Source organism: Micromonospora narathiwatensis, from assembly GCF_900089605.1.
GTDB lineage: Bacteria > Actinomycetota > Actinomycetes > Mycobacteriales > Micromonosporaceae > Micromonospora > Micromonospora narathiwatensis.
Genome location: NZ_LT594324.1, coordinates 4562210 through 4785592 on the forward strand (window position 1 = coordinate 4562210; position 223383 = coordinate 4785592).

Annotated in this window: 223 protein-coding genes, 4 tRNA genes, 3 pseudogenes and 1 riboswitch (2 of these 231 only partly in view); of the genes and pseudogenes, 62 read left to right on the forward strand and 168 right to left on the reverse strand. The window is 72.2% G+C overall.

The window, feature by feature from the left end; all coding sequences use genetic code 11:
* Positions 1-52, reverse strand: partial view of an ATP-binding protein gene (locus GA0070621_RS19695; protein ID WP_091198069.1) — the beginning only. It extends 1190 nt beyond the left edge of the window; only the first 52 of its 1242 coding nucleotides appear in the window; it begins with the start codon at positions 50-52; its stop codon lies beyond the left edge, outside the window.
* Positions 53-250: 198 nt separating this feature from the next.
* On the opposite strand from GA0070621_RS19695, the gene GA0070621_RS19700 reads away from it, so the two are divergent.
* The 3 genes and pseudogenes from GA0070621_RS19700 to GA0070621_RS19710 all read left to right on the forward strand — a co-directional run bounded on the left by GA0070621_RS19700 (position 251) and on the right by GA0070621_RS19710 (position 3982).
* Positions 251-2026 carry a PspC domain-containing protein gene (locus GA0070621_RS19700; RefSeq protein WP_091198071.1) on the forward strand — a complete coding sequence of 592 codons (1776 nt, stop codon included), beginning with the start codon at positions 251-253 and terminating at the stop codon, positions 2024-2026.
* Positions 2023-2205, forward strand: a pseudogene (locus GA0070621_RS30960) (hypothetical protein); the annotation flags it as partial. The gene GA0070621_RS19700 and the pseudogene GA0070621_RS30960, both read left to right, overlap by 4 nt.
* 529 nt (positions 2206-2734) lie before the next feature.
* On the forward strand, positions 2735-3982 hold the full coding sequence (locus tag GA0070621_RS19710) for a phosphatidylserine decarboxylase (RefSeq protein WP_091198077.1): 1248 nt from the start codon (positions 2735-2737) through the stop codon (positions 3980-3982).
* A gap of 58 nt (positions 3983-4040) precedes the next feature.
* On the opposite strand, the gene GA0070621_RS19715 is transcribed toward GA0070621_RS19710, so the two are convergent.
* The 3 genes from GA0070621_RS19715 to GA0070621_RS19725 form a co-directional block, all read right to left on the reverse strand.
* Complete coding sequence (locus GA0070621_RS19715) at positions 4041-4946, reverse strand: CDP-alcohol phosphatidyltransferase family protein (protein ID WP_091198079.1); 906 nt, start codon at positions 4944-4946, stop codon at positions 4041-4043.
* 347 nt (positions 4947-5293) lie between these two features.
* A complete protein-coding gene (locus tag GA0070621_RS19720; RefSeq protein ID WP_091202637.1) occupies positions 5294-6205 on the reverse strand; it encodes an NUDIX hydrolase in 912 nt (303 codons plus the stop codon).
* Between the two features lie 140 nt (positions 6206-6345).
* Entirely contained in the window at positions 6346-7293 is a 948-nt protein-coding gene (locus GA0070621_RS19725) for an NUDIX hydrolase (protein WP_091198082.1), read from the reverse strand.
* Positions 7294-7437: 144 nt separating this feature from the next.
* Here GA0070621_RS19725 and GA0070621_RS19730 point away from each other — a divergent pair, with 144 nt between their 5' ends.
* Positions 7438-7809, forward strand: coding sequence for a PspC domain-containing protein (locus tag GA0070621_RS19730; RefSeq protein ID WP_091198085.1), 372 nt, complete (start codon positions 7438-7440; stop codon positions 7807-7809).
* A 7-nt stretch (positions 7810-7816) separates the two neighbouring features.
* Here GA0070621_RS19730 and guaA read toward each other — a convergent pair whose 3' ends face one another.
* Together guaA and GA0070621_RS19740 are read right to left on the reverse strand one after the other, a co-directional pair.
* Entirely contained in the window at positions 7817-9370 is a 1554-nt protein-coding gene (gene guaA, locus GA0070621_RS19735) for a glutamine-hydrolyzing GMP synthase (RefSeq protein WP_091198087.1), read from the reverse strand.
* Between the two features lie 83 nt (positions 9371-9453).
* A complete protein-coding gene (locus GA0070621_RS19740) occupies positions 9454-11148 on the reverse strand; it encodes a GMC family oxidoreductase (RefSeq protein WP_091198089.1) in 1695 nt (564 codons plus the stop codon).
* Between the two features lie 146 nt (positions 11149-11294).
* On the opposite strand from GA0070621_RS19740, the gene GA0070621_RS19745 reads away from it, so the two are divergent.
* A complete protein-coding gene (locus GA0070621_RS19745; RefSeq protein ID WP_091202639.1) occupies positions 11295-12422 on the forward strand; it encodes an LCP family protein in 1128 nt (375 codons plus the stop codon).
* Between the two features lies 1 nt (position 12423).
* On the opposite strand, the gene GA0070621_RS19750 is transcribed toward GA0070621_RS19745, so the two are convergent.
* From GA0070621_RS19750 to guaB, 4 genes are all read right to left on the reverse strand, one after another.
* Positions 12424-13887: a M1 family metallopeptidase gene (locus tag GA0070621_RS19750; protein WP_167667078.1), complete on the reverse strand. Its 1464-nt coding sequence runs from the start codon at positions 13885-13887 to the stop codon at positions 12424-12426.
* A gap of 87 nt (positions 13888-13974) precedes the next feature.
* Entirely contained in the window at positions 13975-15366 is a 1392-nt protein-coding gene (locus tag GA0070621_RS19755; RefSeq protein WP_091198094.1) for a M1 family metallopeptidase, read from the reverse strand.
* 75 nt (positions 15367-15441) lie between these two features.
* Complete coding sequence (locus GA0070621_RS19760; RefSeq protein WP_091198096.1) at positions 15442-16560, reverse strand: GuaB3 family IMP dehydrogenase-related protein; 1119 nt, start codon at positions 16558-16560, stop codon at positions 15442-15444.
* A gap of 29 nt (positions 16561-16589) precedes the next feature.
* Positions 16590-18152: an IMP dehydrogenase gene (guaB, locus tag GA0070621_RS19765; RefSeq protein ID WP_091198099.1), complete on the reverse strand. Its 1563-nt coding sequence runs from the start codon at positions 18150-18152 to the stop codon at positions 16590-16592.
* Positions 18153-18350: 198 nt separating this feature from the next.
* Between guaB and GA0070621_RS19770 the strand changes: the two genes are divergently transcribed.
* Positions 18351-18761 (forward strand): DUF5319 domain-containing protein, encoded by a 411-nt coding sequence (locus GA0070621_RS19770; RefSeq protein ID WP_091198102.1) that lies wholly within the window; start codon positions 18351-18353, stop codon positions 18759-18761.
* A 21-nt stretch (positions 18762-18782) separates the two neighbouring features.
* Here GA0070621_RS19770 and GA0070621_RS30525 read toward each other — a convergent pair whose 3' ends face one another.
* Positions 18783-19589, reverse strand: coding sequence for a helix-turn-helix transcriptional regulator (locus tag GA0070621_RS30525; protein ID WP_091198106.1), 807 nt, complete (start codon positions 19587-19589; stop codon positions 18783-18785).
* Positions 19590-19798: 209 nt separating this feature from the next.
* Between GA0070621_RS30525 and GA0070621_RS19780 the strand changes: the two genes are divergently transcribed.
* A complete protein-coding gene (locus GA0070621_RS19780; RefSeq protein WP_091202642.1) occupies positions 19799-20182 on the forward strand; it encodes a WhiB family transcriptional regulator in 384 nt (127 codons plus the stop codon).
* Positions 20183-20311: 129 nt separating this feature from the next.
* Here the strand turns inward: GA0070621_RS19780 and GA0070621_RS19785 are convergent, their stop codons facing one another.
* From GA0070621_RS19785 to groES, 3 genes are all read right to left on the reverse strand, one after another.
* Positions 20312-21877 (reverse strand): sulfite oxidase, encoded by a 1566-nt coding sequence (locus GA0070621_RS19785; protein WP_091198109.1) that lies wholly within the window; start codon positions 21875-21877, stop codon positions 20312-20314.
* 126 nt (positions 21878-22003) lie between these two features.
* Positions 22004-23650: a chaperonin GroEL gene (gene groL, locus GA0070621_RS19790; RefSeq protein ID WP_091198112.1), complete on the reverse strand. Its 1647-nt coding sequence runs from the start codon at positions 23648-23650 to the stop codon at positions 22004-22006.
* A gap of 70 nt (positions 23651-23720) precedes the next feature.
* Positions 23721-24035, reverse strand: a complete 315-nt coding sequence (gene groES / locus GA0070621_RS19795) for a co-chaperone GroES (RefSeq protein ID WP_091198115.1) — start codon at positions 24033-24035, stop codon at positions 23721-23723.
* 344 nt (positions 24036-24379) lie between these two features.
* Between groES and GA0070621_RS19800 the strand changes: the two genes are divergently transcribed.
* From GA0070621_RS19800 to GA0070621_RS19840, 9 genes are all read left to right on the forward strand, one after another.
* Entirely contained in the window at positions 24380-25180 is an 801-nt protein-coding gene (locus GA0070621_RS19800) for a helix-turn-helix domain-containing protein (RefSeq protein ID WP_167667079.1), read from the forward strand.
* On the forward strand, positions 25171-25359 hold the full coding sequence (locus GA0070621_RS19805) for a DUF397 domain-containing protein (RefSeq protein WP_091198122.1): 189 nt from the start codon (positions 25171-25173) through the stop codon (positions 25357-25359). Before GA0070621_RS19800 ends, GA0070621_RS19805 begins: the two co-directional genes overlap by 10 nt.
* Before the next feature lie 283 nt (positions 25360-25642).
* Complete coding sequence (locus tag GA0070621_RS19810) at positions 25643-26860, forward strand: THUMP-like domain-containing protein (protein WP_091198124.1); 1218 nt, start codon at positions 25643-25645, stop codon at positions 26858-26860.
* A gap of 50 nt (positions 26861-26910) precedes the next feature.
* On the forward strand, positions 26911-27390 hold the full coding sequence (gene ybaK / locus GA0070621_RS19815) for a Cys-tRNA(Pro) deacylase (RefSeq protein WP_091198127.1): 480 nt from the start codon (positions 26911-26913) through the stop codon (positions 27388-27390).
* Positions 27391-27609: 219 nt separating this feature from the next.
* Positions 27610-28710, forward strand: a complete 1101-nt coding sequence (locus tag GA0070621_RS19820) for a sugar ABC transporter substrate-binding protein (protein ID WP_091198129.1) — start codon at positions 27610-27612, stop codon at positions 28708-28710.
* A gap of 108 nt (positions 28711-28818) precedes the next feature.
* On the forward strand, positions 28819-29643 hold the full coding sequence (locus GA0070621_RS19825; protein ID WP_091198132.1) for an ATP-binding cassette domain-containing protein: 825 nt from the start codon (positions 28819-28821) through the stop codon (positions 29641-29643).
* Positions 29640-30899, forward strand: coding sequence for a sugar ABC transporter permease (locus tag GA0070621_RS19830; RefSeq protein WP_091198135.1), 1260 nt, complete (start codon positions 29640-29642; stop codon positions 30897-30899). The genes GA0070621_RS19825 and GA0070621_RS19830 overlap by 4 nt, the downstream gene beginning before the upstream one ends.
* Positions 30900-30924: 25 nt before the next feature.
* A complete protein-coding gene (locus GA0070621_RS19835) occupies positions 30925-32106 on the forward strand; it encodes an ROK family protein (RefSeq protein ID WP_091198136.1) in 1182 nt (393 codons plus the stop codon).
* A gap of 130 nt (positions 32107-32236) precedes the next feature.
* The gene (locus GA0070621_RS19840; RefSeq protein WP_091198139.1) at positions 32237-32968 is read left to right on the forward strand and encodes a DUF4142 domain-containing protein; all 732 of its coding nucleotides are present in this window, start codon (positions 32237-32239) and stop codon (positions 32966-32968) included.
* Positions 32969-32980: 12 nt separating this feature from the next.
* Here the strand turns inward: GA0070621_RS19840 and GA0070621_RS19845 are convergent, their stop codons facing one another.
* Both GA0070621_RS19845 and GA0070621_RS19850 read right to left on the reverse strand, forming a co-directional pair.
* On the reverse strand, positions 32981-34741 hold the full coding sequence (locus tag GA0070621_RS19845; protein WP_091198142.1) for an ABC transporter ATP-binding protein: 1761 nt from the start codon (positions 34739-34741) through the stop codon (positions 32981-32983).
* Entirely contained in the window at positions 34738-36444 is a 1707-nt protein-coding gene (locus GA0070621_RS19850; protein WP_091198145.1) for an ABC transporter transmembrane domain-containing protein, read from the reverse strand. The genes GA0070621_RS19845 and GA0070621_RS19850 overlap by 4 nt, the downstream gene beginning before the upstream one ends.
* A 183-nt stretch (positions 36445-36627) precedes the next feature.
* Between GA0070621_RS19850 and GA0070621_RS19855 the strand changes: the two genes are divergently transcribed.
* From GA0070621_RS19855 to GA0070621_RS19870, 4 genes are read left to right on the forward strand one after another with little or no spacing between them, the layout of a single operon-like run.
* Positions 36628-37014, forward strand: a complete 387-nt coding sequence (locus tag GA0070621_RS19855) for a YbaB/EbfC family nucleoid-associated protein (RefSeq protein WP_167667080.1) — start codon at positions 36628-36630, stop codon at positions 37012-37014.
* Positions 37011-37337: a hypothetical protein gene (locus tag GA0070621_RS19860; protein ID WP_091198148.1), complete on the forward strand. Its 327-nt coding sequence runs from the start codon at positions 37011-37013 to the stop codon at positions 37335-37337. The genes GA0070621_RS19855 and GA0070621_RS19860 overlap by 4 nt, the downstream gene beginning before the upstream one ends.
* A gap of 2 nt (positions 37338-37339) precedes the next feature.
* The gene (locus GA0070621_RS19865) at positions 37340-38389 is read left to right on the forward strand and encodes a toxin glutamine deamidase domain-containing protein (RefSeq protein ID WP_091198151.1); all 1050 of its coding nucleotides are present in this window, start codon (positions 37340-37342) and stop codon (positions 38387-38389) included.
* 11 nt (positions 38390-38400) lie between these two features.
* The gene (locus GA0070621_RS19870) at positions 38401-38697 is read left to right on the forward strand and encodes a hypothetical protein (RefSeq protein WP_091198153.1); all 297 of its coding nucleotides are present in this window, start codon (positions 38401-38403) and stop codon (positions 38695-38697) included.
* Positions 38698-38734: 37 nt separating this feature from the next.
* Here the strand turns inward: GA0070621_RS19870 and GA0070621_RS19875 are convergent, their stop codons facing one another.
* From GA0070621_RS19875 to tsaB, 4 genes are read right to left on the reverse strand one after another with little or no spacing between them, the layout of a single operon-like run.
* On the reverse strand, positions 38735-38989 hold the full coding sequence (locus GA0070621_RS19875; RefSeq protein WP_091198156.1) for a hypothetical protein: 255 nt from the start codon (positions 38987-38989) through the stop codon (positions 38735-38737).
* A gap of 16 nt (positions 38990-39005) precedes the next feature.
* Complete coding sequence (gene tsaD / locus GA0070621_RS19880; RefSeq protein ID WP_091198158.1) at positions 39006-40052, reverse strand: tRNA (adenosine(37)-N6)-threonylcarbamoyltransferase complex transferase subunit TsaD; 1047 nt, start codon at positions 40050-40052, stop codon at positions 39006-39008.
* Between the two features lie 5 nt (positions 40053-40057).
* Entirely contained in the window at positions 40058-40510 is a 453-nt protein-coding gene (gene rimI / locus GA0070621_RS19885) for a ribosomal protein S18-alanine N-acetyltransferase (protein ID WP_091198160.1), read from the reverse strand.
* On the reverse strand, positions 40507-41184 hold the full coding sequence (tsaB, locus tag GA0070621_RS19890) for a tRNA (adenosine(37)-N6)-threonylcarbamoyltransferase complex dimerization subunit type 1 TsaB (RefSeq protein ID WP_091198163.1): 678 nt from the start codon (positions 41182-41184) through the stop codon (positions 40507-40509). The genes rimI and tsaB overlap by 4 nt, the downstream gene beginning before the upstream one ends.
* A 140-nt stretch (positions 41185-41324) precedes the next feature.
* Here tsaB and GA0070621_RS19895 point away from each other — a divergent pair, with 140 nt between their 5' ends.
* Entirely contained in the window at positions 41325-42026 is a 702-nt protein-coding gene (locus GA0070621_RS19895; RefSeq protein WP_091198166.1) for a helix-turn-helix domain-containing protein, read from the forward strand.
* Here GA0070621_RS19895 and ung read toward each other — a convergent pair.
* The 6 genes from ung to GA0070621_RS19925 all read right to left on the reverse strand — a co-directional run bounded on the left by ung (position 42015) and on the right by GA0070621_RS19925 (position 47479).
* Positions 42015-42716: a uracil-DNA glycosylase gene (ung, locus tag GA0070621_RS19900; RefSeq protein WP_091198169.1), complete on the reverse strand. Its 702-nt coding sequence runs from the start codon at positions 42714-42716 to the stop codon at positions 42015-42017. The genes GA0070621_RS19895 and ung overlap by 12 nt on opposite strands.
* 61 nt (positions 42717-42777) lie before the next feature.
* Complete coding sequence (tsaE, locus tag GA0070621_RS19905) at positions 42778-43260, reverse strand: tRNA (adenosine(37)-N6)-threonylcarbamoyltransferase complex ATPase subunit type 1 TsaE (protein ID WP_091198171.1); 483 nt, start codon at positions 43258-43260, stop codon at positions 42778-42780.
* Positions 43257-44348: an alpha/beta fold hydrolase gene (locus GA0070621_RS19910; protein WP_091198174.1), complete on the reverse strand. Its 1092-nt coding sequence runs from the start codon at positions 44346-44348 to the stop codon at positions 43257-43259. The genes tsaE and GA0070621_RS19910 overlap by 4 nt, the downstream gene beginning before the upstream one ends.
* Positions 44345-45493 (reverse strand): alanine racemase, encoded by a 1149-nt coding sequence (alr, locus tag GA0070621_RS19915; protein WP_091198177.1) that lies wholly within the window; start codon positions 45491-45493, stop codon positions 44345-44347. Before alr ends, GA0070621_RS19910 begins: the two co-directional genes overlap by 4 nt.
* 92 nt (positions 45494-45585) lie before the next feature.
* Positions 45586-47055: an NAD(P)H-hydrate dehydratase gene (locus GA0070621_RS19920; protein WP_091198179.1), complete on the reverse strand. Its 1470-nt coding sequence runs from the start codon at positions 47053-47055 to the stop codon at positions 45586-45588.
* Between the two features lie 55 nt (positions 47056-47110).
* A complete protein-coding gene (locus tag GA0070621_RS19925) occupies positions 47111-47479 on the reverse strand; it encodes a holo-ACP synthase (RefSeq protein WP_091198182.1) in 369 nt (122 codons plus the stop codon).
* 228 nt (positions 47480-47707) lie between these two features.
* Here GA0070621_RS19925 and GA0070621_RS19930 point away from each other — a divergent pair, with 228 nt between their 5' ends.
* Positions 47708-48004, forward strand: a complete 297-nt coding sequence (locus tag GA0070621_RS19930; RefSeq protein WP_091198185.1) for a type VII secretion target — start codon at positions 47708-47710, stop codon at positions 48002-48004.
* Entirely contained in the window at positions 48001-49629 is a 1629-nt protein-coding gene (locus GA0070621_RS19935; protein WP_091198188.1) for an alpha/beta hydrolase, read from the forward strand. The genes GA0070621_RS19930 and GA0070621_RS19935 overlap by 4 nt, the downstream gene beginning before the upstream one ends.
* Before the next feature lie 65 nt (positions 49630-49694).
* On the opposite strand, the gene glmS is transcribed toward GA0070621_RS19935, so the two are convergent.
* Positions 49695-51608 (reverse strand): glutamine--fructose-6-phosphate transaminase (isomerizing), encoded by a 1914-nt coding sequence (gene glmS, locus GA0070621_RS19940; protein WP_091198189.1) that lies wholly within the window; start codon positions 51606-51608, stop codon positions 49695-49697.
* Between the two features lie 260 nt (positions 51609-51868).
* On the opposite strand from glmS, the gene GA0070621_RS19945 reads away from it, so the two are divergent.
* The 3 genes from GA0070621_RS19945 to GA0070621_RS19955 are packed head-to-tail and all read left to right on the forward strand — an operon-like array spanning position 51869 to position 55133.
* On the forward strand, positions 51869-52780 hold the full coding sequence (locus GA0070621_RS19945) for an MmpS family transport accessory protein (RefSeq protein WP_091198191.1): 912 nt from the start codon (positions 51869-51871) through the stop codon (positions 52778-52780).
* Between the two features lie 59 nt (positions 52781-52839).
* Positions 52840-54027 (forward strand): pyridoxal phosphate-dependent aminotransferase, encoded by a 1188-nt coding sequence (locus GA0070621_RS19950; RefSeq protein WP_091198193.1) that lies wholly within the window; start codon positions 52840-52842, stop codon positions 54025-54027.
* Positions 54024-55133, forward strand: coding sequence for a threonine aldolase family protein (locus GA0070621_RS19955; protein WP_091198196.1), 1110 nt, complete (start codon positions 54024-54026; stop codon positions 55131-55133). Before GA0070621_RS19950 ends, GA0070621_RS19955 begins: the two co-directional genes overlap by 4 nt.
* Before the next feature lie 117 nt (positions 55134-55250).
* Here the strand turns inward: GA0070621_RS19955 and glmM are convergent, their stop codons facing one another.
* From glmM to GA0070621_RS19985, 6 genes are all read right to left on the reverse strand, one after another.
* The gene (gene glmM, locus GA0070621_RS19960; protein ID WP_091198198.1) at positions 55251-56606 is read right to left on the reverse strand and encodes a phosphoglucosamine mutase; all 1356 of its coding nucleotides are present in this window, start codon (positions 56604-56606) and stop codon (positions 55251-55253) included.
* 119 nt (positions 56607-56725) lie between these two features.
* Positions 56726-57190, reverse strand: a complete 465-nt coding sequence (gene rpsI / locus GA0070621_RS19965; RefSeq protein ID WP_088991922.1) for a 30S ribosomal protein S9 — start codon at positions 57188-57190, stop codon at positions 56726-56728.
* A 20-nt stretch (positions 57191-57210) separates the two neighbouring features.
* A complete protein-coding gene (gene rplM / locus GA0070621_RS19970) occupies positions 57211-57654 on the reverse strand; it encodes a 50S ribosomal protein L13 (RefSeq protein WP_091198201.1) in 444 nt (147 codons plus the stop codon).
* A 191-nt stretch (positions 57655-57845) separates the two neighbouring features.
* A complete protein-coding gene (locus GA0070621_RS19975) occupies positions 57846-58139 on the reverse strand; it encodes a type II toxin-antitoxin system PemK/MazF family toxin (RefSeq protein WP_091198204.1) in 294 nt (97 codons plus the stop codon).
* The gene (locus GA0070621_RS19980) at positions 58129-58419 is read right to left on the reverse strand and encodes a DUF6364 family protein (protein WP_091198207.1); all 291 of its coding nucleotides are present in this window, start codon (positions 58417-58419) and stop codon (positions 58129-58131) included. Before GA0070621_RS19980 ends, GA0070621_RS19975 begins: the two co-directional genes overlap by 11 nt.
* Before the next feature lie 89 nt (positions 58420-58508).
* Positions 58509-59204, reverse strand: coding sequence for a class I SAM-dependent methyltransferase (locus GA0070621_RS19985; protein ID WP_091198210.1), 696 nt, complete (start codon positions 59202-59204; stop codon positions 58509-58511).
* Positions 59205-59423: 219 nt separating this feature from the next.
* Between GA0070621_RS19985 and GA0070621_RS19990 the strand changes: the two genes are divergently transcribed.
* Positions 59424-60512, forward strand: coding sequence for a uroporphyrinogen-III synthase (locus GA0070621_RS19990; RefSeq protein WP_091198212.1), 1089 nt, complete (start codon positions 59424-59426; stop codon positions 60510-60512).
* Positions 60513-60525: 13 nt separating this feature from the next.
* Here GA0070621_RS19990 and GA0070621_RS19995 read toward each other — a convergent pair whose 3' ends face one another.
* The 4 genes from GA0070621_RS19995 to GA0070621_RS20010 all read right to left on the reverse strand — a co-directional run bounded on the left by GA0070621_RS19995 (position 60526) and on the right by GA0070621_RS20010 (position 64975).
* Positions 60526-61149, reverse strand: a complete 624-nt coding sequence (locus tag GA0070621_RS19995; RefSeq protein WP_091198215.1) for a GTP-binding protein — start codon at positions 61147-61149, stop codon at positions 60526-60528.
* Complete coding sequence (locus tag GA0070621_RS20000) at positions 61130-61492, reverse strand: DUF742 domain-containing protein (RefSeq protein ID WP_091125064.1); 363 nt, start codon at positions 61490-61492, stop codon at positions 61130-61132. The genes GA0070621_RS19995 and GA0070621_RS20000 overlap by 20 nt, the downstream gene beginning before the upstream one ends.
* A gap of 70 nt (positions 61493-61562) precedes the next feature.
* Complete coding sequence (locus tag GA0070621_RS20005; protein ID WP_013288588.1) at positions 61563-61970, reverse strand: roadblock/LC7 domain-containing protein; 408 nt, start codon at positions 61968-61970, stop codon at positions 61563-61565.
* On the reverse strand, positions 61967-64975 hold the full coding sequence (locus GA0070621_RS20010) for a sensor histidine kinase (protein WP_091198218.1): 3009 nt from the start codon (positions 64973-64975) through the stop codon (positions 61967-61969). The genes GA0070621_RS20005 and GA0070621_RS20010 overlap by 4 nt, the downstream gene beginning before the upstream one ends.
* A gap of 447 nt (positions 64976-65422) precedes the next feature.
* Here GA0070621_RS20010 and GA0070621_RS20015 point away from each other — a divergent pair, with 447 nt between their 5' ends.
* Entirely contained in the window at positions 65423-66604 is a 1182-nt protein-coding gene (locus GA0070621_RS20015; protein ID WP_091198219.1) for an ABC transporter substrate-binding protein, read from the forward strand.
* Between the two features lie 90 nt (positions 66605-66694).
* Here the strand turns inward: GA0070621_RS20015 and GA0070621_RS20020 are convergent, their stop codons facing one another.
* A complete protein-coding gene (locus GA0070621_RS20020; RefSeq protein ID WP_091198222.1) occupies positions 66695-67540 on the reverse strand; it encodes an ABC transporter permease in 846 nt (281 codons plus the stop codon).
* Positions 67541-67637: 97 nt separating this feature from the next.
* Entirely contained in the window at positions 67638-68666 is a 1029-nt protein-coding gene (locus GA0070621_RS20025) for an ABC transporter substrate-binding protein (protein ID WP_091198224.1), read from the reverse strand.
* Between the two features lie 282 nt (positions 68667-68948).
* On the opposite strand from GA0070621_RS20025, the gene GA0070621_RS20030 reads away from it, so the two are divergent.
* The 4 genes from GA0070621_RS20030 (at position 68949) to GA0070621_RS20045 (ending at position 74137) form a co-directional block, all read left to right on the forward strand.
* Positions 68949-69752 carry an ABC transporter ATP-binding protein gene (locus tag GA0070621_RS20030; RefSeq protein WP_091198227.1) on the forward strand — a complete coding sequence of 268 codons (804 nt, stop codon included), beginning with the start codon at positions 68949-68951 and terminating at the stop codon, positions 69750-69752.
* A gap of 2 nt (positions 69753-69754) precedes the next feature.
* Complete coding sequence (locus GA0070621_RS20035) at positions 69755-70705, forward strand: LLM class F420-dependent oxidoreductase (RefSeq protein ID WP_091198230.1); 951 nt, start codon at positions 69755-69757, stop codon at positions 70703-70705.
* Positions 70702-71010: a cupin domain-containing protein gene (locus GA0070621_RS20040; protein ID WP_091198233.1), complete on the forward strand. Its 309-nt coding sequence runs from the start codon at positions 70702-70704 to the stop codon at positions 71008-71010. Before GA0070621_RS20035 ends, GA0070621_RS20040 begins: the two co-directional genes overlap by 4 nt.
* Before the next feature lie 82 nt (positions 71011-71092).
* Entirely contained in the window at positions 71093-74137 is a 3045-nt protein-coding gene (locus GA0070621_RS20045) for a hypothetical protein (RefSeq protein ID WP_091198235.1), read from the forward strand.
* Between the two features lie 45 nt (positions 74138-74182).
* On the opposite strand, the gene thiC is transcribed toward GA0070621_RS20045, so the two are convergent.
* From thiC to GA0070621_RS20095, 10 genes are all read right to left on the reverse strand, one after another.
* Entirely contained in the window at positions 74183-75775 is a 1593-nt protein-coding gene (gene thiC, locus GA0070621_RS20050; RefSeq protein WP_091198238.1) for a phosphomethylpyrimidine synthase ThiC, read from the reverse strand.
* A 17-nt stretch (positions 75776-75792) separates the two neighbouring features.
* Positions 75793-76581, reverse strand: a complete 789-nt coding sequence (gene thiD, locus GA0070621_RS20055; RefSeq protein WP_091198241.1) for a bifunctional hydroxymethylpyrimidine kinase/phosphomethylpyrimidine kinase — start codon at positions 76579-76581, stop codon at positions 75793-75795.
* The gene (locus tag GA0070621_RS20060; RefSeq protein WP_091202645.1) at positions 76578-77231 is read right to left on the reverse strand and encodes a thiamine phosphate synthase; all 654 of its coding nucleotides are present in this window, start codon (positions 77229-77231) and stop codon (positions 76578-76580) included. Before GA0070621_RS20060 ends, thiD begins: the two co-directional genes overlap by 4 nt.
* A gap of 71 nt (positions 77232-77302) precedes the next feature.
* Positions 77303-78082 (reverse strand): thiazole synthase, encoded by a 780-nt coding sequence (locus GA0070621_RS20065; protein ID WP_091198243.1) that lies wholly within the window; start codon positions 78080-78082, stop codon positions 77303-77305.
* A complete protein-coding gene (thiS, locus tag GA0070621_RS20070; protein ID WP_091198245.1) occupies positions 78079-78279 on the reverse strand; it encodes a sulfur carrier protein ThiS in 201 nt (66 codons plus the stop codon). Before thiS ends, GA0070621_RS20065 begins: the two co-directional genes overlap by 4 nt.
* Positions 78270-79364: a glycine oxidase ThiO gene (thiO, locus tag GA0070621_RS20075; RefSeq protein WP_091198248.1), complete on the reverse strand. Its 1095-nt coding sequence runs from the start codon at positions 79362-79364 to the stop codon at positions 78270-78272. Before thiO ends, thiS begins: the two co-directional genes overlap by 10 nt.
* On the reverse strand, positions 79358-79984 hold the full coding sequence (thiE, locus tag GA0070621_RS20080; protein WP_091198251.1) for a thiamine phosphate synthase: 627 nt from the start codon (positions 79982-79984) through the stop codon (positions 79358-79360). The genes thiO and thiE overlap by 7 nt, the downstream gene beginning before the upstream one ends.
* Positions 79979-80087, reverse strand: a riboswitch (TPP riboswitch). (Overlaps the previous gene by 6 nt.)
* A 174-nt stretch (positions 80088-80261) precedes the next feature.
* The gene (locus GA0070621_RS20085; protein WP_091198254.1) at positions 80262-81206 is read right to left on the reverse strand and encodes an aldo/keto reductase; all 945 of its coding nucleotides are present in this window, start codon (positions 81204-81206) and stop codon (positions 80262-80264) included.
* Between the two features lie 67 nt (positions 81207-81273).
* Positions 81274-82953 carry an ATP-binding cassette domain-containing protein gene (locus GA0070621_RS20090; protein ID WP_091198256.1) on the reverse strand — a complete coding sequence of 560 codons (1680 nt, stop codon included), beginning with the start codon at positions 82951-82953 and terminating at the stop codon, positions 81274-81276.
* Positions 82954-82994: 41 nt separating this feature from the next.
* A complete protein-coding gene (locus GA0070621_RS20095) occupies positions 82995-83600 on the reverse strand; it encodes a class I SAM-dependent methyltransferase (RefSeq protein WP_091202647.1) in 606 nt (201 codons plus the stop codon).
* A 517-nt stretch (positions 83601-84117) separates the two neighbouring features.
* Between GA0070621_RS20095 and GA0070621_RS20100 the strand changes: the two genes are divergently transcribed.
* Complete coding sequence (locus GA0070621_RS20100) at positions 84118-84993, forward strand: hypothetical protein (RefSeq protein WP_167667086.1); 876 nt, start codon at positions 84118-84120, stop codon at positions 84991-84993.
* Positions 84994-85086: 93 nt separating this feature from the next.
* On the opposite strand, the gene truA is transcribed toward GA0070621_RS20100, so the two are convergent.
* The 66 genes and pseudogenes from truA to GA0070621_RS20430 form a co-directional block, all read right to left on the reverse strand.
* Complete coding sequence (truA, locus tag GA0070621_RS20105; RefSeq protein ID WP_091202649.1) at positions 85087-85920, reverse strand: tRNA pseudouridine(38-40) synthase TruA; 834 nt, start codon at positions 85918-85920, stop codon at positions 85087-85089.
* Positions 85921-85994: 74 nt separating this feature from the next.
* A complete protein-coding gene (gene rplQ / locus GA0070621_RS20110) occupies positions 85995-86552 on the reverse strand; it encodes a 50S ribosomal protein L17 (protein ID WP_091198261.1) in 558 nt (185 codons plus the stop codon).
* A gap of 34 nt (positions 86553-86586) precedes the next feature.
* Positions 86587-87609: a DNA-directed RNA polymerase subunit alpha gene (locus tag GA0070621_RS20115; RefSeq protein WP_013735931.1), complete on the reverse strand. Its 1023-nt coding sequence runs from the start codon at positions 87607-87609 to the stop codon at positions 86587-86589.
* A gap of 98 nt (positions 87610-87707) precedes the next feature.
* Positions 87708-88334 carry a 30S ribosomal protein S4 gene (rpsD, locus tag GA0070621_RS20120; RefSeq protein WP_091198264.1) on the reverse strand — a complete coding sequence of 209 codons (627 nt, stop codon included), beginning with the start codon at positions 88332-88334 and terminating at the stop codon, positions 87708-87710.
* A gap of 14 nt (positions 88335-88348) precedes the next feature.
* The gene (rpsK, locus tag GA0070621_RS20125; RefSeq protein ID WP_007073011.1) at positions 88349-88756 is read right to left on the reverse strand and encodes a 30S ribosomal protein S11; all 408 of its coding nucleotides are present in this window, start codon (positions 88754-88756) and stop codon (positions 88349-88351) included.
* A gap of 18 nt (positions 88757-88774) precedes the next feature.
* The gene (gene rpsM / locus GA0070621_RS20130) at positions 88775-89155 is read right to left on the reverse strand and encodes a 30S ribosomal protein S13 (RefSeq protein WP_089005226.1); all 381 of its coding nucleotides are present in this window, start codon (positions 89153-89155) and stop codon (positions 88775-88777) included.
* 260 nt (positions 89156-89415) lie between these two features.
* Positions 89416-89529 (reverse strand): 50S ribosomal protein L36, encoded by a 114-nt coding sequence (gene rpmJ, locus GA0070621_RS20135; RefSeq protein WP_043965539.1) that lies wholly within the window; start codon positions 89527-89529, stop codon positions 89416-89418.
* A 94-nt stretch (positions 89530-89623) separates the two neighbouring features.
* Positions 89624-89845, reverse strand: coding sequence for a translation initiation factor IF-1 (gene infA, locus GA0070621_RS20140; RefSeq protein ID WP_007073013.1), 222 nt, complete (start codon positions 89843-89845; stop codon positions 89624-89626).
* Between the two features lie 270 nt (positions 89846-90115).
* Positions 90116-90649 (reverse strand): DUF1707 SHOCT-like domain-containing protein, encoded by a 534-nt coding sequence (locus GA0070621_RS20145; protein WP_167667087.1) that lies wholly within the window; start codon positions 90647-90649, stop codon positions 90116-90118.
* A gap of 56 nt (positions 90650-90705) precedes the next feature.
* The gene (gene map / locus GA0070621_RS20150) at positions 90706-91557 is read right to left on the reverse strand and encodes a type I methionyl aminopeptidase (RefSeq protein WP_091198270.1); all 852 of its coding nucleotides are present in this window, start codon (positions 91555-91557) and stop codon (positions 90706-90708) included.
* 90 nt (positions 91558-91647) lie between these two features.
* Complete coding sequence (locus GA0070621_RS20155) at positions 91648-92301, reverse strand: adenylate kinase (RefSeq protein ID WP_091198272.1); 654 nt, start codon at positions 92299-92301, stop codon at positions 91648-91650.
* Positions 92302-93630, reverse strand: a complete 1329-nt coding sequence (gene secY, locus GA0070621_RS20160; RefSeq protein WP_091198275.1) for a preprotein translocase subunit SecY — start codon at positions 93628-93630, stop codon at positions 92302-92304.
* Positions 93631-93865: 235 nt separating this feature from the next.
* Positions 93866-94309 carry a 50S ribosomal protein L15 gene (gene rplO, locus GA0070621_RS20165; RefSeq protein ID WP_091198278.1) on the reverse strand — a complete coding sequence of 148 codons (444 nt, stop codon included), beginning with the start codon at positions 94307-94309 and terminating at the stop codon, positions 93866-93868.
* On the reverse strand, positions 94309-94491 hold the full coding sequence (gene rpmD, locus GA0070621_RS20170; RefSeq protein ID WP_013473693.1) for a 50S ribosomal protein L30: 183 nt from the start codon (positions 94489-94491) through the stop codon (positions 94309-94311). Before rpmD ends, rplO begins: the two co-directional genes overlap by 1 nt.
* A complete protein-coding gene (gene rpsE / locus GA0070621_RS20175) occupies positions 94491-95105 on the reverse strand; it encodes a 30S ribosomal protein S5 (protein WP_073834922.1) in 615 nt (204 codons plus the stop codon). The genes rpmD and rpsE overlap by 1 nt, the downstream gene beginning before the upstream one ends.
* A gap of 33 nt (positions 95106-95138) precedes the next feature.
* Positions 95139-95528 carry a 50S ribosomal protein L18 gene (gene rplR / locus GA0070621_RS20180; protein ID WP_091198281.1) on the reverse strand — a complete coding sequence of 130 codons (390 nt, stop codon included), beginning with the start codon at positions 95526-95528 and terminating at the stop codon, positions 95139-95141.
* Complete coding sequence (gene rplF, locus GA0070621_RS20185; RefSeq protein WP_091198285.1) at positions 95525-96067, reverse strand: 50S ribosomal protein L6; 543 nt, start codon at positions 96065-96067, stop codon at positions 95525-95527. Before rplF ends, rplR begins: the two co-directional genes overlap by 4 nt.
* Positions 96068-96083: 16 nt before the next feature.
* The gene (gene rpsH, locus GA0070621_RS20190; RefSeq protein ID WP_013288624.1) at positions 96084-96491 is read right to left on the reverse strand and encodes a 30S ribosomal protein S8; all 408 of its coding nucleotides are present in this window, start codon (positions 96489-96491) and stop codon (positions 96084-96086) included.
* Between the two features lie 96 nt (positions 96492-96587).
* The gene (locus GA0070621_RS20195; protein ID WP_007073023.1) at positions 96588-96773 is read right to left on the reverse strand and encodes a type Z 30S ribosomal protein S14; all 186 of its coding nucleotides are present in this window, start codon (positions 96771-96773) and stop codon (positions 96588-96590) included.
* Between the two features lies 1 nt (position 96774).
* On the reverse strand, positions 96775-97344 hold the full coding sequence (rplE, locus tag GA0070621_RS20200; RefSeq protein ID WP_091125137.1) for a 50S ribosomal protein L5: 570 nt from the start codon (positions 97342-97344) through the stop codon (positions 96775-96777).
* Positions 97344-97664 carry a 50S ribosomal protein L24 gene (rplX, locus tag GA0070621_RS20205; RefSeq protein WP_013288626.1) on the reverse strand — a complete coding sequence of 107 codons (321 nt, stop codon included), beginning with the start codon at positions 97662-97664 and terminating at the stop codon, positions 97344-97346. The genes rplE and rplX overlap by 1 nt, the downstream gene beginning before the upstream one ends.
* On the reverse strand, positions 97661-98029 hold the full coding sequence (gene rplN, locus GA0070621_RS20210; RefSeq protein WP_007465279.1) for a 50S ribosomal protein L14: 369 nt from the start codon (positions 98027-98029) through the stop codon (positions 97661-97663). The genes rplX and rplN overlap by 4 nt, the downstream gene beginning before the upstream one ends.
* A 99-nt stretch (positions 98030-98128) precedes the next feature.
* On the reverse strand, positions 98129-98407 hold the full coding sequence (gene rpsQ / locus GA0070621_RS20215) for a 30S ribosomal protein S17 (protein ID WP_091198287.1): 279 nt from the start codon (positions 98405-98407) through the stop codon (positions 98129-98131).
* Positions 98404-98640: a 50S ribosomal protein L29 gene (gene rpmC, locus GA0070621_RS20220; RefSeq protein ID WP_007073028.1), complete on the reverse strand. Its 237-nt coding sequence runs from the start codon at positions 98638-98640 to the stop codon at positions 98404-98406. Before rpmC ends, rpsQ begins: the two co-directional genes overlap by 4 nt.
* Positions 98640-99065, reverse strand: a complete 426-nt coding sequence (gene rplP, locus GA0070621_RS20225) for a 50S ribosomal protein L16 (RefSeq protein WP_073834927.1) — start codon at positions 99063-99065, stop codon at positions 98640-98642. The genes rpmC and rplP overlap by 1 nt, the downstream gene beginning before the upstream one ends.
* 3 nt (positions 99066-99068) lie before the next feature.
* The gene (rpsC, locus tag GA0070621_RS20230; RefSeq protein ID WP_091198290.1) at positions 99069-99953 is read right to left on the reverse strand and encodes a 30S ribosomal protein S3; all 885 of its coding nucleotides are present in this window, start codon (positions 99951-99953) and stop codon (positions 99069-99071) included.
* The gene (rplV, locus tag GA0070621_RS20235) at positions 99953-100426 is read right to left on the reverse strand and encodes a 50S ribosomal protein L22 (RefSeq protein ID WP_091198292.1); all 474 of its coding nucleotides are present in this window, start codon (positions 100424-100426) and stop codon (positions 99953-99955) included. The genes rpsC and rplV overlap by 1 nt, the downstream gene beginning before the upstream one ends.
* Positions 100427-100466: 40 nt before the next feature.
* Positions 100467-100748 carry a 30S ribosomal protein S19 gene (gene rpsS, locus GA0070621_RS20240; RefSeq protein WP_007073032.1) on the reverse strand — a complete coding sequence of 94 codons (282 nt, stop codon included), beginning with the start codon at positions 100746-100748 and terminating at the stop codon, positions 100467-100469.
* 15 nt (positions 100749-100763) lie between these two features.
* Positions 100764-101603, reverse strand: coding sequence for a 50S ribosomal protein L2 (gene rplB / locus GA0070621_RS20245; protein WP_046567215.1), 840 nt, complete (start codon positions 101601-101603; stop codon positions 100764-100766).
* Between the two features lie 12 nt (positions 101604-101615).
* Positions 101616-101918: a 50S ribosomal protein L23 gene (gene rplW / locus GA0070621_RS20250; RefSeq protein ID WP_091198295.1), complete on the reverse strand. Its 303-nt coding sequence runs from the start codon at positions 101916-101918 to the stop codon at positions 101616-101618.
* Positions 101915-102565, reverse strand: coding sequence for a 50S ribosomal protein L4 (rplD, locus tag GA0070621_RS20255; protein WP_091198298.1), 651 nt, complete (start codon positions 102563-102565; stop codon positions 101915-101917). Before rplD ends, rplW begins: the two co-directional genes overlap by 4 nt.
* Positions 102562-103227, reverse strand: a complete 666-nt coding sequence (gene rplC / locus GA0070621_RS20260) for a 50S ribosomal protein L3 (protein ID WP_091198301.1) — start codon at positions 103225-103227, stop codon at positions 102562-102564. The genes rplD and rplC overlap by 4 nt, the downstream gene beginning before the upstream one ends.
* 11 nt (positions 103228-103238) lie before the next feature.
* The gene (gene rpsJ, locus GA0070621_RS20265) at positions 103239-103547 is read right to left on the reverse strand and encodes a 30S ribosomal protein S10 (protein WP_007073037.1); all 309 of its coding nucleotides are present in this window, start codon (positions 103545-103547) and stop codon (positions 103239-103241) included.
* 353 nt (positions 103548-103900) lie between these two features.
* Entirely contained in the window at positions 103901-105094 is a 1194-nt protein-coding gene (gene tuf, locus GA0070621_RS20270) for an elongation factor Tu (protein WP_091198304.1), read from the reverse strand.
* A 223-nt stretch (positions 105095-105317) separates the two neighbouring features.
* Positions 105318-107414, reverse strand: a complete 2097-nt coding sequence (gene fusA / locus GA0070621_RS20275) for an elongation factor G (RefSeq protein ID WP_091198307.1) — start codon at positions 107412-107414, stop codon at positions 105318-105320.
* 75 nt (positions 107415-107489) lie between these two features.
* On the reverse strand, positions 107490-107960 hold the full coding sequence (gene rpsG / locus GA0070621_RS20280) for a 30S ribosomal protein S7 (RefSeq protein ID WP_046567226.1): 471 nt from the start codon (positions 107958-107960) through the stop codon (positions 107490-107492).
* 1 nt (position 107961) lies between these two features.
* Entirely contained in the window at positions 107962-108336 is a 375-nt protein-coding gene (rpsL, locus tag GA0070621_RS20285) for a 30S ribosomal protein S12 (RefSeq protein WP_014440718.1), read from the reverse strand.
* A 533-nt stretch (positions 108337-108869) separates the two neighbouring features.
* Complete coding sequence (locus GA0070621_RS20290) at positions 108870-109241, reverse strand: hypothetical protein (RefSeq protein ID WP_091202650.1); 372 nt, start codon at positions 109239-109241, stop codon at positions 108870-108872.
* A gap of 716 nt (positions 109242-109957) precedes the next feature.
* Complete coding sequence (locus GA0070621_RS20295) at positions 109958-110326, reverse strand: hypothetical protein (protein ID WP_091198310.1); 369 nt, start codon at positions 110324-110326, stop codon at positions 109958-109960.
* Between the two features lie 124 nt (positions 110327-110450).
* Complete coding sequence (locus GA0070621_RS20300) at positions 110451-114338, reverse strand: DNA-directed RNA polymerase subunit beta' (RefSeq protein WP_091198313.1); 3888 nt, start codon at positions 114336-114338, stop codon at positions 110451-110453.
* 81 nt (positions 114339-114419) lie between these two features.
* On the reverse strand, positions 114420-117851 hold the full coding sequence (gene rpoB, locus GA0070621_RS20305; protein ID WP_091198315.1) for a DNA-directed RNA polymerase subunit beta: 3432 nt from the start codon (positions 117849-117851) through the stop codon (positions 114420-114422).
* A gap of 577 nt (positions 117852-118428) precedes the next feature.
* Positions 118429-118812: a 50S ribosomal protein L7/L12 gene (rplL, locus tag GA0070621_RS20310; protein WP_091198318.1), complete on the reverse strand. Its 384-nt coding sequence runs from the start codon at positions 118810-118812 to the stop codon at positions 118429-118431.
* 55 nt (positions 118813-118867) lie between these two features.
* Complete coding sequence (gene rplJ / locus GA0070621_RS20315) at positions 118868-119413, reverse strand: 50S ribosomal protein L10 (protein WP_091198320.1); 546 nt, start codon at positions 119411-119413, stop codon at positions 118868-118870.
* 336 nt (positions 119414-119749) lie between these two features.
* Positions 119750-120439 carry a hypothetical protein gene (locus GA0070621_RS20320; protein ID WP_091198323.1) on the reverse strand — a complete coding sequence of 230 codons (690 nt, stop codon included), beginning with the start codon at positions 120437-120439 and terminating at the stop codon, positions 119750-119752.
* Positions 120436-121515 (reverse strand): ABC transporter ATP-binding protein, encoded by a 1080-nt coding sequence (locus GA0070621_RS20325; protein ID WP_167667089.1) that lies wholly within the window; start codon positions 121513-121515, stop codon positions 120436-120438. Before GA0070621_RS20325 ends, GA0070621_RS20320 begins: the two co-directional genes overlap by 4 nt.
* A gap of 77 nt (positions 121516-121592) precedes the next feature.
* On the reverse strand, positions 121593-122309 hold the full coding sequence (rplA, locus tag GA0070621_RS20330; protein WP_091198326.1) for a 50S ribosomal protein L1: 717 nt from the start codon (positions 122307-122309) through the stop codon (positions 121593-121595).
* Between the two features lie 83 nt (positions 122310-122392).
* Positions 122393-122824 (reverse strand): 50S ribosomal protein L11, encoded by a 432-nt coding sequence (rplK, locus tag GA0070621_RS20335; protein WP_091198330.1) that lies wholly within the window; start codon positions 122822-122824, stop codon positions 122393-122395.
* 185 nt (positions 122825-123009) lie between these two features.
* Entirely contained in the window at positions 123010-123732 is a 723-nt protein-coding gene (gene nusG / locus GA0070621_RS20340) for a transcription termination/antitermination protein NusG (protein WP_091198334.1), read from the reverse strand.
* Between the two features lie 35 nt (positions 123733-123767).
* The gene (gene secE, locus GA0070621_RS20345) at positions 123768-124160 is read right to left on the reverse strand and encodes a preprotein translocase subunit SecE (RefSeq protein ID WP_091198336.1); all 393 of its coding nucleotides are present in this window, start codon (positions 124158-124160) and stop codon (positions 123768-123770) included.
* Positions 124161-124372: 212 nt separating this feature from the next.
* Positions 124373-124445, reverse strand: a tRNA-Trp gene (locus GA0070621_RS20350).
* A gap of 127 nt (positions 124446-124572) precedes the next feature.
* Positions 124573-124965, reverse strand: coding sequence for a MaoC family dehydratase (locus GA0070621_RS20355; protein WP_091198339.1), 393 nt, complete (start codon positions 124963-124965; stop codon positions 124573-124575).
* 1 nt (position 124966) lies between these two features.
* Positions 124967-125413 (reverse strand): MaoC family dehydratase N-terminal domain-containing protein, encoded by a 447-nt coding sequence (locus tag GA0070621_RS20360; RefSeq protein WP_091198341.1) that lies wholly within the window; start codon positions 125411-125413, stop codon positions 124967-124969.
* Between the two features lie 121 nt (positions 125414-125534).
* Positions 125535-125702, reverse strand: a complete 168-nt coding sequence (rpmG, locus tag GA0070621_RS20365; RefSeq protein WP_007073056.1) for a 50S ribosomal protein L33 — start codon at positions 125700-125702, stop codon at positions 125535-125537.
* 130 nt (positions 125703-125832) lie between these two features.
* Positions 125833-125905, reverse strand: a tRNA-Met gene (locus tag GA0070621_RS20370).
* 25 nt (positions 125906-125930) lie between these two features.
* Positions 125931-126003 (reverse strand) — tRNA-Thr (locus GA0070621_RS20375).
* Positions 126004-126099: 96 nt separating this feature from the next.
* On the reverse strand, positions 126100-128628 hold the full coding sequence (locus tag GA0070621_RS20380) for a putative bifunctional diguanylate cyclase/phosphodiesterase (protein WP_091198344.1): 2529 nt from the start codon (positions 128626-128628) through the stop codon (positions 126100-126102).
* A gap of 67 nt (positions 128629-128695) precedes the next feature.
* Positions 128696-128818 (reverse strand): hypothetical protein, encoded by a 123-nt coding sequence (locus GA0070621_RS31125; protein WP_269455357.1) that lies wholly within the window; start codon positions 128816-128818, stop codon positions 128696-128698.
* 1560 nt (positions 128819-130378) lie between these two features.
* Positions 130379-131815, reverse strand: a complete 1437-nt coding sequence (locus GA0070621_RS20390) for a tyrosine-type recombinase/integrase (RefSeq protein WP_091198350.1) — start codon at positions 131813-131815, stop codon at positions 130379-130381.
* A gap of 8 nt (positions 131816-131823) precedes the next feature.
* Positions 131824-131997 carry a helix-turn-helix transcriptional regulator gene (locus GA0070621_RS20395; protein ID WP_091198353.1) on the reverse strand — a complete coding sequence of 58 codons (174 nt, stop codon included), beginning with the start codon at positions 131995-131997 and terminating at the stop codon, positions 131824-131826.
* Positions 131994-133770: pseudogene (locus GA0070621_RS30530) on the reverse strand (replication initiator). The gene GA0070621_RS20395 and the pseudogene GA0070621_RS30530 overlap by 4 nt, the downstream one beginning before the upstream one ends.
* Complete coding sequence (locus tag GA0070621_RS20405) at positions 133767-134309, reverse strand: DUF2637 domain-containing protein (protein WP_091198355.1); 543 nt, start codon at positions 134307-134309, stop codon at positions 133767-133769. The pseudogene GA0070621_RS30530 and the gene GA0070621_RS20405 overlap by 4 nt, the downstream one beginning before the upstream one ends.
* Positions 134306-134488, reverse strand: a complete 183-nt coding sequence (locus GA0070621_RS20410; protein WP_091198358.1) for a hypothetical protein — start codon at positions 134486-134488, stop codon at positions 134306-134308. The genes GA0070621_RS20405 and GA0070621_RS20410 overlap by 4 nt, the downstream gene beginning before the upstream one ends.
* The gene (locus tag GA0070621_RS20415; RefSeq protein ID WP_091198361.1) at positions 134485-134673 is read right to left on the reverse strand and encodes a hypothetical protein; all 189 of its coding nucleotides are present in this window, start codon (positions 134671-134673) and stop codon (positions 134485-134487) included. Before GA0070621_RS20415 ends, GA0070621_RS20410 begins: the two co-directional genes overlap by 4 nt.
* Before the next feature lie 5 nt (positions 134674-134678).
* The gene (locus GA0070621_RS20420) at positions 134679-134933 is read right to left on the reverse strand and encodes a hypothetical protein (protein WP_091198363.1); all 255 of its coding nucleotides are present in this window, start codon (positions 134931-134933) and stop codon (positions 134679-134681) included.
* On the reverse strand, positions 134930-136525 hold the full coding sequence (locus tag GA0070621_RS20425; protein ID WP_091202652.1) for an FtsK/SpoIIIE domain-containing protein: 1596 nt from the start codon (positions 136523-136525) through the stop codon (positions 134930-134932). The genes GA0070621_RS20420 and GA0070621_RS20425 overlap by 4 nt, the downstream gene beginning before the upstream one ends.
* Positions 136526-136706: 181 nt before the next feature.
* The gene (locus GA0070621_RS20430; RefSeq protein ID WP_091198366.1) at positions 136707-137102 is read right to left on the reverse strand and encodes a transcriptional regulator; all 396 of its coding nucleotides are present in this window, start codon (positions 137100-137102) and stop codon (positions 136707-136709) included.
* Positions 137103-137564: 462 nt separating this feature from the next.
* On the opposite strand from GA0070621_RS20430, the gene GA0070621_RS20435 reads away from it, so the two are divergent.
* Positions 137565-138014 carry a hypothetical protein gene (locus tag GA0070621_RS20435; protein ID WP_091198369.1) on the forward strand — a complete coding sequence of 150 codons (450 nt, stop codon included), beginning with the start codon at positions 137565-137567 and terminating at the stop codon, positions 138012-138014.
* Here GA0070621_RS20435 and GA0070621_RS20440 read toward each other — a convergent pair.
* From GA0070621_RS20440 to GA0070621_RS30965, 4 genes are all read right to left on the reverse strand, one after another.
* Entirely contained in the window at positions 137998-138774 is a 777-nt protein-coding gene (locus GA0070621_RS20440) for a glycosyltransferase family 2 protein (protein ID WP_167667092.1), read from the reverse strand. The two genes, GA0070621_RS20435 and GA0070621_RS20440, sit on opposite strands and share 17 nt — an antisense overlap.
* Entirely contained in the window at positions 138762-139583 is an 822-nt protein-coding gene (locus GA0070621_RS20445; protein ID WP_091202653.1) for a GntR family transcriptional regulator, read from the reverse strand. Before GA0070621_RS20445 ends, GA0070621_RS20440 begins: the two co-directional genes overlap by 13 nt.
* 133 nt (positions 139584-139716) lie before the next feature.
* Positions 139717-139950 (reverse strand): precorrin-4 C11-methyltransferase, encoded by a 234-nt coding sequence (locus GA0070621_RS20450; RefSeq protein ID WP_167667093.1) that lies wholly within the window; start codon positions 139948-139950, stop codon positions 139717-139719.
* A 97-nt stretch (positions 139951-140047) separates the two neighbouring features.
* Positions 140048-140380, reverse strand: a complete 333-nt coding sequence (locus tag GA0070621_RS30965) for a hypothetical protein (protein ID WP_167667094.1) — start codon at positions 140378-140380, stop codon at positions 140048-140050.
* A 552-nt stretch (positions 140381-140932) separates the two neighbouring features.
* On the opposite strand from GA0070621_RS30965, the gene GA0070621_RS20460 reads away from it, so the two are divergent.
* Positions 140933-141355, forward strand: a complete 423-nt coding sequence (locus GA0070621_RS20460; RefSeq protein ID WP_157740023.1) for a GntR family transcriptional regulator — start codon at positions 140933-140935, stop codon at positions 141353-141355.
* 589 nt (positions 141356-141944) lie between these two features.
* Here the strand turns inward: GA0070621_RS20460 and GA0070621_RS20465 are convergent.
* Positions 141945-142775: an IS5 family transposase gene (locus GA0070621_RS20465; protein ID WP_091198381.1), complete on the reverse strand. Its 831-nt coding sequence runs from the start codon at positions 142773-142775 to the stop codon at positions 141945-141947.
* A gap of 63 nt (positions 142776-142838) precedes the next feature.
* The gene (locus GA0070621_RS20470) at positions 142839-145883 is read right to left on the reverse strand and encodes an Eco57I restriction-modification methylase domain-containing protein (protein WP_091198384.1); all 3045 of its coding nucleotides are present in this window, start codon (positions 145881-145883) and stop codon (positions 142839-142841) included.
* Positions 145884-146141: 258 nt separating this feature from the next.
* On the opposite strand from GA0070621_RS20470, the gene GA0070621_RS20475 reads away from it, so the two are divergent.
* Both GA0070621_RS20475 and GA0070621_RS20480 read left to right on the forward strand, forming a co-directional pair.
* Positions 146142-146543, forward strand: coding sequence for a restriction system modified-DNA reader domain-containing protein (locus GA0070621_RS20475; protein WP_231921082.1), 402 nt, complete (start codon positions 146142-146144; stop codon positions 146541-146543).
* Between the two features lie 225 nt (positions 146544-146768).
* A complete protein-coding gene (locus GA0070621_RS20480) occupies positions 146769-147719 on the forward strand; it encodes a hypothetical protein (protein WP_091198390.1) in 951 nt (316 codons plus the stop codon).
* 1684 nt (positions 147720-149403) lie between these two features.
* Here the strand turns inward: GA0070621_RS20480 and GA0070621_RS20490 are convergent.
* Positions 149404-149487: transfer RNA gene (locus GA0070621_RS20490), tRNA-Tyr, on the reverse strand.
* A 147-nt stretch (positions 149488-149634) separates the two neighbouring features.
* On the opposite strand from GA0070621_RS20490, the gene GA0070621_RS20495 reads away from it, so the two are divergent.
* The gene (locus GA0070621_RS20495) at positions 149635-150129 is read left to right on the forward strand and encodes a YajQ family cyclic di-GMP-binding protein (protein ID WP_091202657.1); all 495 of its coding nucleotides are present in this window, start codon (positions 149635-149637) and stop codon (positions 150127-150129) included.
* 108 nt (positions 150130-150237) lie between these two features.
* Here GA0070621_RS20495 and GA0070621_RS29620 read toward each other — a convergent pair whose 3' ends face one another.
* Genes GA0070621_RS29620 through GA0070621_RS29625 form a run of 3 tightly spaced genes read right to left on the reverse strand, consistent with a single transcriptional unit; the run spans position 150238 to position 151161 of the window.
* Entirely contained in the window at positions 150238-150573 is a 336-nt protein-coding gene (locus tag GA0070621_RS29620; protein ID WP_157740103.1) for a phosphotransferase, read from the reverse strand.
* 10 nt (positions 150574-150583) lie between these two features.
* On the reverse strand, positions 150584-150925 hold the full coding sequence (locus tag GA0070621_RS20505; protein ID WP_091198395.1) for a PadR family transcriptional regulator: 342 nt from the start codon (positions 150923-150925) through the stop codon (positions 150584-150586).
* 53 nt (positions 150926-150978) lie between these two features.
* On the reverse strand, positions 150979-151161 hold the full coding sequence (locus tag GA0070621_RS29625) for a hypothetical protein (RefSeq protein ID WP_157740025.1): 183 nt from the start codon (positions 151159-151161) through the stop codon (positions 150979-150981).
* Between the two features lie 12 nt (positions 151162-151173).
* Here GA0070621_RS29625 and GA0070621_RS20510 point away from each other — a divergent pair, with 12 nt between their 5' ends.
* Positions 151174-151680 (forward strand): SigE family RNA polymerase sigma factor, encoded by a 507-nt coding sequence (locus GA0070621_RS20510; RefSeq protein WP_091198397.1) that lies wholly within the window; start codon positions 151174-151176, stop codon positions 151678-151680.
* Positions 151664-152215, forward strand: coding sequence for a hypothetical protein (locus tag GA0070621_RS20515; RefSeq protein ID WP_157740026.1), 552 nt, complete (start codon positions 151664-151666; stop codon positions 152213-152215). Before GA0070621_RS20510 ends, GA0070621_RS20515 begins: the two co-directional genes overlap by 17 nt.
* 4 nt (positions 152216-152219) lie before the next feature.
* Here GA0070621_RS20515 and GA0070621_RS20520 read toward each other — a convergent pair whose 3' ends face one another.
* The 9 genes from GA0070621_RS20520 to GA0070621_RS20560 form a co-directional block, all read right to left on the reverse strand.
* Positions 152220-153479 carry an MFS transporter gene (locus tag GA0070621_RS20520; protein ID WP_091198401.1) on the reverse strand — a complete coding sequence of 420 codons (1260 nt, stop codon included), beginning with the start codon at positions 153477-153479 and terminating at the stop codon, positions 152220-152222.
* 149 nt (positions 153480-153628) lie between these two features.
* Positions 153629-154507: a zinc metalloprotease HtpX gene (htpX, locus tag GA0070621_RS20525; RefSeq protein ID WP_091198404.1), complete on the reverse strand. Its 879-nt coding sequence runs from the start codon at positions 154505-154507 to the stop codon at positions 153629-153631.
* A 151-nt stretch (positions 154508-154658) separates the two neighbouring features.
* Complete coding sequence (locus GA0070621_RS20530) at positions 154659-156122, reverse strand: NADH-quinone oxidoreductase subunit N (RefSeq protein ID WP_091198409.1); 1464 nt, start codon at positions 156120-156122, stop codon at positions 154659-154661.
* A complete protein-coding gene (locus GA0070621_RS20535) occupies positions 156119-157624 on the reverse strand; it encodes a complex I subunit 4 family protein (RefSeq protein ID WP_091198411.1) in 1506 nt (501 codons plus the stop codon). The genes GA0070621_RS20530 and GA0070621_RS20535 overlap by 4 nt, the downstream gene beginning before the upstream one ends.
* The gene (locus GA0070621_RS20540) at positions 157621-159567 is read right to left on the reverse strand and encodes an NADH-quinone oxidoreductase subunit 5 family protein (protein WP_197674089.1); all 1947 of its coding nucleotides are present in this window, start codon (positions 159565-159567) and stop codon (positions 157621-157623) included. Before GA0070621_RS20540 ends, GA0070621_RS20535 begins: the two co-directional genes overlap by 4 nt.
* Positions 159568-159578: 11 nt before the next feature.
* Positions 159579-159923, reverse strand: a complete 345-nt coding sequence (gene nuoK, locus GA0070621_RS20545) for an NADH-quinone oxidoreductase subunit NuoK (RefSeq protein ID WP_091198414.1) — start codon at positions 159921-159923, stop codon at positions 159579-159581.
* Positions 159920-160498: an NADH-quinone oxidoreductase subunit J family protein gene (locus GA0070621_RS20550; RefSeq protein WP_091198417.1), complete on the reverse strand. Its 579-nt coding sequence runs from the start codon at positions 160496-160498 to the stop codon at positions 159920-159922. The genes nuoK and GA0070621_RS20550 overlap by 4 nt, the downstream gene beginning before the upstream one ends.
* On the reverse strand, positions 160495-161085 hold the full coding sequence (locus tag GA0070621_RS20555) for a NuoI/complex I 23 kDa subunit family protein (protein WP_091198419.1): 591 nt from the start codon (positions 161083-161085) through the stop codon (positions 160495-160497). The genes GA0070621_RS20550 and GA0070621_RS20555 overlap by 4 nt, the downstream gene beginning before the upstream one ends.
* Before the next feature lie 180 nt (positions 161086-161265).
* Positions 161266-161697: an ester cyclase gene (locus GA0070621_RS20560; protein WP_091198422.1), complete on the reverse strand. Its 432-nt coding sequence runs from the start codon at positions 161695-161697 to the stop codon at positions 161266-161268.
* 95 nt (positions 161698-161792) lie between these two features.
* Here GA0070621_RS20560 and GA0070621_RS20565 point away from each other — a divergent pair, with 95 nt between their 5' ends.
* The gene (locus tag GA0070621_RS20565; protein WP_091198424.1) at positions 161793-162863 is read left to right on the forward strand and encodes a glutathione S-transferase family protein; all 1071 of its coding nucleotides are present in this window, start codon (positions 161793-161795) and stop codon (positions 162861-162863) included.
* 13 nt (positions 162864-162876) lie between these two features.
* Here GA0070621_RS20565 and nuoH read toward each other — a convergent pair whose 3' ends face one another.
* Both nuoH and GA0070621_RS20575 read right to left on the reverse strand, forming a co-directional pair.
* Positions 162877-163839 (reverse strand): NADH-quinone oxidoreductase subunit NuoH, encoded by a 963-nt coding sequence (gene nuoH / locus GA0070621_RS20570; RefSeq protein WP_091198426.1) that lies wholly within the window; start codon positions 163837-163839, stop codon positions 162877-162879.
* On the reverse strand, positions 163839-164564 hold the full coding sequence (locus GA0070621_RS20575) for an NADH-quinone oxidoreductase subunit C (RefSeq protein WP_091198428.1): 726 nt from the start codon (positions 164562-164564) through the stop codon (positions 163839-163841). The genes nuoH and GA0070621_RS20575 overlap by 1 nt, the downstream gene beginning before the upstream one ends.
* A gap of 113 nt (positions 164565-164677) precedes the next feature.
* Here GA0070621_RS20575 and GA0070621_RS20580 point away from each other — a divergent pair, with 113 nt between their 5' ends.
* The gene (locus GA0070621_RS20580) at positions 164678-165724 is read left to right on the forward strand and encodes a glucose 1-dehydrogenase (RefSeq protein WP_197673917.1); all 1047 of its coding nucleotides are present in this window, start codon (positions 164678-164680) and stop codon (positions 165722-165724) included.
* Between the two features lie 25 nt (positions 165725-165749).
* Here GA0070621_RS20580 and GA0070621_RS20585 read toward each other — a convergent pair whose 3' ends face one another.
* The gene (locus GA0070621_RS20585; protein WP_091198432.1) at positions 165750-166325 is read right to left on the reverse strand and encodes an NADH-quinone oxidoreductase subunit B; all 576 of its coding nucleotides are present in this window, start codon (positions 166323-166325) and stop codon (positions 165750-165752) included.
* A gap of 138 nt (positions 166326-166463) precedes the next feature.
* On the opposite strand from GA0070621_RS20585, the gene GA0070621_RS20590 reads away from it, so the two are divergent.
* The 3 genes from GA0070621_RS20590 to GA0070621_RS20600 all read left to right on the forward strand — a co-directional run bounded on the left by GA0070621_RS20590 (position 166464) and on the right by GA0070621_RS20600 (position 168654).
* Complete coding sequence (locus tag GA0070621_RS20590) at positions 166464-167033, forward strand: SigE family RNA polymerase sigma factor (RefSeq protein WP_091202661.1); 570 nt, start codon at positions 166464-166466, stop codon at positions 167031-167033.
* On the forward strand, positions 167026-168243 hold the full coding sequence (locus tag GA0070621_RS20595; RefSeq protein ID WP_091198435.1) for a hypothetical protein: 1218 nt from the start codon (positions 167026-167028) through the stop codon (positions 168241-168243). The genes GA0070621_RS20590 and GA0070621_RS20595 overlap by 8 nt, the downstream gene beginning before the upstream one ends.
* Positions 168244-168327: 84 nt before the next feature.
* Positions 168328-168654 carry a hypothetical protein gene (locus tag GA0070621_RS20600; RefSeq protein ID WP_167667098.1) on the forward strand — a complete coding sequence of 109 codons (327 nt, stop codon included), beginning with the start codon at positions 168328-168330 and terminating at the stop codon, positions 168652-168654.
* A 61-nt stretch (positions 168655-168715) separates the two neighbouring features.
* Here GA0070621_RS20600 and GA0070621_RS20605 read toward each other — a convergent pair whose 3' ends face one another.
* From GA0070621_RS20605 to GA0070621_RS20620, 4 genes are all read right to left on the reverse strand, one after another.
* On the reverse strand, positions 168716-170305 hold the full coding sequence (locus GA0070621_RS20605; protein WP_091198437.1) for a D-glucuronyl C5-epimerase family protein: 1590 nt from the start codon (positions 170303-170305) through the stop codon (positions 168716-168718).
* A gap of 103 nt (positions 170306-170408) precedes the next feature.
* Positions 170409-171953 carry a pyridoxal phosphate-dependent decarboxylase family protein gene (locus tag GA0070621_RS20610; protein ID WP_091198439.1) on the reverse strand — a complete coding sequence of 515 codons (1545 nt, stop codon included), beginning with the start codon at positions 171951-171953 and terminating at the stop codon, positions 170409-170411.
* Positions 171953-173359, reverse strand: a complete 1407-nt coding sequence (locus tag GA0070621_RS20615; protein ID WP_091198441.1) for an MFS transporter — start codon at positions 173357-173359, stop codon at positions 171953-171955. Before GA0070621_RS20615 ends, GA0070621_RS20610 begins: the two co-directional genes overlap by 1 nt.
* Positions 173360-173391: 32 nt before the next feature.
* A complete protein-coding gene (locus GA0070621_RS20620) occupies positions 173392-173706 on the reverse strand; it encodes an MGMT family protein (RefSeq protein WP_091198443.1) in 315 nt (104 codons plus the stop codon).
* A gap of 13 nt (positions 173707-173719) precedes the next feature.
* Here GA0070621_RS20620 and proB point away from each other — a divergent pair, with 13 nt between their 5' ends.
* Together proB and GA0070621_RS20630 are read left to right on the forward strand one after the other, a co-directional pair.
* Positions 173720-174877 carry a glutamate 5-kinase gene (proB, locus tag GA0070621_RS20625; RefSeq protein WP_091198446.1) on the forward strand — a complete coding sequence of 386 codons (1158 nt, stop codon included), beginning with the start codon at positions 173720-173722 and terminating at the stop codon, positions 174875-174877.
* A 44-nt stretch (positions 174878-174921) separates the two neighbouring features.
* A complete protein-coding gene (locus GA0070621_RS20630; RefSeq protein ID WP_091198448.1) occupies positions 174922-176163 on the forward strand; it encodes a glutamate-5-semialdehyde dehydrogenase in 1242 nt (413 codons plus the stop codon).
* A gap of 212 nt (positions 176164-176375) precedes the next feature.
* Here the strand turns inward: GA0070621_RS20630 and GA0070621_RS20635 are convergent.
* The 6 genes and pseudogenes from GA0070621_RS20635 to GA0070621_RS20660 all read right to left on the reverse strand — a co-directional run.
* Positions 176376-177245: pseudogene (locus GA0070621_RS20635) on the reverse strand (hypothetical protein); the annotation flags it as partial.
* A 70-nt stretch (positions 177246-177315) separates the two neighbouring features.
* Positions 177316-178563, reverse strand: coding sequence for an adenylyltransferase/sulfurtransferase MoeZ (moeZ, locus tag GA0070621_RS20640; protein ID WP_197673918.1), 1248 nt, complete (start codon positions 178561-178563; stop codon positions 177316-177318).
* A 41-nt stretch (positions 178564-178604) separates the two neighbouring features.
* Positions 178605-179324: a DUF3152 domain-containing protein gene (locus GA0070621_RS20645; protein WP_167667102.1), complete on the reverse strand. Its 720-nt coding sequence runs from the start codon at positions 179322-179324 to the stop codon at positions 178605-178607.
* 299 nt (positions 179325-179623) lie between these two features.
* On the reverse strand, positions 179624-180448 hold the full coding sequence (locus GA0070621_RS20650; RefSeq protein ID WP_091198451.1) for a DUF3152 domain-containing protein: 825 nt from the start codon (positions 180446-180448) through the stop codon (positions 179624-179626).
* A 110-nt stretch (positions 180449-180558) separates the two neighbouring features.
* Positions 180559-181581, reverse strand: a complete 1023-nt coding sequence (locus GA0070621_RS20655; RefSeq protein ID WP_091198453.1) for an alpha/beta fold hydrolase — start codon at positions 181579-181581, stop codon at positions 180559-180561.
* Positions 181582-181625: 44 nt separating this feature from the next.
* A complete protein-coding gene (locus tag GA0070621_RS20660) occupies positions 181626-184055 on the reverse strand; it encodes a hypothetical protein (RefSeq protein ID WP_407940355.1) in 2430 nt (809 codons plus the stop codon).
* Between the two features lie 713 nt (positions 184056-184768).
* On the opposite strand from GA0070621_RS20660, the gene GA0070621_RS20665 reads away from it, so the two are divergent.
* The 5 genes from GA0070621_RS20665 (at position 184769) to GA0070621_RS20685 (ending at position 189820) form a co-directional block, all read left to right on the forward strand.
* The gene (locus GA0070621_RS20665; RefSeq protein ID WP_091198456.1) at positions 184769-185407 is read left to right on the forward strand and encodes a TetR/AcrR family transcriptional regulator; all 639 of its coding nucleotides are present in this window, start codon (positions 184769-184771) and stop codon (positions 185405-185407) included.
* Positions 185408-185472: 65 nt separating this feature from the next.
* Positions 185473-185700 carry a DUF3107 domain-containing protein gene (locus tag GA0070621_RS20670; RefSeq protein WP_091198458.1) on the forward strand — a complete coding sequence of 76 codons (228 nt, stop codon included), beginning with the start codon at positions 185473-185475 and terminating at the stop codon, positions 185698-185700.
* 553 nt (positions 185701-186253) lie between these two features.
* Complete coding sequence (locus GA0070621_RS20675) at positions 186254-187915, forward strand: DEAD/DEAH box helicase (RefSeq protein WP_091198460.1); 1662 nt, start codon at positions 186254-186256, stop codon at positions 187913-187915.
* A 151-nt stretch (positions 187916-188066) separates the two neighbouring features.
* Positions 188067-189218 (forward strand): class I SAM-dependent methyltransferase, encoded by a 1152-nt coding sequence (locus GA0070621_RS20680; protein ID WP_091198462.1) that lies wholly within the window; start codon positions 188067-188069, stop codon positions 189216-189218.
* Between the two features lie 185 nt (positions 189219-189403).
* Positions 189404-189820, forward strand: coding sequence for a helix-turn-helix domain-containing protein (locus GA0070621_RS20685; RefSeq protein ID WP_091198464.1), 417 nt, complete (start codon positions 189404-189406; stop codon positions 189818-189820).
* 4 nt (positions 189821-189824) lie between these two features.
* Here the strand turns inward: GA0070621_RS20685 and GA0070621_RS20690 are convergent, their stop codons facing one another.
* From GA0070621_RS20690 to GA0070621_RS20705, 4 genes are all read right to left on the reverse strand, one after another.
* Positions 189825-190904 (reverse strand): hypothetical protein, encoded by a 1080-nt coding sequence (locus GA0070621_RS20690; protein ID WP_167667104.1) that lies wholly within the window; start codon positions 190902-190904, stop codon positions 189825-189827.
* Positions 190897-191127, reverse strand: a complete 231-nt coding sequence (locus tag GA0070621_RS20695; RefSeq protein WP_091202665.1) for a heavy-metal-associated domain-containing protein — start codon at positions 191125-191127, stop codon at positions 190897-190899. The genes GA0070621_RS20690 and GA0070621_RS20695 overlap by 8 nt, the downstream gene beginning before the upstream one ends.
* Positions 191128-191236: 109 nt before the next feature.
* Positions 191237-193390, reverse strand: a complete 2154-nt coding sequence (locus tag GA0070621_RS20700) for a RecQ family ATP-dependent DNA helicase (RefSeq protein ID WP_091198466.1) — start codon at positions 193388-193390, stop codon at positions 191237-191239.
* 60 nt (positions 193391-193450) lie between these two features.
* Positions 193451-195151: a BTAD domain-containing putative transcriptional regulator gene (locus GA0070621_RS20705; RefSeq protein WP_091198468.1), complete on the reverse strand. Its 1701-nt coding sequence runs from the start codon at positions 195149-195151 to the stop codon at positions 193451-193453.
* Positions 195152-195352: 201 nt separating this feature from the next.
* Here GA0070621_RS20705 and GA0070621_RS20710 point away from each other — a divergent pair, with 201 nt between their 5' ends.
* The gene (locus tag GA0070621_RS20710) at positions 195353-196114 is read left to right on the forward strand and encodes a hypothetical protein (RefSeq protein ID WP_091198470.1); all 762 of its coding nucleotides are present in this window, start codon (positions 195353-195355) and stop codon (positions 196112-196114) included.
* An 83-nt stretch (positions 196115-196197) separates the two neighbouring features.
* On the opposite strand, the gene GA0070621_RS20715 is transcribed toward GA0070621_RS20710, so the two are convergent.
* The 6 genes from GA0070621_RS20715 to GA0070621_RS20740 form a co-directional block, all read right to left on the reverse strand.
* Positions 196198-196944 (reverse strand): SDR family NAD(P)-dependent oxidoreductase, encoded by a 747-nt coding sequence (locus GA0070621_RS20715; RefSeq protein WP_091198472.1) that lies wholly within the window; start codon positions 196942-196944, stop codon positions 196198-196200.
* A 75-nt stretch (positions 196945-197019) separates the two neighbouring features.
* Positions 197020-198141 (reverse strand): branched-chain amino acid ABC transporter permease, encoded by a 1122-nt coding sequence (locus GA0070621_RS20720; RefSeq protein WP_091198474.1) that lies wholly within the window; start codon positions 198139-198141, stop codon positions 197020-197022.
* Positions 198138-199028, reverse strand: coding sequence for a branched-chain amino acid ABC transporter permease (locus GA0070621_RS20725; protein WP_091198476.1), 891 nt, complete (start codon positions 199026-199028; stop codon positions 198138-198140). Before GA0070621_RS20725 ends, GA0070621_RS20720 begins: the two co-directional genes overlap by 4 nt.
* The gene (locus GA0070621_RS20730; RefSeq protein WP_091198478.1) at positions 199025-199750 is read right to left on the reverse strand and encodes an ABC transporter ATP-binding protein; all 726 of its coding nucleotides are present in this window, start codon (positions 199748-199750) and stop codon (positions 199025-199027) included. The genes GA0070621_RS20725 and GA0070621_RS20730 overlap by 4 nt, the downstream gene beginning before the upstream one ends.
* Before the next feature lie 56 nt (positions 199751-199806).
* Positions 199807-200550 carry an ABC transporter ATP-binding protein gene (locus GA0070621_RS20735; protein ID WP_091198480.1) on the reverse strand — a complete coding sequence of 248 codons (744 nt, stop codon included), beginning with the start codon at positions 200548-200550 and terminating at the stop codon, positions 199807-199809.
* A 3-nt stretch (positions 200551-200553) separates the two neighbouring features.
* Positions 200554-201750 (reverse strand): substrate-binding domain-containing protein, encoded by a 1197-nt coding sequence (locus tag GA0070621_RS20740; RefSeq protein WP_091198482.1) that lies wholly within the window; start codon positions 201748-201750, stop codon positions 200554-200556.
* A 376-nt stretch (positions 201751-202126) separates the two neighbouring features.
* Between GA0070621_RS20740 and GA0070621_RS20745 the strand changes: the two genes are divergently transcribed.
* Complete coding sequence (locus GA0070621_RS20745; RefSeq protein WP_091198484.1) at positions 202127-202357, forward strand: GntR family transcriptional regulator; 231 nt, start codon at positions 202127-202129, stop codon at positions 202355-202357.
* A gap of 247 nt (positions 202358-202604) precedes the next feature.
* Here the strand turns inward: GA0070621_RS20745 and GA0070621_RS20750 are convergent, their stop codons facing one another.
* Positions 202605-203720, reverse strand: coding sequence for a glycerophosphodiester phosphodiesterase (locus GA0070621_RS20750; RefSeq protein ID WP_091198486.1), 1116 nt, complete (start codon positions 203718-203720; stop codon positions 202605-202607).
* A gap of 106 nt (positions 203721-203826) precedes the next feature.
* Here GA0070621_RS20750 and GA0070621_RS20755 point away from each other — a divergent pair, with 106 nt between their 5' ends.
* The gene (locus GA0070621_RS20755; protein WP_091202667.1) at positions 203827-205161 is read left to right on the forward strand and encodes a TrkH family potassium uptake protein; all 1335 of its coding nucleotides are present in this window, start codon (positions 203827-203829) and stop codon (positions 205159-205161) included.
* Positions 205151-205819: a potassium channel family protein gene (locus tag GA0070621_RS20760; protein ID WP_091198489.1), complete on the forward strand. Its 669-nt coding sequence runs from the start codon at positions 205151-205153 to the stop codon at positions 205817-205819. The genes GA0070621_RS20755 and GA0070621_RS20760 overlap by 11 nt, the downstream gene beginning before the upstream one ends.
* A 47-nt stretch (positions 205820-205866) precedes the next feature.
* Here the strand turns inward: GA0070621_RS20760 and GA0070621_RS20765 are convergent, their stop codons facing one another.
* From GA0070621_RS20765 to GA0070621_RS20795, 7 genes are all read right to left on the reverse strand, one after another.
* Positions 205867-207477, reverse strand: a complete 1611-nt coding sequence (locus GA0070621_RS20765; protein ID WP_091198491.1) for a serine/threonine-protein kinase — start codon at positions 207475-207477, stop codon at positions 205867-205869.
* A 70-nt stretch (positions 207478-207547) separates the two neighbouring features.
* Entirely contained in the window at positions 207548-209098 is a 1551-nt protein-coding gene (locus tag GA0070621_RS20770) for a fused MFS/spermidine synthase (protein ID WP_091202669.1), read from the reverse strand.
* Positions 209099-209133: 35 nt separating this feature from the next.
* Positions 209134-210174 carry a coiled-coil domain-containing protein gene (locus GA0070621_RS20775; protein ID WP_091198494.1) on the reverse strand — a complete coding sequence of 347 codons (1041 nt, stop codon included), beginning with the start codon at positions 210172-210174 and terminating at the stop codon, positions 209134-209136.
* Positions 210175-210377: 203 nt separating this feature from the next.
* Positions 210378-211187, reverse strand: coding sequence for an inositol monophosphatase family protein (locus GA0070621_RS20780; RefSeq protein WP_091198496.1), 810 nt, complete (start codon positions 211185-211187; stop codon positions 210378-210380).
* A complete protein-coding gene (locus GA0070621_RS20785) occupies positions 211180-211632 on the reverse strand; it encodes a response regulator (RefSeq protein WP_091198498.1) in 453 nt (150 codons plus the stop codon). The genes GA0070621_RS20780 and GA0070621_RS20785 overlap by 8 nt, the downstream gene beginning before the upstream one ends.
* On the reverse strand, positions 211629-213350 hold the full coding sequence (locus tag GA0070621_RS20790) for a sensor histidine kinase (RefSeq protein ID WP_091198500.1): 1722 nt from the start codon (positions 213348-213350) through the stop codon (positions 211629-211631). The genes GA0070621_RS20785 and GA0070621_RS20790 overlap by 4 nt, the downstream gene beginning before the upstream one ends.
* Positions 213347-214552: a PP2C family protein-serine/threonine phosphatase gene (locus tag GA0070621_RS20795; RefSeq protein ID WP_091202671.1), complete on the reverse strand. Its 1206-nt coding sequence runs from the start codon at positions 214550-214552 to the stop codon at positions 213347-213349. Before GA0070621_RS20795 ends, GA0070621_RS20790 begins: the two co-directional genes overlap by 4 nt.
* A 231-nt stretch (positions 214553-214783) precedes the next feature.
* Here GA0070621_RS20795 and GA0070621_RS20800 point away from each other — a divergent pair, with 231 nt between their 5' ends.
* On the forward strand, positions 214784-217180 hold the full coding sequence (locus GA0070621_RS20800; protein ID WP_091198502.1) for a M28 family peptidase: 2397 nt from the start codon (positions 214784-214786) through the stop codon (positions 217178-217180).
* 202 nt (positions 217181-217382) lie between these two features.
* On the forward strand, positions 217383-217985 hold the full coding sequence (locus GA0070621_RS20805) for a dihydrofolate reductase family protein (RefSeq protein WP_091198504.1): 603 nt from the start codon (positions 217383-217385) through the stop codon (positions 217983-217985).
* Positions 217986-218034: 49 nt separating this feature from the next.
* Here the strand turns inward: GA0070621_RS20805 and GA0070621_RS20810 are convergent, their stop codons facing one another.
* From GA0070621_RS20810 to GA0070621_RS20820, 3 genes are all read right to left on the reverse strand, one after another.
* Positions 218035-218289: a Smr/MutS family protein gene (locus tag GA0070621_RS20810; protein ID WP_013736060.1), complete on the reverse strand. Its 255-nt coding sequence runs from the start codon at positions 218287-218289 to the stop codon at positions 218035-218037.
* Positions 218290-218381: 92 nt separating this feature from the next.
* Entirely contained in the window at positions 218382-218750 is a 369-nt protein-coding gene (locus GA0070621_RS20815) for a tetratricopeptide repeat protein (protein WP_091198507.1), read from the reverse strand.
* Positions 218751-218840: 90 nt separating this feature from the next.
* A complete protein-coding gene (locus GA0070621_RS20820) occupies positions 218841-219611 on the reverse strand; it encodes an ROK family protein (protein ID WP_091198509.1) in 771 nt (256 codons plus the stop codon).
* Between the two features lie 89 nt (positions 219612-219700).
* Here GA0070621_RS20820 and GA0070621_RS20825 point away from each other — a divergent pair, with 89 nt between their 5' ends.
* The 4 genes from GA0070621_RS20825 to GA0070621_RS20840 form a co-directional block, all read left to right on the forward strand.
* On the forward strand, positions 219701-221338 hold the full coding sequence (locus GA0070621_RS20825; RefSeq protein WP_091198511.1) for an ABC-F family ATP-binding cassette domain-containing protein: 1638 nt from the start codon (positions 219701-219703) through the stop codon (positions 221336-221338).
* Between the two features lie 38 nt (positions 221339-221376).
* A complete protein-coding gene (locus GA0070621_RS20830) occupies positions 221377-221694 on the forward strand; it encodes a hypothetical protein (RefSeq protein WP_091198513.1) in 318 nt (105 codons plus the stop codon).
* Between the two features lie 106 nt (positions 221695-221800).
* The gene (locus GA0070621_RS20835) at positions 221801-222526 is read left to right on the forward strand and encodes a methyltransferase domain-containing protein (RefSeq protein WP_091198515.1); all 726 of its coding nucleotides are present in this window, start codon (positions 221801-221803) and stop codon (positions 222524-222526) included.
* A 243-nt stretch (positions 222527-222769) separates the two neighbouring features.
* On the forward strand, positions 222770-223383 hold the start of the coding sequence (locus tag GA0070621_RS20840) for a glycoside hydrolase family 10 protein (protein WP_091198516.1). It continues 1042 nt past the right edge of the window; the window shows 614 of its 1656 coding nt (coding positions 1-614); the start codon lies at positions 222770-222772; its stop codon lies off the right edge, out of view.

The following is a 223383-nucleotide window of genomic DNA, read 5'->3' on the forward strand; positions in this document are numbered from 1 at the left end:
CGGCCAGCCGGTGCTCGGTGGCCCGGTAGAGCCGTGGGGGGTGCGGGGTCACGGTGCTGCTGATCGGAGGCTCCCGGGGTCGGGCGGTCGTGGCGGTGGCCGGCCGGCGCCGGCGCCGCTTCGATCGTCACACGGCCGGACCGCCGGCGACCATGGGGACGCCCCCGACATTCGGGCCCCGAGATCTCAGGGTGGCGTCAGGGTCGGGTCCGGAGGACGCTCGGGCGGAGGGGGCAGCAGGATCAAAGGTATGACCGAGGAAGCTGCCCGTCCGCCCCAGCCCGGGGCGCCGTCGGACTGGCCACCGCCACCCCCACCGACCGGGCCGCCGCCGGGCGCGTCGACCGCCGGGTCCGCGCCGTTCGGCCCGCCGCAACCCGGGTACGCCCCGCCGCCCGGCGGCTTCACCTCCCGGTACGGGCTGGTCCGCCCGCGCGACGGCCGCTACCTGGCCGGCGTCTGCGCCGCCATCGGCCGGGCCACCAACACCGACCCGGTGCTGTGGCGGGTGGTCCTCGCCGTGCTGGGCTTCTTCGGGGGCATCGGCATCCTGGTCTACCTCACCGCCTGGCTGATCATCCCCGGCGAGGGGGACACCGCCTCGCCGGTGGAGTCGATGCTCGGCCGGGGCCGGTCGAGCATGTCCCCGGTCACCGTGATCGTGCTCAGCATCGTGGTCGCGGTCGGCTTCGGCTACATCGTCACCAACGCCCTCCGGGCGGTGCTGCTCGGCGCGGTGATCCTCATCGGTGGCGCGCTGCTGCTCAACCGCCAACCGCGCAACGCGGCGCAGCGGCAGCCCGCGCCCGGCCCGCCCCCGGGTCCGGTGCCGCCGACGGGCTGGCCGGCGGCCGGTCCCACCGCGCCCGGAGCCGGGCCGACGTGGGGCACGGCCGGAGCGGCGACCTGGGCCGGGCCCCACCCCGGCAGCCCCGCCCAACCGGCCTGGCCGACGACGCCGGGCAGCGCCGCCCAGCCGGGCTGGACCGGGCCACCGGCCTGGCCGACGCCGGGCGGCAGCGCCCAACCGGCGTGGTCGACGCCGGGCACCACCGAGGCGGCCTGGGCCGCCGGTCCGCCGGCCCAGCGCGAGGCCGGCGCCGCCCCGGCGGGTGAGCCGACGGCCGCGGAGACCGCCGCCGGGCAGCCCTGGCCGGCCGCGGAATCGACCACCGTCCCGGGTGGGACCAGCGGGACGTGGGGACACGACACGCCGACCTGGCCGGGCACGCCGACGACCGGGGGTACCCCGCTCGGGCCGCCCGGATCCGTGCCGCCCCCGTCGCCGGTGGGCGCGCCGCTGCCGCCCGGCGGGTACCGGCCGCCCTTCGCCCCGCGCGGGCCGTACGCCGGGGCGTACCACCCGCCGACGCCACCGGCCCCCGCACGGCCGCCACGGGCACCGAAGCGGCCGAAGGAGCGCTCGGCACTCGGCGCGATCACCTTCTCGCTGATCTTCCTGGCGCTGGGTGCGGTGGCCGTGCTCGACCTGCTCGGCGTCTTCCCGGTCGGTGCGGCCGGGTACTTCGCCGCGGCGCTGGCCACCATCGGGCTCGGCCTGCTGGTGGGTACCTGGTTCGGTCGGGCCCGCTGGCTGATCGCGCTCGGCCTGGTCGCCGCGACCGCGCTCGGCATCGCCACCGTGGCCGAGTCCTACGACCGGGTACGCGGGATCGACGGCCGCGTCACCTGGGCACCCCCCGACTACCAGGCCCTGGCCGTCCGCTACAAGAACAACTTCGGGGACGCGGTGCTCGACCTGCGGGCGGTGGACTTCGCCGAGAAGGACACGGAGATCACCGTGGAGATCAACTTCGGCAAACTGTCCGTGGTCGTACCGCCGAAGGTCGACGTCACCACGGTGGCCGATGTGAACGCCGGGGACGCCACCGTCTTCGGCAAGCGTTCCAGCGGCCTCAACGGCCCGAAGTGGGAGAGCACCGACCTCGGTCCGGACGGCCGGGGCGGGGGCACCCTGCGACTGCTCATCCACATGAACGCCGGAGACCTGGAGGTGACCCGGTGAAGGCCCACCGCACCGACATCGTGTCCTTCGCGTTCGGGCTGGTCTTCCTGGCCCTCTCCGTCTGGTGGCTGCTCGCCCGGATCCTCGGGCTCACCCTGCCCCCGGTGGGCTGGTTCCTGGCCGGCGCGCTCATCCTGGTCGGGCTGCTGAGCCTGGTCGGCGCGCTCCGGTCCGGGCGGCACAGCGACGCGGTGACCGACGTGCCCCTCGAGGCGCGCCAGGACCGCCCCGCCGAGCCGGCGTACGGGTCGCCGGTCGAGGCGCTGTCGACCGACGACTTGACCCCGGCCGGCAGCCCGGAGGGCCCGACGCGCGAGTTGGCCCCGCTCGGGGACGGTCGGGACGTCGGGGCCGAACCGTCGACCCGCGAGCTGCCCGCCGTCGACTCTCCGCAGTGGCCGGCCGGCGGCCCGCGTACCGACGGGGACGAGCCCGGCCGCGACGAGCGCTCAACGGGCTGACCGCGACGATGCGGGGCGCCGGCGGCGGCGCATATGCTGGCTGGCGGAGATCCCGCCTCCGCCGGCCGGCCCACCCCGTGGCGCCCGGCCGTCCGGGTCGCGGCGCGACGCCAGACGCGCCGAGCCGGATGGCCGTAGCCGCAGCCGGCGCTCCCGGTCGCAGGGGCCCGTCCGCGGCCCCGGCCGGCCAGGTCGCCGTGGCGGTCCCGCCGCGTCCCGTCGCTACCTCGTCAGGAGCCCGCCCGACATGACCCAGTCCCCCGCCGCACGCACCCCCGGCCTGCCCGGCCCGGTCCGCGTCGGCGAGCGCGCCGCCCGTACCCTCGTCGCCGAGTTCGCCCGCCGTAACGACCCGAAGGCCGGCCTGCTGGTCGGCGCGACCCCGGAGTCCGCGGTGCTGGCCGCGGCGATCGACGCGCTGCTCCCCGGTGACCGGCTCACCGTCGTGCCGGCGGAGGGCTGCGCCGCGGCCGCGCTGCGCGAGCACGTGGCGGCCCAGGGCCCCTGGGTGGCCGACCGGGTACGGGTCGCCGACACCCTCGCCGAGGCGGACAGCGCCGAGGTGGTCATCGCCGCCGAGCCGTTCACCGGCACCACCGACGAGACCCGGACGGCCGTCGACGGGCTGTCGAAGTACCTCACCGAGGGCGCCGTGCTGAGCGTGGCCGTGCCGCTCTTCCGCACCGAGGGTGCCGGGGCCGAGCTGGACCGGCAGGGCCTGCTGCACGGCGTCCGCAATGACCTGGTGCTGCGCAACTCTCCGCCGGTCCGGGTGCATCACCTCCGCTTCACCCCGGCGGCCGTCGCGCTCGCCGCCCGGCTCTCGCCGGCCTACCGGCCGTCGAGCGTGCCGCTCACCCGGGGCATGCACATCGACTCCAACGGCGTGGCGGCGGCCGGGATCAGCCTCGGCCTGGCCGCGCTCACCCGGGTTACCCGGCCGAAGTCGAAGCTCTGGCTGCTGCCGGCGCTGGCCGCCGCGCCGGTGGCCGCGTTCTTCCGGGACCCGGAGCGGGACGTCCCGGAGGACCCGGCGGCCGTGGTCGCCGCGGCGGACGGCCAGGTCCTCTCGGTGCAGCGGCTGCACGACGACCGCTTCGGCGACGGCGAGTGGCTGCGGATCGCGGTCTTCCTCTCCGTGCTGGACGTGCACGTCAACCGCTCCCCGGTGGCCGGCAAGGTGGTCGACTACTTCGTCGCGGACGGCGGGTTCGTCAACGCGATGAAACCGGACGCCGAGCACAACGTCGCGGCGTACACGGTGCTCGACACCGAACACGGCACGGTGGTGGTCGCGCAGCGTACCGGCTTGATCGCCCGGCGGATCGTGCAGCGGGCGCCGGTCGGCGCGCTGCTGGCCAGGGGCGAGCGCTTCGGCCTGATCCGGTTCGGCTCGCGCACCGACGTCTACCTGCCGGCGGACGCCGCCGAGCCGCTGGTCGGGCCCGGCGACAAGGTGGTCGGCGGCTCGACCGTGATCGCCCGCTGGAGCTGATCCCGGACACGAAGAAGGGGCGCCGCTCGTCGCGGCGCCCCTTCTTTCGTTGCGGAAGTCAGGCGGTGCGGCGCTGGTGCAGCCACAGCACCGGGCCGCTGACCAGGTAGCCCACCACCACGAGGGCGAAGGTGAGCCGGATGTCGACCAGCGCGCCGAGCACCGGGGCCAGCCAGAGCCACGGCGGCAGCTTCACCAGCCGGGCGAGCTTCGCGTACGGGAAGCTGGAGACCATGGCGAAGGCGAGCAGCGCCACCCCGCCGACCATCACCCGGCCGGAGACCGGCACACCGATCGCCACGGTCAGGGCCAGCACGGCCGCCGCCATGGTGGTCGGTACGCCGCAGAAGAACCGGCCGTCCTTCGGCGAGACGTTGAACCGGGCGAGCCGGATCGCGGCGCAGGCCGCGACCAGGGCGCAGGCGACCGCGGCGGCCGCCGGCCGGACCGAGCCGGCCAGTGAGGCGTAGACCACCACCGGGGCGGCGAGGCCGAACGAGCACATGTCGGCCAGCGAGTCCATCTGGGCGCCGAACGGGCTGGCCACCCCGAGCTTGCGGGCCAACGCGCCGTCCAGCCCGTCGAACGCGACGCAGGCGATCAGACAGAGCGCCGCGGTGCGTACCTCGCTCCCCATGGCCAGGAAGATCGCCAGCATGCCGAGCATCACGCTGCTCAGGGTGCAGGCGTTGACCAGGGCGAACTTGGCTCGACGAGCGGCGGTGCGCTCACCCGGCAGCAGGGGGATCGACGTTGCCGGCGCCTCGTCGGCCGTCGCCGCGGGGGCGAGGGCCGGGCTGACCGGCATCACCGCCTCGACCTCCGGGTCGAGTCGACCGTAGCGAAGGCGCTGGCGATCGGTCCGGCGGTGGTCGGGGGCGACCAGGTCGGTCGCGGCTGCCTCGTTTCGGCGGCCCACCCGGACCAGCAGCACCTGGCGGGCGAACGTGCTGCTGCGGCGCAACCCGCCCGCCCAGCCACGCCCTGCGGGGCGCGGACTGTCAGTCGTACGACGCCGGCGCCATGGGGCTCTCGGCACGTTTCCTCCATCACCGGATCGGCTGGCCGCCAGTTTGGCGGGTGTCCGGCTGTCTCGTGCCGGACCCTTTCTGGCCCGGCAGCCCGTTTGCGGAGTACACCATTGCACAGGGGGCAGGGGCTTGGCGATAGCCGCCTGCGGTACTTATAACTCCCTTAACCGCGCGAACCGCTCAGGTCTTCCCATCACGGGCGTCATCGCCCGTTTCCATCGGCGAATCCTGAACTTCCGACTGTACCGGAGGCACCCCACCTCGTTCGGTCGAGCGCCCGTCACCTGCCCCGCCAGCCGGTGGCCAGGGCCGCCACGTCGGTCATCGGCAGGCCGCCGACCTGCTCCGGAGCGAACCAGGCAGCCCGGGCGGTCGAGCCGCCCGCGAGTTCGGTCACCACCGCCTCGGTCGGGACGTCGACGCGCACCCGGTAGATCACCCGTACGCCGTGCCAGTCCAACGGTCGTCCCTCCGGGCCGAGCGCGGCGGGATTGTGCAGGTTGTCCACGGCCAGCAGATCGACCACCCGGCCGAGCTGCCCGGCCTCCTCCACCAGCTCGCGCAGCAGCCCGGCCGCCGGCTGCTCGCCGTGATCGGTGCCACCGCCGGGCAGGTGCCACTTCCCGGCCCCCGGATACCCGTCGGCGATCATGGTGAGCAGCACCCGCCCCGCCGGATCGGTGACCAGCCCGTACGCGGCGAAGCGCTGCCGGCGATCGGCGGGCAGCGGCCCGAACGGCGCCCGGTCCGGGCGGGCGGTGTGCTCGGGCAGCGGGTCGACGGGCAGGCCGAGCACGTCGGCGGTGAACGGCAGCAGCGGCAGGTGCCGGGCCTCGTCGGGAGTGCACCAGCGGGCCAGATCGGTGGTGCCGTCCGGCTCGTCCCGGAGCGTCCCCTCGGCGGCCGTGACGTCGAAGATGATCCGGTCGGTGTGCAGGGCGACGCCGAGCTCGGGGTAGCGGGTCACGTCGGCGACCGCGCCGCGCAGCCCGGTCACCTGGGCGGTCAGCCCGGTCTCCTCGGCGAACTCGCGTACCACCGCGGTCTCGGGGTGCTCGGCGTGGTCGACGCCGCCGCCGGGGAGCTGCCAGACGCCCGGAAAGTCGGCGTCGGCGGAGCCCCGGACGAGCAGCACCCGTCGGTGGTCGTCCCGCAACACCCCGTACGCGCCGATCCGCCGCCGCTCCTCCACCCCGCACCCCTCGTCATCCCGCGCCGCCCCGCCCATCACGTCGATCATGAACCTATTGCCCGCCGGGGCGGCGTGTCGTGGCAATAACTTCATGATCGCCGAAAACCGGCGAGGGTGCGGTGCGGGGCGGGGCGGGGGGGTCAGATGAGCTGGGCGGCGTGGACGGCTTCGGCCGTCACCTCGGTGAGGCGGTCGGTGGGGAGGGCACCCAGCTCCTCCCGACGGAACCAGCGGGCCTCACAGGTGGAGCCCCCGACGTCCGCCACCGTGGGCGGGGCCGGCTGGTCGACGACCACCCGGTAGAAGGCGCGTACGCCGTGCCAGTCGATCGGGTAGCCCTCGGGGCCGAGCGAGGCGGCGTCCCGGTGGCTGGCGACGCCGAGCAGCTCGACCAGGCGGCCGGTCTGCCCGGTCTCCTCGACCAGCTCGCGGATCAACGCGGCGCCCGGCTGCTCGCCGTAGTCGGTGCCGCCGCCCGGCAGGTGCCAGCAGCCGGCGCCCGGGTACCCGTCGGAGACCCGGGTGAGCAGCACCCGCTCCTCCGGGTCGGTCACCACCGCGTACGCGGCGAAACGCTGCGCCCGGTGCAGCCCGTCGGGGCCGGGGACCGCGTAGAACGAGGGGAACTCGGGGACCTCCTCCGGGACGATGTCGTCGCTGGAGGAGGGCAGGCCCAGGGCGCGCGCGGTGAACGACCGCAGCGGCAGCTCCCGCGCCTCGTCGAGGGTGACCCAGCGGGCCAGGTCGGTCGGGCGGCCCACCCGCTCGGTGAGCGTCCCGCCGCGCACCGAGACCGTGTAGAGCAGGCGGTCGGTGTGGATGGTGATGCCGCGCTCGGGCAGCGCCCGCATGTCGGCGATCACGTCCTGGAGGCCGGAGACGGCGACCGAGAGGCCGGTCTCCGCCGCGGTCTCCCGGACGACGGTGTGGTTCGGGTCCTCACCGTGGTCGACCGCCCCGCCGGGGAGGGACCAGGTGCCGGGGGTGCCGGAGCGCTCCGATGCGCGAACCAGCAACACTCGGTCGTCTGAATCGGCACAAACTGCGTATGCCGCGATCCTGCGCAGCGGCTCCAGCGAGGTGGTCACGGGAGAAAATTCTCCCCCGATGCGGTTACCGGCATCGAAAAGAGTCGGATTCCTGACTCTCGGCTGGCGTCTCAGGGATCGGTCAGGGTAGGAGTCCGGGCGGTCACCGAGGCTCCCGGCCGCCCGACGCGGGACCGTTGGGTCATGACCTACCAGAGCACCCCTCAGGCCCCGTACAAGCAACTCCGCCGGCCCGTCACGGACCGCATGGTCGCCGGTGTGTCCAGCGGACTCGGCCGCTACTTCGCGGTCGATCCCACCCTGGTCCGGGTCGGCTTCGCCGTCGCCACCCTGTTCACCGGCGGGCTCGCCGCGCTGGCGTACCTGGTCATGTGGTTCCTGATGCCGGAGGAACCGAACGGCGCTCCCGCCTGGCCGCACCCGCCTGGCACCGCCCCGGGCTGGCCCCCGGTCCCGCCGACCGCCGCCCCCACCCACGCGGGCCCCGCGCCCCAGGCCACGCCGATGCCGCAGCCCGGACCGGTGACTCAGCCGCCGACGCCGCCGACGGCCTGAGCCGGGGTCACTCCCACTCGATGGTGCCCGGCGGCTTGCTCGTCACGTCCAGGACCACCCGGTTGACCTCGGCCACCTCGTTGGTGATCCGGGTGGAGATCCGGGCGAGCACGTCGTAGGGCAGCCGGGACCAGTCGGCGGTCATCGCATCCTCGCTGGAGACCGGGCGCAGCACCACGGGATGCCCGTAGCTGCGCCCGTCGCCCTGCACGCCGACGCTGCGCACGTCGGCCAGGAGCACCACCGGGAACTGCCAGACATCCCGGTCCAGGCCGGCGGCGGACAGCTCCTGGCGGGCGATCAGGTCGGCCTTGCGGAGCACCGCGAGCCGCTCCTCGTCGACCGCGCCGATGATCCGGATGGCCAGCCCCGGGCCGGGGAACGGGTGCCGCCAGACCATCGCCTCGGGCAGCCCCAACTGGAGGCCGAGCGTGCGGACCTCGTCCTTGAAGAGCGTACGCAGCGGCTCGACCAGGTCGAACTTGAGATCCTCCGGCAGGCCGCCGACGTTGTGGTGGCTCTTGATGTTGGCGGTGCCGGTGCCGCCGCCGGACTCGACCACGTCCGGGTAGAGGGTGCCCTGCACCAGGAACTCGACGTCGCCGTGCGAGGCGATCTCCCGCGCGGCGGCCTCGAAGACCCGGATGAACTCCCGTCCGATGATCTTGCGCTTCTGCTCGGGGTCGGTCACCCCGGCCAGGGCACCGAGGAACCGCTCCCGGGCGTCGACCACCTTGAGCCTGATGCCGGTGGCCGCGACGTAGTCCTTCTCCACCTGCTCGGCCTCCCCGGCACGGAGCAGACCGTGGTCGACGAAGACGCAGGTGAGCTGGTCGCCGACCGCCCGGTGCACCAGCGCGGCGGCGACCGCGGAGTCCACGCCGCCGCTCAGGCCGCAGATGACCTCCTTGTCGCCGACCTGCTCGCGGATCCGGGCGACCTGCTCGTCGATGATGTTCTCGGGCGTCCAGGTCGGCTCGATGCCGGCGATGTCATGGAGGAAACGGGTGAGCATCTCCTGGCCGTGCGCGGTGTGCCCGACCTCGGGGTGGAACTGCACGCCGGCCCGCCGACCGGTCAGGTCCTCGAACGCGGCGACCGGCGCACCGGCCGACTCGGCGGTGACCGTGAAGCCGGCCGGCGCCTCGGTGACGCAGTCGCCGTGGCTCATCCAGACCGGCAGGTCGTCCGGGAGGTCGCGGAGCAGCACGCCGGCCTCCGGGCGGGCGTGCAGCGGGGTGCCGCCGTATTCCCGGTTGCCGGTCCTGGCCACCGTGCCACCCAGCGCCTGGGCCATCGCCTGGAAGCCGTAGCAGATGCCGAAGACCGGCACCCCGGCGTCGAACATCCCCGCGTCGACCTGCGGGGCGTCCGGGGCGTAGACGCTGGCCGGGCCGCCGGAGAGGATGATCGCGGCCGGGTTCTTCGCCAGCATCTCGGACACCGGCATGGAATGCGGGACGATTTCCGAGTAGACCCTCGCCTCACGTACGCGGCGGGCGATGAGCTGGGCGTACTGGGCTCCGAAGTCCACCACGAGGACGGGGCGAGGGGTGCTCATGCGCAGCAAGCCTACCGACAGTCACCGCCGGTCCGGGCACGCCCCGGCCGGGTCCCGCCGTGAGGTCGTTAACAGGGACTTCCTCACCGCAGGGCGGCGGGGGCGTGCGCCGGCACCGCCGGGTTGTGCGGGGGGACTGGGGACAGGCGCTGGTACGCCGAGCCGAGCGGCGGGCGCGGATCCGCCTCGCCCTTGTTGGGCCAGAACGACATGGCCCGCTCGGCCTGTGCGGTGATGGTCAGCGACGGGTTGACCCCGAGGTTGGCCGACACCGCCGCGCCGTCCACCACGTGCAGCCCCGGGTGCCCGTGGACCCGGTGGTACGGGTCGATCACCCCGTGCTCCGGGGTGGCCCCGATCACCGCCCCACCGAGGATGTGCGCGGTCATCGGGATGTTGAACGGCTCGGTGAGCGCGCCGCCGGGCGTACCGCCGATCTCCTCGGCGAGCAGCCGGGCGGCCTGGTTGCCGGCCGGGATCCAGGTCGGGTTGGGCACGCCGGGCCCGGGGCCGGAGACCAGCCGCCGGCCGAACCAGCCCCGCCGGAACCGGGTGGTGAGCGAGTTGTCCGCCGACTGCATGACCAGGGCGATCACGGTCCGCTCGGACCAGCCGCGGACGGAGAGCATCCGGGCGGCCAGACCGGGCTGCCGGAGGACGCCGCCCAGCCAGCGCCGGGCCCGGCGCGGACCGCCGTCGACCAGCAGCGACTGGAGCAGGCCCATCGCGTTGGAGCCCTTGCCGTACCGGACCGGCTCGATGTGGGTCTGCGGGTCGGGGTGGAACGAGCTGGTGATCGCCACTCCCTCGGTGAAGTCGAGCCCGCGTTGCCGGGCCTGCCGCGCCCCGACCGAGGCACCCAGGATCGCCTCCGAATTGGTCCGGGTCAGCTCGCCGAGGCGGGGCGACAACCCGGGCAGCGCCCCGGTGGCCCGCATCTCGTGCAGCAGCCGCTGGGTGCCGAGCGCACCGGCCGCGAAGACCACCTGGTCGGCGTGGATCACCTGCCGGTGCTTGCGCAGCCAGGCGCCGGTGCGCTCGGTGTGCACCGCGTACCCGCCGCCGAGGGCCGGCCGGACCGCGGTCACCGTGGTCAGCGGATGCACCTGGACACCGAGCCGCTCGGCGAGCCACAGGTAGTTCTTGACCAGGGTGTTCTTCGCGCCGTACCGGCAGCCGGTCATGCAGGCGCCGCAGTGGGTGCAGCCGACGCGGTCCGGCCCGGCCCCGCCGAAGTACGGGTCGGTCACCCGCCCGCCGGGCCGGCCGATGTGGACGCCGACCGGCGTGGCGTGGAAGGTCCGCCCGACCCCCATCCGCTCGGCCACCGCCCGCATCGCCCGGTCCGCCCCGGTGACCATCGGGTACGTGGTGACGCCGAGCATCCGCTTCGCCTGGTCGTAGTGGCGGGCCAGTTCGTCACGCCAGTCGGTGATGTCCCGCCACTGCGGGTCTGCGTAGAACGCGTCGAGGGGCTCGTAGAGGGTGTTCGCGTAGACCAGGGAGCCGCCGCCCACCCCCGCCCCGGAGAGCACCAGGACCCCGCCGCCCGCCTTCCGGCCGGCCGAGCGCAGCAGGTCGATCCGCTGGAGGCCGTAGCAGCCGAGCTTCGGGGCCCACAGGAAACGCCGGACCCGCCAGGACGTCTCCGGGAACTCGTCGTCGGCGAAGCGCCGGCCGGCCTCCAGGACGCCGACGGTGTAGCCCTTCTCGGCCAGGCGGAGCGCGGTGACGCTGCCACCGAAACCGGACCCGACGACGACCACGTCGTACCGCATGAACGCATCATTACCGACGAGTAGCCATAGCGCCAGCGAGAGATTTTCACGGATCATGCAGAGCGCTCGACCAAGCGGGGAACCAGGTGGGCGACCACCGGCACCCCCGTGACGCGGCCGAGCGACACCGGGGGAAGGGGCCCACGATGACCGGCGCGAGGCCGAGACGACGGTGGCTGCTGGGGCTGGCCGCCCTGGTGGCCGTACTGCTGGTCGGCGGTGGCGTGGTGGTGGCCACCCGGCTGGCCGCCCGCCCGTCCCCCGCCGCCTCCCCGGGCCCGGTCGCCGACCCGGCCACCCCCACCTCGCCCGCCGATACGCCGACCCCGACCCCGGCCAGCCCCACCCCGCCGCCGGGCGCCGACCTCACCGGCCCGCTGAACCTGCTGCTGGTCGGGGTGGACACCCGGGTCAGCGTGCCGGGTTGGGAGCCGCACGCCGACGCGGTGCTGGTGCTGCACGTGCCGGCCGGGCTGGACCGGGCGTACCTCTTCTCCCTGCCCCGCGACCTGGTGGTGGACATCCCGGCCTACCCGAAGGCCGGCTACCCGGGCGGCCGGACCAAGCTGACCCACGCGATGAGCTACGGCAGCCGGGTGCCCGGCGACCGGGCCCACCCGAGCGCCGCGCAGGGATACGAGCTGCTGCGCACCACGGTCAGCCGGTACACCGGGCTGCGCATCGACGCCGGCGCGGTGATCACCTTCGGCGGGTTCGACAAGCTGGTCGACACCCTCGGCGGCGTGGACCTCTACGTCGACCAGCGGGTCGTGTCCATCCACCGCCGTCCCGACGGGCGGCTCCGGACCCTGACCGGCGGCACCTACACCGGGCCGCAGATGGTCTACGAGAAGGGCAACCGGCGGCTGACCGGCTGGCAGGCGCTGGACTACGCGCGGCAGCGCTACACGGCCGGCGGCGACTACACCCGGCAACGCCACCAGCAGCAACTGATCCGGGCGCTGGCCCGGAAGATCCTCGACCAGGGGCTGGCCCGGGACCCGGCCCGGGTCGAACAGGTGACGGATGCCCTCGGCGACACCCTGGTGTACGTCGGTGGCGGGCGCCGGCTGGTGGAATTCGCGTACGCCCTGGGCGGGCTCTCCGCGGACGCCTTCGTCCTGGTCGGTCTCCCCGGCGACGCGGTCGGCAGCGGCGGCTCCTACCGGGGCGAGCAGCTCCTGCCGGTCGGCCGGCAGTTCCTCGCCGCCGTGCGCGGCGGCACCGCCGACAGTTTCCTGGCCGCCAACCCGAAGCTGCGCGTGAAAACCTGAGTCACAGCGGCTTCGGGGCGGGCGGCCGGTCGGTGTCGTAGAGCCAGGCGTCGAAGAGCTTGCGGAGCTTCTTGTGCGAGACCCGCTCCGCGAGGTCCACGAACTCGGCCGTGGTGGCGTTGCCGTTCTTCTTCTCCGCCGCCCAGGTCCGCAGGATGTCGAAGAAGGCGCTGTCCCCGACGGCCACCCGCAACGCGTGCACGGTCATCCCGCCCCGGTCGTACACCGACCGGCTGAACAGGTTCGCCACCCCCGGTTTGCCCGGCGGCGTACGCCATACCTGCCCCGGCGCGCTGGCGTACTGCTGGTCGAAGGTGTGCTGCACGGTGGACTGCCCGCTGTGCTCGGCCCAGAGCCACTCGGCGTACGTGGCCAGGCCCTCGTTGAGCCAGATGTCCTGCCACTTCTGCAGCGTCACGCTGTTGCCGAACCACTGGTGGGCCAGCTCGTGCGCGACCACCCCGGTGTTCTCGCCCTGCCGGAAGAAGCTGGCCGCGTAGACCGGGCGGCTCTGCGTCTCCAGCGCGTACCGGATCCGGTCGTCGGCGACCACCACACCGCCGTACGCGTCGAACGGGTACGGCCCGAAGACGCTCTCCAGGTAGTCGGCGACCTCGGTGGTCCGGGCGATCGACCGGTCCGGGGCGCCCCCGGCCACCTTCGTGGTGACCGCGCTGTACACCGGCCGTCCCTTGTGCTCCCCGGTGGTCACCCGGAACTTCCCGATCACCACGGTGCTCAGGTAGCTGGCCATCGGCGCGCCCTCGGACCAGCTCCAGGTGGTCCAGTCCCCCTTGGTGGTCCGGCCCTTCGGGACGCCGTTGCTGACCGCGGTGAGCCCCTTCGGCACGGTGATCTCGAAGTCGTAGGTGGCCTTGTCGGAGGGGTGGTCGTTGACCGGGAACCAGGTGCTCGCCGACTCGGGCTGGCCGAGCGCGATCGCGCCGTCCGAGGTGTGCAGCCAGCCGCCCTTGCCGAGCACGTCGTTGTCCAGCGCGGCCGGCTCGCCGTCGTACCGGATCTCGGCGACGAAGCCGTTGCCGGCGGTGAGGCCGGTGGCCGGGGTGATGGCCAGTTCGTTGTCGGTGCGCGCGTGGCTGGCCCGGGTTCCGTTCACGGTGACCGACCGCACGGTCAGCCCGGCCAGGTCCAGGTTGAACGAGGAGAGGTCCTCGGTGGCGGTGGCCCGCAGGGTGGTGGTGCCGGTGAGCCGGTTCTTCGCGGGGTCGTAGCGGACCTGGACGGTGTAGTGGGCGACGTCGTAGCCGCCGTTGCCGTAGCTCGGGAAGTAGGGGTCGCCCGCGCCGGCCGCGCCGGGCCCGAAGCTCCGCGAGCTGGTCCGCGTGGGCTGCGCCGTTGTCGCGTCGGTCCGCTCCGCGCCGGCTGAGCCGCAGCCGGCGATCAGCAGCGTGCCGGAGAGCAGCAGCCCCAGCCGTCGTCGTCCGCCCCGCAGCGCCAGCGCCATCGCCTCGACCCCTCCTCGGGCACGACCGTCGCGGCCCGGCCGGCCGCTCCGCCCGCGGCAGCCTACCGAGCGACAATTACGCCCGCGTCACGGCAGTGCGGGCGCGGTGGCGCCGACCAACCAGGCGTCGAAGAGCGGGCGCAGCGGACGGCCGGCGACCCGCTCGGCGTACCCGACGAAGTCCTCGGTGGTGGCGGTGCCGTCCCGCCGCTCGGCCAACCAGCCGCGCAGGATGCGGAAGAAGGTCTCGTCGCCGACCGCGCGGCGCAGCGCGTGCACGGTCAGCGCGCCGCGCTGGTAGACGGCGTCGCCGAACATCGCCGCCCGGCCCGGGTCCACCGACGGCTTCGTCCAGTCGGTCACCGCGTAGCGGTCGGCGAAGGCCCGCGCCACGCTGCGGACGCCGTCGTGCTCGTTCCAGAGCCATTCCGCGTACGTGGCGAAGCCCTCGTTGAGCCAGATGTCGCACCACCGGGCCAGCGATACGCTGTCGCCGAACCACTGGTGGGCCAGCTCGTGCGCGACCACCTCGGTGTTCGGCCGGTCGCCCCGGAAGAAGCCCGGCCCGTAGACCGGGCGGGTCTGCGTCTCCAGCGCGTACCGGATGCGCTCGTCGGCGACCGCGATCCCGCCGTACGCGTCGAACGGGTACGGCCCGAAGCGCTCGGCCAGGAAGTCGGCGATCTCGCCGGTACGCGCCAGCGCGGCGGCGGCCGGCCCGTCCGCCGGCAGCCCGGCGGCAACCGCGGTGACCAGCGGCTTCCCGGCGTGCGTACCGGTCGACACCCGGTAGTCGCCGATCACCAGGGTGGCCAGGTAGCTGGCCATCGGCGCGCCCTCGGACCAGCGCCAGGTGGTCCAGCCGTCCTGACTGGTCTGTCCCTTGGGCACCCCGTTGCTCAGCGCGGCGAGCCCGTCCGGGACGGTCACCTCGATGTCGTAGGTGGCCTTGTCGGAGGGGTGGTCGTTGACCGGGAACCAGGTGCTCGCCGACTCGGGCTGGCCGAGCGCGATCGCCCCGTCTCCGGTGGCCTGGAAGCCACCGTCACCGAGTTCGCCGGTGAGCGGTCGCGGCACCCCGCCGTACGCCACCTCGGCGGTGAACCGCTTCCCCGCCGGCAGGCCGCGCGCCGGGGTGACCACCAGTTCGCTGCCGTCGCGCCGGTGTTTCGCCGGGGCGTCGTCGACGCGTACCCGGTCGACGGTGAGGCCGGCGAGGTCGAGGTGGAACCGGGACAGGCCGGCGGTGGCGGTGGCGGTGACCGTGGCCTGGCCGGTGAGCCGCCCGCTGGGCGGGTCGTAGCGGACCCGCAGCGCGTAGTGGTCGACGTCGTAGCCGCCGTTGCCGGCCCCCGGCACGTACGGGTCGCCGACGTCGGCCGCCCCGGGCCGGAACCGCCCGTCGTCGTCCCGGGTGCACCCGGCGACCAGCAGCGCGACGGCGAGCGCCGCCGCGTACCACCGCCGGCCGCTCGTCACCCGCCGAGCCTAGAGGCGCGACGGCGCGGGTGGGACCGGAATCGCCCACCCGCGCCGTCGGTCGATCGTGCCGGGTCAGCGGTCGAGGACCAGGCCGACCTTCTGGAACTCCTTGAGATCGCGGTAGCCGCACTTGGCCATCGCCCGGCGCAGGCCGCCGAAGAGGTTGAGCTGGCCGTCCGGCTCGTCGGCCGGGCCGAAGAGCAGCTTCTCCATCGAGCCGAGCGGCTCCCCGGCCACCTCGAACGCGCCCCGGGGCAGGGACGGGTGGCTGGCCGCCGAGTGCCACCAGGCGCCGCCGGCCGGTGCCTCCTCGCAGAGCGAGAGCGGCTCGCCGAGCATCACCGCGTCGGCGCCGCAGCCGAGCGCCTTGGCGATGTCGCCGGAGGTCTGGATGTCGCCGTCGGCGATCAGGTGCACGTACCGGCCGCCGGTCTCGTCCAGGTAGTCGCGGCGGGCCGCGGCGGCGTCGGCGATGGCGGTGGCCATCGGCACCCGGATGCCGAGCACCGACTCGGTGGTCGACCAGCCGTCGCCGCCGACGCCGACGATCACGCCGGCCGCGCCGGTCCGCATCAGGTGCAGCGCGGTCTTGTAGTCGGTGCAGCCGCCGGCGATGACCGGCAGGTCGAGGTCGGCGATGAACTCCTTGAGGTTCAGCGGCTCGTCGGTGGTGGAGACGTGCTCGGCGGAGACGATGGTGCCCTGGATGACCAGGATGTCCACGCCCGCGTCGAGGATCACCGGGGCGAGCGCGAGGGTGTGCTGCGGGGAGACCCGGACGGCCACCGTGCCGCCCCCGGCCCGCAGCTCGCGGACCCGCTCGGCGATCAGGTCGGGACGGATCGGCTCGGCGTAGACCTCCTGGAGCCGCCGGGTCGCCCGGGCGTCCTCGTCCAGGCCGGCCAGTTCCTCCAGCACCTTGGTCGGGTTCTCGTACCGGGTCCAGAGGCCCTCGACGTTGAGCACGCCGAGGCCGCCGAGCTGGCCGAGCCGCACGGCCGAGGAGGGGCTCATCGTCGCGTCGGACGGGTGCCCGACGCAGGGGATGCCGAACTGGTACGCGTCGAGCTGCCACGCGGTGGAGACGTCGTCGACGTCCCGGGTACGGCGGCTCGGCACGATGGCGATGTCGTCCAGGTGGTAGCCGCGCTGCGCGGTCTTGCCCAGCCCGATCTCGACCACGTCACGCATGGGGGACTCCAGGTGTTTGGGGGTGAAGGTCAGCGGGTGTGGTAGTTGGGCGCCTCGACGGTCATCTGGATGTCGTGCGGGTGGCTCTCCTTGAGCCCGGCCGCGGTGATCCGGATGAGCTGGCCGCGCTCGTGCAACTCCGGGATGCTCTCGGCGCCGGCGTACCCCATCGCCAGCCGCAGCCCGCCGACGAGCTGGTGGGCGACCTGGGCCAGCGGGCCCCGGTAGGGCACCTGGCCCTCGACGCCCTCCGGGACCAGCTTCTCGTCGCTGGTCACGTCCTGCTGGAAGTACCGGTCCTTCGAGTACGACTTGGCCTGGCCGCGGGACTGCATGGCACCGAGCGAGCCCATCCCCCGGTACGCCTTGTACTGCTTGCCGTTGATGAAGATCAGCTCGCCGGGGCTCTCCTCGCAGCCGGCCAGCAGGCTGCCGAGCATCACCGTGTCGGCACCGGCCACCAGGGCCTTGGCGATGTCGCCGGAATACTGGATGCCACCGTCACCGATCACCGGCACGCCGGCCGGGCGGGCCGCCCGGGCGGCCTCCATGATCGCCGTGATCTGCGGCACGCCCACCCCGGCGACGATCCGGGTGGTGCAGATGGCCCCCGGGCCGACCCCCACCTTGACGCCGTCCGCGCCCGCGTCGACCAACGCCTTCGCGCCCGCGTACGTGGCGATGTTGCCGCCGACGATGTCGATCGCGACGTCCTTCTTGAGCCGGGCGACCATCTCCAGCACGGCCCGCTGGTGGCCGTGCGCGGTGTCCACGATCAGCACGTCGACGCCCGCGTCGACCAGGGTGCGGGCCCGCTTGTACGCGTCCTCGCCCACGCCGATCGCGGCGGCGACCCGGAGCCGGCCGGCGGAGTCCTTGGTGGCGTTCGGGTACTGCTCGCTCTTGGTGAAGTCCTTGACGGTGATCAGCCCGCGCAGCTTGCCCGCGTCGTCGACGATCGGCAGCTTCTCCACCTTGTGCCGGCGCAGCAGGTCGAGCGCGTCGTCCTTGCTCACCCCGACCGGGGCGGTGACCAGCGGGGTCCGGGTCATGATCTCGCGGACCGGGGTGGCCGGGTCGGAGACGAAGCGCATGTCGCGGTTGGTCACGATGCCGACGAGCTGGCCCTGACCGTCGACCACCGGCACACCGGAGATGCGGTAGCGCCCGCAGAGCGCGTCGACGTCGCGGAGGGTGTCGTCCGGGCTGGCGGTCACCGGGTTGGTGATCATGCCCGACTCGGAGCGCTTCACCAGGTCGACCTGGAGCGCCTGGTCCTCCACCGAGAGGTTACGGTGCAGCACGCCGATGCCGCCCTGGCGGGCCATGGCGATCGCCATCCGCCCCTCGGTGACGGTGTCCATCGCGCTGGACAGCAGCGGGACGTTCAGCTCGATGTTGCGGCTGAGCCGGGTGCGGGTGTTGACCCGGCTGGGCACGACGTCCGACTCGCCGGGCTGGAGCAGCACGTCGTCGAAGGTCAGCCCGAGCGGCACCACCCGCGCCGAGCCGGCCGGCAGCTCGGGCAGGTGACCGGCCAGCTCGCCGCCGTCGACGCCGGCGGGAAGGTCGGTGCTGGGCGAATTCTCCACGATTGCTCCCCTGAGCTGGTCGGGCGGATTTCGGCGAGGCGGCGCGCGCGGGCACCGGCGGGCGCCCGCGTAACGGCGCGTGGCTTCATCGTACCCACTGTGCTGTGCCGGCCCGGGCAGCGGCGGGCCGGGGCGTAGGCCCCGCCACAGGTGCCCCAGGGGCGGACTTTCCGGTGTGCCGGGGTCTACGGTGAGGGGGTGCACGACGAGCCCATCGACCCGTTCAACGGCGACCCGGCCGATCCGGCTGCCGGCCTGCACGACCCGCGCGCGGACGACCCACTCGACCCGCTGACCGAGGTCGAGCGGCAGGACGTCCTGGAGGATCTCGCCGACCTGGAGATCTATCAGGCCCTGCTCCAGCCGATCGGGGTCCGCGGGCTGGTCATCGAGTGTGAGGACTGCCGCGAGCCGCACTACTTCGACTGGGACCTGCTCCGGGGCAACCTGCGCCACCTGCTCGACTCCGGTCGCCCCCGGGTCCATGAGCCGGCGTACGACCCGGACCCGGACCACTACGTGAGCTGGGACTACGCCCGGGGTTACGCGGACGGTGTGCACGACACCCTGACCGAGGGCACCGAGGACGACGCCCCCGCCGAGGACTGACGCGCCGTGGGTCCGGCCGGCTCAGGCGACCAGGCCGGCACGGAAGCCCGCCGCCACGGCGTGCGCCCGGTCGCGGGCGCCCAGCTTGCGGAAGAGCCGGCGGGCGTGCGTCTTGACGGTGTCCTCGGAGACGAACAGTTCCCGCCCGATCTCCGCGTTGCTCTTGCCCTCGGCCATGCCGAGCAGCACCTGAAGTTCCCGCTCGGTCAGCCCGACCGCGCTGCGGGCGCTCGCGCGCTGCGGGCCGCCGGCCGGGGCCGGCTCCGGCTCGCCGCCGGCCGGTTCGGCCGGGTCGTCGCCGCGCTGTGCCGGGACCATCGTGGGCGCGCCCTCCGCCGGGCCCGCCGGCCAGGCCGGTGCCGGCCCGCCCTGGGTACGCCCCGGCGTGGTCGGTCGGGCGGACCCGCCGACGGCGGCGGCGTCCCGCGCGGGGTCGGTCACCCGGTGTCGGGCCGATCGCCCTGGGGCGGCGAGCAGCAGCAACGCCTTCGCGACCGCGCTGGTCAGATCGTGGTCGGCACCCTGGATGAGCCCTCGCGCGCCGGCGCTGATGGTGGCCGCCGCCGCCTCCGACTCCTCGGTGCCGAGCAGCAGCACCGCGGCCTGGGGCGCGCGGGCGAGCACCCGGCGGACGAAGCCCGCGCTGTCCGGCCGGGTGAGGGCGGTGTCGGCGAGCACCACGTCGACCGGGCGCTCGGCGAGCCGCAGCATCACCTCGGGATCGGAGACCGCCGTCCGGACGGCACCGGCCAGCCCGAGCCGCGCCGCCGCGGAGGTCAGGTGCTGGGCCGCGAGTGGTGTCCGAACGCACACGAGAACGCTACGCACAGTGGTCTCCTCTCCGCCTCAGAGCAGACCACGACGGGGTCGGCCAGGGAGGAGGTTCCGGGCAATCATCCGAACTTTTCCGACAGAGGGGGCATATGCCGCGAGTTGTCCGGGGTTTTCGATCACACATGTGTGAGCGCGGGACGGCCCGGGTACCGAGGGGCCAGCCCGGAAGCGGTGTCCCGCGCCGCGCGGGAGGAGGGGTGCTGATGTCGAACGTACGCAGGCTGCCTGGACCCATTGTCGACCTGTGGGACTGGCAGCGGCTCGGTGCCTGCCGTGGGCGGGACAGCGCGCAGTTTTTCCACCCGGACGGTGAGCGCGGCTCGTCGCGCCAACGCCGCGAGTCCGGCGCCAAGGCCGTCTGCCGGACCTGCCCGGTACGGGCCGAGTGCGCCGCCCATGCCCTGTCGGTCCGCGAGCCGTACGGCGTGTGGGGCGGGTTCAGCGAGTCGGAACGGCTCCGGCTGCTCGCCCTCGGCTGGGAGGACCTGGCCGACCGCCGGCAGTCCCGGGTCGACGTGGCCCGACTGGAGTCCCGCCTCGGTCCGCCGCACAAGTCCACCGTGCCGGAGCAGCGCAAGATCGCCTGACCGGCCGCCGCCGGCCGTCGCCCACCACCGGGGCCGGTCCCCCGCACGGCGACGCCCGCTCGTCACGGGCGCGGCCGGGCCGCCCGGCGGTGCCCGCTCGTCCTGGCGGCTCAACCCGCCATGACCGGCTCAGCCCACCGTCACCCGGACCGTGTGCCAGCCGGTGGCCCCGTCCGGCGCGACCGGACGCTGCTCCTCCGGCTGTGTCGCCCCGTCCGCGTCGGTGGCCCGCACCTGGAGGGTGTGCTCGCCCGGGCCTGCGTCCCAACGCCACGACCACTGCACCCAGGTGTCCACCGAGACCGTCGGGGCGAGCGTCGCCTCCTGCCAGGGACCGCCGTCGACGCGTACCTCGACCCTGCGGATGCCCCGGTGCTGCGCCCAGGCGACCCCGGCGACCATGACCGGGCCGGCCGTGAGCCGGTTGCGCGGGCGGGGCGTGTCGATCCGGGACTGGGTCTTGATCGGCCCCTGCGCCGCCCACCCGCGCGGCACCCAGTACGCGTCGAAGTCGGCGAAGCTGGTCAGCTCCAGCTCGGTCACCCACTTGCACGCCGAGACGTAGCCGTAGAGCCCGGGGACGACCATGCGTACCGGGAAGCCGTGCTCGACCGGCAGCGGCTCGCCGTTCATCCCGACCGCGAGCAGCGCGTCCCGCCCGTCCCGCAGCACCGCCGTCGGGGTACCGCAGGTCCAGCCGTCGACTGAGCGCCCGACCACCTGGTCCGCGCCCTCCTCCGGGTCCGCCTCGTCCAGCAGATCCTTGATCGGTACGCCCAGCCAGCGCGCGTTGCCGATCAGGTCCCCGCCCACCTCGTTGGAGACGCAGGCCAGGGTCACGTACCGCTCGACCATCGGCCGGGCGAGCAGGTCGGCGAAGCTCAGCTCGATCGGGTTCCGGACCCGGCCGTGGATACGCAACCGCCAGGTCGCCGGGTCCACCTGCGGCACCACCAGGGCGGTGTCGATCCGGTAGAAACCACTGTTCGGGGTGACATAGCGGGCGAGCTGGGCCAGCGGCAGGTCCGCGCCGGCCGGCACCGCCGGGGCGGCGGTGGACGGCGTGGGCAGGACGACCGCCCGGCGGGCCGCCGACACGCCCCGCCGACCGGCCAGCCAGTGCCCACCCAGCCCGGCCACCGCCGCCGCGCCGGCCAGCGCGCCCACGCCGCGCAGGAACCGCCGCCGACCGTCGGCGTCGACCTCGGATCGCTCCTCTTCCGGATCGTGCCCCGAGGGCGGCGACCAGGCCCAGAGGTCGGGCGACAGCGGCCCGGCCAGCAGCAGCCAGAGCGTCAGCGCGCCCAGCCCGGCACCGACCAGCGAGGGCAGCGCGTCGAAGGCGTCCGCGCCGGCCCGGGTCAGCGCGGCGGCCACCCCGAGGACGGCGAACGCGGCGATGCCGGCCAGGCCGATCGCCAGCCGCCGGACCGCCAGCACGCCGAGCGACGCGGCGCACGCGGCCAGCAGCACCGCCGTCCCGACCAGCAGGGCGATCTTGTCGTACGTGCCGAAGAGCGCGATGGCGAACTGCTTGAGCGGCTCGGGCACCAGGTCGACGACGAGCCCGCCGACCGCGATCAGGGGTGCCGAGCGGGGGCCGGTGAGGACGGCCACCGGTTCGGCTGCGCCGATGGCCACGGCCGCGGCGGTGATCCCGGCCAGCGCGGCGTGGCCGCGGGAGGGGCTGCTCACGCCGATCAGTGTTGTCGATCGGCGGGGCCGCCCGCCATCCACGTCAGCGTTCCGTAATCAATACCGACCAGGGCACACCGCCCCACGAGGCGGTGTGCCCTGGTCGACTGCCGTTACGGCCTGGGATCAGAAGCCCGGGCCGTGCTGGTGGCCGTGACCGTGCCCGTGGCCGTGGCCACCCGCGGCGGCCGGCTCGGCCTTCTCCGGCTTCTCCACCACCAGGCTCTCGGTGGTGAGCAGCAGGCCGGCGATCGAGGCGGCGTTGGTGACCGCGTTGCGGGTCACCTTCACCGGGTCGAGGATGCCGGACTTGACCAGGTCGACGTACTCGCCGACGGCGGCGTCGAGGCCGTTGCCCCACTCCTGGCCGACGACCTTCTGCACCACCACGTAACCGTCGTGGCCGGCGTTCTGGGCGATCCAGCGCAGCGGCTCGACCAGCGCCTTGCGCACGATCGAGACGCCGACCTTCTCGTCACCGGTCAGGCCCAGGTCGTCGTCGAGCACCGGCAGGATCTGGGCCAGGGCAGCGCCGCCACCCGGGACCGTACCCTCCTCGACCGCGGCCTTGGTCGCGGCGATGGCGTCCTCGATGCGGTGCTTGCGCTCCTTCATCTCGACCTCGGTGGCCGCGCCGACCTTGATCACGGCGATGCCGCCGGAGAGCTTCGCCAGCCGCTCGGCCAGCTTCTCCCGGTCCCATTCGGAGTCCGAGGCCTCGATCTCCTTGCGGATCTGGGCGACCCGGTCGGCGACCTCGCTCGCCTGGCCGGCGCCGTCGACGATGGTGGTGTTCTCCTTGTCCACCACCACGCGGCGGGCGGTGCCGAGCACCTCCAGGCCGACCTGGTCGAGCTTGTAGCCCAGTTCCGGGGCGACCAGCTCGGCGCCGGTCAGGATCGCCATGTCCTGGAGCATCGCCTTGCGGCGGTCACCGAAGCCGGGGGCCTTGACCGCGCAGACCTTGAGGGTCTTGCGGATCGCGTTGACCACCAGCGTCGACAGCGCCTGGCCCTCGACGTCCTCGGCGACGATCAGCAGCGGCTTGTTGTTCTGGAGAACCTTCTCCAGCAGCGGCAGCAGCTCCTCGATCGCCGAGATCTTCTGCGTGGTGATCAGGATGTACGGGTCCTCCAGGACCGCCTCCTGCCCCTCCACGTCGGTGACGAAGTTCGGCGAGATGAAGCCCTTGTCGAACTGGAGACCCTCGGTCACGTCCAGCTCGGTGACGAGCGCGGAGCCCTCCTCGACGGTGATGACGCCGTCGCGGCCGACCTTCTCCATCGCCTCGGCGATCAGCTCGCCGATGGTGGCGTCCTGCGCGGAGATCGTCGCGACGTGCGCGATCGACTCCTTGTCGGCGACCTCGACGGCCTTGCCGAGCAGGGACTCGGAGACCTTGCGGGCGGCCGCGTCGATGCCCCGCTTGAGGCCGGTCGGGTTGGCCCCGGCGGCCACGTTGCGCAGACCCTCGCGGACCATCGCCTGGGCCAGCACGGTCGCGGTGGTGGTCCCGTCGCCGGCGACGTCGTTGGTCTTGGTCGCCACCTCCTTGACCAGCTGCGCGCCGAGGTTCTCGTACGGGTTGGTGAGCTCGATCTCCTTGGCGATGGTCACGCCATCGTTGGTGATCGTGGGCACACCGAATTTCTTGTCCAGGACGACGTTGCGCCCGCGCGGGCCGAGGGTGACCTTGACCGCGTCGGCGAGGGCGTTGACGCCGTGCTCCAGCAGGTGCCGGGCGTCGTCCGAGAAGCTCAGGATCTTCGCCATCAGTATCCCTTCGAAGCGACGTTGCCCCGGCCCGGCGAGCCGGACCGGGGCAACGACACTGATCGGTTGCTTACTTCTCGATGATCGCGAGGACGTCGCGGGCGGAGAGCACCAGGTACTCCTCGCCGGCGTACTTGACCTCGGTGCCGCCGTACTTCGAGTACAGAACGGTGTCGCCGACCTTCACGTCGAGCGGCACGCGGTTACCCTTGTCGTCGATCCGGCCCGGGCCGACAGCGAGGACGGTGCCCTCCTGCGGCTTCTCCTTGGCGGTGTCGGGGATCACGATGCCCGACGCCGTGGTGGTCTCAGCCTCGTTCGCCTGGACCACGATCCGGTCCTCGAGCGGCTTGATCGCAACCTTGGTCGCGGTAGTCACGGGCATACCCTCCTGGGGTACTGGTTTCGTTGCCGGTCGACATGCCGACCGGCGTCAATCTGCCACATGCCACCGGGCGGGGCCGTCGTCGCGGGTGCCGGTCCGCCTGGCGTTCAACCCCCGGACACCTGGGCCCGGGCGTTGGCACCCTCAGGGTGAGAGTGCTAATCGCAGGTTATTCCTCGGCTAGCACTCCGTCAAGGAGAGTGCCAACGGATCGCCGCCGTGTCGCGGTCGCTCCGCCACTGTTCCGCCACTCGTCACCGCAACACGCCGCAACCGTCTCGTCACAACCTGGCCGAATCTCTAACCTCCGGCTCCGTACCGCCGACGGGAGGAAGGACGACCGGGTGACCCAGATACCGACGCTGACGTTCCTGCGTGGCCAGCTACGCCGGGCCCGCCAGGCACGCGGGCTCAACCAGGAGGACTTCGGCAAGCTGATCAACTACTCGTCGTCGCACGTGAGCGCCATCGAGATCGGCGACAAGCCGGTCAAGCCGGACTATCTGGCCCGGGTCGACGCGGTGCTGGAGACCGGTGGGCTCTTCGTCACCATGCTGGAGTTGATCCGGTTCCACGCCGCGCCGGACTGGTTCCGCCCGTGGGAGGAGATCGAGCGGGAGGCGATCACGCTGCGCTGGTACGACCCCACCGTGATCCCCGGCCTGCTCCAGACCGAGGGGTACGCGCGGGCCATGCTCGCCCTGGGCGGGGAGCTGACCGCCGACGAGGTCGAGGCGCGGGTGGCGGCCCGGCTCGCCCGGCAGGCCGTGCTGACCGGCGACCGGCGACCGCAGTTCGTCGCGGTGCTGGAGGAACAGACGCTGCGCCGGCAGGTCGGCGACCGGGCCGTCATGCGCGAGCAGTTGACGCACCTGCTCGCCGTCGGCACCGAGCCGCACGTGCAGGTCCGGATCGTGCCGGCCGACGCCCCCTGGCACATCGGGCTCCACGGCCCGTTCATCCTGGCCCGACTCGGCAGCGGCGCGGAACTGGCCCACCTGGACAACCAGCTCCGGGGGCAGACCGTGGACGGCCCGAACGACGTTGCCGCCCTCGGCCGAAGCTGGGAGACTGTGACCGGCGAGGCGCTGCCCCGCCGACAGTCCACTCAACTCATCGAGGAAGTGGCGAAATCATGGACCTGACCCGCGCCACCTGGCGCAAGGCGTCCCGCAGCAACGCCAACGGCGGCGCCTGCGTGGAGGTCGCCGACAACCTGCCCGGTGTGGTCGCCGTCCGCGACAGCAAGGACCCGACCGGGCCGGTGCTCGCCTTCACCCCGTCGAGTTGGCGAGCCTTCGTCGCCGCCACCGCCACCCGCTGACACCACCGTCCGGGTGACCCGGCTCGCCGCCCTCGCCAGGTCGGCGATATCGCGCCATCCCGGGCCACTCTGCCCGCGCCACACCGCCGACATCGCGATGCCCGCCCCGCCAGACCGCCAAGTCGGCGACATCGCGCCATCCCGCCCGCCAGAACCCGCCACATCGGCGAAGTCGCGCCATCCGGCCCCGCCGGGTACCCGGGTCGGCGGTGTCGCGGTGTCCCGCCCGCAGAAGCCGCCAGGTCGGCGGTGGGTCGCCGGGTAGGGCCGGGACAATGGCCGGGTGGATCTGGATCAGCTCGCGGCGCTGCGTACCCCCGAAGGGTCGGCCGCGCTCGCGGCGGCGGCCGAGGTCGCCGGCGGCGATCCGCTGACCGCGGCGGCCCGGCTCCGCTCGGCCGGGTTCCCGGCCGGGCTGGCCGCCGCCGCGCTCACCCAGGCTGAGCTGCGCCGCCGCGCCGCCGGCAAGTTCGGGCCGGAGGCGGCCGGCATGTTTCTCACCCGGCCCGGGCTGGAGCAGGCCACCCGCCGGGTGGTCGCCGACCGGCGGGCCGCGCGGCTGCGCGCCGCCGGCGTGGGCACCCTGGCCGACCTGGGGTGCGGCCTCGGCGCGGACGCGCTCGCCGCCGCCCGCGCCGGCATCCGGGTGTACGGGGTGGAGGCCGACCCGGTGACCGCCGCGATGGCCGCCGGGAACGCCGAGGCGGCCGGGCTGGCCGAGTTGTTCACCGTGGAGTGCGGGGACGCGACGGCGTTCGACGTCACCCGGGTCGAGGCGGTCTTCTGCGATCCGGCGCGCCGGGCGGCCGGCACCGGCCGGCGGATATTCGACCCGAACGCCTACTCGCCACCCTGGGACTTCGTCACCGGGCTGGCCGATCGGGTTCAGCGCACCGTGGTCAAGGTGGCCCCGGGGCTGGACCACGCGTTGATCCCGGCCGGCGCCGAGGCGGAGTGGGTCAGCGTGGCCGGCGACCTGGTCGAGGCCGCCCTCTGGTGCGGCGCACTGGCCGAGGTCCCCCGCCGCGCCACCCTGTTGAGGGGCGACAGCGCGGAGATGCTGACCGGCAGCGGCGACACCACGCACGTGCTGACCGGCAGCGGCGACGCCGAGGCGCCCGTCGGAGCCGTCCGGCGCTTCCTGTACGACCCGGATCCGGCCGTGGTCCGCGCGCACCTGGTCGCCGAGCTGGCCACGGAACTGGGCGCGACGCTGGCCGATCCGAGCATCGCCTACCTCTACGCCGACACGCCCGTGGCCACGCCGTTCGCCCGCTGCCTGGAGGTCACCGACGTGCTGCCGTTCTCGTTGAAGCGGCTGCGCGCCCTGCTTCGGGAGCGCCGGGTGGGACGGGTGGAGATCCTCAAGCGCGGCTCGGCGTTGGAGCCGGAACGGCTGCGCCGGGACCTGAGACTGGGCGGCGACGCGGCGGCCAGCCTGGTGCTGACCCGGGTGGCCGGCGCGCCGACCGTGCTGGTCTGCCGGCCGCTGCCGGGCTGAGCGGGGTTTTCGGCTCGCCCGCCGGCCGGCGCCGGGCTAACTTGTCGGGCATGGCGGGACAGGGCACTCCGGCGACGGCGCTGCTGGCGAGGCGCAGGATCACGCACAGCACCCACCCGTACGACGTCTCCCCGGACGCGCCGAACTACGGCGCGCTGGTCGCGGCGGCCCTCGGGGTGCCGCCGGAGCGGGTGTTCAAGTCGCTGGTCACCGAGGTCGACGGCGGGCTCACCGTGGCGGTCGTACCGGTCACCGGGGAGCTGGATCTCAAGGCGCTCGCCGCCGCGATCGGCGGCAAGCGGGCCACCATGGCGGACCGGACCGTGGCCGAGCGGGTCACCGGCTACGTCCGGGGCGGGATCAGCCCGCTCGGCCAGCGCAAGCGGCTGCCCACGGTGGTCGACGCGTCGGCGCTGGACCACCCGACCGTCTACGTCTCGGCGGGCCGCCGGGGATTGCAACTGCAACTCGCCCCGGCGGATCTGGTCGCCCTGACCGATGCCGTCACCGCGCCCATCGCGGCCGACTGATCCATTCCGGACTACCGGGGGGCGTTCCCGCACCTCACGGCGGGGAGCGCTCTCACGCGAATGACGGCCGGGCGGCAGTGGCGTTGCTGAATTGTTACCGCCGCCAACAAACTTCCGACCTCGGCAGTCTTGCGTGCGCAACAACGGGGGGAATACGTTGCCGGACACAACAAAAGCACCGACCACAAACTCCCCCACCCTCGGAAAGGACCCGTGCACATGCGCAAGGGCTTCCTCACCTTCGCCGCCGTCGGCCTCCTGGCCACTGGCAGCATGGCCGCCTGTGGTGACAACGGCGGCTCCGACCAGGCCGGTGGTTCGACCGACAAGAAGCCGAAGATCGGCGTGATCCTCCCGGACAGCAAGTCGTCGGCCCGCTGGGAGACCGCGGACCGCAAGTACCTGGAGGCGGCGTTCAAGGCCGCCGGCGTCGATTCCGACATCCAGAACGCCCAGGACGACAAGAACGCGTTCGGGACCATCGCCGACCAGATGATCACCAACGGCGTCACCGTTCTGATGATCGTCAACCTGGACTCCGGCACCGGCAAGGCCGTGCTGGACAAGGCGAAGTCCCAGGGTGTGGCCACCATCGACTACGACCGCCTCACCCTCGGCGGCTCCGCCCAGTACTACGTCAGCTTCGACAACGAGGCGGTCGGCAAGCTCCAGGGCGAGGGCCTGGTCAAGTGCCTGACCGACAAGGGCGTCAAGAACCCGGCGATCGCCTACCTCAACGGCTCGCCGACCGACAACAACGCCACCCTGTTCAAGAACGGGTACGACTCGGTGCTCAAGCCGAAGTTCGACTCGAAGGAGTACACCAAGGCCGCCGACGACTCCGTGCCGGGCTGGGACAACGCCCAGGCCGCCACGATCTTCGAGCAGCAGCTCACCAAGGCCGGCGGCAAGATCGACGGGGTGCTCTCCGCCAACGACGGCCTCGGCAACGCGGCCATCTCGGTGCTGAAGAAGAACAAGCTCAACGGCAAGGTCCCGGTGACCGGCCAGGACGCCACCGTCGAGGGCCTGCAGAACATCCTCGTCGGTGACCAGTGCATGACCGTCTACAAGGCGGTCAAGAAGGAGGCGGACGCCGCCGCCGAGCTGGCCATCGGGCTCGCCAAGGGCGAGAAGAAGAACACCGGCCAGACGGTCAAGGACCCGGAGGGTGGCCGGGACGTGCCGGCCGTGCTGCTGGAGCCGAAGGCGATCTACAAGGAGAACGTCAAGGACGTCGTCGACGACGGCTACGTGACCAAGGACGAGCTCTGCAAGGACGCGTACGCCAAGCTCTGCGCCGACGCCGGTATCAGCTGACCCTTCCGTACCCGCATCAGGCGGCGCCGCCCGGCACGGGACATCCGTGCCGGGCGGCGCGTCGCCGGACGGGATCCGAGATCTCCCCTCCGTCCGAAGGAGACCCCCGTGTCCGCAACCCCCCTGCTGGAGCTACGCGGGATCGACAAGAGCTTCGGTCCCGTCCAGGTGCTGCGCGACGTCGCCTTCACCGCCCACGCGGGCGAGGTGACCGCGCTGGTCGGCGACAACGGTGCCGGCAAGTCGACCCTGGTCAAGTGCGTCAGCGGCATCTACCCCACGGATGCCGGTGAGTTCCTCTACGACGGCCAGCCGGTGAGCATCCACGGCCCCCGGGACGCCGCCGCGCTCGGCATCGAGGTCGTCTACCAGGATCTCGCGCTCTGCGACAACCTCGACATCGTGCAGAACATGTTCCTCGGCCGGGAGAAGCGCACCGGGATCGTGCTCGACGAGCCGACCATGGAGCAGCTGGCCGCGGAGACGCTGGCCGGGCTCAGCGTGCGTACGGTGAAGTCGCTGCGCCAGCACGTCTCCAGCCTCTCCGGCGGCCAGCGCCAGACCGTGGCCATCGCCAAGGCGGTGCTCTGGAACAGCAAGCTGGTCATCCTGGACGAGCCGACCGCCGCGCTCGGCGTCGCGCAGACCGCCCAGGTGCTGGAGTTGGTCCGCCGGCTGGCCGACAACGGCCTGGCGGTGGTGCTGATCTCGCACAACATGAACGACGTCTTCGCCGTCTCCGACCGCATCGCCGCGCTCTACCTCGGCCAGATGGTCGCCCAGGTGAAGACCACCGACATCACCCACTCGCAGGTGGTCGAGCTGATCACCGCCGGCCGCTCCGGCAGCCTCGGCCTCCCCGCCGACCCGGCCCCGGGCAGCAACGGCAACGGCGCCGAGCCCGCCGACCCCACCCCAGGAGCCGTCCGATGACCACCACCGCCGTCAAGAAGGAAGGGCCCGCCGCGGTCACACCGGCGCCCACCGTCGGCAGCCACCTCCACAACTACTGGGCCCGGGTACGCGGCGGCGACATCGGTGCGCTCCCCGCCGTCGGCATGCTCGTCGCGCTCTGCATCGGCTTCTCGATCGCGCGCCCGGTCTTCCTCACCGCCGGCAACTTCGCCAACCTCTTCACCCAGGGCGCGGCGATCACCCTGATCGCGATGGGGCTGGTCTTCGTCCTGCTGCTCGGCGAGATCGACCTCTCCGCCGGCTTCGCGAGCGGGGTCTGCGCCGCGATCCTGGCCAACGTGGTGACCGTGCTCGGCTATCCCTGGTACGTCGCGGTCCTCGCCGCCATCGCCACCGGGCTGGTCATCGGCCTGCTCCTCGGTCTCCTGGTGGCGAAGGTCGGCATCCCCTCCTTCGTGGTGACCCTCGCCGCGTTCCTCGCCTTCCAGGGCATCGCGCTGATGCTCATGAAGGAGGGCGCGAACATCTCGATCCGCGACGACGTGCTGCTGGCCATCGCCAACCGCAACCTGCCGCCCGTCGTCGGCTGGCTGCTCGCCGCGCTGGCCGTCGCCGGCTACGCGGCGGTGCAGTTGCGCCGGCACTGGCAGCGCACCGCCCGCGGCCTGCTGACCGACCCGATCGCGGTGGTCCTCACCCGGATCGGCGCGCTGGCGCTGATCCTCGGTGTCGCGGTCTACATCCTCAACCTGGAGCGCAGCCGCAACGTCCTGTTCGCCTCGCTCAAGGGCGTGCCGATCGTGGTGCCGATCATCGCGGTGCTGCTGATCGTCTGGGCCTTCGTGCTCCAGCGCACCAGCTACGGCCGGCACGTCTACGCCGTCGGCGGCAACCGGGAGGCGGCCCGCCGCGCCGGCATCAACGTCGACCGGATCCGGATCTCGGTCTTCGTGATCTGCTCCGGCATGGCGGCCGTCGGCGGCATCGTGGCGGCCAGTCGGCTCAACTCGGTCGATCCCAACACCGGCGGCAGCAGCGTCCTGCTCTACGCCGTCGGCGCGGCGGTCATCGGCGGCACCAGTCTCTTCGGCGGCAAGGGCCGGGTGCTCGACGCGGTGCTCGGCGGCGCGGTGATCGCCGTCATTGACAACGGGATGGGCCTGATGGGATACAGCTCGGGCGTCAAATACGTGGTCACCGGCGTCGTCCTGCTCGGGGCCGCCGCCATCGACGCGCTGTCCCGGCGGCGGGCCGCCGCCACGGGCACCCGCTGACCCGCTTACGGAAATGGCTGTGGCAATGCGTGCAGGACCGAGCCAGGACGAGATCCGCCGGCAGAACCTGGGCGCACTGCTGCGGTACGTGCACGTGCACGGCGCCACCACCCGCGCCGAGCTGACCACCGCCCTCGGGCTGAACCGCAGCACCATCGGCGCGCTGACCGCCGACCTGGCCGGCGCCGGTCTGGTCAGCGAGGGGACGCCGAAGGAGACCGGCCGGGCCGGGCGACCGTCGCTGGTCGTCCGGCCCGAGTCGGAGCGGATCTACGCGTACGCGTACAGCGTGGAGGTGGACCGGCTGCGGGCCGCGCGGGTCGGTCTCGGCGGTGAGGTGCTCGACCGCCGGGAGCTGGACCGGCCCCGGAACCTGGTCGCCGAGGAGGCCGCGCCGGTGCTGGCCGGCGCGGTCAAGGAGATGCACCAGTCGGTGCCGCCGGACGCGATCTGCGTCGGTGCCGGGCTAGCGGTCTGCGGCATGGTCCGCCGCGAGGACGGCCTGGTCCGGCTGAGCCCGACCACCGGCTGGGTGGACGAGCCGATCGGCGCGGCGCTCGCCGCCGAACTGGGCGCCGACGTACCGATCACCGTGGGCAACGTGGCGGACGTGGCGGCCTTCGCCGAGCACGCCCGGGGCGTCGCGGCCGGCTGCGACAACGTCATCTACCTGTACGGGGACGTCGGCGTCGGGGCCGGCATCATCGCCGGCGGGCGGCGGCTCACCGGGCACGGCGGGTACAGCGGCGAGGTCGGCCACATGGTGGTGGTCCGCGACGGGCTGCCCTGCGACTGCGGACGCCGAGGCTGCTGGGAGACCGAGATCGGCGAGCACGCGCTGCTGCGGGCCGCCGGCCGCTCCGACGCCCGGGGCCGGGACGCGCTGCTGGCCGTCTTCGACGCCGCCGACCGGGGCGACGCCCGCGCCCAGACGGCCGTACGGCAGGCCGGCGACTGGCTCGGCTTCGGGGTGGCCAACCTGGTCAACATCTTCAACCCCGAGATGATCATCTTCGGCGGCACCATGCGCGACCTCTACCTGGCCGCCGCCGCCCAGGTCCGCAGCCGGCTCAACTCCAACGGGCTGCCCGCCTGCCTGGAGCACGTCCGGCTGCGTACCCCGAAGCTGGGCGAGGACGCGGCGCTGATCGGGGCCGCCGAACTGGCCTTCGAACGCCTCCTCGCCGACCCCCTCGACGTCGGTTGACGGGTTCGCCCCGGTGACCCGGCCGATGAACTGATCGGTGCCGTGATCCGTACCCCTGGCCGGACGGGCGGCCGGTGGGCGGCCGTCCGCGACATCCGCGTACCGGTCGGACCGAGGAGGCACCGCAACGATGGCACCGCTGGAACCCGCCCGCCGCCGGCTGGCGCACCGGATGATGCTGCTGCTCGTCACGCTGGTCGCGGGGCTCGGGGTGCTACCCGGTACGGCGTACGCGGCGCCCGCCTCGCAGCTCAACGCCGCCGACATGACCCTGCTCAACGGCGTACGGCTGGCCGGGCTCTGGGAGATGCCGGCCGGTCAGCTGGCCGCCGAGAAGGGCCGGTCCACCCGGGTACGCGAGATCGGCGCGGAGATCTCCCGGCAGCACGGCGTACTGGACCAACTCGTCGTGGACGCCGCGAACAAGCTGGGCACCAGCCTGCCGACGGAGCCGACCGCCGAGCAGAAGGGGTGGCTGACCGAGATGCAGAACGCCACCGGCGCGCGGTTCGACCAGATCTTCGTGACCCGGCTCCGGGTCGCCCACGGCAAGATCTTCCCGGTGATCGGGGCGGTCCGGGCCAGCACCCGGGACCCGATCGTCCGCAAGCTGGCCGACGAGGCGAACAGGTTCGTCGGCGACCACATGGCGATGCTGGAGAGCACCGGGCTGGTCCGCTGGCAGCAGCTCCCGCCCGCCGCGCTGCCCCCGGCGCAGAGCGACTCGCTGGTCGCCGCCGCCGCGGCGAACGTCGGCACCGGCGGAGGTGCCGAGGTCAGCACCACCGTGGTGTGGGCGGTCTTCCTCCTCGCGCTGGCCACCGGCGGCTTCGCCACCTGGCGCCTCCTGCGCCGCACCTGACGCCGACCGGGTTCAGCCGTGCCAGGAGCGCCAGAGTGCGGCGTACGAGCCGTCGGCGGCGACCAGCTCGTCGTGCGAGCCCAGCTCGGTGATCCGGCCGCCCTCCACCACCGCCACCCGGTCGGCGTCGTGCGCGGAGAAGAGCCGGTGCGCGATGGCGATGACCGTCCGCCCGGCCAGCACGGCGGCCAGGGAGCGTTCCAGCGCCCGGGCGGCGCGCGGATCGATCAGCGAGGTGGCCTCGTCCAGCACCAGCGTGTGCGGGTCGGCGAGCACCAGTCGGGCCAGGGCGAGCTGCTGCGCCTGGGCCGGGGAGAGCGGATGCCCGCCCGCCCCGACCAGCGTGTCCAGCCCGTCCGGCAACGCCTCCGCCCAGCCCAGCGCGTCGACGGCGGACAGCGCGGCGCGTACCTGGGCCGGTTCCGCGTCGGGGCGGACCATCGCCACGTTCTCGGCCAGGGTGCCGATGAAGACGTGGTGCTCCTGGCTGACCAGCGCGACGTGGCCGCGCAGCTCGGCCAGCGGCAGCCCGGTGAGCGGACGGCCGTCCACGGTGACCGAGCCGGAGCGGGGCGGATGCACCCCGGCCAGCAGCCGCCCCAGCGTGGACTTCCCCGCGCCGGACGGGCCCACCATGGCCAGTTTCTCCCCCGGGCGGGGCACCAGGGTCACCCCGTGCAGCACGTCGTGCCCGTCCCGGTAGGCGTACCGGACGTCGTGGGCGGCCAGCCGGCCGTCGCCCCGCCCCGGCCCCCGACCGGCGGGCGGTGCCGGGGCGTCGGCCGGATCGGCGGCGGGGTCGGCCGCCACCCCGAGCAGCCGGGCCAGCGAGGCACCGCCCACCTGTAGCTCGTCCAGCCAGGCGAGGAGCCGGTCGACCGGGTCCACCAGTTGCTGGGCGTACAGGGTGGCGGCGGTGACCTGCCCCAGGGTCGCCCAGCCCTTGAGGTGGAACCAGCCGCCGATGAGCAGGGTGGCCACCACCGGTACGACGTACCCGAACTCGGCCACCGGCCAGAAGACCGTACGCAGGTAGAGGGTGTACCGCTCGGCCGCGTACGACCGGCGGATGTCGCCGTCGGTGCGGGCCCGGCGGCGGGCCTCCTGCCGCAGCGCCTCCGTGGTGCGGGACCCCTCCACCACCTCGCTGATCCCGTCGGTGATGTCCGAGTACGCGGCGTTCTCCCGCAGGTAGCCCTCGGGCGCGCGGCGCAGGTACCAGCGGGTGCCGGCGACCAGCACCGGCACCGCGAGCAGCGCGGGCAGCACCAGCAGCGGGCCGGTCAGCAGCAACGCGCCGAGGATCAGCAGCACGGTGACCGCCGAGATCAGCGTCTCCGGCGCGGCGAACCGCACCGTCCGGGAGAGCGCGGAGACGTCCCGGGAGGTACGGGTGAGCAGGTCGCCGGTGCCGGCGCGCTCCACCGTGGCCAGCGGCAGGGCGAGCACCCGCTCGACGAACTCCTCGCGCAGCTCGGCGAGGACCCGCTCGCCGAGCCGGGCCGACGCCAGGTGGGCGAAGCGGACCAGCACCGACTGGGCGACCACGAAACCGGCGATGGCCAGCGCGATCCGGTCGACGGTGACGGTGCCGACACCGCGCGAGATCCCCTCCACCAGGTCGCCGAGGAGCCGGGGCGCGACCAGGCCGGCCGCCGCGGCGAGCGCGTGCAGGCCGAGCGCGGCGGCCAGACCGCGTGGGTGCCGGCGGATCAGGGTGCGCGCGTACCGGCGGACCTGGCCGGCGTCGGCCACGGGCAGGGCGGCGCTCACCGGTCCTCCTCCCGGCTCACCGTCGCCGCGTAGCGGGGCTCGGCGGCGAGCAGTTCCTCGTGGCGGCCCTCCGCGACCACCTTGCCGTCCTCCACGAACACCACGTGCTCGGCCCGGCCGAGCACCAGCGGACTGGTGGTGCAGACGAGCGTGGTCCGGCCGCCGCGCGCGGCGCCCAACCGCTCCGCGATCCGCGCCTCGGTGTGCGCGTCCACCGCGCTGGTCGGCTCGACCAGGATCAGCGTCTCCGGGTCCGCGACGAGGGCCCGGGCCAGCCGGAGCCGCTGCCGCTGCCCGCCGGAGAACTCCCGGCCGCGTTCGGCCACCCGGCTGTCCAGCCCGTCGGGCAGCCCGTCGACGATGTCGGTCGCGCCGGCCGCGACCAGCGCCGCCGCGACCGTGGCCCGGTCGCCCCGGTCGTGCGGGTCCAGCTCCGTCCGGAGCGGGCCGGCGAAGAGCTGCGCGTCGTTGTCGACCACCAGGATCCGCTCACGCACCGTCGCCAGTGCCACGTCGCGCAGCGGTACGCCGTGCAGCGTCACGTCCCCGTCAACGTACCGGCCGAGCCGGTCGGCGATCTCGGCCGCGTCCTCGGGGGCGCTGGCCGCGAGCGCGGTGAGCCGACCCGGCCGCAGCACCAGCCCCGAGCGGACGTCCACCAGCTCGCCCGGCCCGTCGGGCACCGGCACCGGGCGGGCCGGGTCGGTGAACTCCGGGGCGAGGCGGAGCAGCCGGACCACCCGACGGGCGGCGACGTGCCCCCGGGTCAGCTTGTCGGCCGCCTCGGTGAGGTTGCGCAGCGGGCCGACCAGGAAGGCGGTGTACCCGTAGAACGCGACGAGCTGACCGGCGCTGATCTCGCCGGCCAGCGCGAACCGGGCCCCCAGCCAGGTCACCAGCACCACGAAGACCCCGGGCAACAGGATCTGCGCCGCCTGGAGCAGCGACTCCACCCGGGCCACCCGTAGGCCGTCGGCGCGCAGCGCCTGGGACTGCTCCCGGTAGCGGGCGCCCAGCATCGGCTCCCCGCCCACGCCGCGCAGCACCCGCAGCCCGGAGACGATGTCGGCGGCACGGGCGGTGAGCCGGCCGGTCGAGTCCCGGTACGCCGCCTGCTGCCGGTGCAGCGGCCGGATCAGCAGCGCCACCAGCCCCATCAGCAGCGGCACGCCGAGCACGACGACCAGTCCGAGCGGCTGGGATGCGGTGAGCAGGACCACCGCCACGATGACGATCGCCACCACCGATCCGGTGCCCCGGGCGGTGATGTCGATGGCACTGCCGATGTGCTCGATGTCGGCCGTACCGATGCTGACCACCTCACCCGCGGTGACCCGGCGGGGCAGTGCGGCGCCGAGCCGGTTGGTGGCGTCCACCGCGACCTGCACGGTCCGGTACGCGGCCCCGAGCCAGTTGTGCACCGCGCAGCGGTGCCGGAGGATGCCGGCGACGGCCTGGAGGACGCCCAGCCCCAGCAGCACGAGCCCCCAGCGCAGCAGGGCGTCCGGATCACGGTGGGCGAGGCCGGCGTCGACGGCCCGCCCGACGGCGGCCGGCATCAACGCCTGCGCCACCATCCAGACGACGCCGAGCGCGAGGCCGGCGCCGAAGATCAGCGGGTGCCGACCGGCCAGCCAGACCAGGTAACGGGTGGCGGACCGGGCGTCGGGGGTGCCGGGATCGCCGGCCGGTGAGAAGCGCATGACACCCCGACGCTAGGTGTTCGGCACCGGGCCCCGCCAGCCAATTCCCGCCGTTCGCGAGCGGTGCCGGGCACCTCCACAGTGGTCGGTGATGCCCGAACCATGAACCGTTCCGCCAGCCGCTAGGCTTCGCCGGGGGCGCGCCCTGGGCGCCTGCCTTAGTCGACCGGAACGGAGCGGCGCGTGACCGACCAGCACGACCGACCGGACGGCCTGATGGGCCGATTCACCAGCGTTCGGGGTGCCGCGTATGCGGCGGACGGCCTGGTACACGTCGAGGTCGACGGGACGGGCGACCTGCTCGCCCTCGACCTCGATCCGCGCGCCATGCGGCTACCATCGGCCGACCTGTCGGCGGCGATCCGGGCGGCGTTCGGCGACGCCCGGGCGCAGGTGCAGGCGCAGCTTCAGGAGCAACTGGCCGCGCAGCCGCCCACCCTGCCCCAGGGCCTGGGGCCGCTCCTGAACGACCTCGGCTTCAACGCGCAACGCCGGCTGGACGACATGGCCGCCGCCGCCCAACAGGTCGCCGACCGGCTCGGCAGGATGGACGGGACGGCGGCGCGATGACCCAGCCGATGCACACCGAGCCGGAGGTGCTGGCCGGTGCGGCACAGACCATTGCCGGGGTCGGCGTGGAGTTGGAGAGCGGCCTCGGCGCGCTGGAGGCCACGGTCACCAGCGAGAACCCGTGGGGTGCGGACGAGCCCGGCTCGGTCTTCGGCGCCGCGTACACCGAGGTGCTGTCGCACGCCCTGGAGGCGTACGGCTCGCACGTGCAGTTGCTGCTCACCGCCGCGGAGGGGCTGGCCGACTGGGCGCAGCAGGTGGTCGACACGGACCAGCAGGCGGACCAGCTCTTCGCGGCCCTGCACGGGCGGCTGGGGGCCTGAGCGTGGGTCTCGAACTGCCCGCCGAGCTGACCGAGCCGCTGAGTTGGATCGGTCTGGAGTGGCCGGAGGCGGATGAGGAACTGCTCTTCGCCGCCGGCCAGCACTGGTTGTCCTTCGGGATGACGTTGCAGTCCGCGGCGATGCAGGCGGACGGCGCGGCGGCGGCGGTCTGGCAGCACAACTCGGGCGACACCGTCAACGCGTTCAAGCAGTGGTGGACGCGTGACGACGGGCCGCAGCTACGGCTGCTGGAGGACGCCATCGCGGCGCAGCTCATCGGCGCCGTTCTGATGATCTTCGCGGCGATGACGTTGGCCATGAAGATCGCCTTCATCGTCCAGCTGATCATCCTGCTGGTCCAGGTGACCATGGCGATCGCCGCCGCGGTCGCCACCCTCGGTGCCTCCACCGCTACCGTGCCCGGCTTCGTGGCGGCCACCCGGATGATCTGCCAACGGCTGATCCGGATGATCGTGCAGCAGGTCCGCACCGTGCTCAAGCACATCCTGGAGCAGGCCAAGCGGCTGCTCAAACTGGTCCGGAAGGTGGGCGAGAAGCGGGCCGCACGCAAGATCGAGAAGCAGATCGCCCACGACCTCAAGCGGGTCAACCCGAAATTCAACCCGCCGAACCCGGACTACTCGGCGAACTGCACGCACTGTGTGCAGACGTACGAGCTGCGGCGGCGGGGCATCGACGTCGAGGCGACCGCCCTGCCGCAACAGTTTCACCAGTGGGGCGGCCGGTCCATTGCCGACATCGAGCAGACCTGGGGACGGAGGTTCGCCCCGGGCGGCAGGGCCGACATCGAGCAGGCGTTCCAGAACTTCGGCCCCGGTTCACGGGGCGTGGTCGCCATCCGCTGGAACAACGGCGGTGGCCACGTGTTCAATGTGGAGAACGTCGGCGGCAAGGTGCGCTTCATCGACGGACAGAACGCCGGGCGTGACGTGGCCAACTACTTCGCCAACGGACACAGCACCCAGTTCGTCCGGCTGGACAACATCCCCATGCCTGGCGGGCTCACCCAGTTCGTCCGGCCGCCCGGTTAGGATCCCCCGTCATGGCTGTCACCTACGAGCAGGCCCGCGAGATCGTCCGTCGGGCCACCGAGCCCGACTGGCCGTTCGGCACCTACTGCCTGGACGACCGCAGGATCGTGGAGAACGACAACTTCTTCGTCTTCGAGATCGGCGCACGGGAGTTCCTGGTGGACGGCGACATGTCGTACGCCACGGCCGGCTCGGTGCCGGTGGTGCACAAGGCGGACGGGCGACTGGAGTATGTGCCGTCCTTCCAGATCGGCACCGACCCGTCGATCCGCAACCGGCCCAACCCCGCACCCACCCTGCGCGCCTGACCCACCCGGCCGGCCGCCGGCCCGCCCCGACAGCGCGTCAGCGGTCGACCTGGGTGAAGTCCCAGGCGTGCGGCGGGCGGGCGACCAGGGTCGGCGGCGGGTCCGGCAGGTCCCGCGGGCTGCTCCGCCACTTCGAGATGACCACGAGTCGGAAATCGGTGGAGGAGAACACCTCGCTGGACAGGTGCAGCGGATCGTGCTCGAACTCGGGCAGCACGGTCTCGCAGACCCAGGTGATCAGGTCGGCGAAGCCGTACGGCTCGGCCTTCGCCTCCCACATCCGGACGATCACAGCGGTCCCCTCCCGCTCAGACGCTGACCACGGTCAGCGGCATCGCCGAGTCGGCCGGCAGGTCGAGGCGGCTCGGGGCGACGCCCGAGGCGACCAGGTGCGAACCCAGCGCGGCCACCATCGCGCCGTTGTCGGTGCACAGCCCCGGGCGGGGCGTACGCACCCGGATGCCGTGCCTCGCCGCCCGGTGCTCGGCCATCGCCCGCAGCCGCGAGTTGGCCGCCACCCCACCGCCGATCACCAGCGTGTCGATCCCGCTGCTGCGGCAGGAGTCCAGGGCCTTGCCGACCAGCACGTCGCAGACCGCCTCCTGGAAGGACGCGGCCACGTCGGCGACCGGAACCGGCTCGCCGGCCCGCTGCCGGGCCTCCACCCAGCGCGCCACCGCGGTCTTCAGCCCGGAGAACGAGAAGTCGTAGCGGTGGGCGGCCAGGTCCTTCGGCGCGGTCAGCCCGCGCGGGAAGGCGATGGCCGCCGGATCGCCGGCCCGCGCCTCCCGGTCGATCCACGGGCCGCCCGGGAACGGCAACCCGAGCAGCCGGGCCACCTTGTCGAACGCCTCACCGGCGGCGTCGTCGATGGTCGAGCCGAGCGGGGTGACGCCCCGGGCCAGGTCGTCGACGCGCAGCAGCGACGAGTGCCCGCCGGAGACCAGCAGGGCGATCGCCGGCTCGGGCAGCGGGCCGTGTTCCAGGGTGTCCACGGCGACGTGCGCGGCGAGGTGGTTGACGCCGTACACCGGCTTCTCGGCGGCGACCGCGTACCCCTTCGCGGCGGCGACCCCGACGAGCAGCGCGCCGGCCAGGCCGGGACCGGAGGTGACGGCGATCGCGTCGATGTCCGCGAGCGTCACCCCGGCCTGCTTCAGCGCCCGGTCCATGGTCGGCACGATCGCCTCCAGGTGGGCTCGGCTGGCCACCTCGGGCACCACGCCGCCGAACCGGGCGTGCTCCTCGACGCTGGAGGCCAGCGCGTCGGCGAGCAGGGTGTGCCCACGGACGATGCCGACCCCGGTCTCGTCGCAGGAGGTCTCGATGCCGAGGATCAGTGGTTCGTCAGCCATGCTCGTCAGTCCTCGTTGCGCTGCATGACCAGCGCGTCGGTGTTGCTCGGTTGGTAGTAGCCGCGGCGCACGCCGATCGGCTCGAAGCCGTACGTGGCGTAGAGACGCTGCGCCGGGGCGTTGTCCGCGGCGACCTCCAACAGCGTGCTGCGGATTTCGCGCCGGGCCGCCTCGGCGAGCAGCGCCTCCAGCAGCGCCCGGCCGATCCCCCGGCGCTGCGCGTCGCGGCGGACCGCGATGTTCTGCACCCACGCCTCGTCGGGCGGTGCCACCAGCAGCCCGGCGTAGCCGAGCACGGTCCCGTCGTCGTCGATGGCGACCAGGTAGAAGTGCCCGCTCGCCAACTCGTTCCAGAACATCGCCGGGGACCACCGCTCGACGCCGAAGAGGTCCGCCTCGATGGGCAGCACCTGGTCGATGTGCCACCAGCGGAAGCGCTCCAGTCGCGCGCCCGTCATGGCAGGACCGGCTTGTGGCCGGTGGCCGCGACGGCGTCCGGGCGACGCAGGTAGAGCGGGGTGAGCGGCTCGCCGGGTGCGCCCGCGCGGATCCGCTCGGCGGCGAGCCGGGCCAGCGCCGTCGCGTCCGGGTAGCGCGGTTCGACCCGCAGCGGCAGGCCGAGGACGTCCGCGTACCGGTGTGCGCCGTCACCGACCGCCACGGTGACGGCCAGGTCGCGGGCGCGCTCCGCGGCGACCGCGGGGGCGTCCACGTTCGGGCCGGCGATCCGCTGGCCGGCGCCGTCGTAGACCGCCCAGTAGACCTCCCGCCGCCGCGCGTCGCTGGCGGCCAGGACCGGTTCGCCGGCGACCGCCGGGTGGCCGATCCCGTCCAGCGAGCAGACACCGTACGTGGGGATGCCCAGCACCTGCCCCATGGTGGCGGCGGTGACCAGGCCGACCCGCAGCCCGGTGAACGGCCCCGGGCCAAGCCCGGCGACGATCGCGCCGAGGTCGCCGGGGCGGGCGTCGGTGTCGGCCAGCACCGCGTCGACCTGCGGGGCGAGCAGCTCCCCGTGGGCCCGGGCGTCGACCGTGCACCGCTGCGCCCGGGCCACGACACCGTCCGCCGAGACCTCGACCAGGGCCGCGGTCACCGCGGGCGTCGAGGAGTCCACCACGAGTACGAGCACGGTATGCCAGCCTAGCCGGGACTTCGGTCACGCCTCGTGACGGGATGACCTCCTACGACTCGGTAGGAGGTTGATACCGCTGAGTCATCAATATGACCAGGAGGTATCAGCCTTCTCATTCTCTGCATCACCATGCTGAGGTGCCTGAATCACGCCTCGTCAGCCAGATCGGCGCGGCGGTCCGCCACCAGCGCGAGCTGAACGAACTCAACCAACGACAACTGGCGGAGCGGGCCGGCGTCAGCCAGGCAGCGGTCGCGCGGATCGAACGGGGCGACCGGTCCCCGAGCCTGCCGGTGCTGGAACGGCTGCTCGCCGCAATGGACGTACAGCTCACGATCGGGGTGGAGCCGCTCGACGGTCATCTGGACGCGGCGCTCGACGCGCTGGTTGCGCGGCCGGTCAACGAGCGGATCGACGAGTTGGGGCTGGCTCGGATGCTCGACGCGCTGGGCGGACTGCCGTACGTGCTGACCGGGAGCACGGCGTCGCTGCTCCAGGGCGCGCCGCTCCCGGTCGACGCGGTGGAGGTCGCGGTGCGGTGGCGCGACTCGGGCCTCCTGACCGCCTGGCTGGAGCGGGCGTACGGGCAGCGGTGGAACGCCCGCTGGGCGGAGTGGGGCAACCTGCGGCTCGAACCCGAGGAGCCCGGCGAGCACCGCTGGCGGACCCGGTACGGCGAGCTGTGGGCGCGGATGTGCGACGAGCTGCCCGAGCCGGTCGAGGTGCGGCACGGTGGGCGCAGCTATTGGGTCGAGCCGCTGGCGCGGGTCGAGGTGACTGACCCGCGCGCCGCCGACCTGCTGCGCCGGCACCGGCAGCGGCTGGCGTCAGCCGGCTGAGCGCTCCCAGTCGATGGTGGGCAGCCCGGCGTCGGCGAGGGCCTTGTTCGCCGCGCTGAACGGGCGGCTGCCCAGGAAGCCACGCGGGTTCATCGGGCTGGGGTGACCGGCCTCCAGCACCACGTGCCGCGGGTTGCTGACCAGGGCGGCCTTCTTGCGGGCGTAACCACCCCAGAGCAGGAAGACCACCCGCTGGTCGAGGGCGTCCAACGCCCGGATGGTGGCGTCGGTGAACTCCTCCCAGCCCTGGTTGGCGTGCGAGCCCGGGCTGGCCTGCCGGACGGTGAGCACCGAGTTGAGCAGCAGCACGCCCTGCGCCGCCCAGCCGGTCAGGTTGCCGCTGCGCGGCTTCGGCACGCCCAGGTCCTCACCCAACTCCTTGAAGACGTTGCGCAACGACGGCGGCACCGACACCCCCTCGCGCACGCTGAAGCTCAGCCCGTGCGCCTGCCCCGCCTTGTGGTACGGATCCTGCCCGAGGATCAGCACCCGGCACTCCGCCGGCCCGCACAGCCGGTAGGCGGAGAACAGGTCCTCGACCGGAGGGAAGACCGTGGCGGTCGCGTATTCCCCGGCGACGAACTCGGCCAACGCCGCGGTGCGGGCCGGGTCGAGGTGCGGGGTGAGCACCGCCTGCCACGCGTCGGGCAGGAGCGTCAGCAGGTCGAGGGTGGGGGCGTCGTCGGGCATCGGCAACCTTCCGCCGGTCGAGATCGGTCCCGGGCACTGTAGGCGCCGGGTACGACAGTCGTCAGTCGAGGGTGGCGAGGCGCCGCGCCCAGTCGCCGCCGACCGGCTCGCAGGTGACCACCCGGGTGTTGTCGTCCCGGCGGTCGATGCGGACCCGCAGGTGCGCGTCGACCAGCTGCTCGACCATCCCCTCGCCCCACTCGACCACGGTGACCGCCTCGTCCACCGAGGCGTCCAGGTCCAGGTCGTCGATCTCGGCACGCGGGTCGGCGGACTCCCCCAGCCGGTACGCGTCGGCGTGCACCAGGGCCACCCGCCCGCCCCGGGCCGGATCCGGGCGGTGCACCCGGGCGATCACGAAGGTCGGCGAGGTGATGTCGCCGCGTACGCCGAGGCCGGCGCCGATGCCCTGGGTCAGCGCGGTCTTCCCCGCGCCCAGCGGGCCGCTGAGCAGCAGCAGGTCGCCGGCGTGCAGCACCCGGGCGAGCCGGCGGCCGAACTCGTGGGTGTCGTCGACCGTCTTCAGCTCCACGACGACGGTCACAGCTCCTCCAGGAACCCTTCCAACGCCGCGTTGACCTCGTCGGCGTGCTCCAGCATCAGGACGTGCCCGCTGTCGTGGATCTTCACGAACTCGGCGTGCGGCAGCCGTCGGACGATCTCCTCGGAGTGGTTCACCGGGGTGATCATGTCCTTGTCCCCCACGATCACCAGCACCGGCGTGCCGGCCAGCGCGGCCAGCGCCGGGAACCGGGAGTGGGTGGCCAGCGTGCGCAGGTAGCGGGTGACCGTGTCGGCGGAGGTCCGCGAGTTCATCGTCTCGACGTACGACACCAGGGCCGGGCTGGGCTTCCGGGTGCCGAAGCCGTACCTGCGGGTCAGCAGCCAGGCGACGTTGGACGTCGACTTCCGGGCCTTGTCGATCACCGTGCCGCCGTACCGGGTGGCGTTGCTCATCATGTAGAGCACCGGCGCGCCGACCCGGCCGAGCAGCGCGGGCGCCACCAGCTTGGTCTCGGCGATCACGCCGCCCGAGGTGGCCATCAGCACGGTGCCGACCACCCGGTCGCCGAACAGCTCCGGATACAGCTCGGCCAACGCCATGATCGTCATGCCGCCCATGGAGTGACCGACCAGCACCAGCGGCCCCTCCGGAGCCACCTCGTCGATCACCCGGCGCAGGGTCCGGCCCAGCGCGGCCAGGTCGTAGTCGCCGGTCTCCAGTTTGCCGGAGCGGCCGTGCCCCGGCTGGTCGTACGCGACGATCCGGTAGTCGCCGCGCCCGGCGAGCATCTCGCGCTGGAAGTGGAACGTCCCCATGTCCAGGCAGAAGCCGTGCACCAGCACCACGGTCGGGTGCCCCTCGACCGGCCGGGTCGGCTCGACCACCTCCACGTGGATGTCGGTGCCGTCCGGCATCTCCAGCCGGAACGCCTCGTCGTACCGCTGCTCGTCGAAGACCTCGTGGGCGTACGGGTCCGCGGGGTCGTGCTTGAGGCGGCGGATCAGGATCCGCTCGCTCACCACGCCCGCGGCGAGCCCGGCGGCGGCGACGCCGACGGCGGCGCCGACCACCCCGGCGACCCGGCCGGCGGCGGTGCGCGGCCGGGGGACGCCGAAGCGGTGATTCACGGCCGCGCGCCCCGCACCGGCGACGGCTGCTGTCGCTCGCCGTCGTAGACGCGGGGCACCCGGACCCCACCGAAGCGGGTCACGATCTCGTAGTTGATCGTGCCGACCGCCTCGGCCCAGTCGTCGGCGGTGGGCTCACCGTCCGCGCCGCTGCCGAAGAGCGTCGCGACGTCCCCGGCCGCCACCTCGTCGTCGCCGCAGTCCAGCACGAACTGGTCCATGCAGACCCGACCGGAGATGATCCGCCGTTTCCCGCCGAGCTGCACCGGACCGGTGCTGGAGGCGTGCCGGGGCACCCCGTCGGCGTACCCGAGCGGGACCACGGCCAGGTTGGCCTCCCGTTCGGTGACGTACGTGTGGCCGTACGACACGCCGGTGCCGGCCGGAACCCGCTTGGTCAACATCACCCGGGCCCGGGCGGTCATCGCCGGACGCAGACCGAACCGCTCGCCGGCCACCGGGGAGAGGCCGTAGATGGCCAGACCGGGGCGGACCAGGTCGAAGTGGGCGTCCGGACGGGTCAGCGTGGCGGCCGAGTTGGCCAGGTGCCGGTAGCGGGGGTGCAGCCCCGCCTTCTCGGCCATGGCCACCCCCTCCTCGAAGACGGCGACCTGCCGGTCGATGGTGGGGTGGCCGGGCGAGTCCGCGTACGCGAAGTGGCTCCACACCCCGACCACCTCGACCAGGCCGTCGGCCTGGGCCTTCGCGGCGGCCTCCAGCAGGGTGGGCCAGTCGGCGACGGTCGCCCCGCCGCGTGACAGGCCGGTGTCGATCTTCAGGTGCACCTGGGCCGGGCGGTCCGCCCGGCGGCCCGCCTCGATCAGCTCGTCGAGCTGGGTGAGGCTGGCGCAGCCCAGGTCGACGCCGACCGCGACCCCCTCGTGCAGCGGCAGCCCGGGGGCGAGCAGCCAGGCCAGCACGGGCACGGTGATCCCCTCCCGGCGCAGGGTGAGCGCCTCGTCGAGGGTGCAGACCCCGAGCCAGTCCGCGCCGGCGTCGAGCGCGGCGCGGGCGGCCGGAACCATGCCATGGCCGTACCCGTCGGCCTTCACCACCGCCATCAGCTCGGCGCTGGTGCCCGTCTTGAGCTGGGCCACGTTCTCCCGGATCGCGTCCAGGTCGACGCGCACCTCCGACTGCCACATGACCCCAGCCTACTTCCGCCGCTGATCACCACGGCCGGGAGCCGTGCGTTCCGCCCACCGTTGGCGCGGGGCGACGGGCCTGGCCACCCCCGTCAGCCCAGGCGGGCCAGCACCGGACGGAGGGCGGCCGCCACGTCGGGGGCGGTCACCGGGCCGCCCCGGGCCGCCTCCCGACCGGCCAGCCCGTGCAGGTACGCCGCCGCGGCGGCTGCCCGCTCGGCCGGCAGCCCGGCGGCGAGCAGCGAGCCGAGCAGCCCGGCCAGCACGTCGCCGGTGCCCCCGGTGGCCAGCACGGCGGTGCCGGTCGGGTTGACGTACGCCCGGCCGTCCGGGGTGCCGATGATCGTTCGGTCGCCCTTGAGCAGCACCACCGCGTTCATCCAGGCGGCCAGCCGCAGCGCGGCCCCCACCCGGTCCGTGCCCGGGGTCTCCCCGCAGAGCCGGGCGTACTCCCGGTCGTGCGGGGTCACCACGATCGGCGCGTCCCGGCCGCGCAGCCGGTCGGCCATCTTGCCGTCGACCAGCAGGGTGAGCGCGTCGGCGTCGAGCACCACCGGCACCGGGGCGCTGAGCACCGCGCGCAGCTCGATGGCGGACTCCTCGCCGGTGCCCAGCCCCGAGCCGCAGACCCAGGCCTGCACCCGGCCGGTGTCGGCGACCCGGCCGGTGGCGATCACCGACGGGTGCTGGTGCAGCACCTCGGCACGGGCGCTGCCCGCGTACCGGACCATGCCGGTCGGGCCGGCCAGCGCGCCTTCGACCGAGAGCACGGCGGCACCCGGGTACGTGGCCGAGCCGGTCGCCACCCCCACCACGCCCCGGCTGTACTTCTCCGCGGTCGGGCCCGGCCGGGGCAACCAGTCGACCACGTCCGACCACTCGGTGACGCGCAGCGCCGGGGTGCCGCGCAGCCACGGTTCCAGCCCGATGTCGACCAGCTCGACGTGTCCGGCGAGCGCGGCGGCCGGGCCGACCATCAGGGCCGGCTTCAGCGCCCCGAAGGCGACCGTCACGTCGGCGCGTACCGCGCAGGGCCGGCCGGCGGCGGTCAGCGGCACGTGTCCGGTGTCCACCGCCACGCCGCTCGGCACGTCCACCGCCACCACGGTGGCCCGGGTACCGTCCCGCCCGCAGCGCTCGGCCAGGCTCGCGGCGAGCTGATCGGCGGTCTCCCGCAGCCCGCCGGTGCCGCCGATCCCGACGATGCCGTCGAGCACCAGGTCCACCGGGGCCGGGGGCCGGTCGACGAGGCGCCCGCCGGCGGCCCGCAGCGCGGCCAGCCCCTCGGCGTGCGCCCGGCCGGGGGTGAGCAGCAGGGCGGACACCGTCGCGCCCCGCCGGGCCAGCCGCGCGCCCGCGTACAGGGTGTCGCCGCCGTTGTCGCCGGAGCCGACCAGCAGCAGCACCCGGGCGCCGTAGACACCGCCCCGGTCGGCGAGCAGCAGCGCACAGCGGCGGGCCAGGCCGGCGGCGGCCCGCTGCATCAGCGTCCCGGGCGGAAGGGTGGCCATCAGGCCGGCCTCCGCCGCGCGTACGTCCGCGACCCGCCACACCGGTCTCATGCCACCCCGTCCCGTCCGTTCGTCGTGGGCGGGCCGGCCGGCCCGCCCGGTCAGCTCAGCGTTCCGCGACCACCATCGCCGACGCGATGCCGCCGTCGTGCGACAACGACAGGTGCCAGCGGTTGATCCCACGTTCGGCCGCGGCGGCGGCCACCGTGCCGGAGACGGTCAGCCAGGGTCGGCCGTCCGGATCCGGCACGATCTCGCAGTCGTGCCAGCTCAGCCCGGCCGGCGCGCCGAGCGCCTTGGCCACCGCCTCCTTCGCCGCGAAACGGGCGGCCAGGGACTCGGGCGAGCGCGGGTTGCCCGAGCGGGTGAACCGCTCGGCCTCGGTGAAGAGGCGGTCGGCGAGCAGCGGCGTGCGCGCCAGGGCCCGGGCGAACCGGTCCACCAGCACGACGTCGGTGCCGACAGCCACGATCACGAACTCACCCTACCGACGGTTCCGGGCGGAGATTAGCCGCCGGCTGCGCGGTGGACAACGCCTGTGGACAACCACGGGTACGACGACCGCCGGTTGTCCACAGGGCCGGTGCCGGCTGCCAGCAGTCACCTAGCGTCCCGGTTGCCCGATCCGCCCGGCGCTCCGGCGCGGGCCTCCGTTCGCTGCCGGCATCAGCCGTCGGCGGCCTGCGCCAGGGGGGAGACACCGATGACCGAGGAGCCGTTCGCCGTCGAGCCGGAGCTGCTGCGCGGGGTCGCACGGGGGCTGGGCGACGACGCGTACCGGCTGGCGCGGTCGCTGGCCGGCGTTCCCGGGCTGGCGGTGCCGGCCGACGGCTGGTGTGCCGGGGTGGCGCTGGCCGAGCTGGAGGCGGCGACGCACCGCTGGTGCGGAGCGCTCGCCGCCCGGGTGGCGACCACCGCCGAGGCGGTCCGGGCCGCCGCCGACGGCTACGAGGCGGCCGACGGGCGGGCCGCCCGACGGCTGACCGGGATACCGCGATGAGCGGCGCCCGAGCGGGCACCCCCGGCACGACGGCCGGCTACGCCCAGCTCTGGGCGGCGGATCCGGGTGCCTGGGTCGCGGCCGGGGTGGCCTGGCGCGGGCTCGCCGGTCCGATCCGGCGACGGGCCGACGGGCTCGACGCCCGGGTCGCCGCCCTTCGTCCCGGCTGGTCCGGTTCCGCCGCCACCGCCGCCCGGGCGCAGGTAGGTGGGCTGCGCGACGCGCTGACCGACGTGCTGCCCGCGCTGATCGAGGTCGACCAGGTGCTCGCCGAGTTCGCCACCCGGCTGGGCGCGGCGAAGGCCCGGCTCGGCGCCGCGGTGGCGCACGCCGCCGCGGGGGGTCTCCTGGTGGACCGGGCGGGGGCGGTTCGGCCCGATCCGGCCCACCCCCGTCCCGCCGACCGGCTCGGGCCGGCGCTGACCCAGGTGGCGGCCGAGATACGCGGCGCGCTGGCGCTGGCCGGCGCGGCCGACCGGGAGGCCGCCGCCAGGCTCGGCGAGTTGACCACGGCGGCGGTCACCGGCTGGGTGAGCGTCCCGCCCGCCGGGCGGCCGTCGCCCGGTACCGGCCCGGCCGAGGTCGGCCGCTGGTGGGCCGGGCTCACCCCGGCCCAGCGCCGCTGGCTGATCGGGCACGAGCCGGCCCTGGTCGGCCGACTCGACGGGGTGCCGGTGGCGGCCCGGGACCAGGCCAACCGGCTGCTGCTGGCCACGCGACGTGAGGAGCTGGCGACCCGACTCCGACGGTTGCTGAAGCCGCTGCCGCCGGGGCCGCCCGAGCTGGCCCGGGTGCTCCGGCTCGCCCGGGTGGAGGCGGCCCTGCGCGGCCTCGACACGCTGGGCCGGCGGCTGGCCGCGCCGGGGGTGCCCCGGGCCTATCTGGTCGGGCTGGATCCCGGCGGGGACGGGCGCACGGTGGTGGCGCTGGGCAACCCTGACCGGGCCGGCGCGGTGCTGACGTACGTCCCGGGGATGACCGCGGACCTCGCCGACGCGCCGGGCGAGCTGGGCCGGGCCGCCCGGGTGCTGGAGCGCTGCGCGGCGCTCGGGCCGGGCGAGGAGACGGCGGCGGTGCTCTGGCTGGACTACGACGCGCCGGACTTCCTGCCCGAGGCGGCCCGCTCCCGCCAGGCCGAGGACGCCGGGCCGGCGCTGCACCGGTTCCAGGAGGGTCTGCGGGCCTCGCACGAGGGTCCGCCCGCCCGGCAGACCGTGCTCGGCCACAGCTACGGCTCGCTGGTGGTCGGCACCACGGCCCGCGACCACGGACTGAGCGCCGACGCGCTGGTCTTCGTCGGCTCCCCCGGTGTGGGCGTCGAGCACGCGGGCGAGCTGCGGGTGCCGCCCGGGCAGGTCTGGGCCAGCACCGCGCCGGACGACGTGATCCGGCTGGCCCGGCCACCGGAGGAGCTGGCCCGCCGGGCGGTCCTGGCCGGTACGCCACTCGGTCCGGCGGCGGCGATGCTGGACGGGCGCGACCACGAGCTGTGGTTCGGGCGCGACCCGAGCGACCCGGGCTTCGGCGGGCGACGCTTCCCCAGCGGCCGGTACGGCCACACCGGCTACTGGGAACCGGGCAACCCGGCGCTGGACGGCATGGCCCGGATCGTGCTGGGCCGATGAGCGCGGCGGGTGGGGAGACGACCCGGCCCCTCCACCGTCGGGCGGAGGGGCCGGGTCGGGTCGGGCTACTCGACGGTGACCGACTTGGCCAGGTTGCGCGGCTGGTCGACGTCGTGCCCACGGCCGGCGGCGATCTCGGCGGCCAGCACCTGGAGCGGCACCGTGGTCACCAGCGGCGCCAGCAGCGTGGGCGTACGCGGCACGTAGATCAGGTGGTCGGCGTAGCGGACGACGGCCTCGTCCCCCTCCTCCGCGATCACGATGGTGCGGGCGCCCCGGGCCCGCACCTCCTGGATGTTGGAGACGACCTTGTCGTGCAGCATGCCCCGGCCGATCGGCGACGGCACGATGCAGATCACCGGGGTGCCCTTGTCGATCAGCGCGATCGGGCCGTGCTTCAGCTCGCCGGCGGCGAAGCCCTCGGCGTGCATGTACGCCAGCTCCTTGAGCTTCAGCGCGCCCTCCAGCGCCACCGGGTAGCCGACGTGCCGGCCGATGAAGAGCACGGTCGGTTCCGACTTCAGCTCGCGGGCGAGTTCGCGGACCGGCTCGATCCGGTCGAGCAGCTCGCGCAGCTTGCCCGGCATTTCCTGGAGCTGGGCGACGACCGCGCCCACCTCGTCGGCGAACTTGATCCCGCGCACCTGGGCCAGGTGCAGGCCGATCAGATAGCAGGCGACGAGCTGGGTGAGGAACGCCTTGGTGGAGGCGACCGCGATCTCCGGGCCACCGTGGGTGTAGAGCACGGCGTCGGACTCGCGCGGGATGGTGGATCCGTTGGTGTTGCAGATGGCCAGCACCCGAGCCTTCTGCTCCTTGGCGTGGCGCAGGGCCATCAGGGTGTCCATGGTCTCGCCGGACTGCGAGATCACCACGATCAGCGTGGAGCGGTCCAGCACCGGGTCGCGGTAGCGGAACTCGCTGGCCAGCTCCACCTCGCAGGGGATCCGGGTCCAGTGCTCGATGGCGTACTTGGCGACCAGGCCGGAGTGGTACGCCGTGCCGCAGGCGACGATGAAGATCTTGTCGACGTCGCGCAGGTCCTGCTCGCTGAGGCGGACCTCGTCGAGGGCGATCTCACCGGTCTCGGTGAGCCGGCCGAGCAGCGTGTCGGCGATCGCCTGCGGCTGCTCCTCGATCTCCTTGAGCATGAACCAGTCGTAGCCGCCCTTCTCCGCGGCCGAGGAGTCCCAGTCGATGTGGAAGTCCTTGCCGGTGGCGGTCTGGCCGGCGAAGTCGGTGATCTCGATGTTGTCCGGGGTGATCAGGACGATCTGGTCCTGGCCCAGCTCGACCGCGTCGCGGGTGTGCTCGATGAACGCGGCCACGTCGCTGGCCAGGTAGTTCTCGCCGTCCCCGCGACCGACCACCAGGGGCGAGTTGCGCCGGGCGCCGACCACCGCGCCGGGGATCCCGGCGTCGACGGCGAGCAGCGTGAAGGCGCCCTCCAGCCGCTGGCAGACCAGCCGCATGGCGGAGGCGAGCAGCTGCGGGCTGTCGACCTCACCGGCCGCGCGCAGGCCGGCCAGCGCGCGGGCGAGCAGGTGCGCGGCGCACTCGGTGTCGGTGTCGCTGGCGAACTCGACGCCGTCGTCCTCCAGCTCGGCGCGGAGCTTGGCGAAGTTCTCGATGATGCCGTTGTGGATCACCGCGACCCGGCCGTCGGGGGACAGGTGCGGGTGGGCGTTGCGGTCGGTCGGCCCGCCGTGGGTGGCCCACCGGGTGTGGCCGATGCCGGTGGTGCCGTCGCCGATGCCGATCGGGCTGGCGGCGCAGGAGTCCGGGTCGCTGGCGGCCCGCTCGGCGAGGACCTTCTCCAGGTTGGCCAGCTTGCCGGCCTTCTTCTCGATCAGCAGCTCGTCGTCGCAGACGACGGCCACGCCGGCCGAGTCGTAGCCCCGGTACTCCAGCCGCCGCAGTCCGTCGAGCACGATGCCGAGTGCCGGGCGCGCGCCGGCGTAACCCACGATTCCACACATGGTCCGCAGCCTAACCCAGTTTCGCTCACCACGGGTGCTCGGAAGCCGGGTAAACGATCACTGAATTTGAGCGAACAGGTGGACGGAGTGCGCGGATCGGATAAACCTCCCAAGGCGGGCGGCAGTGCGTACGGCACGGAGCGCGCCGGACGAGCCACCGTCCCTTACATTGAGGTCCCTGGTCCGACCGGCCGCCCGACGCCGGACGCGCCCATCCCTCTCGCGGTCGTCTCCGCGCCCGTCCCCTGCGAGCTGAGCTGATGTCCGAGGCAACGCCGTCCCCCGATCCGCAGCCCGGCGGGAGCCCGACCGATCCCACCGCGTCGCCGGCCGTCCCGACGCCCGCGCCCTGGACGCCGCCGGACCCACTGGCCGCCCCGACGCCCTGGGCCCCCTCGCCGATGCCCTGGTCGCCCGTCGACGAGTCGGGCACCACCGGCCCGCCCGGCGCCACCGGCCTGCCGGGCACGACGGGTGTGCCGGGTGTCGCCGGCCTGCCGGGCGCGCCCGCCCCGACCGGCTACCCAGCCCCCACCGGGCACCCCGCCCCGACCGGCCCGGCGGGTCCGCTCGGAGGGCCGGTGCCGGCACCGGGCGCCACGCCGCCACCCGGGCACCCCTGGCCCGGTCACCCCACGCCGGCCTGGCCGCCCGCCAGCTACCCACCGCCGTACGCGTATCCCGGGCCGCCGCCCCCGGCGAACGGCGGCCGGACCGCGGCGATCGTGGTGGGCATCGTGATCGCCGTCCTGGCACTCGTCTTCTGCGGTTGCGTCGGGCTGGGCGTGCTCGGCAGCTTCTACGACGAGCAGGTGAGTTCCAGCGAGCCGTACGAACCCGGCTACGGCGTACCCGACGAGGAGGTCGCCTCGGTGCCGCCGAACAACCCGGCCACCACGCCGTCGGGTGGGCCCGGCAGCCTGACGGTCACCTACGAGGTGACCGGCGGCGACTCGGCGTACATCCAGTTCTACGACGCCAACGGCGACTTCTTCCAGGTCGAGGATGTGCAGACGCCGTGGCGGATGGCGTTCACCGCCAACGACCGCGAGCGGGTGCAGATCATCGCGTCGCCGACCCAGTCGGGCGAGGTGAGCTGCAAAATCACCATCAACGGAAAGGTCGTCTCGCAGAACTCGGGCGAGAACGCGGCGACCTGCTTCGGCTGGTGACGCCGGCGGCGGGGACACGACGGTCTTGCGGCGTCAACGGCGGGCCGTAGGCTGGCCGCGTGACGACGACCGATGCGCTGGTGGCCCGGATGCGGCCGTTCGGCACCACCGTCTTCGCCGAGATGTCCGCGCTCGCCGTACGCACCGGCGCGGTCAACCTCGGGCAGGGCTTCCCGGACACCGACGGCCCGCCGGAGATGCTCGCGGCGGCCGCCGACGCGCTGCGCTCCGGGCACAACCAGTACCCGCCGGGGCCGGGTCTTCCCGCGTTGCGCGCGGCCGTCGCGACCCACCAGCGCCGGTTCTGGGGCCTGGAATACGACCCGGACGGCGAGATCGTGGTGACCGCGGGCGCCACCGAGGCGATCGCCGCCAGCATCCTCGCCCTGTGCGAGCCGGGTGACGAGGTGGTCTGCTTCGAGCCGTACTACGACTCGTACGCCGCCTCGATCGCCCTCGCGGGCGCGGTCCGCCGGCCGGTCACCCTGCGGCCCGCCGCCGACGGCCGGTACGCCGTCGACCCGGCCGAGCTGCGCGCCGCGTTCGGGCCGCGTACCCGGCTGGTGCTGCTGAACTCCCCGCACAACCCGACCGGCAAGGTCTTCACCCCCGACGAGCTGGCCCTGGTCGCCGAGCTCTGTCAGGAGCACGACGCGTACGCGGTCACCGACGAGGTGTACGAACACCTGGTCTTCACCGACGCCGCCGCCGCGCACGTGCCGCTGGCGACGCTCCCCGGCATGCGGGAGCGGACGCTGCGGATCTCCTCGGCCGGCAAGACCTTCTCCTGCACGGGCTGGAAGGTCGGCTGGGTGAGCGGACCCGCGCCGCTGGTCTCCGCGGTGCTGCGGGTGAAGCAGTTCCTCACCTTCGTCAACGCCGGGCCGCTGCAACCGGCCGTCGCGGTGGCGCTCGGGCTGCCGGACGCGTACTTCGCCGACTTCGCCGACGGCATGCGGCGCCGGCGCGACCAGCTCGTCGCCGGGCTCACCGACGCCGGGTTCGACGTGCTCACCCCGGAGGGCACGTACTTCGTGACCGCCGACGTCACCCCGCTCGGCGGCCGGGACGGGGTGGAGTTCTGCCGGTCGCTGCCGGAGCGCTGCGGCGTGGTGGCGGTGCCGACGCAGGTGTTCTACGACCACGCGGAGGCGGGGCGGCGGCTGGTCCGGTTCGCCTTCTGCAAGCGGCCCGAGGTGCTGACCGAGGCGGTTACCCGGCTGCGCCGGCTGAGGATGGAACCATGACCGAGCCGTACGCCGACCGGCTCCGCCGGGACACCGCGCAGCGCGGCTGCGACACCGTGCTCTCCGGCGTCCGGCCGGCCTCGGTGGTGGAGCAGCTCGCGGCGATCCGGGCGGTGGCGGCCGACGACCTGCTACCGGACTTCTACGGCGAGGGCGGCCCGGTCGAGGAACTGGAACGTCGGATCGGCGAGCTGCTCGGCACCGAGGCCGTCGCCTTCTTCCCCACCGGCACCATGGCCCAGCAGGTCGCCATGCGGTACGGCGCCGAGCTGACCGGCCTGGACGCGGTCGGCCTGCACCCGCTCAGCCACCCACTGCTGCACGAGCGGGACGCGTACGCCGTTCTCGGCGGCCTGCGCGCGGTGCTGACCACGAGCGCTCCGCGCAACCCGACGGCCGAGGAGATCGCCGCGCTCGACGAGCCGATCGGCACGCTGCTGCTGGAACTGCCGCTGCGGGACGCCGGCTTCGTCCTGCCGGGTTGGGACGAGCTGGTCGCGGCGGTCGGCGCGGCCCGGCGGCGGGGTGCCCGGATACACCTGGACGGCGCCCGGCTCTGGGAGTCGGCCGTCCACCTGGGACAGTCGCCGGCCGAGATCGCCGCCCTGGCCGACAGCACGTACGTCTCGTTCTACAAGTCCCTCGGCGGCCACTCGGGGGCGGCGCTCGCCGGGTCCACCGAGCTGGTGCGGTACGCCCGCGCCTGGCGGCACCGCTACGGCGGCAACCTGTTCCAGCAGTGGCCGGCCGCCCTCGCCGCGCTCGCCGGTCTGACGCACGAACTGCCCCGGCTACCCGGCTACGTGGCGCACGCGAAGGTGGTGGCCGCGGCCCTGGCCACCCTTCCCGGCGCGCGGGTGCATCCGATGCCGCCGCACACCCACCAGTTCCGGCTCTGGTTGCCGCATCCGGCGGAGGCGCTCAACGCCGCCAACCTGGCCCTCGCCGAGGACGAGAAGGCGTGGTTCGTCGGCGGCTGGCGCGACACCGAGGTGCCCGGGGTGGCGCTGGCCGAGGTGACGGTGGCCGGCCCGGCGCTGGAGCTGGACGCCGACCAGGTCGTCGACCTGGCCGATCGTTTCCTGCGCCGGGTGGCACAACGCTGAGGCCGGGGCTGCCGGGCGCATCGCCCAGCTCTCGCTTGAAGCCGGGAACGCCAAAACCGGGCTCGCCGGCAGACCGGCCCGACCCGCAGACCGGGCCGGGCCGGGCCGGAACAGTCGTCAGCCGGCCGGGCTGGCGGTGCGTACCTGCTCGGCGATCCGCTCGGCGACGGAACGGGCGGTGGCCTCGGTGGCCGCCTCGACCATGACCCGGACCAGCGGCTCGGTGCCGGAGGGGCGCAGCAGCACCCGACCGGTCTCGCCCAGCTCGGCCTCGGCCCGCTCCACCTCGGACCGGACGGCCGGCGCGGCCGAGCCCACGGTCCGGTCGCCCACCGGCACGTTGATCAGCACCTGGGGCAGCTTGGTCACCACGGAGGCCAACTCGGCGAGCGACTTGCCGGTGGCCGCCATCCGGGACATCAGGTGCAGCCCGGTGAGCACGCCGTCGCCGGTGGTGGCGTACGCCGGCATGACGATGTGGCCGCTCTGCTCGCCGCCGAGGGCGAGGCCGGACGCGCGCAGCTCCTCCAGCACGTACCGGTCGCCGACCTTGGTCTCGACCAGCCGGATGCCCTGCGCGGACATGGCCAGGCGCAGGCCGAGGTTGCTCATCACGGTGGCGACCAGGGTGTCCTCGGTCAGCTCGCCGGCCTCGCGCATGGCCAGGGCGAGAATCGCCATCACCTGGTCGCCGTCGACCTCGACGCCGTCGGCGGTCACCGCGACGCAGCGGTCGGCGTCCCCGTCGTGGGCGATGCCCAGGTGCGCGCCGTGCTCCACGACGGCGGCCCGCAGCGCGTCGAGGTGGTTGGAGCCGCAGTCGTCGTTGATGTTGAGCCCGTCCGGCTCGGCGCAGATCGCGATCACCTCGGCGCCGGCCTCCTGGTAGGCCGCCGGGGCCACCTCGGCCGCCGCGCCGTTGGCGCAGTCGACCACCACCTTGATCCCGTCGAGCCGGTGCGGCACGGTGCCGACCAGGTGCTGGACGTAGTGGTCGGCGCCGTCGAGCAGGTCGTGCACCCGGCCCACGCCGGCGCCGACCGGGCGATCCCAGGCGGTGGTGGCGTTCGCCTCGACGGCCGCCTCGATCCGCATCTCGATCTCGTCGGGCAGCTTGTGTCCGCCGGCGGCGAAGAGCTTGATCCCGTTGTCCGGCATCGGGTTGTGCGAGGCGGAGAGCATGACCCCCAGGTCGGCCTTGGCCTCGGCGGTGAGGAACGCCACCGCGGGCGTGGGCAGCACGCCGACCCGTACCACGTTGGCGCCGGCGCTGGTGAGCCCGGCCACCACGGCGGCCTCCAGCATCTCGCCGCTGGCCCGGGTGTCCCGACCGACCACGGCGAGCGGCGGATGGCTCTTGTCCGTCTCGGCCAGCGTGTGCGCGGCGGCGACCGCCACCGCGAGCGCCAACTCCGGGGTGAGATCCGCGTTCGCCCGCCCGCGTACGCCGTCCGTGCCGAACAACCGGCCCATACCCGCCAACCTCCGATGGAACTGCCGTTGCGAGGAGAGGAAAGGCGGACGGCCGGGCCCACCTCCCGCAGAGGAGGCGGACCCGGCCGTCCGTCAGAAGTACAAGGCGCTGCTGATGATCAGCGCTTCGAGTACTGAGGAGCCTTACGGGCCTTCTTGAGGCCGTACTTCTTGCTCTCCTTGACCCGGGCGTCACGGGTCAGGAAGCCGGCCTTCTTCAGGGCCGGGCGGTCGTCCGGCTCGCTCACGATCAGCGCCCGGGCGATGGCGAGGCGCAGCGCACCGGCCTGGCCGGTGGTGCCGCCGCCACGGAGGTTGGCGATCACGTCGAACGCCTCGGGCTTCTCGGCGGTCACCAGCGGGTCCTTGATGAGCTGCTGGTGCACCTTGCTCGGGAAGTAGGCCTCGAGGTCGCGGCCGTTGCAGGTGATCTTGCCGCTGCCGGGGACGATGCGGACCCGGACGATGGCCTCCTTGCGCCGACCCACGGTCTGGATCGGGCGGTCGCCGCGAGGCGCGCGGGCGACGGGCGCCGGCGCCTCGGTGGCCTCGGGGGCAACCTCGGTGGCGGTGATGTCGGTCATGCTGCTTCCTTCGCCCGCGCTCACTGCGCGATCTGCTTGATCTCGAACGGCACCGGCTGCTGCGCGCCGTGCGGGTGCTCGGCACCGGCGTAGACCTTCAGCTTCTTGAGAATCTGACGGCCGAGCTTGTTGTGCGGGAGCATCCCCTTCACGGCCAGCTCGATGGCCCGCTCGGGACGCTTGGTCAGCAGCTCGTCGTAGCCGACCTGCTTCAGACCACCCGGGTAACCGGAGTGGCGGTAAGCGATCTTCTGCTGGCGCTTGTTGCCGGTCAGCGCGACCTTGCCCGCGTTCACGATGACGACGAAGTCGCCCGTGTCGACGTGCGGCGCGAAAGTCGGCTTGTGCTTGCCACGCAGCAGCGTGGCGGCGTGGGTCGCCAGGCGGCCCAGCACGACATCAGAGGCGTCGATGACGTGCCACTGACGCTCGATCTCACCCGGCTTCGGGCTGTACGTACGCACAGGTCTACCTTGTCTCGTCGTCGGTCTGGGGTCGCGCGCCGAGGTGACCGGGGCGTCCCAGCCGAACCAGCGCGCACGAACGACCAAGCGTACCTGATGCGGCACGCCTCTGAATGTCGTACAACAGCAGGCAACGATACCCGGCCGCCCAGCGGCAGGTCAAAACGGGGTCTGTCACCCACCCGGACCGGTCAGAGCTCCTGGAGGATGCGCAGCGCCCGACCCACCCGCTGCATGGTCTCGGTGTCGGCCACGTCCACGCACTCGGTGAACCACTTCTTCATCGGCGAGGAGAGCCGGTCGGGCATGACCACGTATGCGCCCATCGGCACGGCCAGGGGCGAGTCGCGCAGCAGCGATTCCTCGACCACCTCGGCCACGATCACGATCGGCACGTCGGTGGAGTTGTAGACATCGGAGCTGATCACCAGTCCGAGCCGATCCCGGGCGCCCGAGACGCGCCAGACCTCGCCCCTACGCAGCACGCGGCCGCCCGCCGCCGAAGAGGGCGTCGTCGACCATCGCGGCCTCCTGGGCGTCGGCCAGGGCGGCGGCCTCCAGATCCAGCCCGGCGCGACCGACGGCGGCGGCGTGCGCGGTGAAGACCTCGCGCAGTGCCTTCTCCCGCGCGGCCTGGTCCATCCAGGCGGAGAGGGAGAGCCCCTCCCGCTTGGCGAACCGGCGCGCCTCCTCGATCGTCTCGTCGGAGAACGAAAGCGTCACCTTGGCGGTCATGCCGGTGAGACTACCCACTGGTATGACCATCAGTCATCCCCGTTCGCGGGGGTCGGCTAACCGGACAATCCACGACACCGGGGACGGGTCGCCCCTCGGCCGGCGATCGCGGGCGCCGGTCAGCGGCGGCGGCCACCGAAGACGGCGAAGCGCCACTCCTTGAAGAAGCAGTCCACGTCGACCAGGCCGGCGTCGGCGAGCCAGCGGCACTGGTCGGTCACCGTCGCCGGCCGGTCGTGCCGCATCCGCTCCCGGGCGGCGGCGATCTCCTCGGCGTCCGAGCCCAACTCGGCGATCCGGGCCGTCCAGGCCTCGTCGTAGCGCCGGTCGAGCGCCGGGGTGGGGCCCGCCACCTGCTCGGCGTTGACGAACACCCCGTCGGGCACCAGCGCCTCGGCCGCCCGCCGGTAGAGCGCCCGCTTGCCGTCGTCGGCCAGGTGATGGATGGCCAGGGCGGAGACCACCGCGTCGTACCGCCCGGCGGGCAGGGGGTCGGCCAGGTCGGCGAGCACCGTCCGGTGCGGCACCCCCCGGGCGGCCAGGTGGCCGGTGGCCACGGCGAGCATGCCCGGCGCGGCGTCGACCAGGGTCAGCCGGATGCCCGGGACGGCGGCCGCGAGCAGCAGGGAGAGCAGGCCGGTGCCCGCGCCCAGGTCCAGCACCTCCGGGGTACGCCCCGCGGCGAGCGCCGCGCGCAGTGGCGGCGCGGCCACCTCGACCGCCGTCCCGTAGAAGGCGTCGAAGCAGGGCACCAGCCGGCGTCGGGCCTCGTCGTAGCTGCCCGCCACCGCGTCGAACGCATCCGCCACACTCATCGCGTCTCCCAATATTCAGGATTCTCGTCCCACATTCTAAACCGCCCGGCCCGACCCGTCACCACCCTCGGTTGTGCGCTCTTGACCGGACCGAAACAGGTGGGACCCGGGCCGGAAATCACCCGCCGGCACGCTTTCCCGACATGACAGACCGTGCACGCGCGGCCACGCGACCGGGCATGGCGCGCCGGTGGACCGCCACCCACTGCTGGAGGAGTGATGCGGGAGGAACTGGCCGGCTTCACCATCGGGATCACCGCCGAGCGGCGACACGACGAGCTGGCCGCGCTGCTCCAGCGGCGCGGTGCGCGGGTGGTGCTGGCCCCGGCCCTGCGGATCGTGCCGCTGGCCGACGACACCGAGCTGCGTGAGGCCACCCGGGCCTGCCTGGACAGCCCGCCGGACGTCCTGGTGGCCAACACCGGCATCGGGATGCGCGGCTGGTTGGAGGCGGCCGAGGGCTGGGGACTCGGCGGGCCGCTGCGCGGTGCGCTGGGCCGGTCGTACGTGGTGGCCCGCGGCCCGAGGGCGACCGGCGTGATCCGGGCCGCCGGCCTGCGGGCGCACTGGTCCCCCGACTCGGAGAGCTGCCGCGAGGTGGTCGACCACCTGGTACGCCGCGGGGTGGCCGGCCGGGTCGTCGCGGTGCAACTGCACGGCGAGCGCCGACCCGGGTGCACCGGGACGCTGGCGGCGGCCGGCGCGACGGTGATCGAGGTACCGGTCTACCGGTGGGCGCCGCCCACCGACCCGGCGCCCCTGCACCGGCTGATCGACCTGGTCGCGGGGCGACTGGTCGACGCGGTCACGTTCACCTCCGCCCCGGCGGCGGAGGCGCTGCTCCGGGCGGCCGGGGACCGCACCGAGACGGTGCTGGAGGCGCTGCGGGGCGACGTGCTGGCCAGCTGCGTCGGCGCGGTCACCGCCGAGCCCCTGGTCAGCCGGGGCGTGCCGGTGAGCGCCCCGCGCCGGGCGCGGCTCGACGCGCTGGTCCGGACGATCGTCGACGAGCTGCCCCGCCGGACGGTGACCGTGACGGCCGGCGGGCACCTGCTGACCCTGCGCGGGCACGCGGCGGTGGTGGACGGGGAGCTGCGATCGCTCGCACCCTCCCCGATGGCGGTGCTGCGGGCGCTCGCCGCGTCGCCCGGCACCGTGCTGTCCCGCACCGCCCTGCTGCGTACGCTGCCGCGGGGCGCGGACGAGCACGCCGTGGAGATGGCGGTGGCCCGGCTACGGGTCGGACTGCGCGCCCCCCGCGTGGTGCAGACCGTGGTCCGGCGCGGCTACCGGCTCCGGGTGGACTGAACAGTCCCCGGCGTCAGCCAACCGAGGCCGGGTAGCCGCGCTCGTGCTCGGCCTGGAGGCGGAGCATGGCGTGCTCGACGACGGTCACCAGCACCTGCTTGACCGACTCGCGGTTCCGGGCGTCGCACCACACCAGCGGCACGTCCGGCGAGATCGCCAGCGACTCGCGGACCTCCTCCACCTCGTACAGCGGAGCGCCGTCGAACCGGTTCAGCGCCACCACGTACGGCAGCTTGCGGTTCTCGAAGTAGTCCAGCGGGGCGAACGCGTCGGTGATCCGCCGGGTGTCCACCAGCACGGCCGCGCCCACCGCCCCCCGGATGATCTCGTCCCACATGAACCAGAAGCGGGTCTGTCCCGGCGTACCGAACAGATAGAGGATCAGGTCCTGGGCCATGGTGATCCGGCCGAAGTCCATGGCGACCGTGGTGGTCTCCTTGCCGGGCACCTTCGACGGATCGTCGATGCCCACACCGGCCGCCGTCATGAGCGCCTCGGTGGTCAGCGGAGTGATCTCGGAGATCGCACCGACCAGTGTGGTCTTGCCCACCCCGAAGCCACCCGCGACCACGATCTTCGCGGAGATGATCTCCCGGCTGCGGTCCGCCCCCGCGGGGTCATAGTTCGCGAAGTCCACTTAGCACCCTTCCAAGCAGGTTCATCCGCTCCTGGAAACCCGTTGCGGGAGCGGCAGTGTGTAGCGTCAGCAGGCCCTCGGCCACCATGTCGGCGACCAATACCCGGGTGACCCCCAGCGGCATCCGGGTGTACGCGGCGATCTCCGCCAGCGACTGTGCCCGGCCTTCGCAGACCGTGGCGATGCGGTATTTGTCGTGCCCGGCGAACCGCGCCTCGGCCGACTGGGTGAAAGTGCACGACAGCACCGCCTCGAGCGCGATGTTCTGCAACGGCTCGGTGCGGCCACGGGTGACCGCGTACGGTCGCACCAGCGCCCCACGCGGATCCCGCCGTGGTTCCATCTCGCGATCACCTCCCCTTCCGTACGGAGCCGGGCCGGCTCCGCGTCACAACGTCATGTCCCACCGCCGGTCAGGACCGGACGGCGTCCCTCGGCAGCGGAACCAGGGCCTGGCCGACCCGTTCCACCAGCAGCGCCATCTCGTAACCCACCTGGCCGACGTCACAGCTACGGGCGGCCAGCACCGCCATCGACGAGCCGTCACTGATGGACATGAGGAAGAGGTATCCGCTGTCCATCTCGATGACCGTCTGGAGCACGCCGCCGGCGCTGAACATCCGCGCGGCGCCCTCGGTCAGGCTCACCACGCCCGAGGTGATCGCGGCGAGCTGGTCGGCCCGGTCCCCCGGGAGGTCGCGGGAGGAGGCGAGCAGCAGCCCGTCCGCGGACACCGCCACCACGTGGGCGATGCCCGCCACGCTGTCGGCGAAGTTGGTGAGCAGCCAACCCATGTCCTGCATGGCCGCTGGCCTGTTCATCGGTTCGTCTCCTTGGTCGAGGTGCTGTTCAGGTCTGCGCCCGCCGTCCGGCCCCGCTGCACACCGCGGTGGTAGGCCGACAGCAGGCCGCGTACTTCGTCGGGGGTGCGCCGGGCCCGGGACCGGCCGCCCTTGGGCTCGACGCCGCCGGGCACGAGCTGGGCCTGCGGCACGCGCTTCGGCAGCCCCGAGCGGGTGGTGCCGCCGTTGGAGGGCTCCGCTGCCTGGCTGGCCCGAGACCAGCCCTCGTCGGCCGCCGTCCGCCAGGCGCTCGTGTCGCTCGCCGCCGCCGACGGAGGCGGCGACGGGGGTACGGCGGCGGCGGGCGGCACCGCCGGCGGCGTGTACGGCGGCGGCGTGGTCAGCCCCGACGCCTGGGCACCCGGGGTACGGGTCGGCAGCGGGGGCGGCGGCGAAGCCGCGGCGACCGGCCGCGCCGCGGCGGGCGCCGGCTCGTCGTCGAACTGTGGCCGGGTGAAGATCGTGGTCTCGTCGTTGCCGTGCGAACGGAACCAGACCGCCTCCATCTCCCGGAAGATGGGTGCCTCGGCCGGCTGCTCCGGCCGGGCCACCACCGGCGCGGCCGGCGGCGCCGCCGAGACCGGCTGGTACGTCGGCGCGACCGGGTACGCCTGCGGGGTCACCGCGGCGGGGGCCGGTGCGGTGGCCTCGGTGCCCGGACTCCGCCTCGGCAGCGGGTCGAGCGCGGGGTACGAGACGGTGGGTCCACCCGCCGACCAGCCGGTGCCGGAGACGGGGGCGGACGGCGCGGGCGCGGCCGGGGCGGGCGTCGGTACGCTCGGCAGCGCGCCGGTCGCACCACCCATCTGCACGGCCGGGCCGGTGTCCCGCGCCTCGGCCTGCCAGCGGGCGGGCGGCGGCGTGGCGGCGCGCCACTGGTCGGTGAGGGTCGCGGTGCCGCCCCGCGACGCGCCGGCCAGCGGGTCGGCGGCGGAGCCGAGCTGGCTCGCCGGGGCCTGCTCGACGGCGAGCGGCTGGCGCGGTCGGGGCAGCGACGCCTGGCCCCGGTTCGCCGGCAGCACCACGGCGGAGTTCGGCAGGGTCACCTGGGCGACGGTGCCGCCCTCGACGTTGCGCCGCAGCTCCACCCGGATGCCGTAGCGGGAGGCGAGCCGGCTCACCACGGCGAGACCCATCAGCCGGAACGCGGCCACGTCGACCGTGGGCGGGGCGGCCAGCCGCCGGTTCAGCGAGTCGAGCTGCTCGTCGCTCAGACCGAGGCCACGGTCCTCGACCTGGATCAGCACGTAGTCCCGGATCCGCCGGCCGTCGGCGACCACCGTCGTGTTCGGCGGCGAGAACCGGGTGGCGTTGTCGAGCAGTTCGGCGACCAGGCGGACCACGTCGTTGACCGCGTGCGCGGCCACCGAGATGTCGGTGTCGACGGTGCCGAACTCGATCCGGTTGTAGAGCTCCACCTCGGACTGGGCGGCCCGCAGCACGTCGACCAGGAGCGCGTCGTCGCGGCGCGGCACGGCCGAGTCGGCACCGGCCAGGACCAGCAGGTTCTCGTCGTTGCGGCGCATTCGGGTGGCCAGGTGGTCGAGCTCGAAGAGCTGGGCGAGCCGCTTCGGGTCCTCCTCGCCACGCTCGATCGCGTCCAGCTCACCGATCATGCGGTCGACCAGGTTCTGCGAGCGCCGGGCCAGGTTGAGGAACATGGCCGAGACGCTGGTCCGCAGCGCGGCCTGCTCGGCCGCCACCCGGACCGCCTCCCGGTGGACCACGTTGAAGGCCGCCGCCACCTGGCCGACCTCGTCGCGGTTGGACAGCTTGATCGGGTCCCGGACCTGCTGGACGATCTCGTCCACCCCGCCGTCGCCGATCGCGTTGACGTTCTGCAGCCGGCTCACCGCGTCCGGCAGGTCGTGGTTCGCTACCGCCAGGGCGCCCTCACGCAGCCGGCGCAGCGACTCGTTCAGCGAGCGCGCGAGCACCACGGCCAGCGTCACGGCGATGGCCAGCGTGAGCAGGACGAGCAGGCTCTCCACGACCGCCTGCCGGATGACGTCCGCGCGCACCGTGTCGGCCGCCGTCAGCAGCCGCTCCTGGAGCTGGACCTCGGCCCACCGCATCAGGTCGTTGACCGCGCCGATGGCCGCGGCGGCGGCGTCCCGGTCGACCAGCGAGTTCTGCCCGATCGAGCGGGACAGGTCGTTCGCCACCCGGTCGGCGAGTTGCACCGCGTCGCCGGAGACCGTCCTGTCCACCAGGGACCGCTGGGCCGGATCGGCGGACCGCGAGAAGGAGAGCAACGCCTCCTGCTGGGCGGTCAGGGTGGCCAGGAAGGAGGAGAACTGCTCCTCGTCGATCTGCCCGTTGGAGAGGGCGGTGAAGGCGACCGCCTGCTCCTCGGCGACCTCCGCCTTGGCGTGGGCGAACGCGGCCACCGCGCGGCGGGCGTCGGCGATGCTCTCCGCGCCGGGCTGCTGGGCCAGCGTGTCGCCGTACGCGACGAGGTCGTTGAGGACGATGCCGTAGCGCAGGCTCGCCTCGGCCACCGGCATCTGCTGCCGGTCCAGCACCTCCTGCCGGGTGCCGTTCAGCGTGGCCAGGTGGTCGTCGATCACCTTGAGCCGGTCCCGGACCGAGGCCGGCACGTCGCCGAGCTGCTCCCGCTCGGTCTTGTACGCCGCGATCCGCTCGTCGGTGCGCCGTACCCGGAGGTTGTAGTCGTCCGGCTTGCTGTTCGGCACGGCCAGGAACGCGGACGCCGACATCCGCTCCTTGTGCAGGTCCTGGGTCAGCGCCGAGACGTCGATCGACAACGCGGTCAGCGACCGGATCTGGGTCGCCTCGTATGCGCCCTGGCCGACCGACACGAGTCGGATGGTCGCCAGTGCGATGACAGCCGCGACCGGAACGACCAGGATCAGGGCGAGCTTGGACCGGATGCGCGCATCACGAAGCCGAGGCAGTCCCCGTCGCCGCTTCCGCTGACCGGCGTCGGGGCTCTCGGGCAGGGTCGTAGGTCCGGTGCTCACGACATCGCCTCCGTCGTATCTTCCGCGCCCGCCCCGCCGACCCGTGCCTGGTACGGCGGCCGGCGCCACGCGCGGCACGGCCGGAATTTCATCAGAGAAGATCCCGTTTGGGAAGCCGCGGTGGGGCAGGAAACGGTCGGTGGTGGCTCAACCCGCGCTCCGGTCAACTAATACCTTCATTTCCCCAGGCTCCTGAACTGGGCATGTCACCACAGCGTGGCCGGCCGTATCTGCGCAGTGATCGTGCATCGATAATCCGCGTCCCCAATATGTGGGATGCGTGTCCCGAAGCTACTCCCGACATCCGCGCTTGACCGCAGGGCCCGGCATTGGCAAGGTTTTGCAGGCTTCGCGCACACCGTACGGCATACCAATCCCGTCACTCCAATGAGGACGGTCAAGCGGCGGTGACCGGGCGTACGCCCGCGCCGCACCTGGAGGACTGAGTTGAGCCCCATCCGCTCCGCGAGCATCGCGGCGCTCGCATCGGCCGTGCTGGCCACCACGCTCACCGGATGCCAGTTCGGCGGCGCGCAGGAGGACACGAGCCCGATCGTGATCGCCGCGGACCTCGAACTCTCCGGCGCCTCCGCGCCCGTCGGCAAGGTGTACCAACGGGCGCTGGAACTGAAGGTCGAGCAGTTGAACGCCTCCGGCGCCCTGGGTGCCCGGAAGGTCGAACTCAGGGTGAAGGACAACCGCTCCGACGCCGCCGAGTCCCTGCGTAACATCAGCGATTTCAGCGGTGACTCAAGTGTCAGCGCCGTCATCATGGGCGGCTGCAACGAATGCGCGGTCAATGCCACCAAGACGATCGGCGAGAAGCGCGTTCCGACCATCGCGCTCGCTGCCTCCGCCGCCGTCACCGAGCCGATCGCCGAACGCCGCTACATGTTCAAGCTGGCTCCGAACGCGACCGACAGCGCCGCCGCCCTCACCGCCGAACTGCGCCGGGGCAAGGTGCGCAGGGTCGCCGTGCTGCACAGCGACGACCCCTACGGCAAGGAGGGACTCGCCGCGCTGGAGGGCGAGCTCGGCAAGGCCAAGATCAAGCTGCTCAGCGCCGAGACCATCCGCCCGACCGACACCGACGTCAGCGGTCAGGTCGCCGACCTGGTCGCGAAGAAGCCCGAGGCGCTGATCGTCTGGACCCCGTCCGAGCAGGCCTCGCTGGCGGCCGCCAGCGCCCGGCAGGGCGGCTTCGCCGGCTCGCTCTTCTTCGACGCCGCGGCGGCCGGTGACCTGTTCCTCGGTGCCTCGGCCAAGTCGACCGAACGGGCCACCCTGATCTTCACGCAGACCATGGTGATCGACGACGTCATCGCCACCACCCCGGCCAAGGCCGCACGCCGGCAGTGGTTCCAGGACTACACCGCTCGCTTCGGCGGCTACCACGGCTCCTCGTCGTTCGCCGCCGACGCGGTCCAGCTCATCGCGGACGCCGAACTGCGCGCCGGCGGCGCGCCGGGCAAGGCGGGCCGGGACGCCCTGCGCGACGTCCTGGAGACCTCGCAGCTCGACGGGCTCTCCGGCCCGATCCGGATGACCCCGGACAACCACTCCGGCCTGATGCCGCAGGCGCTGACCCCGCTGGTGGCACGGGGTGGTCGCTGGCGGCTCGCCGGCTAGGGGTTGCTCCTGCTGGTGTGGCCCGACCACAACCTGCTCCGGGCGATCAGGCTTGATCCCTCCGGCGGTTGCGGTCGGGCCACACCTTGGTCACCTGGCCGAGGTGGTGGCCTTGACCCAGGGGAGGGCGAGGCGCTCGACGAGGGTGAGGGCCGCGTAGAGCAGGATGCTCATCAGCGCGACCAGCATGATCGCCGCCCACGCCGTCGGGAAGTCGCCCATGCCGTTGTACTGGAGGATCTGGTAGCCCAGCCCCGGCCGGTCCGAGTAGAACTCCCCGATCACCGCGCCGATCGCGGCGAGCGGCATCGCCACCTTCAGCCCGACGAAGATCTGCGGCAGGGCGGCCGGGAGACGCACCTTGCGGAACGACTGCCACCACGACGCGTTCAGCGACCGGGCCAACTCGGCCAGCTCGGCCGGGGTGGTGGTCAGCCCGGTCGCGGTGGAGAGCACGATCGGGAAGAAGCACAGCAGGAACACCATGGTCAGGATCGGCTTCTGGCCCCAGCCCACCGCGACCACCAGCAGCGGCCCGAACGCGATCTTCGGCACCGCGTTGACCGCCACCAGCAGCGGCGCGAACATCCGCTCCACCCGCCGGGAGCCGGCCAGGGCCATCCCGATCAGCACGCCGGCGACCGCCGACAGCAGGAAGCCGGCCAGCGTCATCCAGGTGGTGCTCAGCAGCGCCGGCAACAGCACGTGGGACGTCCCGGTCAGCGCGGCCCACACCGCCTGCGGCGGCGGCAGCGCCGCCGAGGGAACCAGCTCCAGGCCCGAGGTGACCAGCCACCAGGCCGTGACCGCGATAACCAACCCGAGCGCCGGCAGCCCGACGACCCCCGGGCGTACCCTGGGCCGGCCCGGCGCGGGCGCGGCCTGCGACGGAGCCGCGGCCGGCGCACCGGCGGGGGCCCCGGTCAACTGCGTCAACGTGTCCTCCTCTCTCGGCCGGCCGGACGACCGGCACGCGAAGGGGGTGCGCCCCACCGGAACGGCGGGCCGCACCCCCGATGTCCGAGCCGACCGGTCAGGCCTTCGGCGCGAGGTTGAAGTCGATGATCTGGTCGGGGGTGAGGTCGTTCTTGAGCGCGCCCGCGCCCTGGAGCAGGGCGATGCTCTTGGCGACCCGGCCGCTGTCCAGGGTGCCGATCGCGGTGCCGGAGTTGCTGGACCGGACGTACGCGGCCATCAGCTCAAGCTCGGCGGCGGCGGCGGCCGGCACGGTCGCGTCCACGTTCTTCTTCAGGATCTCGGCCGCCTCCTGCGGGTTGGCCAGGGCGTACTCGAGGCCCTTGAGCAGCGCCGCGGTGAACTTCTTCACCATCTCCGGCTTCTCCTTCGCGATCTTCGCGGAGGTGATCAGCGCGTTGCCGTAGAGGTCCTGCATGACATTGCTGTAGGGCAGCACCACCGGCGTCTTCTTGGTCACCGCCGCGACCGTGGGCTGACCGACCACGAACTGGCCGATGCCGTCGACCGAGCCGGAGCCGAGCATGCCCATCAGGGCCTGCGCCTCACCGTTGACCCAGGTCACCTTGCTGCCGTCGATGCCGGCCAGCTGGGCGTACGTCGGGAAGAGGTTGCGCACGACGGAGCCCGGGGTGTCGGCGAGCTTCTTGCCCTCCAGGTCCTTCGGCGTGGCGATGTTCTTGCCCTCGACCGAGACGATGGCGGCCATGGTCCGCTGCTGGATCGCGGCCACCGCGACGAAGTCCTTGGCCTGGCCGTTACCCATCTGGAGGAGGCCACCGGTCAGGTCGATCGGGCCGAAGTCGGCCTGGCCGCCGGTGATGGTCTGGATGACCGCGCCGGTGCCCTGCCCGGGCTTGATGTCGACGTCGAAGCCGGCCTCCTTGAAGAAGCCCTTCTCCTTCGCCACCCAGGCGTACGAGTCGCGGCCGAAGTTGCCGAACGAGGTGAGGTAGGTCACCTTCTCCAGCGCGCCACTCGCGCCCTTGGTGTCCGCGGACTTGTCCGAGCCGCTGCTGCAGCCGGAGACCAGGGCGAGGGTGGCGGCCAGCGCGGCGGCGGCGACCGTACGGGTCAGCCTTCTCATCTGTGCACCATGTCCTTTCCGACCAGGCCGTGTTCGGCTGGACGGGTCGTGGGTCCGACGGGGTCGGCAGGAGGGAACGCCGACAGGACCGTCGTGAGGGGACTCTTCGCGCGCAACAGCGTACGAGAAGGCCGATGGACACCGTCGGGCGTACGGGTTGCGGAAAGGAAACGAAGTTGTTCGACGGAAAGCGGACGCCGCTCCACCCCCGACGGTGCTATAGGGAGCGACCCGTTACGCTAGCCCGGCTCTCGTTCACGACGTGGAAGGAGCTGGCGGGCGATGATCCGACTTTCCGGGGTGTCCCGCACCTTCGACGGCCGCTCCGGGCGGGTCGAGGCGGTCCGCAACCTCGACCTCGATGTGGCGGAGGGCGAATTCGTCGCCGTCCTCGGCCGTTCCGGCTGCGGCAAGTCGACCCTGCTCCGGATGATCGCCGGCCTACTCCCGGTCACCGGGGGTGAGATCACCGTCGACGGCACGCCGATCACGAAACCGCGCCGCGACATCGCCATGCTGTTCCAGCGGCCGGCGCTGCTGCCCTGGCGCTCGGTGCTGGACAACGTCCTGCTTCCGGTCGAGATCTTCGGCTGGAGCCGGGCGAAGCACCGCGACCGGGCCCGTGAGCTGCTGGCGATGGCCGGGCTGGGCGGCTTCGAGAAGCGCCTGCCGCACGAGCTCTCCGGCGGCATGCAGCAGCGCGTCTCGCTCTGCCGGTCGCTGATCGGCGCACCGCGCGTGATGCTGATGGACGAGCCCTTCTCGGCGCTCGACGCGCTCACCCGGGAGGAACTCTCCGGCGAACTCCAGCGGGTGCACATGGAGACGAGGGCGACCATCGTCTTCGTCACCCACTCGATCGACGAGGCGGTGCTGCTCGCCGACCGGGTGGTCGTGCTCAGCCCGCGTCCCGGCCGGATCCGCAAGGTGGTCGAGGTCGACGTGCCCCGCCCGCGCACCCTGGGTCGCAACGCGCACCTGGCCGACGTCGCCCGGATCAGCGCCGACCTGCACGAGCTGCTCATGGAACGGGACGCCCCGGACGACGTACCGGCGGGGACGCCGGCTCGGGCCGGGGGGCGCTGACCATGCGCGTGACGGTGTTCACCGAGCCGCACCGCGGGGCCAGCTACGACGACCAGCTCCGGTTCGCCCGGCGGGTCGAGGAGACCGGCTTCGAAGGCTTCTTCCGGGCCGACCACTACCGGTCCATGGGCGACGACCCGGGGCTCCCCGGCCCCACCGACGCCTGGCTGACGCTCGCCGCGCTGGCCCGGGAGACCTCCCGGATCCGGCTCGGCACCCTGGTCACCTCGGCCACCTTCCGGCTGCCCGGTCCGCTGGCCGTGCAGGTGGCCCAGGTGGACCAGATGAGCGGCGGCCGGGTCGAGCTGGGCATCGGCGCCGGCTGGTACGAGCGGGAGCACACCGCGTACGGCATCCCCTTCCCGCCGGTCGGCGAGCGGTTCGACCGGCTCACCGAGCAGTTGCAGATCATCACCGGGCTGTGGGGCACCCCGTCGGGCGAGACGTACAGCTTCAAGGGCGAGCACCACCAGCTCGTCGACGCGCCCGCGCTGCCCAAGCCGGTGCAGCGGCCCGGCCCGCCGTTGATCATCGGCGGGCGGGGCCCGAAGCGCACCCCCGAGCTGGCCGCCCGGTACGCCGACGAGTTCAACGTGCCGTTCAAGGGTGTCGCCGAGACGGCCGACGCGTACCAGCGGGTGCGGGAGGCGTGCGACCGGGTCGGGCGTACCGGATCGGGGCGTGCTCCGCTGGTGTTCTCCACCGGCGTCGTGGTGGCGATCGGGCGTACCGACGCGGAGGCGCGGCGGCGGGCCGCGCCGCTGCACGTCAAGAGCGCTCTGCCGCCGGAGGACCCGGTGGTCGGCTCCCCCGCGCAGCTCGTCGACCGGCTCGGCGAGTTCGCCGCGGTCGGCGCCACCCGGGCCCACCTGCGCCTGATCGACTTCGCCGACCTCGACCACCTGGAGCTCATCGCCGCCGAGGTGCTCCCCCAACTGGACGGGACCCGATGACCGACCTCTCCGCCGACCTCGAACTCGGCCCCGTGGGCCAGGAGATCGTCTACGAGAACGACAAGGTACGCGTCTGGCACATCCGCCTGGAGCCGGGCGAGCGGCAGCCGCTGCACCGGCACGACCACCCCTACCTGGTGATCGCGATCCAGGGGGCCAAGAACGTCGTGCAGACCATCGACGGCACCACGATCGACGCCGACGAGCCGACCGGCGGCGTGGTCTACCGCGACCCGGGCGCGGTGCACATGCTGACCAACGTCGGTGACACGACCTACCTGGCCCGCCTGGTCGAGCTGAAGTAGCCACGCGCGGTAGTCAGGCCGACGCGCCGCGCCGCGCTGCCATTGGTGGCGATCGGGGTCACCGGGCCGTAACGTGCCCGACATGGCCTTTCGGACGTGGAGCAGACTGCTGCTCACGGCGCTCGGGGTGAGCGTGCTGGCCGGGGCCGGTCAGCTCGGCATCGCGTACGGGTTCGGCGTCGTACGCCTCGACGGCGTGTTCACCGACAGCGCGGTCAACCAGTGGCCCGCCCAGCTCGCCTGGGTCGGCTGGTTCGCGGCGGTCGCCACGGTGGCCGGTGCCGTCGGCACCGAACGCCTCGCCCGCCGGGACGGGGTCCAGGGTGGGACCGCCGTACAACTCAGCGTCGCCGGCGCCGCCGCGCTGGGCGCGATCGTGGTCGCACCGCTCTGCATGCAGCCGGCCCGGGCCGCTGAACTCGGCGGCACCGTCGACCCGGTGTGGGCGGTCGGCATCTGCGCGATCCTCGGCGCGCTCATCGGGGCCGGCACCGCGATCGTCGTCCTGCTCAAGCCGCCCTTCGGGTGGAACATCGCGCTCACCGCGGTGACCGTCTGGCTGCTCGCGCTGATCTCCGCCGCACCGTCGGTGTCCTCGACCGGCCCGCTGGTCACCGTACGCCTCGGCGTCCTCGAACCGTCCTGGCTGGATACCGAGACCGCCCAGCGCCTGGCCTTGCTGCTGCTGCCCCTGGTCGCCCTGCTGGCGGGCGCGGCGGTCGGCGCGCTGGCCCGCCGACGTGGTCACCCTCCGCTGGTCGGCGGGGCGGCCGGGGCGGCCGGTCCGGTGCTGCTGGCCTTCGCGTACCTGACGGCGGGCCCGGGCAGCGCGGCCGACCGCTACCAGCTCGCGCCCTACTACGCGGCACTGATCGCGGTCGCCGCCGGCGCGCTCGGCTCGGCGGCCACCACGGTGCTGCGTCGGCCGATCGCGGAGGCGGAGACCGCCGCGCTCGAACCCACCGACATCCTCCAGCCCCTGCCGCCACCGCCCGCCGCCCCCGGCGAGCCGGGCTCGGCCGCCCACCCTCCGCACTTCGCTGCCGACCGTACGGGCGGCGAACCGAGCCGCCCCGGGGCCGCCCGGGAGGCGAGCCCGACAGGGGCCGCGGCCCCCGCCCACTGGGACTGGCCGGTCCCCTCGGGTCTCACGCCGGCGCCCGTGCCGACCCGCATGCCCCGTGCCGCCCGGACAGCCCTCGACCACGCCACCGCCGACGCCGGCCTGACCGCCACCGATCACATCTCCTTCGCCGGCCACCCGACGCCCGACGGGTCCGCCGCCGCGGAGCACGCCTTCACCGAGGCCGCAGATGTGGAACGCACCTCCGGTGAGCCCGTCCCTGTGGAGCACACCTCCAGTGAGCCCGCCGCCGTGGGGCATGCCTCCAGCGGGCCCGCCTCTGGTGAGCGCGCCGCTGCCGAGCACGCCCAGGCCGACCAGCCGGAGCCGGTGGCCGGGCCCGCCACCCCAGCCGTGCCGGAACCGGATGCTCCGCCGAGCACGGCCGACACGGCCGGCATCGACGAGCCGGTCGCCGGGCGGGACGCCGGGCGGGACGCCGACGACCTCGCCCGGAACCTGACGGTGCCGGGGCTGCTGCCCTCGGGACGACGTACCTCCGCCATCGACGTGCTCGCCGCCAGCCGCCCGGCCCCGCAACCGCCCGTCGAGCCGCACGAAGGGGCCTCTGCCTTGGGCCCCGCCCCGGCTCCGGCCGCCGCCTCTGGTCCGGGCTCGGCCTCCGGTTCGAGGTCGGGTTCCGGTCCGGGTCCGGGCTCGGCTTCGGGCTCGGGCTCGGCTGCCAGTTCCGATTCCGATTCCCCATCGGGTTCGGGTTCGGAAAACCTGCCGGTTCCGGTGCCGTCAGCGCAACCGGTCGGCGTCGCGTCTCCGCCCGCACCGGTTATCGCGCCGGCGAACCCGCCGGCAGCGGAAGCACCGGTGGCGGGTGACGCCGAGACCGCCTCGACCGACCCGCGCCCGGGCGGGCGGTCCAAGCGCGGTCGCAGGGCTCGCACCGGCCCGGCCACGGCGACACCGGCCGAAGCAACGCCGGTCGGGCCGGCTCCCGTCGAGCCGATCCCCACCCAGGCAACCCCGGCCCAGGAAACCCCGACCCAGGCGACCGCAGACCAGGCGCTCCCGGACCAGGCAGGCCCGGACCGGGAGGCCACAACCCAGGCTCCCCCGGACCAGACGAGCGCAAACCAGCCCACCCCGAAACAGGCAAGCGCAGACCAGACCGCTCCGAACCAGGCGAGCGCAGACGCGCCTCCGGTCGCCGGCCCGGCGCGCTCGGCACTGCCGGCGCCCCGGCCGGCCGACGGCCTCGACCAGGTGACCGGCTCGGGCACCCCGGACCTGGGCGGTAAGCCGGCCGGCGCCACGCCGGATCCCGCAGCCGACGGTGGCCGGGGGACGCGGAACTACTTCTTCTCCGACGACGCGCCGATCGCGGACGGCCACCCCACCTCGTTCGAGGCTCCGGTGTCACCGCGCCCGCGTTTCCCGATCTTCGAGGATGTCACGGACGGAACGAGCAACGCCCCGCCGGCCTGGCCGCCCGCGCCCGCGCCGAGCCGACCGGCGACGCCCGCGCCGAGCGGGCCGGCCGTCCCCGCGCCGAGCCAGCCGGGCTCCCCGTACGACAACACCGGATCGACCGGCGACGTCGCGAGCGACCCGACGGGCAGTTCGGACCGGAACGGCACACCGACCGAAAAGTCCCCGGTCGAGCCGGCGCCGCATCCCCGGCACCGCGCCCTGCCGGACCTGGGCCGGGACGCCCGCTGGGACGCCTTCGCGAACGCCCGGCGTGCCACACCCGTCGTCCCGAACCCACCTCAGGCGGGCGGCCAGCACGCCGACCCCGACGAGCCTGTCGCGGCCGGCCCCGTCGAGGAGGCGGAGCCGGGCGGCGGGAAGTCGAAGCTCCGGCGTGGCCTGTTCCGGCGTAACCGGGCCAAGGACGGCGGGCTGGACGAGGCCGGCCGGCCCGCCCCCGAGTCGGAGGCGCTGGCGGCGCAGGACGAGGAGTACGTCGACTGGGTCGCCGGGCTCGCCTCGGACGCCGACGGGGACCGGACCCGTACGCTGCGCACCGGCCGCCACCACCGCGAGTGATCCGCCGGCCGGGCCGACCAGGTGGGCGGCCCGGCCCGGTGCGGCTCAGGACAGTGGCAGGTAGACCCGGGCGCCGGCGGAACGGAACTCGGTGGACTTGTCCGCCATGCCGCGCGCCGCGTACTCCTTCAGGTCCTGGGTGATCTTCATGGAGCAGAACTTCGGCCCGCACATCGAGCAGAAGTGCGCGGTCTTCGCCGGCTCGGCCGGGAGCGTCGCGTCGTGGTACGACCGCGCGGTCTCCGGGTCGAGCGCGAGGTTGAACTGGTCCTCCCAGCGGAACTCGAACCGGGCCTTGGACAGCGCGTCGTCCCAGGCCTGCGCCCCGGGGTGCCCCTTGGCCAGGTCCGCCGCGTGCGCCGCGATCTTGTACGCGATCACGCCCGCCTTCACGTCGTCCCGGTCCGGCAGCCCGAGGTGTTCCTTCGGAGTGACGTAGCAGAGCATCGCGGTGCCGAACATGCCGATCATCGCGGCGCCGATCGCCGAGGTGATGTGGTCGTACGCGGGCGCGATGTCCGTGGTCAGCGGCCCGAGCGTGTAGAAGGGCGCCTCGTGGCACCACTCCTGCTGGCGGTCCACGTTCTCCTTGATCTTGTGCATCGGCACGTGCCCGGGGCCCTCGATCATCACCTGGACGTCGTACTCCCAGGCGATCTTCGTCAACTCGCCGAGGGTACGCAGCTCGGCGAACTGGGCCTCGTCGTTGGCGTCCGCGATCGACCCGGGGCGCAACCCGTCGCCGAGCGAGAACGTCACGTCGTACTTCGCGAAGAGCGAGCACAGCTCGCGGAAGTTCGTGTAGAGGAAGTTCTCCTCGTGGTGCGCCAGGCACCAGGCCGCCATGATCGATCCGCCCCGGGAGACGATGCCGGTCACCCGGTCCACGGCGAGGGGCACGTACGGCAGCCGCACCCCGGCGTGCACGGTCATGTAGTCGACGCCCTGCTCGGCCTGCTCGACGACCGTCTCCCGGAACACCTCCCAGCTCAGCTTCACCGGGTCGCCGCCGACCTTCTCCAGCGCCTGGTAGATCGGCACGGTGCCGATCGGCACCGGCGAGTTCCGCACGATCGACTCGCGGGTCTCGTGGATCCGCTTCCCCGTCGACAGGTCCATCACGGTGTCCGCGCCCCAACGGGTGGCCCAGGTCAGCTTCTCCACCTCCTCGGCGACCGAGGAGCTGACCGCCGAGGTGCCGATGTTGGCGTTGACCTTGACCAGGAACGCCCGGCCGATGATCGCCGGCTCGCACTCGGGGTGGTTGACGTTGAGCGGCAGCACTGCCCGCCCGGTGGCGATCTCGTCCCGCACGAACTCCGGCGGCACGCCCTCCCGGATCGCCACGAACTCCATCTCGGGCGTGACCAGCCCGGCCCGCGCGTACCCGAGCTGGGTCGGGCGTTTCCCGTCAACGCCGGCCAGCGGGGTGCCCGCGCCACGTACCGGGGCGACGTCACCCCGGTCGGCGATCCACGGTCCGCGCAGCGGCGGCAGCCCCACCACCGGATCGGAGCCGGGGCCGGCGGTGTCGTAGAGCCGTACCGGCGGATTGTCCCCGGTCAGCGCCACCTCGGCGAACGGCACCCGGATGTCCGGCCGTGACCCCTCGACGTAGACCTTGCGTCGTGCCTGCATGACAGCCTCCTGTCGCCTCATGCGGACCAGCCGAAGTGGTCCAGCGGGCCGGGTCCCGCGCCCAGCTCCCAGTCCCGCGCGCCGGCCAGCGCGCGGGTGACGTACTCCTTGGCGGTGGCGACCGCGACCGGCACCGGATCGCCGGCCGCCAGCCGGACGGCGATCGCCGCCGAGAACGAACAGCCGGTCCCGTGGTTGTGCCGGGTCGGCACCCGGGGCGCGCGCAGCAGCGTGGTCGCCCCGCCGCCGACCAGCACGTCCACCGACTCGCCCGCCGCGTCCGCGTCGCCGCCGGTCACCACCACGTGCGCCGGACCGGCGGCCGCCAGTGCCTCGGCCGCCGCGACCGTCTCCTCCACCGTGGTCACCGGGCGTCCGGTGAGGGCCGCGGCCTCCGCGCGGTTCGGCGTCGCCACCTCGGCGTACGGCAGCAGCCGCCGGACCGCCTCCACCACGCCGAGCCGGTGCCCGCTGGTGGAGACCAGCACCGGGTCGACGACGAGCCGGGGCAGCCGGCCCGCCTCCGCCGCCTCGGCGATCACGTCGGCGACCGCCGGGGTGCCGAGCATGCCGGTCTTCACCGCGCGTACGGCGAAGTCGCCGAGCACGCTGTCGAGCTGTTCCCGGACGGTTCGCGGAGGCAACGGCAGGACGGCGTCGACGCCCCCGGTGTTCTGCGCGGTGATCGCGGTGAGCACGCTGGTGCCGTACGCCCCGAGGGCGGCGAAGACCTTGAGGTCGGCCTGGATGCCCGCCCCTGCGCCGGAGTCGGATCCGGCGATGGTGAGGATCGTCGTCGGGGTCATGCCTCTCCCCCGGTCGCCGTTGCGGGGATCGCCGCAGGCACCTGCCGGCTGCCCGGTGGCAGGGTGACCGCCTCCGTGAAAGCGTTGGTCAGCGTGGTGGCGGCCGCGGTGGGATCGGGGGCCCGCATGACCGCGCCGAGCACCGCGACTCCGACGGCTCCCGCCTCGACGCAGGCCCTCACCTGGGTTGGTGTCTCGATGCCGCCGAGTGCCAGGGTCGGCACCGGGCTGACCTGCGTCAGCGCGGCCAGCCCGCTCGGGAGCAGGGGTGGGCCGTAGCCGGGTTTGGTCCTCGTGGGATAGACGGGCGAGAGGACGGTGTAGTCCTCCGCGGTGAGTCGCGCCAGCTCGGTGGCGTCGTGGCAGGAGCGCCCGACCAGTCCGACGCGCGGCGGCGGGTACGGGCCGGCGGCGGGCAGGTGGACGGCGTCACCGCCGAGCGGGTCCGGACCGGCGACGACCAGGGTGCCGCCTGCCTCGGCCAGGATCGCCCGCAGCTCGGCGGCGAGCGCGGCCCGCTCGGCGCGCGGCAGGTCCTTCTCCCGCAGCACCACCCAGCGCACTCCCCCACGCACGGCCGCCGCGACCACCTCGACCAGTGGCCATCGCGCCACCCGCCGATCCGTCAGCACCACCACACCGGACGGAATCTTGGAAGATCGCGGCCCCTCCAGGGGCCGGTTCCTGCCAAGATCCGCGAGGGCGGCACCCGGCGACGCGGTCACAGGTCCGGCCTTCCGGCGTCGGGGGTGGAGGCCAGGGCGTGGAAGCGGTGGGGGATGCGGCCCGCCCGGTACGCGAGGCGGCCGGCCCGCACCGCGTGGCGCATGGCGGTGGCCATCGCCTCCGGGTCGGCGGCCCGGGTGACCGCGCTGGCCAGTAGCACCGCGTCGCAGCCCAACTCCATGGCGAGCGCGGCGTCCGAGGCGGTGCCGATGCCGGCGTCGAGGATCACCGGCACGTCCACGCCCTGCCGGATCAGCCGGATGTGGTGCGGGTTGCTCACCCCCAGGCCGGAGCCGATCGGGGCGCCGGCCGGCATCACCGCCGCGCAACCCGCGTCGGCCAGCCGCCGGGCCAGGACCGGATCGTCCGACGTGTACGGCAGCACGGTGAACCCGTCCGCCACCAGCTCCTCGGCGGCGCGCAGCAGCTCCACCCCGTCGGGCAGCAGGGTGCGCTCGTCGCCGATCACCTCCAGCTTCACCCAGTCGGTGTCGAACGCCTCCCGGGCCAGGCGGGCCACCTTCACCGCCTCGGACGCGGTGTGGCAGCCGGCCGTGTTCGGCAGCACCCGTACGCCGCACCGGTCGAGCAGGTCGAGCAGGCCGCCGGCGGTCCCCGGCGCGGTGTCCACCCGGCGCAGCGCGAGCGTGACCAGCTCGGTGCCGGAGGCGCGGATCGCCTGCTCCAGCACGCGCAGGTTGGCGGCGCCGCCGGTGCCGAGGATGAGCCGGGAGCCGAACGTGGTCCCGCCGATCTCGAACGCCACGCCGCTCACCCGCCCTGCGCGGCGGTGAGCACCTCGACCCGGTCGCCGTCGCGCAGCGTGGTCGCCGCCCAGCCACCGCGCGGCACGACCTCGCCGTTGACCGCGACCGCGAGACCGCGCCGCTGGTCGGTGACCTGCCGGACCACGTCGGCCACGGTCGCTCCGCCGGGCACGGTCCGCCCGGCACCGTTGACGATCAGTTCCATCCGCGCTCCTTCTCGGGTACGAACCGGTCCGGGCCGAACGGGGCCAGCAGCGGGTCCGGCTCACCGGTGACGATCAGTTCGGTGACCAGGTCGGCGGTGACCGGGGTGAGCACGATGCCGTGCCGGTGGTGGCCGGTGGCGGCGAGCACGCCCGGCCGGCCGGGCAGCGGCCCGATGATCGGCGCGTTGTCCGGCGTACCGGGGCGCAGCCCGGCGGACGCCTCCACCAGGTCGTACTCGGCCAACTCGGGGACCAGTTCGACGGCGGCGCGCAGCAGCCGGAGCACCGCGCCGGCGGTCACCTCGGTGTCGCCGCGTTCCTCGACGGTCGCCCCGACCACCACCTCGCCGCCGTCCCGGGGCACCAGGTAGACCGACTCGCCGTCGGCGTACCCCCGGATCACGTGCCGGAAGCCCGGCGCGCCGCGACCGGGCGCGCGGAGCCGGAGCACCTGCCCCTTCACCGGCCGGACCGGCAGCCCGGTGAGCGCCGCCGCACCACAGCCGGCGGCGACCACGGTGACCCGGGCGAACACGTCGGAGAGTCGGGCGACCGGGGCGGGGCGCAACGCCGCGCCGGCCCGCTCGGCCGCCGCCCGCAGCGCGGGCAGCAGCCGGCGCGGGTCGACCTGGTGGTCGCCGGGGGCGAGCGCGCCGCCGCGCACCCGGGGGGTCAGCGCCGGCTCGCGGTCCCGCAGCTCCGAGGGGCGCAGCGGCGTGATCGGCAGCCCCAACCCCTGCTGGTACGCCCAGAGCCGGCGCGCCTCGGCCAGGTCGTCGGCGGTCAGCCCGACGACCAGCGTGCCGTCGGTGCGGTACCCGATGTCGGTGCCGGCGGCCCCGGCCAGCTCGGCCGCGAAGGCCGGCCAGCGGGCGGCGGACTCAACGAGCAGCGCGGTCAACTCGTGCTCCCCGAAGTACGCCTCGGCCACCGGCGCCAGCATCCCGGCCGCCACGTGGGCCGCCCCGGAACCCGGTGCCGGATCGTGGACGACCACCCGCAGCCCACGCCGCGCGCACCGCCACGCGATCGCCAACCCGACCGGTCCCGCCCCCACGATGGCGACGTCCGGCCGGGTCAGCACGCCAGTGCCCCGAGCAGTTCCGCGGTGGCCCGGGCCGGGTCGACGGCCTGGGAGAGCGCGCCGACCACCGCCGCCCCGTACGCCCCGGCGGCCCGCAGCGCCGGCACGCGCGCGGCGGTCACCCCGCCGATCGCGATCACCGGTACGTCCACCGCCTCGGCGACGGCGCGTACCCCGGGCGGGCCGATCGGGTCGGGCAGTCCGGCCTTGGTGGCGGTGGCGTGGCAGGGGCCCACGCCCAGGTAGCTGGCCCCGGCGGCGACCGCCTCGGCGGCGCCTCGCGGCTCCCGCGCGGTCACACCGAGCACGGCGGCGGTGCCGAGCACGTGACGGGCGGCCGCCACGGGCAGGTCGTCCGCGCCGACGTGGCCGCCGGCCGCGTCCACCGCGAGCGCCACGTGCAGCCGGTCGTTGACCAGGCAGGCAGCCCCGTACGGCCGACACAGCGCGACCACCCGGCGGGCCAGCTCGTACGCCTCACGGTCGGTGGCGTCGTCCGCCACCCGGACCTGTACGACCAGTTCGGCGCGGGCGACCGGCAGGGCGGCGCGCAGCACGGCGAGCGGGTCGCATCCCGGCCGGGTGTCGGTGATCAGATGCAGTCGTCCCAGGGACGGCACGGCAACGCTCCTCCCTGCGCCGGCATTACCCGGATCAGGTTCGACGGTCGGGGGCTGCAGCCCCCCTCTCAGCCCGGTGCACCGGGCTCCCGTGGGTCACTTGCGGCCCACCGTACGACGTGCGTCGTGGATCCGCCAAGAGAGGGTGGCGTTTCTCCCTTCCACCGTCGGGCGTGGAGGATGCGGACAGCGGGTGATCGCCCGGTGTGGTGCGACGCTGTCGTTCACGCTGCCCCGGCACCGTCACGCGGTGCCGGGGCAGCGGTGCCGGGTGTGGTCAGAGGAGGGCGTCGAGGGCGTCGAGGTCCTCGTCAGTGGGCTGCCAGGTGCCCGCCTCGGCGTTGGCGCGTACCTGCTCGGGTGTGGTCGCGCCCGCGATCACCGAGGTCACCGCCGGCCGGGCGGCGAGCCCGCCGAAGGCCACCTGGAGCATCGATACTCCACGCTCGGCCGCGTACCTCTCGATCGCCTCGATGGTGTCCCAGTCGGCGGCGGCGAGCCGCTCGGCGTACCGGCCGCCGCCGGAGAGCCGGCTGCCGGCGGGCGGCGCCTCGCCCCGGTGGTACTTGCCGGTGAGCAGGCCGTTGGCCAGCGGGAAGAACGGCAGCATGCCCAGGCCGAACCGCTCGCAGGCGGGGATGACCTCGGCCTCCACGCTCCGCTCCAGCAGGCTGTAGTGGTTCTGCGCGGAGATGAAGCGGGTGCGGCCCTGGGAGGACGCGGTCCAGTCGGCGTCGGCGATCTGCCAGCCGGCGAAGTTCGAGTTGCCGAGGTAGCGGACCTTGCCGGCGCGGACCAGGTCGTCCAAGGCAGCGAGTGTTTCGTCGATCGGGGTGCCCGGGTCGGGCTCGTGCATCTGGTACAGGTCGATGTGGTCGGTGTCGAGCCGGCGCAGGGACGCCTCGACCGCCCGGGCGATGTACCGGCGGGCCCCCCGGGCCCCGTGGTCCGGTCCGTTCAGGCCGTGCATGTCCATGCCGAACTTGGTGGCGATCACCACGTCGTCCCGGCGGCCCTTGAGCGCCTGCCCGAGCAGTTCCTCGGAGCCGCCCTGCGGTTCACCGTAGATGTCGGCGGTGTCGAAGAAGTTGATCCCGGCGTCGAGCGCGGCGTCGACCACCGCCCGGGTGCCGTCGAGGTCGAGCTTGCGGCCGAAGTTGTTGCAGCCGATGCCGACCACGGACACCACGAGCCCGGAGTCGCCCAGCCGGCGGTATGTCATCTCACTCACGAGATCACCCTATGCCGGCCGGACACCGCCGATCCCTGGGACCGAACAGCCGAGCGGGTCAGGCCACGTCCCAGACCGGCTCGGGGGGCTCGACCACCTCGCCGTCACCCCGGAACAGCACAAACCGGTCGAAGGAGCGGGTGAACCAGCGGTCATGGGTGACCGCGATCACCGTGCCCTCGAACGCGGCCAGCCCCGCTTCGAGCGCCTCGGCCGAGGCCAGGTCGAGGTTGTCGGTGGGCTCGTCGAGCAGCAGCAGGGTCGCGCCGGAAAGCTCCAGCAGCAGCACCAGGAAGCGGGCCTGCTGCCCGCCGGAGAGGGTGCCGAAGCGCTGGTCGCCCTGCCCGGCCAGCTCGTACCGGGACAGCGCCGCCATGGCCGCGTGGCGGTCCATCCCGGCCCGGTGCTCGTCGCCCCGCCACAGGATGTCGACAAGCGTCTTCGCCATCAGCTCCGGCCGGTCGTGGGTCTGTGAGAAGTGGCCGGGCCGGACCCGGGCGCCGAGGCGTACCACCCCGTCGTGCGCGACGGGCGCGAGCGCCGCCGCACCGTCGACCGGGGTGTTGGCCGGGTCCGGGTCGGTGCCCCCGCGGGCCAGCAGGCGCAGGAAGTGCGACTTGCCGGTCCCGTTCGCGCCCAGCACGGCGACCCGGTCGCCGTACCAGATCTCCAGGTCGAAGGGATAGGTCAGGCCGTCGAGCTCGAGCTGCTCGGCGATCACCGCTCGCTTGCCGGTCCGCCCGCCGGTCAGCCGCATCCGGATGTCCTGGTCCTTCGGGGGTACGGGCGGCGGCCCGGCCTCCTCGAACTTGCGCAACCGGGTCTGCGCCGACTGGTAACGCGAGGCCATGTCGGAGTTGTACGCGGCCTTCTGCTTGTACATAAGCATCAGCTCGCGCAGCTTCTGGTGCTCCTCGTCCCAGCGCTTGCGGAGTTCGTCGAGGCGGGCGTGCCGGGCCACCCGCGCCTCGTGCCAGCTCGCGAAGCCGCCCGGGTGCACCCAGGCGCTGCCGCCCTCGACGGCGACCACCCGGTCGGCGGTCTGCGCCAGCAGCTCCCGGTCGTGCGAGACGTAGAGCACCGACTTGCCGGACTCACGCAGCCGCGCCTCCAGCCAGCGCTTGCCGGGCACGTCGAGGAAGTTGTCCGGCTCGTCGAGCAGGAGCACCTCGTCGGGCCCGCGGAGCAGCAGTTCGAGGGCGAAGCGCTTCTGCTGGCCGCCGGAGAGGGTCCGTACCGGGCGCTCCCGGGCGGCGTCCCACGGCAGGTCGAGGACGATGGTGGCGACGGTGTCGAAGAGCACCTCGACGTCGTACCCGCCGACCTCGCCCCAGGCGGCCAGGGCGTCCGCGTACGCGAGCTGGGCCTTGCCGGCGGCGGTGCTGTACTTGCCGCGGACCTCGGCCGTCCGCATGGCCGCCTCGGTCTCGGCGAGTCGGCGGCCGGCGTCGCGCAGTGCCGGCGGGGCGAGCGCGAGCGCCAGGTCGGCGAGCGTCGAGTCGTCCCCGATCATGCCGATGAACTGCCGCATCACGCCGAGTCCGCCGGAGCGGGCGATCGCGCCGGTCTTCACCGCCAGGTCACCGGCGACCATCCGCAGCAGCGTCGTCTTGCCGGCGCCGTTCGGCCCGACCAGCGCCACCTTGGCACCCTCACCGACCCGGAACGACACCTCGGCGAAGAGCTCCCGGCCGTCCGGGAGAATGTGCCCGACCCCTGCCACGTCCACGTATCCCACGCGGGCATCCTGCCCGAGGGGCCGGCATGGGCGACACCCGATTACCGGGTGACCCGCAGCACCCGGTACCCCTTCTGGCTGGCGTGCCGCTCCACCTGCCAGCCCTGCTCGACCAGCCAGCGGTGCAGCGAGTCGCCGCCGAGGTGCCGGGCCACGACCAGCCAGGCCACCCCGTCCGGGGCGAGCCGGGGCAGCCAGCGCAGCAGCAGCCCGTGCAGCTCCGCCTTGCCGATGTGGATCGGCGGGTTGGACCAGATCTGGGCGAAGGAGACGTCTGCCGGTACGCCGTCCGGTGCGGCCACCCGCACCCGCTCGGCGGCACCCACCCGGGCGGCGTTGGCGGCGGTGAGGCCGCGGGCCCGCTCGTTGACGTCGACCGCCCACACCGTGGCGGACGGCGCACAGGTGGCCAGTACGCAGGTGATCGGCCCGAAACCGCAGCCGACGTCGAGCAGCGGGCCGGTGGCGTCGGCCCCCGGCAGTTCGGCCTTGCGCAGCAGCACCGCCGTGCCGGGATCGAGACGGTCGGCGGAGAAGACGCCGGAGGCCGAGGCGAGGGTGTAGTCCCGCCCGGCGACGGAGAACTCGACCTCGCGCGGCCGGGCGGCGGTCGCGGGTTCAGCGGTGAAGTAGTGGTCGCCGGTCACGCCGGGCATTGTCGCACCGACCGGGAGGTGGGCCATCGCCACACCGCCCCAGGCCGGGTAGCGCCGCACCGGACGGCACGCGACAAGGCGTCAGCGCGCCGGGAGGCCCGCGACACCACCCCGCTGGAATTTCCCGATATTACCCCCTAAAGGGATACTCGGCCCTACTGTAACCCACATGGTGTATCGGTACGACTCCGATGAGGACCCCTTCCTGGATCACCCGAGGCCCGGGTCGGACCCGTCCGTGCCCGGCGCACCGGTGCCTCCGCCCGCGGGCCCCTCACCGTCCCGCTTCCCCACGCCGTCGCTGCCCCCACCGGTCCGGCCCAGCCGACCTGCCGTCAACGTCACCCCGGCGCCACCCCGACCGGCAGCCGCAGCGCCCCGGTCGGCAGCCGCCCCGGCCATGCCCCGGACGGACGTACCGCCACCACCCCCGATGCCCGCGCCGCCCCCGATGCCCACCGCGTATCCCCCGGCCGCCGCCCCGCCGCCTCCGGTTTCGGCGCCCCCCGTGTCGGCGCACCCGGATCCGGCCCTCGGGGCCACCGATCCGCTGGACCTCGCCGAGCCCCACCGTGCCGGCCGCAGGCGCGGCGGCGGCCGGGCCTGGCAGGTGCTGATCGGCGGTGCCGCCGTGCTGGTGCTGCTCGCGCTCTGCGGATTGGCCGCCGCCACCCTGCTCCAGGACCAGACCAAGACCCCGCCGGCCGCCCAATCGAGCGACCAACCCGTGGTCGAGCAGTCCGCCGTGGCCGAAGGAAGGGACCTCGACTCCCGGGACACCGACCAGTTGGCGCTCACCGTCAAGGAGGTCTTCCCCGGCAAGGAACTGGTGGCGGGCGACGGCCGGACGGCCTACCAGGTGCTCAAGACGCAGGCCAGCGCCAACTGCACGGTCGCGGCGACCGGCGAGATCGGCGACCTGCTGGCCCGGCTCGGCTGCAACCAGGTGATCCGGGCCACCCTCCGCTCCCCCGACGGCGATCACCTGCTCACCGCCGGGCTGTTCAACCTCACCGACACGGCCAGCGCCCAACGGGCCCGGGACCGGATCCGGCAACTGCTCGACGAGCGGCAGGGCCGGTTCCAGGGCATGGCGGCCGGCGGCGACACCGAGGCGGTGACCAAGGCCGCCGCCCGGGTCGGCTGGCAGGTACGCGGCCACTACATCGCCTACTGCCTGGTCACCCGCGCCGACGGGGAGCAGATCAGCTCCAGCGACGCGACGACCCGCGAGATCCTGTACGACATGATCGAGGTCTACCTGAACCGCGGCGTGCTGGAGCGCCGGGCGAACGGCGGGGTGGCCAGCCAGCCCACCGCGGGCCCGACGGACAACACCGCCAGCCAGTCCGCCACCAGCGGCCGGAACTCGTCCGGAAACTGACGACGAGGCGAGGCCCACACCGGCCGCGGTGGGACGGTGCGGGCCTGGCCCGGTCCGCTGGACCTCCGCCCGCCACCGGCGCTCCGGTGCCGGTCAGCCCTCGGCGACCGGGACGCGGAGCCGGCGGGTGAGCACGGCGCGGCGGGCGTACTCGCTGGGATCCGCCGGGTAGCCGACCTCGACCAGGGCCAGCCCGTGCGCCGGCGCCACGGTGACCTCACTGGACCGCTCCCGTTGGGTCAGCAGGCCGGCCGGCCAGGCGACGGGACGGCGTCCGTCCCCGGCGACCAGCATCGCGCCGACCAGGCTGCGCACCATGTTCTGGCAGAACGCGTCGGCCTGCACCGTGGCGACCAGGATCCCGTCCGGGTCCCGCCGCCAGTCCAGCCGGGTCACCTCGCGCAGCGTGGTCGCGTTCTCCTTGCGCCGGCAGTACGCGGCGAAGTCGTGCTCCCCCACCAGGCCGGCCGCCGCGGCGTTCAGCGCCGCCAGGTCGAGCGGCCTCGGCCAGGCCAGGGTGTCCTTCCGGCGCAGCGGCTCGGCGCCCCACGGGGCGTCGGTGACCCGGTACTCGTAGCGGCGGAAGGTGGCCGAGAAGCGGGCGTCGAAGTCGGCGGGCACCTCGGTCATCGCGCGTACCCGCACGTCGGGCGGGAGCAGCCGGGCCAGCCGGCGCAGCAGCCGTCCGTCGTGCTCCCGCCAGACCTCGGTCGGCAGGTCGAGGTGGCAGACCTGACCGGTGGCGTGCACGCCGGCGTCGGTCCGGCCGGCCACGGTCAGCCCGGTCGCGGTGCCCGCGCCGAGCACCAGGTCCAGCGTCTCGACGAGCACCCCGGCGACCGTACGCCGGGTGGGCTGGGCCGCCCAGCCGGAGAAATCGGTGCCGTCGTACGAGACGTCCAGCCGCAGCCGGGTCCGCTCGTCCACCTCGTACCTCCCGTTCACGCCGTCGGGCCCGACACCCCAGGAAGGGGTGCCGGGCCCGACGATGCTGCCTCAGCTCAGGCCTTGTTCTCGTTGGCCTCGTCGTCGTCCTCGCGCGCCTGGGTGGTGTCGCCGGAGGCGTGCACCGGCGGCTCGGAGTCCTGGTCGGCCGGGGCCGACGCCGGGGTCTCCTCGGCCGGGGCCAGGGCCTCGACCTTGTCCTGCTGCGCGGCCTTGCGGGCGGCGGTCTTCTTGTTCGCCTTCGGCTCGGCGACCTGAAGCTCCTCCACCAGCTCGATGATCGCCATCGGAGCGGCGTCACCCTTGCGCGGACCGGTCTTCACGATCCGGGTGTAGCCACCGTTGCGGTTGGCGTACCGGGGCGCGATCTGGTCGAACAGGGTGTAGACCACGTCCTTGTCCTTGACGACGGCCAGCACCCGCCGACGCGAGGCGAGGTCGCCACGCTTGGCCTTGGTGATCAGCTGCTCGGCCAGCGGACGCAGCCGCCGGGCCTTCGTCTCGGTGGTCTGGATCTTGCCGTGCTGGAACAGCGACATGGCCAGGTTGGCCAGCATCAGCCGCTCGTGCGCGGGGCTGCCGCCGAGGCGGGGGCCCTTGGTGGGCGTGGGCATTGTTGGTGCTCCTCAGATGTGGCGGCAGCCGGACTTAGAGCTGCTCGGTCTCGCGGTAGTCGTCGGTGTCGTAGTCGGCCTCGCCGAAGGCGTCCACGACGTGCGCCGGGTCGAAGTTCGGAGCCGAGTCCTTCAGCCCCAGGCCCATCCCGGCGAGCTTCATCTTGACCTCGTCGATCGACTTCTGACCGAAGTTCCGGATGTCGAGGAGGTCCGCCTCGGTACGCCCGATCAGCTCACCAACGGAGTTGATGCCCTCGCGCTTGAGGCAGTTGTAGGAGCGGACGGTGAGGTCCAGCTCCTCGATCGGCAGAGCCAGGTCCGCCGCCAGCTGGGCGTCCTGCGGGGACGGCCCGATGTCGATGCCCTCGGCGGTCTCGTCCAGCTCCCGGGCCAGCCCGAACAGCTCCACCAGCGTCGAACCGGCCGAGGCCAGCGCGGTACGCGGACCCATCGACGGCTTGGTCTCGACGTCGATGATCAGCCGGTCGAAGTCGGTCCGCTGCTCGACGCGGGTCGCCTCGACGCGGTACGTCACCTTTAGCACGGGCGAGTAGATCGAGTCGACCGGGATCCGGCCGATCTCCGCGCCCGCCTGCTTGTTCTGCGCCGCCGTGACGTAGCCCCGACCCCGCTCGACGGTCAGCTCCATGTCGAGCCGGCCCTTGCCGTTCAGGGTGGCGAGCTTCAGGTCCGGGTTGTGCACCGAGACACCGGCCGGGGGCTGGATGTCACCGGCGGTCACGTCGCCCGGGCCCTGCTTGCGCAGGTACATGCTGACCGGCTCGTCGTGCTCGGAGCTGACGCACAGCTCCTTGATGTTCATGACGAGCTCGACCACGTCCTCCTTGACCCCGGGGATCGTGGTGAACTCGTGCAGCACGCCGTCGATCTTGATCGAGGTGACGGCCGCACCCGGGATGGACGACAGCAGCGTACGCCGCAGCGAGTTGCCCAGGGTGTAGCCGAAGCCCGGCTCCAGCGGCTCGATGGTGAACCGGGACCGGGTCTCGTTGATCGACTCCTCGGAGAGGGTCGGTCGCTGGCTGATGAGCATCTTTTCTCTTCTCTTCCGGGGCGCCCGCCATATGACGCCCACGACACAAACTGTTCCGGTGGCCCGCCCCGGTCGGGGCGGACCACCGCAACGAGCCCTTACTTCGAGTAGAGCTCGACGATCAGCTGCTCCTGGACCTGGGTGTCGATCACCTGGCGGGCCGGGAGCGAGTGCACGAGGATCTTCATCTGGCTCGGGATGGCCTCCAGCCACGCCGGGACGGTCCGCGAGCCGGCCTCACCCTGCGCCACCAGGAACGGGGTGAGTTCCTTGCTCTTCGCACGCACCTCGATGATGTCGTGCTCCTTGACCCGGAACGACGGGATGTCGACCTTCTTGCCGTTCACCGTGAAGTGACCGTGCTTGACCAGCTGACGGGCCATGTCCCGGGACTTGGCGTAGCCAGCCCGGTAGACCACGTTGTCCAGCCGCGACTCGAGGATCTGCAGGAGGACCTCACCGGTCTTGGCCTGCTTGGCCACGGCCTCCTCGTAGTAACCGCGGAACTGCTTCTCCAGCACGCCGTAGACCCGGCGAGCCTTCTGCTTCTCACGGAGCTGGAGCAGGTACTCCGTCTCCTTGGTGCGGCCGCGGCCGTGCTGCCCGGGCGGGAACGGCCGGGACTCGAACGGGCACTTCGGGCCATCGCACTTGCTGCCCTTGAGGAACAGCTTCATCTTCTCCCGCCGGCAACGGCGGCAGTCAGCACCGGTGTAACGAGCCATCTCTCTCTAACCTCTCAGACCCGGCGACGCTTCGGCGGACGGCATCCGTTGTGCGGCTGCGGGGTGACGTCGGAGATCTGGCCGACCTCGAGGCCCACGGCCTGCAGCGAGCGGATGGCGGTCTCCCGGCCGGAGCCGGGGCCCTTGACGAACACGTCGACCTTGCGCATGCCGTGCTCCATGGCCCGACGCGCGGCGGCCTCGGCGGCCAGCTGCGCGGCGAACGGAGTCGACTTGCGGGAGCCCTTGAAGCCCACCTGGCCCGCGGAGGCCCAGGAGATGACCGCACCGGTCGGGTCCGTGATGGACACGATGGTGTTGTTGAAGGTGCTCTTGATGTGCGCCTGCCCGTGGGCGACGTTCTTGCGTTCCTTGCGCCGGACCTTCTTGACAGCGGCTCCGGCACGAGCCTTCGGTGGCATAAGTCTGTGCGCTCCTAATTACTTCTTGCCGGGCTTCTTCTTGCCGGCCACGGTCCGCTTCGGGCCCTTGCGGGTGCGGGCGTTGGTCCGCGTCCGCTGGCCACGCACGGGAAGACCGCGGCGGTGCCGGATGCCGGCGTAGCAGCCGATCTCGACCTTGCGGCGGATGTCAGCGGCGACCTCGCGGCGCAGGTCGCCTTCAACCTTGTAGTTGGCCTCGATGTGGTCGCGGAGCTGCACGAGCTCCTCGTCCGTGAGGTCGCGAGCGCGCTTGTCCGGCGAGATGCCGGTGGCGGCCAGAGTCTCCAGGGCGCGGGTGCGACCGACCCCGAAGATGTAGGTGAGCGCGATCTCCATCCGCTTGTCGCGGGGGAGATCCACGCCGACTAGACGTGCCATGTGCGGGCGTACTCCTCGTGATGTTGTGGCGGAGGTGTGGACCCGTCCCACCCCGCTACCGACCGTCCCGTCCTTCCGACGCGTTCCGCGCCGGCGACCGGGATCGGTCGCTGCCCGAGCGGGCCCCGGCCTCCGACCGGGGGTCAACCACGAGGGGGTACGCGCTGCGTACCGTTCGCGGCTGGGGCGAGCTGATGCAGTGTTGTCGGGATCTGCGACCCGGGCCGATCCGACCGGCCGTCACGACCGGTGGGACTGGTTCAGCCCTGGCGCTGCTTGTGGCGCGGGTCCGAACAAATGACCATGACCCGGCCGTGCCGGCGGATCACCCGGCACTTGTTGCAGATCCTCTTGACGCTCGGCTTGACCTTCACGGTTGCCTTACTTTCCCATCTGGGCCCGGAGACACGACGATGCGCGACGCCGGACGTCGAAGACGGACACGGGAAGCCCCGGCCGTCGTCAGGCTTACTTGTAGCGGTAGACGATGCGCCCGCGGGTCAGGTCGTACGGCGAGAGTTCGACGACGACCCGGTCCTCCGGCAGGATGCGGATGTAGTGCTGTCGCATCTTGCCGCTGATGTGAGCCAGCACCTTGTGGCCGTTCGCGAGCTCCACCCGGAACATGGCGTTCGGCAGGGGCTCGATGACCCGACCCTCGATCTCGATGGCTCCGTCTTTTTTCGGCATGTCCTCCGCTGTCCTGACGTCGGTTGCTCCGGACGGCCCACAACGTCTTTCACGGGTGAACTGACCATGATCAGGAAACCCGCGCCAGCCGCGGCTCCCGGATCCCACCGAAGCGCAGGGTGGGCATGCAGGAGTGGACGCTGTGCGCCGATCAGAAAGTGTACGCCCGCCTGCGGGCGGTCGCCAAACCGACCACCCATGCGATCCCCGGTCGGACGAAATTCGTCCCGCCCGGCCGGCCGTGCTGTGACACTGGCCACAGCGCGGCGGTCAGTGACCCCGCCGCCGCTCCCGCCGCTCCCGCCGGGAGCGATCGGTCGGGTGCCGCCGATCGCCGTCGTGCACGCCCACCGTCTTCAGCAGCAGGAGCACTCCCCACGGCCCGATCGCCCAGGCCGGCCAGTAGTAGACGACATGCCCGTAGCCGATCGACGAGATCAGCCAGATCGCGGTGAGGATCCCGGCGACCCGCAACCACGGCGACCAGATCCTGAGCAGCGAGTCGGACCGGCGTCCGGGCTCGGCGAGCGCCGCCTCACCGTCCGCCGCCTCACCCCCCGCCACCGGAACGGGTGCCGCCGGCGCCGGCGCGGGCACCACGGCGGAACGCTCCGCCGGCCTCACTCCCGGCAGGTCCGCCACGACCTCGTCCAGTTCGGCGTACGTTTTCGCACCATACGCCCGGCCCAGTCGCTCGTCGTACTCGTGCAGGTCGAGTCGGCCCTCCTCCAGGGCCACCCGGAGCCGCTCCGCCGTCGCCTGCCGGTCGACGTCAGCCGCCCGCATCCTGTCCCGCCCTTCCATGGGGGCCAGCATGCCACCGACGCGCCACGGGCCGCCAAGGGGCCGATCCCCGGCGATCAGACCGCCGGGGAGTCCGCCGGCTGCCGGGAGGTGACCAGGCCGCCCAGGCGTGCCCGGCCGCCGTCCTCGGCGGTCAGCACCCACACGCCGTCGTCCAGCAGAGCCATCGTGTGCTCGACGTGCACCGCCATCGACCCGTCCCGGGTCACCACCGTCCAGCCGTCGGACAGCTCGACGGTACGCGGCGAACCCATCGTGATCATCGGCTCGATGGCCAGCGCCATGCCCCGCACCAGCCGGGGTCCCTTGCCCGGGCGGCCGTGGTTGAGCACGTGCGGGTCCTGGTGCATCTCGGTGCCGATGCCGTGCCCGCCGTACCCGTCGACGATGCCGTACCGGCCCCCCTTGCGGACCGCGTGCTCCACCGCGTGCGAGATGTCGGTGAGCCGGCCCTTCCCGCTGGCCGCGCCCCGGGCGGCGGCGGCGATCCCGGCCCACATCGAATCCTCGGCGACCGCGGCCATCTTGAGCAGGGCCGGGTCGGTCTCGCCGACCCCGACGGTGATGGCGGCGTCGCCGTGCCACCCGTTCAGCACCGCGCCGCAGTCGATCGAGATCAGGTCACCCTCGCTGAGCACCTGCTTCGACGACGGGATGGCGTGCACCACCTGCTCGTTCACGGAGGCGCAGATCGACGCCGGGTAGCCGTGGTAGCCCTTGAACGACGGGACCGCGCCGGCCTCGCGGATGGTGGCCTCGGCGATCGCGTCCAGGTCGGCGGTGCTCACGCCGGGGGCGACCGCCTCCCGCATCAGCCGCAGCGCGCGGGCGACCACCAGACCGGCGGCCCGCATCAGCTCGATCTGGTCGGGGGTCTTCAGCTGGATGTCCAGCTGGGGACGACGCATGGAGGCATTACCTTTCGTTGCGCGGGCCAGCGGGGCACGCCGCACGTACCCCGCTGTTCGCACTCTAACCGCCGGAGGACCGGCGCGACGTCAGCCGCCGTACGACCGCAGCGCGTCGATGGCGCGGACGGTGACGTCCTCCACCGGCCCGGTCGCGTCGATGCCGACCAGCTTGCCCTGGGCGCCGTAGTAGTCGACCAGCGGCGCGGTCTTCTCGGCGTACTCCCGGAGCCGGGCGGCGATGGTCTCCGGCTTGTCGTCGTCCCGCTGGAACAGCTCGCCGCCGCAGCGGTCGCAGACGCCCTCCCGCGTGGTGGCGTCGAACTCGACGTGCCAGATCTTGCCGCAGCCACGGCACGTACGCCGGCCGGAGAGCCGCCGGATGACCTCGTCGTCGTCGACGACCAGCTCGAGGACCAGGTCCAGCGCGGTGCCGAGGTCGGCGAGGAGCTTGTCCAGCGCGGCGGCCTGGGGCGTCGTACGCGGAAAGCCGTCGAGAAGGAAGCCCTCGCCGGCGTCCGGCTCGGCGAGCCGGTCCCGCACCATGTTGATGGTGACCTCGTCCGGGACCAGCTTGCCGGCGTCCATGTACCGCTTGGCCTCGACCCCCAACTGCGTGCCCTGCGAGACGTTCGCCCGGAAGATGTCCCCGGTCGAGATCTTCGGCACCGACAGGTGGGCGGCGATGAACTCCGCCTGTGTGCCCTTGCCCGCCCCCGGCGGGCCAACCAGAACGAGTCGCATCTACCGCAGGAACCCTTCGTAGTTCCGCTGCATCAGTTGGCTCTCGATCTGCTTCACGGTCTCCAGACCGACGCCGACCATGATGAGCACAGCGGTGCCGCCGAACGGGAAGTTCTGGAACTGCTGGTTGTCGAGCCAGATGAAGAAGAAGTTCGGCAGGATCGCGATGATGCCCAGGTAGAGCGCGCCCGGCAGGGTGATCCGGCTGAGGATGAAGTCGAGGTACTCGGCGGTCGGCTTGCCGGGGCGGATGCCCGGCACGAAGCCGCCGTACTTCTTCATGTTGTCCGCGACCTCGGTCGGGTTGAACGTGATCGACACGTAGAAGTACGTGAAGAAGATGATCAGCAGGAAGTAGATCGCGATGTGCTCCGGCGCGCTCGCCTTCACGATGTGGTTCTGGATCCAGGCCTGGGTCTTGCCCGGGTTGTTCTGGTCGAAGAACTGGAGCGCGAGCTGCGGCAGGTAGAGCAGCGACGAGGCGAAGATGACCGGGATCACACCGGCCTGGTTGACCTTCAGCGGGATGTAGGTGGAGGTGCCGCCGTACATCCGCCGGCCGATCATGCGCTTGGCGTACTGCACCGGGATCCGGCGCTGGGCCTGCTCGATGAAGGTGACCGCGCAGATGACCAGCAGGACCAGGGCGATGACGAGGAGGAACATCCCCCAGCCCTTGGTGGTCTTGATCTTCCAGCCCTCGCTGGGGAGCCGGGCGGCGATGGAGGTGAAGATCAGGACGGACATGCCGTTGCCGACGCCGCGGTCGGTGATCAGCTCACCGAGCCACATCACCACACCGGTGCCGGCGGTCATGGTCATGACCAGGATGCCCAGGGTCAGCCAGTCCGGGATGCCGGTGTCCCGGGGGACGATCGGCCACTGGTCGCAGCGGTTCTGGAAGAGCTGCCCGGAGCGGGCCAGCGCCACGAACGCGGAGGACTGCAGGATGCCCAGACCCAGCGTCAGGTACCGGGTGTACTGGGTGATCTTCGCCTGGCCGGCCTGGCCCTCCTTGCGGAGCTGCTCCAGCCGCGGGATGACCACCGTCAGCAGCTGCAGGATGATCGACGCGGTGATGTAGGGCATGATGCCCAGCGCGAAGACCGAGAGCTGCAGCAGCGCACCGCCGGAGAAGAGATCCAGCAGGTTCAGCACGCCGGTGCCGCCACCCTGGATGGCGTCGAGGCACTTCTGCACGTTGCCGTACGAGACGCCCGGGCTGGGCAGCGTGGCGCCGAGCCGGTAGACCGCAATGATGCCTACTGTGAACAGCAGCTTCTTGCGCAGGTCAGGCGTACGGAACGCACTGAGAAAGGCGGACAGCAACTTCTTCCTCCTGCGCGAGGCGGGCCGCCGGTGATGATCCCTGGCGGGGTGGGGTGGGTGCCGGGCAGGTGCCCGATATCCATAGCTGGGAAGGGACTCTAACAGCCCGATCCCGGTCCGGGCAGATGTGCCCGGCTACATAAAACGAATCCGATGTTACCCGGCGCACATCCGCCGGGGAGACCGAGGCGCCCGCCCAGCCTTGGACGACTGAGCGGGCGCCACGGATCATGCCCTACAGCTCGGTGACGGAGCCACCGGCAGCGGTGATCTTCTCCTTGGCCGACGCGCTGAACGCGTGCGCCGACACCTGGAGAGCCACGCCGCCGAGGTCGCCGGTGCCGAGCACCTTGACCGGCTGGCCCTTGCGGACCGCACCGGCCTCGACCATCTCGATCGGGCCGACCTGGCCGCCGTTCGGGAAGAGCTCGGCGAGCCGGTCCAGGTTGACAACCTGGAAGACGACCTTGAACTTGTTCTTGAAGCCCTTCATCTTCGGCAGGCGCATGTGGATGGGCATCTGCCCACCCTCGAACGCCGGCGAGATGTTCTTCCGGGCCTTGGAACCCTTGGTACCGCGACCGGCAGTCTTGCCCTTGGAGCCCTCACCGCGACCCACGCGGGTCTTCTCGGTCTTGGCCCCCGGCGCCGGGCGCAGGTGGTGGACCTTGATCGTCATTACTCGACCTCCTCGACCTTCACGAGGTGGTTGACCGTGAAGATCATGCCGCGGATCTCCGGCCGGTCCTCCTTGACCACCACGTCGTTGATCCGCTTGAGACCGAGGGAACGCAGCGAGTCACGCTGGTTCTTCTTGGTCCCGATCTCGGACCGGACCTGGGTGACCTTCAGGCGTGCCATCAGGACGCCACCCCCGCCCGGGACGCCAGCATCGCGGCCGGCGCGACGTCCTCGACCGGCAGACCACGACGGGCCGCGACCGCCTCCGGCGACTCAAGCGCCTTCAGGGCCGCCACCGTGGCGTGCACGATGTTGATCGGGTTGGACGAGCCGAGGCTCTTGGAGAGCACGTCGTGGATGCCCGCGCACTCCAGGACGGCACGCACCGGACCACCGGCGATGACGCCCGTACCGGCCGAGGCCGGCTTGAGCAGCACCACGCCGGCCGCGTCCTCGCCCTGCACCGGGTGCGGGATCGAGGCACCGATCCGCGGCACCTTGAAGAAGTGCTTCTTGGCCTCCTCGACGCCCTTGGCGATCGCCGCGGGCACCTCCTTGGCCTTTCCGTAGCCCACGCCGACGGTGCCGTCGCCGTCGCCCACGATCACCAGGGCGGTGAAGCTGAAGCGACGACCACCCTTCACGACCTTGGCGACGCGGTTGATCGCGACGACCCGCTCGAGGTGCGGGGTCTTCTCGACGGGCGCGTTTCCGCGGCCGCCCTCACGGCGGTTGTCGCGGCGACCACCCTCGTTGCCACCGGACCCGCCGCCACGGCGCTGTTGACCTGGCATCAGCAGCCTTCCTTCTCTCTCGTGACGGGGTTTCTAGAACTCGAGCCCGGCTTCGCGGGCGGCGTCGGCAAGCGCGGCGACCCGCCCCGCGTACCGGTTGCCACCGCGGTCGAAGACGACCTTCGAGACGCCGGCGGCCTTGGCCCGCTCGGCGAGCAGGGCGCCGACCTTGCCGGCCAGGGCGCTCTTGTCGCCCTCGGCACCGCGCAGCGACGCGTCCATGGTCGAGGCCGACGCCAGGGTGTGACCCTTGGTGTCGTCCACGATCTGGGCGACGATGTGCCGCAGCGAGCGGGTGACGACCAGGCGGGGACGCTCGGTGGTGCCGCTGATGTTCTTGCGGACCCGGAAGTGCCGACGCGCACGCCCGACGGCACGCTTGGCGGCGACGCCGCGGCGGCGCTTGAGCAGCGTGGCGCTCACTTCTTACCTGCCTTTCCAGCCTTGCGGCGGATGACCTCGCCCTGGTACTTCACGCCCTTGCCCTTGTACGGCTCCGGCGGGCGGATCTTCCGGATGTTGGCGGCGACCTCGCCGACCTGCTGCTTGTCGATGCCGGCCACGTGGAACAGCGTCGGCTTCTCGACCGTGAAGGTGATGCCGTCCGGCGCCGGCACGAGGACCGGGTGCGAGAACCCGAGCGCGAACTCCAGGTCCTTGCCCTTGGCCGTGACGCGGTAACCGGTGCCGGCGATCTCCAGGCTCTTGCGGTAGCCCTCGGTCACCCCGACGATCATGTTGGCCACCAGCGTACGGCTCAGGCCGTGCAGCTCCTTGGCCTTGCGCTCGTCGTTCGGCCGGTTGACGTGCAGCGCGCCGTCCTCGCCCCGCTCCGCCGTGATCGGCTCGGCCAGCACGTGGCTCAGCTCGCCCTTGGGGCCCTTGACCTTCACGGTCTGGCCGTCGATCGTGATATCGACGCCGGCTGGCACCGGGATCGACTTACGTCCAATACGCGACATTTCTACCTGTCTCCCGTTACCAGACGAAGGCGAGGACTTCCCCGCCAACGCTCCGCTTGCGGGCCTGCCGGTCGGTGAGCAGCCCCTGGGACGTCGAAATGATCGCCACGCCCAGCCCGCCGAGCACCCGCGGGAGCCCGTCCGACTTGGCGTAAACCCGCAGACCGGGCTTGGACACGCGCTTGATGCCGGCCAGGCTCCGCTCCCGGTTCTGGCCGTACTTCAGCTCGACGACCAGTCGCTTGCCGACGGCGCCCTCCTCGGGCTCCTCGACCGACCAGGTGGCGATGTAACCCTCGGCCTTGAGGACCTCGGCGATGTTCGCCTTGATCTTCGAGTACGGCATCGTCACCCGGTCGTGGTACGCCTGGTTGGCGTTACGCAGACGCGTGAGCATGTCTGCGATCGGGTCGGTCATCGTCATGAAATTCGTCAACCTTTCTCGCCGCGGTTCCCCGGGCCAGGCCCGGGGCCTACGGCGAAGAGACAGTTCAGCTGACGCGCGAAGCGCGCCGGGCTATTACCAGGAAGCCTTGGACACGCCGGGCAGCTCACCGCGGTGGGCCATCTCCCGGATGCACACCCGGCAGAGACCGAACTTGCGGTAGACCGCCTTCGGACGCCCGCACCGCTGGCAGCGGGTGTACGCGCGAACCGAGAACTTCGGCTTCGCGGCCGCCTTGAGGATCAGCGCCTTCTTCGCCATCTCAGTTCTCCTTGAACGGGAAGCCCAGGAGCTTGAGCAGCGCCCGGCCCTCGTCGTCGGTCGTGGCGGTCGTGACGACCGTGATGTCCATGCCCCGCTGGCGATCGATCTTGTCCTGGTCGATCTCGTGGAACACCGACTGCTCGGTCAGACCGAACGTGTAGTTGCCGTGCCCGTCGAGCTTGCGCCCGTCCAGGCCGCGGAAGTCGCGGATACGCGGCAGCGCGATGGAGAGCAGCCGGTCCAGGAACTCCCACATCCGGTCGCCCCGCAGGGTGACCTTCGCGCCGATCGGCATGCCCTCACGGAGCTTGAACTGCGCGATGGACTTGGTCGCCCGCCGCACCTGCGGCTTCTGGCCGGTAATGGTGGCCAGGTCGCGGACCGCACCGTCGATCAGCTTGGCGTCCCGGGCGGCCTCGCCGACACCCATGTTGACGACGATCTTGACCAACCGCGGCACCTGCATGGGGTTGCCGTAGTTGTGCTGCTTCTGCAGCTCGGCCACGATCTCGCTGCGGTACCGCTCCTTGAGGCGCGGCATGGTCTTGGTTTCGGTAGCCGTGGTCATCACAGGTCCTTACCGGTGCTACGCGCGATGCGGACCTTCTGGCCATTGTCGTCGATCCGGTAACCGACGCGGGTCGGCTTGCCGTCGGAGTCCAGGACCATCACGTTCGAGACGTGGATCGGGGCCTCCTGGGTGACGATGCCACCGGTCTTGGCGCCACGCTGGGTGGTGCTGATGCGGGTGTGCTTCTTGACCCGGTTCACGCCCTCGACCAGGACCTTGTCCTGCCGCGGGTAGGCCGCGATGACCTTGCCCTTGGCGCCCTTGTCCTTGCCGGCGATGACGACGACCGTGTCGCCCTTCTTGACCTTCACGGTCACAACACCTCCGGCGCGAGAGAGATGATCTTCATGAACCGCTTGTCCCGCAGCTCACGACCCACCGGGCCGAAGATACGGGTACCGCGCGGGTCCCCACCGTCCTTGATGATGACGGCGGCGTTCTCGTCGAAGCGGATGTACGAGCCGTCCGGCCGCCGCCGCTCCTTGGCGGTGCGAACGACGACGGCCTTGACGACGTCGCCCTTCTTCACACCGGCACCGGGGATCGCGTCCTTGACCGTGGCCACGATGACGTCGCCGATGCTCGCGTAGCGCCGACCGGAGCCACCGAGAACGCGGATGCACAGGATCTCCCGGGCACCCGTGTTGTCGGCGACGCGCAGTCGCGACTCCTGCTGAATCACGTCTATCTCCTATGTCTGCCGGTTCTCCGGCCGCCGCGCGGGCGGCCGGAGCCTGGCGGAACCTGCGCCCGACCGATGCCGGCCGAGCTCGAGCCTTCGCTACTTGGCCTTCTCGAGGATCTCCACGAGCCGCCACCGCTTGGTGGCGGACAGCGGCCGGGTCTCCATGATCAGGACCCGGTCGCCGATGCCGGCCGAGTTCTGCTCGTCATGCACCTTCAGCTTGCTGGTCCGGCGCATGATCTTGCCGTACAGCGCGTGCTTGACCCGGTCCTCGACCTCGACCACGACGGTCTTTTCCATCTTGTCGCTGACCACGAGGCCCTCACGCACCTTGCGGCGGGCCCGCGCGGTGGCGGCGGTGGTGTTCTCACTCATGATGCAGTCACCTCAGTCGGCGCGGCCGAGAGACCCAGCTCACGCTCACGCATGATCGTGTAGATCCGGGCGATCTCCCGACGGATGACCTGCAGCCGCCGGTTGTTGTCAAGCTGCCCGGTTGCGGCCTGCACGCGGAGGTTGAACAGCTCCGCCTTCGCCTCACGCAGCTTCGTGACCAGCTCCTCCTCGGAGAGCTCACGCAGCTCGGAGGCCTTGACGCCCGCTGCCATCAGGATTCACCCACTTCGCGCGTAACAATGCGGCACTTCATCGGGAGCTTGTGGATCGCGCGACGCATCGCCTCTCGCGCGATCTGCTCGTTCGGGAAGGACATCTCGAAGAGAACCCGCCCCGGCTTGACGTTGGCGACCCACCACTCGGGCGAACCCTTACCGGAACCCATGCGGGTTTCCGCCGGCTTCTTGGTGAGCGCCTGGTCCGGGAAGATCGTGATCCAGACCTTGCCACCACGCTTGATGTGCCGGGTCATCGCGATACGCGCCGACTCGATCTGGCGGTTGGTCACGTACGCCGGCTCGAGAGCCTGGATCCCGAACTCGCCGAACACCACCCGGTTACCGCCCTTGGACGCGCCGTGGCGGTCCGGGTGGTGCGGCTTGCGGAAGCCCTTCGGGGGCTTGCGCGGCATCAGCATCTGTCAGCCCTCCTGCTGCGTTTCTGCCGGCTGGGTAGCGGCCGGCTCGGACGCGGTCGCAGCGACAGCACCGGCGTCCACCGGCTCGCCGCTCGGCGTCTCGGCCTGCTGCGCGATGGTGGTCGCGGCAGCCCGGCCGGCCTCGGTGCCACCGGCGGTCGTGCCGGACGAACCCGACCGGCCACGGCGCGGCCGCTCGGGGCGGTCGCCGCGGTCACGACGCGGGCGGGACGGGCCGGCCTCGGCCGGAGCCTCCCGGCCCGGGACGGCGTCGCCCTTGTAGATCCAGACCTTCACGCCGATCCGGCCGAAGGTGGTACGGGCCTCGAAGAAGCCGTACTCGATGTTGGCCCGCAGCGTGTGCAGCGGAACCCGGCCCTCGCGGTAGAACTCGGTCCGGCTCATCTCGGCGCCGCCGAGACGGCCCGAGACCTGCACCCGGATGCCCTTGCAGACCGGGTTCTTCATCGCGGACTGCATCGCCTTGCGCATGGCCCGACGGAAGCTGACCCGGCTGGACAACTGCTCGGCGACGCCCTGGGCGACCAGCTGCGCGTCCGACTCGGGGCTCTTCACCTCGATGATGTTCAGCTGAACCTGCTTGCCGGTGAGCTTCTCCAGCTCGCCCCGGATCCGGTCGGCCTCCGCACCCTTACGGCCGATGACGATGCCCGGCCGGGCGGTGTGGATGTCGACGCGGACCCGGTCGCGGGTGCGCTCGATGTCGACCTTGGAGATGCCAGCGCGCTCCAGGCCCTTGGACATCATCCGGCGGATCTTGACGTCCTCGCCGATGTAGTCCTTGTAGAGCTTGTCCGCGAACCAGCGGGACTTCCAGTCGGTCGAGATGCCGAGCCGGAACCCGGTCGGGTGAACCTTCTGACCCATTACTCGGCACCCTCCGTCGTGCTCTGCCCCTCAGCAGCCCCGGCTTGCGTCGCAGGCTCGGCCTTCTTCGCCGTCTCGGCCTTCTTCGCCGGCTTCTTCGGCGCGGCCGGCGCCACCGCCTCGACCGCCACGGTGATGTGGCAGGTGCGCTTGCGGATCCGGTACGCCCGGCCCTGCGCCCGCGGCTGGAACCGCTTCATGGTCGGGCCCTCGTCGACGAACGCCTCGCTGACGAGCAGCGCGTCGGGGTCCAGCCGCTCGTTGTTCTCCGCGTTGGCGATCGCGCTCGCGAGCACCTTGTAAACCTGCTCGCTCGCAGCCTGCGGCGCGAACTGCAGCACCGTGAGCGCCTCCTTCGCGGGCAGGCCGCGGACGAGGTTGACCACCCGGCGCGCCTTCATCGGCGAGATGCGCACGTGCCGCGCAACCGCCCGCGCGCCCGGAAGCACCGGAGCGTCGCCCTTTCCTGGCATCGCTGTAACCCCTTGTTCCTCTATCCGTATGCCCGCGGCGTCAGCGCCGGCGGCTCTTCCGGTCGTCCTTCTCGTGACCCTTGAACGTACGGGTCAGCGCGAACTCGCCGAGCTTGTGCCCGACCATGGCCTCGGTCACGAACACCGGGACGTGCTTGCGTCCGTCGTGCACGGCGATCGTGTGCCCGAGCATCTCGGGAATGATCGTCGAGCGCCGCGACCAGGTCTTGATGACGTTCTTCGAGCCCTTGTCGTTCTGCGTCTCCACCTTCTTGAGCAGGTGGTCGTCGACGAACGGGCCCTTCTTCAGGCTGCGAGGCATCTGTCAGCTCTCCTGTTAGCCGCGCTTGCGGGTGGCGTAGCGGCGGCGGACGATCAGCCGGTCGCTCGGCTGGCCCTTACGACGGGTGCGGCCCTCGGGCTTACCCTGCGGGTTGACCGGGTGGCGACCACCGGAGGTCTTACCCTCACCACCACCGTGCGGGTGGTCGACCGGGTTCATCGCGACACCACGGACGGTCGGGCGCTTGCCCTTCCACCGCATCCGGCCGGCCTTACCCCAGTTGATGTTCGACTGGTCGGCGTTGCCGATCTCGCCGATGCTGGCGCGGCAGCGCACGTCGACCCGCCGGATCTCACCGGACGGCATGCGGAGGGTCGCGTACGCGCCCTCACGGCCGAGCAGCTGGATGCCGACGCCGGCCGAACGGGCCAGCTTGGCGCCACCGCCCGGACGCAGCTCCACGTTGTGGATCGTGGTACCGACCGGGATGTTGCGCAGCGGCAGGTTGTTGCCCGGCTTGATGTCGGCGCCCGGGCCCGACTCGACCGCGTCGCCCTGCTTCAGGTCCTTCGGCGCGATGATGTAACGCTTCTCGCCGTCGGCGTAGTGCAGCAGCGCGATACGCGCGGTGCGGTTCGGGTCGTACTCGATGTGGGCGACCTTCGCCGGCACGCCGTCCTTGTCGACCCGCTTGAAGTCGATCAGACGGTACTGGCGCTTGTGACCGCCGCCGTGGTGCCGCGTGGTGATCCGGCCGTGGGCGTTGCGACCGCCCTTCTTCGGCAGCGGAGCCAGCAGCGACTTCTCAGGCGTCGACCGGGTGATCTCGGCGAAGTCGGCGACGCTCGAGCCACGCCGGCCCGGCGTCGTCGGCTTGTACTTACGGATAGCCATTGTCTACACCCCTCAGCTGACCGGGCCGCCGAAGGCCTCGATACGGTCACCGTCAGCCAGCTTCACCATCGCCCGCTTGGTGTCCTTGCGCTTTCCGAACCCGGTCTTGGTCCGCTTGCGCTTGCCCTCGCGGTTGAGCGTGTTGACCGTCAGGACGCGGACGTTGAAGATCTGCTCGATGGCGATCTTGATCGCGGTCTTGTTCGCGTCCGGGTGCACCAGGAACGTGTACCAGTTGCGGTTCAGCTCGCTGTAGCTCTTCTCCGAGACGACCGGCGCGACGATGATGTCGCGCGGATCGGCGATCGTGCTCACTTGCCACCCTCCTCGGTGGTCTCGGCGGGAACGCCCAGGAACTCGTCCAGGGCCTCCTTGGTGAAGACCACGTCGTCGGCCACCAGCACGTCGTACGTGTTGAGCTGGCCGGCCTCGATCAGGTGCACCCGCGGCTCGTTGCGCAGCGACACCCAGTTCAGCTCGTCGGTGCTGCCCAGCACGACCAGGACGCGCCGGGCGTCGGTCAGCTTCGCCAGCGTGGCCAGGGCGGCCTTGGTCGACGGCTTCTCGCCGGAGACGAACGCCTCGACGACGTGCACCTGGCCGGCGCGGGCCCGGTCGGAGAGGGCGCCACGCAGGGCGGCGGCCTTCATCTTCTTCGGGGTGCGCTGGCTGTAGTCGCGCGGCACCGGGCCGTGGACCACGCCACCGCCGGCGAACTGCGGCGCGCGGGTCGAGCCCTGGCGGGCACGACCGGTGCCCTTCTGCTTGTACGGCTTCTTGCCTCCACCGGAGACCTCGCCGCGGGTCTTCGTCTTGTGCGTGCCCTGCCGGGCCGCCGCGAGCTGAGCCACCACGACCTGGTGCATCAGCGCGATGTTGGCCTGGGCGTCGAAGATGTCGGCCGGCAGCTCGACGGAGCCGCTCTTGGTGCCTTCGACGCTGAGGACGTCAACGGTGGTCACTTGGCCACACCGCCCTTCTTCGCCTTGGTCTTGGCCGCGGTGCGGACCAGGACCAGCGCGCCCTTGGGGCCGGGAATGGCGCCACGGACGAGCAGGAGGTTGTTCTCGGTGTCGACCGCCTGGACGGTCAGGTTCTGGACGGTGTAGCGCACGCCACCCATCCGACCGGCCATCCGGGTGCCCTTGAAGACGCGGCCCGGGGTCGCGCAGGCGCCGATGGAGCCCGGCGAGCGGTGCTTGCGCTCGACACCGTGGCTGGCGCGCAGACCGTGGAAGCCGTGCCGCTTCATCGGGCCGGCGTAGCCCTTGCCCTTGGTCTTGCCGGTGACGTCGATCACGACGCCCGCGGGGAACTCCTCGACCGTGACCTCCTGGCCCGGCGAGTAGTCCGCGGCGTCGCTGGTGCGCAGCTCGACGATGTGCCGGCGCGGCGCGACATCCGCCTTGGCGTAGTGCCCGGCGACCGGCTTCTTGACCTTGCGCGGATTGATGGCCCCGTACGCCAGCTGGACCGCGGAGTAACCGTCCTTGTCGGCGCTACGAACCTGGCTCACGACGCACGGGCCGGCCTGAACCACGGTCACCGGAACAACGCGGTTGTTGTCCCAGACCTGGGTCATGCCGAGCTTTGCGCCCAGGATCCCCTTGACTTGCCTGTCCATTTGTCCGGTCCCTACAGCTTGATCTCGATGTCGACGCCAGCCGGCAGGTCGAGGCGCATGAGCGAGTCGACCGTCTTCGGGGTCGGGTCGATGATGTCGATCAGACGCTTGTGCGTACGCATCTCGAAGTGCTCGCGCGAGTCCTTGTACTTGTGCGGCGAGCGGATAACGCAGAAACGGTTGATCTCCGTGGGCAGCGGCACCGGGCCAGCGACCTGCGCCCCGGTACGCGTCACCGTCTCGACGATCTTCCGAGCCGAGGAGTCGACGACCTCGTGGTCATAGGCCTTGAGCCGGATGCGGATCTTCTGTCCCGCCATGGTGGCTTCTGTTCCTTCTCTCGATGCCGCTGTGTTGCGGGCGCCTGCACCGGCTGGCACAGGCCCACTTCCGCCGACCCCCGCGGTCGGGCGTGTCGCGCCCGTGGGCCGGGCTCCGCCCCGGGACTCCGAAGCGGTATTCCGACCACGCGGTGGGTCATGGCGCCGATCGCGTTTCCGCGACCTGAACGCCGCGCGAGGGTGGTTGACCGCCAGGGGCAGCCAACCACCCTACGCGAGACCGTCGGTCACCCGGAGGTCCAGCATCACCGGACGCAGGCGACTGACCGTCGTTACGCAACCTGACTAGTATGCCGTACGACCGACGGCGACGCTAATCGGGGTTACCCAGCTCACTTGACGATCTTGGTGACGCGACCCGCGCCGACCGTACGGCCACCCTCCCGGATCGCGAACTTGAGGTTCTCCTCCATCGCGATGGGCTGGATCAGCTTCACGGTCATCGTGGTGTTGTCGCCCGGCATGACCATCTCGGTGCCCTCGGGCAGCGTGACGACGCCGGTGACGTCCGTGGTCCGGAAGTAGAACTGCGGACGGTAGTTCTGGAAGAACGGGGTGTGGCGGCCACCCTCCTCCTTGGAGAGGATGTAGACCGTCGCCTCGAACTCCGTGTGCGGGGTCGTGGTGCCCGGCTTGATGACGACCATGCCGCGCTCGACGTCCTCGCGCTTGATACCGCGCAGGAGCAGACCGACGTTCTCACCGGCCCGCGCCTCGTCCAGCAGCTTGCGGAACATCTCGATGCCGGTGCAGGTGGTCTTCATCGACTTCTCGCGGATGCCGACGATCTCCACCTCCTCGTTCGGCTTGAGGATGCCACGCTCGGCGCGGCCGGTCACCACGGTGCCACGGCCGGTGATCGTGAAGACGTCCTCGATGGGCATGAGGAACGGCTTCTCGGTCTCGCGCTCCGGCTGCGGGATCGCGGTGTCGACGGCGTTCATCAGGTCCAGGAGCTTGCCGGTCCACTCCGGGTCGCCCTCGAGGGCCTTCAGCGCCGAGACCCGGACGACCGGCAGGTCGTCACCCGGGTACTCCTGCGAGGAGAGCAGCTCGCGGACCTCGAGCTCGACGAGCTCCAGGAGCTCCTCGTCGTCGACCATGTCGCTCTTGTTGAGCGCCACGACGATGTACGGCACACCGACCTGACGGGCCAGCAGCACGTGCTCGCGGGTCTGCGGCATCGGGCCGTCGGTCGCCGCCACCACCAGGATCGCGCCGTCCATCTGCGCGGCACCGGTGATCATGTTCTTGATGTAGTCGGCGTGACCGGGGCAGTCGACGTGCGCGTAGTGCCGGTTCTCGGTCTGGTACTCGACGTGCGCGATGGAGATCGTGATACCACGAGCCTTCTCCTCCGGCGCCTTGTCGATCTCGTCGAACGGCGTGTACGGGTTCAGGTCCGGGTACTGGTCGTGCAGGACCTTGGTGATGGCCGCCGTCAGCGTCGTCTTACCGTGGTCGATGTGACCAATGGTGCCGATGTTGACGTGCGGCTTAGTCCGCTCGAACTTCGCCTTCGCCACTGGTGTCCTCCTGTGGACTTTCTTGGTTCGTTCGCCCCGGTGCGCCGGGTCGGCGCTTAGGACTCTGTCGACAGCCTTTCCGGCCTGACGGCCGGAGAGCCTTTGTGGGTTCTGCGGCGATGAAGCCTACAGGCCCGGATTCACACAACCCGACCGAGGTGGCCGCGGGCGGGAGATTCCTCCCGCGGCCGGCCCCGGATCATCGGATCAGCTCAGGCGAGCGTCACTCACCGGTCGCCTTGGCGATGATCTCCTTGGCCACCGAGGCCGGAACCTCGGCGTAGGAGTCGAACTGCATGCTGTAGCTAGCCCGGCCCTGGGTCTTCGACCGCAGGTCGCCGACGTAGCCGAACATCTCCGACAGCGGCACCAGGGCCCGGACGATGCGGGCGCCGTGACGCTCCTCCATCGCCTGGATGATGCCGCGCCGGGAGTTGAGGTCGCCGATGACGTCACCCATGTTCTCCTCCGGAGTGGTGACCTCAACAGCCATCATCGGCTCGAGCAGCGCGGGGTCGGCCTTGCGGGCCGCCTCCTTCATCACCATCGAGCCGGCGATCTTGAATGCCATTTCCGACGAGTCGACCTCGTGGTACTGGCCGTCCAGCAGCGTCAGCTTGACACCCACCAGCGGGAAGCCGGCGAGAATGCCGTACTGCATCGCGTCCTGGGCACCCGCGTCCACCGAGGGGATGAACTCCCGGGGGATACGGCCACCGGTGACGGCGTTCGCGAACTCGTAGGTCGGCGAGTCGTTGTCCAGCGGCAGCGGCTCGATGCTCACGATCACGCGGGCGTACTGGCCGGAACCACCGGTCTGCTTCTTGTGGGTGTACTCGATCTTCTCCACCTTGCGGCGGATGGTCTCGCGGTACGCCACCTGCGGCTTGCCGATGTTCGCCTCGACGTTGAACTCGCGGCGCATCCGGTCGACCAGGATGTCCAGGTGCAGCTCGCCCATGCCGGAGATGACGGTCTGGCCGGTCTCCTCGTCCAGCTTGACGCGGAAGGTCGGGTCCTCCTCGGCCAGCCGCTGGATGGCGGTGCTGAGCTTCTCCTGGTCGGCCTTGGTCTTCGGCTCGATGGCGACCTCGATGACCGGCTCCGGGAAGGTCATCGACTCCAGGATGACCGGGTTCGCCGGGTCGCACAGGGTGTCACCGGTGGTGGTCTGCTTCAGACCCTGGACCGCGATGATGTCGCCAGCCTTGGCGGAGTTGCGCTCCTCCCGCTTGTTGGCGTGCATCTGGTAGATCTTGCCGATCCGTTCCTTGCGGTCCTTGGTGGAGTTGACCACCTGCATGCCGGACTCGATCGTGCCCGAGTAGACCCGCACGTAGGTGAGCTTGCCCAGGTGCTTGTCGGTCTGGATCTTGAAGGCCAGCGCCGCGAACGGCTCCGAGACCGACGGCTTCCGCTGCATCGGGGTCTCGCCGTCGGTCGCGGTGCCCTCGATGGCCGGGATGTCCAGCGGCGACGGCAGGTACGCGACGACCGCGTCGAGCATGGGCTGGATGCCCTTGTTCTTGAAGGCGGTGCCGGTGAAGACGGGGTTGGCCTTGCCGGCGATGGTGGCCCGGCGGATGGCGGCCTTGATCTCCTCGACGGAGATCTCCTCACCCTCCAGGTACTTCTCCATCACCGTGTCGTCGACGTCGGCGAGGGTCTCCATCAGCTTCTCGCGCCACTCGGCGGCGGAGTCGGCGAGGTCGGCCGGGATCTCCTCGACCGCGTAGTCCTCACCCTTCTGGGTCTCGCCGCGCCAGGTGAGGGCGCGCATCTCGATCAGGTCGACCACACCGATGAAGTTGGCCTCGGCGCCGATCGGGATCTGGAGGACCAGCGGGGTCGCGTTGAGCCGGTCGATCATCATCTGCACGCAGCGGAAGAAGTCGGCACCGGTCCGGTCGAGCTTGTTGACGAAGCACATCCGGGGGACGTTGTACTTGTCCGCCTGGCGCCACACGTTCTCCGTCTGCGGCTCCACGCCGGCGACGCCGTCGTAGACCGCGACCGCACCGTCCAGCACCCGCAGCGACCGCTCCACCTCGACCGTGAAGTCGACGTGGCCGGGCGTGTCGATGATCTGGATCGTGTGGCCCTTCCACTCGCACTTCGTGGCGGCGGAAGTGATGGTGATACCGCGCTCCTGCTCCTGCTCCATCCAGTCCATGACGGCAGCGCCCTCGTGGACTTCACCGATCTTGTAGGTGATACCGGTGTAGAACAGGATCCGCTCGGTGGTAGTGGTCTTACCGGCATCGATGTGCGCCATGATGCCGATGTTGCGTACGTTGGCGAGCGCGTCTGCGGCGGCCACTTCAATCCCTACTTATCGTCGTCTCGACACAACTGGCGGCGGTTCCGGCGCCTTGTGGGCGCCGGAACCTGGGTGTTACCAGCGGTAGTGCGCGAAGGCCTTGTTGGACTCGGCCATCTTGTGGGTGTCCTCGCGCCGCTTGACGGCGGCACCGAGGCCGTTGCTCGCGTCCAGCAGCTCGTTCATCAGCCGCTCGACCATGGTCTTCTCGCGCCGGGCGCGGGAGTAGGTGACCAGCCAGCGCAGACCCAGGGTGGTCGCCCGGGCCGGACGGACCTCGACCGGGACCTGGTAGGTGGCGCCACCGACGCGGCGGCTGCGCACCTCGAGGGTCGGCTTGACGTTGTCCATCGCCCGCTTCAGGGTGACGACCGGGTCGGTGCCGGACTTCTCGCGGCAGCCCTCGAGGGCCGCGTACACGATGCGCTCGGCGAGCTGACGCTTGCCGCGCAGCAGGATCTTGTTCACCAACTGGGTGACCAGCGGCGAGTTGTACACCGGGTCAGCGACCAGCGGCCGCCGCGGAGCGGGTCCCTTACGCGGCATGTCAGCTCTTCTCCTTCTTGGCGCCGTAGCGGCTGCGCGCCTGCTTGCGGTTGCGGACACCCTGGGTGTCCAGCGAACCGCGGACGATCTTGTACCGCACACCGGGGAGGTCCTTCACCCGGCCGCCGCGGACGAGCACGATCGAGTGCTCCTGCAGGTTGTGGCCGACGCCCGGGATGTACGCGGTCACCTCGATCTGGCTGCTGAGCTTGACACGAGCGACCTTGCGCAGCGCCGAGTTCGGCTTCTTCGGGGTGGTGGTGTACACGCGCGTGCACACGCCGCGCCGCTGAGGGGAACCCTTCAGCGCCGGGGTCTTGGTCTTGCTCGTCTTTGCCTGGCGGCCCTTGCGGACCAGCTGCTGGATCGTGGGCACCGGGTTTCTCCGCTCCCTTCGGCCGCCGCTAAGCGACCGCGCCTTCTGCTCTAGCCGGCCTGTTGGACGGCTCTCCTACATTCCAACCGGCACCGCCTGACGACGGTCCCAGCACCCGCGGTCGGGCGTGTCGCCCGGATCACGGTCCGGGTACGCCGCTGACACGTCGTACCCGGTGTGTGTCACCGGCACACAACGTTCCACGTGCCGGATCTTTGGCTTTGATCGTGCGACCGCGCGATCACCGGCGGACCGGCTCCAGCGCACGCACGCATTGCCCGGGCTCGCCCGGGCACAAGGGGAAAGAGTACCTACCACAGCCGCGCAGGTCAAAACCGAGCGGCCCGGGAGAACCGCCTCGCGGTCCACCGGCCGATCACGTCTTGCCTGCCCGCCCCTGATGGGCACCTACAGCACCAGTGTACCGGCTTCCCCACCGGTCGACCCGGCGGCCCCGGTTCCGCCGGGGCCGCGGAACCGGGAGGTGCCGCGGGTCGCCCCCGGCGCCGTACCACCCATTCGGGTGACCTTGGTCACCCGAATTGCAACGCCAGCGCCAGCGCCAGCCCGACCAGACTGAGCAGCAGCCCGACTCCCCCGCAGCTGAGGCCCGTCACCGCCAGGCCGTTCCCGGTGAACCGGACCGCCGGCGGCGGCGCCGGCCGCCGGATCTGCCGGCGGGCCAGCAGGCCGGCCACGATCGCGGCGCCGCCGGCGAGCGCACCGAGCACGGTGAACGCCCCGGCCGCCCACGCGCCGCCGGCCCTCGGCCCGGACAGGCCGAAGCAGAAGACCAGCACCGACACCAGGATCGAGGCGATCCCGCTCACCAGCGACCCGACGGCGAGCCCCGAGGTCACCGGGGGCACGTCGAGGTGGACCACGCCGAACGGGGTACCGGGCACCGGATCGACCCGCCGCGGCGGGCGCGGCGCCTCGCGCGGGGGCGCCGGCACCGCTCCCGGTCGGGCGCCAGCGGCCGGCGGCGTCGGGGCCCAACCGCCGCCCGCCGGCGCGCTCCCCGGAGCCGCCCACCCGCCGCCGGACGCGGGCTGGCCCCCCGGGTACGCCCCGGGCGCCGCCCACCCTCCGCCGTAGGCCGGCTGCGGTCCGGGATACGGCCCCGGCTGCGCCGGCCCGGAATACCCCGGGTACCCGGACGGGACACCGGGCGGCGAGTGCCCCGGCGAGGCGCCCGGAAACACCGGCCCCACGGGCGGGTACGGGCCGGCCGGCGGCCAGGGCTGCCCGGACGGCGGGGGCTGCGGGGTGACCGGTGGCGGGGCGTACCCCATGCCGGCGATCCCCGGCGGCGCGCTCGGCCCCCCGTCCGGCCCGGCCCCCGGCGCGGCCCAGGGCCCGGCGGGCTCGTTGCCTGACGGGTGTGCCGGGTGCGCGCCGCCCGGCGTGGCCCACGGGCCGGCGGGGGCGCTGCCCGGCGTCGACCCGGCGGGGTCCGGGCCGGTGACGGACCGGGTCGGATCGTCTCCCGGCGGCGGGGCCGGTTCCGTCACGAGCGCCTCCTGTCGACGTGGCTCGCCCGCCGCGCGGCGGACACCGGCCAGGCTACCGTCGTGGGTCCCGACGGCGAGGCCGGGCGCGGGCGGCTTCCCCCGCGGGGTCAGTCGACGTTCGGGGCGTAGTCGTGCCCGAAGGGAGCGTCCGCCAGCCGGACCACCCCGATCACCACGGCCGCGACCACCGCGACCGCGAACAGGACCAGGCCGGTCCAGGCCAACTGCTCCCCGCGCCGCAGCCAGTCCCCGCCGGTCAGGAACCCACCCGAGGCGTACGCCTCCCGGCGGGCCTGCCGGGCGAGCCACAGGGCGATGGTCGACGGCACCACCCCGCCGATGAAGAGCCCGGTGAACGCCCCGATCAGCCCCAGGGCGAAGACCGCACGGGCCTTCGTCGAGCGGACCGGCTCGGGGTCGAACGGATGGCGCGGCCCCTGCTGGGCGACGGGCACCTGCCCGGGCGCGGTCGTCATGCCCCCATCATGCCCCGACAACGTCGGCCCTGACCGTCACGTGTCGACCACCGACGGCCTCGCCCACCGTCCGTGACGCGACGAGGCCCCCGGCGGGTGCCGGGGGCCTCGTCGTTGCTGTTGCTTAGCGGTACGACCCGAAGTCGAAGTCGTCCAGCGGCACCGCCTGGCCGCTGGCCGGCCCGAAGCCGTAGTCGGTCTCCGGGTAGCCGGTCATCGAGTAGACCTTGGCCTTCGCCTCCTCGGTCGGCTCGACCCGGATGTTGCGGTACTTGCTGATGCCCGTACCGGCCGGGATGAGCTTACCGATGATCACGTTCTCCTTGAGGCCGATCAGCGAGTCGCTGCGGGCGTGGATCGCCGCGTCCGTCAGCACCCGGGTGGTCTCCTGGAAGGAGGCCGCCGACAGCCAGGAGTCCGTGGCCAGCGATGCCTTGGTGATACCCATCAGCACCGGGCGACCCGCGGCGGGCTCGCCGCCCTCGGAGACGAGTCGGCGGTTCTCCGACTCGAAGAGCGCCCGGTCGACCAGCACGCCCGGCAGGAACTCGGTCGAGCCGGAGTCGATGACCGTCACCCGCTTCAGCATCTGGCGGATGATGATCTCGATGTGCTTGTCGTGGATGAGCACACCCTGCGAACGGTAGACCTCCTGGACCTCCTGGGTCAGGTGGACCTGGACCGCGCGCGGGCCGAGGATGCGCAGCAGCTCGTGCGGGTCGATGGTGCCCTCGGTGAGCTTCTCGCCGACCTCGACGTGGTCGCCGTCGTGAGCCCGCAGCCGGACCCGCTTGGAGATCTTGTCGTAGACGATCTCGTCGCTGCCGTCGTCCGGCACCACGATGATCTTCCGCGACCGCTCGCCGTCCTCGATCCGGATCCGACCCGGGGTGTCGGCGATGGGCGCCTTACCCTTCGGGATCCGGGCCTCGAAGATCTCCTGGACACGGGGCAGACCCTGGGTGATGTCCTCACCCGCGACACCACCGGTGTGGAAGGTACGCATCGTCAGCTGCGTACCCGGCTCACCGATCGACTGGGCGGCGATGATGCCGACCGCCTCGCCGACGTCCACGGTCTTGCCGGTCGGCAGCGAGCGGCCGTAGCACGCACCGCAGACGCCCAGCTTCGACTCGCAGGTGAGCACGCTGCGCACCCGGACGGTCTCCACCCCGGCCGCGACGATCCGGTCGACGCCGATCGAGTTGATGTCCTGACCCCGCTCGGCCACCAGGTTGCCGTCCGGCCCCTTGATGTCGTCGGCCAGGGTACGGGCGTGCACGCTGGTCTCGGCGTGCTCGTGCACGACGAGAGTGCCGTCGAGCCGCTGACCGATCTGCATCGGGATGGCCCGGTCGGTGCCGCAGTCCTCCTCGCGGATGATGACGTCCTGCGAGACGTCCACCAGACGCCGGGTCAGGTAACCCGAGTCGGCGGTACGCAGGGCGGTGTCCGCGAGACCCTTCCGGGCGCCGTGCGTGGAGATGAAGTACTCCAGCACGGACAGACCCTCCCGGTACGAGGCCTTGATGGGCCGCGGGATGATCTCACCCTTCGGGTTGGCCACCAGACCACGGATCGCCGCGATCTGCCGGAGCTGGAGCAGGTTACCGCGGGCACCCGAGTTGATCATCTTCCACAGCGGGTTCTCCTGCGGCAGCGCGGTGTCCATCTCCTTGGCGACCTCGTTTGTCGCCTTGGTCCAGATCTCGATGAGCTCGCCGCGGCGCTCCTCGGCGGTCATCAGACCACGCTGGTACTGCTTGTCGATCCGGTCGGCTTCCTTCTCGTACCGCTCCAGGATCTCCCGCTTCCGCGGCGGAGCGATGACGTCCTCCATGCCGATGGTGACGCCGGACCAGGTGGCCCAGTGGAAACCGGCCTCCTTGAGCCCGTCCAGGGTGGCCGCGAGGGCCACCTTCGGGAAGCGCTCGGCGAGGTCGTTGACGATCGCGGAGAGCTGGCCCTTGCGGATCTCGTAGTTCACGAAGCGGTAGCCCTGCGGCAGCGTCTCGTTGAACAGGACCCGGCCCAGGGTGGTCTCCACCGTCACCGGCTCGCCCTCGACCCAGCCCTCGGGCGCGACCCACGGCTCGGCGCCGGCGCCGTTGTCGACCCCGACGATGCCGCGCAGCCGGATCCTGACCGGGGCCTGCAGGTGCAGCTCGCCGTTGTCGTACGCCATCCGGGCCTCGGCGTCCGAGCTGAACGCCCGGCCCTCGCCCACCCCACCCGGGGTGAGGTGGGTGAGGTGGTAGAGACCGATGACCATGTCCTGGGTGGGCATGGTGACCGGCTTGCCGTCGGCCGGCTTGAGGATGTTGTTCGACGACAGCATCAGGATCCGCGCCTCGGCCTGGGCCTCGGCGGAGAGCGGCACGTGGACCGCCATCTGGTCACCGTCGAAGTCGGCGTTGAACGCGGTGCAGACCAGCGGGTGGATCTGGATGGCCTTGCCCTCGACCAGCTGCGGCTCGAAGGCCTGGATACCCAGCCGGTGCAGGGTCGGCGCCCGGTTCAGCAGCACCGGGTGCTCGCCGATGACCTCCTCCAGCACGTCCCACACGACCGGCCGCTGCCGCTCGACCATCCGCTTGGCGGACTTGATGTTCTGCGCGTGGTTGAGGTCGACCAGCCGCTTCATCACGAACGGCTTGAACAGCTCCAGCGCCATCTGCTTGGGCAGGCCGCACTGGTGCAGCTTGAGCTTCGGGCCGACCACGATGACCGAACGGCCGGAGTAGTCGACGCGCTTGCCCAGCAGGTTCTGGCGGAACCGGCCCTGCTTGCCCTTGAGCATGTCGGAGAGCGACTTCAGCGGGCGGTTGCCCGGACCGGTGACCGGCCGACCACGGCGGCCGTTGTCGAACAGCGCGTCGACGGCCTCCTGGAGCATCCGCTTCTCGTTGTTGACGATGATCTCGGGCGCGCCGAGGTCGATCAGTCGCTTGAGGCGGTTGTTCCGGTTGATCACCCGGCGGTACAGGTCGTTCAGGTCGGAGGTCGCGAAGCGGCCACCGTCGAGCTGCACCATCGGACGCAGGTCCGGCGGGATGACCGGGACGCAGTCCAGCACCATGCCGAGCGGCGAGTTGCGGGTGTTCTGGAACGCCGCGACGACCTTCAGCCGCTTGAGCGCCCGGATCTTCCGCTGGCCCTTGCCGGAGCGGATGGTCTCGCGCAGGCTCTCGGCCTCGGCCTCGAGGTCCATGTTCTGCACCAGCGCCTTGATGGCCTCGGCACCCATCGCACCGGTGAAGTACTCGCCGAAACGGTCCCGCAGCTCGCGGTAGAGCAGCTCGTCGGTGACCAGCTGCTTCGGCTCCAGCTTGCGGAAGGTGTCGAGGACCTCGTCGAGGCGGTCGATCTCGCGCTGGGCCCGGTCGCGGATCTGGCGCATCTCGCGCTCTCCGCCCTCCTTGACCTTGCGCCGGACGTCCGCCTTCGCGCCCTCGGCCTCCAGCTCGGCCAGGTCGGCCTCGAGCTTGGCGGCCCGCTTCTCGATCTCCGAGTCGCGGCTGTTCTCGGCCTGCCGCTTCTCGGCCAGGATCTCGTTCTCGATGGTCGAGAGGTCACGGTGACGCGCCTCGGCGTCCACGCTCGTCACGACGTACGAGGCGAAGTAGATGATCTTTTCGAGGTCCTTCGGGGCGAGGTCCAGCAGGTAGCCCAGCCGGCTCGGCACGCCCTTGAAGTACCAGATGTGGGTCACCGGAGCGGCCAGCTCGATGTGGCCCATCCGCTCCCGGCGAACCTTGGAGCGGGTCACCTCGACGCCGCAGCGCTCGCAGATGATGCCCTTGAAGCGGACCCGCTTGTACTTACCGCAGTAGCACTCCCAGTCCCGCTGCGGACCGAAGATCTTCTCGCAGAAGAGCCCGTCCTTCTCCGGCTTCAGGGTGCGGTAGTTGATGGTCTCGGGCTTCTTGACCTCGCCGTGGGACCACTGACGGATGTCGTCGGCGGTGGCGAGGCCGATGCGCAGCTCGTCGAAGAAGTTGACGTCGAGCACTATGTCCCCTATGTCGTCGTCTGTACTGCCTAGCTAACCGGCGGGGTCGGGAGCCGGCGGACCGGCTCCCGACCACTCACCTCAGACCTCTTCGACCGAGCTCGGCTCGCGCCGGGACAGGTCGATGCCCAGCTCCTCCGCGGCCCGGAACACCTCGTCGTCGGTCTCGCGCATCTCCAGGGCCACACCGTCGCTGGACAGCACCTCGACGTTGAGGCACAGCGACTGCAGCTCCTTGAGCAGCACCTTGAACGACTCCGGGATGCCCGGCTCGGGGATGTTCTCGCCCTTGACGATCGCCTCGTAGACCTTCACCCGGCCCAGGACGTCGTCGGACTTGATGGTCAGCAGCTCCTGCAGGGCGTACGCGGCGCCGTACGCCTGCATCGCCCAGCACTCCATCTCGCCGAAGCGCTGGCCACCGAACTGCGCCTTACCACCCAGCGGCTGCTGCGTGATCATCGAGTACGGGCCGGTCGACCGGGCGTGGATCTTGTCGTCGACCAGGTGGTTGAGCTTCAGGATGTAGATGTAGCCGACCGCGATCGGGTCCGGCAACGGCTCACCGGAGCGACCGTCGAAGAGCTGCGCCTTGCCGGAGGAGCCGATCAGCTGCTTGCCGTCCCGGTTGGGCAGGGTCGACGCGAGCAGACCGGAGATCTCCTCCTCGCGGGCACCGTCGAAAACCGGGGTGGCCACGTTGGTGTCCGGCTCGGACTCGTGCGCCTCGATCGAGCGGAGCTGGCGCTTCCACTCGGCGTCGTCGCCGTCGACGCTCCAGCCGGTCTTGGCCACCCACCCGAGGTGGGTCTCCAGGACCTGGCCGATGTTCATCCGGGACGGCACACCGAGCGGGTTCAGCACGATGTCGACCGGGGTGCCGTCCTCCAGGAACGGCATGTCCTCGATCGGCAGGATCTTGGAGATGACGCCCTTGTTGCCGTGGCGGCCCGCGAGCTTGTCACCGTCCTGGATCTTGCGCTTCTGGGCCACGTAGACCCGGACCAGCTCGTTCACGCCCGGAGGCAGCTCGTCGCCGTCCTCGCGGGAGAAGGTACGCACGCCGATGACCGTGCCGGTCTCGCCGTGCGGCACCTTCAGCGAGGTGTCCCGGACCTCGCGCGCCTTCTCGCCGAAGATCGCGCGGAGCAGCCGCTCCTCGGGGGTCAGCTCGGTCTCACCCTTCGGAGTGACCTTGCCGACCAGGATGTCGCCAGGGACGACCTCGGCGCCGATCCGGATGATGCCGCGCTCGTCGAGGTCGGCGAGCATCTCCTCGCTGACGTTCGGGATGTCGCGGGTGATCTCCTCCGGGCCGAGCTTGGTGTCCCGGGCGTCGACCTCGTGCTCCTCGATGTGGATCGAGGTGAGCACGTCCTGCTGCACGAGGCGCTGCGACAGGATGATCGCGTCCTCGTAGTTGTGCCCCTCCCAGGTCATGAACGCCACGAGCAGGTTGCGCCCGAGCGCCATCTCGCCCTCGTCGGTGCACGGACCGTCGGCGATGACCTGGCCGGCCTCGACGCGGTCGCCCTCGAAGACGACCGGCTTCTGGTTGACGCAGGAGCCGGCGTTGGAGCGGCGGAACTTGTGCAGCAGGTACGTCCGGCGGTGGCCGTCGTCCTGGTGGACGGTGATGTAGTCGGCGCAGAGGTCCTCGATCACGCCACCGACCTCGGCCACGACGACGTCACCGGCGTCGACGGCCGCGCGGTACTCCATGCCCGTACCGACCAGCGGGGACTCCGCCTTGACCAGCGGCACCGCCTGGCGCTGCATGTTCGCGCCCATGAGCGCGCGGTTGGCGTCGTCGTGCTCGAGGAACGGGATCATCGCGGTCGCCACGGAGGTCATCTGCCGCGGCGAGACGTCCATGTAGTCCACGGCCTCCGGCGGCACGTCCTCGGTCTCGCCGCCCTTACGGCGGACCAGGACGCGGTCCTCGGCGAACGACCCGTCGGACTTCAGCGGGGCGTTGGCCTGCGCCTTGACGAACCGGTCCTCCTCGTCCGCGGTCAGGTAGTCGATCTGGTCGGTGACCCGACCGTTGACGACCTTCCGGTACGGCGTCTCGATGAAGCCGAACGGGTTGACCCGGGCGAAGGTGGACAGCGCGCCGATCAGACCGATGTTCGGGCCTTCCGGCGTCTCGATCGGGCACATCCGGCCGTAGTGGGACGGGTGCACGTCGCGGACCTCGAAGCCGGCCCGCTCCCGGGACAGACCACCCGGGCCGAGCGCGCTCAGCCGGCGCCGGTGGGTCAGGCCCGCCAGCGGGTTGGTCTGGTCCATGAACTGGGACAGCTGCGAGGTGCCGAAGAACTCCTTGATCGCCGCCACCACCGGGCGGATGTTGATCAGGGTCTGCGGGGTGATCGCCTCGACGTCCTGGGTGGTCATCCGCTCGCGGACGACGCGCTCCATCCGGGACAGGCCGACGCGGACCTGGTTCTGGATGAGCTCGCCCACGGTACGCAGGCGACGGTTGCCGAAGTGGTCGATGTCGTCGGCCTCGTAGCCCTCCTCACCGGCGTGCAGCCGGCAGAGGTACTCGACGGTGGCGACGATGTCGTCCTCGGTGAGCGTGCCGGTGGTGATCGGCACGCCCAGCTCGAGCTTCTTGTTGAACTTGTAGCGCCCGACCTTGGCGACGTCGTACCGCTTCGGGTTGAAGAAGAGGTTGTCGAGCAGGGTCTGGGCGTTCTCGCGGGTCGGCGGCTCGCCAGGGCGGAGCTTCCGGTAGATGTCGAGCAGCGCCTCGTCCTGGCCGGCGATGTGGTCCTTCTCCAGCGTGGTCATCATCAGCTCGGACCAGCCGAACTTCTCGCGGATCTGCTCCGCCGACCACCCGATGGCCTTGAGCAGGACGGTGACGGCCTGCCGGCGCTTGCGGTCGATACGGACGCCGACCGTGTCGCGCTTGTCGATGTCGAACTCCAGCCAGGCACCCCGGCTCGGGATGACCTTGACGCTGGAGAGGTCGCGGTCGGAGGTCTTGTCCGGCTGCTTGTCGAAGTAGACGCCCGGCGAGCGGACGAGCTGGCTGACCACGACGCGCTCGGTGCCGTTGATGATGAAGGTGCCCTTCGGCGTCATCATCGGGAAGTCACCCATGAACACCGTCTGGCTCTTGATCTCGCCGGTGGTGTTGTTGGTGAACTCCGCCGTCACGAACAGCGGGGCGCAGTAGGTCAGGTCCTTCTCCTTGCACTCCTCGATCGAGGCCTTGACCTCGTCGAAGCGCGGAGCCGAGAAGGAGAGCGACATGGTGCCGGAAAAGTCCTCAATGGGACTGATCTCGTCGAGGATCTCCGCGAGACCCGAGCGTGCGTGCGGGTCGTCCGCCGACCGGCCCTGCCAAGCCTCGTTGCCGACGAGCCAGTCGAAGGACTCGTTCTGGATGGCAAGGAGGTTGGGGACCTCGAGGTGTTCGGTGATCCTGCCGAAAGAAACTCGGCGGGGCGCGAAAGCGCTCGACGTACGACTGGTCTTCGCAGGGCGGGAAGCTGCCAAGATGCGTCCTTCCGAGGACCGGTGCTGCATAACGGCTGGTACGCGTGCACTCCAATGACCCCACCAGAAATAGCCGTAATCGGACATTTCCGAGCAGGGGTCGATTCGGAAGGCAGCGCAAACTAGCAGTGTAGCCGAGAGGCTAACCGCTGTCCAGCCCACCCCGCAGGTCGTCGCGGAACTTTGCCTCGGGACCCTGAAAACCGGGTCTACCGGGCCGCTCGGAACGCGACGTTCCTGCCGGGCCGCTCGGGTGCCGCGGGCCATGGTGCTGCCGCTGCCATTACCCGAGAGGTGGCCGTTGCAAGCGCGGAAGGTCTTGCTGGTGTCAGCGTGCCTGTCAGCCTGGTGTCGCGTCAAGGGCCGGTTACCGGTTGAGGTTGCTTTCCCCCCGACGGACTACCGACAGCCGTCGCCTCCAGGCCCCACCGCAGGCGCTGAACGCCCTGCTCACGCCGCTTACACCGAGCACCCGAACCCACAGCGGGCGGTGATCCGGGATCCCGGATCACCGCCCGCCACGACGCGGTGTGCCCCGGCTCACGTGAGCCGGACGCGCGTCAGGTCGACCTCAAGGTCACTTGAGGGTGACCTTGGCGCCCTCGCCCTCGAGCTTGGCCTTGGCCTTGTCGGCGGTCTCCTTGTTGACCTTCTCCAGGACCGCCTTCGGCGCGGCCTCGACCAGGTCCTTGGCCTCCTTCAGGCCCAGGCCGGTCAGCTCGCGCACGACCTTGATGACCTGGATCTTCTTGCCACCGTCGGCGTCGAGGACGACGTCGAACTCGTCCTTCTCCGGCTCGGCCTCCGCGGCGGCGGCGGCCGGGGCACCCGCGGCCACGGCGACCGGGGCGGCGGCGGTGACCTCGAAGGTCTCCTCGAACTGCTTCACGAACTCGGAGAGCTCGATCAGCGTCATCTCCTTGAACGCGTCGAGCAGCTCGTCGGTGCTGAGCTTCGCCATGTCTGGCGTCCTTTCCTGAATGGTTTAACTAAGAACGTGGGTGCGCCGCGGGGCCTCAGGCCGCCTCGGCGCCCTCCTTCTCGCGCTTGTCCTGCAGGGCGGCCGCCAGACGCGCGGTCTTGGCGAGCGGAGCCTGGAACAGGGCCGCGGCCTTGCTCAGGTTGCCCTTCATGGCGCCGGCCAGCTTCGCCAGCAGCACCTCGCGGGACTCCAGGTCGGCGAGCTTCGTGACCTCGGCCGCGGAAATGGCCTTGCCCTCGAAGACACCGCCCTTGATGACGAGCTTCGGGTTGGCCTTCGCGAATTCGCGAAGCCCCTTCGCCGCCTCGACGACGTCGCCCGAAACGAAAGTCAGCGCGGTAGGACCGGTGAACAGCTCGTCGAGGCCGGAGATGCCCGCCTCGGTCGCCGCACGCTTGGCCAGCGTGTTCTTCGCGACCGTGTAGCTGGTCTCCTTGCCGAGCGAGCGCCGCAGCTGGGTGAGCTGGGAAACCGTGAGCCCGCGGTACTCGGTCAGCACGGTGGCCCCCGCGTTGCGGAAGCTCTCGGTCAGCTCGGCGACGGCCGTGGCCTTGTCAGCCCGGATCGGCTTGTCCGCCATGTCCCTCCTCTCTCGTTACTCGGAGCTGGTACGCCGCAACGAGCGGACGCTCGCGACGGCGCGGAGGCATCACAACAACGAGAAAAGCCCCGGCGCAGGGCGCACGGGGCGAGGGCCGGCACAACGGACGCGGTCGGCGGACCACGTACAGCGCCGATTTTCGCTTGCCGCCCTGCGCGGGTCGCCCGTCATCGCGGAACCTTCGACCGTGCCGGGGCACGGTGACCAGCGGTCTCTGGGTGGAACTACCTGGCAAGGGTACGCGACGTGACCGGGTAGCACCAAATCGGCGCTGGAGTGCCATGGGTCACCCTTCGGTCGCCGACCCGAGCAGCCTCAGGCGCGGGTACGGCGCCCCTGGGCGTAGCCGGCGAGCGCCACCGCCGCCCAGGCCAGCGCCCAGCCGGTCAGCAGCAGGCCGGTCGGGACCGCCAGCTCGCCCGTCAGCGCCCGCGCGGTCGGCATCACCGGCGGCGCCAGCCACGGCGCCACCGAGCCGCTCAGCCCCAGAACCAGGGCGCCGACCGCACCGATCGTCAACACCGCGACGCCGTACCCGGCGCTGCGGGTGATCACCCGGCTGGCCAGTGCGCCCAGCGCCACCGCGGCGGGCAGGGCGAGCAGGTGGGCCCAGATGCCGAGGGCGATCCCGGCGGGCACCGACCGACCGCCGGGCGGATTCTGGCCGGTCACCCCGCCGACCAGCCACGGGAAGACCACCGCCAGGACCACCGTGCCGAGCCCGGCCACCGCGGCCGCGACCAGGCCGGCAACCTGCTCGCGGGCCGGGCCGACCACCACCCGCGCCAGCCGGCGCTGCACGTCCGGCTCCACGTCCAGCAGGATCTTCGTCTGCCACGCCAGCAGCGGGAAGAGCACAACCGCCGAGACGCCGTACGCCTCCGCCGGCTGGGCCCGGCCGCCGCCGTAGAGGACGCCGAGGGCCAGCAGGCCGGCCAGCACCGGTGCCAGCGCGTGCCCGGTACGCAGGAAGCCCGCCAGCCGCAGCCGGACCAGCGCGGTCACCGGGTCACCTCCCGAGCCGGACCGGTCAGGTCCCGCCCGGCCAGCACCCCGGCGTCCGGCGGAGCCGGAGCCGGCTCGACCGGGATCGGGGCGTCGACCGTCGGGCCACCACCCGGCCTGGGGCCGGCCGCCTGCGCAGACCCGATGCCGGGCCATGGGCCGTTCGCGGGAGACGAAACGGCATCGGCCGGCGGCACCGCGGATCGCGCCGCGGGAGGCGAGGCGGCATCGGCCAGCGGCGCCACGGCGGGAGGTGAGGCGGCGTCGGTCGGCGGTGCCGCGACGGGTCGCGGGGTGGCGTCGGGGGGCGGCCCGGGATCGGGTCGCGTGGCGGGAGGCGGGGCGGCGTGCTCGCGTACCCGGAGGACGTGGTGCCCGTCGGCGCGCAACCGGGCGACGGCGGCGGCGACCCCGGCGGCCGGGACCGCCAGTTCGACCACCGCCATGGCCGTGTCGCCCGACGACGCCTGCTCGGTCACCGTGCCGTCGGCGACCGTCCACCGCCGGGCGCCGGGCAGCCGGACGGTCTCACCACGGTGGTCGCTGACCAGGACCGTGCCGCCGTCGGCCAGCACCTCGTCGATGAACACCGGCACCAGCTCGCGGGCGGCGGCGTCCAGACCCTCCCAGGGCTCGTCGAGGACGAGCAGGCCGGGCCGCCGCAGCAGCGCCTGGGCCAGGCCGACCTTCTGGGCGGTGCCCTTCGACAACCGGGGCAACCGGACCTCCCAGAACCGGGCCAGACCGAGCCGGTCGACCCAGTGCCGCACCGCCCGGTCCGTCGCCGGACCGGAGAGACCGGCGACCCGGCCCATCGCGGCGAGGTACTGCGCCACGGTGAACGGCTGGTCGGCGGGGAAACGCTCCGGCACCCAGCCGACGGCGGCGGGCCGGTCGACCACCCGGCCGCGGGTCGGCCGGAGCCCGCCCGCGGTGAGTTGGAGCAGCGTCGACTTGCCCGCCCCGTTGCGCCCGAGCACCACCGCGGCCTCGCCCGGACCGATCCGCACCTCGGTCTGCCGCAACACCCACGGGCCGCGCCGGTGATAGCGCAACCAGACGTTCTCCAGCCGCATGCGGCAAGCCTGCCACAGCCGACAGACGAACAGGGCCCCGCCACGTGGGTGGCGGGGCCCTGTCAGGGCAGTTGTGCTCAGGCCTCGGCCGAGGCCTCGCTCAGGTTCTTCACCGCGTTCGGGTCGACCGGGACGCCCGGGCCCATGGTGGTGGTGAGGGTGACCTTCTTCAGGTACTTGCCCTTGGCCGCGGACGGCTTCGAGCGCAGCACCTCGTCCAGCACCGCCGCGTAGTTGTCGATCAGCTGAGTCTCGGAGAACGAGGCCTTGCCGATGATCAGGTGGAGGTTCGAGTGCTTGTCCACCCGGAAGGTGATCTTGCCGCCCTTGATGTCCGAGACGGCCTTGGCGACGTCCATGGTCACCGTGCCGGTCTTCGGGTTCGGCATCAGGCCGCGCGGGCCCAGGATCCGCGCGATCCGGCCGATCTTGGCCATCTGGTCCGGCGTGGCGATCGCCGCGTCGAAGTCGAGCCAACCGCCCTGGATACGGGCGACCAGCTCGTCGGTGCCCACCTCGTCCGCACCCGCGGCGGCGGCCTCCTCGGCCTTCGCCCCGGCGGCGAAGACGATCACGCGGGCGGTCTTACCGGTGCCGTGCGGCAGGTTGACCGTGCCACGGACCATCTGGTCCGCCTTGCGGGGGTCGACGCCGAGGCGCATGGCGACCTCGACCGTGGCGTCGAACTTGACGTTGGTGGTCTCCTTGGCCAGCTTGACGGCCTCGGCGGGCGAGTAGAGCTTCGACCGGTCGATGACGTCGGCGGCCTTGCGGTAGTTCTTGCTGCGCTGCATGACTTGTTACTCCTGTGGTCTTTGGCGGGCCCGCGACGTCCGCGGCCCTCCCACGAACTGATCGGATGGAGCGCTGACCGAGGTCAGTCGGCGACGTTCAGGCCCATCGACCGGGCGGTGCCGGCGATGATCTTCTCAGCCTGGTCGAGGTCGTTGGCGTTGAGGTCCGACATCTTCTTCTCGGCGATCTCGCGTACCTGGGCGCGGGTCACCGTGCCGACCTTCTCCTTGTGCGGGACGCCCGAGCCCTTCTGCACACCGGCGGCCTTGATCAGCAGCCGGGCGGCGGGCGGGGTCTTCAGCACGAAGGTGAAGGTGCGGTCCTCGTAGACGCTGATCTCGGCGGGGACGATGTCGCCCCGCTGCGACTCGGTCTGCGCGTTGTAGGACTTGCAGAACTCCATGATGTTCACGCCGTGCTGGCCGAGCGCGGGGCCGACCGGCGGCGCCGGGGTGGCCTGGCCCGCCGGCAGCTGAAGCGTGAACGTCTTGACGAGCTTCTTCTTCGGAGGCATGTCTCTTCCTGGGGCTTGGAACTGGGATTTTCGCCGGCCCGCGGGCGCGCACGGTCAGCGCGGTGCGGACAGCCGACGTTCTAGGGTAGCGCAGCCGTCGTGCCGCCCTCGGCCGAGGTCCGGCGGGACGGCAGAACGACGCACCGGCGGCGGGCCGGAAGCCCACCGCCGGCGCGAGGCGTACGTCAGATCTTGGCGACCTGGTTGAAGTTCAGCTCGACCGGCGTCTCCCGGCCGAAGATCGACACCAGCACCTTGAGCTTCTGCTGGTCGGCGTTGATCTCGCTGATCGTCGCCGGCAGCGAAGCGAAGGCACCGTCGGTGACGGTGACCGAGTCGCCGACCTCGAAGTCGAGGACCCTGACCTCGGGCTTCGCCTTCTTCTCCACGGCCTCGACCGCCGGGGCCAGCCACTTCAGCACCTCGTCGAGGCTCAGCGGCGCCGGCCGGTCGGCCCGGTCGGTCGCGCCGACGAAGCCGGTGACCCCCGGGGTGTTCCGGACGCAGGAGTAGGACTCGGCGGTCAGCTCCATCCGGACCAGGATGTAGCCCGGGAAGACCTTCGCCTGGATCTGCGACCGCTTACCGTTCTTGACCTCGACCTCTTCCCGGGTCGGCACCTCGACCTGGTAGATGAAGTCCTCCATGTCGAGGGAGGTGATCCGGGTCTCGAGGTTGGTCTTGACCTTGTTCTCGTAGCCGGCGTACGAGTGCACCACGTACCAGTCGCCGGGGGCGTAGCGCAGCTTCTGGCGCAGCTCGGCGACCGGGTCGAAGTCCTCGTCCGGGGCGGGCTCGGTGGTCGGGAATTCCGGCTCGCTGGCGGCCTCGACCGACTCGTTGTTGGCCGCCGTCGCCACCGTGGACTGCTCGCCCGGGGTCTCGGCGGTCTCGTCGTACTCAGGCACGCTCGCTCACTTCCGTCACTATGGCTGGTCGCCGGTCAGCTGGGGTTGCCGAAGACCCACAGCACCGCCTTCGCGAAGCCGTAGTCCAGGCCGGCCACGATCGCCAGCATCACCGCGACGAAGGTGACCACCACGGCCGTGTAGGTCAGCAGCTCCTTGCGGGTCGGCCAGATGACCTTACGCAGCTCGGCCACGACCTCGCGGAAGAACCGCGCGATACGGGCGAAGAGCCCGATCCGCTCGGTGTCCTTACGGGTCTTCCGGCCCTCGGTCGAATCGGCACGGGCCCTCTCGCGGGTGGCGGTGCCACCCCGGGTGACCGGCTCGTCCTCGCTCGTGGCGTCGTCTTCGGCCGTGTCGTCGACGACCGCGTCCTCAGGCAGACGCTCGTCGCCGGCGTCCTCGCCGCGCCGCTTGTTCTCGGCCACTTCGCCCTCCGTGCGGGATCTCGGGTCGCACGCCGATGGGGCGTGCGCGGCGTGCGGTCACGCCGGCCGGACCAACCGTCCCGCGACGGGCCGCGGCCGGCGGACCGACCGGGAGGGCCCGAATGCCTCGGAACCACCCCGCCGATGCCACCACCACGGGCCGGGCGCCGCCATACGGCGACGCGACCCACGGAACGGTCAGGCCTGAGGCGCAGGGGTGACAGGACTTGAACCTGCAGCCTGCGGTTTTGGAGACCGCTGCTCTGCCAATTGAGCTACACCCCTGTGCGACAACTCACCCCAACCCGAACACGCAGTGCCGGGCAGGGGTCACTTGCCCCACGGCGGACCAGTGTACGGGTAGTCGGGCGACTTTCCCAACCGGTCTACCCCTCGCGCGTCGACAGGCCGGTCAGCGAGGCGTCCGGACGGTCGCCCGGGCCTGCGACAGGACCTTCTCCCCGTGGCAGGTCGCGGTGACGTCGAGCCTGGTCAGGCCCGCCTCGGTGACCTCCTTGACCACCGCGCTGACCACGATCTCGGTGCCCTCGTCGGTGTCGGGCACGACCACCGGGCGGGTGAACCGCACGCCGAAATCGACCACCGCGTCGGGGGAACCGGCCCAGGCGGCGACCGCCCGGCCGACCAGCGCCATGGTGAACATGCCGTGGGCGATGACCCCGGGCAGCCCCACCTTGGTAGCGGTGCGGTCGCTCCAGTGGATCGGGTTGAAGTCGCCCGAGGCACCCGCGTAGCGGACCAGGTCCGCACGGGTCACCCGGAACGTCTGGGTGGGCAGCTCCACGTCAGGCCTCCCCGCGTACGACGATCTTGGACCAGACGGCCACCACCGGCTCGCCGGCGGCGGTGGTCACGTCGGTACGGGTGGTCAGGAAGCCGTGCCCGCCCCGGTTGGTGATCTCCTCGATGGTGTTGACGCAGACCAACTCGTCACCGGCCACCACCGGCCGGGTGTACGCGAAGCGCTGGTCGCCGTGGACGACCCGGCTGTAGTCGACACCGAGCGCCGGGTCCTCGACGATCTGCCGGCTGGCGGCCATGGTCACGATCACCGGGAAGGTCGGCGGGGCGACCACGTCGGAGTGCCCGAGCGCCCGCGCGGCCTCCGGGTCGTGGTGAGCCGGGTCGGTGGCGCCGATGGCGGTGGCGAACTCGCGGATCTTTTCTCGGCCCACCTGATAGGGGGCGGTCGGCGGATACGTCCGGCCGACGAAGGACGGGTCCAGGGACATGCCGCGAACCTACACGGAAAGCACAAACGCCGACCCGTACGGGCTGGCGGCTCGGCAGCCACCGTCCGTGCGGATCGGCGTTCGAAAGTGTGCGGAACCGGGCCCGCGGGGCCGGCCGAGGTCAGCGGGTCTCGCGGTGGACCGTGTGCCGGCCGTCGCGCGGGCAGAACTTCTTCAGCTCGATGCGGTCCGGGTCGTTACGACGGTTCTTGCGCGTGATGTAGTTGCGCTCCTTGCACTCCACACACGCCAAAGTGATCTTCGGCCGGACATCGGTCGCCTTCGCCACGGCGGAGTGCCTTCCTCGCTAACGGGTAACAACTACAGCGCATGAGCCTACGCCGTTACTGCGCAGACATGCAAAGTGGGCGCCTGCGGCGCCCAACCCACCGACCACCGGGTGACCCGGAGGACGAGAGTAGCGGTGGCCGGACTTGAACCGGCGACACAGCGATTATGAGCCGCTTGCTCTGCCATCTGAGCTACACCGCCGTGGCGGGTCCAGCCGGACCCTCTGAGCCCCCTTACGGAATCGAACCGTAGACCTTCTCCTTACCATGGAGACGCTCTGCCGACTGAGCTAAGGGGGCCTACCCGATCACCCCGTGGGGTGTCGCGCAGGGGAAACAGTACACGACCTCGCCGCCGAGGTGAAATCGGATCCCCCGTTACCGCGTCCGCGCAGCTCAGGGCACCACACGCAGGCGAGGCAGCTCGCCGGCGATGATCGCCTCCGGGTCGACCTGGGCACCGAACCAGGCCTCCAGCCGCTCGTACGGCAGCGGCCGGCTGAACAGGAAGCCCTGGCCGATCTCACAGCCGATGTCCTGGAGCAGCTCCAGGGTCAGCTCGCTCTCCACGCCCTCGGCCACCACGGCCAGCCCGAACTGCTGGGAGAGCGTCACCACGGCGTTCACAATGGCCAGGTCGCCCGGATCGGTCGCCATCCCCTGCACGAACGACCGGTCGACCTTCACCTCGTTCACCGGCAGCCGACGCAACTGGGCCAGGGAGGAGTTGCCGGTGCCGAAGTCGTCCACCGAGAGCCGGACGCCGAGGTCACGCAGGCGCCGCAGGGTGGGTATCGGGCGTTCCGTGCCGTCCAGCACGCCCGACTCGGTGATCTCCAGGGTGAGCCGCTGCGGCGGTACGCCGTACTCGTCGAGCAACTCCCGCACCAGGGCCGGGAAGTGCTGGTCGATGAGCGTACGGCCGGCGAGGTTGACGGAGACGGCGAGCGAGTGCTCGCCATGGCTCCAGTCCCGGCTGCGCCGCAGGCTCTCCCGGAGCACGAACTCGGTGAGCCGACCCAACTGGCCGGTGTGCTCGGCCACCGCGACGAAGTCGTCGGGGGCCACCGTGCCGTGTGCCGGGTGCTCCCAGCGGGCCAGGCACTCCACCCCGACCAGACGCCGGTCCCGCAGCGTCACCTTGGGCTGGAAGTAGACCTCCAGCGCGCCGTCGTCCAGGGCCCGGCGCAGGTCGCCGGCCAGGCCCAGCCGGCGCAGCGACCGGGACTCCAGTGCCGGGCTGTAGAGCTGGACGCTGCCGGGGACCGACTTCGCCGCCGTCGCGGCCAGGTCCACCCGCTGGAGCAGGGACACCGCGTCGCTGCCATGATCCGGGTGTACGGCCACCCCGACGGCGGTGTCCACGTCCAGGGTGAGCGCGTCGAAGACCATCTCGTCGCGGATCTGCTCGCGGAGCCGCCCGGCCAGCTCCAGCGCCGTCTCGGCGCTCTCCAGCCGCAGCGTCACCAGGAACTCGTCGCCGCCGGCCCGGCCGACGAGCGCCGAGGAGGGCGCACAGGCGCGCAACCGTTCGGCGACCTCGACGAGGATCTTGTCACCGGCCGCGTGGCCGAGCGACTCGTTGACCTGGCGCAGCCGGTCGACGTCGAACAGCAGCAGCGCCACCACCTCGCCCGGCGCCCCGATCTTGACCGCCTCGGCCACCGCGGCGGTCAGCCGCCGCCGGTTGGGCAGCTTGGTCAGCGCGTCGTGCTCCGCGTCGTGGCGGAGGCGGTCGACCAGCCGGGAGTTCTCCAGGGCCGCGGCGGCGTGCGCGGCGACCGTCTCCAGGACCGCCACGTCCCGCTGGGTGAAATGCGAGGGGTCGACGAGCCGATTGGTGACCTCGAGCGTCCCGATCGCGACCCGGCCGGAGTGGAGCGGGACGATGATCGTGTCCTTGACCCCCTCCTCGGCCAGGCTGGCGCGGAACTCGGGATCGCTGCACACTCCGCGTCCGACGGTGACCGGGCGGGCCGCGCCGACCGCCTTCCGCCGCAGTTCGGGTGGGGTGGGTCCGGTGTCCAGCAGCCCCGGGTCATCGACCCGGGCGGTGAGCAGGGTCTCCGGGTGCCGGCCCTGGGCGGGCAGCCAGAGGGTGGCGTACTCGGCCTGCATGAGCGCGCGGACCCGGCCGAGGAGGGCGTCGGCGAGCGTGCCGTCCTGGCCGCTGGCCGAGATGGCGCGGCTCAGCTCGTACATCCCGGTGAGGGTGCGGTGCTGCTGGAAGAACTCGGCGTACGACCGGTAGACCACCACGAGCCCGGTGGCCAGCACCGCGAGTGGCACCAGCGACCACCAGGACGCCTTGAGCAGGGTCAGCACGATCAGGCCGGCCGAGACGTTGATGCCGATGGTGATCGTCGCCGAGGGCAGCGCGCGAAGGGTCTCCCGGCCGGCATGCCAGCCCAGCAGCAGAGCCTGCACCGCGGCGATCGAGGTGAGGCTGACCAGGATCACCATGCTGACGGCGAGGCACAGGCCGAGCCAGGTGGCGGGACCGACGTCCCGGGACGGCGGCAGCGCGTGCAGGACGAGGACACCCAGGGACGTACCGGCAGCCGCGCGGGCGACGTTGAACCAGAGCTTGGGTGCCGCCAACCGGTGCCGCAGATGGGTGACCAGCGACGACAGGGTGTAGATAAGGACGACCGTCAGCGGTGGCAGGAAGTAGAACGCCAGCACCAGCGGCAGCTCGGTGAGCGTCATGCCCAGCGACTGCCGGCGGACGACCAAGCCGACGACCGGGGCGCTGGCCACGATCATGAGGGCCAGCAGCACCGCGGCCGGCAACCAGCCACCGATGGGCGGCTTAACGATCAGGCCGGTGAGTGTCGCGCACGCGACGGCGAGCAGGACGAGCGGTGCTGTGACGATCCAGGCGTCCTCCGACGACCTGCGCCTCGGCGTGCCTCGCCCGCTCATCCCACTCCCAACCCGGCGGGTGGCGCCCTGAAACGGCCGCCGGCCCGGCGACCGGCCCGAACGACCGTCAGACCCAGACGAAGTCCAGCAAGCGGAGATCGGCCACGCCTCCGTTGGCGAGGGCGACACCGGCCATGGCGGAGAAGAGGAGGAGCGAGCCAAACAGTCGGCCCAGTCTACGACCAGACATGATTGCTCCTGTCGAAGATGACAAGGGGATGGTGAGACTTCACGATCGTGCCACAGGGCCGGCAAGCAGGAAAGCGGCGGGACGCGGCGCGGCACGGGCGCAGGGCAGGTTTCGCCGTTCGGCCCACGGCCCTCGGCACACCCGGCCAGATCAGGGCCGTGATGAGTCGACGAAGCCCTTCATCCACTGCGGATTCCGACGTTATCCGCAAACCGATCATCTGCTCACCGTCGGTGACCACTCGCGGGCAGACCGGGCACGGGTGGTCGCCACCTCGCACACCCGGCCATAGGTCACCATACATGTATGCGCCCGAAAGCCGCACTTTCGGTGTCGGCAATCCGTCGCTCCGCGCGCCCTGGTTCCGTGCACCGCCCCGGATCACTGTCGCCCCGGCGTCCCGGCCATCAGCGGCTCGTCGTGGCGTCGGCGTCGTGATGCCGGCCCCGGCCGGCACCCGCCCTCGGCAGACGCCGTGACCGACACGTGGAGTGCCACACCACGGCCGACTGACCGGCGGGAGTTTAGCGAGAGTTCGATCACGAACCGGGCGAGAAGTGCGCGGTCAGGCCCACCACTTCGGGTACCAGCGCAGAACCTCTTCCGCAGGCTTCGGCGGCCTGGATTCCCTCTCCCGCCAGGCGGCGACAGCGGCCGGCCCGTGAAACAGGAACAGTCCGGCGGCGAGGAGCAGCGACGCGACCCTGTCGGACCAGCCCAACCACAACCCACTGCCCGACGCGAGTCCGAGCAGGAGCCCGACGTGCTGCGGCGCCCGGAGACGCGGACGCTTGATGCGGTGAGTCTGGGTCTGATCGACAGAGGGAGGTCGGGTCCCCGAAGTTCGTCATGTCCCCGTAGCCGCCGACGAGCACTGCGATGGACTGGAACGAGAACGGCCCCGGAGTGCGTTTCCGCAGCTCACGGGGCCGTTGTTGCACCTGGTGGCGGGTAGAGGATTCGAACCTCTGTAGCTTTCGCGACGGATTTACAGGGCGTCCGCGATCACGGGCCTTTCAGCATCACTGAGCTGCTGCTTCTGTCCCACCACCCAGTGCCGACCGGCCGACCGCCCACCATCTGCCCACCGCCCTCAGACATGCCGGGCGGAAGCCGCTCCATCCGAAGATCACCACATCTCATCCAAGGTGGCCAACCGCCGCCGGAACCTACGAGCATCCCGCTTCGGGAGCACACAACACACAAGTTCGAGCAACGCCCGCACTTCGAAGGGTGCGAGGGGTTGGGCATACATCTTGTCGCCCGCCAGGTACTCAAGATCACGGACGCGGTGAGCTGGATGCCGCACCATCTCCTCCCAGAGCAGCAACAGCTCAGCCGTCGCACCGGGCAGCAGCCGACCGCGTTCGAGCCGAGCGATCACAGACAACCCTCGGCCGGATAACCCAGGAATCACCGAGAAGCTGTAGCCCGGGCTCCAAGGCGCGGACACCAACCAGGATGCGGAAGATCGAAGCCGAAGCTCCGCAGGCCGTCTACGCGGCATGTTCCCTTCGAGAAACGGACATGACCAGATCCTCCCACAACGGCTGTTCGTGTTCATCCGAGCGCATCGCCGATCTTGTCGTTCATGGTGTCGTCTCCCCCGTCGATGCAGTTGGCGTAGACGCGGAGCAGAACGGCGACGCCGTGGCCCAGGCGCCGGGCGACCTCGGTCGGCGGGACGCCGGCATTCAGCCAGAGCGAAGCTGCGGCGTGACGTAGGTCATAGGGACGACGGGCCAGCGGCGAGGCCGCCTGAGCCTCGGTCAGCGCTTTCTCCCGGGCGAGCTTCCACCACCGGTCGTAGACCGACTCGGAGAGCGGCCCGCCGTGGAGGCCCCGGAAGAACCGACCATCCGGGCCAACGCCGTGATTCTCGACGTGCGCGCACAGCAGCTCGACCAGCCGGGGCGGGATCGGAACGGTCCGAGTTTCCTGCCGCCCCCGGTGCTTGAGGCCGCGCCGCTCGTGCGAGCCGCCATGATCGGTCCAGTGCGAGCCGGCGCGGGGCGAAGTGCCGGCGAGCACCAGGCGACCCCAGCGGTATTCGATCTTCTCGTGATCGCAGGTCCCAGACGGCTTGACCGCCGCCAGGTCGTCGAAGTCGGCCCCACAGCCGACGCACCGGCCGGGCAGGTCGCAGTCGTCCCGTCGGAGGTCGGCCGCTTCCGAGGGGCGCATGCCCGCGTAGTAGAGGCAGCCGAAGAACGCGGTGACCTTGTCGGCCCGTTTGCCGAGAGATTTCACCGCCTCCAGCAGCGCGGCGACCTGGGTCGGGCTCGCCACCACCCGCCGGTCGATGGACTGGGCGACCTCCGGGGCAGTCCACTGCACCCGGTCGACCGGGTTGGAGTCGATCAACTCCAGCTCGACGGCGTACCCGAGCACGTTGTAGAAGGTGGCCCGCTTGCGCTGGACCGTGGAGGCAGCCGCGGGCTTGCCGTCGAGGCGTACGCACAGGCTGTCGAGGACCCGGCGGACCATCGCGGGTGAGTCCAGCTCGACGACCGGCAGGGACGCGGTTTCCAGCCAGGCCAGCGCCGCCGCGTGTTCGGCCGGGATCTCTTCGGACCAGCGACGCGGGTTGAGCCCGTAGAGGTACAGCGCCTCACGGAGCAGAGCGGCATCCGGTCGACCCCGTTTGGTGGGCCGGGCCAGGGTCACCGTGATGGAGGTCAGCGCCTCGACGATCGACCGCCGGGTCTTGGCCGCCGCCCGTGGCCACTTCATCTCGACGTACGCGCGGCTGTGCGCGTACCAGGTGGTGGGGTTCTTGGTCCTCGCCTCGGACACCGGGCGACCGGTTGCCGGGTCGAAGGGCTCCCCCGCGTTGGCCGCCTGGACCAGCTCGGCGCGGAACGAGTGCGCCAGGGCCTTGGTACGGAACATTTCCTCAAAGCGCTGGCCAGCCACTGCCCAGCGGACCCGCCAGGGCCGAGCCTTCCGGTCGGCGCGCTTGGTGATCTCCCAGATCTGGACCTCGTAGCTCTTCATGCCGCGTCCTACTCCAGCTCACCGAGCCACCGCCCGAGCGCCGACCGGCGAACCCGTAGCTGCCCGTTCGGAAGCTTGATCACCCGTGGCCCCTTGCCGGTCTGCCGCCAGTAGAACCAGGTCGAGCGCGGTACGCGCAGCTCGGCGAGCACTTCCGGCACGGTCAAAAGCTCCTCGTTCAATGCGCCTCCTCCCCCATGTCCTGTGCCTCGTGCTGAGTTGCCGAAAGATCTGGTGACCCCTGGGCGGCCCGGTCCTTGGCGGCGAGCAGTTCGGCCCGCCAGCGGGCGCGTTCGCTGATCGAGCGCATGAGCCGGTGAGACAGCGGCCCCACGTCGGGGTCGTCGGGCCGGGCGAGTTCCCAGGCGTGCCGGACCCGCTCGGCGGTGTCGCCCTGATCGTCGACGAGCTGCCCGATGCCGCCGGCTGTGGCGCTGTCGGTGGTGGCGCCAAGCAGGGCCCGGACCCAGGCCCGTACGTCGTGCTTGTGGTCGGCGAGGGTCTTGCCGGACCAGTCGCGGGAGATGAGGATGCGCCGGCCGCCAATGCCGAGGGTGTCTCGCTGGTGGACCTTGCCCTTGCAGCGGCCGGGCTTGAGCTTGGCGTGTGCCTTGCGCGGCTGGACGCCGTAGAGCAGCCAGTTGGCGCACCGGTCGGTGCAGGGCGTTACCTGGAGTTGCTGCCAGAGCCGGTCGAGGTGCATGCGTTGCCGGTCGGTGGTCGCCTTGTGGCAGTCCCCGGTGTGCTTGGTGATGTATTTCGTGACGTACCGGATGGTCCGTTCAGCGTCCTCGGTGCCGGGCATGACGCCGCGGGCGTCGACCTGAGCGCCGAAGCGGACGACGTGTACCGGCTCGGCTTTCGGGTCGTCGTCGATGGCGTCGAGGGCTTCCGTCCAGGTGGTCAGCGGCTCGCGGGTATCCGGGTCGACCCACGCCGCTGCCTGCTCGTCCCAGACGGGGAGCCGGTCGAGGGCGTACCGCTGGACGTCGACCGCCGGCCACCACACCTGGTGGTAGGTCGCTGCCGCCACGGTGCGCAAGACATCCCGGGGGATGGTGCCCCGGATGGCGAAGTGCGCGTGTGGGGCGAGTCGGCGTTGCGGCTCGACGCAGCCGGCGTACTGGACGTTCCAACCCTCGCAGCGGCGCAGGTTCTGCCAGAACCGGTCGAGCAGCCGGGGGAAGTGCACGGCGTCCCAGGCCGCCCGGCGGTAGTCGTACCGGTCGACGGTTGACCGGGGTGCCGTCCGGGCGGACCGGGCCGTACGAGTCGAGCGTGAGCGTGAGCCACATCGACGGCCGGTAGGTCGAGCCGTCCGGGGCGGTGTAGGTCTTGCCGACGGTACGCCGCTCGACCTTGCGTCGGGGCAGGTCGGGGGCATCCTGACGGCGCTTGGTGGAGCGCTTGCGCCGGCGACCGGGCTCGTCGTCCTGGTCCTCGTCGACGCCCGTGTGGGGTGGGCCGACGCGCCCGCGCAGGCCCTCAGCGGCGATGGCCTCTTCCACCTCGCGGATCGCCTCGTCGATGTCGGCGGCCTGGTCCCACTGGGCGGCGCGTACCGCCTCGTCACGCGAGAACTCCAGGTGTGCCCGGAAGAGGATCAGCGACTTCTGCGCCTCGGTCGCGGGTTCCGGGCCGGGTAGGGGCTCGTCGTCGCGGTGCCAACCCTCGCGGATCTGGGCCTGCCGCAGCCGGCGGTTCTTCTTGGCGCACGGCGGACACTTGTCCTCGCGCGTCGCGCCGCAGGGCAGGTCGATGACTTCGGTCAGGCCAGTGTCGAGGTCGGTGCGGCGCATGGCCAGCGGCCGGATGCAGACGCCGTACTCGGTGGCGATCTGCTTGAGCACGTCGACCGAGCGGGGCAGCGCCATGCGGGCCGCCCGCGACCCCGGCCGAGGAGCAACCGGGGCCGGGGCGGCAGGGGCGAGGCCGGGCAGGGTCGGAGCCGTCATCGGATGATCCCCACGACCTGCGGCCGGCTGGGCTGTGCGACGCCGAGCGGAGGCAGCACCGCGGCCGGGGTCGTCGGCACCACGGGAGCCGGCGGCGCGGGCTCGACCTGTTCCGGCTCGTCGTACCAGTCGGCCTGTGGCTGGCTCGGCTCGGGTGCCGGCGGGGTGGCCGATGCGCTGGACAGGACGACCTTGACCAGGGCGAGGAAGGCCAGCGACGGCACGGCCGCGACGATCCAGCCCCAGATGGACGGTTCGGCTTCCGCGACCTGGGCGGCGAGGGAGAGCAAGGCGAACGCGACCAGGAGCACGCCGACCAGGCCGACCGGTCGACCAGCTCGACGCCGGGCGCGGATCTCCAGCCCGAGGTAGATGGCCATCAGCTCGACCGCCACCGCGTTGGCCCAGCCGATCCAGTCGGGCTGGCCGTGCGCGACGGTCAGATCGTGGACGTGGGTGAAGGCAGCGGCACCGGCCATGATCCCGACCGCGAGCAGGATCAGCAGGCGGGCGCCGGACTCGGCACGAGCGCGGATCACGGCTGCTCTCCTTCCTGACGCAGGTCACGGGCGATGCGTGCGCCCTCGACGGCCCGGAGTGCGCGGATTGCGTGGGTGGGACAGCCCCAGGCCCGCTGGCCGGACAGGTCGACGACTTCCACGACCCCGGGCAGGGTGCAGTTCGGCTGGTCGGCGGTGGTGAGGATGCAGGCGTTCATCGGTCGTCCAGCCGGTCACGGACGACGATGGTGATGCGGATGCGCTGCCCGTCGAGGTCGTGGCGGCGGTGGACCATGTGGGCCAGGCCGTGCAGGGCAGCGGCGAGCCGGTCCGGGGAGCCGTTCAGGTCGATGTGCAGCGGCTTGAGTCGGTGGGTGCCGAGGAAGAAGCGCTTGAGGGACATCGGGGTTACCTCCGGGCCGGGGCGACGCGGGTACGAATGTGGTCGGGCGGCTCGCCGAGGGAGGCGACCGCTTCGGAGAGGCAGCGCCACAGCGCCCACGCCTCGTCGGGGGTCAGGTGCATGCGGCGCCGGCCGCCACCGACAGCGAGATAAACCGGGTACGGGTCCGGCCGGTCGGGGTCGACGCGCACGGACACGGCGGTGCTGGTCGCGCCGTCGGGGTTCGGAGCGCGGAGCCGGTAGAAGGTCGGAGCAGTCACCGCGGCTCACCCCCGTCGCTGTCGCGGTCGAGGAAGGTGAGCAGCGAGTCCGGCAGCAGCGGCCCACGAGGTGGCCGAGGCAGCGCCGGCCGGGTCGGCTCGTCGGCGGTCTCCCGGCCGACCTGGGCGAGGATGTCCGCCGCGTCAGCCGGGGCCGGGTAGTCGGCGGCCAGCTCCCGGATGTGGTCGTCGGAGACGTACGAGAAGCGGACCCGGGCCGGTTCCGGCGTGCCGTCGAGGATCACGTACCCGACGCCCTTCGCCCACCGGGGCATCTGATCGGCCAGGGCGCCCCGGTTACGGGCACCGTCGCCCAACACGAGGTCGACCTGAGCCGCCTCGGTCAGCCCGAGCGCGATGCGGGTCGGGAACAGGTCGCGGAACGGCAGCACCTCCTTACGCGGGTCCTGCAGCGCGGCCACCACCAGGACGCCGACCCCGGCACCCTGCGACAGCAGCAGCCCCAGCGAGGACGCGATGCGCTTACGCAGCTCGACGTCTTGGAGGTACGCGGTCAGCGCGGCCATCTCGTCGATGACGACCACGACCAGGGGGTCAGCCTCGGTCGGGGTGTGCACCCGCACCGCGCCGGCCAGGCGGGTTTGCCGCTCCCGCATCACCGCCACGGCCTCGTCGAGCAGGTCCGCCATCGCCTCGAAGGACTTGCAGGCGAACCGGGCGAACAGCGGCCGGCCCATGGCGAACTCCATGCCACCCTTGGGGTCGATCACCCACAACCGCACCAGCCCTGAGGTGATCCCGCCGGCCAGTGCCCGCACCAACGACCACAGCACCGACCCCTTACCGGACCGGGTGGCACCCCCGATCAGCACATGCGTGGCGAGCAGGTGCAGGCACCAGTGCCGCAGATCCTCGCGACGGGCCAGCGGCAGCGCGGTGAAGTCCGGCACCGACGGCACGTCGAACGGCTTCACGACCGTCCGCAGCGCATCCGTACGGACCACCACCAGGTAGACCAGCGAGGGCCGGTCGCGGTACCGCAGCCGGTCCACCGCCGACAGCACCAGCGCCCAGTAGCCGGTACGCACCGGCGGCTCCCCCGGGCGCTCCGAGTAGACCCGGGCGTGTCGACGGCCGAAGGCGTACGCCAGGTTTGCGGTGACCCGCTGGAACTCCTCCGGCGTCTGGCCACGCACCATGCGGACGGTCAGTACGTCCAGCGCCTGATCCGACCGCACCCGCAGCAACTGCGGCAGGACGACGCGATGGTCATACGTGCGGGTCAGCCCGCACAGAGTCATGGCCTCTCGCCAGGCCCGTCGGTAGACGAACACCTGACGGAACCGACCGAGCAGCGGACCCGCGCACCAGGCCCACCAGGACGCCTCGTGCTTCCACCGCCATACCGCCGACACGAAGCCGGTCAGGACCAGCGGCACGATCAGCCCGGACCGGCCGAACTCCCGGTAGAGCAGCACGCCGGCCAGCACCAGGCCGACGGTGACCGGGTGGCGAAGGCACCACCACAGCCCCCGGCACAGCCACCGCAGCACCAGGCCGAACGCGATCAGCCAAAGCGGCAGTTCCAGCCGGCGTGGCCGGATCACCATCAAATCCCCGGCCGTGGTCATCACGACCTCACCACGCGGCCGGCGGATCATCGCGCACCCCGCACAGCCGCCATCAGCACCCGCCCGAAGGCAGGCATACCCTTGGACACGTCGCTACCTCTCTCGCCAGAGCAGGGGGAAGAGACAGAGGGCGGGGCTGCCGTCCGCCAAGACCTGACAGCCCCGCCCCCACTCGAAGTGGCTACGCCGCCGCCTTCTTGGCCACGCCCGCCGGGGCACGCAGCCCGGTCGCGCGCAGCGAGTACGCCATCCGGTTGTTGTTGGTCACGTAGGGCGTGACGGTCATGCCGTCGAACTCCACCGCCTCGAACGACGCACCCGTGGGCGGCACCGGCTGGTAGTCGGCGGAGATCTTCACCGTCGTCTCCCGCGACCGCTTCCCCAGCTCAGGGTCAAGGTCCATCACCCGGACCTGCCACACCCGCTGGCCGGTCACCTTGTCCTTCGCCGGGCTACGCCGGCCGGTCTTCTCGTCGTAGTCCTCGACCTCACCCAGGGACTCGGGCACCAACGCGCACCCCGCCGGAAACACGTCCTCGAACCGCACGCCGAACCGCGTGCCGCCTCGCAGAGCCATCGCTCAACCTCCAGCTTGTTGGCATGTCTGCCAAGTGAGACTCCAAGGTAGACGGCACTTGGCAGACAAGTCAACAACCTGTTTCGCCTGGCCTCATGGGGACTTCTAGTGATTTGCCTGCAAAGGATGGATATGAAAGACCCTTAATGCGACGACAAATAAATGCGCGACACCGTGTAGCGCAATTACCGAGGTTTGGTGTAGCGTTTGGGGATTTGCATTGTGGGCGGACCTGAGGTACGTTTTTGGCAAGCTGCGCAGCAATGGACCCTCCCCCTTTTGAAGAGAGAGAAGTATGCTTTCTTTGAACGTGTCGCTGAAGGTTTCGCGGGCCACTGTCGTCTGCATTGCAATGGTTTTGATGGCTACGCTTCAGCTGATTTCCGTAGCCGGCTAAACCCTAGTCATGGACTTACCCAGGGAGAACGGGTAGGGCTACCACTCCCTGGGTAAGAGCCCGACATGACTGAAGGGAAGCAGGTTGCGAGCGTTGATGAAGGGCATGCCCGTCCGCGTGGACTCGACGATAAGACCGTTGAAGCCTTGGGTGAGCTGAGTAAAGCGCTGGAGACGATCCACCGGGTACGGGGGCACCTGTATTCGGCCCACCAGCTCGTCGGCGGGGCGGACCTGACCCTTGACCGGGTGGTAATGCTGCTCCGCGAGGCGGGGCACGACGAGGTGGCCGACCGGGTCGAGCACGAGCTGTTGGGGCGCAACGTGCTACCCGGGCGGTGGACGTTCCAAATCGTGGAGGAGTTCGACGACGGCTACTACGCGGCGTTCCAGGAGATTGAGCGGGGCGCCCGGGAACGCTTGGCCGGCGGACGGCGGCACATCTACGAGGCAGAGATGAAGCAGCGGCGGCGTACCCACGGGATGCCGGGGCACGAGGCTACGCCAGAGGCGTGAGCGGTAGGCCGTGCGGGAGCATTGAGGCTAGGGCGTTGGCTCTGGCCTCGACGATCCTCATGCGCGCCTGATACTCGGCTGGTTCCCGGTGTGCTGCGTGGCCGGTGACCTGACCGGGCCACTTGCGGTAGAGCAGGCCGTATTCGCGGGTGAAGTAGCCCTCGCTGACCGCGTTTGCGGCGAGCAGCAGGCCGGTATCCTCGGAGGCGGGCAGGGCCATCCAGCCGCCCAGGGCAAAGACGAGATCCCGCCGCAGGCACAGGGTCGCCGGATGCACGGATGCCCGGTAGTCGTTGGCCTGCCAGAACGACAGGACGGCACCGCGGGCGATGAGGCCGCCGGCCGGGTCCTTGTCCCATCCGGCGGTCGACCCGTCGGGCAGCAGGTCGAGTACCCGCGAGGTGGTCCAGCCGATCTGCGGGTGCGCGTCGAACGCGGCGATGTCCCGGGCGAGCGCGCCGGGGGTCAACTGGTCGTCAGCGTCCAGGACCTTGATGAGTTCTCCGGAAACTCGGGAAAGGGCGAGGGTACGGGCAACACCAGGCCCGCCGGCGCGGCCGGAGCCGACACTGATCCGGGGATCGTCGGGCAGCACGTCGACCAGGGCGCCGGTCTGCCCGTCCTCCTGGACGAGCCACTGCCAGTCCCAGCCACCGGGCATCTCCTGCTTCACCAGCGACGCGTAGGTGTCCGCCAGATACGGGATGCTGGGCGTGTGAACCGGAGTGATCACTGAGACGAGCTGAGTCAAGTTTTCCACCTTAGCAAGTGGTGCGAGTAGACAAGCTCCGTCCGGTCACCCGGCATCACCACGTCGGCGACCTCGACGACCCGGCCGGTGGTGTCGATCGAGGTCTTGCGCACAGTGAGCACGGAGACGCCCGGGTCGATGTCCAACAGCTCGGCCTCATCCGGTGACGGCGGACGGGCACGGATCTCGTCTTCGATCCGGTCCAGCTCGATGCCGAGCGTATAGAGCTGATGCTGCGTGCCCCCAGGCCAGGGCTCCTTGCCCGCGTCGAGCAGGTCCGGGTTCGCGGCCACCAGGTCATAGGGCAGGTAGGAGTACGACATGGTCAACGGCGCGTTCTCGTGCCGGGAGGAGGTCCAGTAGACCCTGCGCAGCAGCGGGGTACCTGGCTCGACCCGCAGCGCCGCCGCCATGTCCGCATCCGCTTCCACGCGGGTGTACTCGGCGTGGAACTTGAGGTCATCGACGGTCAGGCCGGTGTCGTGCTCGATGGCGCCGGTCTTCAACCGCTCGGCCTCGTCGAGCAGGACCCGGTCCTTCTCCCACTGGTAGCGCTCGGCGTTGCGACGGCGTACCCGCTGGCGGGGTGCCCGCACATAGGTGCCGCGCCCCTGCTCCGCGCGGACCAGGCCCCATTCCCGGAGCTGCCGGATCGCGTTGCGCACGCTGGTGCGAGACAGGCCGGACGACTCGGCTAGCTCCGTCTCGCTCGGCATCAGCGTGCCGGGGGCCAGCTCCCCGCTCATGATCTTCGCCCGCAACTCCTCCGCGAGTTGCAGGTAACGAGGGCGCCAGTCCCGGCCATGCACACCGGTCACCGTACCCCCTAGACGTTCCAACGTCTGCCAGGTGGTCCCCCCGGCCGGCCGCTCGGGTACCGGGGTGATGGCCGCCGCGGGCCGCTTCGTCTGCTGCCTGCTCAGCGAGGGCCTTAGGCTGGTGAGCCGCCGGTCAGTGGTGCTCATCGTCGCTCTCCAGAGGCCGACCTTTGGTCATCATCATCAGCCGGGCATAGGTCAGTTCGTAGATGAGCCGGTCCAGCTGGACCCGGGAGAGCAGGATCGATTGGGTAGCACCGTTCCTGGTCGCGTCGAGCTTCACGGCCAGGTCCCGACGCGCGAACCGGTCGAGCAGCAGTTGGAGGCTGATCCATCCGGTGCGCTCCCGCCCGATGGTGGCGGTCATGCCTCGGTGCATCGGATCATTCGGCCCGCAGCCCCGGCACCACTTCGGGCACGTGGCCGGCGCGGCCGACGGCCTGCTCTCAGCCGCACCCCGGCGCTTACTCATCGTCGCTCCCGGCATGGCCGCCGGCCTGGGCAAGCAGACCCCGAAGCCGCTCGACCAGTTGGGCGGCCTGCGCCAGCGACAGTTCAGCCCAGGCGTTCCCGGCCCGGCACGTCGCGTGCATCGCGATCAGCGGCGCTCGGTCGTCGGCACCGATGAGGTACGTGACCACGACGCCGCCGGCCCTGGTGTCGCCGAACCGGTACATCGGGCCGCGATGACGGCGCGCCATGTGCGTCATCAGCGGCGGCACCAGGTGGCCACAGCGGTCCGGGGCGCACCAGTTCGGGTGGCTGGTGACGCCGGCCGGCTTGCTCGTACGCGTCATCGTGGCCACCGCCCACCATTGCCCCGATAGATCTGCCCAAGGGTCATCAGCGGTGCGTTCCGCAGCACGGGCAGTTGCCGCGTCGGCCCCACCGACCACGACGGAGAGGCCGGGACGGGCACCGGGCGTGGAGCCGGTGGCATGTTGCTCCTGGCGGTCCTAGGCAGCGGACGCCTCCGAGACCACCAGGACGAGAACCAGCGGCACCGACGATGAGAGCCAGACATCGCACCTCCACAGGTAGACGGGGACCGGTGGCCGACCACGGGGGAATGCAGCCGGCCACCGGCCCGGATGAAGGCACGGCGCACCGTCCGACGCCGGACGGGTCGGGTAATCGCCGAGCCAACTTGTCCGCGCGGCTACCGCAACCGGTCCGACAGGACGCCGCGCGTCAGGTGCGACCAGGGCCGACACGGCACCACCCCTGATACGAGCCGTCACCATGGCCGCACATCAGGAAACGTATCTACAAGTGGATGAGTTGTCTAGTCGTCGAAACGGGTCACTTGGTTGGCACTTGGTAAGACAAGTGCCAGGTACGGTGAGCAGGTGCCCACCCCGCACTACGGACAGCCCCGCTATCGCGTCATCGCCGACGAACTGAGGGAACGCATCGAGAGCGGCACCATCTCGCCCGGAACCCTTCTACCAACCGAGAGCGTGCTCACCGCCGAGTTCCGGGCAAGCCGCGGCACAGTCCGCCAAGCCATAGCGGTTCTGCGCGACGAGCGCTTGGTCGCCACCGAGCACGGTCGCGGCACCTATGCGACTCCCCGCCGAAACGAGAGCGGATCAGACGAGAGATCCGACACGGAAACACGACAGCGCGAAGTCGCCGCAGACCCGGAGCTTGCGGCCCTTTTCGCTGTCGAGGTGGGTACAACCCTGGTCGAACAACAGAGCGCCACCCGAACGAACGGAGCCGTCGCAACGGTCGTCAGAACCTACCGACTGCTTCACACAAAGCAGTAGCGCCCGTTCGCACCTTCGATACGTCTTCAAGGCGGCCCTTGACGGGCCGCACGCGCCGCCGCCAGGGCGCGCGCCGGCCGCTGCCGCTGGCGCTCTGCGGCCGTCACGCCGGATGCCCGGCGACTGGCGCGGACAGCGGGAAGCCCGGAGGGCCGCCGTAGACCGACAGACCGTTGACGGGTGAGGTGGTGGGCCGGCAGCCGGCAGGGCGCGGCGGCCGTCACGCCACCGCGCCGTAGGACGAGTCACCGCCGGCCGTGGTGGGGATGCGACGCGGAGTGTGCGGGGCCACCCCTCCAAGGTCAAGGGCGCTCGCGTCGCTACGCGACGGCCCTGCGGGCCGCCCTTGACCCCGGAGCCTCTGCGACCCCTCGGGCCGGCGTTGCCGGCAGGCCAGGGGCCTGCCCGGGGTCCACGCGCCGCATCCCCACCACAGCCTCGTCGGCAGGGCCCGCGCCCCACCAAGCGATCCGTCAAGGCCCGCTTGACAGTCATCGGGCCCGCCTTGGCGCCGTGCGAAATCGCACCTACTACGGCTCCGACATCGATCGTCCGCTTGTCCCTAAGAGCGTGTTTGAGATCGGGTTGATCAGGTCCAGGTGAAGGTGCGGCGGGCTTGACGGCGTGCGGGTTGGCCGCGGGTGATGCGGCGGGTCATGCCGGCGATGGCGGCCCAGCGGATGAGGGCTTCTGAGACGGAGGGGTGCCGTTCGTAGTCGCGGGCCAGCCGGCGGGAGACGGTGAGCCAGGCCAGGGTGCGTTCCACGACCCAGCGGCGTGGGTGAACGGCGAAGCCGCGCTGGCCGGCGGGTTTGCGGACGATCTCCAGCGTGGTGCGCAGGGTGTCGCGGGCCCAGTCGACCAAGCGGCCGGCGAAGCCTTGATCGGCGAAGACGTGCCGGACCGGGGTGAGCATGTAGGCACTGAGCAGGGCGGTCTTGGCGCCGTCGCGGTCCTGCCAGCTCGCGGCGAGCACCGTCACGCTGACCAGCAGGCCCAGAGTGTCGGTGACGATGAACCGCTTGCGGTTGACCTTCTTGCCCGCGTCGTAGCCCCGGCTGTCCCGGCCGACCGTGTCGGCGCCCTTCACGCTCTGGGAGTCGATGATCCCCGCCGACGGTTGCAGGTCACGGCCCTGCTGCACCCGCGCCTTGATCCGCAGCGTGGCCAGGAGTTTCTCGGTGACGCCGGCTTCTTCCCATCGTGTGAAGTACCAGTACACCGTCTGCCAGGGCGGCAGGTCAGCAGGCAGGTACCGCCACGGGCACCCCGACCGCACCACGTACAGGATCGCGTTGACGATCTCCCGCCGCGGATGCTTCTCCCGGCGGCCGTCTGTGTTCGGCTCCGGAAGCAGCGGCTCGATCAGCGCCCACTGGGCATCGGTCAGGTCGGACGGGTAGCCACGGCGTGCAGACAACGGACCACACTGCCCATCTCGCCGGCGGAAGTCATGCCACCACGCCGTCCACAACAGGCCTTCTCAAACACGCTCTAAGCCGGCCCCGTACTTCTTTTCAACCCATCGCCTATCGGCGGCGTTCAGCCCGAAGAGGCTAAAAACCGCGATGTCAATGGCTGCGCGGGCTCCGGCGATCTTCCGCGCCAAGACCGTCCTTTCATGCGGAGTGGTGGCTTTCCTCATCCGCGAAAGTGCGAGCTCAATTTCCTCTCCTTGTTCAATCATGCGATCGCGGACGGACCGAGCCGCCTTCCCCTCGATAAGAGGCACTGGAAGTGCCTTCAGGTAGGGCGAACTGAACTTGCGATAGCCGCCCTGGAAAGCTGGCGAGTTTTCAGTCGCGAATACGGAGAGAGCTTTAGAATTCAACAGCGCCAGCAGATAGCGAACGTCTACAGTTCCCGGCCGGGGAGCTACGCCAGCGACGCCTGCCGTGCCAGTTGCGAATAGGTCGCCGTTCCCTCTGGCGAAGTTTGCGACGTCGCTAAGGCAGGGTGTCAGGAGATGTGACGTTTGAAAGAACCGAGCTCGTTCGACGTACATCAAGCCGTACCACTTCCCAGAAAGCTCAGCAGCAGACTTGTTGAACCAGACTCGGGTCCCGAGAGCCGCCTTGTGCCGCGACAGATAGGCCCAGGCGTTGGGGAAGTTCCTCAACTCCTCCTCGCTCATTAACTCGAATTCGTCGCCTGCATTCCGGTACGGAAATAGCGCCAGCTTTGCGCCAGGTAGGATTTGGAATCCTCGGACGTCTCTCCCTCGAAGGAGCGGAGTGAGCAACTCGCTCTCAATGCCCTCTGCGGCAGCCTGCTCCGGTGTAAAGGTCAGCAGCTTATCTGAGCCGGTTTGAACACCAGCACCAAAGCGCTCGGTGATCTGTTCGAGGGGAGCGCCGCCTATAGCCAATTTCTGGAGCACCTCTTTGCCTTGTGCATCCTGGAAACTCCAGGTGCGGCTTCCGAGATCACTTCGCGGAACGTTAAAACTCTCAGTTTCCAGTAAATTGGCAGTCAGGCGCGAATACGTTACGTCGGACCTTGCCTCTTTCTTGCTTACAAAAATGACGCAGGAGTAATTGGTGGCACGCTCGAAGATCTTCTCCAGGCCAAAGTCTTTGACGGTGTGTAGGCCCGATGTTGTAAGGAGCTCTCGAAGACTCTTGGCTGCGGACGTATGGAAAAACTTGTTGGGAATTATGAAGCCGAGCCTGCCATTCTTGGCAAGGAGCCGTAGGGCTTGCTCGACGAATACGTAGTAGAGGTCGAATTTCCCTGTGGCGCTCAGGAAGTTGTCCTTGAGGTACGGAACGGTATCGGCTACGTAGTAGCCAGCCATTAGCCATGGCGGGTTCCCGACGATCACATCGAAGCCTCGCCCGTTGGCGACTGCTGGAAACTCTAGGTCCCAGTCGAATGCATTGATGCGACGTTCGATTTCCGGAGATGGAATCAGCGCCTGGCTAGCGTGAAAGGACGTCCCTACCAGGCTGTTTCCACACTTGATATTGTCGTCGAGATTCGGTAGTGCCCGTTCGTGGAAGAGTTCCAGCTGCGAGTCGACTGAGCGCTCAGTTTCGCCTTCTAGGACCTTCAGCAGCAATGCAAGTTTGGTGACCTCGACCGCTTGAGGGTCGATATCGACCCCGTACACATGGGCCAAAAGGATCCGCTTGCGCTCGGAGGAGGTTAGACGCCACTCGCCTCGTGCTGTCTTCTCAAGCCGTGCGGGTCGAGTCCGCGTGTACCTCTCCGGGCCACTTTTCACATAGTACTCAAGGTGCCAGTCAAGAAGGTATTGGTAGACTTCAATTAGAAAGCTTCCCGATCCGCACGACGGGTCACAGACGTAAAAACCTGACTTCGACAGCTTCTCCGGTGAGGCACCTGTCAGAGGTTCCTTCATCGCAGCGCTTACGATGTCTCGAACTACACCTGTCGGAGTGTAGAAAACCCCGCCGGCCTTGCGAACCTCCGGCTTATCTTCGACTACTGCGGCTCTGCCCGAAAGGGTAATCACCTTGCCGAGGAACTGTTCGTAGACTTGCCCTAAGATGTCGGGTGGCAGCACGGCGAAATCGTAGGGGCCTTCTGGCCAGTAGAGGCGACGTACGAAACGTCGGAGAATCTCGGAGCCGATCTTGAGCTGCGGTGTAAGGGTGTCAGGGGTATCTTGGCGGTGCTCTTTCCTGAGATGGAAAAGGCCGCTGTTGTATTTCTCGTCGGCACGCCTGAACCTGTTGAGCAACTGTCGGTAGCTGTTTTCTTCGTTGACATCAGAAAGCAGTTGGCCGTACGGCTCCAGGCCCCGGTCCTCACAAACCCGCAGGAAAACGAGGCGGTCGATTGTTAGTTGGACCGCAAAATTCAGTTCCTCGGAGGAGAGCGGGTTGAGGGCGGCGAGCTCGCCAGCTAGGAGTACACGCCACTCTTCGAGTTCGGAAAGGAAAGCCTTGTCAACCCGCTGCCAGCCGCGGGCTGTGGATGTCCGCCCAAAGAATGCGGGAATGGAACCCGCAGCTACGGCGTCCCTGCTGAAACGCTCCTCAACATAGTCCCAGCGCTTTACGTAGTCCTCGACCGTAAGGTACTCCAGCAGGGCGACCGAAGCTCTGTCGCCAGCGGCCGGCGGCACTCGACAGTCGTATATCGACAGTTCCTGAAAGTCAGTTAGTAGACCAACAGCGATTTGCCCCGAGTTCCACCCGTAGCGCCTTAACTGCAGTGCCGGTGCCGGATCATCGCGAAGGCGCACCGAAGGCTTCTTCGCCTCTACGATGAACGCAGGTTCCCCGAATGCCTGGAATAGGTAGTCAGGAGCCTTTGTTTGGGCTCCCACTCTAAGCCGCGCCTCGGTGATAACCTCGCGGCTGCATTCTGGGACATTCTGATGGTTGGTGACGTCCCAACCCAGGGCTTGGAAGAAGGGGTTGAGGAAGTCGACCCGTACTCGCGCCTCCAAATAGCTCGGTGATTCGAATTCGGCACGACGGCCAAGGAATCGCTCAACCAATTCCTCGACGGCTGGCGGGACGGGCAAAGGATCCTCCGAGGGCGCGGAAGGGGCCATGTTTTCGTTCTTGTAGGCCTCAGAGCCTATCTCGCCTTGTTACACGAGGTGACCGACGACGTCTATGGGCCGTGTGGGCACAGCCGGGGTGCCGGGCTGGTCCCGGGGGTGCGCTGGGCGCGCGTTGCAGCAGCTCCTGTCGCCAGCCTCCGGCCGGCAGGCGGGTGCTCGATGCCCGCACTCTGACCGCTGGCCTTGACTGTCTGGCTGTGACACACTCACAATGTGATGCGTCGGGCAGTCAAGGAGGTCGACGTGATGCCAACGATTCGGATCGATGATGAAGTCTACGAGCTGCTCCAGCGGAAAGCGCAGCCGTTCGTGGACACCCCGAACAGCGTGCTGCGACGGGAGCTGGGGTTGACTGATGAACCGGTGCAGGCCAGGCCGGAGCGTCGTACCAACGCGCCCGGCGAACTTGCACCCCTGCTGAAGGCGGGCCTGCTGAAGGTAGGCGAGGAACTGGTGTGGAAACGCCGCCAGTCCATGCACCGGGCCGTTGTGACAGCCGACGGCTGGCTCGAACTGGAGGACGGCCGGCCATTCGAGACGCCGTCAGGTGCCGCCCGAGCGCTCTCAGGGTATGAGGTGAATGGCTGGCGCAACTGGGGGCGAGCTCGCGACGGGGTGCGGCTCTCGTCGCTCCGCGACCAACTCTGACAGGTTGGCACCGGCTCGGCCGGCGCAGTCCATCAGGCGTAGGACTTGAGGCGATGGCGAGAGGGCCTGGGTCGGAGTGTGCGAAGTGCATGTCGGCCCAGGCCAACGGACGCGGCGCAAGGCCTTAAGGCTGCAGCGTGAGGCGCGAATGGGTGACGGCAGATTTGTCAGTGCTGCTCCGTACCATCTCCGATGGTCTGTCACCTAGCGTCAGGAAGATCAGCCATGCCCAACGCTGTCGCATTTCGTGATCAACTCATGGACTGGGTTTACGAGAAGGCACACGGAAGCGTCACGGAAAACATTCCGATCATGGAGTTCGCCGAAGGCGTGGGCCTGAATCGGGACGGTGCGTACACGCTGCTTCGGTTCTGCCGGGACCAGGGCCTCCTGAACGACAAGGCATCGGGGATGGGCAACCCCTGCGCTCTCCTCACGTCGTACGGGATCGCCGACGTCTTGGAGCGTCGGCGTCGGCGCGCTGACCCGGCACTGCGCGCGGGGGCGTGCCGGACTGGCCTTCTGCGATGGTTCTACCGGCAGCGCATCGCTCAGGTTCACATGCCGATCACCGGCGAGTTCGGCGATGACGACGAGGCGCTCTGGGAAGGCACCCGCTTCTCGGACATCGAGATCGAGGACGCGGCCGAGTACCTCGCCGACAAACGGTTGATCAAAGGTGTCAATGTCGACCAGCTCCGCGGCCCGGTCCGGGCCGAGATCACGAGCGAGGGCATCGACTGCGTCACCGACTGGGAGGGCAACGTGTCGCAATACCTGCGGGACCAGCGCGGCTACGGGCCGACGAACTACCACGGCCCGGTGATCCACGGGAACGCTCAGGGCGGGCAGTGGGCGTGGGGCAACCGCGACGTGACGCAGAACCAGACCACCCCGGCGGTTGCGCCGGGTTTCGAGCCGCTTGCGGAAGCCGTCGCCGCAATCCTCAAGCAGCTCCCGGCCTTCGGCCTCGACCCCGACGACCAGCTGGATATTGAGGCGGCTGCGAACGAGGTGCTGGCCGAGGTGCAGCAGCGGGACCCAGAACCACGGCGAGTCCGCCGGGTGCTCGCCGCCCTCAAGGGTTTCCTCATGCCCCTCGCGCTTGACGCGGCCCGGGAAGAGGTCCGTGAGCTCGCACAGCAGGGTCTCGACCAGATCAACGCGTCGTTGTGATGGGGGGCCGGGGTGGGTGACCCGGACAGCGCTCACCCCGCCAGAATCCCTCATCGCCGCAGGGACTCGTCCTTCCCGACTTTCCGGATGATCGCTCGGCACAGATCCGGCACAACCGAGCGCGAGTAGCGGCGGAAGAGGCCGGAAAGCGACGGAAGGCGTTTCGACAGGGCAGGAGCCCTGTCGGCGGCAGCCCGGAGGTCAGAAAACCAGGGCCCTTACTTCCAGCGGAAATGCACGGACCTGGCCTTGATCTCTGCTAGCGAGGTCCGTGTCGCCCTGAGCAGCCACGGCGAACATCAGCGGACAATCGCGGACCGAGCCGCCATGTCGGGCACGAGCACCAGGCGGTGGACGAGCACCCGGCAGCGGACTCGTAATGAGCAGACCACGGCTAGGACGCCGCCTGTATGACTGCCGCAACCACGCTGGCGACAGCGGCGACGCCGACACCCAGGAGCACCCAGACCTGCGACAAACGCTGATGGCGCATCTCTCGCTCGGCTCGCGCTTCCTGCGATACGAAGTCCAGCAGCGCGCGAAGGGTGTCGGCGTCTAACTCCTCCCCCCTACCGTCCTGTGCTGGCGTGGGGTCGCTCGGCGACGACGGTCGGCCGTCGAACCCACGCGTGGCCTGCTTCACAACGCGGTGACGACGAGGCCGACGCAGCGCGTACCGCGCATGCAGCGTGTACGAATGCTGCGGTCCGGCCTCTGTCTCGTGGAGATCTCCCTTACGGAACAAGCCAGGGAACCTAGCGAGGGCAGCGGCTACCTTCGCCTCGTCGAGGCCTGGTCTCGGGCAAGGCCATGGGGTGCCCGGCTGCGCCAGCCGGTGAGGCCCATGTAGGTAATCAGAGCGAGTAGAACCTCAAGGTGTTCGCCGTACGGCTCGGATCGCCTCATCGATTCACCATGCTCGAAGAATGGTGTGACTGCAATGACCAGGCGGGTTTCGAGGCTCCTGCGCGGAGCACTGAGCAGCCGGCGGACTCGGTTCGACGTGCTAGCGATGACAGCAACGGAACCGGACGGCGACGGGCGGACACGAGCGGCGACGCACTCTATCCCGACCTCTCGACGCGCCCTGGACGAGCGCGGACGAGATGCACAGAGCTTGTAAGCGAGATGTCTTATTCCCCTGGTCCCCCTCTCCCCACGCTACTGCCGATTTCCTCTGTTCTGGATCAAGGCGCCGCGCTCCGCGCGGCGCGGGGCGGTGAGCCGGCCGGCGGCAAGCCGCCCCGGCTGCCTTCGGCGCCGGGGCGGAGAGCCACCGACTGCCGCCGGGACCGCCGCCCCCAACCCGCCGAGGCAACGAGCCGGCACCATCACGGCCATGCCGTACGGAAGCCGAAGGGGTCGGCCTGGTCGTCGGTCGGGGCTTCCGACTGCCGCGCCAGTCCAACCCCGGGACTGGCTTGCCCCCGGCCCATCACCCGCAGCCGGCCACGCCCACCGCGAAGCCCTCAGCCGGTCGCCACACGCACGGCCCGCGCCAGGCCAGGCAAGCCCCACCAACCCCAGCGTTCAGAGCCTCAGAAGAGCCCTCAGAGGGCAAGATCGACCCGCCCACGATCTGCCCACAACCAGCCGTGAATGGCTGGACGCAGCCGGACTCCGCCAGACAAACGACAACGGCCCCCGATCAGCATTTCTGCTGGTCAGGGGCCGTTATCGCACCTGGTGGCGGGTAGAGGATTCGAACCTCTGTAGCTTTCGCGACGGATTTACAGTCCGCTCCCATTGGCCGCTCGGGCAACCCGCCAGGGCGTGCCACCGCGTGGAACGCGGCAGCGGAAGCAAGGATAGCGGTTGCCCCCAGGACTCACGCAACCGGGTACCGTCAGGGGGTCCCACCGCTGGTCAGCGGGGGACGGAACAGGACAGACCGCCGGACAGCAGGAGCATGAGCATGGCAGCGAACCCGTCGTTCGACATCGTGAGCAAGGTCGACCGGCAGGAGGTCGACAACGCCCTCCGCCAGGCGGAGAAGGAGCTCGCGACGCGGTTCGACTTCCGCGGCACCGGCGCGGAGATCTCCTGGTCGGGCGAGGAGGCGATCAGCCTCCAGGCGGAGACCGAGGAGCGCGTCCGGGCCGCCCTGGAAGTGTTCAAGGAGAAGCTGGTCAAGCGGAACATCTCGCTCAAGTCGCTGGACGCCGGCGACCCGCGATCGTCGGGCAAGATCTTCAAGGTCGACGCCAAGGTGATTCAGGGCATCGACTCGGACAAGGCCAAGGCGATCAGCAAGAAGATCCGTGAGGAGGGCCCGAAGGGCGTCCAGGCCCAGATCCAGGGCGACCAGCTGCGGGTCACCGGCAAGAAGAAGGACGACCTTCAGGCCGTCATCGCGCTGCTGAAGGGCGAGGACTTCGGCGTCGCCCTTCAGTTCACCAACTACAGGTAAGAGGTCACTGGTCGAGCCAGTCACGCCTCCATCTGGATAGTTGACCGAGCCGGGTACGCACGATCACGGCGCGTACCCGGCCTCGGGAACGTGCGTGACGGATCGGCATCAGGACCCGGGTGAAGAGCGGGTTTGGTCGTGGAGCAACAGCGCCTCCGGGGTCAGGCGCGGTCGGAAAGAACCACTCCTACCGCCCGCTGGGCTGCGGCGTACATCGTCGGGTTGGTGTCCCGGTAGTAGGTCAGGGCGCTGATGAAGGTCAGCGCCCAACCCTTGCCGCGCGCCCAGGTCGCGTCGTCGAACCCGGATCAGACCGCAGAGCCGGCCGTCCTTGACCAGCACGTTGCCCGCCAGCAGGTCACCGTGGCTCCAGACGGGCGGACCGTCCCAGGCTGGTGCGGCCAGCGCCTCCCAGATCGCGATGACCGCGTCGACGTCGGCCAGGCGGCGGTGGTCATGCGGTCACCGTCCCGAAGCCGAGGGCTTGGCCGGGTCGCTTGTTCAGCTGGGTCTCGGCTGCCGTGGCATGTCGGCGTAGTCGCTCCACCTGGGCGCGCAGTGCGACCGCGCCGTGGTCGCTGAGTCGGTAGTAGCGGCGCAGCCGCCCGTCGACGGCCTCCTCGCGATCGACTTCGATCAGGCCCTGCTCGGCGAGACGGTCGAGTGCGCCGTAGAGGGTGCCGGCACCCAGCTTGACGTCGCCGGCGGACAGTTCGTCGACCGCCTGGATGATCCCGTAGCCGTGCAGCGACCGCGCGGCCAGGGCGGTGAGGATGAGAAAGGTGGGCTCCCGCATGACAGGATATTACGTTCACCGTAATATCACGTCAACCGTGCGGTCGGCCCGGCTCAGCGCGCGAAGATCAGCAGCAGAATCACCGTCAGGATGGCGCTGGCCAGGATCGAGCCGAGGCAGCCGATCCGGTTCGAGAAGAAGACGAACATGTCGGTGCGTACCCGCCACGGCTCGCCTTGATCCCCGAGTAACCGCGCGGCGCCCTGCGGGGTGTCTGGTGGTGGAGAGCCGGACACGGGGAGGTGGGCATGACGAGGCCCGACGAATTCGACGCCTTCTACACGGCGACCGCCCGGCGGGTCGTCCACCACGTCTACGCGCTCTGCGGCGACCTGGCCGAGGCGCAGGACGCCGTGCAGGAGGCGTACGCCCGGGCCTGGCAGCGCTGGTCGACCGTCGGGTCGTACGAGGACCCGGAGGGCTGGGTGCGGACGGTGGCCTGGCGGCTGACCGCCAACCGGTGGCGCAGCCTGCGGCGGTGGTGGGCGGCCCGGTCGCGGCTGGGCCGGGAGACCCCGGTGCCCGGGCCGAACCCGGACCGGGTGGCGCTGCTGGCCGCGCTGCGCCGGCTGCCGGAGGCGCAGCGGCGGGTCGTCGTGCTGTACCACCTCCAGGACCTGCCGGTCGCGGAGATCGCCCGTGTCACTGGGATGCCGGTCGGGACCGTGAAGGCGTACCTCTCCCGGGCGCGGGCCGCGCTCGCCATCCTGCTGGACGACGACGAGAAGGAGGAATCCCATGTCGCACATTCGTGAGGCGCTGGTGGATCTGGAACAGGACCTGACCGGCCTGCGGCTGGCTCCCCCGGCGCAGATCCGGGCCCGGGGCCGGGCGCGTACCCGCAGACGGGCTGCGGTCCTGGTCGGGGCGACCGCGGTGGCGGTCGGTGGCAGCGCGGCCCTGCTGCCCGGCCTGGCCGGGCCGGCGGTGACCGCGCGGCCCGGGGCGACCGGCGGCGCCACCGGCACGGCGGCGGGCCCGGCCGGCACCGGGACGCCGTCGCCGGACCCCTGCGGTTGGGGGACGGAGGCCCCGGCGACGGTCCGCATCGTCCTCAGGCGTGACTCCACCCCGGCGCAGCTCGACGTGCTGGTCGGCACGCTGCGGGAACTGCGCCACACCGCACAGATCAAGTGCAACTGGGGCGAGACGGTCTCGACGCGGCCGGACCGGACGGGCCAGTACACCTACGGCTGGTTGCTGGCCCGCTCCGAGGACCCGGTCCGGATCAAGCAGGCGGTCGAGAACCTGCCCGGGGTGGAGCGGGTGCTGCTACCGGGCGAGGGGTGAGCCGTCAGGCGGCGACCGGCTGTTCGACGCGTACCGCGGTGGCCTCGGCACGGGCGATGGGGCCGGCGGGCAGCGCGGCGACCGCGGCCCCGACGGCGACCGCCGCCCCGGCGAACAGGAAGGCCCAGGGCACGCCGCCGGTGTGGTCGACGATCAGCCCGGCCACCGCGCCGCCGGCGGCGCTCGCCGCCACCGACATGGTGACCACCCAGGTGTACGCCTCGTTCAGCATGCCGGCCGGGGCGATCCGGCCGACCAGGGTGTTCTCCAGGGTCAGCGCGGGGGCGATGGTGGCCCCACCGAGCACCAGCGCCACGCCGAGCGCCGACGGGGTCGGCATCACCGCGAACACGGCGAAGCTGGCCGCGACGGCACCGAGCAACCAGGCGAACTGGCGGGTCATGTTGGCCGCCGGCCGGCGTACGCCGAACCAGAAGCCCCCGACGGCGCTGCCGATGCCCCAGACGGCGAGCAGCACGCCGGCGAGGCTCTCCGGGTCGTCGGCGGCGGCCTTCCCGGCGAACGCCGGGACGGTCACCCCGGCGGCCCCGAACGCGATGCCGAGGCTGGCGACGCAGAGCAGCAGGGCCGGGAAGCCACCGACCCGCAGCGGGCCGAGCCCCCTGGCGTGGTGCTCGCGGGGGTGCGGTCGCCAGCTCCGCATCACCTGGCCGAGCGCGACGGCGGTGGTCCCGACCAGGGTGACCACCGCCGACCCGACCAGCGCGGCGGCGGCGTCGGCGAACAGGACGAAACCGGCCACCAGCAGCGGGCCGAGCACGAAGACGACCTCGAAGAGCGAGGTCTCCGCGGCGAGCGCGGTGTTGCGCAGGTGGGCCCGGCCGGCGGCGGCGGTGGTCAGGTCGTTCCAGGCTCCCCGGATGGCGGCGGTCAGCGGCGGGTAGGTGGCCCCGGCGACCCCGGCGGCCAGGTAGATCAGGGTGAGGTTGACGGCCTCGGACCGGCTCGCCCAGAGCAGCCCGAAGAGGGCGAGCGGGTGGGCGACGGCGGTGACCAGCAGCACCGGGGTGGGGCCGACCCGGTCGGCGACGCGCCCGGCGACCGGGCTGAGCGCGGCGCCGGAGAGCGCGTAGATGCCGCCGGCGACCGCGGCGAGCGAGTACCGGTTGGTCACCCCCTGGACCACGAGCAGCAGCGCCAGCGGGGTCATCCCGATCCCGAGCCGGCCGATGATGCCGAGGATCAGCAGCATCGGCGCGCCGGGGATCCGCCAGACGCCCAGATACTGGCGCAGAGCGCGCACGGGTGCACCTCCGAGGAGACAGGTAACGGGTGGAATCCCTTCCGACCCTAACGCCCCAGGTCGGGCTGGAGATGGTCGGCTCGCTCACACCGGGCGGAAGACGGCTCCGCCCGCGTCCGGCTGTCGGACACGGGCGGAGACGAGGTGGCTCAGCGCTGGAACTGCACCGGGCCGGCGTTGCGGGCCATCTGCTCCAGCCGGGCCACCCGCTGCTCCATCGGCGGGTGGGTGGCGAACATGGCCGCGATGCCGCCGCCCCGCTTGAACGGGTTGTCGATCATCAGGTGGGCGGTGCTGGTGAGCTGGCCCTGCGCGGGCAGCGGGCGCATCTGGGTACCCATGTGGATCTTCCGCAGGGCGCTGGCCAGGGCCAGCGGATCCCGGCTCAGCTCGGCACCGGACTGGTCGGCCTGGTACTCGCGGCTGCGGCTGATCGCCAACTGGATCAGGGTGGCCGCGATCGGGCCGAGGATCAGGGTGAGCAACAGCACCGCCGGGTTCGGGCCGTCCTCGTCGTCGGAGGAGCCCAGCGGGATGAAGAAGGCGAGGTTCGCCAGCATGGTGATGATGCCGGCCAGCCCGGCCGCCACGCTGGAGATGAGAATGTCCCGGTTGTAGACGTGGGACAGCTCGTGCCCGATCACCCCGCGCAGCTCGCGGTAGTCGAGGATCTCGACGATGCCCTGGGTGACGCAGACCGCCGCGTGCTGCGGGTTACGCCCGGTGGCGAACGCGTTGGGCTGCGACGTGGGGCTGACATAGAGGCGGGGCATCGGCTGGCCCGCCTGGGTCGACAGCTCACGGACCATCCGGTACAGCTCGGGGAACTGCGCCTCGCTGACCGGTTGCGCCCCCATCGAGCGCAGCGCGAGCTTGTCGGAGTAGAAGTAGGTGACGCCGTTCATCAGCAACGAGACGACGACGGCGATGACGAGGCCGCCACTCCCGCCGAACCAGTAGCCGACCGCGAGGATCAGCGAGGTCAACAGGCCGAGCAGCGCTGCGGTCTTCAGACGGTTGTGATGCACGATCGCTCCTTCGGTGCGCGGACCCGCGCGGGGGCCGCTGACCGGTTCAACAACACCGGTACCCGTCAACCATCCTGCCCATGGCTGAAAGTTGGCTGGGAATTTCTGTGAGCCGGCTGTGCCATCCACGCACGGAGGGACAAAACGCCGATCAGCGGGCGGCCAGATCCAGGACGATCTGCGGGGCGAAGCCGACCACCACGGCCAGGGCGGTGGCGGTCCCGAGGGCCACGACCACCACCCGCGCCGGGCGGGCCGTGGCCGGGCCGGGCGTCGCGTACAGGGTGGCGGCCAGGCGCAGGTAGTAGGCCAGGCCGAGCACCGCGTTCAGCGCCACCAGCAGGGCAAGCCAGCCCGAGTGCCCGGTCAGCAGGGCGCGGACCACGGTCACCTTGGCGAACAGGCCGGCCAGGCCGGGCGGCAGTCCGGCCAGCCCGACCAACGCGAGCGCGAACGCGCCACCCACCCACGGGTGCCGCCGGGCCGCGCCGCGCAGGTCGGCCAGGGTGCCGCCGTCGCCGTCCGCCGGCCGCAGCGCCACCAGCGCCGCGAAGGCGGCCAGTTCCAGCAGTACGAAGAAGACGGCGTACGCGACGGCCGCCGCGTACGCCCCGGCACGGGCGTCGGCGGTGCGGCCGGCGGCCAGCGCGAGCGCGCCCAGCGGGGCGAGAATGTAGCCGGCCTGGGCCACCGAGGACCAGGCGAGCAGCCGGACCGTACGCCGCTGGCGCAGCGCCACCAGGTTGCCGACGGTCATGGTGAGCACCGCCAGCCCGGCCAGCACCGGCCCGGTCACGGTGCCCGGCAGCGCCCGCTGCACCACCGCGAGCAGGGCCACCACCCCGCCCAGCTTCGACGCCGTCGACAGGTACGCGGCCACCGGCAGCGGCGCGCCGTCGTACGTCGCCGGGGCCCAGGCGTGGAACGGCACGGCGGCGACCTTGAACGCCAGCCCGGCCACCACCAGCGCCACCGCGACCGTGGTGAGCGGCAGGCCGCGCAGCCCCGCGTCGGCGGCCAGGGTTACGCCGAGCCGGTCCAGGTGCAGGGCACCGGTCACCGCGTAGAGCAGCGCCGCGCCGAGCAGGGTCACCGCCGTGGCCACCACGCTGACCACGAAGAAGGTGACCGCCGCCTCGGCGCCGGCCAGGCTGCCCCGGCGCAGCCCGACCAGCACGTAGAGCGGCAGGGTGAGCGTCTCCAGCGCCACGACCAGGGTGATCAGGTCACCGGCCGCGCCGAGCACCACGCCGCCGGTCATCGCACAGGCGAGCAGGAAGCAGTATTCCCCCACCGGGACCCGGCCGGCCCGCAACAGCGGACCCGAGAGCGCCAGCACGCCGAGGGTGAGCAGGGCGAAGAGCGCCCCGACCAGGGCGGCCCGGCCGCCGAAGACGTAGGAGCAGTCGGCGCCGACGCAGAAGGTGCGCCGCTCGCCGCCCGTACCGGCCAGGGCCGCGCCGAGCGCGGTGGCCGTCGCGCCGGTGGCGGCCACCGCCACGGTGACGGCGACGCGGGCCACCAGGAGGTCGGCCAGGAGCACGAGTACGGCCGTGCCGGCGGCCAGGTACGCCGGCAGCAGCGCCACATGGTCCACGCTCTGCACGAGACTCATCTGAAAACCTCCAGCAGGGCGTCGACCGGTCCGGAGGCGTACGACAGGACGAGGGTCGGGGCCAGGCCGACGGCGAGGGCCAGCAGCACCAGCGGCGCCCAGGCGGTCAACTCCGCCCCGGCCAGCCCGGGCGCGACCCGCCCGACCGTCGGACTGGGCCGGCCGTGGGTGACCCGGCGCAGCAGCCGCAGGAGGTACGCGGCGGCCAGTGCCCCGCCCAGCGCGGCCAGCACCGCGAGCGTGGTCCAGAGCGGGCCGCCCCGGCGTACGGCGGCGACGACGGCGAACGCCTCGCCCCAGAAGCCGGCCAGCCCGGGCAGCCCGAGCGAGGCGACCGCCGCGAAGCCGAGCAGCCCGGCCAGCCGGGGTGCGGTCTCCCGCAGCCCGGACAGCTCGGCGAGCGCTCCGGTGTGGGTACGGTCCTTGATCGCCCCGGCCAGGAAGAAGAGCAGCCCGGTGATCACGCCGTGCGCGATATTGCCGATCAGGGCCGCCTGGAGACCGGTGGCGGTGAGCGTGGCGACCCCGAGCAGCACGAAGCCCATGTGCCCGACGCTGGAGTACGCGATCAGCCGCTTCAGCTCGTCCTGCGCGAGGCAGACCAGGCCACCGACCAGGATCGCCGCGACGGCCAGCACCCCGAGCACCGGGGCCGCCCAGCGGGCGCCCTCCGGAGCCACCCCGACCGCCACCCGGATCAGGCCGTACGTGCCCATCTTGAGCAGCACCCCGGCGAGGATCACGCTGCCCACGGTGGGCGCCTGGGTGTGCGCGTCGGGCAGCCAGGAGTGCAACGGCCAGAGCGGGCTCTTCACCGCGAAGGCGAGCGCCAGCAGGGTGAACGCGGCGAGCTGGGTACCCCGGGACAGCCCGGACCCACCGGTCAGCGTGACCAGGTCGGCGGTGCCCGCGGCGGCGACCACCAGGTAGACGCCGACCAGCAGCAGCACCGAGCCGAACAGGGTGTAGAGGGCGAACTTGCGGGCCGCCCGCCGCCGGTCGTCGCCGCCCCAACCGGCGATCACCGCGTACATCGGGAGCAGGACGACCTCGAAGAACAGGAAGAAGAGCACCAGGTCGAGGGCGAGGAAGGTGCCCAGGATGCCCACCTCGACCACCAGCAGCAGCGCCACCAGGGCCCGCCCGCTGCCGCCGCCCTCGGGCACCCGCCACAGCGTGTATCCGCAGCAGAGCAGCGTGAGCAGGGCGGTGAGCACCACCAGCGGCCAGGAGATGCCGTCCACCCCGAGGTGGAAGCGCAGATCCAGGCCGGACACCCAGGGCAGGTCGACCTCGTGCCAGGGGCGTACGGCGGGAGCCGGCCCGTAGCGCACCCAGCCGTGGGCGCCGCCGAGCAGCGGCAGGGTGGCGAGCAGGGTCAGCGCCGCCGCGGCCGTGCCGACCAGGCGGCCGGCCCGGTCGCCCGGGGTGGCGGCCACCGCGACCGCGCCCACGGCGGGCAGCGCGACGACCGCCACCAGCAGGAACTGCCCGAACGTCATGAGGCCACTCCGATCAGGGCGACCGCGAGGCCGATCAGCAGCGCGCCGGCCAGCACGCCGGCCGCCGCGCGGGGCAGGGCCGCCCGGTGCAGCGCGGCCAGCCCGCCGCCCAGCCCCACGGCGGCGTGGCCGCTCCCCTCCACCAGGCCGTCGACCCCCCGCTCGTCCCCGGCCCGCACCGCCCCGGCGAGCGCGGTCGTCGGGCGTACCACGAGGGCGTGCTGGACGTCGTCGAGCCGGAACGCCCGGGCGAAGACCGGCCGCAGCGGGCCCAGGAAGCGGGCCGGGTCGGCGGCCGGGTCGCGGCGCCAGCCGAACCACGCCACCGCCACCCCGGCCAGCAGCAGCACCAACGCCAGCACCAGGGCGGTGCCGACGTGGACCAGGGAGACGCCGAAATCGGTCAGCTCCGCCTCGGTGATCGGCGCGAAGATCCGATCGGTGAAGGGCGCCCAGAAGGCGGCCAGGCCGAGCAGCGCGGCCGGCACCGCCAGCAGCAGCACCGGCCAGCGCATCAGCCCCGGTGGATCGTGCGGGCGGACCAACGGGCTGCGCGCGGCGCCGAAGAAGGTGCGCAGCAGCAGGCGGGTCGCGTACCAGGCGGTGATCGCGACGCCGAGCAGCCCGGCCAGCCACACCAGCCAGCCCACCCAGGCGTAGCCCGGGCCGGCGCCGTCGAGCGCGGCGGACTCGGCGGCGGCGAGCACGCCGTCCTTGCTCCAGAAGCCGGACAGCGGCGGCACCCCGGCCAACGCGCCCAGGCCGACCAGCATGCACCAGAAGGTGACCGGCATACCGGAGCGCAGGCCACCCATCCGGGACATCAGGGTGGTGCCGACGGCGTGGATCACCGCGCCGGCCGCGAGGAAGAGCAGCGCCTTGAACGCGGCGTGCGTGAGCAGGTGGAACAGCGCCGCCGTGGGCGCGCCGACGGCGAGCGCCCCGGTCATGTAGCCGATCTGGGAGACCGTCGACCAGGCCAGCACCCGCTTGATGTCGTCCTGCGCGGTGGCGGCGAACGCGCCGAGCAGCAGGGTGACCGCGGCCATCACCCCGAGCACGGCCAGCGCGGCCGGGGCGCGCTCGAAGAGCGGGTAGAGCCGGGCCACCGCGTACACCCCGGCGGCGACCATGGTGGCGGCGTGGATCAGCGCGGAGATGGGTGTGGGCCCGGCCATCGCGTCCGGCAGCCAGGTGTGCAGCGGGAACTGGGCGCTCTTGCCGGCCACCCCGGCGAGCAGCAGCAGGCAGGCGGCGGTGAGCGTACCGGTCGGATAGTCGTGGGCCAGCACGTCCGCGATCCGGAAGCTGCCGGCGCCGACGCCGAGCAGCGCGATGCCGAGCAGGAAGCCGACGTCACCGACCCGGGTCACCAGGAACGCCTTCACCGCGGCCCCCGGCGCCTCGGGCAGCCGCCGGTCGTGGGCGATGAGCAGGTACGAGCAGATGCCCATCACCTCCCAGCCGACCAGCAGCAGGATCAGGTCGCCGGAGACCACCACGGTCAGCATCGCGGCGGTGAAGAGGCTGATCTGCGCCGCGTACGGGGGGTAGCGGTGGTCCACGTCGACGTCGTCGTGCGGACCGCGCTTCAGGTAGTCGATCGAGTAGACCTGCACGGCCAGGGCCACCGCGGCCACCGCGGTGGCGACCAGCACCGCCACCCCGTCCAGCCGGTAGCCGAGGGTGACCCGGAGCCCGCCCAGGTCGACCCAGGTCGTACCGGCCTCGACCGGGTGGTCGATCCGGGTCAGCAGCAGGATCGCGATCAGCAGTGTCACGGCCGCGCCGGCGACGCCGAGGGCGATCGCCGCCCGCCGGGCCCGGGTCTCGCCGAGCGCGTGGTCGCGCGGGGACGGCGGCAGCAGCAGCCCGCCCAGGCCGGCGGCCAGCGGTACGGCCGGCAGCAGCGGCGCGAGCCAGGTGGTCGCGCCGGTCACCATGGTCCCGTCACTCACCGCGACACCTCGTCACCCGTCCTGGCCGCCGGCTGCGGCTCGGTCAGCGGCACGTCGTCCACGGCGACGCTGGCCCGCAGCCGGTAGAGCTGGAGCACGATGGCCAGCCCGACGCCGATCTCGGCGGCGGCGAGCACGATCACGAAGAGCGCGAACACCTGGCCGGCGTGGGGCAGCTGGGCCCGGACCGTGGTGTCCGCGGTGACCAGGATCAGGTTGACCGCGTTCAGCATCAGCTCGACGGCCATCAGCACCAGGACGGCGTTGCGGCGCCGCAGCACGCCGTAGACGCCGAGACCGAACAGCAGCGCGGCGGTGACGTACGGGACGACCGGCCTCACGGGCGCCCGCCCTCGTCGACGGCCGGAACCGTCACGCCGGACGATCCCGATCGGGCCGGACCGGCCGCCGCCGCGCCGGGCCGGCCGATGTCCGTACGGGAGAGCACGATCGCGCCGACCAGCGCGGCGAGCAGCAGCACGGAGAGCACCTCGAACGGCAGCACCCAGGAACGGAAGACCTGTTCGCCCAGGCGTTCGGCGGTGCCGGCGGCGGGCAGCTCGACCCGGGACCAGCGGAACGCGTCGACCAGCAGCACGGCCAGGCCCAGCCCACTGCCGCCGCCGATCAGCGCGGCCGGCCAGCCGGGCCGGTCCAGGTCGTCCGAGGCGCCGATCGGGGCCCGGGTCAGCATCACCGCGAACAGCAGCAGCACCACCACCGCGCCGACGTAGATCAGCACCTGCACCCAGGCCACCAACTCGGCGGTGAGCACCAGATAGTCGCCGGCCAGCGCGCCCAGGCAGACCACCAGCCAGAGGCCGGCCCGGACCAGGTGCCGGGTGCCCACCACCAGCGCGCCGGCACCCACCGCCACCGCGCCCAGGGCGAGCAGCAGCACGTCCGCACCGGTCATGTGGTCGCGCCTCCGCCCTGCCCGGCGTCGGGCTCCGGGCGTACCGGGGAAGGGGCCGGACGCGCGGCGGGGGCGGCGGCCTTGCGGGCGGCCGTGGTCTCCTCCTTGGAGGGGTCGCCCTGCGGGTCGTGGGCCGGCGGCGGCGGTACGGTGACCATCCACTCGCCCAGGTGGTCCTTGTTGTGCAGCAGGTCCTTGATGTCGTACTCGGCGTACTCGAACTCGGGGGACCAGTAGAGCGCGTCGAACGGGCAGACCTCGACACAGATGCCGCAGTACATGCAGAGCGAGAAGTCGATGTCGAACCGGTCGAGGACGTTACGCTGGCGGGGGCGGGCGGCACCGGGCACCACCACCTCCTCCTTGTGCGAGTCGATGTAGATGCACCAGTCCGGGCACTCCCGGGCGCAGAGCATGCAGACCGTGCAGTTCTCGGCCAACAGCGCGATCACCCCGCGGGAACGCGGCGGCAGCTCGGGAGCCACGTCCGGGTACTGCTGGGTGGTCGAACGGCGGGTCATCGTCTTCAGCGTGACCGCCAGCCCCTTCACCAGCCCCTGGCCGGGCACGCCGCCTCGCTCGCTCACGCCGTCGCCTCGCTTCGCTCACCGACGCCGTGCGGCACCCCCGCGCTGAGCTGGCTGATTCGCTCGCTCCGCTCGCTCATGCCGCCCATCCTGCCCTGTGCCCCCGGCGCGCGCGACCACCACCCGGCGCATTGCGGCGCTCCGACGGCTCCGGGGCGGCTTCCGGGGCTCCGGGCCGGATCACTCGCCGGTCGCGGTGAGCCCCGGCGGTGGCGGGATCATCTCGACGCCGAGCTGCTGGAGGACCTGGAACAGCTCGTTGACGCTCCACACGTCCACGATCCGACCGTTGTCGTCGAAGCGCAGGAAGGTCGCCCCCGAGTAGCTGACCACCTGGCCGGTCGGCGGCACCGGGCCGAACTGCCCGGCCTGGGTGCCGGCGGCACGCCAGTGCAGGGCCACCCGGTCACCGGAGGCCACCACGTCCACGATCTTGTAGCGCAGGTCCGGGAAGGCCGCCCGCCGGTCCCGGTGCCAGGCCAGCGTGGCCGCCGGCCCGGTCCCGCCCAACCCCGGGCAGTCCTCGGCGACCAGCTCGTACGCGGTCTCCTCGCGGGTCGCGTTCCACACGTCGGCGATGAAGCGTCGCGCCGCTGCCTCCACATCGGTCACCGCGGCAGCCTAGCCCCCGATCGCCGCGCCGGGCCTGCCGGACCGGCCGCCAACGGCCATGATGGGACGAAGCGACAGCGACAGGAGGCACCGTCTTGACCGAGAGCGGCGACGAGATCCTGGACCGTACCGGCGGCAAGTACGTCGAGCCGGGCGGCGAGTTCACCCGGGACCAGCGCTACATCGCCACCCGGATCACCGCCGACGGGCGGAGCGGCTGGCCGGTGGAGCCCGGCCGGTATCGGCTCGCGGTGAGCCGGGCCTGCCCGTGGGCCAGCCGGTTGATCATCGTCCGCCGGCTGCTCGGGCTGGAGGACGCCATCTCGATGGCGGTGGCCGGCCCGACCCACGACCGGCGGAGCTGGACCTTCGACCTCGACCCGGGCGGGCGGGACCCGGTGCTCGGCATCGAGCGGCTGGCCGAGGCGTACTTCAAGCGCTTCCCCGGGTACGAGCGGGGCATCACCGTGCCGGCGATCGTGGACGTGCCGACCGGCCAGGTGGTCACCAACGACTACGCGCCGATGAGCCTGGACCTGTCCACGGAGTGGACCGCCTACCACCGTGAGGGGGCGCCCGACCTCTACCCGGAGCGGCTGCGCGCCGAGATCGACGAGGTCAACGCCGTGGTCTTCGCGGACGTGAACAACGGCGTCTACCGGTGCGGTTTCGCCGGCAGCCAGCAGGCGTACGAGAAGGCGTACCACCGGCTCTTCGACCGGCTGGACCGGCTGAGCGAACGGCTGGCCGGGCAGCGCTACCTGGTCGGCGACACGATCACCGAGGCGGACGTGCGGCTGTTCACCACGCTGGTCCGCTTCGACCCGGTCTACCACGGCCACTTCAAGTGCAACCGGCAGAAGCTCACCGAGATGCCGGTGCTCTGGGCGTACGCCCGGGACCTGTTCCAGACCCCCGGCTTCGGCGACACGGTCGACTTCGACCACATCAAGCGGCACTACTACGAGGTGCACCGGGACATCAACCCGACCGGTGTGGTGCCGCTCGGTCCGGACCTGTCGAACTGGCTCACCCCGCACGGCCGGGAGGCGCTCGGCGGCCGTCCGTTCGGCGACGGCACCCCGCCCCCACCCCCGCCGCCCGCCGAGCGCGTCGACCCCGCCCACACGCCGCTGCACTCCGAATTTTCCTACCCGACGCGTTGAGAAGGGCCCTTCCTCACAGCGCGAGGCGGACGGCGGCGGTGAGGACCAGCTGCGCGAGGGCCAGCGGGACCAGCACCAGCCAGCAGAGACGCTGGAGCTGGTCCTCGCGCAGCCGGGGGTACGACACCCGGAGCCAGATGATCACGAACGCGACGGCGAAGACCTTGAGCAGCGTCCACAGCCAGCCGAGCTGGGCGTCCGCGAACGGACCCTGCCAGCCCCCGAGGAACAGCACGGTGGTCAGCGCGGCGATCACCACGATGCCGACGTACTCGGCGAGCAGGAAGAACGCGAACCGCAGGCCGGTGTACTCGGTCATGTAGCCGAAGACCAGCTCGGAGTCGGCCACCGGCATGTCGAACGGGGGTCGCCGGATCTCGGCCAGCCCGGCGACGAAGAAGATCACCATCGCGGGCGCCTGCCAGAGCAGCCACCACGGTCGCCACGCCTCGACGATCCCGGGCAGGCTGAGCGTCCCGGCCGCCATCGCCACCGAGGCGGCGGCCAGCACCAGCGGCAGTTCGTAGCCGAGCAGCTGGGCGGCGCCGCGCAGCCCGCCGAGGAGGCTGTACTTGTTGGCCGAGGCCCAGGCCGACATGAGCACCGCCAGCACCCCGATGCCGACCACCGCCAGCACGAAGAACAGGCCGATGTCCAGCGGCTGCCCGACCAGGTCGCCCGGGCCGAGCGGGATCACCAGCAGGGCGAGCAGGTACGGCACCAGGGCCACCGCGGGTGCCAGCCGGAACACCGGCCGGTCCGCGTCCCGCGGGGTGACGTCCTCCTTCTGCACGAACTTGAGCCCGTCGGCGACCAGCTGCGCCCAGCCGTGGAAGCCGCCCGCGTACATCGGGCCGAGCCGGCCCTGCATGTGCGCCATGACCTTGTGCTCGGTCTGCCCGACGATCAGCGGCAGGACGAGGAAGGCGACCAGCACGCCCGCCACCCGCAGGACCAGCTCCAACCAGACGGGCATCAGGCGTCACCCTCCTCGGGGGCGGGCTCCTGCCGGGGCGGGCCGGTCGGCCGCTCGCCGGGAGCGGGACGTGCGGGGCGTTCCCGGGCCGGCCGGGCCGGCGTACCCCCGCGGGGGCCCTCGCCCGCCCCGGCCGCGCCGGCGGGCGTGGGCGTGCTCCCCCACTCCCCCGGCGCCGGCACGCCCGGTGGCCGCATCGGCCGGCGACCGCCGCCGGCCTCCGACTCCCCCGGCTCCTTCGCGCCCGGCCACGGCTTGGCCACCCGGGAGGCGAGCACGAACTCCTTACGCAGCGGATGCCCCTCGAACTCCGGGGGAAGCAGCAGCGGGCGCAGCTCGCCGTGCCCGTCGAACGAGACGCCGAACATCTCGTACGTCTCGCGTTCGTGCCAGGCGGCGCCGGGGAAGAGGTCGACGATGGACGCCACGACCGGCGTCTCGCGGGGCACCCGGGTCCGCAGCAGCAGCCCGTGCCGGTGCCGCGTCGACCAGAGGTGGACCACCACGTCGAAGCCCTCGGTCAGCTCGTCGACCGCCGACAGCCAGTCGAAGTAGTCGCCGTGCAGCTCGGCGTCGTCGCGGGCCGTGCGCACCGCGTCCCGCCAGCTCGCCACGGGTACGTCGACCGTGGCGCGGGCGTACCGCTGACCGCCGGAGACCGACGCGGTGGCCTCGACGGGCGCGAGCAGCGCGACCAACCGCCGGCCGATCTCTTCCGGAGTCATGCCGCTGATCCTATGGCCGCCGGCCACCACCCGCGCCGGGCCGCCCGCGCTCCCCCGGCGGGATACGCCGCTTTGCCGGGCGGACGACGTTCCGGCGCGGAAAGATGAGCAGCGTGCGCGCTGTGACTGTGACTCCCGAGGTGCCCGACTCGCTCCGGCTGATCGAGGACTGGCCCGAGCCGGCCCCGGAGGAGGGCGCGATCCTGGTGGAGGCGCTCGCGGTGGGGATCTGCGGCACCGATCACGAGATCATCGCCGGCGCGTACGGCGAGGCGCCGCCCGGTCAGGAACGGCTGGTGCTCGGGCACGAGTCGCTCGGCCGGGTGCTGGAGGACCCGACCGGGACCCTGCACCCCGGCTCCCTGGTGGCCGGCATCGTCCGGCATCCCGACCCGGTGCCCTGCCCGAACTGCGCGGTCGACGAGTGGGACATGTGCCGCAACGGCCTCTACACCGAGCACGGCATCAAGGCGTTGCCCGGCTTCGCCCGGGACCGCTGGCGGGTGCAGCCGAAGTTCGCCGTCGGCCTCGACCCGGTGCTCGCCCCGGTCGGGATGCTGCTGGAGCCGACCAGCGTGGTGGCGAAGGCGTGGGACCACATCGAGCGGATCGGCACCCGGGCCGAGTGGAAGCCGCAGAGCGTACTGGTCACCGGGGCCGGCCCGATCGGCCTGCTGGCCGCGCTGCTGGCCACCCAGCGCGGGCTCTCCGTGCACGTGCTGGACCGGGCCACGACCGGGCCGAAACCGGAGCTGGTCCGGGCGCTCGGCGCGACGTACCACGCCTCGCCGGTGAGCGAGCTGGATTTCGCGCCGGACGTGGTGGTGGAGTGCACCGGGGCGCCCTCGGTGGTGCTGGACACCATGTGCAAGGCCGGGCCGACCGGCATCGTCTGCCTGACCGGGGTCTCCAGCGGCGGCCGGACCATCGACTTCGACGCGGGCGCGCTCAACCGGGAGCTGGTGCTGGAGAACAACGTGGTCTTCGGCTCGGTGAACGCCAACCGGCGGCACTGGGAGCTGGCCGCCGAGGCGCTCGCCCGGGCCGACCAGTCCTGGTTGACCTCGCTGATCACCCGCCGGGTGCCGGTCTCGTCGTACACCGAGGCGTACACGTCGTCGGGCGGGGACATCAAGGTGGTGCTGGACTTCGAGCGGTGAGTCCGGGCTCGCGCGGCGGGTGGCCTCAGCCGGCCGGCGGGCGTACGGGTGGCGCGGTGAGTGACTCCACCGGGCGGGGCGTGCTCTCGGCGGGCCGCGGGTCGACCGGCGGGGCGAGCCGGTCGGGGCGGGGTACGCCGCCGAGACCGGACTCCTCGGCGGCGATCTTCTCCTGGAGGCGGAGGATGCCGTGCAGCAGCGCCTCCGGGCGGGGCGGGCAGCCGGGCACGTAGACGTCGACCGGGATGAGCTGGTCGACCCCCTTTGTCACCGAGTACGAGTCCCAGTACGGGCCGCCGCAGTTGGAGCAGGCGCCGAAGGAGATGACGTACTTCGGCTCGGGCATCTGGTCGTAGAGCCGCTTGATCGCCGGCGCCATCTTGTCGGTGACCGTGCCGGAGACCACCATGAGGTCGGCCTGCCGGGGGCCGTGGGCGAACGGGATCACCCCGAGCCGCATGAAGTCGTGCCGCCCCATGCTGGTGGCGATGAACTCGATGGCGCAGCAGGCCAGCCCGAAGTTGAACACCCAGAGCGAGTAGCGGCGGCCCCAGTTCAGCACGAACCGGATCGGCTCGCCGAGCACCGCCGGCAACTGCACCTCAAGCCTCCCTTGTGTGTCCCCGACATGACAGTCAACCACAGCGGCGGAGGTCGTCACCGGCGCAACCGCAGCCGGCATCGACGCGTGTGACCGGCGTGGGCCGCGACGGCGGTGACCCTGCACGGGGAGGATCAGATGACGATGACGAGGGAGCCGCGGCTCGGCGAGCCGCCACCCGGGCTCGCGACCGGACAGCCGGGGCGGCCGGAGCAAGCCGGCGAAATCGACTTCGACGGCTTCTACCATGCGCACTTCCGGTCGTTGACGCTCCAGCTCGCCGCCTACTGCGGTGACCTGTCGCAGGCGCAGGACCTGGTCCAGGAGGCATTCTGCCGAGCGTTCGCCCGCTGGTCGCGGGTGTCCCGATACGACGACCCGGTCGCCTGGTTACGCCGGGTCGCCTGGAACCTCGCCGCCAGTCGCTGGCGCCGGCTGCGGACCGCCCAGTCCTGGCTGCAACGCCAGCGGGAGGAGCACGTGCCGGGGCCGGGGCCGGACCGGGTGGCGCTGACCGTCGCCCTGGCGCAGCTGCCGACGAGCCTGCGCCGGGCCGTGGTGCTGCACTACCTGGCCGATCTCTCCGTCACGCAGATCGCGCAGCAGGAGGGCGTGCCGGAGGGCACGGTCAAGTCCTGGCTGCACCGGGGCCGGACGGCACTGGCGGCGCAACTGGCCACCACTAACGAGGTGAACGACCATGACTGAGATCGACGACATCATGATCAGCGGCGAGTTCGCCGCGTTCCGTGAGGCGTACGCCCCGACTGTCCAGCCGGCCGGAACGGCCGCCGTACGGGAGACGGTCCGTCGCCGTCGCCGGCGCACGGCGGTTGCCACCGCAGCGGCCGTGGTGCTCGCCGTGGCGATCCCGGTCGCGGCGAACGCGGCCCTGGACGGGCGCTCCGGCCCGGCGCCCGTGCCGGCGGAGAGCGCGGACCCGACCCCGTCGGTGACCACTCCATCGCCGACCTCTCCGTCGCCGACCCCGTCCGCGACGCCGAGCACGGCAAGTCCCACCCCGGGCGCGCCGGACGGTCGGATCAGCCGTGCCCAACTCCTCGCCGCCCGCGTCGACCTGCCGAACTGGCCGTCGTACGTCGAGAAGACCTGCACGACGGCGCAGGTGCGGCTCGTTCCTGGGCCGGTGACCAGCGGGAAAGCCGTGCCGGCGTTGCTGGGCGAGCCGGGCTACGGCGACCTGGACGGTGACGGCGCGGCCGAGACCGTCGCCCTGCTGGGCTGCCGCATCGGTGAGGCGCAGGCGAAGCAGTTGGTGGCTTTCGACCGGGACGCCACCGGCCGGATCACCACGATGGGCCAGGTCGTCGGCACCTTCGACGAACTCCCGGACATTACCGGGTTCTCGGTGCAGGCCGACGGGAAGATCCGGGCGCGCGTGGGCAGCATCCAGCCCTGCTGCGACACACCCCAGTGGTGGGCGCAGCAGCAGTGGCGGACGTACGCCTGGACCGGCGACCGGTTCGACCAGTCCGCCGGGCCGACGAAGTTCGGGACCGACCCCCGGCTGACCGACCTCACCCTGGTAGCGGGCGACCTGGTCCTCAACCCGCCGGACGCCGACGGAAAGCAGGCCGCTTCACTCACGGTCACGGTGACCAACAAGGGGCCGGTGGACGTGGCGCACGTCGGGTTCGACTACCTCACCACCGTCGGGGAGTTGGCAGGCGGCGACCTGTCGCGATGCCGGATGGTGACGACGTCCGGTACCGACACCTGTCTCCTGGGCAGCCTGCGGTCCGGCGCGCAGCGGACGTACACCTTCCGGTTTCTGATCGACCCGGCCCTGGCGGCCGATCCGCCGACGGTGACGGTCGTCCACTACGACGCGCAGGACCGGAACTGGCCGGATCTGAGGCCGGAGGACAACCACGTCACTCCCCGAAAGCCCGGGTGAGCGCGGCTCCCCTTCGGAAGCCGCCCACTCACATCGGGCCATCACGTCACTTTCCCGACAAAGGCCTTCGCAGCCGGCAGCCGGATGCCGGTCACCGTCCGCTACGGCAACGACGCCCCGTCGTTCCACCTCGACGTCGAGGCCGCTCTTCCGGCGGGCGTCGCCGTCCACCACATCGAGCCGCAGGACATGCCGAGCTTCCCGGACTGGTTCACGGTGCCGGGCGGCCGGTTCATGCCGGGCGAGGAGCGGACCGTCGACGTCATCCTCAGCGCGCCGACCGGGACCCCGGCGGGCGTACTGGGCACCGGCTCGTACACGGTGACCGGCAACTACTGCTACTGCGCGCCGGTCGAGGACGTCAACCCGGCCGACAACACCACGTCGTTCACGGTCAGGGCGGCCGGCTGACCAGCCCCGGACCGAAGGCGGCCCGCCCGGAATCCCGGGCGGGCCGCGCTGTTCCGCCGCCTCAACTAAAGGCGAGACCGGTGGTGTGCGGCAGCCAGTAGCCGAGGTACGCCCCGGCGGTGACCTGGTAGCTGAGCCGGCCGTTCACCCAGGCGGTCGCCCCGAGCGGCGCCACGGACGCCTTCGAGAAGGTGATCCGCCTGGAGCCGGTGACCGTGCCCTTGCTGTTGTACGCGTAGCCGGTGTAGGTGCCGGGCTGGAAGGAGAGCACCCGGGTCGGGGTGTACCGGTGCTCCACCGCCCTGCCGAGCAGCACGCGCTGGCCGTACGCCTCGGGCACCAGATAGCCGGCGAGTGCCCCGTTGGTGATCTGGTAGTAGATGTTCCGGCCGTACACCCGGGTCCGCGAGTTGGCGAGGGCGGTGGAGGCGCGGCTCAGCTTCAGCGTCTTCTGCGCGGTTATCCCGCCCTTGCTGTTGAACTTGTAGCCGACGTGGGTGCCGGCCGAGAAGGACACCGTGCCGTTCACCGCCGGAACCGGGTAGTCCGACCGCAGCGTGTAGGCGTAGGTGGCGAAGGTGCCCGAGTGGGTCATCTCGTAGAGCTTCAGGCTCTGCGCGGTGTGGATCTGGTGGTACTTGAGGTGTGGGCTGGCGCAGCCCATCGAGTAGTTGCTGGCCCACCGGGTCACCCGGAAGTGGGTCGGCACGTAGCGGCGCACGGTGCTGGCCGCCCCGTCGAAGACGGCCACCGCCCGGTCGTCCTTGGTGAGCCGCCAGTAGTCGTAGACGCCGTACAGGGCGAAGATGTGGCCGTTGAGCACCCGTTCACCGGTGGTGCCGGCGGTCACCGGGTACTCCTCCAGCCAGAGGTAACCGTTCGGATCCACCCAGCTGCCCCAGGGCGCCTTGGTGCTGGGCGCCAGGGTCAGGCTCAGGAAGGTGTTGTCGGCGGCGGTCCGCCACTTCTCGTCCCCGGTCAGCTCCGCCAGCCCCACGAAGAGACTGAGCAACTGCCCCTGCGCCATCCCGCTGTACCACGGGGCACGCAGCAGCGCACGACCGGCGCACCGGCTGAGATCGAAGTCGTACGGGTAGAACCAGGCGTCCTGCGACTCGACCCTGCGGTCCACATTGCGCTGCGCGTTGGCGATCGCCCGGTCGAGGAACCGCTTGTCCTTCGTGGTCCGGTACGCGGCGAGGTTCGACAGGCCCCACTGCGCCTGCGCGACCGGATGATCCCAGATCTTGCCGGCGAAGCTGAACATGCGTACGCCGGCGGCGTCGTGCAGCCCCCGGTCCACCAGCGGGGCAGGGCTGTTGTTGGTGGGCTGGGCCGCCAACGGCAGATCCTTCGGCAGGTGCCCGTCCCGGGCGTACCCGGTCACCCCGGGCGCCTCGGCGGTGCGGACCGACCGATGTTGCCGCTGCTCTTCCTTGACCTTCTTGACGTCCCGGGACGGCAGCCGTGGCGTGCCCTCGGCAACCGGGTCCGGGCTCCACCCGGTGTCGGGCACGGACACGTCCGGGGACCGGTCCACACCGGACGATGCCGCCCGGGCGGCCGTGACGGGCGTCAGACCGAGCAGCGCCCCGGCGGCGAGGACCGCCACGGCCCTCCGGACACCACCCGGCAGGGAACCAGATGCCATGCGAACACCCCCGTGTTATCGGCACAACCGGAGGCTATCCAGGAAATGCCGGATCGAACCGGCCCCGATTCGCCTGACCTGGCGGCCGAACGGACGACCCGCGTCACCAGGTCGGCCGCTGGAGCAGGCCGACGAACTCGGCCAGCAGCCGCTCCCGCAGCCGCACCGGCACGGCGTCGAGCAGGGCGTTCACCACCGCCGTCCGGTCCGGCAACGGCCCGCCGGCCGGTGTGGTCGCACCGGTCCCGCCGGCCGGTGCGGGCGAGCCGGGGCCGTCGGTCGTCGAAGCGGCGGGGTCCGCGCCGAGGCCCAGGCCGGCGGCGAGTCCGGCGACCAGTTCGGGGGTGAGCGCCTCCGGGGTCAGGCTTCCGGCGAGCGCGAGCAGTTCCGCCGGCAACACCACCGGACCGGCGGCGCGGGCCGCCGCCGCCGCGTCGGCCAGCGCCGGGGCGAAGTCGGCCACCCGGGGGGCCACCGCCGCGGTCACCGTCAGGTGCACACTGGCCGGCAGACCGGCGTACGCGAGCTGGGGCTGGGTGTGCCAGCCACGGGCGGTCAGCTCGTCGACCAGCACGAACAGGTCGAGGCCCGGGTCGTCGCTGGTGAAGCAGACCACAGTGGACTCCGGCTCGGCCAGCAGCCGCAGCCCGTCGACGGCGCGTACCGCATCGGCCAGCCCGGACACCGCCTCCCGGGTCAGCGCCGCCAGCCGCAGGTAGCCGTCCTCGCCCAGGTGGCGCAGGGTGGCGTACGCGGCGGCGATCGGCCCGCCCGACCGGGTCGAGGCGATCACCGGGTTCACCATCGTGTACCCGGGCCAGTCGGCGTACGCGAAGTACTGCGGGGCACGCAGCCCGGCGTCCCGGTGCAGCAGCACCGACACCCCCTTCGGGGCGTACGCGTACTTGTGCAGGTCGACGGAGATCGAGGTGACCCCGTCGACGGCGAAGTCGAACGGCGGCACCGGCGCGCCGAGGCGCCGCAGCCAGGGCAGGGTCCACCCACCGAAGCAGGCGTCCACGTGGCAGCGGATCCCGGCCGCCGCCGCCACCGCCGCGATCTCCGTCACCGGGTCGACGACGCCGTGCGCGTACGCCGGGGCGGAGCAGGCGACCAGCACGGTCTCCGGCCGGATCGCGGCGGCCACGTCGGCGACCGCCGGGCGCAGGGTGGCCGGGTCCACCGGTACGGGATCGAGCGCCACCCGCAGGTAGTGGGCCGCCTTGGCGAAGGCGGCGTGGCCGCTGACCGGTACCACGATTCGTGGCTCGGCGAGGTCCGGCCGGGCGTCGCGGGCCGCCTTGACGGCCAGGATCAGCGATTCGGTGCCGCCGCCGGTGACGCTGCCCACCACGTCCGGCGCGTTCGTGCCCGGGCCGCCGCCGAGCAGCCGGGCAGCCGCCCCGACCAGGGCGTTCTCCATCGCCAGCAGGGACGGGAAGGCGGTCGGGTCGAGCCCGTTGACGTGCGCGCTCTCCCCGTACGCGGCCCGGGCCAACTCGTCCAGCCCGGCCACTCCCGGGTCGTAGACGTACGCGAACAGCCGCCCGCCGTGCGTCGGCCGGTCGGCGGCCCGCAACGCCCGGATCTCGTCGAGCACCCGCGCCGCGGGCACCCCCTCGCCGGGCAGCGCCCCCTCGTCATCCATCATGGACTTCTGGCGCCTTCCTTATCCTGATCAGCGGCTTTTGTTCGCGACCACCTTTCCGTGGCCGGCGATACGGGTAGGGCGGGTAGGTGGTAGGCGCGGAGCAGGATGACGGGGAGCGCGACCAGCAGGGCGGGTAGGACGGTGAAACCGAGAAGGACGCCCAGGCGGGCACCCTCGGTCTGCGCGGCGGCGACCCCGGTCGACGACGAGACGTACCCGGAGAGCTGGAGGACCAGGCCGTAGAGGCCGGGACCGAGGGCGAGGCCGAAGGTCTCCCCGGCCGTCCAGAGCCCGGTGAACACGCCGGCCTGCCGCCGGCCGGTGCGGGCGGTGTCGTACGCGATGCAGTCGGGGAGCATGGCCAGCGCGAAGACCTGCTGGCCGGCGTAGCCGACGCCGATCAGCGCGACCACCGCGTAGACCCCGGCGGCCGGGAGCACCGGTGCGGCGACCAGGGCCAGCGCGCCGGCCGCGAAGAGCAGCGACGCGGCGACCAGCCCCGCCCGCTTGCCGGCCCGCGCGCCGACCCGGGTCCAGATCGGCATGACCAGCAGCGCCGGCCCGACGAAGCAGGCGAAGAGCAGGGTCGGCCCGGTCCGCGGGGCGTGCAGCACCTGGTCGGCGAAGTAGCTCACCCCGGCCAGCACGGTCGCCACCCCGGCGGACTGCACCACGAAACAGATCAGCAGCGCCCGGAACGGCCGGTTGCGGCCGGCGACCGCGAGTTGGGCGCGCAGGCTCGGCTCCGTCTCCCCCACCGTCCCGGTCGGCGCGGAGCGGGTGCCGAGAAACACGCCCAGCGTGCCGACCGCGATCAGCGCGGCCACGAAGAGGCCCATCCAGCGGTGCCCCGGCACGCCGTCGCCGCCGGCGGCCACCACCGCCGGGGCCACCGCGCCGGAGACCAGGATGGCCAGCGCCAGCACCGCGATCCGCCAGCTCATCAGCCGGGTACGCTCCGCCGGGTCGCCGGTCAACTCGGCCGGCATCGCCACGTAGGGCACCTGGAAGAAGGCGAACGCGGTCGCGGTGGCCAGGAAGGCGAGTGCCACGTACGCCCCGGCGGCCGGGCCGGCCCCGAACGGCGCCATGAAGATCGCGGCGAACAGCCCGGCCAGCGCCAGCCCGCCGCCGAGCAGGTACGGCCGGCGCGCGCCCCAGCGGGAGCGGGTCCGGTCGGAGATCCGCCCGGCGACCGGGTTGACCAGCACGTCCCACGCCTTGGGCAGGAGCACCAGCACGGCGGCCACACCGGCCGCGACGCCCAGCGTGTCGGTGAGATACGGCAACAGGAGCAGCCCGGGCACGGTCCCGAACGCCCCGGTGACCAGGGAGCCGAGCGCGTAGCCGGCGTGCACCCGGCGGGGCAACCGCCCGGCGGGTCCCGAACCCGTCCCGCTCATGGTGCCGAATGCTACTCACGTTATGGCGTGAGTCACATCCCCTCCTCCGGTGACCAGGCCGCCGCCGCCATGTCCACCCCGGACGGCCGCAGCGGACAGCCCTCGGCCCGCAGCCGGGCCCGCGCCTCCACCTCGTGCCCCGGCGGCAGCCGCCCCGCCGAGTTCACCACCCGGTGCCAGGGCACCGCGCCGCCGTGCCGGGCCATGATCGAGCCGACCAGCCGGGCCGAGGCCCGCCCCGAACGCTCGGCCAGCGCGTCGGCCACCGCCCCGTACGACATCACCCGGCCCGGCGGAATCCGCTCGACCAGATCGAGCACCGCCTCGACGTACTCGTCAGGTGTCATGACCGGCCACGATATGGGAACGCGCCGAGGTCCGGTGGAGTGCAGCGCGCAGAATGGTCGGGTGCGCGAAGCAGTCAACTCGGCCCGGCGGATCGTGGTCAAGATCGGTTCCTCCTCGCTGACCACGGCGACGGGCGGCCTGGACGACGCCCGGGTCGACGCGCTGGTCGACACGCTCGGCGCGCTGGCCGGCGCCGGCCGCGAGGTGGTGCTGGTCTCCTCCGGCGCGATCGCCGCCGGCCTCGCCCCGCTCGGCCTGCCCCGACGCCCGCGCGACCTGGCCACCCAGCAGGCCGCGGCCAGCGTCGGGCAGGGCCTGCTGATCGGCCGGTACGCGACCAGCTTCGCCCGGCACGGGCTGACCGTCGGGCAGGTGCTGCTCACCGTCGACGACGTGACCCGGCGGGCGCACTACCGCAACGCGTACCGGACCCTGCGCAAGCTGCTCGACCTGCGGGCGGTGCCGATCGTCAACGAGAACGACACGGTGGCCACCGAGGAGATCCGGTTCGGCGACAACGACCGGCTGGCCGCGCTGGTCGCCGCGCTGGTCGACGCGGACCTGCTGGTGCTGCTGTCGGACGTGGACGCGCTCTGGACCGGCAACCCGGCCCGCCCGGGCAGCACCCGGATCACCGAGATCCACGGCGAGGGCGACCTGGTCGGCGTCGACATCGGCGGCGCGGGCCGGGCCGGGGTGGGGACCGGAGGCATGGTCACCAAGGTCGAGGCGGCCCGGATCGCCACCGGCTTCGGCATCCCCGTGGTGCTGACCGCCGCGCCGCTGGCCGCCGACGCGCTCGGCGGCGAACCGGTCGGCACCTTCTTCCACCCGAGCAGCCGCCGCCCGGCCGCCCGGCTGTTCTGGCTGGCCCACGCCACCGCGCCCCGGGGACGGCTGCATCTCGACCCCGGCGCGGTGCAGGCGGTGGTGGGGCGACGCAAGTCACTGCTCCCGGCCGGGATCATCGCGGTCGACGGCGCGTTCACCGCCGGTGACCCGGTCGACCTGGTGGACGCCGAGGGCGCGCCGGTCGCCCGGGGCCTGGTCAACTACGACGCGGTGGAGCTGCCCGGGCTGCTCGGCCGCTCCACCTCCGAACTCGCCGCGGCCCTGGGCCCGGCCTACGAACGCGAGGTCGTCCACCGCGACGACCTGGTGCTGCTGTGAATCCGGGACGCCTGCCCGTCCCACTGATGCCTGAGGAGTGCAGGATGAGCGTCGTCGAGCAGGCCCGGCGGGCCCGGGACGCGGCGGAGGCCCTCGCGGTCGCCACCCGTACGGCGAAGGACGCCGCGCTTCACGCGATGGCCGACGCGCTGGTGGCGCGTACCCCGGAGATCCTGGCCGCGAACGCGACGGACCTGGCGGCCGGGCGCGAGGCCGGACTGACCGCGGCCGTGCTGGACCGGCTGGCCCTCGACGCCGGCCGGGTGGCCGGCATCGCCGACGCGCTGCGCCAGATGGCCGCGCTGCCCGACCCGGTCGGCGAGGTGGTCCGCGGCTCGACCCTGCCCAACGGCCTGGAGCTGCGGCAGGTCCGGGTGCCGTTCGGGGTGGTCGGCATCATCTACGAGGCCCGGCCCAACGTGACCGTGGACGCGGCCGGCATCTGCCTCAAGTCCGGCAACGCGGCGCTGCTGCGCGGCTCCTCCTCGGCCGCGCACTCCAACGCGGCGCTGGTCGCCGTGCTCCGCGACGCGGTCGCCGGGGCCGGCCTGCCGGCCGACGCGGTGCAACTCCTCGACGCCACCTCGCGGGACTCGGTCAAGGAGCTGATGCGCGCCCGGGGCCTGGTCGACGTGCTGATCCCGCGCGGCGGCGCGTCGCTGATCCGGACCGTGGTCGAGGAGTCGACCGTGCCGGTGATCGAGACCGGGGTGGGCAACTGCCACGTCTACGTGGACGCCGCCGCCGACGTCGCCAAGGCCGTGGCGATCGCCCTCAACGCCAAGACCCAGCGCCTCTCCACCTGCAACACCGCCGAGTCGCTGCTGGTCCACGCGGGCGTCGCGGACGCCTTCCTGCCCGCGATGCTGGCCGCCTTCGCCGACGCCGGGGTCACCGTGCACGGCTCCCCGGAGGTCGCGGCCCACTCCGACGCGGTCGTCCCGGCCACCGAGGAGGACTTCGCCACCGAATACCTCTCGGCCGACATCGCCGTCGCCGTCGTCGACTCGCTCGACGCGGCGGTCGCCCACATCAGGCGGTACGGCACCGGCCACACCGAGGCGATCGTCACCGACTCCCAGTCGGCCGCCCGGGAGTTCGTGGCCCGGGTGGACGCGGCGGCGGTGATGGTGAACGCCTCCACCCGGTTCACCGACGGCGGCGAATTCGGCTTCGGCGCGGAGATCGGCATCTCCACCCAGAAGCTGCACGCCCGGGGCCCGATGGGGCTGCCCGAGCTGACCAGCACCAAGTACGTGGTCACCGGGGACGGCCACCTGCGCTGATCCAGTCACTGGGCGCCGGCCGGACCGCCGACGACGGTCCGGCCGAGACCGGCCGGTCAGGCCGTGGGCGTGGCGGGATCCGGGGATACGCCGCGCTCCGGGGACACGACCGGCGCCGGGCGTTGCGGCGGCACCCGGGGCGGTGCCGGCAGCGCGGCCGGCTGCGGCGACACGAGCGGCGCACCGGGCAGCGGGGCCTCGGGCCCGACCGGGCGGCAGGCGCGAATCGCGCGCAGCGTGGTGTGCACGTCGAACTGGTGGCCGTCGTCGCTGTCCCAGCCGCCGTCGCTGCGCTGGGTCTCGGCGAGCCGGTTGCGCGCCGAGACCAGCAGCCACTGTTCCTCGCCCACCTCGACCCGGCGCAGCGTGGCGGCGAGCCAGGCCACGTCGGCCGCGGACAGCTGCGGGATCCGGTCGGCCAGCACCGCCTGGATCCGGGCCGACTCGTAGTACATCTGCTGGCGGTGCAGCACGGCCGCGGCCAGCCAGCCGGCCGGCAGGAAGGACGGCCAGCTCCCGTCCGGGGCTAGCTGCGCGGCCAGCCCCTGGGCCGCCGCCTGCACCACCCCGGCGTACGCCCCACCGACCCGGTGGTCGAGCGGCCCGGCGGCGCGGGCGTCCAGCCCGGCCACGGTCAGCCAGAACCCGGCGTTGGCGGTGAGGTAGAGCCGTGCCTCCGGGTCGCCCGGGGTGGCCCACTCGGGGGCGAACCCGGCCAGCGACGGGTCCTCGTCCCAACCGCCGTCGGAGAGCTGCGAGGCGGCCAGCCAGTCCAGCGCGCGCCGGGCGGCCGGACGGCTCAGCGCGCCGAGGTCGTCCAGCTCGGCCAGCCGGAAGCAGGTGGCGTCGACCGAGGCCACCTCACCGTCGAGCATCGCCGGCCAACCGCCGCCGGGCACCTGCCCGACCTCGGCCGCGTCGAGCAGGTCGGCCGGCACCGGGGCACCGGTACGCAGCCGGGAGAGACGGGCGCGGTCCACCGCGTCCCCATGCGCCACGACGAAGCCGATAGCGGCGTCCAGATCGACCACGACGGAGACGCTACCTGCAGGAACGCGGCCACGCCTCGGTAGCTCGGCCAGGGGTGAACCGGCCCACCGGCGATACCCGAAGGGCCCTCCCGGCAGCCGGGAGGGCCCTTCGGGCGACGACTCAGTACGCCGGCAGCGCCGGATCGATCTGCTTGATCCAGGAGAGCACGCCACCCTGGACGTGCACCGCGTCCCTGAAGCCGGCCGCCTTCAGCGCGGCGAGCGCCTCGGCGGAGCGGACGCCGGACTTGCAGTGCAGCACGATCTGCCGGTCCTGCGGGAGCTTGGCGAGCGCCTCGCCGGAGATGATCTCCCCCTTGGGGATGAGCGTCGCGCCGGGGATCCGGACGATGTCGTACTCGGCGGGCTCACGAACGTCGACCAGGAAGATGTCCTTGCCGGCGTCCTGCCACTCCTTCAGCTCCAGCGCGGTGATGGTCGAGTCGACCACCGCCACCTGCGCCTCCACGGAGACCGCGCCGCAGAAGTCCTCGTAGTCCTCCAACAGGTCGGTGACCGTGGGGTTCTCGCCGCAGAGCACGCAGTTCGGGTCCTTGCGAACCTTGATCTTGCGGTAGCTCATCTCCAGGGCGTCGTAGACCATCAGCCGGCCGACCAGCGGCTCGCCGATGCCGGTGAGTAACTTGATCGCCTCGTTGACCTGGATCGACCCGATGGACGCGCAGAGCACGCCGAGCACGCCGCCCTCGGCGCAGGACGGCACCATGCCGGGCGGCGGCGGCTCCGGGTAGAGGCAGCGGTAGCAGGGGCCGTGCTCGGCCCAGAACACTGACGCCTGGCCGTCGAAGCGGTAGATCGAGCCCCAGACGTACGGCTTGCCGAGCAGCACCGCCGCGTCGTTGACCAGGTAGCGGGTGGCGAAGTTGTCGGTGCCGTCGACGATCAGGTCGTACTGGGAGAAGATCTCCCGGACGTTCTCCCGGTCCAGCGCGGTGTTGTGGATCTCGACCTGGACCAGCGGGTTGATCTCGCGGATCGAGGCGGCGGCCGACTCGGCCTTGGACCGGCCCACGTCGGATACGCCGTGGATGACCTGACGCTGGAGGTTGGACTCGTCGACGGTGTCGAAGTCGATGATGCCGAGGGTGCCGACGCCGGCGGCGGCGAGGTAGAGCAGGGCCGGCGAGCCGAGACCACCTGCTCCGACGCAGAGCACCCGGGCGTTCTTCAGTCGCTTCTGCCCCGCCACCCCGACGTCCGGGATGATCAGGTGGCGCGAGTAGCGACGGATCTCGTCTACGGTCAGCTCGGCGGCGGGCTCGACGAGCGGGGGCAGCGACACGGTGGACTCCCCGGGATCGGCGGTGTGACCGCGCCATTGTCGCTCGGCGCGGCGTCGATCGGCCATGATGAGGGCCACCCAACCCGATATGCGGGAGCGGGAATATCTCAGACGCCGTCGGTCGGCTCCCCCTCGTAGCGGATTCCGTCGAGGTACGGCCAGGCGTTCGCGACGCAACCGTCCAACCCGTACGTCTGTTGCTGCATCACCGGGGCGGGCTCGCCCGGCCCGGGGCAGGCCTGGTGCAGCTCGCCGAACTCGTGCCCGACCTCGTGGTTGATCACGTACGTCCGGTAGACGTCCAGCGGGGCGCCGTAGTCCGGCACCGCGTCCATCCAGCGGGCCAGATTGATGATCACCTTGCCGGGCAGCCGGCAGGAGGTGTACCGCTCGGTGGCCAGGCCCCCCTCGGCGCACATCCGCTCGGAGGTGACCGGGGTGGCCAGGTAGATGGTGAAGTCGGCGGTGGCCGCGTCGGTCACCCGCTGCACCCGCAGTTCGTCGGAGGCGATCCAGCTCCGCGGATCGCCCAGCACCGCGTCCACCGTGGCGGCGAACTCGTCCGCGTCCTGGCCGGCGTCCCGCTCGACCTCGATCCGGTAGCGGCGCAGCGATCCGTCGTACCCGCGTACCGGGGAGCGGCTGTCGGCGGTGGCGAACCGCCCGGAGCCCTCGGTCGGGTACCCGCTGGGCTGCGTCCGACCGCCGGCGCCGACGCCGTGCGCCAGCCGCGGGTCGCCCGCCGCCACCGGCGGCGGGTCGGTGGGCCGGCGCACCAGGTCGGCCACCCCGGTCCCGGCACCGCCCGCCGCCAGGAGGGCGACCACGAGCAGGACGGTACGGCGACGGCGGCGGCGCATCCGGCGCAACCCGGGGCGGACCGGCGGGGCGGTGCCGGGGTGGACCGGCGGCCGGTCGAAGTCGAGCCGAGCAGGCTCACCCGACCCGCGTCCGGCGGGCCGGCGGTGAACCGGACGGCCGTCACCGGTCGCCGGGAGGTCGGGGTCGACAGGCGGGTCGGAAGGGGACGACGACGTCATGGCACCAGCGTGCCATGCAATTCGGGCATTTAGCCGCTTTTACCGCGTCTTCCGCGAAATACTTCTCATCGCCACGATCAGGTCTTTCACACCGAAGGGCCGGTGTACCGCCTGCCGTCGAGGTACGGCCACGGGTTCGGCCGGCAGCCGTCGAGGAAGAGGGTCTGCTGCTGCATCACCGGCGCCGGCCTACCCGCCCCGGGACACCGCTCGTGGTGGTGACCCAACTGGTGGCCGACCTCGTGGTTGATCACGTAGAGCCGGTACGTGTCGAGTGGCATCCCCGCCGCGACCAGATGCGGCGCCGAGGTCCGCCACCGGTCCAGGTTGATCACCACCTTGCCGGGCACCCGGCAGGACGTGTACGGCACCCCGCCCACGCGGATGTTGATGCCACCGCCCAGACACAACCGGCCGGCGGTGTCCCGGGTGGCCAGGTAGATCGTGAAGTCGTACCGCCCGCCCGGTGCGACCCGCTGCAACCGGAGCGCGCCGCTGTCCACCCAACTCCCCGGCCCGGCCAGCGCCCGCTGCACATCGTCGCCGAAGGCGTGGACGTCCTCATCGGAACCGTCCTCCACCGCCACCCGGAAGCGTCGCAGCACCCCCGCCCGGCCGAGCACTCCGCCCGCCCGGTCGTCGTACGCGAAGCTGCCCCCGCCGTGGGTCGGCACCGGGCCGGGCAGGCTCAGCACCGGCGCGGGCGTGGTCGGGCTCGGCGTCGGCGACGGGCTCGCCGGAGCGGACGGCGTCGCCGGGGCGCTCGACGGCGTCGGCGGAACGCTCGACGGCGCCGACGGTTGCGCCGTCGTGTCGTCGCCGACCAGCACCTCGGCGAGGGCCGACGGCCGTTGCAGCGCCATCGGGACGGCGATCCCGGCCGCGGCCAGGAACGCCAACATCACGATCATCGGCCGCCAGCGGCGGCGGGCGGACGGACGACGATTCCGGGTGGAGTCGGGGCGGACGGAAGCGGGCCGAACGCTGCTGCGGGGCGGATGAGCGGAGGCGGGCATCCGGCTCAGCCTGCCATGTCACGCTCGAACGCGCCGTCCTCCGATCCGGCTAGCATGCGCTCCGGTGTGTCCGACGACACACCCTCCCGCGCCTCGGCGAGCAACGCCAGCACCGCCCGAGCCACGGTGCGCGGCACCTCCAACTGGGCCACGTGACCCACCCCGTCGAGCATCAACAGCCGGCTGTCCGGGATCACCCGGGCGGCCTGCGGCGCCACCCGGACGTCGACCAGCCGGTCCTGCCGTCCCCCCACCACCAGCGTCGGCACGCGCACCGCCGCCGCCATCCGCCACAGCGAACCCGAGCCCGGCAGGTACGACCGGAGGAAGCTGGAGACCAGCCCACGGAAGGTGCGGAGGTACGCGGCGGCGTAGTGGGTGGCCTCGTAGCGGATCCGGATCTCCTCGATCGCCTCCCGCCGGCGCTGCTCGCTGATCCGGGTCAGGTCGGCGATGCACGCCTCCATCACCTGCTGGGCCGCCACCTCGGGGGCGAGCTGCACCAGCCGCCGGGCGGCCAGCCGCTCCCCCCGGGGGATCGCCAGCAGCGGCAGCATCCGCCCCTGCAACGAGCGGCGGAAGTCCAGGAACGGCAGCGCCGGGGAGATCAGGGTCAGCGTCCGCACCAGGTCCGGCCGCAGCGCCGCCACGCGTACCGAGATCGCCCCGCCCAGCGAGTTGCCGAACAGGTGCACCGGGCCCCGGTCGCCGTGCTCGATGAAGCGGATCACCCGGTCGGCGAAGGCCGGGATGGTGTACCGCCGGCCGGGCTCGCTGCGGCCGAAGCCGGGCAGGTCGATCGCCTGGCCCGCCAACCGGTCGGCAAGCAGCCCGGCCAGGTCCGTCCAGTTCTGCGAGGAGCCGCCGAGGCCGTGCACGTAGAGCGCCGGCTCGGCCTCGGGGGCGGTGGCGGGGGTGTCCCGCACGTACGTCACCGTGCCGTCGAGGCGTACCGCCCGGCCCGGCCAGGGCGGTGGCAGGTGGGGCGCGGGCAGGACGTGTTCCGGCCAGAGGGCGGCGCGTTTCATGGCTCCAGTGTTCCCGCGCCACGGCCGACCGGCACCGCATCCGCTCAGGCGAGCAGCGCCTCCAGCCGGCGGTTCACCGCGGCCAGGGTCGCCCGGACCACCGCCTGCCGGGGATCCCCGGCCGCGACCAGGGCGGACCCGGCGAGCTGCTCGACCCAGCCGTCGCAGACCAGCAGCACCACCACGGTGGCCACCTCGCAGTTGCCGAACGGCACCACGGCGGCGTGCTCGACGAAGCACCGCCCGCGTTCCCCGTCCGGGGCCGCCCGGCCGAGCAGCTCGTCCACCGCCGCCGCGGCGGCGACCGCGCAGAGCCGCAGCACGTACCCGTCGACCGCCGGCCCGGTGGAGTGGCCGTCCGCCGTCCGGTCGCCGGCGATCAGGCGTACCTCGACGGTGGCGTCGAGGCCGAAGGTGCTCACCTGGACGTGGTCGATCACCACCCGTGGCCCCGGCACTCCGCCGGTGTCCAGCGGTCGCGAGGGCGCGGTCTCCGTCGTGGTCATCTGCCCACCGGAGTACGACGTGCCGAGGGTGGCCGGGCTGCCGGTGGCCGCGCCGGAGGCCGGGACGGTGGCGAGCGACGACTCCTCCACGGCCGCCCGACCCCGGTGTACGGAAGCCGGCCGGCGCCGGCGCGGCGGCTCGCCGCCCGGTTCCGTACCTTCGGGCGCCTCGGCGACCCGGCCGGTCCGCGCCTCGGGCGGGCTGAAGCGGCCCTCCCCGGCCCGATTCTCCGCGGCCCGGTTCTCCGTGGCCGGGTTCTCCGGAGCCCGGTTCTCCCCGGCCCGGCCCAGGGCTGTCCGCGCGGCACCCGGCCGCTCCTCCACCGCACGCGGCTCGCCGACGCGCGGCTGGGCCGGCCGACGACGGACCGGGGGCGGCGGGACGGCCGGGGCGCCGGGCAGGTTCTGCGGTGCGGCGGCCAGCCCCATCCGTTCCTGGAGCAGCCGGGCCACCACCCGGCTCACCTCGGCCGGGTCGGCGCCGTCGGCGAGGTCGAGCCGGAGGCTGTGCGCCCCGGCCGGGGTACGGCGCAGGGCGGCGTCCCGCACGCCGGGGACCTCGCGGACGGCGTCGAGGATGGCGTTGACGTCGAAGCCCTCGGGCCGCTCACGCGGCGGCGCCGGCTCGTCGTCGCGGCGCAGGTGGGTGGCGATGCGGGCGAGTTCCGGGGTTTCGGCGGACGGTTCCACGGCGGGTGGCTCCGGCACACCGGGCACATCCGGTTCGGCGGGAACGCGCTGCGGCAGCACCGCCGGCGCGGGCTCGGCCGGTTGGGCATCGGCGATCGGCTCGGCCCGCTGGGCACCGGCGATCGGCTCGGCCGGCTGGGCGGCCGGCGGCACCGGTTCGGGCGCCGCCCGGCGGGCCGCGTAGGGCGGCGCGCTCGTCGGGGTGGTCGCGGGGTTGCGGTCGAAACGGGTCGCCCCGCCGGCGGCGGGACCGGCAGGGGACGCGGGCAGGCCGGGCGGACCGGCGGGCGGCTCGTCGGCCACGCCGCGCGGTCGGTACGGCCCGGCGTCCCGCGCCTCGCCCGGTCGCACCCCGGGCGGGGCGTAACCGGTGGACGCCGGGTCGTATCCGGTGGCCGGAGTGCCGGGCGCCTCACGGGGGACCGGCGGAGCACTGGTCGGGGTGGTGTGCGGTGGCGTGCCGAACGGGGTCACCGGCACCGGCGGCCCGGCCCAGGACGGCCGCTCACGAGTCTCCCGCCCCGCCTGGGGCTCCGCCTCAGCCCGAGACGCCTCGTACGCCGCCTCGGAACGGGGTGCCTCGTACGCCGCCTCGGAACGGGGTGCCTCGTACGACGGCTCGGAACGAGGTGCCTCGTACGAGCGCGGCGGCTCAGGCGCCCACTCGGCGGCGCGCTCCGCATGGGCTCGGCGGCCCGCCGGCTCGTCCTCGTGCGATCGTCGCCCGGCAGGCTCGTCCTCGCTCGCGCGGCGGCCGACGGGCTCGTCCTCGCCGGCCCACCGGGGCGCCCAGCCGCCGCCCCAACTTGGCGGATTCCAGTTCGGTTCCTCGGCCGGCACCGGCCCGCGCTCGCCGCCCGGCCCGACGCGCCGGTCGTCGGCCGATGCGGCGCGCGGCTCCTCGGCGGGGCCCCGGCGCTCGGCCACCGGGCCGGTGTCCCGCTCGGCGGGCGGCCCCGCGGGTGGCGGCGCGGGGCGCTCGGCCCAGCCCTGCGACCGCGACGGCGGCTCGGCCGACGGCTCCGACGACGCCCGATCGACCCAGCCCTGCGACCGCGACTGCGGCTCGGCCGACGGCCCGGACGACGCCCGGTCGGCCCACCGTTGCGACAGCGACGGCGGCTCAGCCGACGGCCCGGACGACGGCCGGTCGGCCCACCCGTGCGACGCCGGTTCTGCCGGTGGCTCCGACGCCCGGTCGGCCCAGCCCTGCGACAGCGACGGCGGCGGCTCGGCGGCGGCCCGCTCGGCGGTCGGGGCGTGGAGGCCGGGCGGCACCTCGAACCCGGAGGCGGCGGCGCCGACCGGTGGCACCTGGAGGGCCGGCGGCGCGGACGACGGGACGGCCCCCTCCGCCCAGCGGGTGGCCCGGCCGCCCGGCGGCTCGTCCGAGGAGTGCCGGGCCGGCCCGGCCTCCGCCTCGGCGGGTGGTGGCTCGTTCGCCGGGGCCGGCCGCTGAGCCGGTACGACCAGCCGGTCGCCGTCGGTCTCCCGGCGCGGCTCGTCGAGGGGCGGGGCGCTCACCGACGCCTGGCGGTTCACAGGCGGTTCCTCCCCGGCGTGCGGCACGCCGTTGACGTGGCGACCGTTGACCCGGCCCGACGGCGCCTCGGCGGGCAGCCCGGGCAGCGGGGCCGGCAGGTCGCCGTGCCGGGGCGACGACGCACCCCAACCGGTGGTGACATCGGGACGTGGCCAGCCGCCGGGTGCCTCCGCGCCCCGTGCCCAGCCGGTCGCCGGGGGCGCCCACCCGCTGCCGGTACGTGCCAGGTCGTCGTACTGACCCGTCCCGTCGCCGTGCTCTCCCGGGGTGGCGGCTCCGGGTTGGCCTGATTCACTCACCGTGCGCTCCTTGGTCGCCCCCGCTGAGGCTACCGTGTGGTGACAGTGGCGATAAGTTACAGCGGCGGGCCAATTCCGCGACGGGTTCACGAACCCTGACCGGTTCGGGTGATAAGTGCCGGCTCGTACGATGAAACTCGGAGGTTCCCATGACCGCTGTGGGGAACGGTGCGCAGACCGCCGGCCGGCCCACCCGCCTGCCCCGCTCGGCGCGACGCAAGCAACTGCTCGCCGCCGCCCAGGAGGTGTTCGTCGCGCAGGGCTACCACGCCGCCGCGATGGACGACATCGCCGAGCGGGCGGGAGTCTCCAAGCCCGTCCTCTACCAGCACTTCCCGGGCAAGATGGAGCTCTACCTGGCGCTGCTGGACACGCACTGCGACGCCATCGTGGCCAAGGTGCACGACGCGATGCGCGGCACCAACGACAACAAGGAGCGGGTCAGCGCCTCGGTGCGCGCGTACTTCGACTTCGTCGACCACGAGAGCGAGGCGTTCCGACTGGTCTTCGAGTCGGACCTGCGCAACGACCCGGCCGTCCGGCAGCGGGTGGAGCGGGTCGAGCAGGGCGCGATCGCCGCGATCACCGACACCATCATCTCGGACACCGGCGTGAGCCGGGCGCACGCCGAGCTGCTCGCCTCCGGCCTGGTCGGCGCGGCGGAGACGGCGGCGCAGTTCTGGCTGGCCAGCGGCCGCCAGGTGCCCAAGGCGGAGGCCGAGGCGCTGGTCGCCGCCCTGTCCTGGCGGGGCATCGCCAGCTTCCCGCTGCAAGGTGAGTCAGCCTGAACATCGGCCCGACAGATCGGATAGCCTTCTCACGGCGGCTCTTTCGCCCCAGTTGAGGAGGCACTGTGGAGGTCAAGATCGGCGTGCAGTACGCGCCGCGGGAGCTGGTCCTGGAGAGCGCGCAGTCGCCGGCCGAGATCGAGCGGATCGTGACCGACGCCGTCGCCAAGGGCGAGGGCACCCTCTCCCTGACCGACGAGAAGGGCCGACGGATCATCGTTCCGGTCGGCAAGGTCGCCTACGTCGAGATCGCGGAGGCCTCGCCCCGCGCGGTCGGGTTCACCGTCCGCTGATTGCCTGCCGGGTCGCCGTGGCGGGGGACGACCCGCCACGGCCGCCGGGCCTGATTTGTTCAGCCCGACGACGGTCACCCGCGCGGCCGACATGGCATTTTCGGGGAAGTCGTGGCCTCGTCGCGTGCCTGAAGGGCCACTTTCGGGGATCTTGCGCTGGATCTTGATGGCAGCCCGTGTCCGGTTTCGGAGGGCGTCCCGCGGGAGGCCCGCCAGTGACGGCGTCGTCGGTGTCACGCGTCCTCCCGGGCGGGGTCAGGAGCGGACACGGGCGCGGAAACCGCCTGATCGCCCCCGAATCCCCGGCGCCCTGTGGCCCAAGCCACAGGAAAGCGCCCCGGATGTGCGCTGGCCAGCGGAATCTGCGCGGCCCAGAAGCGTTCAGGTAGTATGGAACAGTTGCCGTGGGCACCGATCTGATCACAGCGGTCCCCCGGCGCGCGTGCGGCCCGGTCCGGCTCGGCGTACCGCCCCCGACCGTGTGGCCCGCGCCATACCGACCGCGCCCTGAGGACATGAGGGGCGCACCACGAGAGGGCACCCCCAAATCCACATGAGCGAGCAGACTCAAGGCCAGCCGCTGGCCACCACCGTTCCGGTCCGTCCGGAAGCTCCCACATTCGCCGCGCTCGGCGCCCGTCAGGAAACCGTCGAGGCCCTCGCGGCCGCCGGCATCACCCACGCGTTCGCGATCCAGGAGTACGCGCTGCCGATCGCGCTGCGCGGCGTCGACCTTATCGGTCAGGCGCCCACCGGCACCGGCAAGACCCTCGGCTTCGGCATCCCGCTGCTGGAGCGGGTGTTCGCGCCGTCCGAGGGCGGCGACGGCCAGCCGCAGGCGCTGGTCGTCGTACCCACCCGTGAGCTGGGCCTCCAGGTCGCCAAGGACCTGGACGCCGCCGGCCGTACCCGGGGCGTCCGGGTGCTGCCGATCTACGGCGGGGTGGCGTACGAGCCGCAGATCGAGGCCCTGCGCAAGGGCGTCGAAATTCTGGTCGGCACCCCGGGCCGGCTGCTGGACCTGGCCAAGCAGAAGCACCTGCGGCTCGACCGGGTGCACGCGCTGGTGCTCGACGAGGCCGACCGGATGCTCGACCTGGGCTTCCTGGACGACGTCGAGAAGATCCTGGCGATGCTGCCGGAGGACCGGCAGACCATGCTCTTCTCGGCGACCATGCCGGACCCGATCGTCGCCCTGTCCCGGCGCTTCCTGCGCCGGCCGATGACCATCCACGCCGGGCACACCGCCGAGACCGGCCCGTCGCCGCAGACCAAGCAGCTGGCCTACCGCACCCACTCGATGAACAAGGTCGAGATCGTGGCGCGGATCCTCCAAGCGGAGGGGCGGGGCCTGACCATGATCTTCACCCGCACCAAGCGGGCTGCCGACCGGGTCGCCGAGGACCTCGATTTCCGTGGCTTCGCGGTGGCCGCCGTGCACGGTGACCTGGGCCAGGGCGCCCGGGAGCGGGCGCTGCGGGCGTTCCGGGCCGGCAAGATCGACACGCTGGTCGCCACCGACGTGGCCGCCCGGGGCATCGACGTCACGGGCGTCACGCACGTGATCAACTACGACTGCCCCGAGGATCAGGACACCTACACCCACCGGATCGGTCGTACCGGCCGGGCCGGGGCGAGCGGCGTCGCGGTGACCTTCGTCGACTGGGACGACATGCCCCGCTGGCGGATCATCGACAAGACCCTCGGGCTCGACATGCCCGAGCCGCCGGAGACGTACCACACCTCCGCCCACATCTACACCGACCTGGACATCTCCCGGGAGATCACCGGCACCCTGCCGACCGCCGATCGCACCCGCGCCGGGCTGTCGGCGGAGGCCGAGGAGGACCTCGGCGGGGGCCGGTCGCGGCGCGGCGAGCGCGGCGCGCGGCGCGGTGACGGCCGGGGCCGCGACGGTGACGGCCGGGGCCGCGAGCGCCGCCGGGGCCACGGGGGCGAGGCAAAGGCGACGCCCGAGGGCGACGGCGTTGAAGCGTCGGCCGAGGCCGGCACGTCCCGCCGCCGGCGCCGCCGGCGGGACGGTGAGGTGGTCGCCGGCGAGCCGACCACGGTGATCTCCGCCGAGGGTGCCACCGAGCCGGCCGCCGTCGTCGAGGGCGAGGCGGTGCCCAGGCCGCGTCGCCGCCGGCGCCGCCGGGGTGGCGGTGGTTCGGGTCCGGCCGCCGGTACGCCGGCCGAGGCGACCGCCGACTGACAGCCACGGGCCACGGCCCTCGGACCGACCCCGGTCCGAGGGCCGTCCCATTCTGCTCGGCTCGACATCCGGCAGCTGGCGATGCTGACAGGCATCTGGAGTGGATCAAGCGACGCGGCGGCGACGCGGCGACGACGAGGAAGATGGAGCGATGCCGGAACCGTTGGACGCCGCCCTCACCGAGGTGCGGGCGCTGCTGCTCGACCCCGCCCTGACCCGGGCGGTCGCCGCCGGCCGGCGGCGCGGTCAGCACCCCTCGGTGGTCCGCGCCGAGCTGCGGCCGGTCGTCCTCAAGGCCGGCCCCCGGCTACAGATCTCCACTTCCGACGGCGCCCGGCCCTACATCCGCAACGTGGCGCCGGGGGCGGAGGCCGACGCGGCGGTCGACGCGCTGCTCGCCGAGCCGTTCGGCAACTGGCACGTGGAGACGGCCGGCGCGACGCTCCAGCTACGGGTGACCAAGTCGGGCGAGGCGCAGGTGCACCGGGCGGCGACCAGCCGGCCGGCCGCCGAGCCGGGCGGTCACGACCGGGCGAAGGACTACCTTCTCGACCCGGGCGACCCGATCTTCGCGGAGATCGGCGGCTCGGCGGCCAAGCGCCGCCAGGTGGACGCGTTCCTGCGTACGCTGGTCGCCACCCTGCCGGACGACCTGACCGGGCCGCTCCGGGTCGTCGACCTGGGCTGCGGCAACGCGTACCTGACCTTCGCCGCGTACCGGTACCTGACCCAGCGCGGGCTGGACGTGGAGCTGGTCGGGGTGGATGTCCGCGAGGATCAGCGCCAGCGCAACACCGAGCTGGCCGAGCGGCTGGGCTGGGCCGGCCGGGTGCGCTTCGTGGCCGGCACCATCGCCGACGCGGTGGTCGAGCCGGCGCCCGACCTGGTGCTGGCGCTGCACGCCTGCGACACCGCCACCGACGAGGCGCTGGCCCGGGCCGTCCGGTGGCGCGCCCGCTGGGTGCTCGCCGCCCCCTGCTGCCACCACGACGTGGCGGCCCAACTGCGCTCCGCGCCGGCACCGGGACCGTACGGGCTGCTCACCCGGCAGGGCATCCTGCGCGAACGGTTCGCGGACGTGCTGACCGACGCGCTGCGGGCCGGCCTGCTCCGGCTGCACGGGTACCGCGCCGAGGTGGTGGAGTTCGTCGACTCCCGGCACACCCCGCGCAACCTGCTGATCCGGGCCCGGCGGACCGGGACGGCGTCGACCGAGGACCAACGGGCCGAGTACCGGGAGCTGGTCGACCAGTGGGGCGTCACGCCCCGGTTGGCGACGCTGCTGGCCGAGTCACCGGCCTGACGGCGGCGTCCGGCCGTGGCCCCGCAGCGCCGAGGGCGGGGCCCGGGACGCCCGAGGGCGGGGCCCGGGACGGGCATCCCGCCCGCCGCCGTTCCGACCGATCAGTCAGTTGCTTCCGGGTAGCGCCGTACTACCCTCGTAGGCGCACCGCCCGGTGCTCCAGCGGAAGGAACAGACCCAGGCGGATGGGTTCGGCAGAGGTTTCGCCGCAGATGGCCTTCGCGCGCTTCGTACGGCGCGCCATCGACGACGCCCGCGAGGAACGCGGCTGGACGGTGACCGACCTGGCGGCGCACACCGGCGTGGGGCGGTCCACCGTGTTCCGCTGGCTGGCCGGCGACTGGCAGGACTATCCCGAGCTGGCCAAGGTGCGCGGCTTCTGCGCCGCACTCGATCTGCCGGTGGCGGCCGCCTTTCGCGCGCTCGGCCTACCGGACGCCGGTCCGGTCCCCCGCCGCCGGGCCGAGGACACCCCGGTGGAGGCGGACGTCCGGGTGATCCTGGAGCGGCTGGCCGATCCGAGCGTCCCCGCCGAGGAGAAGCACCACATCCGCGACCTGCTCCGCTACCTGGCCCGCCGGCCGGTCCGCCGGGCCGGTTGACCGTTCAGGCCACCGTCACGGTGAACGCGGCGGTACGCACCACACCGGCCACCTGGAAGTCCAGGAACATCCGGTAGCGCCCCGGCCCCGGCGCCGTCACCCAGAACGTCACGGTGCCCGGCTCGGCCTGCGGCCCGGGGTGCACGTGCAGGTAGCCGAGGTCCCCCTCGCGCAGCGCGACCAGGTGACCGTACGCGCCGAGGTAGGTCTCCAGCGCGGCGGGCACACCACCGCTCCGGATCGAGAAACGCACCGGCAGCGTCTCGCCCGCCTTCGGCGTGCCCTGGTAGTCGACCGTGAACCCGTCGACCGTCGTCGAGGTGGCCGGGGCGGGCAGCGGTCGGGGCGCGTACCCGCCGGGGGCGGCCAGGTCGACGCCGAGCGTGACGGCGGTCTGCCGGCCGTCGCCGGCAACCGCGGTGAAGTCGGCGTACGCCCGCCAGACGCCCGCCTCGGGCAGGGTGAGCGGCACCGACCAGGTGCCGTCGGCCGCCATCGTCGGGTGCAGGTGCTGGTAGCCGGTGAGGTCGCGGCGTACCACGATGAGGTGCATCGGCTTGTCGTGCACGACGGCGAAGCGGGTGACCGGGCGGCGCTGCTCGTCCCGGATCTGGAACCGCAGCGCACCGGCCCTGCCGACCGTGAACTCCACGGTCGACGGGGCGAGCGCGTAGCCGGCCGCGCTGATCGACAGGCCGTCGGCGTCCGCGCCGCCGGCCTGGGTGGCGGTGGCCCCGTCGTGCGAGTGGGCGCCGGTGCCTGGCGGGTGGGTGTGCGCCGCGGCCCCTGGTACGGCGCCGGACGCGGTGGTCGGCGGCGGGTTCACCCGGCCGAGGCCGAAGCCGAGCAGCACGGCGAGCACCAGCCCGCCCACCACCAGGGCGAGCCGGAGCGTGCCCCGGTCCACCCCGGTCGGCCCCTCCCCCGCGACGCCGGGACGCCCCCAGCCGGGCAGGTCCGCCCCCGGCAGGTCCGCCCCGGGCAGGTCCGCCCCGGGCAGGTCGGCCGGTGGTCGCGGGCCGGCCGGGGCCGCCGGATCGGAGCCGGCGACCGGCGGCGCGCCGGCGGTTGGCGACTCAGGCAATGCCGGCGGCCAGCTCGTAACCCGCCTCGTCGACGGCGGCCCGGACGGTTTCGATCGGCAGCGGCTCGGCGCTGGTGACCGTGGCCGTGCCGGCGGCCAGGTCGACCCGGACCTCGTCGACACCGGGCAGCGCGGACAGCTCCTCGGTGACCGCCCGTACGCAGTGCTCGCAGGTCATCCCGGTGACGGCGTACGTCTGGGTGACGGGTCGCTGCTCGGTCATGAGCACACGGTACCGCCGGCGGTGACGCCGACGCGCCGACGGTCGGTGACCGTGGCGACGCTCGCAGTCCAGCCGGCCCGGGAACTTTTCCCCAGGTGAAACCGACGGTTCACCCGGCGACCGCGAGGGCCAGCGGGAGAACGTCCGGGGCACCGGCGCGGCGCAGCAGCCGGGCCACCGTCGCCATGGTCCAGCCGGAGTCGACCAGGTCGTCGACGAGCAGCACCGGCCCGTCCAGCCCGGGCAGGGCGTCGGCCAGCTCGTCCGGCACGGCGAAGGCGTCGTGCAGCGCGCGTACCCGTTGGGCGCTGTTGCCGCGCGGCCCGGCGGCCCCGGACGGGCCGGCCGGGACGACCCGGCCGAGCAGCGGCAACCGGCCCACGGTGGCGATCCGCTCGGCGAGGGAGCCGACCAGGGCCGGGTGGGTGCGGGAGGCGACGGCGACCACGCCGACCGGGCGACGCGGCCACGGGTCGTCGCCGTGCGCCCACGCCTTGAGCACCTCGACCACCGCCGCCGCGACGTCGTCGGGGACCGGGCCGTCCGCCGACTCCGGCCCGAGCAGGCCGCGCAGCCGCCCACCCCAGCCCAGGTCGGAGAGGCGGCCCACGGCCCGGCCGGGCAGCGCCTGCTCCGCCGGGGAGATGCGCCCCTTCAGGGGTACGCCCACCGCCTCCAGGCCGGTCGGCCAGAGCTTCTTCGGCGCGATCGGCACACCGGGGCGGCCGAGGAAGCTCTGCGCGGCGGTGAGCGCGGCGTCGGACACCTCGGCGGTGAGGAGCGGGCCGGCGCAGGTGTCGCAGCGGCCACAGTCGCCCGCCCCGGCGTCGTCCAGGCACTCCCGCAGGTAGCGCATCCGGCAGCCGCTCGTGCTCGCGTACCGGAGCATGGCCTGTTGCTCGGCGGTGCGCGCCTGGGCGACGCGGCGCAACCGGGCCTCGTCATAGACCCACGGCTCGCCGGTGGCGAGCCAGCCGCCGCGCACCCGGCGGACCGCGCCGTCCACGTCGAGCACCTTGAGCATCAGCTCCAGCCGGGCCCGGCGCAGGTCTACGACCGGTTCGAGGGCCTGGGTGGAGATCGGCCGGTCGGTGTGCAGCGCGGCGAGCACGGCCCGGACCTGCTGCTCGGGCGGGAAGGCGAGCGAGGCGAAGTACCGCCAGATCGCCGCGTCCTCGACACCCGGCAGGAGCAGCACCTCGGCGTGCTCCACGGCCCGGCCGGCCCGGCCGACCTGCTGGTAGTAGGCGATCGGCGAGGGCGGCGCGCCCAGGTGCACCACGAAGCCGAGGTCGGGCTTGTCGAAGCCCATGCCGAGCGCGCTGGTCGCGACCAACGCCTTGATCTTGTTGTCCAGCAGGTCCTGCTCGGCGGCGCGGCGGTCGGCGTCCTCGGCCTGCCCGGTGTACGCGGCGACCTGCCAGCCCCGCGCGCGCAGGAACTCGGCCGTCTCACCGGCCGCCGCCACGGTGAGCGTGTAGATGATCCCGGAGCCGGGGAGCCCGTCGAGGTGGTCGGCGAGCCAGGCCAGCCGGTGGGCCGGGCTCGGCAGATCGAGTACGCCCAGCCGCAGCGACTCCCGGTCCAGGGTCCCGCGCAGCACCAGCGCGTCACCGAGCTGCTCGGCGACGTCCTCGGTGACCCGGGCGTTGGCGGTGGCGGTGGTGGCGAGCACCGGGGTCCGCTCGGGCAGCTCGGCGAGGAAGGTACGCAGCCGCCGGTAGTCGGGCCGGAAATCGTGCCCCCAGTCGGAGACGCAGTGCGCCTCGTCCACCACCAGCAGCCCGGTGGTGGCGGCCAGCTTCGGCAGCACGCCGTCGCGGAAGTCCGGGTTGTTGAGGCGTTCCGGGCTGATCAGCAGCACGTCCACCGCTCCGGCGTGGATCTCGGCGGTGATCTCGTCCCACTCGTCGAGGTTGGCCGAGTTGATGGTCCGGGCCCGGATGCCGGCCCGGCCCGCCGACTCGACCTGGTTGCGCATCAGCGCCAGCAGTGGCGAGACGATCACGGTCGGGCCGGCCGGTACCCGCCCCGCGCCGGCTGCCTCGTGCTCTGCGCCGGTTTGGCGGAGCAGCGCGGTGGCCACGAAGTAGACCGCCGACTTGCCCCACCCGGTGCGCTGCACGCAGAGCACCCGCCGCCGGTCCACCACCAGCGCCTCGATGGCCCGCCACTGGTCCTCGCGGAGCCGGGCGTGCGCGCCCGCCAGCCGCCGCAGCACCGCCTCGGCCTGCTCCCGTACGGCCGCCCGATCCTGGCTCATCCGGCATTTCTACCAGGTGGCCGGCCGGTACCCGCCAACCGTCACGCGGCCCGAGGCCGGTCAACCGTCGCGCGGCACCGACGAGGCGGGGTCCACCATCGGCGGGAAGAAGACCAGCAGGTCCCGGAGGGAGTCGGTGAGCGCGGGCGGAAGCAGGCAGCGGGCGGCCAGCTCCTCCATCGAGGTGAACGGGCCGCGCAGCCGTCGGTCCAGCGCGATCTGCTGAGCCTGTAGGGCCGTCACCCCCGGCAGTCCGGAAATCACCTCGTCCGGCACCGCGTTGATGTCCACCAGCCCGCCGTCGTCGAAACCCCGGGGCAGGTCCGGCCGGCCGATACGCAGCTCCCACCGGGCTCCCGGGTAGTGGTAGAGCAGATACCGGGCCTGCTCCCGGCGGAGCCGGCGGTCCTCCGCCCCGTGCTGGCGACCGCGCAGGCCGCTGAGCCAGGTGACCAGCCAACCGTTGAGCAGGATCGCGTGCAGGAAACCGACCAGCCAGGTGAGCAGCCACGCGACGATCAGGTATCCCTCGGTATCGCTCACCTCCTCCGTCTCGCTGCCGCCGACGACGATGACGAAGGTCAGGCCCATCGCCAGGTAGTAGGCCGCGGCGAGCCCGTTCGGCCAGCTCCGCCGCCAGAGCGCGTAGACGAGCACGACCAGCCAGGTGAGCAGGCCGAAGGAGGCCAGCGCGGTCAACGCGCCGGCGACCGTGGCGGCGACACTCAGCCAGCGGGGCACGCCCCGGGACGGCCCGGGGTGCACCGCGACCGGCGCCGTGGGCGGGACGACCCACCCGGGCCACATCATCCCCGGCGGCGCGGGCGGCGGGCCGCCGAACCCGACCGGCCCCGGGTACGCCGGGGGCGGGACCGGGGCGGCGGGTGCGGTGGATACGGCCGCGACCGGCTGGGCCGGAACGGATCGAGCCGGAACCGGCTGCGCCGGGACGGGCGCACCGGCCGGATCGACGGTGGTACGCGGATCGGCCAGCAGCGTGGGATCGGAACGCAGGATGCGCAGGTGCAACGCGCGCAGCACCTCGCCCGGCTCGATGCCGTACCCCTCGCGGAGCAGTTCGGTGAACTCCCGGTACGCGGCGAGCGCCTCCGCCTGCCGCCCGCTGCGGTACAGCGCCAGCATGAGCTGGTGCCGCAGCCGCTCCCGGACCGGGAACTCGGCCACCAGCTCGACCAGTTCGCCGACCAGCTCGCGGTGCCGGCCGCTCGCCAGTTCCAGCTCGGCGCGGGTCTCCAGGGCAACGGCCCGCAGCTCCACCAGCCGCTGGCGGGCGGTGTCGAAGAACGGCCCGGCGAACCCGGTGAACGGATCGCCCTGCCACAGCTCCAGGGCGGCCGTCAGCTCCGCCTGCGCGTCGGCGGTACGCCCGGCCGTGTGCCACTGTCCGGCCCGGTGCACCCCGCGCTCGAAGCGGACCGCGTCGACCGACTCCGGCGGGACCCGCAGCAGGTATCCGGCGTCGGTGAGGGTCAGCACCCGCCCCGGCGTACGCGGGGAGCGGTCGGGCTCCAGCACCCGCCGCAGGCCGGCGACGTACTTCTGCACGACGTTGGGACCGTTGGCGGGCGGCTCCTCCGGCCAGACCGCATCAAGGAGCTGCCCCGTCGGCACCGGGCGCCCCGCGGAGAGCAGCAGCACGGCGAGCACCGCCCGCTGCTTGCCGGCGCCGAGCTCGACCGGGCGGTCGGCGTACCAGGCCCGTTGGGGACCGAGGATCTCGAAGCGCAACGTTCCTGACATGCGAGTTTCCGCTCCTGACACCCCCAGCGTCGCCGCGCGGCAGTGCCCGGCAGCCGGACGGCAGCATAACGGCAGCCGTACCGCCGTGGCTGCCCGCAATATCGTCGTCGGCACAGCCACACAGCGAGAAAGAGAAGTGTGATGACACAGGCAACGGGCAGCGCGGGCGCCATCCGACGGACGGCGGGCACAGTCGCCGCCATGCTGGCCGCCACGGCCCTGCTCGGCGGCTGCGGGTTGACGAGTGACCCGGCCGCCACTCCCGGGGGCGGCCCGGCCGCCAGCCCGACCAGCAGCCCGAAGGAGAAGCTCCTCGACGCCGTGCCGGACGGCAGTGAGGGCCCCTTCCGATTCAGCGGCAAGGACGCGTCCAGCGACCTGAGCGGCCGGATCGACCCGGAGTCGAAGGCGTTCGAGATCAACACCGCGATGGCCCCGGACAAGGACGGCATCACCGCCAAGATGTCGTTCCTGGTGGTCGAGGAGAAGCTCTGGATGAAGGCGAAGTTCAGCGGGCACCCGGGCCTGCCGAAGTTCCCGGACAAGTGGATGGCGCTGGACCGGTCCAAGCTCACCGACGGCAACGGCGTGCCGACCTACGACGGCGCGGACCAGGGCAATGCCGGCCCGCTGCTGGAGGCGGCCACCGAGGTGACGGAGCAGGGCACCGGAGAGTACGCCGGGTTCATCGACGTGACCAGCGGCAACGCGGCGCAGGCGCTGGAAGACGGCGAGGCCGCGGCGCTCGGCGAGGCCGGGAAGCGGGTGCCGTTCACCGCCGTGGTCGGGCCGGACGGCCACCTCACCTCACTGGTGCTGGAGATCCCCGCGGCCGGCAAGCGGAAGGCGTACCGGTACACCGTCGCCTACACCGGCTTCGGCAGCACCCCGAAGATCACCGCGCCGACCGGCGCCGCGGCGACGAAGGCGCCGGCACTGGCGTACGAGCTGCTGAACAGCTGACTCGCGGCGAGGGGGCGGCGGCCACACGGGGGGCCGCCGCTCCCTCGTTCGTCCACCCGGCTTTCGGCCAGGCGGCTTTCGGTTCAGCGGCCGAGGACCGAGCCGCCGTTGACGCCGAGGACCTGGCCGGTGACGTAGCCGGCGGCGGGGCTGACCAGGTAGCGCACGGCCGCCGCGATGTCGTCCGGTACGCCGGCCCGCCCGACCAGGGTGGCCGCGACCCGCTTGGCGTGTCCCTCCGGGGTCATCCGGTCGCCGAAGAACTCGGTCTCCGCCACGTATCCGGGGCTGACCACGTTGGCCGTGATCTGTTCCGGGCCGAGCCGGGCGGCCAGGTCGTACGCCCAGCCGTGCAGCGCCGCCTTCGCCGCCGAGTACGGCCCGGCCCCGCCCCGCTGGGCGGCGATCGAGCTGATCAGCAGCACCCGGCCGCCGGGGCGGCGCAGGGCGGGCAGCAGCGCCTCGGTGAGCAGGACGGCGGTGAGCACGTTGGCGTCCAGGTTGGCCCGCCACCAGGCCGCGACGTCGGCGAGGGTGCCGGTCGGGCCACCGAGGTAGCCACCGGCGTTGTTGACCACCGCGTCGACGGTCCGTTCCCCCACCGCCTCGACGACCCCGGCGAGCTGCGCCGGGTCGGTCAGGTCCGCGGTCACCGTGCGGACCGCCTCCGGCCGACCGCACTCCGCCCCGATCCGTTCGGCGGCGTCCGACAGCATGTCCGCGCGCCGCCCCACGATCAGCACGTCGTACCCGTCATCCACGAGCCCCCGCGCGACGGCGGCCCCGATCCCGGTCCCGCCCCCACTGACCACCGCGAAACGCTCTCCCACTGCCGCCTCCCCATGCTGCGGTTGATCAATAAGTTCGCGTCATCCTACGGCGGAATCCCGACGCGAACCTCTTGATCAACTACGGCTGGGGCGGGAGCGGCGGAGGGCGACCAGGAGGGGGTGGAGGCGGGATCTGAGGCTGGCCAGGCCGCCGGGGAAGAAGTAGACGGCCAGGATGAAGACGGTGCCGAGGACGAAGAGCGGCTGGGACAGCGGGTGGCTGAGGAACGCCGGAAGGCTGTTCACCACGTCGCTGGTGCCGAAGGCGGTCAGCCGGTGGTCCAGGTACATGTAGAGGATGCCGCCGAGCACCGGGCCCCAGCGGGTGCCCGGACCGCCGAGCACCACCATGACCAGCAGCGACAGCGTCAGCTCGGACGACGTGACGTGCGGGCTCGCCCCCGACACGACCAGGCAGTAGACCACCCCGCCGGCCGAGGCCAACCCGCCGGCCAGGGTGAACGCGACCAGCTTGAACCGGTACGGGTCGAGCCCAAGCACCCCGATCCGCCGCTCGTCGTCGCGCAGCCCGGCCAGCACCCGCCCGGTCGGCGAGCCGCTCACCCGGTGCACCACGAAGACCACCAGGGCCAGGTACGCCAGCGCCAGCCAGTACAGGTTCACCGTGTTGGCGACCCCGACCAGGGCGGACGGCAGCCCGGCGACGTCCAGTGGCAGCCCCTCCTCGCCCCCGGTGAGCCCGCCGAAGTCCCGGGCCACCAGAATCGCCCCGACCTGGGCGAAGGCAAGCGTCACCATGGCGAACGCGATGCCCACGGTACGCAGCGCGACCGCGCCGAGCAGCGCGGCGAGGATCGTCCCGCCGGTGACGGTGAGCAGCGCGGCCTGCCACAGCGGCAGCCCGGCCCGGGTGATCAGCACGTCGGTGCCGTACACCCCGGCGGCGAAGTAGAGGGCGTGCCCGAAGGAGAGCATCCCGGTCCGCCCGAAGAGCAGGTCGTAGCCGGCCGCCAGGCCACCGAAGACCAGGCAGACGGCGAGCAGTTGCAGGGTGCCGGGCGAGTTCAGCGGTCCCTCGAAGACGCCGGGCAGGTTCAGCGTCGAGTACGGCACGATCGCCGCCACCACCAGGGCGGCCAGCGGCGCGTACGGGCGCAGCCCGTGCCAGCGGGAGTGCCCGGGGGTCAACTCGTCGGGCACCTGCGCCGGCGGCGCCTCCACCACCGAGTTGGTCATGCGTGAGCCACCTTTCCGGCCAGGCCCTGCGGACGCAGCAGCAGCACCACGGCGAGCAGCCCGACCACGCAGAGGTCACCCAGCCCGGACGTGCCGTAGTAGTTGACGAACTGTTGCAGCAGCCCGACCGCGACCGCCGCGTACGCGGACCCGACCACCGAACCCATCCCGCCGATCACCACCACGATGAACGCGAAGATCAGCAGCGAGCCGCCCTGCCCCGGCGAGACGGTGCCGAAGTAGACCCCGCCGAGCGCGCCGGCCAGCGCGGCGGCCGCCCCGCCGATCGCGAAGACCAGGGTGAACGCCTTGCGGACGTCGATGCCGAGCGCGGTCACCATCTCCCGGTTCTCCACCCCGGCCCGGATGATCAGGCCGTACCGGGTGAAGCGGAGGAAGGCGAGCAGCCCGCCGAGCACCAGCACCGCGGCGATGATCAGCAGCAGCCCGGCGTTCGGCACGTTCGCGCCGAGGACCGAGGTCACCTCGCGGGTCCACGCGGGACGCGGGAACGGCCGGGCGTCGGCGCCCCAGGTCGCCTGGAGCAACGCCACCCCGGCCAGCGAAAGACCGACGGTGACCAGCACCTGCTCGATGGTGCGGGAGTAGAGCGGCCGGATCAGCACCAGCTCGACCAGCACCGCCACCACTGCCCCGGCTAGCACACCGAAGGCGACCGCCACCACGAACCCGAACCCGCTCGGGCCGGCCCCGGGCAGGTTGCCGGCCGCCCACCAGGTCGCGTACGCCCCGACGCCGAGGAACAGGCCGTGCGCGAAGTTGAGCACGTCGGCCAGGCCGAAGACCAGGGACAGGCCGGAGGCGACCAGGAAGTAGAGCGCCGCCAGGCCGAGCCCGGTCAGCGCCAGCAGGATCACCGTACTCACGCCTTCACCTCCGAGCCGACCCCGAGCAGCGACTTGGTCAGCGCGGTCTCCAGCAGCAGGTCCTGGGCGTTTCCGGTCCAGGCCACCCGGCCGGCGGAAAGCACCACCGCGTCGTGGGCCAGCCGCCGCACCACCGCCAGGTTCTGCTCGACCAGCAGCACCGGCACGGATTCCGCGACCCGTTCCAGCACCTCGGCCACCTCGGTCACCACCTTCGGCGCCAACCCCTTGGTCGGCTCGTCGACCAGCAGCAGCCGGTTGTCGTTGAGCAGCACCCGGCCGATCGCGAGCATCTGCTGCTGCCCGCCGGAGAGCGAGCCGGCCCGTTGCCGTCCGCGCCGGTCCAGCTCCGGAAAGAGCGCGAAGACCTTGTCGTACGCCGGGGCGGTGCCCCGCCGTTCGGCGAGGCGCAGGTTCTCCGCGACGGTGAGGCCGGCGAAGACGCAGCGGTCCTCCGGCACGTAGCCGAGGCCGTCGCGGACCAGCCGGTGGGTGGGGCGGGCGAGCAGGCTGCGCGCGCCCATCCGGACGGTGCCGCGCACCTCGCCGTTGCGTGGGGTGAGCCCGACGATCGCGCGCAGCGTGGTGGTCTTGCCGACGCCGTTGCGGCCGAGCAGCACGGTGACCCCGGCCGACGCGACCTCGAACGACACCCCCTGGAGGATGTGCAGCCCGACGATCCGCACCGACAGGTTCTCCACGCTGAGGACAGGTTCGGTCATCGTGCTGCCTTCCGTTCGCGACTGCGGGGCTCGCGAACCCGGCTCACTCCTCGCGCTCACAGCGCCTCCCCCAGGTACGCCTCCTGCACGGTGGCGTTGGCCATCACCGTGTCCGGGGTGTCGCAGGCCAGCAGCGCGCCGTGGTGCATCACGGCGATCCGGTCGGCCAGCTCCAGGATCACGTCCATGTGGTGCTCCACCATGAGCACCGACCGCCCGCTGTCGCCGGTCAGCGACTTGATGACGGCGACCAGCTCAGGCACGTCCTCGGCGCTCACCCCGGCCATCGGCTCGTCCAGCAGCATCACCCGGGGCTCCCCGGCAAGCAGCAGGGCGATCTCCAGCTTGCGCTTCTCGCCGTGGGCCAGGGTGCCGGCGAGCGCCGTACCCCGGTGGGCGAGGCCGACCCGGTCGAGCGCCGCGTCGGCGGCGGCGGCAACCTCCCGGTCGGCCGCCGCCCGCCGCCACAGCTTCATCGAGCCACCCCGGTGCGCCTGTACGGCGAGCCGGACGTTCTCCCGCACCGTCAGCGAGCCGAACACCGAGGACGCCTGGAAGGTACGCCCCAGCCCGAGGCGGGCCCGCCGGTGCGGCGGGAGGGCGGTGACGTCCTCCCCGTCCAGCAGGACCCGCCCCTCGGTGGGTCGGCGCAGGCCGGTGATCAGGTTGAACAGGGAGGTCTTGCCGGCGCCGTTCGGCCCGATCACGCCCAGGAACTCGCCGGGCGCCAGGTCGAGGTAGACGCTGTCGACGATGGCGACCTCACCGATCCGCCAGGTCAGACCGCGGGTGGCGAGCACAATTCAGCCCTTCATCTGGGTGACCGGCGGCGCGGTCTCGTCACCGGTCAGGGTCTTCTGCGCGGTCGCCGTGTACTCGGTGCCGCTGCCGGACAGCTTGGCCTGGTACATCGGCTGGAGCAACGCGTGGTCCTCGGGCCGGATCGTCATCTGGCCCTTGACGCCGTCGAACTGCCAACCTTCGAGGGCCTTGATCATCTTTTCGACGTCGTCGCCGCCCTCCTGCACGGCGCGGACGACCATCTGAGCGCCGGCGAAGCCGTCCGGGTGGAACAGGTCGATGGTGCCGACCTTGGCCTTCAGCGCCTTGGCCGCCTCGTTGTCGCTCGCCCCCTCGAAGTAGTGCGACAGGAAGGAGATCTTGCTGCCGGCCGCGCCGAAGGTGGGCCAGGAGGCGCGGAGGTCCAGGCCGGTGACGACCTGGGTGGAGGCGAGGACGCCCTGCTGGTCGAGGTTCTGCCACATCGTCGGGGCGGTGGTGCCAGCCCAGGCGACGAAGAGCAGGTCCGGCTTGGCGTTCTTGATCTGGCTGGCGAACGGGGTGAACTCGGTGGCGCTGGCCGGGGCCCGGACACTGCTCACGGTCGCGCCGGCGCCGCCGATCACGGCCTTGACCGCGGCCTCGTTGGCGTCGCCGAACGCACCTTCCTGGGCAAAGACGACGACCTTCTTGCCGGTGGCGTCGCCGATGAAGGACTTGGCGGTCACCACGTCCTGGTACGACTGCCGGCCGGAGCGGAAGGTGTACCTGTTGGCGCCGGTGATGGCGTCGGTGGCGGCCGCCCCGGAGATGTTCAGCACCTTGTTCTGGGCAGCGATCGGGGCGACCTGCAGGGCCACACCGGAGGAACTCGACCCGCCGATGATCTTGTAGCCCTTGCCGATCAGGTCCTTGGCCGCGGAGACCGCCTTCGCCGGGTCCCCCGCGTCGTCGACCTCGGTGAGCTCGATCTTCCGGTCACCGACCTTGCCGGTGCCCTTGGTGGCATAGTCGAGGCCGGCCTTGAAGCCCTCGATGTACTGCTTGCCGTAGCTGGCCAGCGGCCCGGACTGGGAATACACCAGACCGACCTTGACCGGTGCGGCGTCGCCGCCGCCGGACGCGGTGTCCTGCGGGCTGCCACAGGCCGTGGCGGCCATCGCGGCCGCCATCATCGTGGCGGCGGAGAGGAACGCCCGTCGCGTGTGCCGGATCGTCATTGCGACTCCAGGTGAGGACAGGGGGAACTCAGTTGTCGGCTCACGCTAGAAGTGACATCACCCACGGGCTATGTGGCCCCAACACACAAGTGGTCGCATGGGGATGGCCTCTCGTAACAACCCCCGCCATCCGCGCGTAACCCCGCCGACTCCGGATGGCCCCCGCCACCACCGACGACCCGGCCGGTGTGTCTCGCCCCGCCATCGCGGTGCCGCCCCGCCGAGGTGCCACTACCCGGATGCTCCTGACCCGCACGCACCGTCATGGTCGGCCGACCTCGGGCAGCGCTCCGCTTTTCGACGTGTCGCAACTTATTGCAGTTACTTGTGCAGGTAGGGCAGGATCGGACTCGCCGAACCAATCGGAGTCCTCACCATGCCCACAGCCGAAGCGCCGTACCGCCAGATCGCCAACGAACTCGCCGCGAAGATCAGGAGCGGGGAGCTGAAACCCGGCGACAAGCTGCCCTCGACCCGTGAGCTGGCCGAGGCGTATGGCGTCCACATGAACACGGCCTACCGCGCAATGTCCCTGCTGCACGATCGTGAACTGATCACTGGCCAACCGGGGCGCGGCACCTACGTCGCCGAACGCCCCGGACAGTAAGTCCTCGCTCCCTGTGGAGCTGATGCCGTAAACGAATCACGCACGTCGGCGCTCCCGGCTGCGGAGATCGTGCTCGATCCTGGATGTAGTGGTCTCCGCTGGGACGGGATGCCACTGTTTCCAGGATCGAGCGTGACCTTGTCAGGGGCCAGCCGCAAACGTCGGCGTGGGGTGCCCGGACAGCGCCGGACACCCCACGTCGTCGGAGCGTCACGCCGGGGTCCCGAGCGCCCCGGCGCGACGCCGATCAGAGGCCCGCGCGGGCCGCCACGGCCGTGTCCGGCTGGTCGGCGAAGGCACCGTCCAGACCGAGGCCGAAGAAGAGCTCGTACTCGGCCGTGATGTCGCCACGGGCGTTCGGGTCGGTGCCGATGCGGTGGTCGACCGCGAGGAACTGGTTCTCGGCCCGGAACGTCCAGGCGTGCACCAGCAGCTTCACCTTGTGCGCGTCACGGATCACCGAGGTCGGCGGCAGCAGCTTGCCGGCCGCGTCCCGGGGGACGATCAGGTTCTTGTTCAGGCCGACGCCGTCGGCGTACTTGGCGACCCACGCGAGGCCGGAAGCCGCGGCCAGGTCGGCGTAGGTGCGCGGGTCGTTGGCGACGGTGAAGTCGTACGGGCGGCCGGCGGCGTCCATGAGCTGGATCAGCCGTACGTCGATCATGCGGTCGAGCTTGCGCAGGTTGGCCGTCTCGAAGCTCTGGATGAAGACCGGGTCGTTGCGGTGGGTCAGCTTGTTGGCCTTGAGCACCGCGACCAGCGGCTCCTCCAGCGACAGCCCGATCGAGGTGAAGTAGCTGGGGTGCTTGGTCTCCGGGTAGACGCCGATGGTGCGGCCCCGGGCCTTCGACTCGGTCCGGGCCAGGTCGATGACCTCCTGGAAGGTCGGCACCTCGAACTTGCCGTCGAACGCGGTGTTGGCCACCCGCACCTGCGGCAGCCGCTCCTTGGCCCGCAGCGTCTTCAGCTCGGCCAGCGTGAAGTCCTCGGTGAACCAGCCGGTGACGCCGACCCCGTCGATGACCTTGGTCGCCTTCCGGGCGGCGAACTCGGGGTGGGCGGCCACATCGGTCGTACCGGAGATCTCGTTCTCGTGCCGGGCGACCAGCACGCCGTCCTTCGTCGAGACCAGGTCCGGCTCGATGTAGTCGGCACCCAACCGGATGGCCAACCGGTACGCCTCCAGCGTGTGCTCCGGGCGGTAGCCGCTGGCGCCGCGGTGACCGATCACGATCGGCTGCTGCTTCGCGCCGGACTGCTCGGCGCGGGGCTCCGAATCGGCCTGGGCGGCCACGGCCGGCACCACCACAGCCGCCGCGAGCAGCGCGCCGGCCACGCCGAGGGCGGAAAGGGTACGTCGCAACGCCGTCTCCTGTCGTCGATGGGTACGCCCAGCAGACCGGTCGCGGTTGACCGCCAGTTGGTCGGTTCCTGTCCTACTGGTGAATCTCCGGGCGGAAAATGACGTGGTGCGCCGTCTGCTCCGTCGTCCCGTACGGCTGGTGCCGTTCGGGTTCCTGGCGGCGATCCTGTTCGGCACCGGCCTGCTGATGCTGCCGTGGGCCACCAGCGAGCACCGGTACACCCCGTTCGTCACCGCGCTCTTCACCGCCACCTCGGCCGTCTCGGTCACCGGCCTGGCGGTCAACGACACCCCGCACTACTGGAACGACTTCGGGCTGGCGATGATCACCGTGCTCACCCAACTCGGCGGCCTCGGCATCCTGACCATCGCGGCGCTGGTGATCCTGGCGGTCTCCCGGCAGCTCGGCCTGCGCAACCGGCTGCTGGTGCAGGCCGAGACCATGGAGTTCGGCCCCGCCGACGTCCGCCGGTTGCTGACCCGGATCGCGGCGACCGTCTTCGTCGCCGAGGCGGTGATGACCGCCGTGGTCACCGCCCGGTACTGGCTGTCCTACGGCTATCCCCCGGGGCGGGCCCTGTGGTTCGCCTCGTTCCACTCGATCCAGGCATTCAACAACGGTGGGTTCACCCTCTATCCCGACGGGCTGGTCGCCTTCTCCCGCGACCCGTGGCTGATGCTGCCGCTGAGCCTGGGCGCGATCATCGGCGGGTTGGGCTTCCCGGCGCTCTTCGAGGCGGTACGGGAGTGGCGGCGACCGCACCGGTGGGCGATCGCCACCAAGCTGACCGTCTGGGGGTCCGTCACACTGCTCGTACTCGGCTTCGGCGCCCTGCTGTTCGTCGAGTGGAACAATCCCCGCACCATCGGCGGCTTCGACCCGGCGGGGAAGGTGCTGGCCTCGTTCAGCCAGATCGCGCTGACCCGCACCGGCGGCTTCGACATCATCCACGTCGACCGGCTCGCCGAGGAGAGCTACCCGCTGCTGATCGTCCTGATGTTCATCGGTGGCGGCAGCGCCAGCACCGCCGGCGGGATCAAGGTCTCCACCTTCTTCCTGCTCGCCTTCGTCATCTGGGCCGAGCTGCGCGGCGAGCCGGACGTGACGGTGGGCGGCCGGCGGGTCGCCAACGCCAGCCAGCGGCAGGCGTTGACCGTGGCGTTGCTCAGCGTCGCGCTGGTCGTCGCCGGTACGGTCGTGGTGATCGTGCTGACCGAGCACGTCCGCTACTACGCCGCGCTCTTCGAGGTCACGTCCGCGTTCAGCACCACCGGCCTGACCACCGGGCTCACCGCGGAGCTGAAGGCACCCGGCCACTACCTGTTGATCGGGCTCATGTACATCGGCCGGATCGGCCCGCTCACCCTCGGGTCCGCGATCGCGTTGAACACCCGACGACGGCTGTACCGCTATCCGGAGGAGCAACCCATTGTCGGCTAGGAGGACGGACGACAGCGGCATCGTGGTGATCGGTCTCGGCCGGTTCGGCTCGCGGCTGGCCGGCTCGCTGACCCACCTCGACCACGACGTACTGGCCGTCGACCGTGATCCGGGTCGGGTCCAGCACTGGTCGGCGCGGTTGGACCGGGTGGTGCAGGCGGATTCCACCGAGGACGCCGCGCTGCGCCAGCTCGGTGTGGCGGACTTCCGGCGGGTGGTGGTCGCCATCGGCGCCTCGGTCGAGGCGAGTGTGCTGACCGTGCTGGCCCTCACCGAGCTGGGCATCCCGCAGATCTGGGCCCGGGCCACCTCGGAGAAACACGCGAAGATCCTCGACTCGGTGGGCGCGCACCACGTGATCTTCCCGGAGGCGGAGACCGGCGAGCGGGTCGCGCACCTGATCGTCAGCCGGATGCTGGACTTCATCGAGTTCGGCGACGACTTCGCGATCGCCAAGGTGCGCGTACCGGAGGCGATGGTGGGGCGGCGGCTGCGCGACATGAGCCCGGTGGACCGGTACGGCGTGATGGTGGTCGGCGCGAAGCTCCCCGGCGAGCGGTTCTGCTACGCCGGCCCGGACACGGTGCTGCGACGCGACAGCGTGCTCGTCGTGGAGGGCAGCATCACCCAGGTGCAGCGGTTCGCCGCGCTGGAGTGAGCATCACTTGCCCTTGCCCTTGCCGTGACCACCGCCCTTCGGTTGCCCTACTGCCCTTTTCCCTTCTTGTCCTCCTTGCCCTTGCCGGGCTTCGCCGGTTTGGCCCGGCCGGAGCCCGGCGAGCTGCCGCCCTTCGCGGTGGCCGGCTTCGCCGGGGCCTTGGCCGGCGGCGCCTTGGCCGGCGGGGCGGTGGTCGGCGTCGACCCGGCCACCCCGGACACCTGCACACCGCAGGTGCTGTCGCCGATCTTGAACTCGATCGGCAGCGGGTTGCCACCGCTGTAGCGGCCGGTCAGCGCGAACTTCTTCGACGCGCCCGGGGCCAGCGCGGCATCCGTGGCCGGCACCTGGAGCAGCACGGTCCGCCCCTGCTGGCGTACCGCCGGCTGGGCCGTGGTGACCGTCTGCCGGCCGGGAAAGGTGAAGCTCATCGTCCAGTCGCGCAGCTCCCGGCTGCCGGTGTTGGTCAGGGTCAGGTCGGCGGTGAAGTCCTTGCCGGAGTCACGGCGCAGCGCGTAGTCCACCGCGCACGGGGTCGGCTGCGGCAGCCCCATCCGGGCCTCGGTCGGCTCGACCCCGCCGCTGGCCGGACTCTTCGAGGTCACCCCCCACATCGCGGCGGTGACCGCGACCAGTCCGGCGGCGGCCACCCCGGCCTCCGCCCTGCGCCGCCGGGCGGCGGCCCGCCGGGTACGGGTACGCATGGCGGAGAAGGGCAGCGCGCCCGTCTCCGACGACCAGGGCAGGATGGTGGTTCCCGCGTTCTCCACCAGCGCCGGGTCGAACCGGCCGGGTGCCGGGGAGACCGGCATGATCGCGGCGATCCCCGCGGCCTCGGCGAGCGTACGGGCCACCTCGGCGGTCGCGGGGCGGTCCTCGGGGCGCTTCGCGAGGCAACGCCGGACCAGCTCCTCGACCTCGTCGGGGAGCCCGGCCACCGGGGGCATCGGGTCCGGGTCGCGGTACATGTGCGCCTGGAGCATCTGGGTGGTGGTGCTGGCCTGCCAGGGCAGCCGCCCGGTGAGCATCCGGTACAGCAGCAGGCCGACCGCGTACACGTCGGTGGCCGGGGAGACCTGGCCGTTGTCCAGCCGCTCCGGCGCCAGGTACGCGGGGGTGCCGAGCAGGGCACCGTCCGGGCCCTTGTCGCTCTCCCCCACCAACGCCGAGATGCCGAAGTCGACCACCTTCACCCCGGTCGGGGTGAGCATGACGTTGCCCGGGGTGACGTCCCGGTGGACCACTCCCCGGGCGTGCGCGGTGGCCAGCGCCGACGCCACCTCGGCGCCGATGGTCACCGACTCCCGCCAGGTCAGCCGCCCGCCGCGGCCGAGCCGGCTGCTCAGCGGGCCGCCGTCGACCAGCTCCATCACCACGTACGGCACGGTCACCCCGGCCTGCTCGGACTCGCCGTAGTCGTACACGTTGGTGATGTTGGGGTGGCAGAGCCGCGCGGCGGCCTGCGCCTCGACCCGGATACGGTGCCGGAACGCCCGGTCGCTGGCCAGCCGGGAGGCGAGCACCTTGATCGCCACCTGGCGGCCGAGCACCTCGTCGTAACCGCGCCAGACCACCGACATGCCGCCCGCACCGAGCTGCTCGATCAGCCGGTACCGCTCACCCAGCAGCTGCGCGCCGCCCCGGACCGATGCACCCATGGTCGGTCCTGTTGCCCGCGGCCGACCGTCGTACACCTGATGCGTCCGAATCGGTCAGAAAGTCACCCGTTCAGGCGGTCGCCAGCAGCTGGTCCACCGGGGCGTAGTCGTCGGTGAGCACCAGCGCGTCGCCGACGAATCCGGCCAGTGCGGCGTCGCGCACCAGCACGGCCACCTCCGGCAGCAGGCCCAGGCGGGACTCGATCGCGGCCAGCGGCAGCGGCGCGTCCGACGCGATGATCAGGAAGTTCGCGCCCTGCTGTCCGGCGAACGCGCCGGGCGGGGCGAGCGCCGCGACGTACCGGAACTCGGCGGCGACGGTGGCCAACTCGGCCCGGATGAACCGGTCCGGCGGCATGTCGATCACGTTCTGCACGTAGATCCCGCCCGGCCGGAGCACCCGGCGGACCTCCGCGGCCATCTCCCGGGTGGCCAGGTGCCAGGGCACCACCAGATGGCCGAAGGCGTCACCGACGATGAAGTCCCGGCTGTCGGTCGGCTCGGCGCCGAGCAGCACCCGGGCGTCGCCGACCTTGGCCCGCAGCCGCGGCCCGGTGCGCACGCCCAGCTCCCGCCGGCCCAGGTCGACCAGCCCACCGTCGATCTCGAAGACCAGGTTGTCGGTGTCGGGCCGGGTGGCGGCGAGGTAACGCGGCATGGTGAAGCCGCCGCCGCCCAGGTGCAGGGCGTCCAGCCGCTGCCCCTTCGGCGCGGCGGCATCCGCGACCAGACCGATCCACTGGGTGTACGCGTACTCCAGGTGGGTCGGGTCGGCCAGGTCCACGTACGAGTGCTGCGCCGAGTTCAGGTAGAGGTAGCGTCCCTCCGTCCAGCGCGGGTCCGGCTGCACCTTCGCACAGTGGTACGCCGTCTCCACGTCGCACGGGTTCGGGGCGACCGCCGAGAGCCCCGCCGCGGCCAGGCCGACCACCGCCAGGACGGCCTTCGCGCGGGCCGGAGCGGGCAGCCCGGTCCCCGCCCGCCGGCGCAGATACGCCCCGAGCACCAACCCGGTCGCCCCCAGCACCGCTGCCAGTCCGAGCACGATCACCGTGCTGGGCAGCGCCGCCACCAGCACGAAGCCGGTGACCAGGGTGGCGGTGATGCCGCCCAGGGTGCCGATGCCGGAGAGCCGCCCGACCACCTGCCCGGTGCGGCGCAGGTCGGCGAGCTGAAGCTTGACCACCAGCGGGGTGATCGCGGCGAGCAGCCCCGCCGGCACCAGCACCGCCAGCGCGGTCAGCAGCAGTACCGCACTGGCCGCGCCGCCGCGCAGCGCCTCACCGGCGTACCGGACGACGGGGAGGGTGACCGCGGTGGCGATGCCGGCCAGCACCAGGGCCGGGGCGAGCAGGCCGCGCGGGTCCCGCCGGTCGGCCAGCCACCCGCCCATCCACGCCCCGTACGCGATGGCGCCCAGCGCCATGCCGATGACCGAGCTGGTCACCTGGAGGGTCACCCCGACGTACGGGCCGACCAGGCGGAGCGAGATCGTCTCCAGCACCAGCACCGCCCCGCTGGAGAGGAAGACCAGGAACGCGGCGAGCCCGTTCGGCAGGGCCCGCGGGGCCGGCACGCTCGGCGCCGGCTCCACCACGACCTCGGAGTATGTGCTGCTCACCGTCGCGATGCTACGCAACCGGCCCGGCAGGGGCATCAATACATGGAGACATGAACATGGTTTGTGTGGTCCGCGGCCGGACTGCCACCGCCGCTGTACGACCGCCAGCCGGTGTTCGGCATCCAGATCTGCCGGTACCAGATCACGTACATGACGCCGAGCTTGCTGGCGTTGTTCTTGAGGTAGCTGGCGAGGCTGTCCCCGTACGCCTTGTCGCCGCCGGTGGCCGAGACGTTCTCGAAGCCACCGCTCGCGGCGGAGAAGTCGCAGGCCCGCCCCTTCGGGTGCTCGCCGCCACCACCACTGCGGTGGCAGGAGGCGTACCTCTTGTAACCGGCCGCCTTGGCCTGCTGGAGCATGTGCAGGGTACGCGGGGTGATGCAGCCGTCGGCCGGCGTCGGGTCGTCCACCGAGCAGGACTCCGACGGCCACGAGCCGTCGGCGTTGCGGGGCGCCGGCTTGGCCGACGCGGAGCCGCCGCTGAAGCCGGAGCTGCTGCCCGAGCTGACCTTGGCCAGCGCGATCTCGGCGTCCCGCTTCTTCTTCGCCAGCACGGCGAGCTGCTTCTGCTGTTCGCGGACCTCGGCGTCGATGGCCAGCTTGGCCTGTGCGGCCTCGGTCTTCGCCTCGGTCAGGGCGTGCAGCCGCTTGCTGTCCCGCTGCGCCATCACGTCCAGCTCGGCGGCGCGCTGGAGGAACGAGCCCGGGTCGGAGCTGGCCAGCAGCGCCGACACCGGGGTCAGCCGACCCAGCCGGTACGACTGCGCGGCCACCTCGCCCACCTGCGAGTTCAGCTCGACCAGGCGCAGCTCGAGCTGCTTGAGCTGCCCGCTCAGCTCGGTCTGCCGGCGCTTGGAGTTGTTGAGCCGGGCCGTGGCCTCGATGTGGCCCTTCGCCGCCGCTTCGAGCGCCTGCCGTAGCTGCTTGCTGCCACCCTCGTCCGGTGCATTCGGGGTGGGTGCGGCGACGGCGGCTCCGGCCGGGGCGAGGCCGGCACCGAGCAGCAGGGCCGCCGCGGCGAGCAGGGCGAGCAACGGCCGGCGGACGCGCCGCCGGATGAGCCTGGTCCTGGGCACGAAGGCGTCCTTCCGTCGACCGCCGGCCCCCGGTTGACCCCTGCGCGGCGGCGGCTCCGCCGGCCCCGGACGGCGGCCTGCTGGCGGAGACCGCCGGTCACGATACCGGACCACGCGCCCCACGCCAGGCCCCCAACCTCGGGCGACACTGATCATCGACGCAGCGTGCCGAGAGCGTGGCGGACCGCGAGAAGAGGGGCGGCTCAACCGCCCAGCAGTGCCGCCCGGACCTCGTCCCAGACCTCCGCGCTGGACGCGACCAGCAGGCCCCGGCCGTCGTCGGCCGGGTGGTAGTCGGTCCCGTCGAAGCGGCGGGCCACCCCGCCCGCCTCCCGTACGAGCAGGGCGCCGGGCGCGTGGTCCCAGGGCAGGGTGCGCCAGAAGAGAACGAACTGCTGCGCGCCGGTGAGCAGGTCGAGATACTCCCGGCCGGCGCAGTGCTGGCCGGGCAGCAGCTCACCGATCCGTCCGCCGCCCGCCACCACGCTCTGTCGGGTGGCCGGGGGCAGGAACCGGGTCATCGCGGTGCCACGCAGCGCACCGACCTCGGGCACCGACCCGGTGGTGCGTACCGGTGTCCCGTCCAGCCGGGTGCCCGCGCCCGCGCGGCACGTGGCCATGGTCCCGTCCAGCGGGTCGTACACCCAGGAGGCCACCGGTACGCCGTCGCTGAGCAGCGCCACCATCAGGGCGAACGGGCACCGCCCGGCGGCGAAGTTGGCGGTGCCGTCGACCGGGTCGACCAGCCAGACGTCGCCGTCGCCGCGCAGGTGCCGCAGCAGGTCCGGGTCCTCGGCGACCGCCTCCTCACCGACCACCACCGAGCCGGGGCGCAGCCGCCGCAGCCCGGCGGAGATCAGCTCCTCCGCCCGCCGGTCCGCGACGGTGACCAGCTCGCCGGGCGCCTTCTCGGCGATGTCGGCCGCGTCGAGTCGCCGGAACATCGGCACCACGACCTCCGCCGCGGCCTCCCGCAGCAGCGCGCCGACGTCCTCCAGCAGCCGGTCAGCCACGCGGCGGCAGCTTGACCACGCTGACGAAGAACTCGTCGATCTGGCGGACCACCGAGATGAAGCGCTCGAAGTCCACCGGCTTGGTCACGTAGGCGTTGGCGTGGAGCTGGTAGCTGCGCAGGATGTCCTCGTCGGCCTGCGAGGTGGTGAGCACCACGACCGGGATCCGGCAGAGCTGCTCGTCCTTCTTGATCTCCGCCAGCACCTCCCGGCCGTCCCGGCGCGGCAGGTTCAGGTCGAGCAGGATCAGGTCGGGGGTCACCGCGTCCCCGTACTGGCCCTCGCGGCGCAGGTAGGCCAACGCCTCGGCGCCGTCCGAGACCACGGTGAGGCGGTTACGGAGCTTGTGCTCCTCGAACGCCTCCTGGGTCATCAGCACGTCGCCCGGGTCGTCCTCGACCAGCAGGACCTCGATCGGGCTCTTGCCGTCAGCCGGCACGGTCATCCCACCGTCTCCTTCATGCCACCCGTCGCAGCGTCTCCGGCCGCCCCCTCGGGCGTCCCGTCCCGTACCGGTTCCGACTGCCGACCGACGGGCACCGCGGCGGCGCCCGCGGTCGTCTCGTCGGATCCGGTCGTCTCGTCGGACCCGGTCGACCCGTCGTCGCCGGTCGGTTGCGCGCCGGCCGCGGGGAGGGTGCACCGGATCACGGTGCCCTCCTCGGTGTCGGTGTCCACCCAGACCCGGCCACCGTGGTACTCCACGATCTTCTTGACGATGGCCAGGCCGATGCCGGTGCCCGGGTACGCGTCCTTGGAGTGCAGCCGCTGGAAGATGACGAAGATCTTGTCGGCGAACTCCGGCTCGATCCCGATGCCGTTGTCCCGGCAGGCGATCTCCCACTCGTCGTCGACCAGCCGGGCCGACACGTGCACCCTGGGCGACACGTCGGGCCGGCGGAACTTGATCGAGTTGCTGACCAGGTTGGCCAGCAGGTTGGTCAGCAGCGGCTCCTCGCCGCGGATCACCGGCAGCTCGTCCCAGGTCAGCTCGGCGTCGGCGTACTGGCGGGCGACCTCGGTCTGCGCGGCCACGTCACCCATCACCTTGTTCAGGTCGACCTCGGTGAAGCCGGTGGTGAGACGGCCGATCCGGGAGAACGCGAGCAGATCGTTGATCAGCCGCTGCATCCGCTGCGCGCCGTCGACCGCGAACGCGATGTACTGGTCGGCGCGCTCGTCGAGCCGGCCCGCGTACCGCCGCTGAAGGAGCTGGCAGAAGCTGGCCACCTTGCGCAGCGGCTCCTGGAGGTCGTGCGAGGCGACGTAGGCGAACTGCTCCAGGTCCCGGTTGGACCGGGTGAGTTCCTCGGCCTGCTTCTGCAACTGGCTGTTGACCCACTCGATGCGCTCGCGGGCCTGACGGACCTCGTCCAACTCCTGAGCGATCTTCTGGCGCATGGCGTCGATGTCGTCGGCGAGCCGGCGGAACTCCGGCGGGCCCGCCCCCTCGATGTGGTGCCGGTAGTCGCCGGCGGCGACCTCCCGTACCTGGCCCACCAGGGCGGCCAGCGGCCGGATCAGCATCCGGTCCAGGGAGAGCAGCAGAACCCCGCCGGCCACCGCCACCACCAGGGCCGCCGCGATCAGCAGCACCACCAGCACGTTGCTGGTCCGGTTGACCCGGCCGGCGGCCTGCTCCCGGACCGTCAGGATCTCGTCCTGGAGGGTGTCCACCGCCCCTCGGACGCCGTCGAACTGCTGCCGGGTCTGGTCGGTGATCAGCGCCTGCCCGGCGGCCGGGCCGCTGCGCTCGGTCGTGTCGATCACCGGCTCGGCGACCCTGGCCCGCCACTGCGCCGCGCGCTCCTCGACGACCGCCAGCGCGCGCAGCACGTCCGGGTAGTCTCCGGCCAGGTCGCGGATCGAGGCGACGAGATCCCGCTCCCGCTTCAGCCCCGCCTCGTACGGGCTCAGGTCCTTGCCGTCGCCGTTCACCGCGTACCCGCGGACGCTGGTCTCCTGGTCGAGCAGCGCGCTCAGCAGCTCCTGGCCCTGCACCCGCAGCGGACCGGTCCTGACCATGACCACGTCGATGTTCTGCCGGTTCTTCTCCGCGACCAGCGCCTCGGCCGCGGCCAGCCCGAGCAGCAGCACCAGGACCACGGTGAGCAGCGCGACCACCCGGCGACGCAGGGTCCAGCCCTGCCGGTACGCGTTCATCGGCCACCACCCCGGCTGACCAGCAGCATGGCGACGTCGTCGGCGAGCGGGCCGCCGTTCATCCGCTCGGCCCGGCCGACCAGCCACGCCGGCAGCTCGGCCAGCGGCACCGCCTGGTTGGCCGGGTCGGCGAGCAGGTCGGTGAGCCCCGGCACGTCGAGTCGCTCGTCACCGGCGCCCACCCGGCCCTCGATCAGGCCGTCGGTGTACATCAGCAGGGACCAGTCATCGGCGTCGAACTCCAGGTCGAAGGCGACCGGCCGGCGCGGTCGTACGCCGAGCAGCAGGCCACCCTTGGCGGGCACCGGGGCGACCTTACCGCCGCTGAGCAGCAACGGCGGCGGATGCCCGGCGAGTCGCACGGTGGCCCGGTCGGCCGCCAGGTCGAGCCGGGTGGTCGCCACCGTGGCGAAGATCTCCTGGAGCCGACGCTCGCTCATCAGCACCTGTTCCAGGGCGGGCAGCACCTCGTCGTCGGGCACCCCGGCCAGGATCAGCGCCCGCCAGGCGACCCGCAACTCGACGCCGAGGGCGGCCTCGTCCACGCCGTGCCCGCAGACGTCGCCGACGATCAGGTCGATCCGGTCCGGCCGGGTCTGCACCACGTCGAAGAAGTCGCCGCCGATCAGGGCGGCGTGCCGGCCGGGTCGGTAGAAGGTGTGCACCGACACCCGGTCGGTGGTCATCAGCGGCTGCGGCAGCAGGCCCCGCTCCAGGCGGGCGGACTCGGCCTGGCGCAGCTCCACCTCGCGCAGCCGGCGGGCGTTCTCGTCGGCCCGCTTGCGTTCCACCGCATAGCGCAGCGCGCGGGTCAGCAGTACGCCGTCGACCTGCCCCTTGACCAGGTAGTCCTGGGCGCCCTCGGCGACCGCGACGATGCCCAGGTGCTCGTCGGAGCGGCCGGTGAGCACGCAGACCGCGGCCCCGCTCGACATCTCCAGCACCTTGCGCAGCCCGTCCAGGCCCTGCGCGTCGGGCAGGCCCAGGTCGAGCAGGACGCAGTCGACCCCCGCGACCCGCTGCCGGGCCTCGCTGAGGCTGGTGGCGACCAGCAGATCGATCATCGAGTTGGTCTCGGCGAGCAGCTCGCCGACCAGGAAGGCGTCGCCCTCGTCGTCCTCGACCAGCAGCACCCGCAGCCGCGCGGCGGGTGGCAGGTTGGCGGGGTGCCCGATGCCGCCCGGCGCGGCGGGCCGGGGCAGCACGGGAGGACCGGCCTCGCCGGGCCCCCGTTGCGGCCGGGTCACCGCCGTGAGACGCGGGAGTTCGCTGGTGATGTCGGACTCCTTCCGAGTGCCCCGCTGATCCTGTATCAGACAACGGTCGCACACAACACGACCGGAGGCGGCGTGGGCGGGGCGCGCCGTGGGAGGTTCACCACGGGCCGGCGGAAGGGCAGGATGATGCCACCCCGACCACCCCGAGGAGTTCCCGTGGGCGTACCCCCGACCCGCCCCGCCGACCGGGCGCTGGCCCGGCCGCGCCGCCGACTGCCCGCCGCGCTCGCCGCGCTCGCCGCCCTGCTCGCGGTCGGTGCCGGCGTCCTGGTCGACCTGGCCACCCCGGCACCGCGCCCGACCGACGCGCCTGCGGACCAGTTCAGCGCCGAGCGGGCGTACCAGCACGTCAAGGTCATCGCGGCCCGGCCGCACGTGGCCGGCAGCGCCGCCAACGACCAGGTCCGGGAACACCTCGTGGGCGTGCTGCGCGGGCTCGGTCTGGAGACCGAGGTGCAGGACACCGTCGCCCCGGAGGCCGGGCAGCTCAGCGGGGCCGCCGGCGGTGCGACCCTGGCCCGGGTACGCAACGTGGTGGCCCGGCTGCCCGGCACCGGTTCGACCGGGCGGGTCTTCCTGGTGGCCCACTACGACTCGGTGCAGTCCGGGCCGGGCGGCAACGACGACGCCGCCGGCACGTCCACCATCCTGGAGGTGGCCCGGGCGCTCACCGCCGGTCCGCGCCCGCGCAACGACGTCGTCTTCGTGCTCACCGACGCCGAGGAGGCGTGCCTGTGCGGGGCCTCCGGGTTCGCCGCGAGCCACCCGCTGGCCCGGGACGGCGGGGTGGTGCTCAACCTGGAGGCGCGGGGCAGCACCGGTCCGGTGATCATGTTCGAGACGTCCCGGAACAACGCGAAGCTGGTGGACGTCTTCGGCCGGGCCGCCCCGTACCCGGTGGGCACCTCGTTCGCGGTGGAGATCTACCGGGCGCTGCCGAACGACACCGACTTCACCGCCTTCCTGGACCACGACTTCGTCGGCCTGAACTCGGCGTACATCGACGGTGGCGCGATCTACCACACGCCGCTGGACGTCCCGGCGGCGATGGACCGGGGCAGCCTCCAGCAGCACGGCGACAACGCGCTCGGCCTGGCCCGCGAGTTCGGCCGCACCGACCTGACCAAGCTCGGTTCCGACCACGACGCCACCTACTTCCCGGTGCCGGGCGGCCTGATCCGCTACCCCGGCTGGCTGGTCCTGCCGCTGGCGCTGGCCGCCCTGGTCGCGGTCGGGCTGCTCGGCTGGCTGCTGCGCCGCCGTGGCCGGGCCACCGCCGGCCGGCTGGCCGCCGGCGTCGGGCTCGCCCTGGCGCCGATCGTGCTCGCCCCGCTGGGCGCCTGGCTGCTCTGGGCCGCGATCACCACGGTCCGCCCCGGGTACGCCGAGCTGCTCGACCCGTACCGGCCGGTCTGGTACCGGCTCGCCGTGGTGGCGCTCGCCGCCGCGATCCTGTTCACCTGGTACGCGCTGACCCGCCGCCGGATCGGGCCGGCCGCCCTCGCGTTCGGCGGGCTGACCTGGCTGGCGCTGTTCGGCGTACTCCTCGCGGTGCTGGTGCCGGGCGGCGCGTACCTGACCACGCTGCCCGCGCTGGCCGGTGCGCTCGCCGGCCTGGCGGCGCTGGCCACCCGGCTGGACGGCCCCTGGCCGGTGGTCGCGGTGACCCTGGCCGGCGCGGTGGCCGTGGTGATCCTGCTGCCCACCGTGGTGCTGCTCTTCCCGGCGCTCGGCATGGCGATGGGCGGGGTCGCCGCGCTCTTCGCGGTGCTGCTCGGGCTGGTCGCGCTGCCGGTGGTCGACCTGCTGCACCCGCAGGCCGGCGGCCAGCGCGGCCTGCTCGCGCTCCGGGCCCGCCGGCTGGGCGCCCTGCCGGCCGCCGCCGCCGGGCTCGCCGCCGTGGTCCTCGCCGGGGTCGGCCTGGCCGTCGACCGCTTCGACGCCGCCCACCCGGTGCCCACCCACCTGATGTACGGCTTCGACGCCGACTCCGGCAAGGGGATGTGGATCACTCACGAGGCGGAGCCGCAACCGTGGACCGCCCAGTACGTGGACGACAAGGGGGCGGTCACCCACTACTTCCCCGCGCTCGGCGACGGCGTGTTCAAGTTCGGTGACGCCCCCGCGGTCAACCTGCCGCCACCGGCCGTCACGGTCCTCTCGGACAGCACCGCGGGCACCGAGCGCACCTTGCGGGTACGGGTGACCCCGCAGCGGCCGGTCCGCGTGCTCTCGCTGCACGTCGATCCCGATCCCGATCCCGGCCCGGCGACGGTCGTCAAGGCCAGCGCGGCCGGCGTACCGCTGCCGATCAAGCCGGTGCAGCCGGGCAGTTCGTGGGGCTTCGGTCTGGTGTTCCACGCCCCGCCACCGGAGGGTGTCGAGGTGACCCTCACCCTGCGCCCGAAGCAGGAGAAGGTGGACCTGCGAGCGATGGACGCCAGCGACGGCCTGGACGGCGTACCCGGCTTCCACCCCCGCCCGTGGAACCTCGGCGTAACCGGCTCCCACACCTCCGACATGCTCGCGGTGGCCCGCACATACTCCTTCTGACCCCACCCACCCCCACCCCTCCCGCGATCTTGCACTTTTGGCTCCGACGAAAAGGGCGGAAGCTCGCAAAGGGGCAACCGCAATTGCAAGATCGCGGGAGGAATGCCGGGGTTCGAGAAAACCTGGGGACAGATGTCGAAGGGGAAGCGGCAGCTTCTACTCATGAGTGAAGGGCAGACTCAGCACCCCAGGGAGCAGATCGATGACGAAGGTTATGACCGGAGCGACCATGTCGTTGGACGGCTACATCGCGGACGCGTCGCACGGTGGGTTCGAATACCTCTTCCAGTGGTACGACAACGGCGACGTCGAGACGCCGACGGCCAACCCCGACATGACGATGCGCACCTCGGCGGCGAGCGCGGAACACCTGCGCGAACTGAACGAGCGGACCGGAGCCCTCGTCGTAGGCCGGCGGCTCTTCGACATGACCAACGGCTGGGGCGGCCGGCACCCGATGGACGTACCCGTGGTCGTCGTCACGCACAGCGTGCCGGAGGGCTGGGAACGGGAGGGCGACTCGTTCGTGTTCGTCACGGACGGCATCGAGAGCGCGATCGACCGGGCGAAGGCCCTCGCCGGCGACAAGCAGGTCGGCGTCAACGGCGGCAGCATCGCGACGCAGGTCATCGAGGCCGGCCTGCTCGACGAGGTACACGTCGATCTCGTCCCGGTCCTGCTCGGCGACGGCATCCCGCTCTTCTCCGGCCTGAAGATTGCGCCCGTCCAGTTGGCGGGGCCCACGAAGGTCGTCCAGGGCAACGGGGTCACCCACCTCGCCTACCAGGTACGCAAGGCAGCCTGACGGCGTGGGGCCGGCGCGGTACCGTGCCGGCCCCACGTCGTAGCAGCCGTTACTTCCAGCGGAAGTGGACGAAGAGGCGGCCGAAGTTCTTGGAGTCCTTCTCGACGCGGTGGTAGAGCTGCTTGACGTCCTTCTGGTCGAGGAAACGCAGCACCCGCTTCTTGAGCTGGCCGGAGCCCTTGCCGGGGATGATCTCCACGAGGGTGGCCTTCTTCGCCACCGCCTCGTCCATGATCCCGCGCAGGGCACGATCGATGTCGTGGCCCTTGTTGAAGATGTCGTGGAGATCGAGCTTGAGCTTCACCAGGCCATGGTAGGCACATCCGGCCGCCGGACCCGGGGACGGCGAAGGGCAGCCCATCAGGGCTGCCCTTTCCGTCCCGTGCTGACCGAGGGTCAGCGACCGCCGCTGACCCGGCTCTGCACCCGACGCAGCGCCGCCGCGTAGTCGGCGTTGGTCGAGTGCATGGCCGCCGCGATACGCAGGTGCCGCAGCGCGTCGGCCGGCCGGTTCATCCGCTCCAGCGTACGGCCGAGCACGTGGTGCGCGTAGTGGTCGCTCGGGTCCCGGTCGACCAGCTCGCGTAGCTGCTCCTCGGCCCGGCTGAGCTGGGCCGACTGGAAGTACGCCCGGGCCAGCAGCTGCCGGACCGAGGAGTTGTCGGGTTCCGCCTCGACGATCGGTTCGAGCAGCCGCGCCGCTCCGGTAGGGTCACCCGCTTCGAAGAACATGGTCGCCCGCCGGTACTCCGCCAGAAGATCCACTCGACCCACCTCCCCATGTCGCACCAGCCTTTGTCCGACGCTGGCACAACACCGGCCGGAGCGCGAGTGTTCCGGCACCGGAACTTGCGTTCAGGAGGTCGGGTCGTACCGGTCGCCCACCAGGTCCCAGGCCCGGACCCCACCCACGATCCCGGCCGTGTTCGGTACGACCACCACGTCGTCGCCCATCCGAACCAGTTGTTCCGGCCGGATCAGCCGGGAGTTGCCCCCGCCCAGATAGAGCCGGTCCCAGCGGAAGACCGGCCGCAGCCCGTCCACCACCTGCCGGATCCGCCGGGACCAGAACGCGTCGCCGAGGCGGCGCCGTTCCGGCTCCCCGATGTACGTGTCGTAGGTGGTGTTCCAGCGCACCGGCGCGTGCGACAGCTCCAGGTGCGGGGCGAGCAACCCGCCGTCGAAGAGCGCGCTGCCCAGCCCGGTGCCGAGGGTCAGCACCAGCTCGCACCCGGTCCCGGCGACCACGCCCGCGCCGTGCACCTCGGCGTCGTTGAGCACCAGCGCCGGGATGCCGAACGCCTCTGCCAGCGCGCTGCGCGCGTCGTACCCGGACCACTCGGCGACCAGGTCCGGGTCGACCTTGCTGCGCGGCCCGGACCGGGTGACGTAGTGCGGGGTGGCCACCACCACACCGTGCCGGATCATGCCGGGCATCCCGACCGTGAGCCGGTCCGCCGCCGGCAGCCGGCCGGCCAGGTCCAGCAGCGTCTTGACGAAGAGCGCGGGCGGCAGCGGGTACGGCGTGGGCACCCGCAGCGGCCGGGCCCGCATGGTCCCGGCGGCGTCCAGCACCGACGCCTTGATCCCGCCACCGCCGCAGTCGATCGCCAGTGTGGTCGCCACGGCAGTGAGTGTCCCTCAGCAGGGTGGTGTCCGGCGCACCGGTGATCCGATCGGTGCCCGGCCGGCCCGGCGGTAGGCTCGGTCACCTCATGAGCGCCACGTTGATCGCCAAGGACCTCACCGCCGGCCACGGTGACCGCCTGCTCTTCGCCGACCTCGACCTGGTCGTCGCCCCCGGCGACGTGGTCGGGCTGGTCGGGGTGAACGGCGCGGGCAAGTCGACGCTGCTGCGTACGCTCGCCGGGCGGCAACCACGGGAGCAGGGTTCGGTGGCCCTGAACCCGCCCACCGCCACCGTCGGCTACCTGCCGCAGGAGCCGGAACGCCGGCCGGACGAGTCGGTCCGGGACTTCCTGGCCCGGCGTACCGGGGTGACGGAGGCACAGGCGGCGCTGGACGCGGCGACCGAGGCGCTCACCGCCGGGGCCGCGGGCGCCGACGACGCGTACGCCGTCGCCCTGGAACGCTGGCTCGACCTCGGCGGCGCGGATCTGGACGAGCGCGCCGAGCAGGTGGCCGCCGAGTTGGGCCTGGGCGTCGACCTGGACCACCCGATGATCGGGCTCTCCGGCGGGCAGGCGGCCCGGGCGGGGCTGGCTTCGCTGTTGCTCAGCCGGTACGACGTATTCCTGCTCGACGAGCCCACCAACGACCTGGACCTGGCCGGGCTGGACCGGCTGGAGCGGTTCGTCACCGGGCTGCGGGCCGGGACGGTGCTGGTCAGCCACGACCGGGAGTTCCTGACCCGTACGGTGACCCGGGTGCTGGAACTGGACCTGCACCAGCGGCAGGTCCGGCACTACGGCGGCGGCTACGCGGCCTACCTGGAGGAGCGGGAGGTGGCCCGCCGACACGCCCGGGAGGAGTACGAGGAGTACGCCGACACCCGGACCGAGCTGGAGGCGCGGGCCCGGATGCAGCGCGCCTGGATGGAGAAGGGCGTGAAGAACGCCCGGCGCAAGGCCACCGACAACGACAAGATCGGCCGCAAGTTCCGCACCGAGTCCACCGAGAAGCAGGCGGCGAAGGCCAAGCAGACGGCGCGGCTGATCGAGCGGCTGGAGGTGGTCGAGGAGCCGCGCAAGGAGTGGGAGCTGCGGATGGAGATCGCCACCGCGCCCCGCGCCGGCGCCGTGGTGGCCTCGCTTCGGGGTGCCGTCGTACGCCGGGGCGGCTTCACCCTCGGCCCGGTGGATCTCCAGATCGACTGGGCCGACCGGGTGGCGATCACCGGGGCGAACGGCTCCGGCAAGAGCACCCTGCTCGCCGCGCTGCTCGGCCGGCTGCCGCTGGACGAGGGCCACGCGGCGCTCGGCCCGGGGGTGGTGGTGGGCGAGGTCGACCAGGCCCGGGGACTGTTCCTCGGCGACCAGCCGCTGCTGGACGCCTTCGGCGCCGCCGTACCGGAGCTGAGCCCGGCGGACGTGCGGACGCTGCTGGCCAAGTTCGGCCTGCGCGCCGACCACGTGCTGCGGCCGGCGGCGACCCTCTCCCCCGGCGAGCGGACCCGGGCCGCGCTGGCCCTGCTCCAGGGGCGCGGGGTGAACCTGCTGGTGCTGGACGAGCCGACCAACCACCTGGACCTGCCGGCGATCGAGCAGTTGGAGTCGGCCCTGGCCACCTACCCGGGCACGCTGCTGCTGGTCACCCACGACCGGCGGATGCTGGAGGCGGTGAGCGTCGGCCGACGGCTGCGGGTGGACGCCGGACGGATCGCCGAGGACTGATCCGTGCCGACCCGGTCGCACCGGGTGACAATGACCCCATGCTCAAGTGGGAGTACGCGCTGCTGGTCCGCCGCCGCCAGGCGGCCGCCACCGATGCCGGGTGGGAGATCGTTTTCAGCTGGTACGGCCCGGACGGCTCGATGATCGACGTCACGCCGTACGGCGACACCGCGTTGGCCCACCTGAACCGGGCCGGTGACCAGGGCTGGGAGCTGGTCGCGATGAGCGAGGACCCGTCGCTGCCGGGCAACAACGAACTGCACCGGTACCACCTCAAGCGGCCCAAGGCCCCCGCGCCACCCCGTCAGCGGATGCGCGCCACCGGACGGACCGCCCGGCGGACGCTCGCCGGCTGAGCGGAGCGGGTCGCCGGCTCAGCGGAGCAGGTCGCCGGCTGGCGGATCGCCGGGGAACAGGCATATCGGGCGAGGATCCGGGTATCGCGCGGCCCGGAGGTGGGACATGGTCGTGCTGACGCAGTCCGCACCCTCGGCCGAGCGGCTGCGGGTGGTCGACGGATTCCTCGCCGAGGCGTGGGCCGACCTGGCCCGGCACGACGAGCGGCTGCGCCCGCTGGCCGTGGAGGTGCGTTTCGACCGGGGCGTCGCCCACCTGAGCGGCGAGGTCGCCGACCCGACCGAACTGCGGCTGGTCCGGGAGCTGGTGGGCCGCCTCGCCGGGGTGCTCGGCGTGTGGTGCCGGGTGACCGTCGGTGGCCGGACGCCGGTGGTGGTGGACCTGGGCTGCGGGGCCACCAAACAGTGGCCGGGCAACCTGGGGCTGGACATCTACCCGGCACCCGGGGTGAACGCGGTGGCCGACCTGTCCGGTTCGCTGCCGCTCGCCGACGACTCGGTGGACGTGTTCTTCGCGGTGCACATCCTGGAGCACCTGATCGACTTCCTGCCGCTGCTCGACGAGTGCCACCGGGCGCTGCGGCCGGGCGGCGTCCTGCACGTGATGAGCCCCTGGTGGCGGCACGTGAACGCGGTGGCCGACCCGACCCACGTACGACTGCTCGACGTGCAGACGTTCAAGGGCATCTGCGGTCAGCGCCCGCCCGGCGCCCCGCGCTGGTATCCGCTGCACGCCGCCTGCGACGGCGCCTCCATCTTCGCCGACCTCACCCCGCTGCCGTCCGACGCCCCGCCCCCGCCCCCCACCCACCTGGCCCGCTTCTTCGACTGAGGCCCGCGGCGAGCCGGCTGCGCCCAGCCGTCCGTTCACCGCGCGTGGCGGAGAGATCACCAACCGGCGGGCTCGTCGCCCTTCGTACGGCTCCACCCGCACATCGATCTGCCCGGAGGTCTTGCGCGCCCCGGGGATTGATGAAAGTTTCCTACCGACGGTGGATACTCAACGGCGAATCTTGCCGGATGCGCCAGGGTGTCCGCCGCCACCCCCGGGAGCCCAACGAAGGGACCGCACCGCATGAAGGCAACTCGGCTCAGCGCCGCCGGGCTGGCCGTGGCGCTGCTCGGCGCACTCGCCGCCGGCACCCCCGCGCGCGCCGCGGGCACCGACACCACCACCGGATCCTCGACCACCTGCGCCACCGACCCGGCCACCCCCAAGCGGCAGTTCCGGGCCATGTGGATCGCGTCGGTGACCAACATCGACTGGCCCAGCAAGGCGTCCCAGACCGCGCCGGACCAGGTCGCGAAGCAGAAGGCGGAGTACCTGGACTGGCTCGACCTGGCCCAGCGGCTCAACCACAACGCCGTCGTGGTCCAGGTCCGCCCGACCGCCGACGCGTTCTGGCCGTCGCCGTACGAGCCGTGGTCCGAGTACCTGACCGGGGTACGCGGCCAGGACCCGGGATGGGACCCGCTGGCCTTCCTCGTCGAGGAGTCGCACAAGCGGAACCTGGAGTTCCATGCCTGGTTGAACCCGTACCGGGTCTCGATGCCGGCCCCGGGCGCCGGCGCGGACCTGTCGAAGCTCGCGCCGAACCACCCGGCCCGGCAGCACCCGGACTGGGTGTTCGCGTACCCGCCGGCCGGGGTCGCCGGCAGCCGGCTCTACTACAACCCCGGCATCCCCGA

What these genes read in the sequence shown, in the direction of transcription:
- thiC (WP_091198238.1), bottom strand. Translation starts at nt 75,775, where the DNA reads ATGCAGGCACGACGCAAGGTCTACGTCGAGGGGTCACGGCCGGACATC.
- GA0070621_RS19780 (WP_091202642.1), top strand. Translation starts at nt 19,799, where the DNA reads ATGTCGAACGTACGCAGGCTGCCTGGACCCATTGTCGACCTGTGGGAC.
- rpsD (WP_091198264.1), bottom strand. Translation starts at nt 88,334, where the DNA reads ATGGCTCGTTACACCGGTGCTGACTGCCGCCGTTGCCGGCGGGAGAAG.
- GA0070621_RS19990 (WP_091198212.1), top strand. Translation starts at nt 59,424, where the DNA reads ATGCGGGAGGAACTGGCCGGCTTCACCATCGGGATCACCGCCGAGCGG.
- nuoH (WP_091198426.1), bottom strand. Translation starts at nt 163,839, where the DNA reads ATGCCCGTCTGGTTGGAGCTGGTCCTGCGGGTGGCGGGCGTGCTGGTC.
- GA0070621_RS20805 (WP_091198504.1), top strand. Translation starts at nt 217,383, where the DNA reads ATGACGAAGGTTATGACCGGAGCGACCATGTCGTTGGACGGCTACATC.
- rimI (WP_091198160.1), bottom strand. Translation starts at nt 40,510, where the DNA reads ATGACGGGCGCGCGACTGGAGCGCTTCCGCTGGTGGCACATCGACCAG.
- rplC (WP_091198301.1), bottom strand. Translation starts at nt 103,227, where the DNA reads ATGGACAGGCAAGTCAAGGGGATCCTGGGCGCAAAGCTCGGCATGACC.
- GA0070621_RS20295 (WP_091198310.1), bottom strand. Translation starts at nt 110,326, where the DNA reads ATGACGACCGCGCCCGGGCAGGTGCCCGTCGCCCAGCAGGGGCCGCGC.
- GA0070621_RS19700 (WP_091198071.1), top strand. Translation starts at nt 251, where the DNA reads ATGACCGAGGAAGCTGCCCGTCCGCCCCAGCCCGGGGCGCCGTCGGAC.
- rpsK (WP_007073011.1), bottom strand. Translation starts at nt 88,756, where the DNA reads ATGCCACCGAAGGCTCGTGCCGGAGCCGCTGTCAAGAAGGTCCGGCGC.
- GA0070621_RS20695 (WP_091202665.1), bottom strand. Translation starts at nt 191,127, where the DNA reads ATGACCGAGCAGCGACCCGTCACCCAGACGTACGCCGTCACCGGGATG.
- rplJ (WP_091198320.1), bottom strand. Translation starts at nt 119,413, where the DNA reads ATGGCGGACAAGCCGATCCGGGCTGACAAGGCCACGGCCGTCGCCGAG.
- rplE (WP_091125137.1), bottom strand. Translation starts at nt 97,344, where the DNA reads ATGACCACGGCTACCGAAACCAAGACCATGCCGCGCCTCAAGGAGCGG.
- GA0070621_RS20475 (WP_231921082.1), top strand. Translation starts at nt 146,142, where the DNA reads ATGCCAACGATTCGGATCGATGATGAAGTCTACGAGCTGCTCCAGCGG.
- thiD (WP_091198241.1), bottom strand. Translation starts at nt 76,581, where the DNA reads ATGACCCCGACGACGATCCTCACCATCGCCGGATCCGACTCCGGCGCA.
- GA0070621_RS20575 (WP_091198428.1), bottom strand. Translation starts at nt 164,564, where the DNA reads ATGACTCCGGAAGAGATCGGCCGGCGGTTGGTCGCGCTGCTCGCGCCC.
- GA0070621_RS20085 (WP_091198254.1), bottom strand. Translation starts at nt 81,206, where the DNA reads ATGACATACCGCCGGCTGGGCGACTCCGGGCTCGTGGTGTCCGTGGTC.
- rpsE (WP_073834922.1), bottom strand. Translation starts at nt 95,105, where the DNA reads ATGCCAGGTCAACAGCGCCGTGGCGGCGGGTCCGGTGGCAACGAGGGT.
- ung (WP_091198169.1), bottom strand. Translation starts at nt 42,716, where the DNA reads ATGCCCGACGACGCCCCCACCCTCGACCTGCTGACGCTCCTGCCCGAC.
- GA0070621_RS20025 (WP_091198224.1), bottom strand. Translation starts at nt 68,666, where the DNA reads ATGAGAAGGCTGACCCGTACGGTCGCCGCCGCCGCGCTGGCCGCCACC.
- glmS (WP_091198189.1), bottom strand. Translation starts at nt 51,608, where the DNA reads ATGTGTGGAATCGTGGGTTACGCCGGCGCGCGCCCGGCACTCGGCATC.
- GA0070621_RS20655 (WP_091198453.1), bottom strand. Translation starts at nt 181,581, where the DNA reads ATGAAACGCGCCGCCCTCTGGCCGGAACACGTCCTGCCCGCGCCCCAC.
- GA0070621_RS30965 (WP_167667094.1), bottom strand. Translation starts at nt 140,380, where the DNA reads ATGACGCGTACGAGCAAGCCGGCCGGCGTCACCAGCCACCCGAACTGG.
- GA0070621_RS20700 (WP_091198466.1), bottom strand. Translation starts at nt 193,390, where the DNA reads ATGAGCCAGGATCGGGCGGCCGTACGGGAGCAGGCCGAGGCGGTGCTG.
- infA (WP_007073013.1), bottom strand. Translation starts at nt 89,845, where the DNA reads ATGCCGAAAAAAGACGGAGCCATCGAGATCGAGGGTCGGGTCATCGAG.
- GA0070621_RS20425 (WP_091202652.1), bottom strand. Translation starts at nt 136,525, where the DNA reads ATGACCACGGCCGGGGATTTGATGGTGATCCGGCCACGCCGGCTGGAA.
- GA0070621_RS20745 (WP_091198484.1), top strand. Translation starts at nt 202,127, where the DNA reads ATGCCCACAGCCGAAGCGCCGTACCGCCAGATCGCCAACGAACTCGCC.
- GA0070621_RS20790 (WP_091198500.1), bottom strand. Translation starts at nt 213,350, where the DNA reads ATGAACGCGTACCGGCAGGGCTGGACCCTGCGTCGCCGGGTGGTCGCG.
- rplO (WP_091198278.1), bottom strand. Translation starts at nt 94,309, where the DNA reads ATGACGATCAAGGTCCACCACCTGCGCCCGGCGCCGGGGGCCAAGACC.
- rpsI (WP_088991922.1), bottom strand. Translation starts at nt 57,190, where the DNA reads ATGACCGACATCACCGCCACCGAGGTTGCCCCCGAGGCCACCGAGGCG.
- rpsC (WP_091198290.1), bottom strand. Translation starts at nt 99,953, where the DNA reads ATGGGTCAGAAGGTTCACCCGACCGGGTTCCGGCTCGGCATCTCGACC.
- GA0070621_RS20610 (WP_091198439.1), bottom strand. Translation starts at nt 171,953, where the DNA reads ATGGATGACGAGGGGGCGCTGCCCGGCGAGGGGGTGCCCGCGGCGCGG.
- rpmC (WP_007073028.1), bottom strand. Translation starts at nt 98,640, where the DNA reads ATGGCAGCGGGCGTCAAGGCCTCCGAGCTGCGTGAGCTCTCCGAGGAG.
- rplP (WP_073834927.1), bottom strand. Translation starts at nt 99,065, where the DNA reads ATGCTGATGCCGCGCAAGCCCCCGAAGGGCTTCCGCAAGCCGCACCAC.
- alr (WP_091198177.1), bottom strand. Translation starts at nt 45,493, where the DNA reads ATGTGGCAGTCGGAGGTGCGCGTCGACCTGGACGCGATCCGGGAGAAC.
- thiS (WP_091198245.1), bottom strand. Translation starts at nt 78,279, where the DNA reads ATGGAACTGATCGTCAACGGTGCCGGGCGGACCGTGCCCGGCGGAGCG.
- moeZ (WP_197673918.1), bottom strand. Translation starts at nt 178,563, where the DNA reads ATGGCCGATCGACGCCGCGCCGAGCGACAATGGCGCGGTCACACCGCC.
- rplA (WP_091198326.1), bottom strand. Translation starts at nt 122,309, where the DNA reads ATGCAGCGCAGCAAGAACTACCGCAAGGCCGCCGACGTCATCGACCGG.
- GA0070621_RS20005 (WP_013288588.1), bottom strand. Translation starts at nt 61,970, where the DNA reads ATGAACAGGCCAGCGGCCATGCAGGACATGGGTTGGCTGCTCACCAAC.
- GA0070621_RS20680 (WP_091198462.1), top strand. Translation starts at nt 188,067, where the DNA reads ATGCCGGAACCGTTGGACGCCGCCCTCACCGAGGTGCGGGCGCTGCTG.
- groL (WP_091198112.1), bottom strand. Translation starts at nt 23,650, where the DNA reads ATGGCGAAGATCCTGAGCTTCTCGGACGACGCCCGGCACCTGCTGGAG.
- rplB (WP_046567215.1), bottom strand. Translation starts at nt 101,603, where the DNA reads ATGGCTATCCGTAAGTACAAGCCGACGACGCCGGGCCGGCGTGGCTCG.
- GA0070621_RS20435 (WP_091198369.1), top strand. Translation starts at nt 137,565, where the DNA reads ATGACTGAAGGGAAGCAGGTTGCGAGCGTTGATGAAGGGCATGCCCGT.
- GA0070621_RS20830 (WP_091198513.1), top strand. Translation starts at nt 221,377, where the DNA reads ATGCTCAAGTGGGAGTACGCGCTGCTGGTCCGCCGCCGCCAGGCGGCC.
- tsaD (WP_091198158.1), bottom strand. Translation starts at nt 40,052, where the DNA reads ATGGCTGACGAACCACTGATCCTCGGCATCGAGACCTCCTGCGACGAG.
- GA0070621_RS20390 (WP_091198350.1), bottom strand. Translation starts at nt 131,815, where the DNA reads ATGAAGAGCTACGAGGTCCAGATCTGGGAGATCACCAAGCGCGCCGAC.
- GA0070621_RS19805 (WP_091198122.1), top strand. Translation starts at nt 25,171, where the DNA reads ATGGACCTGACCCGCGCCACCTGGCGCAAGGCGTCCCGCAGCAACGCC.
- GA0070621_RS20035 (WP_091198230.1), top strand. Translation starts at nt 69,755, where the DNA reads ATGCGCGTGACGGTGTTCACCGAGCCGCACCGCGGGGCCAGCTACGAC.
- GA0070621_RS20615 (WP_091198441.1), bottom strand. Translation starts at nt 173,359, where the DNA reads ATGAGCGGGACGGGTTCGGGACCCGCCGGGCGGTTGCCCCGCCGGGTG.
- GA0070621_RS20835 (WP_091198515.1), top strand. Translation starts at nt 221,801, where the DNA reads ATGGTCGTGCTGACGCAGTCCGCACCCTCGGCCGAGCGGCTGCGGGTG.
- GA0070621_RS20195 (WP_007073023.1), bottom strand. Translation starts at nt 96,773, where the DNA reads ATGGCGAAGAAGGCGCTGATCCTCAAGGCGGCCGCGAAGCCGAAGTTC.
- GA0070621_RS20785 (WP_091198498.1), bottom strand. Translation starts at nt 211,632, where the DNA reads ATGACCGTGCCGGCTGACGGCAAGAGCCCGATCGAGGTCCTGCTGGTC.
- GA0070621_RS20540 (WP_197674089.1), bottom strand. Translation starts at nt 159,567, where the DNA reads ATGGTGACCGGCGCGACCACCTGGCTCGCGCCGCTGCTGCCGGCCGTA.
- GA0070621_RS20530 (WP_091198409.1), bottom strand. Translation starts at nt 156,122, where the DNA reads ATGAGTCTCGTGCAGAGCGTGGACCATGTGGCGCTGCTGCCGGCGTAC.
- GA0070621_RS20030 (WP_091198227.1), top strand. Translation starts at nt 68,949, where the DNA reads ATGATCCGACTTTCCGGGGTGTCCCGCACCTTCGACGGCCGCTCCGGG.
- GA0070621_RS20515 (WP_157740026.1), top strand. Translation starts at nt 151,664, where the DNA reads ATGTCGCACATTCGTGAGGCGCTGGTGGATCTGGAACAGGACCTGACC.
- GA0070621_RS19835 (WP_091198136.1), top strand. Translation starts at nt 30,925, where the DNA reads ATGCGTGCAGGACCGAGCCAGGACGAGATCCGCCGGCAGAACCTGGGC.
- GA0070621_RS20720 (WP_091198474.1), bottom strand. Translation starts at nt 198,141, where the DNA reads ATGACCAACTCGGTGGTGGAGGCGCCGCCGGCGCAGGTGCCCGACGAG.
- GA0070621_RS19920 (WP_091198179.1), bottom strand. Translation starts at nt 47,055, where the DNA reads ATGAGACCGGTGTGGCGGGTCGCGGACGTACGCGCGGCGGAGGCCGGC.
- rpsG (WP_046567226.1), bottom strand. Translation starts at nt 107,960, where the DNA reads ATGCCGCGTAAGGGACCCGCTCCGCGGCGGCCGCTGGTCGCTGACCCG.
- GA0070621_RS20710 (WP_091198470.1), top strand. Translation starts at nt 195,353, where the DNA reads ATGCTGGCCGCCACGGCCCTGCTCGGCGGCTGCGGGTTGACGAGTGAC.
- GA0070621_RS19745 (WP_091202639.1), top strand. Translation starts at nt 11,295, where the DNA reads ATGACCGGCGCGAGGCCGAGACGACGGTGGCTGCTGGGGCTGGCCGCC.
- GA0070621_RS19870 (WP_091198153.1), top strand. Translation starts at nt 38,401, where the DNA reads ATGGCTGTCACCTACGAGCAGGCCCGCGAGATCGTCCGTCGGGCCACC.
- rpmD (WP_013473693.1), bottom strand. Translation starts at nt 94,491, where the DNA reads ATGGCACGCCTGAAGGTCACCCAGGTCCGGTCCGAGATCGGGACCAAG.
- GA0070621_RS19850 (WP_091198145.1), bottom strand. Translation starts at nt 36,444, where the DNA reads ATGCGCTTCTCACCGGCCGGCGATCCCGGCACCCCCGACGCCCGGTCC.
- GA0070621_RS20360 (WP_091198341.1), bottom strand. Translation starts at nt 125,413, where the DNA reads ATGTCCCTGGACCCGTCCTTCGTCGGCCGGACGTATCCGCCGACCGCC.
- GA0070621_RS20495 (WP_091202657.1), top strand. Translation starts at nt 149,635, where the DNA reads ATGGCAGCGAACCCGTCGTTCGACATCGTGAGCAAGGTCGACCGGCAG.
- GA0070621_RS19955 (WP_091198196.1), top strand. Translation starts at nt 54,024, where the DNA reads ATGACCGAGCCGTACGCCGACCGGCTCCGCCGGGACACCGCGCAGCGC.
- rpsM (WP_089005226.1), bottom strand. Translation starts at nt 89,155, where the DNA reads ATGGCACGTCTAGTCGGCGTGGATCTCCCCCGCGACAAGCGGATGGAG.
- GA0070621_RS19830 (WP_091198135.1), top strand. Translation starts at nt 29,640, where the DNA reads ATGACCACCACCGCCGTCAAGAAGGAAGGGCCCGCCGCGGTCACACCG.
- GA0070621_RS19930 (WP_091198185.1), top strand. Translation starts at nt 47,708, where the DNA reads ATGACCGAGGAGCCGTTCGCCGTCGAGCCGGAGCTGCTGCGCGGGGTC.
- GA0070621_RS19750 (WP_167667078.1), bottom strand. Translation starts at nt 13,887, where the DNA reads ATGGCGCTGGCGCTGCGGGGCGGACGACGACGGCTGGGGCTGCTGCTC.
- GA0070621_RS19820 (WP_091198129.1), top strand. Translation starts at nt 27,610, where the DNA reads ATGCGCAAGGGCTTCCTCACCTTCGCCGCCGTCGGCCTCCTGGCCACT.
- GA0070621_RS19740 (WP_091198089.1), bottom strand. Translation starts at nt 11,148, where the DNA reads ATGCGGTACGACGTGGTCGTCGTCGGGTCCGGTTTCGGTGGCAGCGTC.
- GA0070621_RS19840 (WP_091198139.1), top strand. Translation starts at nt 32,237, where the DNA reads ATGGCACCGCTGGAACCCGCCCGCCGCCGGCTGGCGCACCGGATGATG.
- GA0070621_RS20825 (WP_091198511.1), top strand. Translation starts at nt 219,701, where the DNA reads ATGAGCGCCACGTTGATCGCCAAGGACCTCACCGCCGGCCACGGTGAC.
- GA0070621_RS19760 (WP_091198096.1), bottom strand. Translation starts at nt 16,560, where the DNA reads ATGCGTGACGTGGTCGAGATCGGGCTGGGCAAGACCGCGCAGCGCGGC.
- GA0070621_RS20620 (WP_091198443.1), bottom strand. Translation starts at nt 173,706, where the DNA reads ATGACACCTGACGAGTACGTCGAGGCGGTGCTCGATCTGGTCGAGCGG.
- rplK (WP_091198330.1), bottom strand. Translation starts at nt 122,824, where the DNA reads ATGCCTCCGAAGAAGAAGCTCGTCAAGACGTTCACGCTTCAGCTGCCG.
- ybaK (WP_091198127.1), top strand. Translation starts at nt 26,911, where the DNA reads ATGGCGGGACAGGGCACTCCGGCGACGGCGCTGCTGGCGAGGCGCAGG.
- rplF (WP_091198285.1), bottom strand. Translation starts at nt 96,067, where the DNA reads ATGTCGCGTATTGGACGTAAGTCGATCCCGGTGCCAGCCGGCGTCGAT.
- GA0070621_RS20145 (WP_167667087.1), bottom strand. Translation starts at nt 90,649, where the DNA reads ATGGAAGGGCGGGACAGGATGCGGGCGGCTGACGTCGACCGGCAGGCG.
- GA0070621_RS20730 (WP_091198478.1), bottom strand. Translation starts at nt 199,750, where the DNA reads ATGACCGAACCTGTCCTCAGCGTGGAGAACCTGTCGGTGCGGATCGTC.
- GA0070621_RS20415 (WP_091198361.1), bottom strand. Translation starts at nt 134,673, where the DNA reads ATGTCCCTCAAGCGCTTCTTCCTCGGCACCCACCGACTCAAGCCGCTG.
- rplV (WP_091198292.1), bottom strand. Translation starts at nt 100,426, where the DNA reads ATGCCAGGAAAGGGCGACGCTCCGGTGCTTCCGGGCGCGCGGGCGGTT.
- GA0070621_RS19730 (WP_091198085.1), top strand. Translation starts at nt 7,438, where the DNA reads ATGACCTACCAGAGCACCCCTCAGGCCCCGTACAAGCAACTCCGCCGG.
- GA0070621_RS20480 (WP_091198390.1), top strand. Translation starts at nt 146,769, where the DNA reads ATGCCCAACGCTGTCGCATTTCGTGATCAACTCATGGACTGGGTTTAC.
- GA0070621_RS20665 (WP_091198456.1), top strand. Translation starts at nt 184,769, where the DNA reads ATGACCGCTGTGGGGAACGGTGCGCAGACCGCCGGCCGGCCCACCCGC.
- GA0070621_RS20045 (WP_091198235.1), top strand. Translation starts at nt 71,093, where the DNA reads ATGGCCTTTCGGACGTGGAGCAGACTGCTGCTCACGGCGCTCGGGGTG.
- GA0070621_RS20380 (WP_091198344.1), bottom strand. Translation starts at nt 128,628, where the DNA reads ATGAGCGGGCGAGGCACGCCGAGGCGCAGGTCGTCGGAGGACGCCTGG.
- proB (WP_091198446.1), top strand. Translation starts at nt 173,720, where the DNA reads ATGGGAACGCGCCGAGGTCCGGTGGAGTGCAGCGCGCAGAATGGTCGG.
- GA0070621_RS20470 (WP_091198384.1), bottom strand. Translation starts at nt 145,883, where the DNA reads ATGGCCCCTTCCGCGCCCTCGGAGGATCCTTTGCCCGTCCCGCCAGCC.
- GA0070621_RS20600 (WP_167667098.1), top strand. Translation starts at nt 168,328, where the DNA reads ATGCCGGTCACCGTCCGCTACGGCAACGACGCCCCGTCGTTCCACCTC.
- GA0070621_RS20705 (WP_091198468.1), bottom strand. Translation starts at nt 195,151, where the DNA reads ATGTCAGGAACGTTGCGCTTCGAGATCCTCGGTCCCCAACGGGCCTGG.
- GA0070621_RS20595 (WP_091198435.1), top strand. Translation starts at nt 167,026, where the DNA reads ATGACTGAGATCGACGACATCATGATCAGCGGCGAGTTCGCCGCGTTC.
- GA0070621_RS20685 (WP_091198464.1), top strand. Translation starts at nt 189,404, where the DNA reads ATGGGTTCGGCAGAGGTTTCGCCGCAGATGGCCTTCGCGCGCTTCGTA.
- GA0070621_RS20740 (WP_091198482.1), bottom strand. Translation starts at nt 201,750, where the DNA reads ATGACGATCCGGCACACGCGACGGGCGTTCCTCTCCGCCGCCACGATG.
- guaA (WP_091198087.1), bottom strand. Translation starts at nt 9,370, where the DNA reads ATGAGCACCCCTCGCCCCGTCCTCGTGGTGGACTTCGGAGCCCAGTAC.
- GA0070621_RS20605 (WP_091198437.1), bottom strand. Translation starts at nt 170,305, where the DNA reads ATGGCATCTGGTTCCCTGCCGGGTGGTGTCCGGAGGGCCGTGGCGGTC.
- GA0070621_RS20325 (WP_167667089.1), bottom strand. Translation starts at nt 121,515, where the DNA reads ATGCGGCTGGAGAACGTCTGGTTGCGCTATCACCGGCGCGGCCCGTGG.
- rpsH (WP_013288624.1), bottom strand. Translation starts at nt 96,491, where the DNA reads ATGACGATGACCGACCCGATCGCAGACATGCTCACGCGTCTGCGTAAC.
- rplQ (WP_091198261.1), bottom strand. Translation starts at nt 86,552, where the DNA reads ATGCCCACGCCCACCAAGGGCCCCCGCCTCGGCGGCAGCCCCGCGCAC.
- GA0070621_RS20675 (WP_091198460.1), top strand. Translation starts at nt 186,254, where the DNA reads ATGAGCGAGCAGACTCAAGGCCAGCCGCTGGCCACCACCGTTCCGGTC.
- GA0070621_RS20650 (WP_091198451.1), bottom strand. Translation starts at nt 180,448, where the DNA reads ATGATCGTGATGTTGGCGTTCCTGGCCGCGGCCGGGATCGCCGTCCCG.
- rpsS (WP_007073032.1), bottom strand. Translation starts at nt 100,748, where the DNA reads ATGCCTCGCAGCCTGAAGAAGGGCCCGTTCGTCGACGACCACCTGCTC.
- GA0070621_RS20000 (WP_091125064.1), bottom strand. Translation starts at nt 61,492, where the DNA reads ATGGAACCACGGCGGGATCCGCGTGGGGCGCTGGTGCGACCGTACGCG.
- GA0070621_RS20450 (WP_167667093.1), bottom strand. Translation starts at nt 139,950, where the DNA reads ATGACCGCCACCATCGGGCGGGAGCGCACCGGATGGATCAGCCTCCAA.
- GA0070621_RS20535 (WP_091198411.1), bottom strand. Translation starts at nt 157,624, where the DNA reads ATGACGTTCGGGCAGTTCCTGCTGGTGGCGGTCGTCGCGCTGCCCGCC.
- GA0070621_RS19980 (WP_091198207.1), bottom strand. Translation starts at nt 58,419, where the DNA reads ATGGTCATACCAGTGGGTAGTCTCACCGGCATGACCGCCAAGGTGACG.
- GA0070621_RS20410 (WP_091198358.1), bottom strand. Translation starts at nt 134,488, where the DNA reads ATGAACGCCTGCATCCTCACCACCGCCGACCAGCCGAACTGCACCCTG.
- GA0070621_RS20115 (WP_013735931.1), bottom strand. Translation starts at nt 87,609, where the DNA reads ATGCTCATCAGCCAGCGACCGACCCTCTCCGAGGAGTCGATCAACGAG.
- GA0070621_RS20155 (WP_091198272.1), bottom strand. Translation starts at nt 92,301, where the DNA reads ATGCGACTCGTTCTGGTTGGCCCGCCGGGGGCGGGCAAGGGCACACAG.
- GA0070621_RS20765 (WP_091198491.1), bottom strand. Translation starts at nt 207,477, where the DNA reads ATGGGTGCATCGGTCCGGGGCGGCGCGCAGCTGCTGGGTGAGCGGTAC.
- GA0070621_RS20040 (WP_091198233.1), top strand. Translation starts at nt 70,702, where the DNA reads ATGACCGACCTCTCCGCCGACCTCGAACTCGGCCCCGTGGGCCAGGAG.
- groES (WP_091198115.1), bottom strand. Translation starts at nt 24,035, where the DNA reads ATGCCCGTGACTACCGCGACCAAGGTTGCGATCAAGCCGCTCGAGGAC.
- glmM (WP_091198198.1), bottom strand. Translation starts at nt 56,606, where the DNA reads ATGGGCCGGTTGTTCGGCACGGACGGCGTACGCGGGCGGGCGAACGCG.
- GA0070621_RS19935 (WP_091198188.1), top strand. Translation starts at nt 48,001, where the DNA reads ATGAGCGGCGCCCGAGCGGGCACCCCCGGCACGACGGCCGGCTACGCC.
- GA0070621_RS19860 (WP_091198148.1), top strand. Translation starts at nt 37,011, where the DNA reads ATGACCCAGCCGATGCACACCGAGCCGGAGGTGCTGGCCGGTGCGGCA.
- GA0070621_RS20510 (WP_091198397.1), top strand. Translation starts at nt 151,174, where the DNA reads ATGACGAGGCCCGACGAATTCGACGCCTTCTACACGGCGACCGCCCGG.
- GA0070621_RS19985 (WP_091198210.1), bottom strand. Translation starts at nt 59,204, where the DNA reads ATGAGTGTGGCGGATGCGTTCGACGCGGTGGCGGGCAGCTACGACGAG.
- GA0070621_RS20550 (WP_091198417.1), bottom strand. Translation starts at nt 160,498, where the DNA reads ATGACCGGTGCGGACGTGCTGCTGCTCGCCCTGGGCGCGGTGGCGGTG.
- GA0070621_RS20505 (WP_091198395.1), bottom strand. Translation starts at nt 150,925, where the DNA reads ATGCGGGAGCCCACCTTTCTCATCCTCACCGCCCTGGCCGCGCGGTCG.
- rpsJ (WP_007073037.1), bottom strand. Translation starts at nt 103,547, where the DNA reads ATGGCGGGACAGAAGATCCGCATCCGGCTCAAGGCCTATGACCACGAG.
- GA0070621_RS20430 (WP_091198366.1), bottom strand. Translation starts at nt 137,102, where the DNA reads ATGGCTCTGCGAGGCGGCACGCGGTTCGGCGTGCGGTTCGAGGACGTG.
- GA0070621_RS19710 (WP_091198077.1), top strand. Translation starts at nt 2,735, where the DNA reads ATGACCCAGTCCCCCGCCGCACGCACCCCCGGCCTGCCCGGCCCGGTC.
- GA0070621_RS20590 (WP_091202661.1), top strand. Translation starts at nt 166,464, where the DNA reads ATGACGATGACGAGGGAGCCGCGGCTCGGCGAGCCGCCACCCGGGCTC.
- GA0070621_RS31125 (WP_269455357.1), bottom strand. Translation starts at nt 128,818, where the DNA reads ATGTCTGGTCGTAGACTGGGCCGACTGTTTGGCTCGCTCCTCCTCTTC.
- rplL (WP_091198318.1), bottom strand. Translation starts at nt 118,812, where the DNA reads ATGGCGAAGCTCAGCACCGACGAGCTGCTCGACGCGTTCAAGGAGATG.
- rpsQ (WP_091198287.1), bottom strand. Translation starts at nt 98,407, where the DNA reads ATGAGTGAGAACACCACCGCCGCCACCGCGCGGGCCCGCCGCAAGGTG.
- GA0070621_RS20630 (WP_091198448.1), top strand. Translation starts at nt 174,922, where the DNA reads ATGAGCGTCGTCGAGCAGGCCCGGCGGGCCCGGGACGCGGCGGAGGCC.
- GA0070621_RS19945 (WP_091198191.1), top strand. Translation starts at nt 51,869, where the DNA reads ATGTCCGAGGCAACGCCGTCCCCCGATCCGCAGCCCGGCGGGAGCCCG.
- map (WP_091198270.1), bottom strand. Translation starts at nt 91,557, where the DNA reads ATGCGTCGTCCCCAGCTGGACATCCAGCTGAAGACCCCCGACCAGATC.